Genomic DNA, 230,686 nt, shown 5'->3' with positions numbered 1-230,686 from the left:
TCGACTTCGCGTACGGCGTCTGGACCGTCATCGGTGCGTACGTGCGCGGCGACGTGAGCCCGGCATACTGCTCGAGCTTGGAGGTTCGGGGGTCCTCGGGGTAATCCACGGCGTCCTCGCCGTCAGGGCTGACCCACCACCCCAGCTCGGCGAGTCGCGCTCGCACACCGGTCTGCCCCCAGCTCCCGGCAAGCGGGTCCGCGCCCGAGTCGGTCCACCAGCCGGCGACCGTGTAGCTCGCCTTGCCGCGGTGGAAGCCGTGCGGGGCCACCTCGAGGCCGGGCAGGTCGGTCAGCGGGTCGTGCAGCGCGAAGCGGTTGATCGCACCGTCGTACGTCGACGTCCACAGGAGGCTGCCGCGGGCCGCCCCGTCGAGGACCGCCATCGGTACCCCTCCATCGAGCGGTGGCGACCCCGGCGGCACGGCCCCGGCATACGTGGCCAGCGGCGTGACGCCGCAGGTCACCGCGTCCAGCACCCAGCCCGAGGCGTATGCCGTGCGGGCACCCTCGGGGAGCAGCGTGCGGACCACGACCCACCGGTCGGGCAGTCGCGGCAGGACGACCTTCTTGGTGACCGGGTCGTTCTCGCCGCGCAACAACGCGTCCGGCAGCGCCCAGTGCAGGTGCACCCCGGCCGGGCGCACCGCGCCGGCGTCGAAGGGCGCCGGGTCACCGTCGACCCCGGCGACGTCGACACACACCTCCTGGCCACCCGCCGGCACGACGTAGGCCTGGACGTCGACGGGGACGAGGATCCGCTTCTCGCGCACCAGGTGGGGGTCCCACGTCTTCCACGTGGCGAGGTCCACGTCGGCGCGGGCGAGCGCGGCGAAGCGGTCGGTGTAGACGCTCTTGGCGAGCTGGTCGGGAGTCAGGTCGAAGCCGGCCATCACAGGCCTCCGAGCCTGAACGTGTCGTTGACCTGCTTGGCATAGGCGACGGAGGCCTTGAACACCGTGCCGATGCTCACGTCACGCGGGTCGCCGAAGACCTGCCGGTAGGGGAAGCGGAGCAGCTGCAGGGCATACTCCGCGGCGTCGAGGCTGGCCCCGACGTGGGTCGCTGGCAGCCCGACGAGGTCCTTCTGCACCTGCTGGATGTCGATGACCCCGGTGGCGCCCGCGGTGTCGCGGAACGGCACGTCGAGACGCACCGGGGCGCCCCCCGGCTCCTCGAGGTCGGCGAAGGTCGCCACGTCGCGCGGGATGTAGCTGAACGACCCGTCGACGTCGCCGGGGTCGAAGCCGAACTGGACGCCCTGGCGTGGTTCCTCGATGTGGACGACCGACGGGATGCCGTCGAAGAGGCAGAACAGCACCGCCGGGGCGAGCCGCTCCAGGCGCAGCAGCCGCATCCGGTTCGGGTCGTCGTCGGGGACGAACCGGTTGTCGGCCTGGTCGACGGGGTCGATCGTCATCGCCCGGACATGCAGTCCCGGCCACCCCGAGACGGCCCGGGAGCGGAGCAGGAAGCCGCTGACCGCGTCGACCGACCCGCCGAACCGCGGCTGACCCGGGTGCCGGCGCGCGTTGCGCTCCTCCTGGTCCAGCTCGGTGCGGATCGCGTCGTAGGCGGCGGCGAGCTGGGTCCGGTCGTCGCTGTTCACGGTGCCGACCGAGAGTGCGCCCATGACCAGGGCATCGGTCCACCGGCGGTCCAGGTAGAACCAGCGGATGGACTCCGGCGGCAGCAGCTCGGTGTCGGCGACGAGGTTGGCGAAGGGCACTCCCTCCAGCAGCCGGAGCCGGACCAGCCAGGCGCGCAGGGCCGCGGGAATGGCCGAGTCGGTGTCGTCGTCCTTGATCGTCGTCGCGACGGCGACCGCCTCGCTGAGTCGCAGCGGCAGGTCGAGGACCATGGTGGGCACGTCGATCCTCACGACCTCCTCCTTCCGCCGCGCGGAGACGGCTGGCTCGGCGTCCCCTTGGATGTCCCCTTGGCCCTTCCCTTGGGCGACGCCTTGGGCTCCGCCTTGGGGGTCGCCTGGTCGGGCGGGGCCTGGTCGTCGCCGGCCCTGCCGTGCAGGGCCAGGTCGAGGGGGTCCTGCCCTTCGGCCAGCGGGGCGTCGTGCGGCACGACGGGCACGCCGCCGAGGATGCCGCCGGGCAGTCCCGGGGTGCCGGGGTGCCCGACCGGCATCACCGGCCCGGTCAGGATCTGGGTGGACAGGGCACCGGCGACGAGCTGGGTGACGGTGCGCTCCTGGGCGGTGCGCAGGGCGGACGTCAGCACCGCGTTGGCCGCTGGGCGCGTGAGGTCGGCCAGGGGCACGCGGGGCACCTGCGTGGTGCGCAGGGTCTGCAGGAGGACGGGGAGCTCCACGTCGGCGGCGACGTCGAGCCCGAAGTGCTGGAGCACGGTGGCGAGCCCCTCCCCCTTGAGCTCCATCGGGGCGCCCGGGGTGACCAGCTCGCGAGGTGGCCCGATGACAGCGCCGGGGGCGTTCGCCGCGGCTCCGGCGAAGGCGCGGGAGAGCATGACCCCGAGGCTCGGGGCGACCCCCATCTCGACACCGATGAGACCCAGGTCGGCGATGACGCCGTCCCAGATCGCGTGCCCGCGCGCCACCTGGTAGTGCCGCTGCCGCCACTCGAGCAGGGCGGCGACCATCGAGGGCTGGCTCAGGGCCAGGAGCCGGCCGATCTCGAAGGCGGCAGCCAACGACAGGTCCTCGCGGCCGTCGGGAATGACCGCGCGCAGCTGGTCTCCGGTGTGGGCGAGGGGCAGCCGCGGGCCGGCGAGGTCCGCCGGGTGCGGCAGGAGCGGTCCGCGGTACCAGGCCCGCACCAGGTCACCCCGTCGGGTGCGCTGGTCCAGGCCCACGTGTCCGGTCTCGGTCACCTCCAGGGGGGCCCTCCCGACCGGCACGACCGGGGTGACTCCTCGGGTACCGAGCAGCCCGGAGTCGACGTGCTTCATCAGCTGCTCGAAGGTGGCGTCGCCGACCGAGGTGAAGCTCCAGCGCAGCAGCACGGGGAAGCGCAGCACCGGGTCGAGCGCCGCGATGATGCGGTCGTCGATCCTGGCTACGACCTGGTCGTGAGCGACGGAGGCGGAGCTCCTGCCGGCCACCCACGAGGTGGACCCCGCGTAGGCCGCGGTGGCCGTCTCGGGGCTGACCGTGGCAGCGAAGTGGGTCGCCACCACAGCCGCTTCGGGCGCGGGCCCAGCTGCGGGCGCCGGTCCCCCGGCCGGCCCGTCCACAGCCTCGCCGTGGGCGCCCAGCCCCACGACGGTCGCCGTCGTCGACATCCCCATGAGCTTCTGGTCGTACGCAGCCTGGGTGTACTGGTAGTACCCGGTCTCCAGCACCAGGTGGTCGGTGATGCGACGGTGCGGGGGCGCCTGCGGCAGCAGCTGGTCGAACTGGCCCTCGAGGTTGACCAGGCACGCGTTGTACTTGACGGGCACCTCCTTGCCCTCGGAGTCCTTCACCGCCAGGGGCAGCCGGTTGGCGATGACGACCGCGAGATAGCCGTCGTCGTCGCCCATCATCAGCTCGGTGTCGTCGAGGTCGACCTGGCGACCGTGGACCAGCAGCGGCACGTCCTTCTGCGTCGGCATGATCGTGTCCACCATCGACTTGCGGATCGACAGGCACGAGCCCTTGGCGACGTCCGGCGCTCCCGGCAGGGTCACGCCGGAGGTGACGCACTGGGCCACGTCGACGTTCGTCAGCACGTCGGCCTCGCCCTCGGCGAAGACCACGAGGGCCAGCCACGGGGTGTCGGCCGGCGCTCCGGCCACGGACCGTTCCCAGGGAAGGGTGCGCCGCTTGATGACGACCTGGGGCAGCCGCGAGCCGTAGGCGCCCTCGGTGCCTGCGGGCGGATAGGTCGAGAGGGCCTGGTCAGGTGGCAGCAGGTAGCGCGGCGAGGTGACCGTGACGTGGGTGTCGAGCCGGGCCACGGGCAGGTCGGTCGGGGCCAGCGGTCCGTCCTTGCCGACCGCCGAGAGGTCCTGGTTGGTCGTGAACTTGTAGCTGCCCGCCGTGAGGGCGGGCGAGAACTTCGTGTAGAGCTGGAAGTGGCCCGGTTGCATCGTCATGGCGTCGCCTTCCTCCTGGCGCGGGACGGTCTGGCGGCCCGCGGCCGCTTCGGCCCTCCGGAGGGCGGGGCGGGGGCGGTCCAGCTGACCTGGCATCCCGGGCCGGCCACGGCGAGCACCTTGGCGGTGGCGGCCGACAGCCCGCGCGCTGCCAGCACGCCGGTGAGCTCCTCCGGCGCCAGGTCGGACCCGACGACGCCGGACACCACCCAGGCGGATCCGGCCGTGACCACCACGGACATGGCCGTGGCGTCCTGGTCGGGCACGACGGCATACACGAGCACGCTGGTCGAGCCGAGCATGACCACCTGGGGCAGCCGCTCGACCCCGGCCTGGTCGGTTGCCACGTGTCCACCGACGAGGTGCAGCTCGGTCGGGTCGAGGGTCGAGGGCGCCGTCCCGCTGAGCGCGACGGCGACCGTGTGCACAGGACGGGTGAACCGGGTGGTCACCTCGGGAGCCGCGTGGGCGACCGATCCGGCGGTGTCCCACTGGAGCACCCCGGTCCCGCCGGTGGCGGCGGAGGACAGGACGCAGCCGGCCGCGAGCGCGGTCTGGCTGCCCAGGCGCGCGACCCTGGTGCCTTCGTGCCACCCCGCCAGCCCGTCCGACGCGTCGGCGTCGCCGTCCGCGTGGATGCCGACGTGGGTGGCCCCGGCCGGGATCGAGACCGTCGTGTCGGCGACGTCGTCGTCGAGCAGGACGCTGCGTCCCCGCAGGACGGTCACCCGTGCCCTTCCGGTGAGGGTGAGGCCGGGGCGGCGGCCCTCGTCGACGTCGAAGGCAGCGTCGGGGCACTGGAGCGCGACGACGTCGCCACTGCGCAGGAGGGTCGCCGCGGCGTCGGCGCGGGCGGCCGCTGCGGACCGTCGGCCCCGGGCGGAGGCGCGCGGCGCCTGGGTGCGCAGGCCACCGACGAGGGACTGGAGGCCGGGCGTGCCGAGGGGGCCCCCGGCATACGACCGCGTGGACCCGACCGCATCGGTGCGCGGCACGGACCCCGACGCCAGCACGGTGCCAGCGGAGGTCACCGACGGAGGTGCTCCGAGGGTCAGGGAGACCGGCAGGTGCAGGGCCATCCGCCCGTGGACCGACTCGATCGTCGGCGCGGGGCGACGCTTGAGCCTGCCGTCGGCGACGGTCGTCCGGCCGGGACGGATGACTGCCCCGACCCCTGAGGTGAGCAGACCGGCGACGAACGGGCTGCGCGGGTCGCGCGGCGCCGGTGCGGTCACCGGGTCGAGCTGCGTGCGGACCCCGTTGTCGGCGTTCGCCGGCGCGAGCCCGTCGGTCAGCGTGCCGAACATCGGGGGTGCGCTGTGGTCCAGCCGGTATGCCGCGCGAGCCACCGCGCTGTGCCCGCCACGGGGCAGCCCGTTGCGCTCGGTGAACAGGCGGGCCGCCGCCAGGGCCAGCGCGTCGGAGGCGGAGGTGATCGCCTTGACGGGGGCGTCGTCCAGGGCCTTGGCGACGTTGAGGAACTTCTGCCGGTCGGTGCCCTTGGCGGTGAGCGGAAGGGGGCGGCGGTCCTCGGGCCGCGCCTTCACCTGGCGGTAGTCGATCTGGGGACCGACGGCGGAGCCCTCGATCCCGGCGACGAGCACGACCAGCTTGCCGGCCTGGACCACGTCGCCCTGCGGAAGGGGCTTGCTCGGGACGTCGGCTCCCGGCGGCCCCCACACCCCGATCGGGTAGGAGTCGGTGCCCGACCGCGGTCCCGTGGGGCTGGTGTCGAAGTCGGTGACCAGCTTGGACAGTCGCGCGTCGGGGGTGGCGGCGCCGGTCACCGGGTCGATCGCGAAGAGCTGGACGGCCACGGTGGACGTCAGGTCGTGGGCCTGCATCGGCGACAGGCCGAGCGCGGTGGCCTGACCGGCCCGGACGATGGGGACCGGGATGGTGGTGGCACCGAAGGCGAAGGCCGTCGCCGGCGCACTCGTCGTGATGGTCAGCTCGAACTCGGCGAACACGCGGAACGGCAGGGCCGGGGTGCCGTCGGAGGACGGCGCGCCCGACTGGCTCCCGGCCGCGGTCGGCAGCGTGCCCTTGCCGGTGATGGCCGACAGGGTGCGGGCGGAGCTGCCGGACGCCTCGAGGTACTTCGCGACGAACGCCGGCCACGGCATGGGTGGCGGCAGTGCCTTGGAGCCTCCGAACTCGATGGGGACCGTGCACGGCCCGATCTCGAACTCGGCGCGACCGGCGAAGTCCGGTCCCCACACCGTGATGCTCGCGCCGAGGGTGATGCTGAAGCTGATCGTCCCGAACCAGCCGAGGTCGATGTGGATGCCCGCCGAGATCCGGGCGTAGGCACTGACCTCGAACCAGAACGGGTCGAAGTAGACGATGCCGTCGGCGCCGAACTCCACCCGCGCCCAGACCCAGCCGAGGTCGAGCGACACGACGACCTTGGTGCCGGCCATCAGCGCCTCGGAGGTCAGGGCGAAGTAGGACTCCCCCTTGATGACGAGCACGCTGCTGATCTGCCAGACGATCCCGAGGCGCGGCACCACGGGGTAGCCGTCACGGTGGAAGCTGGGGTGGTAGCCGCCCATCGTCACGACGAACTGGCCGGACAGCGGTCCCTTCCACCACAGGGCGAACGCGAAGCCGCCGGTGAGCCGGACGTCGCGGTAGAGCAGCCACGAGTTGTCGGTGAGCTGGGCCTTCATGAGGAAGACGCCCTCGCTCGTCGAGAAGTGCACGAGCAGGGCCAGCTCGATGGAGACGATGGCCGCCTGCGGCCGGGGCAGCGCCATCCGGGCCAGCCCGAGCAGGTCGATGGTCAGCCCGTTGCCGAACGAGACGGCGACGACCGCGACACCGTCGATGAGGCTGAAGCAGGTGAACGAGATGCCCGCCGCAAACCAGAAGTTGCCCATCTGGTGCGGGAAGTAGATCGACAGGGCGTGCAGCTCGTCCATCGGGTTGGCCGGCGGCTTGGCGGCCGGGTCGAGCGCCTGGATGAAGGGGAAGTCACCGAAGTGGGAGATGTCCTGCGGGATGACCAGCCCGCGGTTGATGCCCAGCCCGCCGCCGAGGCCGGTGAGGAAGAAGGCCGGCGGACCGCCGATGGGCCCGTTGATCGCGCCGAAGATGAAGAAGCTCGCGTGGCCGTGCCCGTCGTCGGAGTACCCGCCGAACACGGACAGCCCGTAGGCCGCGAACCTGCCCATGAGCATGCCCACGTAGGACGTGCTGTCGCCGTCGACGGTCTTGAGCAGGCCACCGCTGAGGGACAGGCCTGAGAAGTCGGCGGAGACGGCCAGGCCCATGAGGTCGACCGACCAGCTGGAGATCGACAGGACGTCGCCGCCGTGCCAGGTGATCGAGAGGCGGTCCACGGCCGCGGTGAGCCCGAAGACGGACAGCTGGCCGGAGAACAGCAGCGAGATCTCGGTGACCCGGCCGCCGGACTCGACGACGCCCAGCCCGATCCGGTCGACGTACAGCGGCCCGAGCTGGCGTTGGATGACCAGCCACCACGGTCCCGGTGGCTCGCCGGCGCGCAGCCCGATCTTGATCTGCTGGCCGGGTCCGGGCTGTCGCTGGACCGACAGCGCCGGGCTGAAGTTGGGACGGTTGTTCTTGCTCGACGACCCGACGTCGTTCATGATCTTGTTCGCCACGCCGTTGTCGCCGCCACCACCGGGCGCGACCGCGAGTCCGACGAGCTCGATCTGCGCGCCGCCTCCGACGCCGACCGGGTTGACCTCGGCATAGATCGACAGGCCGATGCCGTCGAGGGCGATCGAGCCCAGCTCGAGGAGCGGACCGGCGGGCTTGGTGATGCGGACGCCGAGGCCGGCCACCGTGAAGGCCGGCGAGATCACCAGGTCACCGACCCCCGTCCCCTTGAGGATGAAGATCGACAGCCCCGGCTGGACCGTGGCGTCGATCCAGGACGCGTCTGCCCGCAGGACGACGTTGACCCCCGAGGTGGGGAACGCGAAGTCGCCCACCGGCGTGACGTTGAGCCCGACCTGCGTCTGCCCGCCGCCGAGGGGCTCGCTGGCGAGCGAGATCTTCACGGCCCCGGCGATGGTCACGCCGAGCGGGCGCACCGGGTTGACGCCGTGCCCGGGGTCGGTGGCGCAGTTCCACAGGAGCACCTCGAGGCGGTGGAGCAGCCGCTCCGGGTGCTCGAAGTCGCCGAACAGGGTGGTGTCGATCTGGCGCCCGCCACCGGTGAAGACGACGCCCTGCAGCATGCCGGTGGCCCGGTCGGTGACCACCGTGCCGAGCTGTTGGGTGAGCACGCTGGAGGCCAGGTCGAGGGCGACGCCGAGGACCCGCGGCGCCACGCCCGCAGGGGTGACGTCGACACCGGACTCGACTCCGGCGGTCCGGGTGACCGCGGCGACGTCGACGCCGCTCGCCCCGAAGCGGACCTCCACCGACTGCGCACCATCCGCGTCGAGGCCGACCCCGACTCCCACGAGCGGGGTGAAGCCGGTCCCGGTGAACCCTGCCCGGATGACCGCGATCGGCCGAAGCACCACCGGACCCGCGGGGATGACGAACGGGCCGGCGCGCACGTCCACGCGCACGCCCAAGGGCGACAGGGTCAGTCCCTCGAGGGCGACGTGGCCGATGAGGTTGGCGTCGCGGTCGTGCAGGGCGACATCGCCGCCGATCGTCAGTGAGGGCGTGGTGGCGTCGAGGTCGAGGTGGATCTGGGTGACGGTCCCGAAGGTGATCCGCCGCACGCCTCCGGCGACCGGGTCGACGCGGACCAGGGCATGGGTCGGGTCGAGCGCGTCCGCCAGGGCCTGCACGCCGGCCGTCACCACCCCGGCCAGGTGGCCCTCGAGGTATGCCGCGGGGCTGGGGCTGATGAACGCGGCGATTCGTGCGTCGGTGAACTGGTCGGCCACGAGCAGGTCGAGGCCGGAGCCGAGCTCGTGCAACGCCCTGGCCACCGCCCTCAGGGGCGTGGCCGACCCGTCGTTGCGGTGGCCGACGACCTCGTTCAGGGCGACCCGCACCGCGGACTCGGCCGCCGCCCCGATGGCGTCCGCCAGGCCCGCGCCCGCGGGATAGAGCCGGATCGGCGTGCCCGGCGCGGTCCGGACGAAGTCGAGGGTCACGGTCGGAGCGACCTGGAGCCGCAGCCCGGGGCCGTCGATGAGGACCTCGGCGTCGAGCAGCGGGGCGACCGCCCCCGCGGCGGTGATGGACAGCCCCCCGGTCACCGCGACCGTTACCGCCTTGCCTGCGACATCGGGGGTCAGCGCGAGCTCGGCGGACAGGTCGAGCCGACCCGCGGACACCGCATACGCGATGGTCAGGCCGTTGTCCAGCGGCCAGCCGGTCGCGCCGACAGCGCGACCCGGGACGACGACGGGAGCCAGCGCCTCGAGGACGGCGACGGCGGCGGCGAGCGGATCCGACCGGGTCCGCAACCACGCACCCGGGTCGGTGAACAGCCCGAACGGCAGCACGACGTCCTGCACGCCCGAGGGCCCGGGCGGGCCGAGCAGCCCGAGGGCGAGCAGGCCCGCGTCGATCGTGGCCCGTCCGGCGTCACGGGCCTCGGTGCGGCACCAGCGCGCCAGCTGCTGGGCGAGGACGGCCGGGACCGCCACCGTGGCCAGCCGGGTCAGGGCGTCGGTGTCGACCGCCGGGTAGAGCGTGGTCGTCGTGGACGAGGTGGCCCCGGCGGCGCGCGACTCGATGGCCAGGTGGGCGCCCGAGGTCCCGGCGGACCCGACCAGGCGGATGCCCCCGAGCCCGTCGACGAGGGCGCCGAGGGCCGCGGTCGCCGCGACGCCCGTGGGACCGGCCGCCAGCGTCAGCTCCAGCGGGGGCAGGCCCTCGACCGCGAGGGTCACGTCGCCCGTCACGGTGCCCACGGCGAGGTCCACGTCGACGTGCAGGCCGCTGGTCCCGATGCGGATCGCGGTCGGCGCCAGGTCGCTCGGGCGCACCGTCACGCCGGTCAGGGTGCGCAGGTCGTCGGCGAGCTGTGCGGCACGCGCGACGACGAGGGGTCGGATCGTCGTGACAGGGTCGTGCAGCAGGTGGTCGATCGCGTCGGGGTCGACCCCGGTGTCGCGCAGGATCCCCAGGTGGGTGAGCAGGTCGGCGAGGGCGGGTGAAGCCGTGCGGATGCGGGTGCCGATCTCGGACAGCAGGATCTTGACCTCGGGCAGCGCGGTCGTCGCCGTCACACCGTCACCGTCGGCGCGCACCACCCACGACTCGCGGTAGGCCGCGAACGCGCGCGCCTCGTGGAGCACGATCTCGGTCGCCCCGTCGCCGACCCCGCCGAGCGGGATGGTGACCCGCGCCTCGACCCAGCGGACCGCGAGGTCCTGCTGGGCGGCGCCCGGGCCGCCGACGAGCCACCCGTCGGTGACGCCGAGGTGGACGTCGAGGACGACCTCGCGCAGCGACTGGAGGTGCGGGGTCGCCCGGCGCGCCGAGGCGAGGTCGACGCGCGCTCCGACCCCGACGAGCAGGCCGCCGAGGTCGAGGTCGAGGACCGGCAGGTCGACGCCGACGTGCACCTCGGTCGGGGGGCCTGTGGTGCGGGCGACCTCGGCCGCCGCCGCGGCAGTCCGCGCCGCGATCCCGGCCGCGGCGACCGCGGCGATCGCCGAGCGCACATCGGCCTCGGGGACCGCGCCGAACACCGCGTGCACCTCGGCCGTCGACGGCAGCACCTCGGCCGCGGCGCTCGGCAGGTCCTCGGGCGTGAGCACCGTCATAGCCCGCCGCACCAGGCCCTGGCCACGGCGCTGCGGGTCGCACCCGAGGGCGAGCAGGGTGTCGGTCCACACCGGCAGCGGGTCGGGGACGAGCCGGTCGAGCAAGCGCAGGGCATCGCCGCCGAGGCCGGTGGTCAGCGAGGTCAGCGCGACCGCCGACCACGGGGTTCCCACGGTGACGACGGCGGTGACCCTGGGCTGACCGACCGTCGCGCGCACGGCAGCCGCGCCCGCCGGGCCGTACCCGACGAGTACCACGTCGGCGCTGCGGCCTGCCAGCACGAGGCTCAGGCGCGCCGCGAGCGCGGCGACCGTGTCGTGGTCGGAGCGCTCGGCGGCGACCGACGCCGGGGTCGGCAGCTGGACGAACCACTGACCCGTGGTGGCAGCCGGCATCGCCGTGGGTGTCGTGGTCGTCGCGTCGATGGCCTGGCCACCCGGCACGCCGGTGAGCCAGTCCGCGGCGCACCCGACGTGGACGACCGTGTCCGTGGCGACCCCGAGGCCATCGAGCACGTAGCTGCCGGTCCGGCCGTTGGCCACGAGCTCGGCATACGACAGGCCGGTCAGGACACTCGTGGTGACGCCGGTCGGCGCCACCGCACCGACGATGCCGTCGGTGTCCTTCCACCGGGTGACGAGGGAGTCGATGCCCTCCCCCAGCCTGGTCCGGCCCACCAGCAGGTCGGCGAGGTCGGGCGCACTGGTGCCGGCCGCGCGCAGCGCGGCGGCGATCGCTCGTCCGTCGGGCACCGTGTAGCCGCCCAGCAGCTCGCCGTACCCGGGCCCCCCGGGGCCGCTCGTCGAGACGGGCGGGCAGCCGGGGACGGTCCAGACCGCCAGGCCCGGGGCGCGGGGATCGCCGGCGATCGGGCAGCGGTAGGGATCCGCCGGCCGGCCGCCCCCGAACGGTGTCGCGAGCCCGCCGCCACTGAGGAGGAGCGCGACGGGGCCGAGGGCGGTGCGGATGTTGACGCAGTCCAGCGCGAGGTCGAGCAACCAGTTCTCGACGGCGGTGCCTGGGTCGGCGATGAGGGCGCCGAGGCGCAGGTGCGCGCCGCTCCCCCGCCAGCCGACGAGGTCCAGCAAGGTGGCGAGGATGTCGGACCGCGCCCTGCCCAGCAGGGCGGTGACGAGTCCCTCCACCTGGTCCCAGTCGGGCGTGAACGTCACCGCCCCGCTCGCCGAGATCTGAGGCAGCGGTATGCCGTGGACGCGCTGCAGGAGGGTGCGCGGGTCGGTGTAGGTGATGGTGAGCCCGTCGCCGAGGACGCGCGCTGCCAGCCCCGCTGTCGGAGCCCACGAAGCCGCGACGCCGATGCCGGTGAAGGCGACCGTCGCGATCTCGAGGTCAAGGGTCATCGGGCCGGCGGCCGCGGGTCGCAGCTGTACGTGGGCGCTCGCGCCGCTGGCCAGGGACAGGTGGCCGGCGGTGAGCTCTGCCCGCAGCAGCACGACGTCTGCGCCGACCGCGACCTCGAGGCCAGTGAGCACGGGCAGGGCTGCGTCCGCGCCGAGGGCCAGCACGAGGGTGTCGGTCCCGTGCGTGGCGTCGGTCTCGCGCCAGGCCCGCAGGCCGACTCCGCTGGCGAGGTCGAGGCGCCACGGGTCGCCCACGGCCCCGGTCTGGGTCGGCGCCGCCACGGTGCCGGTGAGCAGCTCGGCGAGGCGGCCGAGGACGTCGGCCATGGCGTTCGGGGTCTGCAGGACGTCGAGCCAGTAGGTCCGGACCGCCGCCAGCGGGTCGGCGATGAGGGCCGAGGCGGTGATCGCGGTGACGTTGGCTGGGGCGGTGACACCGAGGAGTCGCTCGACCGCGGCCTGGGCGCCGCCCAGCGCCGAGAGCGCGGTGCTGAGGGCCGTGGACACGACGGAGTCGACAGCAGCGACGGCGGCCTGCGGCGAGGAGAGGTCGAGCAGGTCGTGGTGGATGCCCCCAGGGAGGTCGACCCCGTGGAGCGTGAGGGTGAAGGCCGGGTGGCGCGCCGCGTCCAGGCCGATGCCGACCCGCAGACCAGCTACCGCCGTCGCACCGGTCAGCAGTGCCGTGCCGCTGTGGGCCTGCGAGCCGAAGACCGCCTCGGCTCGCAACCCCGGGACGGCGGTGACCGAGCCGGTGCCGGTGTCCGCCCGCAGGAGGTCGACGGTCGCCGTCAGGTCGGCGGTTCCGGGGGCAGGAGACCAGCGGACGTCGAGCCAGGGCACCAGGGTCGGGTGTCCGCCGGTGCCAGGGGTCACCCGCAGACCGAGGCGCAGCGTCGCCGGGCCGATCGCGAAGCCGACGGAGTTCGTCGCCGCGTCCGGGGTGCCGCCGACCAGACCGCCGAGCTCGGCCAGCCAGGCGTCCAGGGTCGTGTTGTCGTCCAGGATCGACTCGACCCACGCGACGAGCGCCGGCAGGCCACGGGTCGTGAGCTCGGCGACGGGCAGGGCGGGCACACCGACCGCGGGCCCGCGCAGGCCGAGCATCCCGGCCAGCCCCATGATGTGCCGGAAGACCGGGTCGGCGGGGTTGAGCGCGTCGATCTGCTGGCGCACCATGCCGACGACGAACTCGAGGACGTCGGCGCCGACGGTCGCCAGGGACTCCAGGTCGAGGGTCCGGCTCTGCGGGGTAGTCGCACCGGGGAGCTGGAGGTCGACGAGGGAGAGGGAGAAGCCGACGGTGTCGCTGGTGGTGGTCGGGATGGCGAGCTGGACCGTGGCGCCGCCGAGGTAGGCCTCGCCGGGGACGGGAGGAGCGGCCGCGAAGTCGGCCTCGACGCCGATGGTGATGCGGCCCCCGGGGCGGCCGAGCAGCAGCCACCTCGGCAGGGTGGCGTCGGTCGGGCGGCTGTCCGTCTGACCGCTGCGAGGGACGTGGAAGATCGGGACGTGGATCGTCGTCTTCACCGACGGCGCGCCCGTCCCGGCATGGTGCTCGACCGCGACGCCCACCCGCACCGCGCCCTGCACGGGCTCCACCACGGCATACACGGTGATCGCCGGTGAGGTCTCGGCGAACAGGGGGATCCACTTCTGCTCACCCTCGCGGTGCAGGTCGGGCGGTCCCAGGGCCTCGTCGACGAAGGCGATGAGGGCGTCGCGCTGACCGGTGTCGGCGAGGATCGTCGTCAGCCCGTGGGTGTTGCTGGAGGTGCCCATCGGGTCGCCGAACCACGCGCTGTTGGCCCCGGACCCGTCGGTGATGCCCAGCGCCTGGGCGAGCGACCCGAAGGCGCCCATCCCGTCCTGGGTCAGCGTCATCGCGTCAGCGCCGTAGTCCGGAGAGGTCGTTGCGCGCCATCGGCTGCACGACGAGCACCTGCGACCCGGCGGCGATCGACCCCGGGATGAGGGGCAGCCCGGCGGCGTCCTTGCCGAGCTCGGCGCACATCCTGCGCGCCAGCTCGAGGATCGCCTCCCAGGTGAAGGCGGTGAGGGCCGCGGTCCAGCGGCCGGTGACGACGTCCGGCCCGTCGAGCCGGCTCAGGCTCGACATCACCAGCCCGGTGGGCGCCTCCGGCGTGCCGACCCCGAAGGGCACCGTGATCACCGCCGGTGCGGGCAGCTGGTCACAGCCGACCTTGACGGCGACCCGGATCACGCCCGGGATGCAGGTGAGGGCGACGGTCGAGATGTCGACCCACAGCTCGCTGCCGTCCTGCTCCCACACCACGATCGGCGAGGAGCCGGCCGGCACGTCGGCCACGAAGCGGATGATTCCGCCCAGCAGTCGGGTGGCCTCGGCGGCCTTGAGCGTCACGCCGTTCTTGGGCACGTCCCCCGGCTTGAGGCGGTCGGCACCACGGATGACCTTGAGGATGGATGGGTCAGTGAGGAGGGCCCCCAACCCTGACGCCCCGGCGACCGTCGACGCCCTGGCGCGCGGTGAGCCCGTGGCGCGCGCGGACGTCGTCGCGCGCGGTGACGTCGCGGCGCGCGCTGACGCCCTGGCGCGGGGCGTGCCGGAGGCCCGCCCGCCGGAGGGAAGGTCGCCCCGCAGCGTCACAGCACACCTCCCCGAAGGTGGCGCGGACCCGTCGGTGGGGCGTCTCCCAGACGCGGCCCTGGTGGGCCGTATCCCAGACACGGCCCAGTGCGGTGTGGCTCCGAACCCTTCCGCAGCCACACCCAAGCGAATGCATGTCAGTGATGCTCCATGCAGGTAACCAGTGGCGAGAGTCGGCGGTCAACGGCCTGTCACAGAGCCGCCACAAGTCACGACCCAAACCTCGACATTCCTGACAATCGCTCGTCACGCGCCGCCGGTGTCGCGAATCGTCAACGGGGAGTAGAGGTCAACGCCGGCCAGGGGTCAGAACAGGCCCTTCCACAACAGCAGGCCGAGCAGCACGACCACGGTGAGGGCGCCGATGAGCATCGCCCCACCGATGTCCTTCTGCTTCTCCGCCCAGGTGCCTGACGTGGGGACCGGCTCCGGCGCGTCGTCATCGACTGGATCGGTGTCACTCATGATGGTTCCCTTTCCGGGGCCCTGCCCCTGTTGCATCTCCAAGGCCGATGGCCGCCGCCCAAGCCCCACCAGGGTCAGGGTGCAGGGGAGCCCACCGCGACGTCGTCCACGTGCACACCGTCCCAGCCGGTGGTGGACGAGCAGACCGGGCCGCCCAGCCCGGAGCACAGCGAGTCGGACACGAAGTGGAACCTCACCTGGACGGCACCACCGGGCGAGGTGAACGGGACGGCATACCTGCTCCAGCCCGGGTTCCCGGTGTTCTTCCCGGAGAAGGTGCCCAGGGTGTGCCACGTGGTGCCGTCGCTGCTCCAGTCCGCCGCGACGGTGTCGAACCCGCTCTCGGTGTCCATGCGCATCCACCACTGCAGGACCGTGGCGCCCGCGGGGGCGGTGACCGACGGCGACACCAGCGTGGCGTCCATGTTGTCGATGTAGCCGGTGGGGCCACTGATCGAGTACGCCTGACCCGACGGTGCTTCCGCGGTGGCCGCGCCGTGACCGGGGGTGCCGCGCGTCCACGTCGTGGTGCCGGTGGTGGTCCAGGACTGGGCGCCGGACTCGAAGTCCCACGAGCCGTAGGCCGTTCCCACGGTGGGCGCGGGGGTGGGCGGCGGGTCGACCGGCACCGGCAGCTTGGTGGCGAAGCTGTAGGTCCACACTCCGCGACCGAAGACCGCCACGACTGCCGTGTTGGGGTCACCGGGCTTGAGCGCGATGCTCGAGACTGCCGTGGCCGGGATGCCCTGGAGCGGTGCGAACGTGGGGGTGCCGTAGGCGCCGCCGGTCTGCGAGGCGAACGCGCCCACATCGGTCGCGACGAGTAGCTGGTCACCGCGCAGGCTGACCCAGCTGGCGGGCGAGTCGGGCAGGTTCCCCGTGACGTCGACGAAGGTCTGGCCGCCGTCCGTCGAGCGGAACACGTGCCCCGTGCCGATCTGGGCGTTGGCGTCGCCGACCGCGCCCGGCGGCAACCACCGCCGGGTGTAGCCACCCAGGGTGACGAACACGTTCTTCACGTTGCGGGGGTCGACCGCGACGGAGGTGATGTACCGGTTCGGCAGACCCTGCGCCGCAACGATGTGCCAGCCCTTGGTCGTGCCCTTCTGCGGTGCGTCGGCGCCGCCGACGTTGGTGGCCAGGCCGCTCTTGAACAGGTTGGGCGTCGGCCCGAGCTTGTTCAGGGTGTCGCACTGGCCGCAGAAGCCGACGTATGCCGCGGCCCCCTGGACGCCGACCGCCGACATGGAGTTGTCCGGGTCGGTCGCGGACGAGGTGGCGGACGCGTCGCCCGGGTGGGAGCGGGTGCCGAGGTTGTAGACCGTGCGCCAGGTCGTGGTGGCATCGGTGGCCTGGTCGGCTGCGGTCTGGCCCGTCGTGGTGTCGGCGCCCTTGACCGTCTCGACGACCTCACGCCCGGCCGTCACCAGGTGCGACGCATCGGTCGGGTCCATGGTGAACGGGTTGGAGAACTTCGAGGCAGTCAGCTTGGGGTCGATGTTCTTCCAGGAGGTGCCGCCGTCGGTCGTCACCGAGATGGCGCCGCTGGTGTACTCCTCGTAGGCGGTTGCCGAGGTGTTCGGGTCGACCGCGGCGAAGAAGCCGTCACCGCCGAAGGTCTCGTACTGCTTCTGGTCGACGGGGTCGATCTTGAGGTTTCCGTTGTCCTGCAACCCGGCCCAGACCGTGCCGTCCTTGGCCATGGCGGCGTAGTACGGCATGAGGGTGTGGAACCCGTCGTTGTCGCCCAGGCCCCAGTGCGAGTTGTCGAGCTCACCGTCGGGGTCGGTGTCGAAGCCGTACCGGTAGACGCCACCGTCGTTGCCCACGATCAGCTGGACGCCGCCCTTGACGCTCGGGTCGAGCACCCACAGGCCGACGTGCTGGTCGGGGTGGGTGGTGAGGTTGTCGTCGAGCGGTTCGCGGTCGGTCGGGCAGGCGGGCAGTCCTGCCGAGAGCAGCTGGCAGGACTTTCCGGCGAAGTACTTGGCGACCACCCGGAACTTGACGGGAACCGTCCCGTCGAGCGGGATCGCGCCGGTGTTGGCGACCTCGTTGGACCAGATCTCCTCCAGGCCGAAGGCCAGGCGGGTCGGGGCGCCGGTCGCGGTCTGCCGGGTGGGGTCGGGCTGGACCCAGAGGTTGTACCAGCTCTGGACGCCGGGCTGGTAGCCGGTGGCGGTGCCGACGCCGACCAGCGCGGAGCTGGTCGTGGGGTCCGTGGCCAGCTGCGTGCCGCTGGCCAGCTCGGTCCAGGTGACACCGAAGTCACGGGAGACGTAGAGGCCGTTGAGCACCGTCGTGCCGATGGGCGACTTCTGCCCTGCGGGGGCGTCGATGCCAGCCACACCACCGTTGTTCAGCAACGTGGCGTCCTGTACCAGGGCGTAGAGCACGTCGTGGTTCTGGGCGGCACCGACCGCGTTGCCCAGCTTGACCCGACCGATTCGCGCCTGCGGGGCGAAGCCTGTTGTCACCAGCTTGGTGAACGTGTTGGCGCGGCCGGAGGCCGAGCGGTAGACGCCGTTGTTCGGCGACTGGATGGAGCCGTCGGGGTTGGCCTTCTGGCCACCTCGCCACCCGACGGTCGCCACGACGGTGCCTGCGGGGGTGGTCGTGCCCACACCGCCGCCCTTGGCCACGACGACGTCGGTGACCACGTTGGCCAGCGCACACTCCGGGCGTGCCTTGGTGTCGATGACGCCTGAGCACTCGCCGGTCGGCAGGTTGGCGTTCGTGTAGGTCTTGCCGCCGTCGGTGGAGGCGAACAGTCCGAGCTGGGTCGCGGCATAGACCTTGAGCGGGTTGCCCGGGTCGACAGCGAGCGCGAAGCCGAGGGCGCCGTCCGGCACGCCTGTCGCCTTGGTCCAGGTCGTGCCGAGGTTGGTGGAGTAGTAGGCGCCCAGGCCGGTGTAGGCCGAGGACCCGAAGGTCGGCTCACCGGTGAGGGTGAGCAGGGTGCCGTTGTTGGCCGGCGACCAGGCGACCGCTCCGGTGATGGAGGTGGGCAGGTTCCCGTTGGCGCTGGACCACGTGTGAGCAAGGTCGTCCGAGCGCCAGATGCCTCCGTTGCCCACGGCCGCGAAGAGCCGCTTGGCCGCCGGGTCCCACGCGAACGAGTCGACCCGACCGGAGTTGTGCACCAGACCCAGCCCGTTGACCTGGGGGTAGCGGGCGTCGTTCACGATGAGCGGACCCTTGCCATAGGGCGCGCCAGTGCCGGCGCTGCCTGGCACCGAGGCTGCCTTCATGGCCTGTCGCTGCTGCACGGCACCGGCAGCGGCCCCGTCCGCCCAGGACCCGTACGGCGCCATCCGCGGGATCGCTCGCGCGCCGAAGAGGGCGAGGAGCTCCTTGAGGGACTCCGGGTGCTTGCTGCGCAGGCAGTATGACGACCACTGGCTCTGCTTGATCGTCGCCAGGGCGGGCGCCTCGCGCATCGCCTCCTGGGCCAGCTCCTTCTGGTCGGCGCCGGTCAGCTCGCGGTAGGCCTCCCCGACCCAGCCACCACCGTTGGTCTTGCCGGCCTCCTCGGCCTTGATCTCCGACTGCACCTCGCGCAGGACCGAGCTGACGGGGGTGAAGCCGGGAGCGCAGTCAGCCGCGACAGCGGTCGGACTCTCATGCGCGAGCGACACGGCGACCACGCCACCGACGGCCAGGGCGGCCACGGCGGGAAGGACCACGAGACGAGACCGAACGCGCATGCTGGCTCCTGCAGGGAAGGCGGCCGTGAGCAGCCGCGTCCAAGCCGGGCAACATTGCCCGACGCCGCTCCAACGAGACTCCCCCGGCCAAGGTCACGGTTTGCGCTGGTCAAAGTCCCGGATCGAACTGCAGCCGCTCATCGCCCCTTCGGCCCGCGGCGCGGGTCTCGCGCATCGCCAGCGTCCGCGGGGTTACTCGAGGTTGGCGCGAGCACGCGACTCCACCGTGATGGTCACCGAGCCACCGAGTCCGCGCAGGAGCCCGCCGACGAGAGGCAGGTCGGCTCGGCCCGTCAGTCGGACCACGGCCGTCTGGCCGTCGGTGGTCCCGGTGCCCGGGGCTACCTGCCAGGCCAGCATGCTCGACGGCCTCGGGCGCTCCGCGAGGTAGTGGACCGCGGTCTGGCGCACGGTCGTGCTGCTGACCGCGACCGCATCACCCAACCCGCGGCGGTAGGCACCCAGGTCCAGGGCATCCGCTGCATCGAGCGCCGCCCCGTCGGCGGCGTCGAGGAGCCGCATCCGGGACAGTTGGACCGAGGTGACCGCGACCGTCCCGACGATGAGCAGGATCGCCACCACGGTGAATCCCAGCACCAGCAACGTCACCTGCCCGGCTTCCCCGCCGCCCCGTCCCAACCGCCTGCGAGTCAGGCGCACCAGAGTGAGGCGCACCAGAGGCAGTCGCATCAGAGTCATCAGCGCCCGCCGAACCGGTCCACGACCGCCAGGTGACTGGCTGTCACTGGAACCTCGAGCGGCACCACGCCGCGGGCGAATGCCGGGATGAGGGGTAACGGCACCATGACCGTCGTCGCCATCACGATCCGGCCATCAGCCCGCAGGCACGGTGCGCCGTCGCAGGTCATCGTCAGCTGGGCCTCGTCGGCGCCGAAGCCCTGGTCCTCGAAGGCGATCCGGGCCGCGGACATCGCACGGTCGTGGGCACTGGCGGTCGCGGACGCCGTGACGTACGCGCGGCCGGCTTCGCGCGCGGCCGCCGACGCGGCATACGCACCCGCCTGGATCCTCGCCAGGGTCATCACGAGGTAGAACAGCGGGACCATCAGCAACACCGCGAGGAAGACGAACTCGACGACGGCGCTGCCGCCCTCGCGCGACGCGCGCCTCCCGTCGACACGCCGGCGAAGCGCCAGCATCACTGCCGCTCCAGGAAGGCCCGACCGACGAGGTCGAACCCGCTGTCGGGGCCGAAGGGGCCGAGAACGGGCAACGGCGCGCGGACCCGCACCGCCAGCGCCTGCACCCCTGCGGCGTCCACCACCTCGGCCGTGACGTCCTGGGCGAACCGCGCAGAGAGGGATGCCTCGATCAGCTTTCGGGTGCGCGCGACACCGACTCGCGGGTCGGCGTCAGCCCTCGCGCCGAAACGGGCGCCCTCGGAGGCGCACGAGATGATCGTGTTGCGGACGTAGAGCGCCAGGCCCACCTGCAGCACGGCGAGGAAGAGGACCGAGACCAGGGCGGAGACCAGGACGAAGTCGACCACGGCCGAACCACCCTCGCCCCTGCGGCGGACGGCGGCCCATCGCACCTGTCTACCGCCGCGCACTGTCGAGCGCGTCGGTGAACATCGCCTTCAGCTGGTCCTCGGCGACTGCCCAGAGAACTGCCACGAGCCCGGCCGTCATCAAGGTGATCAGCACCCAGCCGGGCACGTCCCCACGCTCGCGTCGCGGCGCGGCGCTCCTGAGGGCGCGCGCGACGGCGAGCTGGGCACGCACCAGGGAGCGGTGAAGGTGTGTCATGAGGTTCCTCTCGTGTGCTGGGTCAGGGGCTGGGGGTCAGAGTGAGAAGCGGAGGAAGGCAAAACCGGGGAAGACCGCAAACAGCACCGTGACCGGCAGCACGAGGAACACCACCGGAATCATCATCGCGATCTCCTTCTTGCCACCCGCCTCCATGACCGCGCGCCGCCCGGCCTCGCGGACGTCGTGCGCCTGGGCACGGAGCACCTCGGCGAGCGGGGTGCCCCGCTGGACCGCGATGACCATGCCGTCGACGAATCTCGACAGGGTCACCAGGCCGGTGCGGTCCGCGAGTCCCTGCAGAGCCGTCGGCAGGTTCGCACCGGCGCGCGCGTCGGCGAGGCAACGGCCGAGCTCCACGGAGAGCTCACCCTGTGACAGGCGGCAGACCCGTTCCAGGGCACCCACGGCGCCCTCGCCCGCACCGACGGCGAGTGCCAACAGCTCGGCGATGGTGGGGAACTCGCCGAGCATCCGCTGCTCCCGGACGGTCGCTTCGCGGCTGAGCCACTGGTCGCGCGCCACGACGGCTCCGCCCGCACCGCACAGGACGACAAGCACCGCCTGGATCACCGAACCTCCCCGGCCGAGCCAGACGAGACCGCCGACGACGATGCCCCCGAGCAGGCCGACGGCACCCCACAGGACCTGCTCGGCCCGGAAGCGGTCCACATCGGGAGCCTTGCCGGCCCGTAGGAGACGTCGCCTGACCGATGCCGACCCACCCAGGACGACGTCGATGCGGCCTCCGAGGTCAGCCACCAGTGGTCCAGCCAGCACCTTCAGCGCGCGTGCGCCACCGGCCTGGCGGCTGGCCAACAGCCGGGATGGGCGCGGCGCGTCCCGCAGGTAGGGAAGGAGCCGGTCGTCGAGGGTGGCACGTCGGTTTCGCGGCAGGCGCGCCCAGACCAGGAGGAGGCCCAGCCCCAGCTCCACCCCGAGCGGCGCACCAACCAGCCACCTGGTCATCGCAACACTCGCTCGTCCTCGGGCAGGCGCCCGATGAAGACCATGATCCGGTATGCCGCCGCGCTCACGGCGGCCCCGACGAACAGGACCACGGTGCCCGTCGCGGTCGCATAGGCCTGGATTGACTCGGGTCGCGTGCAGAGCATCGCCAGCACGGCCCAAGGAGCCGCGACCGCGAGGCGGGCCGCGTTGACGGTCCAGCCCTGCCGCGTCTCGAGCTCGGACCGGGTGCGGCTGTCCTCACGCAGGAAGGTGGAGAGCGTGCGCAGCAGCCCGCCGAGATCGCTCCCGCCCACCTCGCGCGCGATGCGCAGGGACTCGACCAGCCGGTCCCCCACCGGGTCGCTGAGCCGGTCCTTGAGGTCGTCGAGGCAGTCGTTGAACCGTCCACTGGTGCGGTAGTCCTCGGCGAACGCCTGAAACGCCGGCCGCAGCTCCTGCGGACCGCGTACCGCGAGCTGGCTGAGTGCCTCGGGGAGGGCCAGACCTGCGCGGACGCCAGACGTGATGTTGTCGACCGCGTCGGGCCACAGCTCGCGCAGGTGCGACCGACGTCGCCGCGCCCTCGCCCGCACGAGGGCGAAGGGTGCGTACCCCGCCATGAGGGCGAAGCACAGGGCCACCGGCACCACCTCGGTCGTGGCGCGGACGCCGAGGGCGACACTCACGAAGGCCGCCAGGCAGGCCGCAACCAGGCTGCGCGGACCCACGGACTGGTAGCCCGCCTGGACGAGCTCATCGCGCAGGCGGTCCATCAGCGACACCCGCCGACGCCTGGTGGACGGGGGCTCGGGCACCCAGGCCGACCACCACAGGCAGAAGAGGCCACAGCCCAGGAGCAGCCCGACGACGAATCCCGTCATGTCGTCACTCCTGGCTCAGGAGGGCAGCGATGTCGTAGCCGCCTCGCCGGAACCGATCGGCATGGGGCGGGAACCCCTCGGCTCGGCACAGGATGCCGTCGCGCTGCGTGAAGATGTCGGCCGTCTCGACGACGTCGCCCTCGACGCGACCGGGGACGGCGACGATCTCGCGCACCCGGCGGACCCCGTCGTGCTCGAGAGCGGCGTGCACGACGATGTCGATCGAGCCGGCGACGGTGGGAACGACGAACCGGCTGCCGACATTCTCCCCGGCCAACAGGGGCAGCGTGCACATCTTCGTGATGGCCTCACGCGCGCTGTTGGCGTGGATGGTGCACATGCCCGGTAGGCCGCTGTTGAGGGCGATCAGCAGGTCGAGACTCTCCGACTGGCGCACCTCGCCCACGATGATCCGCGACGGGCGCATCCGCAGCGCCTCTTTGACAAGCCGACGCAGCGGAATCTCCCCGGTGCCTTCGAGGCTCGGTTGCCGGCACTGCATGGATGCCACGTCCCTGAGCGGGATCTTGAGCACCAACCTTGCTTTAGTACAGTGGTTGGCATGGGCAAACGCACCGCCGCGATCTATGTCCGCATCTCGTCCGATCCGGAGGGCACTCGGCTCGGCGTGACGCGCCAGCTGAGGGGCTGCGAGGCAAAGGCGGCCGACATGGGCTGGGTGGTCGGTGAGGTGTTCGAGGACAACGACGTTTCGGCGAGCAGTACGAAGCCGCGACCGGCGTACGAACGGATGCTGGCCGCCCTGGAAGCGGGCGAGGTCGACGCCGTCGTGGTGTGGGACTTGGACCGACTGACCCGTCGGCCGATCGAGATCGAGCACTTCATCGACCTGGCAGACCGCAAGCGGGTCGCCCTGGCATCGGTGGGCGGTGACGTGGACCTGGCCACGGACAACGGACGCATGTTCGCGCGGATCAAGGGAGCCGTGGCCAGGGCCGAGGTCGAGCGGAAGTCGGCCCGGCAACGTGCGGCCAGCGACCAGCGGGCTGAGAACGGCGCACCGCACCGGGGTCGGCGCGCCTTCGGTTTCGAGCCGGATGGGGTGACAGTCCGCGAGGAGGAGGCTGCGGAGGTAAAGCGAGCCGCGGGCGCCCTGCTAGGCGGGGCAAGCCTGCGGGGCATCGTGGTGGAACTGACCGCCCGTGGTGTAACCACGACGACCGGAGGCACGTGGCGCCCCACCGAGCTGCGGCGGATGCTGGCCAACCCGCGGTATGCCGGTCTTCGGGTCCACCGTGGTGAGGTCGTCGGCGACGCGGGATGGCCCGCGATCCTGGACTCCGACACCTGGGTCGGAGTGGGGGCCATCCTGTCCGACCCTTCCAGGCGCCGCCCTGGTCGCCCACGGCGACATCTGCTGTCCGGGGTGGCCCGGTGCGCGGTGTGTGGCGGCCGGATCTTCGGCACGACCGAGCCCCGCGGGCCGGTGTACATGTGCGAGACCCGCCGGCACGTGGTGCGCCGCGGCGAGCCGGTCGACCAGCTCGTGGTCGCAACGGTCGTGGGCCGACTGTCCATGCCCGACGCCGCGGGCCTGTTCGCCCGGCGCGAGGCCGAGGACGAGACAGCACAACTGGTGGATGATGAACGGCGCCTCCGCCAACGGCTCGACGGCCTGGCCGAGGCTTACGCGGCCGGTGACATCGACGGGTCCCAGCTCGCTGCCGGGTCGCGACGCCTCAAAGCCGAGCTGTCCGAGGTCACGGCGGCACTGGCTAGGACGGCCCGCTCCCCCGCGCTGGGTCGCCTGGTCACCGCCGCCGACGTCCAGGCCGCCTGGGATGCCCTCCACGTCGACAACCAACGTGAGGTCCTGCGAGTACTCCTGGACGTCACACTGGAACCCATCGGGCGAGGTCGACGCACCTTCGATCCCGCAACCGTCGGCATGACTTGGAAGGACGAGGCCATTGCGTTCCAACGAATCCGTGGCAGCCCCGACCACGCCGATCCGACCATTTGGGACACAAACCCACGGGGACGTACCGGCAAGCGTGCGTAATCGCCGAGTCGCCTACGCTCGATGCCGCCACTGCGCGAAGGGGTGCGGCTACCTGCTTGTCGACCGGGACCACCTCTCTTCCCTCCTCACCCACAGCTGGTGGGCCGAGCCTGCCGACGCGAAGAACACCCGCAGATGTGATCCACGGGGGCAGCTGCCGGCGTCGTCGGCTACTGGAGAGACTCGGCCTGAGGGCGCTGGCCGCCGTTGAGCGAACGGTCAACGCATTCGATGCGCACCCGCTCCCTGGCCCTCACCTGGCTCTTCCGACGGTTCACCTTCTGAGGCAGGATTTCGGACATGGAGCTCCGGTTCGGCAACCAGGTGGCCGCAGACGTAGCGCAGCCCCGCGCCTTCCAGTCCCTGAAGGCAGTCCCCGATGAGCAGTCACGGTTGGTAGTGCGGTGTGACCACCCTCGACGCGGCCCGACAAAGGTCGCCAAGGTCATCGGTGGGGTCATCCGCACGGAGTACGGCGAGGAGGACTACCCCGGGGCTCCGCATGAGTGGGTCGAGATGACCTGCGAGCGTTGCCTGCGGTTGTGGAAGGTTCGGAAGTCCCGGCTGCGTGAGGTCATCGACAGCGGTGAGAAAGAGATCACGGTCCGCCACCTCACGGACGACTGGCGTCGCATGCCTCGCCGAGAAGCGACTTGAGATGTAGGTTGGGAGCCGACCAAGAGCCAGCGAGACTGGCGGTCTCACAAGCCCCGGTCTACGACCGAACCGCGCGGATGGGCATCACGCACTTCCTTTGCAGGAGTGCCCATGCCCGCTCGACCGCGCGACGTCACCGCGCCCACGGATCCGACAGCACAGAGTCTCCTCCCTGACACGGCCCACGGAGCCGACACCCGGCGGGACCTAGCGGCAGAAGGGATCACCGCCGCCGTCACCGACATCGTTGCTGGGGCGCCCCCGTTGTCACCCCAACAGCGGGCACGTCTCGCCTCGCTCTTCGCGTGCGGTGGGTGCCGGTGACCTCCTCCGCCCGCAGGCTACCGGGCACGACGGTGCCGAACGCTCACCTCGCGTCCGTGCTGCCGACTACGCCCGGGTGGGCGCAGTGGCGCAACGAGGACCTGGCCAGACTGCACGAAACCCTGGGCCTCCACATGATTCCTGTCGGGCGCAACAAGGCCCCAATGGTCAGGTGGCGCACTGGTCCCGTGAACTACACCGACCACCAGCCATCCGACGACCAGATTCTCTCCTGGGCCGGCCGGGCTCCCGCCGGCTGGGCGGTGGCCTGCGGGGGCCCGCTGGCCGTGGTGGTCCTCGACGTGGAAGCGCCCGGGATGCGGGACAGCACCACCAAGGGAGAGACGATCCGAGCCGTCCTCGCCGAGCTCCCGGAGCACTGCAAACGCCCAACCCCGAGCGGCGGCGTTCACGCCTATCTGCGCGTCAGCAATGGGCCGGCGCCATCGGCAAGAGGGTGTCAGCTCGTGCGGGCCGAACGCCCAGCTGGAGCTCGACCGGCTCTGCTGGCTGAGTACCGTGGCCAGGCACAGATTGCCGTGATCCTGGGCCACGGGCGCGGAGACCTTCCACCCGACTTCGCGCCCTTCCAGGTGACCACAGCGCGGCTGAGCCACTGGTTCGACCGGCTGCGCGCCGTCAGCGACCACACGCCAGCGCAACGCCGCACGTCATGCGCACCGGGTTCCCCTGGTTCGGCTCAGAGCCTGTCACTTGACGCCGGCAACGATGCCGAGGCCGACTCCGTCGTCGCGGCATTCCTGGGCCGAGTGCCCGGTGGCGATCCCTGCCAGTGGATGCGCGAGGCGGCGGACCAGGTCCTGAAGGCGTTGGCCACCGACCGGCTGCACCCTGCCATCCTGGGGCCCGTCCTGCAGATGGTTCGCGGTGCAAGCACCGGCCATCAGGGCCTGGAGGCCGCCCTGCAGGAGCTCCGCATGGAGTTCCTGCCCCGCGTGGCCACCCGAGCCGGCAGGCCCGGAGGCACGCAGGACGCAGAACTGGAGTGGGACCGCGCCCTGGCGGGCGCGATCGCGCGGGTCTCTGAGCAGCGGTCGCGCGTTCAGCCCACCAGCGCCTGCGACTGCTGGCTCGACGCCTACCTCCCCGCCTACGACTCCTCCCCCGTCGAAGCACGCTCCCGAAGTGGCCGGGCCAGAGCCACCGATCGGGTCGTCGTGGACTACCTGCTGGGCAAGGCGCGCCTTCAGCGCGCCCGCGTCGTCCGTCAAGCCCAGCGACAGATCTCCCAGGCCACGGACCTGCCGCTGGCCCGAGTCTCCGCCGTGGTGGCACGCCTGTGTGAACAAGGCTGGATCACTCGCAAGCAGAGCCCTGGAGCAATCGACCGCCTAGAGCTGACCTTCCCCTCAACCGTAACCAGAACAACAGAAGAGCCCACCGGTAAAACGGTGGGGTCTTCTGTTGTTCTGGTGCCGAAGCACGGTGTGCACCGCCTCTTCGGCACGGCCGGGAACGGGCCAGGAGCCGAAGCCACGTTCGCCCTCCTGCCGCACTGGCGCTGGCCGCTGCGAACCCGATCCGGCTTCCTGGTTCGAGTGACACCGGGGAGCGCCTCCGCAGTGTTTGCACAACCGCCAGCCACCGGTCCTCGGCGCGGCATCCCGGCCGCGCCAGCGGGCCGAGGAAAGACAGTGCGGGAGCTGGCCGAAGAATCCGGCGTACCGGCCTCCACCATCCGCGGGCGCCTCAGCAGGCTCAAACGCGATGGGCTGGCCTTCCGCGACCTTCACGGGCGCTGGTGGCGTTACCTCTTCGATCCCGACTGGCTCGCGGACGCACTCGGCATCCCCGACACCGCCCATGCGCGCAAGCTGCTGTACGACGTCCAGCGCCGGACCTACTACGACCGCCTTGTGGAGAACGAACGGGTCCGCGTCGAGGACGGGGAAGACGGCTCGGCCCTCTATGTCGAGGTCGAAACCGGAGCCGTTCTCTGGATCGACCGTGAGCCGCCCCCGGCGACCGGAGCGCCGCCACGCCCAAGCTGACGCAGAGCAGAGCCCTTCACCCCAAAACCGACCCGAGCCCATACACACGCGAGCCAACCGATAACACCCAGGAGAAAGGACCCAGCAGTATGACCGAATCAGTGGAGCACCTCGAGATGGAACACGAACCCTTTGAGCGCTTCGAGATGGAGCTGGAGGACTTCCTGCTGCATCTCGGAGAGTCGCTCGTCGCCCTGGAGCTGTCTGAGGCCTACTCGTGGAACGCAGAACAGGCGCCAGACGAAGTGGCATGGCTGTTCAACGCGGCACGGATCGCACTCATCGAGCGGGACCCGGCCACGTCGGACCACTGGGAGCGGAACTACCGCGCCTTCGAGGCTAGCGTGAACGCCGCCGGCTGGTACCTGATCCGCGCCTTCGTGACGCTCGCTCGCCGCCACGGCATCGCCGTCGCCAGGGACACCTTTGCCGCGATCAGGTTCGACCCCTCCGGCCGCTCCCCCAGACCCTTGTGACAGGCCGCGGCGGCCCGAAGGGAGGGCGCCAGCCCGAACAGAGGGCCGTCCAGGGCGCCGTGGGCAGAGCGCTTTGGCGTCACTGGGCAGGCAACAGATGCTCGGCCTGGGGTGCCAGCGGCTTCACAGGGAGGCGTCCGTTCCGATGGGCAGGCAAGACACGACGACGGTTCTCGGAGCCGCAAGTTCCGAGCGTGGCCCTTCCGCCAGTCCGAGCAACCGGACCCGTGCCTGGATGATGCGGAGGATGGCGTTGGCCGCGCTGACGTCCCCCGTCATGGCAGCGTCCCAAAGCGGAGCTTGCAGGGCGTCGAGCCGTTCGCGCTCGAGCAGGCGAAGTTCTTCAATAGCGTCGGTCTCTCGTGCTTCAAGCGCGTTGCTGACGATCCGGAAGACCGTTCCCCGGTTGGCGTAGCCGAGCTCTGCCGCGTGGCTTCGTAGGTCCATCCCTGGGTGCGCAGCTCGATGGCGCGCGCTCGTCGTGCCGCGGCCAGCGCCCGATTGCGGTGCCGACCCTCGACGCGGGGTAGGGCAGCGACGCTCATGGTGAGGTCCCAGCTCGTTGGCGGCGTTCCTGCCGCTCACGGCGTAACTGCGCAACAGCGCACGCAAGGGCCTGCTGGCCGGCCGTCTGGTCCGCGGCGATCCACGCCGCGTCGGCAGTTTTGGCGCGCCATGCCTGGTGCCACGCGCTCAGCCGTCGCCGGCCGGTCAAGAACGTGCTCATGGCGTCCAGGGTAGGTGGACCCAGTGACAAGCCGGGCACGCCACTCCGAGGGGGGGTGAAGCACCGAATCCCCTTCAGTGCCAATTGAATTCAAGGTATAATTGGTATCACGAGGTTGGGATAACCACGCCCACTGCTGGGTTGGAGAAACCCCCTCGGACTTACGGGCCCGCCACAACGTGTGGCGGGCCTTCTTGCATTCCCGTCCAACTACCCATGAACCGGAGGAGTCCTTCATGCCCACTCATACCCTGTCATTGACCAGCCCCGGTGAGCTGCTCACCGTCGTGCCCTACATCCTCGGCTTCCACGCTCAGGACAGCATCGTCGTCATCTGCATCCGCGACCGCCACCTGGGCCTAGTGCAGCGACTGGACCTGCCCGAGACCGGGGAGGAAGAACGCTCCATGCGCGGCCTGCTGCCGGCCCTGCTCGACGAACGGCCGGAGTCCGTGATCCTGCTGGGCTACGAATCCACTCCGGCCCAAAGCGCGCCGATCCTGGAGGCCATGACGCAAGCGCTGACCGAACACGGACTACGCGTCCATGACCGGCTCGTGGTCCGGGACGGCCGGTGGCGCTCCCTGGACTGCGACAACCCGTCATGCTGCTCGCTCGAAGGCACTGCAGTGCCGTCCCCAGCAGACGTGTCCGCGGTGACTGCGGAGTTCGTCGGCCAAGAGGCAGCCCCGCACCGAGTCCGCGAGGACCTCGTCGCACAGCTCGAAGCCGACGACCGGGCCCCAGCCGTGGGAGCCCTCCTGGCCACCACGGCCCAGCCCATGGGCCAGGATGAGCTGGCCGCCGCCTGGGCGCGCATCGTGCACACCGGCGACGACCCGCCGCCAATCAGCCCGCGCGACGCCGCGCGGGCGACCGCATCGCTCCGGGATCTGGGACTGCGCGACGCGGTGGTGGCGGCACTGACGCCGGGCAGCCCACCGGTCGAGGATCTCCCACCCCACGCCAGGGGCTTCATGAGAGCCCTTGCGCCGGGCTGGAACGCGGACGACAACGACACCGCCACCGTCATCGCGCAGAACCGGGTGCAGGCACGCCTGATCCACCTGTGCGCAATGCTCCCCGACCGGCACGCCGCCCCAGCGTTGACCGTGTTGGGTTGCTTCACCTGGTGGCGGGGCGACGGGGCCCTGACCCGCGCCGCACTCGCCCGCGCGCTTCGCTGCCAGCCCGACTACCCGCTAGCCCTGCTGCTGGAACAGATGGTTGACCTCGCGATCAACCCTCGAGCGGCCCGATAACACCACCACTACACCCGCCAGAAGAACCAGGCCCGTCGCAACCGCGGTGGGCCTTTGTCATGCCCGACCCAGAACGCCTTGCGGCGCCCGCCGCAGGGACAACACCGCCCTTCGGGCGGACCAACCAGGAAGAGAGCGCACACCATGAGCACAGCCACGTACGAACGGCCGCTACGCGCGGTCCCCGCCCCACCCGAGCAACGCGAACGCTTCGCCCTCGTGCTGGCGATTCGCCGCCGGGCGGAACAGTCCCTGAACATGCTGCTGGCGCTGCCACGCGGCGCTGCCGGCTGGGCGCTACGCCGCCTGCGCGCCCTCGGTGACGCCGCCCGTGAGCACCGGGTGCTGGGATGGGTCGGCGCCCGCCTGCGGGGCGCCGTCACCCTCGCTCGCGCGGTCGGGGTGGTTCCCCTGGTCGGGGCCGTGCTCAGCACCCCGCCGGTCTGGAACGCTACCCAGCGCCTCGCGGCCGCTGCGGCCTCCGGCCTGGCCATGGCCGGCCGGTACCTCTGGACCCGCGCTCAGCACCTCCTGTCCCGAGGCGGCACCACAGGACAACGCATCGAGCACGCCATGAGCCGGGCCGGCTCCGCCGTGTCCCGGGCAGCGCGCGCGGTCGCGGCCCACCCCGCCGCCCCGACCGTCACCCACGCGGCCAAGGCCGCACTGCGACTGGTCCGCCCGATCAGCCAGGCAGGGGTCGCTCACCAGCTCCTGCGGCTCATCCCCGTGCAGCCTGTTCGGTTCGCCCTCGAGCTGATCATCCTGCCGCTGGTGCTCGCGCTCGGGGTGCCTGGACAGAACCGGCCACGAGCCATCCGCACCTTTCCGTTGCCCACGATGCGGCCCCTCGACAACGACCAGCCGACAACCCAGGCAACCGAGTCGGCTCCTCCAATCGGGGAGGCGCAGGCGGAACTTGATGACTCGGCGATCGCCGAGGAGCTGGCCGATGTGGCTCGCAACCGCGCCGAACGCCGCGCCCAGCAGCAGGAACAGGCGCGTGCCAAGCGCGCCCGAGCCCACCGCTGACTACACCAGTCACGGCGGCGGGGCCCCCAAAGGGCCCCGCCGCCCATATACGAAACGGAGAAGAGTCATGTTGATCGTCGTCAGCATCGCCGGGGCAGCCGCCCTGGCCGTGGTCGCCTACACCCGTCTGCGGCAGTACTCACCCGAAGCCGGGAACGCCTCCCTGCGGGCCGTGCGCGAACTCGCGGCCATCGTGGTCGTCTGCACCAAGGCCGTCGAAGGAATTGTCGACGTACTCGCCGGTGCTCAACGACTCCAGTCATCTCCCGCGTCAGCCTCCTGGGGCTACCGCAAACGCTACGAATCCGAGTACGACTACGAGGACGAGCCATGACCTCGACGAACACTCCTCATCTGAGAGCCCTCCCAAGGCCGCGCACCGAGCCCGACCCGAGTGGATGCTCGGTGGTGTGCCAAGCCAAACTCAGCGGGCCACAGCCGACGAGCGTGCGCGTCCTGACGCCCGTGACCGGACCAGGGGATGTTCTCATCGCAGTCCGCGTGGGAGGAATCCTCCTCCTGATGTCCGACTTGGAGGCCCTGCGCTCCCTAGGTGAGGTCGTGGCATTGGCCGAAGGCCTTGCGCCGGGAGCCTTCGGGTCAGCGCCGTGAGGCCTGCTGCGGGCGGCACCTGACTGGACCCTGGATCCAGTGATCGCGCTCTCGGCTGTCGTTCGCTCGCCCCAGGGCTGTGTCCGCCGACCTGCCCGAACTTGGCGGGGCTTGCAGCGCGCCAAACTGAGGGTGGATTGTCAAGACGTGCGGATATGGCTGTTCCGGCTCTTGGCATTGGTCGCCGCGCTCGGGTGGCTGGTCTGGCCCGGCTTCGCGCTCATCGACCTCAGCGTCACGTGGGACCCCGCCTGGTCCCGGGTGCTCGAGGCTGGCTTGGGCATCTTCGTGGGCGGCTTCCTGGGGGTCCCACTAGCGGTCGCGGCCGTTCGGGGCCGCCTCACCTCATCGACGCGGTTCGTCATCCTGACCGCGATCCTCTCAGCCATCGTCGGCGCGACCGCGGGACGTGAGCCCGAGCTGTGGCCAGGCGTGGCGCTCGCCGCAGGTGAACTCGCGGTCCTTGAGGTCGTCGCGTGGTGGTCCAGGCGTGGCGCGGGGAATCACTCCTGGGCGCCCGGCCCTGTTGCTCCGGCTGCGCCGCTGATCGCAGTGACGATCCTTGGTGCCGGTCCATTGCTGGCCTACGCGAACCACATGTGTGCCCTGAACCGAGAGGAGCTCCCAGTCGCTGACATCACCGCGAACGTCGATCATTACGCACTGCAGGGCGGTTTGGCCCTCGGACTGGTCATTCTGACGCTATGCGCGGCTCTTCTGCCCGAGGTCCGCAGGTACATGGGAGTTACCGCTGCAGCCGGTGCCTTCTACCTGGGGTTGGTGTCCCTGGCCGCACACCCCATTCCCGGCAGCCTCGACCCACCGTGGTCGTTGGCAACCATGGTGTGGGCCGTCCTCGTGACGGTTGCCGTCACCATGACTCGCAGGGCAACGGCGCCCCCCGGCCGAACGCGCCCAGACGCGCGCAACGACTAGCAGAGAGCCTTGGCCCGCCACGAGACAAGAGGCGTTCCTCGGCCTCGCCGATCCCACAGCACCTAGCCCCCGGGTTCTATGCGGCTCCAGAACTCAGTGGTATGCCGTGGTCCCGGAGCCATCTTTCCTCTCCGCGGGCTATGAGCCTCGCTTCGCTTGGCGTAGAGAATTTCCATCACATCGGCGCCGGGGTGACCGCAAAGGGTGGCCGCGAGCGTCGTAGGGTCTTCGGGCAGCACGGTGATGACGTATTCGTACTCGTCCCAGCCCTGCATCGGGCCCATCACCCCTGCGGTCTGGCGCGCAACGGTGCGCGCGGCCCGTTTCGTGGGGTCCGCCCTGATAACCACCGGCCGCTACCTCTGGTCACACACCCAGGAGCTGCTTTCCCGGGGCGGCGGCACCGGGCAAAGGCACTGTCCGGGGCAGGTCCGCCACCGATGGCAGAACGGAGAACGCATGTTAATCGTCATCAGCATCGCCGGGGGCGCCGCCCTCGTCGTCGCCTTCGCCTTTGCGCGACTACGGCAACACTCACCCGAGACCGGCGCACGCGAGCTGCGCGCGGTCCCGGAGCTCTCGCAGCCATCGTCCTGGTCTGCACCAAGCCCGTCGAGGGGATCGTCGATGTCCTCGCAGGTGCCCGACGACGGCAATCCGCCCATCCCAGCTCCCGGGGCTACCGCAGCCCTGACATCCGCGGCTACGAGTACGAGAAGGACGAAGCCATGACTGCTGCGTCCCACAGCCTCAGACCGGCCGGAGGACAGAGAACCGATCCAGCCGCTGCACCGTCATGCGCCAGGCCACCCATAGCGGACCCCAGCACGTGATGGTCCGCCCACTGACACCCATATCCGGGCCTGGTGGACCTCACAGCGGGATCCAAGTCGGCCCATCCTGCTGCTGATCTCGGATAGGGACGCAGTGAGGTCCTGGTTGGACGCTTGGAGCCAAGGAGAGAAGCTCATCGACACGACTTTCGTTCCCCGCGTTGAGATGCACCCCAAGGCGGGAGCCAGCCCCATCGGTGGCTCTCGCTACGGCCCTGCGGTCGCTTCCGTAGCCCCAGTGGACACCGATAGGTCAGCCGTTCTCCCGATCATCCCAAGACATTACGGACACGCTGCCTCGATGCTGCCTACTGTCTGACGCGGTATCGAGAGGAAATCCATGACCGAGGATGGATCTGACAGCAGGTCAGGCTGGCGCTCAACGGTGCGAACCGGACTCGAAGCTACTCGAACGACCCTGCAAGGGCTAGAGACGGACGGCCCAGGCGCTCTGGTTGTGGTCCAAGGCCGAATGACCGCCGCGGCAACGGCCAGCCATGCGGCAGCACCAGCATGAGAGCCACTCGGACTCACTACGAGATCCTCGGTGTCGAGCCGACGGCCTCGTCGGCCGAACTGAAGGCGGCCTACCGTCGACTGTTACGACACGCGCATCCGGACACGGGGGGTTCGGCTGCACTGCTTGACTTGGTCACGGAGGCCTATAGCGTCCTGAAGGATCCGGCCAAGAGGAGCGCCTACGACACTTCCCTGCGCGGCGGCGAAGCCCGTTCCGGCCGCCCATCTGGTGCGCAGGCTCCCCAGCCGCCACCACAGGCGCATCGGGCGACAGCACGAAACCCAGCACTTCCTTACCACCCGTGGGCTGCCCTGACTGAAGTCTTTGAGCACCTTTTGATGGTATTGCTGTTCCTGCTGCTCCCCTTCGCCATCTTCGGCCACGAGAGTGACCCCTATGCCTCCACCGACGAGTCTCATATCGACGGGGTCGGCTGGTTCCTCTTGCTGCTCATGGCGCTCGCTGGGATCGTCATCGCTGGAAAAAGCTGGGACATCCTGCGCCCAGGCAGGTGGTCCACCTATGCATGGTGGTGGGAGGCCGGCCCGGACGTTGCGGCGGCTCTGGCTCCGATGCCTCGCCGCCCGCCGGGCGCTGGGGCGCTCATCGGCTGGCACCTAGTCCGCGGCGTCATGACCGGTGGGATGTCGCTCCTCTGGCACCTTGCCCGCGCTGGCGCCGCTGCGGCCAAGTCCGACCAGCGGCAGAGGGAGTGGCGGGTCAGGTGCGCCGCAGCACAGGCCAGAGGAGAGACGGCCCTGCCAACGGCGCTGGCCTCGCTCAACGCGCTCGAGCAGCGGTATCGCCGTCGCCGCGCGCTCGGCTCGGCCCACAAGCGCTCGCTTGACCAACGCCTCGCCATCACGGTGGCAGCGCGCGCACACATGAAGGCCGCGGGACCACACGCCATGAACACGTCGCGACCTGCGCTCGACACACTCAGAGTGCCCATCCACAGAATCGGGATCGTAGCCCTAACTTTGCCCGCAACTGCGGGCCTTATCGCCGTCGGCGCCCCATTCGCAGCTGCCCAACTCCAAGCAGACCAGGGCGCCGCATCCACGACGTCCACCTCGGTACGGCCCGCTTCTACAGGTTCAACGGAACTAGGCGCGGTGTCCCCGTCGGCCCCCGCGCCACCACCGAGTCCGACCTCATCGCGCACCGCGAATACCACCCCGTCCCCAAGAAGGGCTCCGACAAAGGCCGTCCCCCCTTCGCCGACCCTCACGCCGCTCCAAACCGCGGCATCAGCGCCGGAGCCCACTTGCGCGAGCCTCACCGGCCTCCGCGCCAGCTTCACGGTGGCGACCAACCAGCTTGAGGCGGGCGTTGAGGAGTGGCCAAGGGTCACGGTGACAAACGGGACGTCCTTCACCCTGATCCCGCATTTTTCCGGTGGCGGCAAGGCGTCTAGCCCCCTCACCCCCGATTTCCCGCTCGAGATGAACTGGCCCGACTACGACAGCAGACCCATAACACCCGGGACTACGGCGACATTCGATGTGGGGAGGAGCACCGGCCTCATTCTGTACGTCCCCCCAGGTGGAAAGATCTTGCGATTCGACGTCTCGCTACGCGTCGAGGACGAAGGGTCTCGCTTTTCTGACTGCCAGGTCTCCCTCACGCACGTGAACTGAACCGCAGTTGCCGGTCCTGAGATGGCCGATACGCCTGCTCAGGAAAGCGCGTGTTCGCCACCTTGGGGATCTGCATTGGGGATCTGCAGCCACCCCGGAGGTGCCGCCCCCGGCGACCTGCCTTCGCCCCGAGGGATAGGGCTCTTGCGACCCGTGCTCAACCACGCACCGTGCCGCGTTACAGAAACGAGCGATTGAGAGACGCCACGCAGTCGCACCCCGCAGACCCTCTACCGGTGTCCGCAACTCATGTCCGCAATCAACGTTTCGAAAGGAGGCCACGCGATGAGTACTGAGAACCAAAACCCCGGCTACCGCATCGGGTACGCCAGGGTGTCGACCCTCGAGCAGGACGGGGCCCTGCAGCATGACGCGCTGACGCGCGCTGGCTGCCAGCGCATCTTTACGGACAAGGCCTCGGGCAAGCTGGAGCATGGCCCGCCCTGGACGCTATGCGCGAGCAGCTGCGCCGTGGTGACACAGTCGTCGTGTGGCGCCTAGACCGCCTCGGACGGTCCCTGCGCCACCTCATCGACACCATCCAGGACCTCGAGAGCCACGGGGTGGCGTTCCTGAGCCTGACCGAGAGCATCGACACGTCCACCCCCGGCGGCAAGCTCGTGTTCCATGTCTTCGCGGCGCTGGCCGAATTCGAGCGCGACCTGATCCGCGAACGAACCATCGCTGGGTTGGCCGCAGCCCGAGCCCGTGGCCGCACCGGTGGCCGACCAACCGTCTGGACCACCGAGAAGCTCAAGGTGGCCCGGGACATGTACGACAGCCGTCAGCACGACGTCGCCGCGATCGCCCGCGTCATCGGCGTCAGTCGAGCCAGCGTCTACCGCGCGCTCAATGATTCGCTCCCGGCCCAGGACCGACGCAACGCTTGAACGGTCAACGGCCCCTTTCGCCCTTGTCGGGCGGGAGGGGCCGCGCTCCCTTTTCTGCGTTACGGGTGCCTATCGCGGTGGCGGAGGGTGCTTGGCTCAGATCTCCGCGTGGCGGCCCGCGGTGCCGGTCGTCCCGGCGAGCAGGTCGCGGATCTCGGTAAGGAGCACGACGTTTTCGTCGGGGGCGGCGTCCACCTCGGTTCGGGCGTATCGAGTCTTGGCCGCCTCGTAGGGCTTGACGACGAAGAAGTAGACCACCGCGGCAACAATCAGGAAGGCGACCAGCGCGGTCAGGAACGCGCCCAGCGGGACCCCGCCGGGCTTGATGCTGTTGAAGTCGGGCTTGCCGCCGAGCTTGCCGATCAGCGACAGGATCACGTCGGTGAAGGCTTTGACGACGACCGCGAATGCGGTGCCGATGATGAACGCGACGGCAAGCTCAACGAGGTTGCCCCGCATGACGAAATCCTTGAAACCCTTCACGGTCCCGCTCCTTGTTCGCGCTAGACGACCTGACGTGCCGAGCGTATCCACCATTTGGTGGCCAAATGAGTGTTTCGGGGCCGGGGCGCTCGGCCCCCGCCTTTTGGCACTGGTGCGCACCTCGCGTTTCCCGCACGGCGGGGTGAGCTCCGGTCGGCGCACCCTGACACGGGGCCGCCCCGACCGGGTGGCCGGGGCGGTTCCTGGTGTGGCCGGCATTACAGCCGCAGTGCTACTTGCTATTCCGCGAGCTTGGCGATGGCCTGCGCCCACAGGAAGTACTTGTTCGTGCCCAGGTCGCGGACGGTCTTGATGTTGAACGCGGCCTTGAGGTGCTCGGCGTCCCCTGCGCTGACTCCCTGCAACGCATCGACGGGCGCGTCCGCCAGCTCGGTCATGCTGACCGTCTCGAATGCCTTGTCGACCTTGCTTGCGATGTCACCCATCGGCTTACTCCCCTGGAACCAGTGCGCACCACGTCAGTGCGCGGTGGGTCATCCCTACCACCGAACCGCTGCGCCACGCCAGAGCGGGGAACGGGTTCAGCCCTGGGAGGTCCCGGCGGTGTTCGTCGTCTCGGTGACGCTGAGCCCGTTGGAGGTGGCCTTGGCCAGCAGGCCAGACACCAGTGACCCGGCCGAGTCAATGCTCCCCAGATTGCCGGCGGTCACGTCGCTCTTGAGCGCCGCCAAGTGCGTGGCCAGGTCGGCCATCGGCTGGTACAACACGTTGCACAGGGTGGGGTTGGCCTGGATGTTCTTCATTGCGTTGGACAGCAGCTTGGCGTCCGCAGCCGCAGTGGCGGCCGCCTTCACCAGCGCCAGCACCCGACCCTTGGTGCCCTTGGTGAACGCGCCGGCCTTGAACGGCTTGTAGATGTACCGGTGGAAGGTGCCGGCCGTCAGCCCCAGGTCCGCCACCAGCCGCGTCTTCGCGAACGCCCGGGTGTTCTCCGTCGGACAGTTCGACGGAACGGCACTACTGCTCGTCGAATCAGTGGGCGACGCTGCCGCAGTAACCGATGATGAGGTTTGCGGCCCGGCGGCAGTACCCGATGAGCTCTTCGGGCCACAACCCGTCAGCCCCAACGTCCCCGCGACCAGGGCGACCAGGACAAGACGGGTGATCCGTGGTGGTTTCGGTGTCACGATGTGCTCCAGAGGTTGGTTCCTACCCCGGCCGCGCGCCGGGACCGCCGACCAGGCCAATACCCATTGGGACCGTCAGGCTCGGCCACCTGTGGGCTAGGACGGCCGGAAGCGCGACCGGCCGTGTGCCCCTAGCTAGGTGCTCTCAAGGTGTTTCCGGCGGGAGACCCAACTGGCCCCCCACGGCGTCGCCGCCCTTCTTGATCTGGTCCGCGAACTTGCCACCCGTCCGCTCGTCCAGGATCCCCTCAGCCTTATCCAACGCGGCCTTGGCCTGCTCCGGATGTTCGCCAGCAAGCTTCTTGGCCTCGTCGAGGATCTCGTTGAAGTCCATACGGGCACTCTCCCTTGGATCAGATCGCCACCACGACCGCGGCGGTCGAACCGACTGTACCCATCCCAGCAGGTCCCGCCTAGAGCGCTGGCCGGGTGCGCAACCTTCGAGCGCGCAACTCGCCTCGTGCGCCGACGTCGATGGCCGAGCCCAGAGCCGGGGCTGAGCTACTGGGCCGCTATCGCCTCAGGCTGTTGCCGGCTACGCCAGCTACGTACCCCACGACGAATACCAACGCCACCCACCCCGCCATAACGGGCAGCGCCCGCAAACGCAGTCGCGCAAGACGGACTGCGACGAGCAAGGCAGCGCCAGCCAACACCCCGGCAGCACCCGTCATCATGAACGCCGACCGGTCCCAGACTGGCCCGAAACCATAACTCTGTGACAGCGCGAACGTGACAACCCCAGTTCCCACCGTGAGCAACAACGCCACGCCTACACAGACGAGGGCGCCGACGAGCGAGACGGGCGGCCGAGCGCCGCTCGGCCGCCCGTCTCGGTCGCCGTCTACCCCCACTTATCGCTCCTCGAAAGCCGCCCCTCAATGGCCACGGTAGCCGCAGCCTGTGACTGACACCTCCGTTTTCCGGCCTACCGCGGGCCCATGACACCACCGGCCGGCCCGGGACATGTACGACAGCCGTCAGCACGACGTCGCCGCGATCGCCCGCGTCATCGGCGTCAGTCGAGCCAGCGTCTACCGCGCGCTCAATGATTCGCTCCCGGCCCAGGACCGACGCAACGCTTGAACGGTCAACGGCCCCTTTCGCCCTTGTCGGGCGGGAGGGGCCGCGCTCCCTTTTCTGCGTTACGGGTGCCTATCGCGGTGGCGGAGGGTGCTTGGCTCAGATCTCCGCGTGGCGGCCCGCGGTGCCGGTCGTCCCGGCGAGCAGGTCGCGGATCTCGGTAAGGAGCACGACGTTTTCGTCGGGGGCGGCGTCCACCTCGGTTCGGGCGTATCGAGTCTTGGCCGCCTCGTAGGGCTTGACGACGAAGAAGTAGACCACCGCGGCAACAATCAGGAAGGCGACCAGCGCGGTCAGGAACGCGCCCAGCGGGACCCCGCCGGGCTTGATGCTGTTGAAGTCGGGCTTGCCGCCGAGCTTGCCGATCAGCGACAGGATCACGTCGGTGAAGGCTTTGACGACGACCGCGAATGCGGTGCCGATGATGAACGCGACGGCAAGCTCAACGAGGTTGCCCCGCATGACGAAATCCTTGAAACCCTTCACGGTCCCGCTCCTTGTTCGCGCTAGACGACCTGACGTGCCGAGCGTATCCACCATTTGGTGGCCAAATGAGTGTTTCGGGGCCGGGGCGCTCGGCCCCCGCCTTTTGGCACTGGTGCGCACCTCGCGTTTCCCGCACGGCGGGGTGAGCTCCGGTCGGCGCACCCTGACACGGGGCCGCCCCGACCGGGTGGCCGGGGCGGTTCCTGGTGTGGCCGGCATTACAGCCGCAGTGCTACTTGCTATTCCGCGAGCTTGGCGATGGCCTGCGCCCACAGGAAGTACTTGTTCGTGCCCAGGTCGCGGACGGTCTTGATGTTGAACGCGGCCTTGAGGTGCTCGGCGTCCCCTGCGCTGACTCCCTGCAACGCATCGACGGGCGCGTCCGCCAGCTCGGTCATGCTGACCGTCTCGAATGCCTTGTCGACCTTGCTTGCGATGTCACCCATCGGCTTACTCCCCTGGAACCAGTGCGCACCACGTCAGTGCGCGGTGGGTCATCCCTACCACCGAACCGCTGCGCCACGCCAGAGCGGGGAACGGGTTCAGCCCTGGGAGGTCCCGGCGGTGTTCGTCGTCTCGGTGACGCTGAGCCCGTTGGAGGTGGCCTTGGCCAGCAGGCCAGACACCAGTGACCCGGCCGAGTCAATGCTCCCCAGATTGCCGGCGGTCACGTCGCTCTTGAGCGCCGCCAAGTGCGTGGCCAGGTCGGCCATCGGCTGGTACAACACGTTGCACAGGGTGGGGTTGGCCTGGATGTTCTTCATTGCGTTGGACAGCAGCTTGGCGTCCGCAGCCGCAGTGGCGGCCGCCTTCACCAGCGCCAGCACCCGACCCTTGGTGCCCTTGGTGAACGCGCCGGCCTTGAACGGCTTGTAGATGTACCGGTGGAAGGTGCCGGCCGTCAGCCCCAGGTCCGCCACCAGCCGCGTCTTCGCGAACGCCCGGGTGTTCTCCGTCGGACAGTTCGACGGAACGGCACTACTGCTCGTCGAATCAGTGGGCGACGCTGCCGCAGTAACCGATGATGAGGTTTGCGGCCCGGCGGCAGTACCCGATGAGCTCTTCGGGCCACAACCCGTCAGCCCCAACGTCCCCGCGACCAGGGCGACCAGGACAAGACGGGTGATCCGTGGTGGTTTCGGTGTCACGATGTGCTCCAGAGGTTGGTTCCTACCCCGGCCGCGCGCCGGGACCGCCGACCAGGCCAATACCCATTGGGACCGTCAGGCTCGGCCACCTGTGGGCTAGGACGGCCGGAAGCGCGACCGGCCGTGTGCCCCTAGCTAGGTGCTCTCAAGGTGTTTCCGGCGGGAGACCCAACTGGCCCCCCACGGCGTCGCCGCCCTTCTTGATCTGGTCCGCGAACTTGCCACCCGTCCGCTCGTCCAGGATCCCCTCAGCCTTATCCAACGCGGCCTTGGCCTGCTCCGGATGTTCGCCAGCAAGCTTCTTGGCCTCGTCGAGGATCTCGTTGAAGTCCATACGGGCACTCTCCCTTGGATCAGATCGCCACCACGACCGCGGCGGTCGAACCGACTGTACCCATCCCAGCAGGTCCCGCCTAGAGCGCTGGCCGGGTGCGCAACCTTCGAGCGCGCAACTCGCCTCGTGCGCCGACGTCGATGGCCGAGCCCAGAGCCGGGGCTGAGCTACTGGGCCGCTATCGCCTCAGGCTGTTGCCGGCTACGCCAGCTACGTACCCCACGACGAATACCAACGCCACCCACCCCGCCATAACGGGCAGCGCCCGCAAACGCAGTCGCGCAAGACGGACTGCGACGAGCAAGGCAGCGCCAGCCAACACCCCGGCAGCACCCGTCATCATGAACGCCGACCGGTCCCAGACTGGCCCGAAACCATAACTCTGTGACAGCGCGAACGTGACAACCCCAGTTCCCACCGTGAGCAACAACGCCACGCCTACACAGACGAGGGCGCCGACGAGCGAGACGGGCGGCCGAGCGCCGCTCGGCCGCCCGTCTCGGTCGCCGTCTACCCCCACTTATCGCTCCTCGAAAGCCGCCCCTCAATGGCCACGGTAGCCGCAGCCTGTGACTGACACCTCCGTTTTCCGGCCTACCGCGGGCCCATGACACCACCGGCTCCCACCCCGTGGGCGTCAGAACTGCCCGCCGCGCATCTACGGGGCGTCCTAGGCCGCAAGCAGCTTCGGCGCACGCTCAGTTGCGCGATGTGGAAGCGCATCACCGCGAGCGCCCGTTGGCCGGGAAGCTGGGGATGGCCCCTAGCCAACGACGAGCACGCTCCGGCCCCGGACGCGTGCAAGCCTCCTGCGCACTGCAACGCGCCGGTCCAGCTCCTCCTCCAGGTCCGCTAGCCGGGTGAGCAAAGGCCCGGGATGGCAGATAGCCGTCGAGCGTGGCGGTCACGCCTGACGGCGGGTTCCCCAGCGGGGGCGACGGGGCCTCCTCGTCCTGGGCGGCGATCCTGGCCAGGTGGGCGGGGTTGCCTCGAGGTCCGTCTCGGAGGCCGAGCTCCGTTGCGCAGGGGTCGGGTCGACGGCCGACGCGGCCGGGTCGGGGACGTGGGTGCCCTCCATCAGCAGGACGTCCACGTCGGAGGGAGGCCGTGTGACCATGGCGTCGAACAGCGAGCTTTTGCGGCCGTGACCGCGAAGGTCCCCGGTGTACATCAGACGCCGGCCCCCGCCGTCGATGACCAGTGAGTAGGAGTCGTACGCCGAATGGTCCACCAGGTGTGGCGTGATCGTGAACGGGCCCAGCCGCGTCGGTGACAGGTGCTCCCAATACCCGGCCGGTGCCAGCACCGGCCCCGAAGCGTTGAAGAACGACGCCGCCTCGACGACGGCCGCGGCGTCACGACCGGCGTACACGGGCACCCGCGGCGACACCTGGTCGACCAGCCCGTAATGGTCCAAGTGAGCGTGGGAGATCAGCACCCCCAGTAGGCCAGGATCGGACCCGTCTGCCAGTCCAGGGACCGATGGGAGCGGGACGTCGTCGCCCCAGCCTGCGCTCAACGGCTTCCCCACATCAAGCACCAGGCGGGAGCCCTCATGCTCAACCTCGACGCACGAACCGCCCACCTCGTGGCTGCCCCGATGCACTCGAACCCTCATGACGTCCCCCTCACCAAGAGGTCGACATGACCTCAGACCAGACCATAGGGACACCCACCGACACCGGTTCCACGTCCGGATCGGTTTCCCGCAGACTCTGGCGTGGATCTTGATGGCGCTCGCGTTGACCGCACCGTCACCGCCGTACCGAGACTCCGCAGCCATGGCGCTTGACTGGCCCAGCGGTTGCCACCGCCCTTCCTATCGGTACCAACCGGCGCGTTGGGCTCTTCTCGCGGTGGTTCTCCGATGCCGCGGACCGTGCCACCGGACCTGGTCCAGCACCCACCGACCCAGCACTGTGGCGACGGCCGCACCCGTTTGGGGATGGCCCTTGACGGGGCGCTTCAACTACCCCAGCCCCATGTGCGCGTGCGCTTCGCGGTGCCCAAGACCAATCCCTCCCCAGGTTGCCGTTTGACCCGTCCAACGAGTCACCGGGGCCTGGCGTCACGCGAATCAGGCCTGTGAACGCGGAGGCTTGAGACTCCGTTGCTTGCAGGGCGGCCTCATTCACCGCGATGAGCAGCGCCGAGGGCGATGGGCTGGCCACGTTCGCACCCTGACCACCCAAGCCTGAGCGCTCGGGCCGCGGAACGCCCGGTGGCCTTGGGCCCTTCCGGCCCATGGGTAGGACGTCGCTGACGGGGTTCTGGCCTCCGGCTGGCGCCTGCGGCCTCACCCACCGCCCGATGGGCGGCAAAGGGGCTCATGCGCATGGGCTGCAAACGAGTCTCAGCGCATCGAATCGCCCCGGCAGCCCTGACCCGTCGCCGATGACGGCTTGGTCCAGTGTGTCGGGGCAGCTCTGTTGCCTGCCTAGCGTTGCCATCGCTGGCAGCGTTCCCGGCTTTGGGATTACCTCCAACCCTTCCGCACCTGGGGGAAGGTCGCACGGATGTGCAGACTGGTAGCTCCGCTCCGTTGAGTCCCTCCGCCTAGGTCGAGTCCCACCTTCTTGAGTTCGAGACCCAGAGAGCCGTCGACGGCGTGGGTGCGGTTGCTTCGGATGTTGATGACCACTTCCGTTGCGCCATTCTCAAGGACGCTACTCACCGCCGCTGCGAAGCCAGGCTCGTCCGGCCAACGCAGTGGCCGCGGGTCGCGGGCTGCACTACCCGCCCCGTTATGGCGGAAGTCAAAGCCGCTGTTCTGGATCCGCTCCTGCGATACCTCGCCGCCGCGACCCATCACTTTGGCGCGAAACCCACGGCGAGAAGTCACCTCGCCGAAGGTCTCGCACGTAATCTCGGATGCTCCTAACGTGTTCATGATGCGGATTGCTTCGTTGTACCGGTCACGGAGGGACCATTCGTCGTACTCCCCGAACGGAACGAGGAATGGGCCTGCCTCGCTGCGGACGCGGACGTACACCAAAGCGGATCGCACGGCCCCTTCAACCGATCGCGAAGCCGACGCTGACGCGATGGGCAGCTGTTGGATCTCTACATGACCTTTGAGCTGGCGAGGCTGTTCGTCGTAGTAGGTAACGAGTTCACTCAAGCTGAATCCTCCCTCGGGCACGAGTTTGAACAGTAGTCCCCGGTGGGCGACGTGGGTGGGACCCGTCGCGCACCTCGGCGATTGGAGTGCCAGCGATCCCTAGGCGAGGTGGCTGGCTGCTTGGTCAGGGTCGCCCCGGGCTGTTCGTGCCTTGAAATCTCTTGGGTGTTGGCACGAGTGCGTCACTCCGGCTCCCTTCTGTTGTCAACTGATCGGGTCGAGCTGTCTCTTCCGCGCCGTGAGCGGGCGGCGTAGCGTCGTGGGTGCGGGTCCGGGAAGTGGCTGATCCGAAGTGTCGGTGTGCGGGTGTGAACCGGCCGCGCTGGATTCTTGAGTCGCCCCGCGGTGCCCTCCCGGGCCCGCCTCCACGTGTTCTTGTGGGGCCGCGGCGTCGGCGAGCAGCTGTCGGAAGATGGCGTCGGAGATGCGCCGTTTGAGACACCGCAACGCCTCCAGGGGTCTCTTGCCATCGGCTCGCTTGCGCCGGTAGTAGGTCCGCCCATCGGTGTCGAGGCGGATCTGGCTGATCGCGGCGATGTGGATCATGTGGTTGACCCGTCGGTTGCCGGCCCGCGAGAGCCGGTGCCGGGTCTGCTCACCGGATGAGGCGTCCAGGGGTGCGGTCCCGGTCCAGGACGCGAACCGGTTGCGGTCGGCGAACCGGGCGACGTCGCCGACGTCGGCCAGGACCCGGGCTGCGACGACGGGTCCGACGCCGTGCAGGTCCATCAGGTGTGAGCCGCGGGCGAGCACGATCGCCTTGAGCTCGGCGGTGGCCTTCTTCATCTTGGCCTCGACCGCGACCAGTTCGGCCAGCTCCTCGACCGCGATCCGGCGGCGAGTCTTCCCGGCGATGTCACGCGGGCGTACCGAGGCCAACATGGTCTTGGCCTGACCGGTGGTCAGGTCGCGTTTGGCTTGTCCTGGAAGGAGTTCCGCCAGCAGGGCTTGCAGCCGGTCGACCGTTTGGACGCGTCGCCGGGTCAAGGCCTCGCGGCGCTCGACCAGCATCCGCAGCGCCTCGAGCTCACCATCGAGCTCCAGCACCCGCAGGCCCCTGGTGCGGACCGCGACCATCGCGATCGAGTGCGCGTCGTGGGCGTCGGTCTTGCGGTTATGCCCGGAGTCGAACAGACGGACCCGGGCGGCCAGCTTGGCCGGGACGTCGACCACGTGCTCGCCGGACTCGAGCAGTCGCTGTGCCAGCGGTCGTCCGACACCGTTCGCGCCTTCGACCGCCCAGGTCCGATCCGGCCATGCCTTGGCGTACGCGCGCATCGCCGTGAAGCCGGCCCGGTCGGTCGTGAACCGTCCCGATCCGAGCAGTTGTTCGCGTTGGTCGACGACCTCGATCGTTGCCGACAGCTTGTGGGGATCGACCCCGATGATGACGTGCTGCATGTGCTGCTCTCCCGCCTGTACTCGTTCCGTGGTGGACGGCGAGGTGGGCAGTGCTACTACGAGCAGGGCAGTCCCTTCTTGAGCCACGCCTCGTCACGGTGACCGGCGGGCCGCAGACCGATAGTGAGCCACACCGACGTTGCTGGTGGGCAGCCGCATGGAGAGCTTCCCGCCGATCACCTGGACCGAGTCTGGCCAGACACCGGCCCTACGTGAATCGTCTAGTAGCCGCGTCAGCCGCCTGGATCCAGGCGGCCTGCACTCGCACTGTCGGTGGCGGATGACATCGCCCCTTGTGGACATCTTCTACGCCATCGACTACGACTTCCTGCTGTCGCGTCGGGCCAAGAAGGGTGACGCGTTGGGGTTGCGCAATCCAAGACGACGCACCGCTCCGTCTGTCAGAGGATGGGATGTGCCAGTGTTTCGATTCGCGATCGCATGGTGCTGGAGGGAAGGTACGCCCACACTGAAGTCATGGAAGTCGAGCGCGTAACCTGCCGAATTGTGGGCCACCGATGGCATCACCACCGGTCGCCGGATGACACAGTTAAATCGACGTGCCAGAGGTGTGGCCTGATCGGCGCCGACCGCTTCAACGCTGACACCACCGCAGTTCTGCGGCAGGCCGCCGAACGCGCTCGGACGACTGAGCTGCGCATCCCCGAAGCCCCGACTGAGTGGTAGCCGAGAGCTGCGATCGCCTCGGTAGTTCCCAGCCTTCTTTCGTCTCGAATCGAGTGACCCATGTTCCGTCGTCCGCGCCCCGCTGGCAGGTCAACTACTGCCGCCTGCTCAGTCGCTCTTCACCGACGTGATCTTGTCGCTGATCGGCAAGCTCGGCGGCAAGCCGGATTTCAACAGCATCAAACCCGGCGGGGTCCCGTTGGGCGCGTTCCTGACCGCGCTGGGCGCGTTCCTGACCGCGCTGGTCGCGTTCCTGACCGCGCTGGTCGCGTTCTTGATCGTCGCGGCCGTGGTCTACTTCTTCGTCGTCAAGCCATACGAGGCGGCCAAGACTCGATACGCCAGAACCGAAACCGACGCCGCACCGGATGAGAACGTCGTGCTCCTCACCGAGATCCGCGACCTGCTCGCCGGTGGCCCCGGCGAGATCTGAGCCAAGCACCCTCTGCCACCCGCGACCGGGCTCCCCGTAACGCAGAAAGGGGAGCGCGGCCCCTCCCGCCCGACAAGCGCGAGAGGGGCCGTTGACCGTTCAAGCGTTGCGTCGGTCCTGGGCCGGGAGCGAATCATTGAGCGCCCGGTAGACCGAGGCTCGGCTCACTCCGACAACCCGAGCGATGGTGGCTACGTCGTGCTCACCACTGGCGTGCATGGCTCGGGCCACGCTCAGCTTCTCGGTGGTCCAGACGGTCGGTCGGCCCCCTTTGCGGCCACGGGCACGGGCCGCGGCCAACCCAGCCATAGTTCGTTCGCGGATCAGGTCACGCTCGAACTCGGCCAGTGCCCCGAAGACATGGAACACCTGCTTGCCGCCGGGGGTGGAGGTGTCGATGCTCTCCGTGAGGCTCAGGAAGGCCACGCCGTTGTTCTCGAGGTCTTGGATGGTGTCGATGAGGTGGCGCAGCGATCGCCCGAGGCGGTCGAGGCGCCACACGACGACGGTGTCACCGGGCCGTAGCTGCTCACTCATGGCGTCGAGGGCGGGCCGTTGCGCCAGCTTGCCTGAGGCCTTGTCAGTGAAGATGCGATGGCAGCCAGCGCGTGTCAGAGCGTCGTGCTGCAAGGCCTCGTCCTGCTCAAGCGTCGACACCCGCGCGTACCCGATGCGGTAGCCGGGGCCTTGGTTCTCAGTTCTCATCGCGTGGCCTCCTTTCGAGACGTTGATTACGGACATGGGTTACGGACACCGGCAGAGGGGTCTGACGGGGCCGCCGGCGTGCGTCTCTCAAACGCTCGTTTCCGAGACTGCCCAGGGACCTACGAACGGACAAGTGAAGGGCATCCGCCTGAACTCCGTGGGGGGCGTCGTGCCGCGTGCACCTTCACCTGTCACGCAGCCCGGCGCACAGTTGGAGCATGCCGACGACCCGCATGACCGTGAATGCCAGGCAACAGGAGGTCCTGAATTGGATAGCCGATGGCTGCCCCCCTGGCGTTATGGAAGGACATGTTCACAAGGTCTCCGCACGGGCGCTCCAAAGCCGGGGACTAGTCCGGGTGAAGGGCCGATCCGATCAATGGTGTGCGGTCCTCACGGATCTCGGTCGGCGCCTCCTGACGGAGAGAGTGGTGGATTCCTCGACCCAAGGGGCCTCGGGGCGGCGACGCCCGGGCATCGGGTCGCAGGCCGCGGCATCCCACACCGTGAGCGCCCTGTCCCGGACGGAGGAGCTCGTGGCTCGGGTTGTTGCGGCGGGGAACCGCCTCGAGGTCGACCGGGGACCTTGGGCTGTGATGAATGATCTCCATCGATTGGTCGACTCAGTGAACCGCTTTGGCAAGGCCCCAAGCGGGACGCGGTTGTCGCTCACCCACCGGGGTTCTGGCGCCGTGCTCATGCTTGAGGACGACCCGAGGACGATGCGCCCCGTCGTGGAATTCGCGGTGCCAAGGCGGGTTGATCGGCTCCATCCCACGGCGCGGGCCTTCCAGGACGACCGCGACCGTCAGGAGGTATCTGACGCGCAGCTCTCGCGAGCTGTGCGCTTGATCCACGCATTGGCCCGTGAGGCAGACCGCCGCGGGTACCAGCTGCTCCCATCCACCACAGCGCCCCAGACGCGTCTCTATGAAATCCGCCGGAAGCTGGCCGACGGCCAACTCGTCATGCTGATTGGCGACCACAGATTCCGTCTACGGCTCCAGGAGAAGTCAGGACCCGGAGGCGGCCGCCCGGTCCCGGGGACGCGTCCGAGTCGTTCCTCCCCTGCCTGGCGACAGCTGCGGCAGACCCGTTTTGTGCCCACCGGCAAGCTCATGCTGACGATCAACGGTGGGTACAGCACCGCCCCTGGGCGTTCTTCGATCTTCGGCGACGGCTCCCGACAAACCATCGAGGAGCGGCTACCCGAGTTACTGCAAGAGCTCGAGGTCAGGGCACTCGAACTCCAATGGGCCCAAGAGAAGCGCGAACGGGACGCGCGAGCCCGGCAAGCGCTCTGGGAGGCGGAGGTCGACAGGGCGCGCGAACGGCTGGTGGAGGCGCACCGTGGCGAAGTCTTGGAGGAACAAGTAACAGCGTGGGAGCGCGCACAAAGGATCCGTACCTATGTAGCCGCTCTGCAGCTTCGCGTATCGGCGCTCGAAGACCCAGCTCAGGCTGAGGCAGCCACTCTTTGGGTCGACTGGGCGGCGCAGTTCGCCGAACATACCGATCCCCTCGTACAGTCGATCGGGCTGCCTGCCGATCCGCCCATCAGTCTTGAGACGCTTGGAGCCCATCTCCGGTGGAACGGCCCACCCGGCGACCTCCCTGCCGACCCTGACTGAACCACTGTGTCAGGGTTACCTGAAGTGCTACGGCGAGCAAGTTGGGTTCTTCCGATTCTGTTTGCCGGAGCTGGGCCCTTTGGGTAGCCCCCCCGTCGCGGTCGTGGGTGTCACCGGTGGTCGTGTGCGCTCTTGGCTCAGGTGGTGCTGGGGTCATGTCACCTTGGGCGGCGCGACATCCCGCCATGGGCCAGACTCGAAGTGTCCCGTTTCAGCGAGGCGCAACTCGAGGCATCCAAGGAGCAGCACGTGGCCGACATCAATGAACGACTCACGAACGTCCAGTCATGGTGGATCGGGAGTGAGCTTGTGCGCCGGCATCCAGAACTGACATTGATCGAGACGCACCCGGGCGGCGGTCAGTATGACTGCCTGACTCTCGTGCGCTCACAGCCTGATCCTGTGGAGAACCTCGTGTGGCTGAACCGCGCGGGCAGCATCCGCGTCGGCGACCATATGCAGTTCCTGACCTGGGAGGCGGAGCGGGACTACGGGGACCGACACGGCGCCGTGCGCCGCATCGAGGCTGCGGCTGGCCTTGACTCGGTGAAGGCGACGCCGCCCAGTACCGCAGCAGCCGTGGCTCTGCGGGCGATCTGCCGCGTCCTGACGTCGATGCTGAACGAGCCGGAACCATGGGACGCCCGAAGTGCCTTCTACGACTCGTCGGGCGGCGACTCAGGGTTTCGGGACCTATCTGCATTCCCGTCGGCGGCAAGGGCGATGGAGGAGCATCGACCAAACGACCTGGACGGCCATCCGGGATACCGATTCTGGCTGCTCCGGCGCGGCGACTCAACTGTCGCGGTCGTCGACACCGATGCCGTGGTTCACCTTCCCGACAGGCACGCGTCACTCAGTGACGCCTATCTCAAGTCGAAGAGGTCCATGACGTTGGCGATCTCGGCCACGCTCGGCGACGTGCTCCCCTAAGGCGGGGCCCCTGCCGAGGTGAAGAAAGCCCGGTGCATCAGCGCGTGTCCGGATGCCTTCGATCGGGGGCGCGAAGCAGCAGGCCGGGTGCCACCCCACCTGAGCGGCCATGAACTCCCCTGCACTCGAGGACGCTACGAACACCCAGACGCGCGGACGCCGAGGTTGCGACCCGCTCCCTGCCGAGCGCCTGGCAGTGACCATCCGACCGCCGTTGACCGACGCTCAGCGAGCGTCCAGGACCCCCTCGGGTCTGGCACACAGCGAGCTATCGCGCGCGGGTGCACTAGCGTCCGCAGTCGGAACAGTGACTCGGGGATGGGAGACGAAGGTGGCCAACGAAGAAGAGCGGCAAGTCCCGTTTGAGGCCCGAGTTGAGTCGGCCAGGAGTTCCCACGGCCGGGGCCTGCTCACAGCAAGCCGCTCCTGCTGCTGCGGAGGACCCCGAGACGGCCGTGGCCGGGCTTAGCTCAGTGAGCCTCCATTCCGAGAACGGGCTCTACGTCGTGGCTGAGTTCCGCGATGACGGTGCCCTGGAGATCAGCGGTCAGGACCTGTCGGGCGCCATGGGCTGGGAGGAGTACGAGTACGTCATCACCGTTCTGCCGGACGACCTTCCGACGCTCGCGGCCGCCCTTGGCGGTCAGCCCGGCGCCGATGTGATGGAAATTATCTATGCCAAGCGAAGAGTGATCATGGCACGCGGAGAAGAAGCATGGCTCCGGGACCACGGCATACCCACTGAGTTCTGCAGCCGCATAGAACCGGCGGGTTAGGTGTAAACCAGCATCGAGGGGCGTGCCAATGTCCGCAAGTTCCGTGCCGCCTGCCGTTGCCCCCACGACAGTTGCAGCCGCACAGGAAGTCCGCTGTCACTGAGGCGCATGAAAGATCAGGGTATGCCGCCACCGCGCGGTGCCCACTCGCCGCCTCCCTGCGAGTCCGCACGACCTTGCGTCTGGCTCCGGGAGTGACTCAAGAGCCCGCTGCGTAAGACTCCGCGTCGCCGCCAGTCGTACCAGCCGGCCCATCCGAGCAGAACACCCAACAGGATGAGTGTGACGATCCAGAACACGGCCACCACCCCTTTGAATGTGGGCTGCAGTCAAACAGGGCTAGGACCAAACCGAGGGGCGCACCAGATCCGTGCGGAGGCTCGGTCTGGTGCCGGCCGGGCCGCACCCCACCATGTGCAGCCCGGCCCCAACCCTCAGGCTTCTGACCCAAACGCCACCGGCGCGAGCTCCGCGGCCTGGGCCACGCACTCACGTATGGAGCGCAGCGCTTCCCAGTCAGCCACCAGGATGAGGATTGCTCCCACGCGGACTCCGATGAGCGCCCCCGCCGATCCAGAGACCGGTGTCAGGACGCGCACGCTGATGGTCTGTGGCCCACTGAGCGTGGCTTGGGACGCCACCGTGCATCCGGCCGTGTGCGGCTCGGACTGCGGGATTGGGACGACTCTCAGATGACGCGTGTTCGTCAGGGTCATGGCTCGTCCTCCTCATAGTCGTAATCGGATTCGTAGCGTTTGCGGCAGCCCCACGAGGGCGACGCGGGAGACGAGTGCAGTCGTTGGGCGCCGGCGAGGACGTCGACGATGCCTTCGACGGCCTTGGTGCAGACCACGACGATGGCGGCGAGCTCTTGGACCGCTCGCAGCCCGGCGGCGCCGGTCTCGGGTGAGTGCTGCCGCAGTCGGGTGTAGGCGACGACGGCCAGGGCGGCTGCACCGGCGATGCTGATGACGATCAACATGGGTTCTCCGTTTCGTGGGGCGGCGGGGCCCGGCGAGGGCCCCGCCGCCGTAACTAGTGTTGTCAGCGATGAGCCCGGGCCCGCTTGGCCCGGGCCTGTTCCTGCTGTTGGGCGCGGCGTTCGGCGCGGTTGCGGGCGACGTCAACCGGCTCCGGGGCCACAGATGAGCCATTGGGCTCCGTCTCTGACTCGCCGATTGGGGGCCTCGACTCGGTTGCATGCGTGGTCGCCTGGTCGCCCGTGAGTGGCCGGACCGTGGGCTCTGGGGTCGTGCGGACGGTCCGAGGGCCGGTCTCTTCGGGCAGCCCGAGGGCGAGAACCAGCGGCAGGACGATCAGCTCGAGAGCGATCCGGATGGACTGCATTGGGATGAGCCGCAGCAGCCGGTGGACGACAACGCTCCTGCTGACCGCGCGGACCAGCCGCAGCCCAGCCTTGGCCGCGTGGGTGACGGCCGGGGCGGCCGGGTGTGCCACGACCGCGCACGCTGCCCGAGACACGGCGGAGCCGGCCTCGGACAGGGCGTGCTCGATGCGCTGCCCGGTGGTACCGCATCGAGAGAGAAGCTGCTGGGCTCGGGCCCACAGGTACCCGCCGGCGGCGGCCAGCGCTGAGCCCGCGGTGGCAGCGACGCGCTGGGCGCCACGCCAGACCGGTGGGGTGCTGAGCACGGCGGCGACCAGGGGAACTATCCCGACGGCGCGGGCCAGGGTGACGGCGCCCCGCAGGCGTGCTCCGACCCATCCCAGGACCCGGTGATCGCTGGCGGCGTCGGTGAGGGCGCGCAGGTGCCGCAGCGCCCAGCCGGCGGCGCCCAGCGGCAGGGCCAGTAGCGCGTTGAGAGTCTGCTCAGCTCGGCGGCGGATCGCCAGCAGGAAGGCAAAGCGTTCGCGTTGCTCTGGTGGGGCGGGAACCGCCCGCAACGGCCTTTCGTAGGTGGCTGTACTCATGGTGTTGGGCTCTCTTTCGGGTTGGTCCGTCGCAGTGGACGGGATGGGTCCCACGGCCTTTGCCGCAGGGCGGTTTGGGGTGCGGACATGACGAAGGCCCACCGCGTCAGCGGCAGGCCTGAGGTGTTCCGGTCGGGTTGAGCTAGCGGTTGGGTCGGGAGCGGATGGCCAGATCGACCATGTGCTGAAGCAGGAGCGCGAGGCGGTAGTCGGGGTCGCAGCGCAGCGCCCGGTCGAGGGCGACCCGGGTCAGCGCGCCGTCGCCGCGCCACCAGGTGAAACTGGCCAGGACGGTCAGCGCGGGTGCGGCGTGCCGGTCGGGCAGCATCGCGCAGAGCCGGACCAGGCGCGCCTGGATGCGGTTCTGCGCAACAACGGCCATCGGCTCGCTGTCGTGTTCGTCCCAACAGCGGTTCAGCTGGGAGAGGCGGTCACGGACCTCGGCGCTGATGAGCGTCGGGTCGAGGGTTCCGGGGGTGAGCCATGCGACGAGGCCGTCGCGGAGCCCAACATCCCACAAGGACCGTGCGGCACCAGCCGCGTCGCCCGCCGTCAGCGGTTGCGGGTCATCGCTCGCGTCGAGAACCGCTGGCCAGGGGTGCACCCACTCCCCCGGCTCGTCGACCTGCCGCTTGGGGTGGTGCGCCAGCAGTCGGCCGACCCTGGCAGAAACAGGCGCATCTGGCTCGAGTTGCCGCGCCAGGGCCTGCCGGTCGGGAAGGGGAACGACCTCCTGGCCGACATACTCAGCGGCAATGGCGGCCAGATCGGCTGGCTCGGGCACCGCGGTGCCCTCATGTGGGCAGCAGTCCGGGTTGTCGCAGTCCAGGGAGCGCCACCGGCCGTCGTAGACGACGAGGCGGTCCGTGACCATGACGTGGACCGACCGCAGCGCCCGGCTCAGAGCGTTCAGTGCTGGGCTGCTCTGGTCGGTGGTGGCCTCGTAACCGACCAGGAGCACTGCGTCCGGGTGTTCGCGAACCAGTGACGGCAGAAGACCGTCGATGGCCTGCCCCACGGCGTCGTTGGTAGGCAGGTCGAGTCGTTGGATCAACCCCAAGTGCGACTCGTGCAGGCAGAGCACGACGATGCTCTGACTGGGGTGGAAGCCGAGGATGTAGGGCAATACAGCAATCAGCTCGCTGGGGCTGGTCAGTTTCAGGGCATGGGTCGTCACGAGAACTCCTTCGATTGGTTCGGCCCGTGGCGCGAACGCGCGAGGGCATGAAGAAAGCCCGCCACGACGGTGACGGGCTTGCAGCGAGGGGGTTTCTCCAGACCTGAATTGGACGTGGTTATCCCAACCTCGTGGTACTTATTATACCCCCAATCAGGTTGACCATAAAGGGAATTCGCGAATGATCCCGAATCCTAGAGTGTCGCGTCTGCGCCATTCCTCAGTCGTTGCTTACCGTGGTGGAATGGGATTGAAGGCAGGCATGCAGTTGATGTGGAACCACGCCCGGGTCCGTCTGGCGCAGGAGCTTGAGTGGGGCACGCTGGCTGCAGTCGCTCTGCTGGAGGACCACCACGAACTCATGCGCCTCACCGCCCGGGGGGCGGGTGCCGGGTCCAATGACGACGCCAACCGCACCCGGCGGTCGCCATGAGTGCCGACGCCATTCCCCGAGTGGATGGGCGTCACCGCAACCGCGCCCTAGCCGCGGCCCGACGCGCTCGGGCCATCGAACGGCGCGCGCAAGGATTGACCTACGACGAGATCGCAGCGGAGCTCGGCTATGCCAATCGCGGGACGGTCTTTCGCATCGTCAGGGACGCCCTCATAGAACGCCAGGACGAGGCAGTCGACAGTCTCCGGTTCCTCGAGAGTCAACGCCTCGACGCGCTCCAGGCGGCGCTCTGGGACAAGGCGATGTCCGGGGACGTAAACGCCGCTCGGTCGATCCTCGGCGTCATCACGGCGCGTGTCCGGTTGCTTGGACTCGAGGGAACCTCCGGGGGCGACGAGTCCTCGATGCCCAGGACTGTGGTCGTGCCACCGACGGTGTAGCGCCGCCGCGTGCCCGCGACTCCTGTTGACATTGCCACTCGAACCGCTCCTAGGAGGGCCCATCCTCCGTCCGCACGGTCGAACTAATCAGGATGTACCCGACCGGCCGGGGCTGACTACCTCGCGACCCTCCTGGAGTCCCACTGGCCTCGGGAGGGGTTCCTTGGATTCTCGGCGCGCAAAGTCAGGCGACGGGGACCGTGGTGCTCGAGGCAAGACTCGTGCCGTACGCGGTCACGACGTAGACGCTGACGGAATAGCGGTGAGAATGTGCCAGCCCGTTGATCGTTATGGCTGGAACCGGCGCGACCCACGCTCCCGTGTTGGACTTGTGGCCGGTCAGGTCCCTGACGACGGTTGGGAGGCCCGCGCAGCTGAGCACGACCCTGTAGCGGCTGATCGGCGCGCCGCCGGTGTACTCCGGCGTCAGCCACCCCACGGATGCCCGCCCCAGCACCGGCGAAGACGCCCGAACGCCGCGCGCTGGCAGGGAGGGTGCGCCCTTGACGTACAAGGTCGTGGCCCGACCAGTGAACGCGCCCACCACCTTGAACCGAATCTGGCCCGAGTGGTTCGCGCAGAGCCGCAGCGTAACCCTCCCGGTCGATGAGGTGTATCCAGTCAGCCGAGCACCGCAGCTACCGACCGTTGCTCCGGGTGGGAGAATCGCCGTGACCTGTATTCCTGACAGTCTCGGCACGCTTGCCAAGCTCGATGTGCCCGCTGCCGCAGGGGCGGGGAGGGTGGCGGAGAGAGTGACGTTGACAGCCGCCCCGGCGCTGGCGTTGGTGGCCGTGAGGACCGGAGCCACATACGGGGCAAGTTCCATCGTCACGTAGGTGTCGGGGCCGGTGATGTCAACGGTTTGCAACTGCGTGATGGCTCCATCGTCATAGGTGACGGTCGCGGAGAGCGATCCCGTCCCGTAGCCGATGGCGGTGAACGATCCGTCAGGTCCGGTGAGACCGCCGGCTAACGCGCCTGGGACGGTGAAGGTGAAACCTGAAGCGGATGCCGTCGCGGAGAGGCCGTGGATCACGACTGAAGCGTTGGCGGCCGGCAGTCCGCCTGGTAGGGCAACGTGGATTCGGTGGGCGGTACCGGGGTCCGGCGGGGGCGGGAGTTGTAGGTGCGTCGCGTCATACCCAAGCGTCGTGAGCCACGATCCGCTTACCAGCGTCCCGTCTGGCATTTGCCCCGTGGTCACAGTGACCTTGGCCGTGCCCGCCGGGGCTGCTGGGAAGGTGATAGTGCCAGCCGAAGTCAGTCCATAAGTCACGGACGAGTAGGCGGTCCGGGGAATCATCTCCCAAGAGATGGCGCCGCCGACAACAGCGGCACCGCTCGAGGTGCGTATGTCCATGGCCATCGGCCGGGTCCCGGCACCGGTGACGAGTATGCCTTGGCTCCACGGTCCTTGGCCTGCACTGTTTACGCCTGCAATCTGCACCAGTCGCGCGGAGGCGTCCGGGACGCCGGTGAGGGTGGCGGTTGGGTTCGCTGATGGGGTGACGGTCTGAGTCCAGGAAGCTCCGTCGTTGCTGCTGACTCGCAGGATGTAGTGGACGATCGCGGCGCCGTTGGAGGGTGGGGCGTTCCACGTGATCTGGGCCGAGTTCCCCGTAAGACGTTGTTGTCTGAGCCCGATGACCTGATCGGGCGTCGATGGAATCGTGACTGAGGAGGGGGGAGCCCATTCGACCAGATAGCCGCCGGTGGCGGGGACTGAAGGGAACGGCGAGTTGGGTTCATAGAGATCGGCCGCGGTGAAGTCCCCCGGCCGCGTGCAGCTGTTGACGTTGATGCTTCTGATGAGCAAGCGCACGTGGGGCCACAGTTTGTTGTCGCTGTCGGGTTCAAAGCATGGCCACACCGTGCGGTTCCAACCATCGGTATCATTTGGAACACAGGCGTTTCGAGCTTCGGGCGATGCCGGGCAGGTTGCGAAGATCTTGCCCCTCTCGCTTCCGGTCCTCCACTGCCAGGTGTGAGCCGCAGTCGGCGATGAGGGGCCGGTGTCTGCGGCCCCGACCCATAGGTGATCACCCGCCGCAGCCACCTGCGGGGTCACGGAGGAGATCACGAAGTCGTCTTCGGCCCTGCTGGTGATCGCCCCAAGAAACCCTGCCTGACGATTCAGGCTGAGACCCGCCGCGTTCGCCATGGCGTTGTCCCACGAGATTCCGACGTCGATGACTCCCTCGTACCAGTGCCCATTCACCGCGTTATACACGGCGTTTGGCCGGTTCGGGTCTGCCGCGGACCATCCGTCGGGGCCGGTTCCGACCGCGTTCGTGGCCGTGACCAAGACGGCGTAGGTCGACCCGGGGGTCAGCCCACCAATCACGCAGGCAGTCGGGGCATCATCCGTGCCAGTGCCCGTCGTGGAGCAGGTTCCCCCACCAGGCAGCGCTGTCGCCGTATAGCTGGTGATCGGCGCACCGCCATTGGTCGCGGGGGGCGCCCACGAGACAGTCACCGAAGAGTCGCCCGGCACGAGCGAGGTGACCGTAGGGGCCGTGGGCACCGCGGGAGTCGAGGCGCTGGCAGGGATCGCGGTAAGCACGAGGCCCAAAGTCGACAGAATGCTCGCGACATACACCAGGTGTCGGATCGGTTGCGGCCGCATCGCGCGCCAAGAACTTCGGCCCAGCGGCTCCGCGCCCCCTGAGAAGTGAGTCCGGAAAAGACCGACTGAGCTGAAGCGCATGCGCGATCCCCTTTGGCACTGTGGAGCGAATCCCCATCAGCGATCCAGGCTAGGTGCCCTGGTTTCGCCGGGGTGCCAGCTCCCCGGAACCCACCCAAGTCCTGCCCAAACGGACTAGTTCACATTTGCATCCACAAGTCGGACATGAGGCTTTCTTCACGCCAAGGCGGCTTGAGCCGGGCGCGGTGGTTCTTGAGATCACGATGCTCCCGCCCCCCGGGAAGGTGTTCCAGCCACGGCCCGTTGACGCGGTTGTTCGCCGATGAGGCGCGTTGGTGGCGGACTGCTGGGCCGTCCCTGGACTCGGTCGGTATCAGTGCCGCCGCATTTCCTGGCGCAGACGAACGCCACCGCAACCGCGCCTTGGCGGCCGCGACGCGCTCGGTCCATCGAACGGCGCACCCAAGGGTGCACCTACGACCAGATCGCGGCAGCGCTTGGCTACGCCAATCGCGGAACCGTCTATCGCATCGTCAGGGACGCCCTCATAGAACGCCAGGACGAGGCAGTCGACAGTCTCCGGTTCCTAGAGAGCCAACGTCTCGACGCGCTCCAGGCAGCTCTTTTGGGACAAGGCGATGTCCGGGGACGTGAAGGCCGCTCAGTCTCCTTGGCATCATTGTGGCCCGGGTCCATCTGCTGGGCCTGCAGGGAGCCCTCATCGGCGACCAGTCCTCGATACCGCGGACCGTGGTCGTGCCCCCGAGCGCGTAGCGCCGCTGCACGCCTTGTCTCTAGCTTTCGATGCGCCCGGCGGGCACCCGCACGCGGCCCCCTCCGGCCTAGGCGCGGATTTGACCGCTACCCGGATGGCGGCCTCTGTGGCCACCGAGGTCGTGTGGTCCGTAGCCACACGCGGTGCACTCGTCGCCCGTTGAGGGTGATGGTCGCGCCGCGACCAGCCTCCCACGTATGCCAGCCCGCCTGGGCGAAGCGCTCGAGGGCGTCGTCGACATCGGCGGCCGGGTCGAGTTCGAACGTGCTGTACCGCATCCCCGGAGCCTAGGTCGGTGGAATGACAGCGGGTTTCCCCGGTGGCCCTCGACACCGGGGAGGGCTTGGGGACTGGCACCAAGCGGGTAACCAACATGTAACCAGGCACGCCTGAAAGGCATGCCGATCTAGGGCCGACGGGTGCTCGGCAATCCCAGCGGCCCTGGCGGAACCGAGGCCAGGGTCGGCTGGGTTGGCATGCCGAGCAGTACTGCGGAGCGCAGGAAGTCGTCTCTGGTGACGGCCTCGGTGCTCAGTCCGATGTACTCCTCGGTCGTCTCCAGAGTGCGGTGGTGCAGCAGCGCTTGGACGACTCGCAGCGCACCGTCGTAGCGGCGGGTCTCGACGAGGGCGTCGAAGATCTGCCTGGCTGCGGATCGACGAAGAGTGTGCAGGCCTTGGCCGCGGTCGGGCAGCCCCAGCCTGCGCAGCCCCTCCTTGACGATCAGGCTGGGCTTCGCGGCCGGTCGGCCCGGGTTCAGGGCCCGATCCGTGGCGGTCGGGCGGGCCAGGCCCTCAACGACGCTCAGCCGGGACCCGTACCTGCCCCGGAGACGTGAAGGGACGAGGTAGTCCGAGGGCAGCAGTCCGCGGCCGTGGTCGCGTCGAACGCTGCGCTCATACTCCGGTAGCCACCGCGCGAGCTCGGAGCGCAGCTCTGGCGACAGAGGTAGGACGTCCTCGGTATCGGACTTCCATACATGGAAGAAGACGGTCCCGGCGTCCATATTCAGGTCGCCCAATCGGATGCTTCGTAGTTCGCTTTGGCGCATGGCGGTGAAGAACCCGACCGCGATGAGCGCTCGGTCACGTGGGGTTGCTGCGTCCTCGAGCAAGGCGCGGACCTGTTGCTGGTCCAGCTGGAGCCTGATTCGGTGCGGGCGCCGCATGCGACGAAGGGTCTTGCCGTAGTCGCGGTCGATGAGGTCGTTGAGGTACATCCAGGTGAGGAAGGGCCGCACCCTGGCTAGGTAGGCGTTGAACCCGCCCGCGCCGATGGGTTCGCGCAATCGGCCCTTGGAGTCCACGTGGGGGCCGCGCAGGTGCGCGAACCAGCGGTCGAGGTGAATGGGGCGCAGTTCGTCGGCGTATAGGTCGCCCATGTGTGCCATCAGCGCGAGGTTCGTGGTCCGGTACGCGTGCACCGTTCGTCGAGCGTGCTGTGCCTCGCAGTGGACAAGGAACTGCCCCAGCGCCTCCGAGAGGCGGACGCGTTCACAACCAAGACCAGACGCCTGCACACGAGAGGGTTCCACCTCACCGACGGTAACCCCGGTCTCCCTACCCGGGAAGAAACCTACGGGTTGGGCGTCACACCGGCAACGACCATGGCCTTGCGACCGTTCAGGAGCGTGACGCACTCATAGTCGTGTATGAAGGTCTGGACCCAGACAGGGTCCCTGCAAGTGGGAGGTCGCGGATGGCTCGAGACGTCTGCCCCAACTGTTCCTCGGGAGAGGTTCTCCACTTCGTCTTTGGCATGCGGATCCCCGATGACACGGCAGTCGCGGAACCGTGGGAGGTCGACCTCGGCTGCGCCCTGCCCCCCGATCATCGTGACCGTGAGTGCCTCGAATGCGGGCATAGGTGGGATCTCCCGGCCCCTCAGTTACTTCCCATGGACCGGGGCACGCCGCCTGCCGAGGGCGCCGACTGGCCGGGCGATGAGCCCACGAGAATCCGGCGCCGACCGTCAATAATCCGACGACCTGATGGAGACGACCATTGAGTAGCGGCCACCTCGTTGGGGCTTACGGCATGTTCTGGTTGCGCGAAGAGGTGCAATGGGATGCCCACGCATGGCAATTGCTAGGGCGGCGCGGGGTCAGGCGTCCAAAGCTGGAGGCATGCGACTTCCGCCGCGCCAAGGGCTTCTACATCCTTTTCGACGGCCACGGCCCCACCTATGTGGGCTTGGCCGATAGCTCCCAGGGCCTTGGCACCCGGCTCCGACGGCACCATAAAGATCGAGACAACTGGAGCCGCTTCTGCTGGTTCGCCTTTGACGACGTCGAGCGCGGTCGCCTGGATGGGTGGTCACATGTCGTCAAACGGGATGCGCTCGGGAAGACAACCACGTCGGACGTGATCCGGGAGTGCGAGGCCTTGCTCATCACGGTGTTGGGCACTCATAGGACCGTCGGCCCTTCGCAGCGCTATGGTCAAAACCGGATGGAATTCCAGGCCGCAGGCGAGCCCTGGGAGCAACTACGGCAGGCGGACTTCGCCCCCGGAGAGATCGCACGGAACGTGGAGCGCTCGCCCTTTACCGACCAGACACTTTTCAACGCGGATTGGGGCTGAGGCAAGGAGGCTCTGGCGAGAACGCCCCGTGGGGTCGGGCACTACGCCCCTGCGCCACTAGGTTCAGTCGAGTCAGCCCGGCGGCGGTGCCCTGTGCGGGGACTTTCCTGGGCTGGTGGACGCCTTGAAGGCGTCCACCAGCCCAGGCCGTCACAGGAGCGCTATGATCGGGACGGCCTACCTTCGTACTTGCGCCAATAGGTCCGCACGGCCACCGATGGCGTACAGGGCGAGTTCGACGTCACGCCGCTTCCAGGACCTCTGGGCGTCTCGATCGAGTTCGTCTTCGATCATGTGGTCTAGCTCTTCGAGGTAGCGCCCGTAGAAGCCTGCGGTGAACTTGGGGCGCCGGCCCATCGCTTCAAGGGTGGAGCTCACGCGCTGGTCCCATACGGCCATTCGGTCTGGCGCGCAGGCGACCAGGACCGCCGATGCCAAAGCGCCGGTTCCGCCAAGCCCCGGCAGCTTCCTCAACTCGCGAAAAGCAGCCAGGCCCGCCTCCGCAGCGGGTAACTGGGCGTTGTTGGCCAGGGCCCATGCATTTCCGGTGACCGCCTGCACTTCGGCGTCAGGGGTCATCCCCAGCGTCCCGGCCCAGCGCGCGCTCGCGGTGATGCGCTTCCACATCACCAGGGAGCCGATGTCGGCTTTGCAGAGCGACTGGGCTGCGGCTGCACGTGTCGCCACTACCCGAAGCGTCTCGTCGTACACGTCGCCCGGATCGGCGCTCCTATGCGAATGGAGGGCCTGTGTCAGGACGCCGCCGATGGGTGTCGTCATTGAAATTCTCCTCCGGAAAGGTGCCCCGCTGGCTCCGAGCGCACCGTGATGGCGCAAGCACGTAGTGAGTATGCCGGTGGGGGTCTTGTCAGTGGGGAATGGCAAGGTGCCAGCGTGCCCAGACTTCCGACGACGCTGCACCGCGACGGCCCAATGATTGCCGGTGGCCTGGGATACACGTTAGCGGAGCTGGCTGCGCTTTCGGCCCAGCCGACCTCCCCGACCGGGCTGAAGCCCCTTGACGCGCTGACGCGAGGCGGCCTCACGCCCGGTGCCATCTGGACCGTGGCCGGCCCGCCCGGCATCGGCGTGACCTCTCTGCTCACTCAGATGGCCGCCCATCTGGTTCAGACCGCGCGGGTCGGGATGGCCAACGACCATATGGCCACCCACATCCTGCGGGACCGTCTCCTGATGGCCGCGTCGAGCGCCGGGACCGATCGCACCGCCGTGGACCGCATCGAGATCGCCTCCTGGATCCCGATCCCTGACTTCCGATCCGATGACCCCAGCTGGTTCGGTGCTGATTACGACGTACTCATCATCGACTGCCTCGACGAGATGCTCCGGCCGCGTGCATGGCCCAGGGGTCCGGTGGCAGTCCTGACGGGGCGCTGGCTGCGCGAGATGGCCCGTCGTAGCAACACCGCCCTGATCCTGACAGCCCGTGGGGATCGGCCGCCCGACGATGGCCGCTGGTCGTTCGAGGGAGCCTGGCAATCGCACTGGGCACGTCCCGTTTTCGACGACATCGCCGACGTGCAGCTCTCGCTCTGGGAGAGCGGGGAGAGCCGCGTGGGGCTTCACGCCACGGCACGCGGCTACGGGCACATAGAAGGATCCCTTCGACCGTGGATGGACGGGCACCTGATCCTCCACCCTGACTGACCTCGCGCTCACCCCAGGCGCAGGCAGACTGATCAGCGATTGTCGGACCATGGTGCGACGATGGCGCGGTCGCGAAGGATCGGAGTGATTGACTCAAGATCACTAGGAGAAGCTGTGAACATCTTCAACGCCCCCGCCTTCCGCGGGGGCGCACCGGGGCGCTCGCAGCAGCAGCAGTCGACTTGGCCCGAGGGCTTTCGTAGACCTAAGTCCGAAAGCGACTGGGTCGCCCAGTTCATTTGGGCGGCGCTGGGCGTCGTGGGCTGCATCGGCTTCGCCGCGAGCGGGCTCGGCTTCTACGCCGTGGGCTGCCTGGTGGTCGCCATCGCCTCCTGCGTCTGGGTCGAGTTCCAGGCACGTTGCGAGGACAGAGCCCTGGTCTGGACTGCCTTCGGTGCCATCATGATCCTCAGCGTCCTCGGGGCGATGCGCAACCGCCGCAACAGCAGCCCCCGCCCCTAGCAGGAAGCGACACCCCACATGGTCATCGAGGCCTACTTTCGAACGGCCATGGACGCGCTTCGCCATCAGTGCGCTGCGCCGGATCGGTGCCGAGCCTCAGACCCGATCCCGGTGCGCCCCAACGATGGTCGTCCGTTCCGGGTGGACATCGACCTGGAGGCGGGCTCGTTGAGCGAGCGACACTCCAAGCCGGTTCTGGTCAGCCCTCGCGGAGTGTGGCAATTGCAAGATGTCGTGGCCCAGGTCCCTCTTGGCCCTGTCGTGTTCTTGCTGTTGGACGCTGCGTTCGGCGCGGCTGCGAGCGCCGCGGGTAGGGGCTTGGGCCGGGGATGAGTCGTCACCTGCTGGTCCGCGCGGCCCTCGGAGGCGCTGCGGCCGCAGGCGCTGTCCTGGAGGCACCTGGTCGAACCGCATGGCAGGCCGGTCAGCCTTGTCGGACCGTGCTGCCATCATGGCGCGGACGAGCGGGGTCAGGATGATTGAGCTGAGGTGGGCCTTCGGCCACGAGGATTCGATCGACTCGGTCGTTGCGATGGGTGAGGAAGAGGCGGCAGGAGCCAAGGGCGCACTGAGCGCCATCCTGGGCGCAGTGGTCGAGACGAGAATGGGCAGTTCTACTGGCGAAGACCAACTGAAGGCGCTCCTGCTGGGCGGCGACTACCGGGAGCTCCTGGCGGGCTTCGATGGTGTCGCCGGCCGTAGCGGCGACGAATGGTTCCGGTTCCTCAGCGTGGCAACCGTCCACGGTGGAGTCATCACGCGGGCCATCGGCCCGGATCCCGCAGGCGTCTCCAGTGTTTGACCGGATCCGTGCGCTAGTGACGGGGCGCGTTGCCGGCCACCACGGACGGAGCAGCTGCCACGCCGGGTCGTTTGGCGACTGTGGACCGACCGCTACCGGGGGACGGGAACGATCCAAATGCCATGCGGTTGCACCCGCCGCCGGATCACGCGGCGCATGACCAGCCTCAACGGTGCCTGCGCGAGGCACTTCCATGTCGAGTGACTGACTTCCGCTCTGAACGCATCACTGTCTCACCGACACGGCGATGACTGCCGCACGCTGCCGCTAACCCGACACGAGGTCGCCGAGCCGCAACGAGAAGTCGCGTAGCCGCCGAGCAAGGTCGGCCGCCTCGCGGTGAGTTCCTCCGCCGCCTCGATCTCCGGCATGTCCGTCGTCCAGCGTTCGTCGCTCATGAGCTGATGTGCCTGTGCTGCCAACTGCGCCAGGTCAGAGAGCTCGGGGCGACATCGAGGGTCTTTGTCGGTGGAGGGCCGTAGTCTTAATGGCGGGTCAAGAGTCCAGCCCGCACGCCTTCGGACGTGGGTTGGCGGCAACCGCGTCACCCGACACGGTGCCCTCCGAAGAAGACCTGGACCGTCGTCACCGGGCGCGGCCAAGTGGGGCTTCAGTGGCTCGTGCCGCTGTCGTGTCCTGGAATGGGGAGAAGACCATGTCGTCAATGATCACCGCTCCGGACGAGGGAGCCAGCGACCGTTCAAACGCCTGTTCGGGCAGTCCTTGCCAGAGCTACGCGGCGGGCCACAACGTCCATTGGATCCAGGCGGGAATCGCGGGACGCGCCCCATGGGGGTGGCGCGACGGGATCATCACCGCCGTGGGGAACTGGTCTGCGACCGTCGCGTACCTTGACGACTCCGTGCGCCCGGGTCTGTGGCACCACGCGCCCCTTACTTCGTTCGTTGTCCTGGGGGCGCCGGTGCGGGTGCATGAAGAGTTCCGGCTTCTCGCAAGCGACGCCGCATGGATTTGCGTGGATATTGACGGAGGCGCGGGGCCGGTCCCCGAACCCCAGTTCCGGCTCTTGTGGCAGGGTGAGTCGGTGCTCGCCATCGTCAACATGCGCACCGGCTCGGCCCACCCGATCGACCAGCGATGAGGCCCCTGGCACCCCCTTCTGTCCGGATCGTCGCGGGCCTGGCAAAGCCGGACGCGCCGTGAGTCCCGAGGTCGGAAACCGCCCACTCATCCTGCTCCTCGACGACACCCGCGACTTCAAGGACGGACGCGCCAACTACGTTGCCCGCACCTCTGCCGACGCAATCGCACTCTTGGACAGCCTTTCAGGCCAACTCCTCGACGAGCTCTGGCTCGACTACGACCTGACCGGTGATGACACCGCCCAGCCAGTGGTCCAGCACCTCGTCAACCTCGCCGCGATAGGCAACCGGCAACCGGTCGGGGTGGTCTGGGTGCACAGCTCCAACATCCGCCACGGGCACCGAATCACCGCCGAGCTCGTCGCCGCCGGCTACCCGGCCCGACGCAGCTACGCGGCCAACCTTTTCATCCGCGCGGGCAGCGCGGGCCACTCAGAAGCGACCCGCTGATGAGTCGAGCGCCGCGGCACGTCCGTGCCGAACCAGGCGACGAGCGGCAGCGAGTCGCCCTAGCCAGAGCGTGTGGCAGTTGCCGACCTCCCTGCCTGCATCTTCGAGTTCGCTTGAGTCGCCGGGCGCTGACCGAGCGCTCGGTGCGGCACCCGTCATAGCCAACGGCCACGTCGGGGCCCGGTCGAAGGGCAGCAGTCCGCTTGGGCCACCATCATCCCCACCGCCCGGCGCCTGACGTGATCCGTCGAGTCAATTTAGTAACCGCAAAGCGCGCGCTAGTCTGATCGCTCGTTCATCAGGCGCCCGGGAGGAAAAAGACTTTGCACAGCTACCAAGTGATCGACTTCCACCAGTTTAGCGACGACGCCAGCGACGACGACCGCTTGCTGATGTTCGCAGCGCCTGCGAAGGAGTTGGATGGCTGGGTGGGTATCCCCCGCAAGGGTTGGCGTGTTCGCATGCTTTACCAGCGATGGATCGCCGAGTCCAGGAAGCAAGAGGTCACCGCCTTCTGGGAACAAGCGTCGACACCTCGCACCGATCAGCCCAAGAAGTACTTGGTCGGACCAACGGCCATCACCGTCGCACTGTTCGGTGAGCCCCAGGTCGAGGGTGGTCAGATCTCACTCCAGTATGAACGACCGTTCCATTCTTCGGACGACCTAGACACTCAGTTGTCGAAGTGCGCGGCCGTTGTCGTTGATCGCATGAGCGGCAGGCTAGACGAAGCCGAACTGGAGGCATTCGCCGCATTCCTAGCGAATCCCGAAGCCGACTTTGGCCACAACTATGTCTTGGAAAGTCTCTGTCAGATTGGCTGGCTCGCTAACGATCCGGCAGCCTTCTTAGCGGCAAACCTGGATCTCGGCGAGGACGAAAAAGTCGACTTGCTGCAGTCGCTCGAACAGTTGTGTCGCCCCGGACTCGTTGTAGATGGACAACACCGCCTATACGGTGCGGCGCATGCAACTAACGAAGTCATTCTGCCCGTGGTCGCCATCCCCAACAGCCCATGGATGGAGCAGATCTATCAATTTGTAATCATCAACGAGAAAGCCCAAAAGGTCGACTCGTCGCTCCTGACAGATATCTTCGGCAGTTCACTCACTCCGGGCGAGCAGGCCGCCATTCGCGGGCAACTCGACCGAACCGGCGCCCGCGTAGAAGAACGAATCGCTGCGGTGATCGCTGCGCGAGACACCGCTTCACCTTTTTATGGATTGGTCAGGGTCCGCCTTGAGGGGATGGAATCCGCGGGTGGCTATATTCCCGACGCGACTATCCGCCAGTTGATCGAGGGCGGAAGGGGGGGCCGGGCCTGGCGGAGCGATGACGAATTTTACGACAAGTTCGTGCGACCCACATTCGCTGACCGCGTCGCATGGGACTCCTGGACGGACGGTCACTGGAGGCAGTACTGGTTCGCATTCTGGGACGAGGTGCGGCGCCACTACAACGCGAAGTCCCGCAGCGGCCCGCTCTGGCATGCAGAACAGACCAACCTCACGAAAGCTGTCACGCTGCGCCTCTTCCAAAGGCTGTTTATTGAAGAGGCGCTTCGCCGAGTCGACGACGTCTACCGCATGCGCCCTGGTCTTGTGCGCGCGCTGGGTGAGCAACTCGCCGATGACGAGTTGGCACGCCAGGCAGGAGAGGTAGTGCTCCCTGCTGACCTGGACGATTTCCGACAAATGGTCCGTGAGTGGTTCCTGGAAACAGGGGTTCCCGTGCGACTTTTCGAGAACGCATGGGTATCCAGCCTTGACGACTCAACTGGACAGGATTATCTCTACAGCGAACTGCGCGAGGCCTTCCAGAAGGTTCAAGACGGCGAGAGATACACGGCACGCAACAAGAACGTGTTCGAAGTCACAGACAGTTAGTCATGGCCGAGTCGCTGCTCCACTTGAATGACTGGCTGTCACTGGCAGAATCGACACTTTCCGAGGAACAATTTCGAACGATCTCAACCGGGATTGGACAGATCCTAAATCGAATTCTCGAGGCACGGATCCTGACTGCGGATGAGTTTGCCGATATTCGACGAGCTCCAGGCATGTTCGGCGTGCAAGAGGTTGAAGATCGTCTGCGGTCTTATGTCCAAGATCTTGGAATCTCGGCAGCGTTTCCAGACCGAGAGATCGCGACCTTGAGAGTTCAACTTCACGAGGGGTACGGGACTGCTGCACGCACTGCGCCGCTGACTGAGGCGTCAGAACGCGGAGTGCTTCGCTCATATCGAAGGAGCATTGGAGATTCCCTGCGTTGTCAGACCTGCGGATTCCACTTTACCCGACACGATCTATCCCCGACCCAACTCCAGACTTGTTGGGATCTGGAATTGCATTTGGCGGAGTCCCTCCATCCGTTGAGAACGAATGACCCCGTGAAGTCGACGTCACGTCGATCCACCCGTTTGGAGGTCGACCATGTGATCCCAAGGCATGGGTGGGGCGTAACTCGAAGCTCCAATCTTCAAATCCTGTGCGGCCTCTGCAATCAGGGTAAGTCGTACTTCAGGAGAGACCTTGAGTCGCTCTCGGTGATGGCGGCTGCGGGTTTCAGTCGCGACCGTGCATTAGTCTTCTCGATCTTCTATTCTGCCGTCGCGGTCGGCGGGCGCAGATGCTCGAGGTGTGACTGCGGAGTTGACGCCACCGAGTTGACCCTGACCTTTCCGGACAGAGCGATTTGGCGGGTGCCATGGACGGCCGTACCGACCTGTTACGAGTGCATCGCGAGCGAGCTGACCGCATAGACCCCCGCTTTAGGTATGGCGGCATCGCACCGGGCTTGGCATCGCCGGTCTCTGATCTCAGTCACCAATGCCAAGCAACCGAGGCGACTGCGTCGTGACTGTGGATGCTCTCGAAGTTGCGCACGCTCAACGAATGGGCGACACGGCGCTCGCGGCATGCTTGAGAGAGGTCACGCGCCATGTCCTCCACGAAGGCAGGTCGGTCGTGGGCATCCATTGTGACAACACGCTCGTCCGGCCGCTTGATCAGCGGGAACACCGGGCTTGAACCAACGGCACGGATCATGGCGAACGCGGTGGCGACGTCCAAGGGGTAGACGTCCTCGTCCTGCCCGATGGTCTTTAGACGCACCCGACTGCGCTGGTTGTGGGCGCCATAGTCGCTGATGGCTTTGCTACAGGGGCAGAGGCTCGTGACATCCGTACCTACGGTGACGGCGAGTTCGGCGGCGCCGGCGGTCAACCGCGCCTCAAACTCCACGTCGCAGACCTGCCACGCTTCCTTCCCCGACGCCGGAGCCTGGACCAAGAACGCCATCGGCAGCGCGATGTCGACCTGGACCCTGTCGACGTCGAGACGGTCGGCTGCGACCTTGAGAGCCTGGGGAAGCCGTTCGGGTTCCAAATCCTGGAGTTCGTCATGGACGATCTCAACCATCCGGCTCATGTGTGTGCCGCGGCGCTCCGCCGGCAGTGTCACGGTCACGTCGAAAGTGGCAATTCCAGCGTGCTTGCTCGAGCCGTCGTTGAAGCGGACCGGATATTGCACCCCGGCGATGCCGACGCGATCGAGCTCGATTCCGCGCTCGTCCACCTGATCCTGAATGTCCGGCAGCGCCACCTGACTACTCCCCGCGGTAGATGCAGCCAGAGGTGCAGGTTTCGCGAACCCGTACCTCCGTGAGGTTTGGAAGTTCCACGCTCAGACGATCCCAGATCCACTTGGCCAGCACCTCGCTGGTCGGGTTCTCGAGGCCCACGACCTCATTGAGGAAGTGGTGGTCGAGTTGGTCCTCGAGGGGCTTAAAGGCAACCTTCAGATCGCCGAAGTCCTGAACCCAGCCGGTACCGTCCCCCACTGGCCCGGACACGTGGACCTCGACGCGATACGAGTGTCCGTGAAGTCGGGCGCACTTGTGACCCTCAGGCACATTTGGCAGCCGGTGAGCCGCCTCAAAGGTGAACTCCCGGTAGATCTCGGCGGTGTGGGTCACGGAATTCCTAGGTGTTTGTGCGTCTGCAGACTCAGATGCCAGAGCGGATGATCAAGACAGAACTTCACTGCCAGCTCGGTGTTCGTGGCCGCGTCCGGGCCGTCCATCGGCTGCACGCGGAAGCTCTCGAAGTCCAGGTGTTCGAACGTCGTCGGGTCAACACCACCCTGGGGGACGACGAACTTGAGTTCGTGTCCCTTGTGGACGATGAGGTCGGAACCAATCTTGGGACTGACACAGAGCCAGTCGATACCCGGGGGCGGTGCCACTGTCCCGTTCGTCTCGACGGCAACGTAGAAGTCGCGTTCATGGAGGGCCGCGATGGCGGCCGCGTCCAACTGCAAAAGGGGCTCGCCGCCCGTACACACGACCATCGGGCGCCCGCCGCCGTTCACCGGCCACTTCGCGGCGATGGCCTCGGCCAGCGCATTTGCATCAGCGAACTTGCCGCCGCCCTCACCATCAGTGCCAACGAAGTCGGTGTCGCAGAACTTGCAGATCGCTCGTTCACGGTCGGCCTCCCGGCCGGTCCAGAGGTTGCAGGAACTGAACCGACAAAAAACCGCCGGCCGCCCGGCGTGCGTGCCCTCGCCCTGGAGCGTGTAGAAGATCTCCTTGACCTTGTAAGTCACGCCGGCGCGCCCTGGTACTCGAGGGGATCGCTAAGGCCCGCCTCCGCGAAACCCTTGAGGCGGAGCAGGCAGGAGTCGCAGTGGCCGCACGGGCGGCCGCGGTCGTCCGGGTCGTAGCACGAGGAGGTCAGCGAGTAGTCAACTCCGAGCCGCACACCAATCTCGACGGTCTGGGCCTTGGTGCAGTCAATCAACGGGGCGTGGATCTTCAGTTCGTTGCCCTCCACCCCAGCACGGGTCGCGAGGTTCGCCATCCGCTCGTAGGCCGCGATGAACTCGGGGCGGCAGTCGGGGTACCCGGAGTAGTCCAGGGCGTTGACGCCGATGAAGATGTCAGTAGCTCCCACGACCTCGGCGTAGGCCAGCGCGAACGAGAGGAACACGGTGTTGCGAGCCGGCACATAAGTGATCGGGATCTCGTCGTCGCCAATCTCATCTGCCGAGTCGTGTTTCGGCACCTCGACGTCCGCGGTCAAAGCGGACCCGCCAAACACACGCAGGTCTATGTCGCACACCACGTGTCGCTCGACCCCTGCGGCCTCAGCGACGCGCTGCGCTGCGGCTAGCTCGATCGCGTGGCGCTGGCCATAACGGAAGCTCAGGGCGTACGGCTCGAAACCCTGGTCCTTCGCGATCGCGAGCACAGTGGTCGAGTCCAGGCCCCCGCTCAGCAGGACGATGGCCTTCCGCGTCATGTCCAACACCCTCTTCCCTCGGTCGATCTGGCCGGTCGCCCTCACACCGTCGAAACTACACGATAGAGTAGCTCGAACAAACACGTAGTTTCGGAGCTTATGAGGCCATGTCGCGAGAGAAACTGACGATCATCGTCACGTGCACTGACAGGAAGTCGGCGACCCCACCTTCCGAATTGATGGTCCGCAATCTTCCCACGGGACAGGTTCAGGTTCGAGCCCGGGTGTGGCAGGAGGCGCTCGCGCGAGCAACGCTGCGACGCCCCCTCATCGACCTGTACGGCGGCGAGACGTGGAGTCAGGTGCGTGCCCTTTGGCTCGTGGCCACGAGTCTTGGCTACGAGCCGATTATGTTCGTGGCCTCGGCAGGTCTCGGACTTCAGCATGTTTCGACTCCTGCTCCCGCATACGCCGCAACGTTCAGCACCGGCCATGCTGACTCGGTCGCTGCATCTGTTCCCGAGGCTCAAGCTTGGTGGGGGGCACTCCCCCAAGCTGAGATCGCTGCCGGTGGGCGAGCGATCTGGGTCTTGTCCGAGACTTACTCACGGGCCGTCAGTCAACGGTTGCTTAGGGAGACGGCGCCAATTGACCTACTGGTGTTCGGCGGGTCTAAAGAGGTTTGCGACAGCGTGCGCATCCCCTCCGACCGGGCCTTGCGGCGGGCGCTCGGGGGCACAGTCGCCAGCCTCAACGTTCGCTCCGCCATGCAGTGGCTCAGTCTGTCGGACGGCGAGGATCCATTCACCATCGCCGCGCGGGGTAGGTGGCGCGATTGGTCGCACGAGAAGCGGTATCGCGAGGTCTTCGATCGCAAGCCCATGTCTGACTCCGCAGTTCTTGAATTCGTCGGGGAACTCCGCGCTCATCATCCCAGCATCTCCAAGACGGGCGCGCTCAAGGTGCTTCGCGAGGCCGGCATGGCGTGCGAACAACGACGATTTTCGAATCTCTTTCAACAGGCAGTAGCCCGATGACGGATCCACAATGGCTGGTACGCCGCGCGCTCAAGGTTCTTCAGAGCGAGGACACCCCGCTCTATCTCTTCACCTTGGCAGCTGAGGAAGTCGACCTGGTCGCGGACGTTGCGCGGATCGGTCGGGACGAGGCAGGCAAGCTCATCGGATACCAGCGTCCGGAGAAGCAGAAGCACGTGAAGCAGATCCTTGAGTACCTGGACTCGGAGGATCCGATCTTTCCTAACGGACTGATCCTCGCCCTGCCGCCTGAGGTCAAGTTCAGGTCGAGCCGTGGCCCGACCACGACCGATGGACTTGCGATCTCCGGAACGCTGGAGATTCCGCTTGCTCCGGAGGGCGATGGCCCACGGCCGGCGTGGATCGTCGATGGCCAGCAGCGAAGCCTCGCTCTGTCGCGCACCAAGAACCGCCGGTTACCAGTGCCGGTGGCGGGCTTCGTAGCGCCTTCGCTTGAGCTGCAGCGGGAGCAGTTCCTTCGGGTGAACACCGTGCAGCCGCTACCGACTGGGCTTGTCACGGAACTGCTCCCCGAGATCTCGCAGGTTCCTTCCGCCCGAATGGCTACGAGGCAGTTGCCGTCCGCTCTGGTCGACATGCTCAACCGCGATGTGGGATCGCCCTTCCACGGGCTGATCCGCCGCGCCTCAACTCCAGTTGACGATAAGAAGGCCGCTGTCGTCACGGACAACAGCCTCGTCGAGGCCATCCGAGAGTCCGTCGAGTCACCCTCGGGGGTCCTGTTTCCCTACCGCAACATCGCGAGTGGAACCACGGACACCGAAGGTATCCGACGCGTCCTGCTCGCCTACTGGGGTGCAGTGCACGACACCTTTCCCGAGGCGTGGGGCGCGAGTCCGACGGCGAGCCGTTTGATGCACGGCGTCGGAATCCGAGCCATGGGCCGACTGATGGATCGCGTAATGACCCACGTACGAGACGACGACCCACGGGCACGCCAGCACGCCGCAGCAGAGTTGGCTCTTATCGCTCCCGCGTGCCGCTGGACTGACGGTACGTGGGAAGACCTCGGCGTGCCGTGGAACGACCTGCAGAACACGCCACGTCACATCAGCGCGCTGTCTAACTACCTTGTGCGTACGTACCTCGCTAAGCGAACGGGGCGCAAGTGAAGTTCTATTTCCCCGACAGCCAGGACCTCGTGAGTCCGGCCTACGACTTTGTCCGAGACGAGTACCAGGCCCACCGGGTTCGCCAGCGGGACGACCGGTACGCGCACGAAGTGCTGGCCGAGGCGCCTTACCACGGGATCCTCGTAAGCAAGTCGATCGTGGACGGATCTATCAAGGGGGCAGGCAAGTACTCGACTGCCCAACGGGCCCGTCTTTACCGAATGGGCGTACACAAGTTCTTCCGACTTCCCCCCGGCGTCGAGGCCCTCGGTGACAACGGCGCGTTCAACTACGTGGACGAAGCGGTTCCTCCGGTCACGCCGGCCGAGACGCTCGACTTCTACGAGGAGTGCGGCTTCGATGCGGGCGTTAGCACTGATCACGTGGTCTTCGGCTTCACCGAGAACCACGAGAGCGACGGCGTCGACCCGGAGTGGGAGTCACGCCGGCGGCTCACCCTCGGGCTAGCGGCGGACTTCATGTCCCTGAGTCGCGGGCGCAATAGCACTGTCGAGCCTGTCGGCGCTGCCCAAGGCTGGAGCCCCGAGACGTACGCAGACAGCGTTCGCGCTCTCCAAGAGCTCGGCTACCAGCGCATCGCTCTCGGCGGCATGGTACCTCTCAAGACGAGTCAGATTCTTGCGAGCCTTGAGAGAATTTCGGAGGTCCTCAAGAGCGACACGCAACTGCATCTGCTTGGGATCACTCGTGTGGAATCGATGGACGACTTCGCGGACCTGGGCGTTACGAGTTTCGATAGCACGTCGGCCTTCCGACAAGCATTCATGGACGATCGCAAGAACTTCCACACGGCCGAGCGCGCGTACGTCGCCCTCCGAGTCCCGCAGGTCGATGGCAACCCAACGCTGAAGCGCGCGATCCTCGCCGGAAACGTAAGCCAAAAAGACGCCATTACGGCCGAACGCGAGACGCTCAAAGCGCTGCGCACCTACGACAGTTCCGCCACATCTAGACAAGCTTGTATCGATCGTCTCAGCGAGTACGAAGTCATCTGTCAATCTAAGAAGTCGTACCTCGCTGCCTACGAGGAGACCCTCGCTGCAGCGCCCTGGACACGCTGCGAGTGCAAGATCTGTCGCGACCACGGGATCGAGATCGCAATCTTCCGCGGAACTGAGCGCAACAAGCGCCGCGGATTTCACAACATGTCAGTCCTCGCCACCAAGATGTCGAAACTCAAGTCCCACAGGAGTACAGATGGCTGATCGCTACGAGTTGCGACTGCCCGCCCTTCGGATCCGGCAGGGTGCGCAGTTCATCTACACATTCGGGGTGGACGGCAAGCGCATCCATGAATTCGCAACCGTCAGTCGGGTGCACCGAGAAGACGTCACCCTTCAGGGCTATCAGCGTCCCGAGGTTCTGAGCCACATCAGGGCGATCCGCCGGTACCTGGAGTCCGACGGGGCGATGTTGCCAAATGCGGTTGTCGTCGCGTTCGACGAGCGGGTCTCGTTCGTGGCCAACAAGACCTCCAGTTCAGTGGACTACGTGTCAGCGGGGGATCTCGTGATCCCGATCGATGAGTCACTTCCAGAAGACCAGAAACCGGCGTGGCTCGTGGACGGTCAGCAGCGAAGCGCAGCGATCCGCGATGCGGACCTTGCCGAGTTCGCAGTTGCGGCTGTCGGCTTCATTGCCCACGGCGAAGCGGAACAGCGCAGCCAGTTCATCCTCGTGAACAACACCAAGCCATTGCCCAAGGGCCTGATCCACGAACTACTCCCCGCCACTCGGGGACATCTCCCCACGGCATACGCCCGGAAGCAACTCCCGGCAGAGGTGTTGGCGCGACTCAACTTCGGGAACCAGGCGGCAGGGACGCCGTTCGCCGGCCGCATCGCGACGCCGACGATGGCTGAGGGTTACATTAAGGACAACAGCGTCCTGAAGATGATTGAGAACAGCCTGTATGACGGCGCCCTCTATCAATACCGCGACCCCGAGGACGGGTCGGGGGACGTTGATCAGATGGTCCTGCACCTGAACTACTTCTGGACCGTAGTCCAATTGACTTTCCCGGAAGCATGGGGGCTCGCCCCAACCAAGTCCCGCCTTACCCATGGCGCCGGCATCCAGGCCATGGGCTACGTCATGGATGCGCTGACAGACGGCGTCCCAACTGCGGAACTCGCCGGCATGAACCTCGAATCCACGCTAAGTCGGCTCGCTGAACACTGCGCGTGGACGAGCGGCACCTGGGAGTTTGGCGTCGACCAGACCCGTCGCTGGAACGGCATTCAGAACACGCCGAATGACATCAAGATCCTGACCAGTCACCTTCTTCACGCCCTGCGCTGACCGAATTGCTGCCAGGATTCCGCCTAATCCTCACAAACCTCGCACGCGTTCACTAACCTCTGTGGGGTGAGGACGAAGCGGGGATCGGCATGACGGCTGGGGTGACGTGCCCCGTGTGCGGTTCACCGATGGTGATGCAGTTCGCCTCCCGTGGGCCCCACGCCGGGAAGGCATTCTGGGGCTGCTCGCAGTTTCCGCGCTGCCGCGGATCGCGCGACGCCGAGGGCAATGCGCCGCGGCCGCGCCACCCACGGAAGACGGCCGCAACACCGTCCCCTCTGACGATCGGACGGCGAAACAAGTCCCTGAGTCGGGGCGACCTGCTGGTGTCTTCTGATAACCGCTTCGGCCCCGGCAAACTCGTTGCCAAGGAGGGTGACAAGCTCGTCCTGGAGTATTTCGATGCGCCCGGGCCGCACCCGTCCGACCGCTACCGCGGAGCGGTCTCTCGCGGCAGCCTCTCCCGATTGCCCCTGTCCCCCGAGTTGCGCGTCTTCTGGCAGGACCTTGACGACCAATGGCGCTCTGGGCGGATCCTCGAGGTCAACGAGCACAATGACATTTACGTGCGTGGCCACGAGTGGGAAGGATTCGTTCCGGAGGAACGACTCTACGTGCGCTGGAGCAAGCCCCTGGCTGATCCGGTGGGGTTCGCCGAAGCCGGCATGCTCGAGTCGCCAATACTCGCTGAGCTGCGGCTTCCCTTCCTTCGCAGCATTCTTCAACAGCGTTCGGCGACCCACGGAATGAGTGCAGTCCTGTCGAGCTGCATCGAACTCCACAGTCACCAAGTCGAGACTGCGTGGCGGGTTCTGCAGGATCCGGTCCAGCGGTACCTCCTAGCCGATGAGGTGGGGCTCGGGAAGACCATCGAAGCGGGCATCATCATCCGCCAGATGCTCCTGGACAAGCCTCAACTGCGAGTCCAACTCATCCTGCCTCCATTCCTGCTCGAGCAGTGGAAGCGAGAGTTGACCCAGAAGTTTCGGGTGCACGACTTCACCCGGTCCCGAATCCGCTTCAGCCGTGACGATGACCCGGCGTCGTGGGAGCCATCCGACATCTTGGTCGTCGACGAAGCCCACAACCTTGCACGGATGTCGATCAGCACCGATCCGGCATTGGCAGCCCGCTTCGAACGACTCCACGAGGTGGCCCTCGCGACCCCTCGACTGCTACTGCTCTCCGCCACGCCGGCACTCCACAACGAGGGCGCGTTCCTCGCGATGCTCAAGTTGCTGGACCCCGTGGTGTATGCCGACACAACAGCAGGGCAACTGCGGTCGCGCCTCGAGGCCCGCGCAGGGTTAGGGCGCGTGTTTCTCGGCCTCCAGCCAGGCCTCCCCGGCGTTCTTCTGAACGGGCGCCTGGCGGAGATTGAGACAGAGTTTCCCGACGACAACGAACTCGCTGCGATCGTCGGACGCGCCCGGGAGGCCGTGGCCGCCCAGGATAAGGAACAGACAGCAACGCTGATCCAAGCTCTGCGCACGCACGTCGCCGAGGTCTACCGCGTACACCGCCGCATGCTTCGCACACGGCGTACGACGGCTCTTGAGGGGACCTACCGTGTGTCTGGTCGCCGATCACCGGAGCCCGTTCTTCTGGGGTCGTCGTCAGATGACGAGGTCACGGAAGTGCTCGAACGGTGGCGGGAGCAAGCCCTGGCCCAGGCAGAGGGCGACCCCGCTGCGATGACGGCGACCGGACGCGCCTTCTCCGAGGCGGTGTCCCTGACGCTTGACCCGAGCGCACTGCGGGCCTGGTCCTCGAACCGCGCAGCCGGATCGATCCCCCACGACGAGCGCTCCGCATTGCGGCGCCTTGAGGAAGACCTGAGCTTCACCGACCGCCGCCGCACGGTGAGCCGCCCCTTCGCCGACGCGCTGAGCGAACTCATGACATCAAGGGAGCGTGCGGTTGTCTTCTGTCCAACGTCGGACTTGGGCGCGGAGGTAGCCGACGAGTTGGAGGACCTTCTTGGCGCAAAGTCGGTCTTCCGTCATTTGAGCTCAGAACCTAGCGATCAGACCGAGCGTGCAGTGCGACGGTTCGAGGCTACCCGGACGGGTGCGGTCTTGGTCGCCGACTCATCAGCCGAAGAAGGGCGCAACCTTCAGTTCGCCGATGTCCTGGTGCACCTTGGCCTCCCTGAATCGGCAAATCGGCTTGAGCAACGCATCGGGCGCTGCGATCGTTGGTCGCCCGAAGGAGCGGATGAGTGGCGTTCCTACGTCGTTTCCGGAGACCGGGCCGACTCCTATATAGGGGCTTGGGCACGCATCCTCGCCGAAGGCTTCGGCATCTTTGAGAACTCGGTGGCTAGTCTGCAACAGGCCGTGGACGACGCGACCGACGAGGCGTGGGGAATTCTCCTTCAGAGGGGACTCGACGGTGTCGACGCGGCAGTGACTCGTGTGCGGGAGTTGCTAGACGCTGAGATCGAGCGGGTCCGGGAGCAGGACGCCCTCGACAGCCTGGAAACGAGCACCGATGATCGATCGGTCTACGCACGCATATCGGATGCCGAATCGGGGGCGCAGGGCTTCGCGAGGGTGAGCGATGAACTCCTCGCGGCGAACAGCGCAGCCGGCAACCTCCGGTTCGAGAGGATCGGCAATCCCATCGCTGGTCTGGGCGGCTACGAGTCGATCAGCAGGCTGCCAGGCAAGCAGGCCCAGATCCCGCTGATCCCGGCATCTCGGCTCGTTCGTGACTTTCTGCCGCTACAGGGACACCGCGGGACGTTCGTACGAGAGGTTTCCCTCGAACGAGAGGACGTTCACCTCTACCGCTACGGTGACCAGTTCATCGACGCCGTCAGCGACTTCCTGTGGCACGACGACCGCGGACGGGCGTTCGGCATGTGGCGCTGGCTGCCTGATTGGGCGCACGATGACACTCCTGTCTATCGGTTCGACTATGCCGTGGAGGCGAACCCGCTTGAGGCGGGAACCGCAAAGGATCCGCGGGGTGCTCTGGTGACCCTAAGCTCGGGCATCGACGAACTCGCACTCATCAGACGTGCCGACGGCATCTTCCCCCCAATCATCGTGAGCGTGTGGATGACGGCCGCAGCGGAAGAATTGACGTCCAGCGTGCATCTCGATGCCCTTGCTGCCCCATACGCCAAACCGAGGCCGAGTCGAATCGGAGGAGACTACGCACTTAACCGAGTCAGGATCGCGCACGCCTATGAGCTCATTCCAGCTGTCTCCTGGGGGAAGTCGTGGCGCACGGCGGAGGCAGCCGCGCAGGGACTCGTCAGGGATAGGGACGATGTCAGCATGGCCGTCGACCGCGCTAATGCCATCGCCACGCGGGATGCGACCACGCGACTGTCAAAGTTGCGCCTGCGTGCTGCGCGCAGCTCGGGATCGGAGTTGGCACTTCTCGAGGAAGAGTTGCGTCGCGAGGAAGTGATCGCACACGCCATGTCCGCTGCGATGAGCGCTCCTACGCTGCGACTCGACAGCACGGGCATAGTGGTCCTGTCCGGCCGAGCGCTAACGAGCTAGCCCATGACTGATCAGTGGAACCTCGCGACAGCCACCCTGGCCGGAACTGCAGACCCTCGCGAGAGCCTCCAGGGGCCTTACCGGCGGCTCGCCGATGCCTGGCGCTCTGACTGTCCAGGCGCGGACATCGCGAGCGACATCGCCGCCCTGGTGGGGCAAGTCCTCCGACACCGGCGGGGCGTCTCCGGACGTTCGAACCAGTTCATGATCCTTCGTCTCGATGAGCGGGGCGTTCCGGTTGAGGCCCTCCGCAGAGCGCATCTTTACGTCACAAAGTTCGGCTTGCACGAGCACCAGGTGACGCTGGGAGACGAGTGGTCCCCGGACTGGCTGCTCGGCGACCCCCGATGGATCGACGTGGCCTGCACTAGTCCTGACAACTTCAGCGGTCCCGCGGGAGTCGTGCCCACCTCGGCCCGCCCCGACATGGCAGTGCCAGTTGACCCCGCCGTAGCCGCCGTTGCAGGCGTCGACGCCTACCGCTCCCGTAGCCAGGCGAGCGCCGTCCGTGCGGCCGCTCTCGCAGAGCCGGGCGGCACGCTCCACGTGGTCCTGCCAACGGGGACAGGCAAGTCCCTGGTCGGCATCGCCCCCGGACTCCTGGCCCGAAAAGGAGTGACAGTCGTCGTAGTGCCGACAGTTGCGCTGGCCCTCGACCAGGAGCGTCAACTCCGTCATCGCTTTCCTCATCAGGGGCTCCCGAACGAATTGGCCTACTTCGGTGATCGGCCAACCGTCGAGAAGGACGCAATTAAGACACGTCTGCTCGACGGGACCCAGCGGGTTCTTTTCAGTTCACCTGAAGCGCTCGTCACCAGCCTCGCCCAGCCGCTTAGACACTTGGCTGCCCGGGGACAACTGAGCCATGTCGTGATCGACGAGGCGCACCTAGTTCGCACATGGGGATTGAGTTTTCGCCCGGAGTTCCAGCTCGTCGCCTCCCTGATCTCCGAACTGCGAGAGGTCGCCCGAGCGCAAGGGGTCACCCCACCCCGGGTCGCTCTGCTGACTGCGACGTTGTCGCAGCAGGGCCTGCTGCTGAATGACGAACTGTTCGCCGGATCCGGCACATCGCTGTTCGTTGGCTCGACCTTTCTGCGCACAGAGATCCGATATCTGTTTGCGCCGCCGGTCTCCAACGATGAACGGATCGACCGAGTCGTCGAAGCGTTGCACCACCTCCCGCGGCCGGCCATCGTCTACACGTCGAAGAAGGAATCAGCCGACGAACTCGCTGCCCGACTCGAGCAGGCAGGCTTCGGCAGGACGGCGGTCTTTCATGGTGATGTCGGGGCGGACGACAGGTTGCGCATCCTCCGAGCCTGGTCTGGCGACAACGGCCCAACGTCTGTCGACGTCGTCGTTGGGACCAGCGCGTTCGGGCTGGGCGTCGACCAAAGCGATGTCCGTACGGTCCTACATGCGTGTGTACCCGCCTCCGTCGACCGCTTCTACCAAGAAGTAGGGCGCGGTGGCCGCGATGGCCACGCCGCCCTATCGGTCTGGATGCCCAGCACCACGGATGCCCAAGAGGGGCGCAACATTGAGAACTCCACCGTCCTGGGCGACAGAAAGAGTTGGGGGCGCTGGGAGGCAATGCGAACCAGACGGGTCGCGGAGGACTTGTCCAGCCGGGAACTAGTCGTGGACACGAGCATCGTTCCTCCCTGGCTCGACTACCCGTCAGACAGCAACCAACTCTGGAACCGCAATACCCTGGTCCTGTTGCAGCGCGCCGGAGTCCTGGACATCGTCGATACGGCCCTACCGACTCTGGAGCGTTCTGCCGACGAGCCCGAGGCTGCCTGGAAGGGCCGCCTCGACGCCGCGTGGTCCGAATATGTCATACAAGCCACCGTGCGAATCCGCCCAGGAGTGGCCAACGTCGACGAGGATACGGTCCTCGCTGCGATCGACAAGGTGCGTAGGGAGATCCGCAATTCGGAGTCGAAGTCCCGGAACCGCATCGACCGCATGTTCCGACTTGAGGAATGCTGGGGCTCAATCCTGAGCGAGGAGTATGTCTATCAAGAAGTGGGCCTGATGCATGCTCACCAGGTGGTCGCCCCCGCCTGCTCGGGATGCCCCGCCGCCGGCCACGTTCATGAACCGTCATATCGCGCTGCGCGACCCATCGTGTCTGAGGCATCTCTACCCCAACTGCATCTAGCCACGAGTTCAACCCTGGAGGGGATGGCGAATGGCGGTCGGACCTTGGTAGTGACCTATCCCGAGGGAGATCTCCGGATCCATCTCGCCGAACTCGTCACCAAAGCCGTGTCTCACGGGATCCGAGGCATCCTTGCGTCTGCCAGCTTGGCCGGCTTGCCTGCTGTAGGCAATGCCGGCCGCTCGGCACCCGAGGGACTTGTCGCCATCGATCCGATCATTGCGGGGCCCCCCGGACAGTTCGCTGTCCCTACGCTTGTTCTACTGGACCCCACTGATCCACCGCGGCTGAGTTGGCTCGGCGGTGAGGCCGGAGCACTCCGAATCGTCGTGCTACCCGAGGGGGCCCCGGATCCGCAGTATCCGGGCCAGACCGTCAAGAGCATGCGCGTCCCACACTGGTCGCTTTCGTACTTTCTCAGGAGCTTGTGATGGCAGTACTCAACCCGCCACGAACTCTGCCGGGTCTCGGTCGGGCCATCGTGAATCACCTCCTCGACGCACGTCGTTCCTCCACCGAGGATGACCTCGTTGCCGCGTTCAAGCCGGAGGGCCTGAACGCCGGCGCGGAAGCCTCGGGCGGCCTGAAGAACACGATCTCCTCCCTGCGGGCCATCGATGTGCTCGACACCAACCCCGACGGCACCTTGCAACTTGGCACCCATGTCCCGGTCCCGAACTCTCCGTTCAATGCTTCCCAGTTTCGGCGTGTGCTACAAGCAAGGGTCTTCGACCTAAGTCGCGATGGCGACGTCTGGGCAACCCGACCCGGCGACGGTCACACGAGTGGCGCTCGAGACCTGAACCGGGCCGTGACCTGGGTGATGGCGCAAGATGCTCTGGGCCAGCCCCTCTCATGGACGGAGAACCTGCAAAGTCTGCAGCCCGAGCAATTCGGCACGAGCGATCAAGAGTCGTGGGCCATCGTCAATGACACCCGTTGGGTGGCTGCGTCGCGGTGGATCCTGGCTCTCGGACTCGCGACACCGTCCGTGATGAAGGACCGGTCCGGCGTCGTTCCCCTTCCAGTAGCAGCGGTCGATGACGCCCTCCGTCGTGTGCCGGAGGAGCGAATCGGAATCCATGATCTCTTAGCCCGAATCGGGCAAGCCCTACCCGCCCTTCACGGCGGGTCGATGCGGGCCGGTCTCGTGTCGCTCCTCGGCAATGACCCGGACCCCGGCATCGCTGCGGACTGCGCAGACAGCTCCGTCGGGCAGGCGTTGCGTATCCTCGAGGAGCGAGGGCGGGTGAAGTTCGAAACGCTGCCGGATGCGCACGGCATCCGCCTGTCCCGGTTCGATGCCACGCGCCAAACCCACGCCATCGTGAGGGCCGGAGGTAAGAAGTGACTTGGCGCGGCACGCTCTCGGCAACTTGCTGGAGCGCGAATGAGGCTTCGGCCATCATTCCCGTCGAGGCGGAAAGCACCTCCGACGGTGTATTTCTGTCTACCCACAGCACCATCCCGATCACACAACGCGACCAGGTCGACAGCGCCCAAGGCGGCGCGGTCGTCGATGAGTACGCATTGCTCCGGGCCGTCCAAGAGCAGCCGTCCGACCTGCCGATCATTCCCATCCTGGGCAAGTCCGGTACAGGCAAGTCCCACCTGGTGCGATGGCTTCGCACTCACCTGGAGACCAAGGACTCCACTCGCCTGATCTTCGTTCCGAAGCACCGGATGTCGCTGCGCGGGACCCTCGAACTGATCCTCGAGCACGCGACCGGCGATCGGGCCGATGAACTCCGGGCCAAAGTGGCAACCGCCGTGGACGGTGCCGCCGACGAGAAGACAGCACAGTTGAAACTGCGCAACGCACTGGCGGTGAACATCGAGACCCGCGGGAATCGATCCGACGGTTCTGCGGAGGAGATCGAACTCCGCGCTTACCTGGCTTCGGCCGGGGGCCTTCCTGCGCTGTTTGGAGACGATGTCTTTCGCAGTCGACTCCTCGACCAGAACGGCCCCATCGCCCGCCTTGTGCGCGAGAAGTTGTCCGGCAAGGGCGACGAGGACAAGGAGGACGCGTTCGGCTTTACCGCCGACGACCTGAACCTCTCAGTGGATGACGTAAACAGGGCCGGGCAGGCCGCCCGTGAGGTCGCCGGCGCCCTAACCAGTGAACCCAACTTCCGCGAACTCGCCGCCCGGATGATCAACGAACAACTCGGTCCATCGGTGAGCGAGGTCTTTGGCATAGGCGGGGACGACCTCAAGCAGATCCTGACCGACGTCCGAGTTGAGATGGATAAGCAGGGGCTCGAACTGCTGGTGCTCATCGAAGACTTCTCGATCTTCCAGGGCATCCAGGGGGGCTTGATCGACGCCATGACCATCATTTCGACCAAAACGCAGAAGCTCTGCCCGATGCGCGTCGTCATGGCGGTGACGACCGGCTACTTCGTCAATCAGATGCCGGAGACGGTCTACACCCGTACTTACCGCGTCTTCGACCTCGATCTCCCTGACGGGATCGATGCCATGTTCAAGCCGGTTGGGTTCGCCAGCCGTTACCTCAATGCTGTGCGGGTCGGAGCGGCGGAACTGGACGCTGCCTACGCGCGCGGTGACGAGTTGCCTAACGCCTGCGAACAGTGCCCGGTAAACGCCGCCTGCCATGCTTCCTTCGGTGAGGCCGACGGCTATGGACTCTTCCCATTCAACGCGGTCGCTCTCGACCGCGCCATCAAGAGCCAGTCCGCAGACGGCAGTTTCGTAGCTCGCGATGTGCTCACCCGTGTCCTTCGCCCCGTCCTGCATCGCGATCAGGCTGAGATCGACAACGGACGGTTCCCCAGCGACGGCTTCGCGAGCGAGTTCAGAACCGGCGCCGAGGACCGCCTCGCCAATATCGAGGATCAGGTGAAACTGCAGGCGCCTGGAGACGATGAACTAACCCGGCGACGTGTCCGACTCGTGAGGTTCTGGGGTGCTGGCTCGGGGGCAGAGAACCTCTCTCCGACTATCCATGCCGCGTTCAATGTCGCACCGGTCGACGGCCTGGCCGAGGCGGGGACCGATCCCCGAGGACCGAAGCCTGGCCCCACCCCGGCGCCAGGTCTCGCCCCTGCGCCGACGTCGACGGCGCAACGCTTTGCCGTGGAACCGACGCTTGTGAAGGCGGTAGATCGCTGGCTAGCCACCCAGGAGATTCTCCAGAGGGATCGCAACGATCTTCGAAATATCGTCTTCAACGCCGTCCGCGCTCGACTCGGCTTCGACGACGGTTTCGGCGGTGACAGTCTCTGGGGCAACGACAAGGCGCTCGCTCCGGGGTTTGAGGCGACCTCGGTGGAGTTCAACCAGGCGAAACTCACCACGGCTGTCCTGCCGATGGACCAATCGAACACTGACGACATGCGAGCGCTGCGTGCCCTTGCGTGGGCACACCACAAGGGGTCCTGGGCCGAGGTTCCGGACGGCGAGGAGCTGCAGCGGCTCGCGGAGACGAGGGTCGACGACTGGGTGAGCAAGGTCGGCGCGGCATTACTCCCGCCCGAGCGGGTGGAAGACGACTTCGAACTGGCTCGTGTGGTTGAGACCCTCTTAGGCATCGCACGAGCGCTTGGAGTCGCCGACGCCTTCAAGTCGGACGCGGCCAGCAAAGTCCGCGCCTTGTTCGCTCCCGCTCCTGCCCGACCCGACCCCGAGCCGAGGGCCGGCCTTCGAGCGCTGCACGCCTTCCTAGTTGACGGCGCTGGCACCGGCAGCTACATCACCAGGGTCAGCCGGGGCCAACTGCAGCAACGACTGCTGCGACACGCGTCCTACAGTCAGGGTGCCGGCAAGCCTCTCGCGCTCGATCTCAACAAGGTGATCAAGGTGGTCCGAGCCGGCGCAACAGGGGTGTCGTGGCCCGAATCGACCCCCGAGCTCATCAAGACCTCCGTTGGGACCATTGAGGCGCGGCTAGGGTCGATCGATGCCTTGCGCGAGGAGGCACTGAAGACGCTGCCGGATCTGTCGGATCTCGGCGGTGATCTCACCGACGTAGCGGCGGAACTGCTTGCGCTGGTCAACGAGCGCGCCACGGCCGGCGCGTTGCCCGGCGGAATCAACCCCGCTGATCTGCAGGCGACCGCTAAGGCAGTCAAGCCTGGAGATCAGCGCAAAGTAGAGACGGTCTTCGCTGAACTGAACCGATGGGATCGTCTAACCACCGAGGAGCGACAGCAACTTCTGAATGGCGACTGGGACGAGCCTGCCCGTCGAGTCAGTGCCTGGCTGAGGTTGGCAACACGGGCTGTTCAACTTCTGGAGAACAGCCTCGGGAATGGTGCAGCCTCCGATGTGCAACGTGAATACGCTGAGGCTCGCGAGCGGTTGGCCGACGGTCTCACTGTGATGGCAGACGCGATCGCGGGGGCCGCACTCGCGTTCGAGCCAGAGGAGACGGCATGACCCTGCGCAGCACCATCCAAGAACTGCGCGCACACGCAGACGTGGCCAACGACGAGCACCAGGTCAAGGTCCGCACCGGACACTTCGCTGACTTGAGTGCTCGGCTGAGTCCTCCCCTTTCGGAGTTGCCTGCTCTCAACATCGGTCTTGCAGAGATTGCGCAACTCGGCGCGGAGATGCCTCCTAGCGGCTACCAAGATGCTGCACAGATCGTGGAAGGCCTCCGCGCGCTGGCGAAGGAGGTCCCTACGTTGGGAATCGACGAGAACCTCGACCTTGCCAAGGCACGCGTCCGCTCCGCCGAGAAGTACGTCAGTGACCTTCGCGCTCTTGTCACGAGTTCATGGCAGTCGTTCGTGAACCAACCCCCGCCGGCTATCAACACTGGCCTTGTGGACGCGCTGGCGCGAAGCGGAGTCGACGTCGAGGAGATTCGAGACGCGCTCGAGACTGCTCGAAGTAACCTGCTCGCAATCAGCAGCAGGATGATCCCGGGGCGGGGGGCGGTGGAGCAGTTCCGCGCCGCGATCGAGGCCATCCACCGCTGCGGCGAAAAGCTTGGCGAGGTGGTTGATGCGGACATCGCCCAAGGCGTGGTTGGATCGCAAGAACCGTCCGGCATACCGCTTACATGGTTCACCCCAGAGCGCCTGGACAAGCTCGCCGACCTGGGCATCATCGACCGGTTCCGGGTGCGGCTCCAATGAACCCCGACCTCCTCACCAGGGTCCTCGACCGACTGGAGTCGCTCGAGGACCCGCTCCTGTGTTGGGGCGTAGTGGATGGTGGTTTCAGCACCGGCGAACTACGCCAGATCGTGGACGGAGAACTCGCGAGCAGCCACGAGTGGAACCTGGGCGCCGACGAAGTCATCGAGGAGATGACTACGCGCGCGTTGCTCGTTTACGACTCAAGCCTCTCGCCAGCCAGATGGCGGACTCGCAACGGCGAGACTATCCGCCTCGTCGCCCGACTCCGGCAGTGCTTTCTCCATCAGAACTGGCAATCCGGCATCAACCTGATCTCGGACTTCCGATATACGCGCAGGCCTCGCTTCTACCCCAAGCGTGACCACGCTTGGGACACTGTGCTGGACGGTGTCGACGGCGCAACTGACGCACACCGCAGGGTCATCGAGGTAATGACACAGCGCCAGGGCAAGCACGACCTCTTGGGTGGCTTCCAAGTCCGCGCTACCCGCCACATTCTGACTGCGCTGCAGGGTAAAACCACCACGGCGACGGTGGTGGGTGCTGGCACCGGAAGCGGGAAGACCAACGCCTTCTACCTCCCCGCCCTCAGCTTTCTGGCCGGCATCACCGACGCATCGGCATGGACTCGAGCGCTGGCGGTCTATCCCCGGACGGAACTCCTCAAAGATCAACTGGACACAGCATTCGCTCAGGCGCGCCGGCTCGACAACCTTTGGATCGACTCTGTCGGGCGATCGATGACGATCGGGGCTCTCTACGGCAGCACACCCACCAACGCGAAAAACGTGCGATCTTCGTACCGAGGCTGGGGAAAGCGCGTCCAAGGCATGGCCTCACCCCAGATGCGTTGCCCTGGAGACGGGTACTCGCCGTGTGGGGGCGAGCTAATCTGGCCGAACCAAGACATCGACAGTGGAGTCGAGCGCCTGGTGTGCAGCAACTGCCAGCGCGCATTCGGCCAAGACCACGTCGTGCTCACACGTCAGAGGATGCAGAGTTCTCCACCCGATCTCCTGTTTGTGACGACGGAGATGCTCAACCGTGGCCTTTCCGACCTGAACCTGTCGCGACCCCTTGGAATCGATGCACCTGTGGGCCGGAAGCCTCGCATGATGCTTCTCGATGAAATTCACACCTACGACGGCACGTCGGGCGCACAGGCTGCGATGGTGCTCCGACGTTGGCACCACAGTGTCCAGGCACCCATCACATTCGTCGGTTTGTCGGCGACGCTGTCCAATCCCATCCGGCACATGGCTGATCTGACAGGTGTCGCCGATGAGCAGGTCACGAGTATCACCCCAGAGCCCGAGGAGTTGGAGTACGAGGGCGCGGAGTACCTATTAGCGCTCCGGAGCGATCCCACCAGTGGCGCTTCGGTACTTTCCACGACCATCCAGACCTCCATGTTGCTCCCCCGCGCTCAGGATGAACCAGCCAGTCGAGTCTCCGCTGGCGTATACGGAACGAAGGCCTTCGTCTTCACCGACGACCTGGATGTCACCAATCGATTGTTCTCCTATCTCCTGGATGCCGAGGGGCAGCGCTACTCGTTCGGGAAGCCAAAGTCCATCAAGCCCCCCCTCGCCTCATTGCGCGCCAGTGGTAGTGGCGATCTGACGCGGCAGCGTCGAGCCGGTCAACTCTGGGACCTGCCAAGAGCGATCGGGCACAAGTTCGCCACCATCGGGGAGGGGCTCCGTGTGAGCAGGACAACCTCTCAGGACTCTGGCGTCATGGCCGACAGTCAACTGATCGTCGCCACAGCTTCTCTCGAGGTTGGTTTCGATGACCCGGACGTCGGGGTGGTCATTCAGCACAAGGCTCCGCGAGGTGTGGCGGCATTCCTCCAGCGCAGGGGGCGAGCAGGTCGGAAGCGCACTATGCGTCCCTACACCGCAGTGGTGCTGTCCGACTACGGTCGCGACCGAGCAACGTACGAGGCCTGGGACAGTCTCTTCGACCCGGTGTTGCCAGATCTGGTGCTCCCGATCCGCAACCGCGCGGTCCTGCGGATGCAGGCCACGATCGCGATGATCGACTGGCTTATGAGCCAACTGCGCCAACAAGACGTCCCGAAGACGACCATCGCTTGGACCGCCCTGGGTCAGCAGCCAACCGACAGTTTTGCCAAACCCGGCCGCGTGACCCAACTCAAGGCCGTCGAGATTCTCACCGCCGCACTCCGCGACCCAGACCGTCAGCGAAGCCTGCACACATGGATCCAGAAGGCGCTCGGCCTGACCGACTCCGAGGCCAACGAGGTCCTCTGGCATCCGCCCCGACCGCTACTGCTGGCAGCTGTCCCTACGCTTCGTCGCCGTCTTCTACACAACTGGGCGGTCGCAGGCCCGAACTCAGTCGACGAGTTCAGCGATCTCATGGGCGGCAACCCTCTGCCTGACTTCTTCCCAATGAACCTGTTCAGCGAGCTCGCCCTCCCCGAGACGTATGTCAGCATTCCGTCGCAGACTGACCGGGAGAGCGAACGCGAACTCCAGCCGATGGGGCTCGGGCAGATGCTGCGCGAATACGCGCCGGGTCGCGTCTCACGGCGTTTCGCGACCCGGAACCTTGATCACCGGCATTGGATCCCGGTGCCCATTGGAGTCGCCGACCCGGTGCTTGAGTTGACCACGATTCTGCCGAGGTTCGGAATCGAGGAACCGTGCACTATTGAAGTCGAGGGCACCCCGATGCTCACCGCGGTCGTGCGCCCCGATCAGGTTCTCGTCGACCTTCCCCCCGAAACGGTCAAGGATTCGTCCAACGCGACGATGCAGTGGCGTTCACAGTTCGCGGAGACCGGACCCGGGTTGATGATCCGCCTGCCGACGGCGGATCCCGTCGGCCGTCTCATCAAGGACGCCCGATTCTTCCTCCACGCGCAGAACGCTCATCTGAACGTCCACCGGGCCGCGGTGAGTGCAGACGCGACACTCAGTCTCACTGACGGCACCGAACAACGCGTCAGGTCCCGGTTCTCCCTGCATGGCCAGCCTGCGGCGATGGGTTCGACTTTCGATGTAGACGGGCTGCGAATTCAAGTCGCACTCCCAAGTGACGTCTGCGTATCGGAGGATCTCCTGCCGGGGCTGCGGAGCGCTTGGTTCAAACACGTCCTCCTCAACGACAATGCGCTTCTGGTATTGCTCAACCGCTTCCGCATCGACTGGCTGCACCAGTGCCTGGAGGCGATGCTCCTCACCACCGCAGTCCGCGACGAGCTGACGCTCGCGCAGGCCTACGCCGTTGTGCATGACTCATTCGACGACAGGCTCGCGGAGACTCTGGACGCGATGTTCCGGAGCTCCGGCGTGAGCGACTCAGAGTCGGCCACCCTGTCGAACCTGGGGGCCCGGCTCAAGGAGGCGCTGAAGAACCCAGCGATAGTGGCTCGCCTCGATGCGTTGGCGCCGCAGTACTGGGCGCCCGAGCCGACAGCCTTCAACCAGTGGGTTCGGGCGCGCACGCTGTCCACGATTGGTCACGCGGCTCTCGCCGCGGCTCGACAGATCTGCCCCGAGCACGACCCAGAGAGCGTCATCGTCGACATCGAGCCAGGTTATGACTCCGAGAACCGGCCGAGGACTGGCGAGATCTGGCTGACCGAATCATCGATCGGCGGCGGCGGCTTCATAGAAGCCCTCGCGGCTCGAGTTCGCCCTGACCCGCGGCGATTGCTTCGGCTCATCATGCGCGCCACCCAACCCAGCAGTTACGAACTCGTCGACAGCCATCTTCAGCGCGTAATTGATCTGACAACGACGGACGCGACCTGGGCCGGCTTGGTCAACGATTTTCGCTCGGCCCCCGACCAGCAAACGCGCGTCGACATGCTGGGAAGTATTCGAAGTGCCCTTCGAGAATCTGGGATATATGGCGCCGAACAGGCGGTCGTGTCGTCGCTCTCCAGCCGGGTACTTCGGCCAGGCTCGACGCCTGCTACCGATGCGTGCGTGGCGACCGTGACAACCGAGTGGAAGGCAGAGGAGCGCCGGCTCGGCGTTGAGATCCCTCCGCGTACCTGGGCCTATCTCGTGCGTGAGCGATCCGAACTCGATGCGGGCCTGGTGCTTGCTGGTGGAGGGACCTCCCGCCAGCGCATGGATGCCGTGCAAAGTCTGCTCTGGCCGCGAGGCTGGCAACTCCGAGCCGAACAACTGAGCGCATGGAATCCCTTCGCCGAGAATCTGCCGCCCGCTCCCGAGGTGTTGCGCTCGATCGCGTCGCAAGGTGAACCGCCACTTCCGCTAACCGACGGTTTTGAAGCCCGAGCCCGGAAGCTTCTGGCCGAGAGGGGCTCGGCGCAGGTGCTCGCGACACCGGAACAGGCACATGACTTGGCGAACCTGCTCGTTAGCCTGAGTACGGAACCGATAGTGACCGAGTACCTCAACGTGTACCCCGGCGTGGTGGAAGTCGACCACCGCGCAAACGGCGACGTGGTTGTCACCCTGGAACTCGCTGAGGTATCAGCATGAGGCGGATCACGACCTCGGGGCGCGGCCACACCCGTGTGCTCAACGATCTTATGCAAAACCTCCTCGCCACCGAGCTCCTGGTGCCGTCCCGGCAGCTCTGGGTGCTGTCACCGTGGATCTCCGACATCGACGTCATTGACAACACCGCCGGCCAGTTCAAGACCGTCCTGCCCGGCCTCCCATCCCGCAAGATCCGCTTCACCGAGGTGCTGATCGAACTGGCCCGAAGAGGCTGCGACGTCCGCGTCCTAACGCGCGATGCCGAAAGCAATGTCGTCGCGCTGCAACGGCTCGAGAACGTCGGCGGTTCCGGCTCGCGACCCACTGTGAGAGTCCATCCGCACCTACATGACAAGGGCATCTTGGGCGACCGATTCCACCTTCAGGGCTCGATGAACTTCACCTTCTTTGGCCAAGCGGTCAACGCCGAAGGCGTCACACTGACCCGCGACCCCCACGACATCGCCGAAGCCCACATCGCCTACAACGCCCTGTACGAGAGTGTCCACCATGGTCGCTGAGGAGTTCTTCGGCGAGGGCAACGAGATCGACCCCTCCCGTCTGCATCCTGAGCATGAGACATCGATAGACAATTGGCTCGAGGCCATCAAGCGGAAGCAGGTTGCGTTCCTCCCGAGGGTAGCGGCGGGAAGGTTGTATTGGTACGCCTTCGCGCCCACGATGCGGGAACAGAAGGAACTACTCACACTCCTCGACGCCTGGGTTGGTCCGACCTTCAGCGACCTCCCCGGGAGGAGGGGACGCCTGTATCCGCAAGATCCTTTTGACGCTGCGTTGGCATCCGAACGCGTGCCCCCGTTGCGGTTCGAGGTGCTTCCGCGCGGAAGTGGCGCGTCCCGCGACGAGGTGCGCCAAACACTGCTGGTTCTATCCAAACTGGTTTGGATGCGCCCGCGCTCAGAGTTCGATGCACCACGCACCACTATCGAGGTTCTCGACGACCTCGGCCACGCGCTTGGTGCCGGGGATCGCCGAATTGCGCTCGCGTGTCTCCGTGAACTCGAGGCGTCCGCCGATCTCGACCAGGCGAATCTGGCATTCCTTCGCATCCGGGTATACGCCGGGCTGGGGGACACAGCTGCAATCTTCGCCGACCAGGACCTGGAGCACGTCCTACAACTGCGGCGACCTATCGGAATCACACGCCAGCTCCAGACCGCGGTCTACGACCGTTACCTTGCGTCGGCGGACAACTCCGACGACGCATCCGCCCTTCTAGCCGCTGCAGGGCACATCCCCACGAACCTCCGTGCACTCACGACGAGCCGCCCCGCCACGACGCGGCCTTCTGTGGTCGTCGAGTTCATGCTTTCACTGCTGCGGAACGCCTCGACTACGTCGCTCGAGCGGTTGGCCGGCCAAGCCGAGGCCTTGTCGCCCAGTTTGGCCGACTCCCTTCGACTCCTCTTCGCGCCTACGAACGCTCAGGAACCGCAACCGCTAGCCCCAGCAGAGGCGCCGATTGCCGCGCCGGCGACACGTCCCGAACCGGACGCCGAGATCCACCGACTTGTCGAAGAGGGCGAGTTCGCCGCCGCAATCAACGTGGGTCTTGCGGACACACCGACACCAGGGCGCGCCGCCCTCCTCCTCGCGTGTGTACGGGAGTTGGAAGACGCACAAATCGCTGCCGACGTGGCCGCTTTCGTCGACGCATCGGGGCTCCGGGAGGCACCGCCCGAGAACGATGTCATCGTCCGCGCTGACCTCGGCTGGCTGGAGGGGTTCCTCAATCCGCAACGGAGCCTGGGATGGCTCGGCTGGTTCGACGCCCTACAAGCGGACATCCTCAGCGACGGAGCAACCGACTTTAGCCTCACCTCCGAGTGGGCGACCCTGGACCGATCCACCGTCGCCAACCGTCTGGCCTCCCTGGACGACGAAGCGTTGGCCCGGTTGGGAGACCACGGAGGTGCTTTCATGGCGGCGCACTCGGCGCTGTTCTCGGGAGCGGACGGCGCTGAGTTGTGCGAACGAGTGCTCGCGGCGTTCGCCGTCAGCGAGAAGAATTCCGTCGGTCTTCGAGTGCAGACGATCGCACTCCTAGAGTGCTTGGCAGCGTCGGGCCCGGGTTCCGCCATCTTGACCTCCGCACTCGAGTGGACGGAAGTAATTATCGATGCCGCCACCTCGGCTGTGACCGCCAGTTGGACGGTCGACGTCCTGCAGGCGGCCACTACGAGTCCGCCCGCCCTCGCCTTAGCTGCCAAGAGTCGCCTCTTCTACCGCGCACTCGACGTGTTGCGCCCAGTGAAATCCAGTCTCAGTCTCGCCGACATCGAGGGGCTCAGCCTGGTGGCAGAGGAGTTGGCGACCAGCCTGCCGGATGACTTCCAGGTCGAGAACTCAGATGTCGACCCGGCTGCTCCCTACCGGCACCTGAGGGACGCCGTTGTCGTCCTTTACTCACTCACGGAGCCTTCGATTACCCGCACAGCGCAGATTCTGCGCCGTTTGGTCCCAGGCATCGATGTGCGCACCACGTCCGAATACGACGGGAGCCAGCAACTGGCAGCCCTCAGCGCTAACGCCGACGTCTTCGTGATGGTCGCGGCTTCTGCGAAACACGCGGCCACTAACTTCATCAAGGATCACCGCGGCGGCTTGCCGATCATTCAGGTGAACTCTCGCGGCTCGTCGGCGATTCTCCGCGAACTAGCCGAAGGATGACGCGGCGTGTCGTCGGCTCGTCCCACCCCATTGCCACGAAGAATGCACACCCATCCGGATGGGCAGCCAAGATCCCCTTCCTCGACCACGTCCCACTCCAGTACGAGGACGACCAGGGAGTGTGTCTCGAGCCTCGCTCGCGCCTTCATGTGCGCTCTAGACGAGGTGCGGTCCCTGATGCAGGGTGGGTCTTCATCACCTAGTGATGCGCCTACAATAGACAGCGTCGGCGTCGTCGGAGGTTAACGAAGAAGAAGCGGCCCGAGGATGCCGGCTTCATTGGGCCCATGACGGTGGCCCTGCGGAGGCGACATGTTTGGACCTTCGATTCCGCGCCTCGTTCGACCTACGATCCGGCCTTCCCCGCTTGATCGCCCTGTCAGCCAGGGGCAAGGCCTGATAAGCGCCTGCCGGCAGTCCGCAGAAAGTCCGCAAGATGTTCACGGATCACCACCGTCGACCAACGGGGACAAGTCGCGTTTGCGCAGGTCAGCGCCTTGGGCCAACGTGAACCAGCGATGATCAACCGTGCGGGACCAATTCGAGATGTACCACGACCTTCGAAGGAACCACTCGGCTGTGGCCGAAGGCTGTCTGGTCCTGCGCCTGACGCGCGGACGCTCGATCAGAGGTCTCTACTTATTTAGCTTTTGCTAGCTCGAAAACCTCCTCGCAGGTCACCACCCGTTCGCGTGCTGGGATGGCGGCGCTCAGGCAGTTGAGCAACGTCGTCTTGCCGGCCTGGGTGCCCCCGGCGACCAGGATGTTGAGCCCGGACGCGACGGCCGCCCCCAGGAACCGCGCCGCGTGCGGGGTGAGGGTGCCGAGTGCGACCAGGTCGTCCAGGTGGGCAGCGCGCACCACGAACTTGCGGATGTTGACCGACCAGTGCGTCCTGGTGATGTCAGGGATCACCACGTGCAGGCGCGACCCGTCAGGCAGGACGGCGTCGACGAACGGGCTCGACAGGTCGACCCGGCGCCCACTCGTCTTGAGCATCCGCTCGACGAGGTCGCGCACCGCGTCGGCCGTCAGCATCGTGGTGGTGAGCTCGGCGACCCCTGCCCGGGCTACGAACACCTTGGTGGGCTCGTTGATCCAGATCTCCTCGACCTCGGGGTCGTCGAAGTACGGCTGGAGCGGTCCGAAACCAGCCACCGCGTCCTTGACCTCCTTCACCGCGGCCTCCAGATCGGCCAGCGCGGGAAGACTCCCGTGAAGGGACCGCTCGTCGTAGTCAGCCACGGCGTCACGGACGAGTCGGTCCAGCTCGCCCACGTCCCGGGCAGGGTCGACCCCCGACCGCCTGATCAGCTCCCGGACCTCGGACTCGACAGTCATGACAGCGTCCAACTCACCCTCCCCCTGACGTCCCAACCACCTTGGTCGGCAAACTCCCGTTTGCTTCCGGTTGCGGACGTCGTCGTCATACTAAGGCCACACGAGGCCGGACGCTTGCGCTCGTCCACAGCTGTGTACAGCCGGCTGGGGCCAGGGCGTAGCGCGCCTACGGTCGACCGATGCGACTTCAGCTCACGGTCGTGCAGCTTTCCTCCGCGCCGGCCCGGTCGGGACCCTGTCCACTCGAGATCGAGGTCGAGGCTCCTGCCGGCTCCACCTCCCGCGAGCTCGCCCGCGCCCTGGCGGATCTCGTGGTCCGCGGTGGCCACCACGAGCTGCGGGACCCCGTGCTCGCCGTCGGCGGGGCCGCGGTCGCCGACGATGCGCCCGTGGGGCGGCACCCGCTCGTCGACGGGGCGGCGCTCACCCTCGCCACAAGGCATCAGGTCAGGCCCCCGCCATCCCCCAGCCACCCGCGCACGCCACTGACGCTGGCGGTCGCCCACGGTCCTGACGCCGGCCGGACGATCGACCTGCCACCAGGGGTCTACACCCTGGGGCGATCCGACGAGGCCACCGTCAGTCTCGACGACGAGCGCATGTCACGAATTCACGCCCGGATCACCGTGACAGGTGAGGGCCTCACCCTCGCCGACCTCGGGTCGACCAACGGCACCCGGCTCGATGGGGCCCGGGTCGGCGCCGACCCCCAGTCGCTGCGCGTCGGCTCCACCGTCCAGGCCGGCGACACGATGCTGGCCATCCGCCAAGCGGGTGAAGTGCCCGCCGCGCTCAGCCCCCGGCCGGACGGAACCACCACCGTCAACCGGCGACCCCGGCTGCTCTCGCCGCCCATCCCGGTGACCATCGTGCTGCCATCCCCACCCGTCCAGCCGGGCCGCTCGAGGCCGCCGTGGATCGCCATGCTGCTGCCCGTTCCGTTCGCCGCCGCCCTGGCGGTGTTCTTCGGCCCGATGATGCTGGCGTTCGCTGTGATGAGCCCCCTCGTCCTGGCCGGGACGGCCCTCGGCGACCGGGTGGGGAGCAAGCGCAGGTATGCCGCCGAGCACGCGGCATACGAAGGTCACCTTGGGGCGGCACGCGAGCGGGTCGCGGCAGCCTGCGAGGAGGAGTCCCGCTCACTGCGGCGGTCCCTGCCCGACCCCTGCGAGATCCTGGCGATCACGACGCTACCGAGCGCGCGGCTGTGGGAGCGCCGACGAGGTGACCCCGACTCCCTCATGGTGAGCATCGGCCGGTGCACGAGGCCCGCGACCGTCCGCGTCGTGCGGCCATCGGCCGACGCCGCCGCGGGCCAAGACCCGGGCGATGACGTGGAACGTCCTGCGCTGGAACGGGTTCCGTGTGCGGTGGCGTGGGCTGACATAGGTGTCCTGGGGGTCTGTGGTGAGCGTCGAGCAGCCCTGGGGGTGGCTCGTTCCGTCCTCGGTCAGCTCGCCGCCCTGCACTCACCCCTCGACCTCGAGCTCGTCCTCGTCACGGGGAGCACTCACGCCGACCCGAGCTGGGCCTGGCTGGCCCGACTCCCGCACGTCCGACGTCCGGATGGCCACCCCCGCCACCAGTGGGTCACGAGCCTGGACGGCGACACCCCGGCGGCGCCCGCGGTCGTCGACCTCGCCCACCGGGTGCGTGCGCGTCGCGCGGCGTCCAGCTCCGCCGCGGCCCCGTGGCGAGGACCCCAGACCGTGGTCGTCCTCGACGGGGCCTGCGCCCTGCGTCGCCTGCCTGATCTGGCTGAGGTGCTCGAGCACGGTCCGTCGGTCGGGATCTGCGTCCTCGCCCTCGACCCGGATCGAGCCGGCCTGCCCTCCGAGGTGGCCGCGATCCTCGACCTCACCAGGCCCGCGCACCCGTCGTTCCACGCCCCGGGTCGCGTCACCACCGACCTGGCGGTGGACGGGGTCGCGGGGTGGTGGGCGGACCGGCTCAGTCGCGCGCTCGCACCGTTGCGCGACGCCACGCCGGGGAGCCAGGAGAGCTCGTTGCCGACCACCGTCTGCCTGACCGAGCTGTGGGGCCGCGGGCCGGGCGATCGGGCCAGCACCGAAGGCCAGTCACTCGACGCCGCCGCGGTGGTTCGAACCTGGGAGCGGACTCCGCACTGCACCGCGGTGCCTGTCGGCGTGACCCCTGACGGCCCCTTCGTCGTGGACCTCGCCGCGGACGGGCCGCACGTCCTCGTGGCGGGCACGACCGGCGCCGGCAAGTCCGAGCTCCTGCGAAGCCTGGTGGCCTCCCTGGCGCTCCACAACCGGCCGGAGCACCTCGCACTCGTGCTCATCGACTATAAGGGCGGAGCCGCGCTCCGGGAGTGCGCCGGCCTGCCCCACGTGGCCGGCGTGGTCACCGACCTCGACGAGCACCTGGCTGACCGCGCGCTCGTGTCGCTGATGGCCGAGCTGAAACGACGTGAGCGGTCGTTCGCCGACGCAGGTGTCCCGGATTTCGTTGCGTACCAGTCCTCGTCGACCTGCAGGGCCGCTCCCCTGGCGAGACTGGTCATCGTCGTGGACGAGTTCCGGGCCTTGACCGAGGAGCTCCCCCAGTTCATCGACGGGATGGTCCGGGTCGCGGCCCTGGGCAGGTCGCTCGGCGTGAACCTCGTCCTGGCGACGCAGCGGCCGGCGGGTGTCGTGACGGCCGACATCAAGGCCAACGTCAACCTCCGCATCGCCCTGCGGGTCCGGGACCGGACTGACTCCGAGGACGTCATCGACGCGCCCGACGCCGCAGGTCTGGACCGCGGTGTCCCGGGGCGTGGCTATGCGAGGACCGGGGGTGGCCCGCTGGTGTCCTTCCAGGGCGCCCACGCGAGCGGGACGTCACACCCTCGGGAACGACCCGGCATACGCGTCAGGATGGCCGCCTGGGACCAGCCTCCGACGCCATGGCCGGAAGCACCGGGCATGCATCCCGCGGCGGTGTCGGACCTCGTCGAGGTCGTCGAGGTCGTCGCGGCGGCTGCTGACCTGCTGGACACCCGCCAGGCTCCGAGCCCGTGGCTGCCGCCCTTGCCGACGCGGGTCGACGGGAAGTCGTTGCCCGCCCCCTCCGCCGGCCGCATCCCGATCGGGCTGACCGACGAACCCCAGGCCCAGCGCCAGCGTCCGCTCGAGGTCGACCTCGCCGGGTCGGGGCACTGGGCCTTCGTCGGCGCCGTGGGAAGCGGGCGCAGCAGCGCCCTGCGCACCGTGGTCCTCGGCGCAGTCGCCGCGCTCGACGCCATCCGGCTCCACGTGTATGCCGTGAGCGGGGGCTCCCTGGCGGACCTCGAGGCGCTGCCCCACTGCGGCGCGCACGTCGGGTGGGACGACCTGCCCAGACTCGAGCGCCTGGTCCAGAGGCTCGCGACTGAGGTGGCCGCCCGCAGGCGGCGACTCGCCGCGAGCCCGCACCCCACGATGGCGGACTGGTGGCGGGCGTCCGACGACGTGGCGCCTCCTCGGCTCCTGGTCGTCGTCGACGACTGGGATGCCCTGGCCGGGCGCGCCGACGAAGCGACCCATGGGGCCCTGGTGGAGAGGCTGCTGCGGCTTCTTCGCGAGGGTGTCGGGGTGGGGCTCACCGCCGTGCTGGCGGGAGATCGGGCCCTGCTGGTCGGGCGGGCTGCCTCGACACTGAGCCATCGCGTCCTCCTGAGGCTCGCCGACCGGACCGATCTGCTTCTCGCCGGCCTCCCGGTGAAGGCCGTCCCCGCCACCCAGCCGCCTGGCCGGGGCGTCCTGGCGGACGGGACAGAGGTCCAGCTGGCCCTGCCGCCGCGACGGATCACCCACCATCCGGCCCCTCAGTCGCGGAGAGAATCGGCGGCGGAGTCGGACGATGGCACACCTCCCGACAGGCGACCCTGGCGAGTCGACGCGCTCCCGAGCCGGGTGGAGGCACGGTCCCTGCCGACGTCCTCCGGCGACGAGGACCTGGTGTCACTCGGGCTGGGCGGCGACGAGCTCGGAGTGCTGGGCTTGTCGGCCCCTCGCGATGGTCGACGCTGGATCGTGGCCGGCAGCAACGGATCTGGTGTGTCAAGCACCCTGGTGGTGATCGCCGCACAGCTGCTGGCGCAGGACCGGCAGCTTGCCGTCGTGGCTGCCCGACCGGGCCCGTGGATCGCCCTGCGACACGATGCGCGGGTCCTGTGGTGCGACGACCCGACAAAGCCCGATGCGCTGGTGGCGACGCGTCGGGCGGTTCCGGACCTGGCCGTCCTCGTCGACGATGCCGACGAGCTGCTCGACTCCGCCGTCGAGGCCACGGTGGCGCACGTGTCCGCGATGGTCGATCGCGACGGCGGCCTGGTCGTGGCCGGCGCCGACGCGGGTGCCTTGTCGGCGCAGTACCGAGGCCTCGCCGTCGAGCTCGCCCGCCACCGCACGGGGGTCCTGCTGGGGCCGGCGAGCTCCGTCGAGGCGGAGGTGTTCGGCGTGCGGGTGCCACTCGACCCGGGTGCCATCCCTGGTCGCGGCTACCTCGTGCGCGGTGCGGTGGCCACGCCGCTGCAGGTGGCCGTGGCGACCCCCGACAGGCCCCTCAACGCGTGAGCGGCGACGTCCCTCGCGCTCAGTCCGCCGAGACCTCGGTGTCCTCGCGGTCCCGGGTGTCGGCGCGGATCGCCGCCACGATGCCGACGAGTGCCACCAGGATGACGAGGGCACCCAACAGCCCGTGGCCACCCTGCACCAGGCTCCAGCCCACCGGGAGCAGCAGGAGGTTCCAGACGACCGTCGGAGTATTCGGCCAGTTGTCACCCCGCAGCCAGCCCCGGGCCATCGCGGCGATGCCGACGGCGAACACGGCGATCAGCAGGGCCGACATGACCACCCGGGCGACGTCCCCGCCCGAGCCCTGGGTCAGCTCCCAGAGGTAGAACACGACGAACCCCAGCAGCGTCACGGCCTGCGCTGCGCACACCATGCCTGCCACGGCACGGAAGCCGTCACGCGGGCGGGACGGGACAGGAGCGGGGCTGGTCACAGGACTCAGGCTAGGCCCGGGCGCGGACGGCGCGCACGCGGCATACCGACGACGTCCGGAACGCGCCGACGACCCGGGACTCTCGCCGCGCCGGTCCCGGTTGACCTTTATCCGGGCGTAGGATCGGCCCCCGGACAGTTGCTCCGTCCGACATGTGACCAATACCTCACTGTCACACAGCCGACATCTTGTGCTCAGCGCGGCGATTCTGAGCCGGATCTGGGAGCCTGGAACAGAAACACCCCCCAACCCGTTGGCAGAAGTGCGTGCGCCCCCTCAAAATGGGTGCGCACGTGTTTCTCCCTGTGTCGAAATGGGTCGGCTAGGCTTGCCGGTCGGCCCTGACTCTCAGGTGCTCGACCCCCGCACACCCCGCAATGACGCGTCCGTGCCGTGAGGTCCGCAACCCAGGGCCCACCACACGGACGCGACCCCTGTCACCGCAAGGAGCACGATCTTCATGGACTGGCGCGACCGCGCTGCCTGCCTCGACGAGGACCCTGAGCTGTTCTTCCCGATTGGGAACACCGGCCCGGCCATCCTCCAGATCGAGGAGGCGAAAGTTGTGTGCCGACGCTGCCCGGTTGTCGACGTGTGCCTCAAGTGGGCCATCGAGTCCGGCCAGGACGCCGGCGTCTGGGGCGGCATGTCCGAGGACGAGCGCCGGGCCCTCAAGCGTCGCAACGCCCGCGCCCGCCGCGCCGGCTGACCCACCCTCTCCGGAGAAGCAGGCCCTCAGGAGAAGTCCCGGCCCAGTGGCCGAAGCCGCGCGACGAAACGCACCCGCGTCCCGTGCGGCTTTGCTGCTTCCCAGGTGATCCGCCCCCGCAGGTCCTGGATGAGCGACTGCACGATCTGGGTGCCCAGGCCCGACCCACCCGGCTTGAAGTCGCTCGGCAGGCCCGCCCCGTCGTCGGTGATCGTGACGGTGAGCAGCTCGTCGCCGTGCTCGTCGGTGGAGCGGCTCGCCTCGACCTCGACGGTGCCACCGCCGGTCTCGGCGAGGCCATGCTCCACGGCGTTCTGCACCAGCTCGGACAGCACCATCGCGAGCGCAGTCGCGTCCTCGGCCCGCAGCGTCCCGAACGAGCCCTGCACCCGTGACGTGATCGGGTGCTCGACCTTGGCCACCTCGGTGATCGCCTGGAGCCCGCGCACCGCGATGTCGTCGAAGTCCACCGTCTCGTCGAAACCCTGGCTCAGCGTCTCGTGCACGAGCGCGATGACCCCGACGCGACGAACCGCCTCCTCGAGCGCCGCCCGTCCCGCCTCTCCTTCGGGCAGCCGCCGCGCCTGGAGCCGCAGCAGCGCCGCGACCGTCTGCAGGTTGTTCTTCACGCGGTGGTGGATCTCGCGGATCGTGGCGTCCTTGGTGAGCAGCTCGAGCTCGCGCCGCCGCAGCTCGGACACGTCACGCAGGAGCAGCAGGGCGCCTACCCGGTGGCCGCCCTCGGTGAGCGGGATCGCCCGCATCGACACGCTCGCACCGCGCGAGGTCACCTCGGTGCGCCACGGCGCCCGTCCCGTCACGACGAGCGCCAGCGACTCGTCGACGGGCGACTCGTCACGCAGCAGGTCGGCCACCACCTTCGCCAGCAGCTCACCGATGACGTCGCCGACGTGCCCGAGGCGGTGGACTGCGGAGAGGGCGTTGGGGCTCGCGTACGACACGATCCCGTTGACGTCGAGGCGGATCACGCCGTCACCCACCCGGGGCGCGCCGCGTCGCTGCCCCGTGGGTGCGGCCGTGTTCGGGAACTCCCCCGCGGCGATCATCCGCGCCAGCGCGTCCGCGAGCGCCTGGTAGGTCAGCTCCAGCCGGCTCGGCGTCCGCATCGCCGCCAGGTTGGTATGCCGCGTGATCACGGCCAGTGCGCGGCCGCCCCGCACGACCGGGATGGCCTCCTCGCGGACCGGCATGTCGTCGCGGAAGATCGGGTCCTTCTCCCGCACGATCCGCTGGTCGAGGTAAGACTGGTCGAGCAGTGACTGCCGGCCGCGGTGCGTGCGACGGCCCACGACGTCCTCGAAGAAGACCATCTGCCCCGTCGTCGGTCGCACGTGCGCGACGGCGAGCCAGCCCTCGATGCCCCCCGGCACCCACAGCACGAGGTCGGCGAACGACAGGTCGGAGATGAGCTGCCAGTCACCGACCAGCAGCTGCAGCCACTCGACCTCTGCGGGCGCGAGGTCGGTCGCGGACTGGAGCACCTCGTTGAGGGTGGGCACGCGGGAAGCCTAATCGGCGAGCCCGAGCGCCCGGGCCACCGGCTCAGGCCGGGCCGCCAGTCGCCGGCGGCCGGGTAAGTCGCGGATCAGTCGATGGTGACGGGGTCTCCCACCGAGATCGTCCCAGGCCGGACGATCGACGCGTACAACCCGGCATTCAGGTCGTGGTGGTCGCTGATCGCCTTCAGCATGTCCGGGCGGGCCTCGAGTCCGACCTGCGCCACGCTGACCATCCGGCACCGCTCGATCGGCTCCGCGACGTTCACCTGCACCGCACCGATGCTCACCACGTGGCCGATCCAGTCCTCCTCGGCATAGGGCTGCGTCGTCCGGACCACCACGTTGGCCCGCAGGTGCCGCGGGTCGAGCGGGCGACCGTCCCCCTCGTGGCGACCGAGCTCGACGAGGGTGGCGCTGCCGACGATGGACAGCTGCCCCGCGTCCTGGTGCATGACGTCGGTCTCGGGGCGCAGCGTGACCGGCTCCCCGAAGTGCTCGGTCAGGATCGCGTCCGAGCCGTCGTGGCCGACCACGACCTCCGTGCCGTCCGCGAGGGTCACCACGGTGTCCCCTTCACGCGTGGCTGCGACGAGGTCGAAGACCGGGTCCATCCGGCGGAAGCGGCGGCTGTTCTTCCCGCTGGCGAGCTTGCCGTCGGCGCCGTAGACCGCGTACTCCCGGTCGCCGCGCAGCCCGGTGGGCCCGACCTCCACCGTCGACAGGGACTCCCCGCCCATGGACTTCACCGGGTAGCGGGTCACCAGGAGCACCTGGGTGTCCGTCGACTGGCTGCTCGTCATCGCCATGCCTAGGAGCTCGCGGCCCCGGAGCGGATCACCGAACGCAGGGTGCGCAGGGCGACAGACAGGGCCGCGATGTTCGGCTTGTCGAGCCGCTCGATGCCGGACAGCGCCGTCCTGGCCCGGGTCAGGCTCTCCGCGTTGGCCTTGGCCCACTGCTCGAAGCGCTCCACCGGGCTGACCCCGGGAGTGGACGCGTCGATCACGGACCGCACCAGGCTCTCCAGCACGGCATACAGGTCGTCGCGCAGCGCACCACGCGCCAGGGCGTCCCAGCGGTCGTCCCGCGGCAGGTTCGTGACCCTCGTGAGCATCGCGTCGATGCCGAACCGCTCGGACAGCACGAAGTAGAGCGGTGCCACGTCGGCGGGCGCCTCACCCGTGTCGGTCGCGATGTCGACGATGTCGAGCAGCGAGAACTGGTCGAGCAGGCTGGCGGACTTCAGTGCCAGGGCTTCGGGGACGCCCAGCTTCTCGAGGCCCGCGGCGTTGCGCTGGAGGCGCTTGAGCTCGGCACCCTTGAGCAGCTGGGGGATCTGGGGTGCGAACTCTCCGACCACCGCACCGAACCGGGCCACCTCGTTGGCGACGTCGAGGCGGGAGGGCCGCGAGGTGAGGAACCACCGCATCGACCGGTCGATCAGCCTCCGGAACTCCAGGTACAGCTGGCTCTGCACCTCGGTGGACACGACGTTGTCGAGCGCCTCGACCTCGTGCACGAAGGTCGGCAGGTCGAAGATCTCGCGGCAGACCACGAACGCCCGGGCGATCTGCTCCGGGGTCGCACCGGTCTCCTCCATGGCCCGGAAGGCGAACGTGATGCCGCCTCGGTTGACCATCGAGTTGACCACCGAGTTGGTGATGATCTCGCGGCGCAGAGGGTGCTCGGCGAGCTCGCCGGCGAACTGCTCGCGCAGCGCGGCCGGGAAGTACTCGGTGAGGGTGGCCTGGAACCACGGGTCGTCGGGCAGCTCGGAGGGCAGCAGGTCCTCCTTGAGCGCCAGCTTGGCGTATGCCACGAGCACCGAGAACTCCGGCGACTTCAGGCCCAGGCCGGCCGCGAACCGGCGGTCGATCTCGGTGTCGGTCGGCAGGAACTCCAGGGCGCGGTCGAGGTCGCCCCGCTCCTCCAGCCAGTGGATCAGCCGCTGGTGGACAGGGAGCATCGGGTGCTCCTGGGCGCGGGCGTTGCCGAGGAGCACGTTCTGCTCGTAGTTGTCGCGCAGCACCTGGTGGGCGACGTCGTCGGTCATCGACGCGAGCAGGGTGTTGCGCTGCTTGAGCGTCATGTCGCCGGCCTTGACCAGCGCGGTCAGCAGGATCTTGATGTTGACCTCGTGGTCGGAGGTGTCGACCCCCGCCGAGTTGTCGATGGCGTCGGTGTTGACCCGCACGCCGTGCAGGGCTGCCTCGATGCGGCCGAGCTGGCTGAGGCCGAGGTTGCCGCCCTCGCCGACGACCTTGCAGCGCAGCTGGGCGCCGTCGACGCGGATGGCGTCGTTGGCGCGGTCACCGATGTCGGCGCTGCCCTCGCTGGCCGCCTTGACGTAGGTGCCGATCCCGCCGTTCCACAACAGGTCCACCGGCGCCTGCAGGATCGCCTTCATCAGTGCGGCGGGAGTCATCGACGTGCTGCCCTTGGGCAGGCCCAGCGCCTCGGTCATCTCGGGGGTGATGGCGATCGACTTCAGCGACCGGTCGAACACCCCACCGCCCGCGGAGATGAGCGAGGTGTCGTAGTCGGCCCACGACGAGCGGGGCAGGTCGAACAGCCGCTGGCGCTCCGGGAAGCTCGTGGCAGCAACGGGATTGGGGTCGACGAAGATGTGCCGGTGGTCGAAGGCAGCGACCAGCCTGATGTGCTCCGAGAGCAGCATGCCGTTGCCGAAGACGTCTCCGGACATGTCGCCGATCCCGACGGCGGTGAAGTCCTGGGTCTGGGTGTCGTGACCCATCTCGCGGAAGTGCCGCTTGACCGACTCCCACGCGCCACGGGCCGTGATGCCCATCGCCTTGTGGTCGTAGCCGGCCGACCCACCGGACGCGAAGCCGTCATCGAGCCAGAACCCGTAGGACTGGGCCACGCCGTTGGCGATGTCCGAGAACGTCGCCGTCCCCTTGTCGGCCGCGACCACGAGGTAGGAGTCGTCGGGGTCGTGGCGCACCACCGAGGGCGGCGGCACGATCTGCGACCCGTCCCGGTTGTCGGTGAGGTCGAGCAGGCCTGAGATGAACACCTTGTAGGACGCGATGCCTTCGGCCAGCCAGGCGTCTCGGTCGACAGTCGGGTCGGGCAGCTGCTTGGCGTAGAACCCACCCTTCGAGCCGGTCGGCACGATGACGGCGTTCTTGACCATCTGCGCCTTGACCAGCCCGAGCACCTCGGTGCGGAAGTCCTCGCGCCGGTCCGACCAGCGCAGACCGCCGCGGGCGACCGGCCCGAACCGCAGGTGGACCCCCTCGACCCGCGGTGAGTAGACGAAGATCTCGAACTGCGGCCGCGGGGCGGGCAGGTCGGGCACCTTCTTGGGATTGAGCTTGATCGAGACGTAGGACTTGTCAGCCCCCGACGCGTCGGCCTGGTAGAAGTTCGTCCGCAGCGTCGCGGTGATCACGCCGAGGAAGGCGCGGATGATCCGGTCGTGGTCGAGGCTCTTGACGTCATCGAGGTCCTTGGTCACCTGCTCGCACAACGCGCTCTGCGCGGCCTCGCGCTCCGGACCGGCCGCACCGGCATACCGGCTGGGGTCGAAGCGGGTCTCGAACAGGGCCACCAGCGTGCCGGCGAGCTTGAGGTTGGACGCGAGCGCGGACTCGACGTAGTCCTGCGAGAACGTCGAGCCGGTCTGGCGCAGGTACTTGGCGACGGTGCGCAGGATGACCACTTGGCGCCAGGTCAGCCCGGCCCCGAGGACGAGGGCGTTGAACCCGTCGGACTCGGCCTCGCCGCGCCACACCGCGCCGACGGCGTCCTGGAACAGCTCCCGCAACCGGTCGCGCCCGCCGTCTCCGGACCAGACCTTGTCGTTGCGCACCCGCAGGCCGAAGTCGTAGACCCACAGGTTGACACCGTCACCGCGGGAGATCTCGTAGGGCCGCTCGTCGACGACCTCGACCCCCATGTGGGTGAACATCGGCAGGACCTGCGTCAGCGACAGGGGGCTGCGACGGTAGAGCTTGAAGCGGCGCTCGTTGGCCGGGGCGCCGGGCTCCTGGTACATGTTGAGCCCGGTCGAGTCGTCATGCTCCAGGGCATCCATGTGGCGGATGTCGGCCACCCCGATACGCGGGGTGAAGTCCTCCTTGTACGCCTCGGGGAAGGCGCGTCCGTAGAGCCCGGACAGGCGCGCGGCCGCCTCCTCACCGTGCTCGGTGCGGGCCGCCTCGCTGAGGTCCTCGTCCCAGGTGCGCGTCGCGTCGATCAGCTGGCGCTCGAGCACCGACTCGTCGATGGACGGGATCGACTCCCCCGCCGGCACCCGCACGACGAAGTGCAGGCGGGCCAGCACCGACTCCGAGACCCTCGTCGTGAAGTCCACCGTGGCACCCGGAAAGGCTTGCCGCAGAATGGATTCCATCTTGAGCCGCACGGCGGTGTTGTAGCGGTCGCGCGGGATGTAGACGAGGCAGGACACGAACCGGCCGAACCGGTCGCGGCGCAGGAAGAGCTTGGTCTTGCGGCGCTCCTGGAGGTAGAGGACCGCGGTCGCGTTCTCGTAGAGCTCCTCCTCCCCGGCCTGGAACAGCTCGTCGCGCGGGTAGTTCTCGAGGACCTCGAGCAGGTCCTTGCCGGAGTGCGAGTCGGGAAGGAACCCGGTGCGCTCGAAGATCTTGGCGACCTTGTCGCGCAGCACCGGCACGCGGGTCACCGACTCGGTGTACGCGCTGGAGGTGAACAGGCCGAGGAAGCGCTTCTCCCCCGTCACCTCGCCGGCGTCGTCGAACTGCTTGACGCTCACGTAGTCCAGGTAGGTGTTGCGGTGCACCGTCGCCCGCGAGTTCGCCTTGGTGATGATCAGCAGCTCGCGCGCCCGCGCCACGGCACTGGCCTGCTCGCTGAGCAGCACCCCGTCGCCGGGGCGGTCGTAGCGCAGCAGCCCCAGCCCCGTGCCCTGGACGGCCTCGAGCCGATCACCGTCGGCGGCACGGTCGAGGGCGTACTGGCGGTAGCCCAGGAAGGTGAAGTGGTTGTCGGCCAGCCAGTCGAGCAGACCGTGCGCCTGCTCGACCTCCTCGGCCGGTATGCCGGCGGGCGGCGAGTCCACGAGGTCCTGCGCCACCTGCGAGCAGGTCGCCTTCATCTTGGGCCAGTCCTCGACCGCCTCGCGGACGTTGCCGAGCACCCGGCGCAACCCCTCGGCGACCTCGGCGCGCTGGGCGGGATCGCTGTCCCGGTCGATCTCCAGGTGCATCCACGACTCGCGGACCAGCCCGAAACCTCCGTCGCTCGAGCCGTCGGAGCCCGACCCTGGGGGCCCGTCGGCGTCGCCCAGGACGAGCTCCTCGAGCTCACCGGTGGCCTTGCGGCGGACCCGCATCGTCGGGTGAACCACCAGGTGCACCGAGCGCTCCATGCGCTGGAGCTCGGCACTCACCGAGTCGACGAGGAACGGCATGTCGTCAGTGACGACCTGCACGACCGTGTGGCCGCTGGTCCAGCCCTGCTCCTCGACCTCCGGGTTGAAGACCTCGACCTTGGCGGTGCCGACGGGTCGGTCCTGGGCCAGCTCGCGGTGCGCCATCGCGGCCCCGAGCAGGTCCTCGGACGCCCGCGCCAGGAGGTCCTCCGTGGCCACGTGCCGGTAGTAGGTCCGCAGGAACTGCTCGACCGCCTCACCACCCCCATGGTCCGCGCGTTCCGCGGCGGTGTGCAGGAGTTGCTGACGGGACTGCTCCAGCGACGCAGACATGGCTGTCGACTTCATCCTCACGTGGATCGTCATGCTCGGTGGTTCGTCATGCACAGTGGATCGTCATGCACGTGGGTGCACCACGATGTGCGCCGCAGCCGAGACTATCGCTCGCCGCTCGCGCCCGGCACACCCTGCCTCTGGCGGCCAATCACCCGCGTGTTTGCGCAGGTCAACGTGTGATTTCGCGGAATCTGTGGTGAAGTGAGGTGTTTGCACAACACGAACAGAAGGAGTTCCACGTGATCGTCCTCGGCATCGTCCTGCTGATTCTTGGCCTCTTGGTCGCCAGCCTCAAGATTCTCGTGACCATCGGAGCCATCCTGATCGTGGTCGGGCTCGTCCTGGCCATCCTGGGAGGCACCGGCCGCGCCATCGGCGGCCGGAAGCACTGGTACTGATCGGACCTGGTTCGTGAAGAGCGGCCCCCGGAGTGCCCCATGTGGGTATCTCCGGGGGCCGTTGCCGTCACCTCACTACAGTGATGGGTATGCCGCCTGCTCCGGCCGATCCCGACCGCCTGCGCTCCCTGGGAGCGGCTCTCGGGCCGTTGCGCGAGTGCGCAGGGCAGGGCGCCACCGAGGTCCTGGCGCAGTTCCCGGAGGTGGGCGACCGGGAGACCCAGGCAGCCCTCGACGGCTGGGTCGAGCAGGCCGCCGACCTGTTGCGTGAGATCGACGCGGCCGCCTCGGACCTCGCCGACCGCCTGCGGATCGCGGCGTTGAGCGCCGGCACGAACGCCGGGGTGACCGCGGGGAGCCCGCCTTCCCCCGACCAGCGGCCCGAGGCGCAGTGGTCAGACGGGCAGTGGTCGGACGGGCAGTCCGCCACGCGGTGGGCGCACCGCGGCTCGGGCGAGGCGTACCGGTGAGCGGCACCGTCCACGGCGACCCCGCCTCGTGCTCCCAGCTCGGCGGCACGCTGCGGCAGCTGGCCACCCGGCTCCGCACCAGCGGACGAGCGGCCCACGACGCCTTCGACGGCTCCTTCGACAGGCCCTCCGACAGGCCCTCCGACCTTGGCGGCGCGGGTTCGCGTGCCGCCCCCGTCCTGATGCAAGCCAGGCGCCGGGTGGACGTGCTCGACGCCGGGGCCGCTGCCGCCGCACGAGAGGTCGACCGCGTCGGCGCCGCCCTCCAGGCCCACGCCAGCGACCTCGCCGAGGCCGTCGCCGAGAGCCGGGCGCTCGCCCAGCAGGCGCAGGCTGCGGGTCTGCGCGTCGTGGACGGTGAGCTCGTCGCGGTGTGGGGCGTCAGCGGTGTCGCCGACGGCACCGCGACGGCCCAGCGGGACGCCGCGCGCGAGCAGCTGCAGGCCCGCCTCGACGCCGTCGCCGCGCTGGTCGGCCAGCGCCGCCATCGGCTGGCCGCCACCCTGCGCCAGTCCCAGGCCGTGCTCGCCACGCATGCCGGGGCACTGCGCCGATGACGACGATCGACCTCAACGCCGACCTCGGCGAGTCGTTCGGGCGGTGGACCCTGGGCGACGACGAGGCGATGCTCGACGTGGTCACCAGCGCCAACGTCGCCTGCGGCTTCCACGCGGGCGACCCGCGAGGGCTGCTGCGGGTGTGCGAGCTGGCCGCCCGACGCTCGGTGGTCATCGGGGCACAGGTGGGCTACCGCGACCTCGCCGGGTTCGGTCGGCGGTTCATCGACCTCGACCCCGCGGACCTGGTGGCCGACGTGGTCTACCAGATCGGTGCCCTGCAGGGCCTCTGCGCGGCAGCCGGGACGGCAGTCCGCTATGTCAAACCCCACGGGGCCCTCTACAACGCCGTTGTCCACCACCGGGCCCAGGCCGCCGCGGTGGTCGAGGCGGTCCGCAGGGTCGACGCATCGCTGCCCGTCCTCGGGCTGCCCGGGTCGCTGCTGCTCGACCTGGCGCAGGATGCCGGGCTCGCCACCGTCACGGAGGCCTTCGTCGACCGCGGCTACCTGGCGGACGGCACCCTCGTGCCGCGAGGTCGCGACGGAGCTGTGCTGCACGATCCCGCAGCCGTCGCGGCGCGGGCGATGCGGATGGTCGTCACCGGAGAGGTCGAGACGGTCGACGCGGTCCTGCTGCGCATCCACGCGGCGTCCCTGTGCGTCCACGGCGACAGCCCGGGGGCCGTGTCCATGGCCACCGCGGTCCGGGCCCGCCTCGAAGCCGCCGGCATCACCCTTGCCCCGTTCGTCGCGGTCCCCGGCTAGGGCGCCGTGACCGGGCGAGTGCTGCCGAGCGGCGAGCACGCGGTCCTCGTCGAGGTCGACTCGCTCGACGAGGTGCTGGCGCTGCACCACCGGCTCTGGGTGCGCGAGCGCCCGCCCGGTCTGCTCGACGCGGTCGTCGGGGCACGCACGCTCCTGCTCGTGGCGGCCTCCGCCCGGGACCTGGCCGGAGTCCGTGCCGAGGCCGCCCGCCTCGTGGCCCGGACCCCGGAGCCGATGTCGACGGCGTCCGGCGATGACCTCGAGGCCGTGGAGACCATGGAGACCGTGGAGATCCCGGTCCACTACGACGGGCCCGACCTGGACGACGTGGCGGCTCTGACCGGCCTGTCGCCGGACGAGGTGGTGGGCGCGCACACCGGTCGGTCGTGGCGCGTGGGCTTCGCCGGGTTCGCCCCCGGGTTCGCCTACCTCGTCGACGGCGACCCGCGTCTGGCCGTGCCGCGCCTGGCGACCCCGCGGTCCCGGGTGCCCGCCGGCGCGGTGGGGCTGGCGGGCGAGTTCAGCGGGGTCTACCCCCGGTCCTCCCCGGGCGGGTGGCGGCTCATCGGCCACACCGACGTGGTCCTGTGGGACCTGGACCGCGATCCCCCGGCCCTGCTGCGGCCAGGACTGCGGGTCAGGTTCGTCGACGCGGGAGGCGACCGGTGACCGGAGGCGAGCCAGCGGCATACGCCCGGCTGGACGTGATGGCTGCGGGTCCGCTGACGCTCGTCGAGGACCTGGGCCGACCGGGGCTGGCCTCGCTCGGCGTCGGCCCCTCCGGCGCGGCCGACATCGGCGCGTTCGCCCTCGGGGCGCGCCTGCTGGGCCAGACCACGGACCTCGCGGCCCTCGAGTGCCACCACGGCGGGCTCACCCTGCGCGCGCGCGGCAGCGTCACGATGGTGCTGACCGGTGCACGCGGACCAGCCACCGTCGACGGGACCCCGGTCGGGTATGCCGCGCCGTTCCTCGTCCGCGACGGATCGGTGCTGGTGGTGGGCAGCCCCGCGGCCGGAGTGCGCACCTATGTCAGCGTCCGCGGTGGCATCGCCGTGCCAACGGTACTCGGATCCCGTTCGTACGACACACTTTCCGGGCTCGGACCAGCCCCGCTGCGCCTCGGCGACATGCTGTCCGTGGGGGCTCCCGAGGGCGAGCTCCTCGTCGACGTCGCTCCCGTCGTCCCACCTGCCGCGGGGGCAGCAACCCTGGACGTGGCCCCGGGTCCGCGCCACGAGTGGCTCGGCGACCTGCTCGCGCTGACCGAACCCGCCTGGCGCGTCGACGGCGCGAGCGACCGTGTCGGAGTGCGCCTCGACGGCCCTGCCCTGACCCGCGCGCCCGGGTTCGACGGCCGGGAGCTGCCCAGCGAGGGCATCGTCCGGGGTGCCGTGCAGCTGCCGGCTGACGGACGGCCCGTGCTCTTCCTGGCCGACCACCCGGTGACTGGCGGCTACCCCGTCGTCGGGGTCCTCACGCCCGCCTCCTGCGACAGGGCCGCCCAGCTGGTGCCGGGCCAGCTCGTGCGGCTGCGGCAGGCGTCGTCCCCGCCCGGACGGTGACGTGGCTACGCTGACGACTCGACGTCCACCGCACCGTGGACACCCCGATGCCGTGACAGGAGAAGCCGCATGAAGATCGCCAAGTCGATCGAGTACGCCGCCACCCCGCAGGAGGTCTTCACGGTCCTGTCGGACGTGAAGTTCCAAGAGGCGAAGTGTGCCGCCACGGCAGCGATCAAGCACACCGCGAAGGTCGAGAGCTCCGGGGACCACACCGTCATCACCACCGAGCGGATCCTGCCCAGCGACGGGCTGCCCGACTTCGCCAAGTCGATGGTGGGCGAGACCCTCAAAGTCACCGAGACGCAGGACTGGGGCCCGGCGTCCTCCGACGGCAGCCGGCGCGGCACCGTCGAGATGGCCGTGGCCGGCGCTCCGATCGCGCTCCAGGGCACGCTCTCGCTCGCGCCGGGCGGCTCGGGCACCGTCGAACAGCTCGACGCCGAGCTCAAGGCCCGGGTCCCCCTCATCGGGGGCAAGATCGAGAAGGCCGCCGCGCCGCCGATCGAGGAAGCCATCGACATCGAGGCGACGACCGCCCAGGAGTGGCTCGCCCGATAGCCGCCCGGCAGCCGCCCGCTAGCCGCCCGAGGCCCGCTCAGCCCGCCGGCCGCGCGCCCCTCACCCCATGTGCGGGTAGCTGTGCTCGGTCGGCGGGTTGAACGTCTCCTTGATCGAGCGCGCGCTGGTCCACCGCATCAGGTTCTGCGCGGCGCCCGCCTTGTCGTTGGTGCCGGAAGCCCGTCCCCCACCGAACGGCTGCTGCCCGACCACGGCGCCGGTCGGCTTGTCGTTGACGTAGAAGTTGCCTGCCGCGAAGCGCAACCGCTCGGTGGCGTCGGCGATGACCATGCGGTCCTGGGCGATGATCGAGCCGGTCAGGCCGAACGGCGCGAAGCTCTCCATCTGGTCGAGCACCTTGTCGTACTGGCGGTCCGGGTAGACGTGGACCGACAGGATCGGGCCGAAGTACTCGGTCCGGAACGACTCGTCGGTGGGGTCGTCGATCTCCAGCACCGTCGGGCGGACGAACCAGCCCTCGCTGTCGTCGTAGGTGCCGCCGGCGACCACGTCCACCCCGGGCGTCGCGTGGGCCCGGTCGATCGCCGCGCTGTGCTTGGCGAAGGCCCGCTCGTCGATGACCGCGCCCATGAAGTTGGACAGGTCGGTGACGTCGCCCTGGCTCAGCCCGTTGGTGATCGACACCAGGTCGGCCTTGATCTTCTTCCACAGGGACCGCGGCACGTAGGCACGGGAAGCCGCCGAGCACTTCTGTCCCTGGTACTCGAAGGCACCGCGGATCATGGCTGTCCGCAACACATCCGGGTCGGCGGAGGGGTGGGCGAGGATGAAGTCCTTGCCACCGGTCTCGCCGACGAGGCGCGGGTAGCTGCGGTACCTGGGCAGGTTCGCGCCCACCTCCTGCCACAGGTGCTGGAACGTCGGCGTGGACCCGGTGAAGTGGATGCCCGCGAGGTCGGGGTCGGCCAGCGCCACCTTCGAGACGTTGAGGCCGTCGCCGGTGACCATGTTGATGACGCCCGGCGGCATACCCGCGGCCTCGAGCAACGCCATCGTCAGGTTGGCGGCGAACTGCTGGGTCGGACTCGGCTTCCACACGACGGTGTTGCCCATCAGGGCCGGCGCGGTGGGCAGGTTGCCCGCGATGGCGGTGAAGTTGAACGGCGTGATCGCGTAGACGAAGCCCTCGAGCGGCCGGTGGTCGGTGCGGTTCCAGATGCCCTTGGAGTTGAGCGGCGGCTGCTCGGCGAGGATCTGCCGCGCGAAGTGCACGTTGATCCGCCAGAAGTCGATGAGCTCGCAGGCGGCGTCGATCTCCGCCTGGTAGGCCGTCTTGGACTGCCCGAGCATCGTCGCGGCGTTGAGGTGGGCGCGCCACGGCCCCGAGAGCAGCTCGGCCGCCTTGAGCAGGATCGCCGCGCGGTCGTCGAAGGACAGCGCGCGCCACCCGGGGGCTGCCGCCTTGGCCGCGTCGACCGCCGCCTGGGCGTCGCCGACCGTCGCGTTCCGCATGGTGCCGAGCACCTTGCGACGGGCGTGCGGCTGACGCACCTCGATCTTCTTGCCCGTGCCCATGACCCGCTTGCCGGCGATGGTGTGCGGCAGGTCGATGCTGGCGCTGCCCAGCTCGGCGAGCGCGACCTCGAGCGAGGCACGCTCGGGACTGCCCGGCGCGTAGTCGAGGACGGTCTCGTTGACGGGGACGGGCACCTGGGTGACGGCATCCATGTGGGCAGGCTCCTCGGGGTCGCTTCGGTGGCTCGGGCGCGGCAGTGGTCAGCGCAGCGCGCACCTATGGTGTCACGTATGCCGACCGCCCTCGACGCCGCCGACCTCGCCTACCGCTGGTCGGGGCCCGCCGACCCGGGCAGCCCGACGATCGTGCTGCTGCACGGGCTGGGCGACTCCGGCGACTGCTGGCCCGACGCGGTCCGACGCTGGTCGCCCGACTACCGCGTCGTCGGGGTGGACCTGCTCGGGCACGGCCGCTCGCCCCGGTTCACCCCGGAGCAGCGGGCGTCGCCCGACCCCATGGAGCACATGTATGCCGCGGCGCTGGCGACGGTTGAGCAGGTCGCCGCCGTCGGCGGTCCGGTCGCGCTCGTCGCCCACTCGATGGGCGGTGGCATCGCGACGGCCCTGACCGCGCGCCACCCCGACCTCGTGCGCGCGGCGGTGCTCGAGGAGCCCGCGTGGCGAGACCCCGAGCTCCGGGTGCAGAGCCCGACGGTGGTCGCCGAGCGCATCGCGGACTGTCGGGCCTTCTCCGAGGACCTCGAGGGACAGCTCGCTCAGGGTCGCGCGGACAACCCCACCTGGCCCGAGTCGGAGTTCGCCCCGTGGGCGCAGGCCAAGACCGAGGTCGACCTCGACTTCCTGGCCCTCGGGGTCGCGTCCTTCGCCCGTCCGTGGGAGGAGCTCGTCGGCGCGATCGAGGTGCCCACCCTCGTGGTCGTCGGCGAGCGCTCGACGCTGTTGCCCGAGCCGATCCGACTGCGCGCCAAGGCGATCGACAACCCGCACGTGCGGATCGAGCTGCTGGCGGCGGACCACTGTGTGCGCCGTGACGTGCCCGACGCCTTCCATGCCCTCGTCGACCCCTGGCTCGCCGACCAGTTCTGACCCTGCCGGTCAGAGCAGGCGCAGCACCTCGTCGAGCTCGGTCGCGTCGTACCAGAGGAGGTCCTCCATGCCCTGGTCCCCCGCGGTCTCGTCGACGTGGAACGACACGATGCGCGACAGCGGCACGGGGGTCGACACGGTCAGCGCAGCCAGACCCTCCCGGCTCCCGTCGGGGGTCACGGACCCGGGGTCGACGTCTGCGGCGGCCACCACGCGCTTGACGACTGTTGTGCCCTGGAGCCCGGCGGCGGCGTCGACGGCTTCGCACAGCGCGGCATACTCCCACTCCTCCTCCAGGCCGGTCGGGTCCGCGCGCTCGATGCGTTCGGTGACGCCGAATGCCTCGACCGGCGCAGGCCCGACCTGCCCGTCGGCGGCAAGCCGGCGCACGGCGTCGGGGAGCAGCGGCACGTAGATCCGCGTCTGGGTCATGCTCGTCCCACCATCGTCGTTCTCATCCCACGTCCTCGCTGAGTCATCCGACATCTTCGAACACGGAGCGGTCGGGCAGCGGTGCGGGGTCGCGCAGCGCCACGGCTGAGGTGCGCAGCGAGGTGGCGATCACGGCGGGGCGACGGCTCACGTCCATCAGGTTGGCACCGAACGCCTCGAGGTCCTCCTCGCCGGGCCCGAGCACCGTCACCTCGGCGCCGTCCTGGTGGACCGTGGTCAGCTCACGCAGGACCCGCAGCGTCACGCGGTTGCGCCACTGCCGCTCCACCCGGGTGCGCCAGTGGGTCGGAGCGTCCCGGACGAAGCTGACCTGGGGTGCCAGGACGTAGACCTCGTCGAGCCCCAGGCCACTCATGAGGTCCAGGTTGGTGGACGACCAGGCGCCGCCGTCGATGTAGCGGTGCTCGCCGATCCGCACCGGCTGGTACCACCCGGGGATCGCGCACGACGCCATCACGGCCGCGGTGAGGTCCACCACCGGGGCGTCGGCACGCCCGAAGGCCACCCGCTCACCGGTGTCGTAGTCGAGGGCCACCACCGTCAGCCCGGACCGTTGCGGCCAACCGTGCGGCACGATGTGTCCCACGAGTGCCCCGACCGCCTCGATGCTCCCCCGCCCCTCGGGCAGGATGGCCGACAGCAGCGCGGTGGGGGGCAGGTGGCGCAGGTTGCGGGCGTTGCGACGCAACAGCTCTCGTGACCCGAGGCCGACCTTGGGCAGGCCCGGCCGGTCGCCACCGGTGTCCTTCTCGTAGTTCCAGGAGTACCCCGCGAGCGGTCCCACGTCGATGGCGCCGTCCAGCTGGTGGGCGAGCAGGTCCGAGACCGAGACGCCCGACGCCAGCAGCCCGGCGAGCACGGATCCGGCCGAGGTCCCGACGAGCTCGTCGAAGTCGCGGGCGTCGACCCCCAGCTCGTCCTCGAGAGCCTTGAGGGCGCCCACCATCCACGCGGCGCCGAGCACCCCGCCGCCCCCGAGCACCAGGCCGCGGCGCGGGCCGCTCGGGCGCGGACGCGCGGCCCCGGAGCGCGACGTGGCCGTCATCGCGCCTTGGACCGGTGGCTGTCCAGCAGCTCACCGAGGGAGTCGACGATGCTCTGCCCGAGGACGTCGATGTCGGGCATCGAGTCCCGGTCGGCGTTGAGTCCGTAGTAGACCCCGCCGTCGTAGGAGGTCAGCCCGATGCTCAGCGCCTGGCCCTTGGCCAAGGGCATGACGGGGTAGGTGGACAGCATCCGCGCGTCACCGGCATACAGGGTGTGCTGAGGGCCGGGGACGTTGGTGATGACGACGTTGAACAGACGTCGCGACACGGCGGAGCCGAGGCGCGCCCCGAGGGAGTGCAAGGTCGGCGGTGCGAATCCTGCCAGTCCTGCAAGCGATTCGGCCCCCACTGCCTGGCCGCCCTCCATCTGCTGACGCATGGCGAACGCGATCTGGTGCAGGCGCATGGAGGGGCCCGGCTCACCGACGGGGAGGTCGACGAAGCAGGCGGTGAGGCGGCTGCCGAGGTGCCTGGCGTCCGCGTCGTAGACACTGACCGGCACCATCGCCCGGACCGTGGTGCCCGAGTTGACGGACTCGCCACGGGTCAGCAACCAGGAGCGGAGGGCGCCCGAGATGGTGGCGAGCACGACGTCGTTGATGGAGACGTCGTCGGCGTAGTTGCCGCGGGCGAGGCGACTCCGGACCTTGCGGTAGTCCTCGAGGTCGGTGCCGATCATGACGTAGCGGCGGGCCTCGCCGACCGGGGCGTTGAGCGGCGAGTGCGGCGCCGGGCGGGCTGCGGTGCGAGCCAGCGTCGAGACGACATCGCCTGCGGCAGTGAGGGCGCGGGTGCCCACGGCCTTGACGTCGACGATCCCGCCGCGGATGTTGTCCACGACCTCGCTCGGGCGACGGACCGCATCGACGAGCGCGCCGGTGAGTAGCTCGATGTCGCTGGGCTCGCGCGACGGACGCCAGGTGTCGGTGACCAGTCCCTCGGCGCCCGGGTCGCCGTCGACGATGACGTGGGCGATGTCCACCGCATTGATGCCGTCGACGAGGGCCTGGTGCGACTTGGTGACGATGGCGAACCGCCCCTCCTCCAGGCCTTCGACGAGGTAGACCTCCCAGAGCGGCCTGGTGCGGTCGAGTGCCCGCGGCTGGATGCGGGCGACGAACTCCTGGAGCTGCTCGTCGGTGCCCGGCTTGGGGAGCGCCGAGCGTCGCACGTGGTAGGTCACGTCGAAGTTCTCGTCGTCGACCCACACCGGGTTGGCGAGCCGACCGGGGATCTGCCGGATCCGCTGGCGGTAGCGCGGCACGAAGGCGATCCGCGTGGCGATGAGCTGCACGAGCCGGTCGTAGTCGAACCCCTCGCTCGGCGGGTCGAACACCATCACCGAACCCACGTGCATCGGCGTGGTCGTCTCCTCGAGGTAGAGGAACGACGCGTCGAGGGAGCTCAGTCGGTCCGGCACGCGTTCATCGTGTCAGAAAGGGCTGCCTAGACTCGGGTTCGTGACGAAGATGACTCTGGGCAAGCCCCTGTCGTGGGCCGCCGGACTGGCCCTGGCCGCGTCCCTCACCGCTTGCGGCGGGTCTGGCGGCACGGCGGGCGGGACCGCGAGCGCGACGGTGTCGAGCTCGTCCTCCTCGGGCTCGTCCGCCAGCTCACCGTCCTCCAGCACACCGTCCTCCAGCTCAACGGGCCGCACCATCGCGATCACCGTCACCGGCAACAAGGTGTCCCCGACCCCGACCACGGTCAGCCTGCGGGTGGGTGAGTCCCTGACCCTGACCGTGACGAGCGACCACGCCGACCAGCTGCACCTGCACGGGTTCGAGATCGAGAAGGACCTCGTCGCCGGGAAGCCGCTGTCCGTGACGGTCACGGGGGCCCAGCCGGGGGTCTACGACGTCGAGACCCACCACCCCGAGCTGCGCCTGCTGAAGATCGCCGTCCAGTGAGCCTCGCCGCGGTGCCGGCGCACGGTGTCGGGTCCCGCGCGGACCTGCCCCTGCCCTTCCACTTCCTGCTCATCGGTGCGGGGCTCGCGCTCGTCGTGTCCTTCGTGGCATTGGGTGCGCTGTGGAAGCAGCCCCGGTTGCGGCCCGACGACGGGCGGCTGCTGCCGATGCCGATCGCCCTGGCGCTCGACAGCGCGCCGGTGCGGGGCCTGTTCGTCATCGCGTCCCTGGCCACCACTGGCTGGACTCTGCTGGCGCTGTTCCTGGGCCAGGACAACGCGAACAACCCCGTCCCCTCGGTGGTCTACGTCTGGCTGTGGGTGGGACTGGCCTTCATCTCGATGGTGTTCGGCGGCATCTGGCGCCTGGTGAGCCCGGTGCGCTGGCTGCACCGCGGCATCCTCGCGCTGCTGCGGATCGAGGAGGACTTCGCGCTGGCCGAGTACCGGCTCGGCTACTGGCCCGCGGCACTGGGGCTGCTGGCCTTCGCGTGGCTCGAGCTGATCGCACCGAACAATGCGACCCTGGCCGTGCTGCGGATCGCGATCCTGGGGTACCTGCTGCTCAGCCTGCTGCTCGCGATGGCGTTCGGCCAGCCCTACCTGCGGCGGGGCGACCCGTTCACCGCCTGGTCCTCCCTCTACGGCACCCTCAGCCCCCTCGGGCGCCGCGCCGACGGTCGCTGGGCGTTGCGCACCCCGTTGCACGGGCCCCTCGAGCTCGCGGCCGCCCCGGGCCTGCTGGCGGTCACGTCGGTCATGCTGGGGACGACCGCCTACGACGGCTTCTCGGGCGAGACCCGGTGGTACACCTTCGTCCAGTCCTCGAGCATCCCGGCGAGGCTCTGGGAGACCGGCGCGCTGGTCACCTTCAGCGTCGTCGTCGCCGCCTCCCTGTATGCCGCGGCGGTGGTCTCCGCCCGGCTCGCGGGAGTCAGCGTGCGGGGGGTCGCGACCTCCTTCGCCCCCACGCTCATCCCGATCGCCGCCGGCTACCTCGTCGCGCACTACTGGTCGCTGTGGGTGTGGGAGGGCACACACGGGCTGGCGAAGATGTCGGACCCGCTCGGCACCGGTGCGAACTGGCTCGGCACGGGCGGCGTGACCCCGTCCGCATCGCTGATCGCCCCGGGCCTGGTCGCGACGATCCAGGTCGTCGCCATCATCACCGGCCACGTGCTGGGTGTCGTCGCCGCACACGAGCGGGCCATCACCCTGTTCCCACGTCGCGCCGCGGTGCTCGGCCAGGTGCCACTGCTGGTGCTGATGGTGGGTTACACCGTCGGCGGTCTCACCCTCCTGTTCAGCTCCTGACCTGCTGAGTCCTCAGCGACGGCGGCGTCCTCAGCGGCGGGGCGTCCTCAACGGCGCCGGCGTCGCCGACCGTGCTCGGGTGCCCGCCCGACATACAGGGTCGTCAGCGACGCGATCGCCTGCCGCAGCTCGCAGTGCGGCGCATGCTCGGCCAGTGTCGTCCCGGCCAACATCGCACCGTCGAGACTCTCCTGGTCCCAAGGGAGGTAGGTGATGTCCTCCATGCCGGCGAACCGCCCGAGGGCGTCGGCGATGCGCCGCTCCGGCTTGGCGCCGACGGCGGAAGGACGCACCCTGTTGACGACGACGCGCGGCGTGGGCGAGGGGACCGCTGCCAGGTCCTGCACGGCCCGGACCAGTCGTTGCAGGCCGACCGGATCGGCCGTGCCGACCACGAGGAGCTCATCGGCGGACTCGAGGGTGGTGAGCGTGGCGGCGTTGCGTCGTGGGGCGAGCGTGTCGTAGGACAGCTCCTCGTCGTCCTCGATCGCGAAGCCGCAGTCGATCACCACGAACTGGCTCAGCTGCCGAGCGATGGTCAGCAGGTGGGCCACGGACGGCGCGCGCAGCTCGGTCCACCGCTGCGCACGCGGGATGCCGGTCAGCACCCGCAGGCCGGGGCACACCTGGGGTGCGAGCCGAGCGAGCGCGGCGAGGTCGAGCGTCCCCTGGTCCGCGGCCCGGGCCGCAGCGGACACCCCGGGGGCTTCGTCGAGCAGGCCGAGGGACTGCGCCACCGAGGAGCCGTAGGTGTCGCAGTCGACGAGCAGCGTGGAGCCGCTGCGGGCCAGCTCCGCCGCGAGGTTGAGGGCCACCGTGCTGCGTCCGGGCGCCCCCGTCGGTCCCCAGACGGCGATGACCTTGGAAGCCACAGTCGGTGCGGCCGGCTCTCCGAAGTCCTCCGCGAACCCGACCGCCAGCGCCGACGCCTCCGACACCCCCGCGCCCGCGAACACCTCCACGCCCGCAGTCCGCGCGCCCTGGACGTCGAGGAAGCCCAGCGCATCGTCGATCTCGTGGCTGGCCAGGTCGGCTCGCAGCACGACGGTCAGCCCCAGCTGGCGCAGCCGGCGCTCCCCGAGGTCGTCACCCGGCGCCACCACGCCTGCGACCTCGACCCCATGGGCGGAGAGCTCGTGCAACGCCGGCCGGTCGAGGGCGCGCAGGTCGGCCGACACGAGGGCGACCTGCCCGAAACCTGCGGCTGCCGCGGCCATCAGGTCAGACAGGTCGGCACACCGTCGCGCCACCGTGTAGCCCGCCGTGGCCTCGACGGCCGACACCAGCTCGGACTCCCAGGGGCCGTTGAGCGCGGCGATGACCGAACGCGTCACTGGTCGACCCGCAGGGATGTCCCTGCGACGGGCACCACCGTGACCCGCGCGCCGAGGTCCACCATCCCGATGATCTCCTTGATCTGGTGGGTCGGAGCCATCACCTGGATGGGACGGTCGCCCGCTGCGCCGCCCCCCAGGCCGCCGCTGGTCCTCGGCAGGCTCGAGACCGACACGCCGGCGAGGGCGAGCTCGGGGCCGGTGAAGCCCTTGCCTGCAGCGGCCGCCCCACGGTCGGCGGGGTTGACGTAGACGTCGACGCGGGAGCCGACGCGCAGCGCCGCCGCGGAGCCTGCGCCGATGGACAGGGTCAGCGGCTGCACGCCGACCTGGTCCTTGCCGCCCACCGCTGCCGCGGGGACGAGCTCTCCGGCCCCGACCTCGCGCAGCACGTACCGGTCGGGGCCGAGTTCCGCCGCCGCGCCGAGGTAGCGGGACAGGTCGGATCCCAGCTGGACGTCGACCCGGACGAGGTTGTCGTCCCCGAGCCGCTGGCCGGGCACGAGCGGTCCCCGCGCGGCATACACAGGCGTCCTGTCGTCGGCGTGGGCAACCACGAACGAGCCGAGGCCCGCCGAGGTGACCACCAGCATCACCCCCACGACGAGCCTGGCGTCCCGCCACCCCGGCGTTTGCAGCCTCGTGGCCCTGGGCACGGAAAGATCCGTCATGGTGATGTCCCCTTCATCATGGTTGCCGACCTTTTCGTCCCCACCGGCCGAGCCATCATGGCGCACCGGTACGGTCCACCGTCTGTTCAATCCACAGGTCCGCGGGTCATCCACAAGGTCGGCAGGCCAACTCCCCCAAACAGCTATAGATGTCAGAATCTGCGCAACGACCAGACGCAGCCACAAGAACATGGTAAAAATTCGGTCAAGAGAACGTATGTATCCAGTCAAGTCGACTGGTGAGGGAAGAGGGGATTGACGTGGCTAAGCGCTTCATTCAGCTGGCTGAGGTCTCGGAAGTGCTCGACATCTCATCCGCCCAGGCCTACGCCCTGGTCCGGTCCGGGGAGCTGCCGGCCATCAAGGTCGGCGGCCGCGGTCAGTGGCGTGTCGAGGTCGCCGAGCTCGAGGGGTACATCCAGCGGATGTACAGCGAGACGAAGACCTTCGTGGCGGCGCACCCATTCGGGCAGGGTCAGGAGTGACTGACTGACAGACCTCCTGCTGCGCCCCCGCGCCGGCCGTCTCCGGGTTGGGGTCCCCGTGAGAGCCAGGATCACGCGGGGCGCAGCAGGACCACTGCGGCGAAGGGCACCAGGCGGCGCCCGGTGACGTTCTCGGGACGCCTCGGCAGGTCCGCCGCGTGTTGGCTCAGCTCCAGGACGTCACGACCGACCGCATCGATCGTGCCGGTCACGACGGCGCCCGTGAGGTCCGTCAGGAGCACGGTCGCACGATCCCGGCTCAACCCACGCAGGGCGTAGCCGAGCCCGAACCGGCGCCCCAGGGTGGTGCCCCCAGCGCGGGACGAGAGCCCTGTCAGGGCGGTCACGGCCGCGAACGGGACCAGGGCAGCGCCGGAAGATGCGCCTGCCGGTGGCGCGCCCGGATGGCTGGCGAGCAACAGCCATCCGTCGCCGACGTCGGCGACCCGCCCCCTGACTACGTCGCCGCTGCGCAGCGTGACCGTCAGCAGATCGGTCCCGGCCGCCGACAGCCGCTCGTACAAGCCGACCGAGGCGCGCTCGCGCCGGGTCCGATCGGCCACCTCGGCGTCGAGCTCCCGCCTCGACTCCGCATTCCACTGGCCGGCGAGGTCCTCGAACAGGGCGTCCCAGCGCATCCCGTGCCCCCCTTTCCGCCGGCGTTCCTCCGGCTTTCCCACGGTCGGCCCCCGCCCCCGCGCCGCCAAGCCGTGATCCCGGACGAACAAGGCTGGGCCTGCGCGACTCTAGCGCCGACCAGTCTTGCCATCGGCAGGTGCTGGCTACTAGGGTCTATCAAACGCAAACACATGCAAAACGAGGTTCCGGGGGGAATCATGAACCGCATCGTTCGTCTGGGGATCTGCGCCACCTCTGCGCTGCTCGTCCTGGGAGTCCTCGAAGTCTTCCTCGTCCGGGCTGTTCTGGAACAGTGGCAGATCGTGCTCGCGCCGGGCCCCGAGAGCCTGCCGGAGCTGGTGACCCTCCTCGCCTTGGCCGTCAGTGCGGCCCTGGGCGCCTGGCTGGCCGCCAGCACGGTTGCCGCGCTGCTGGCGCACCTGCCCGGCCGGGTCGGCGACGCAGCGGACCGATGTGCTCGGGCGTGGGCACCAGCCCTCTGCCGTCGCGTCGCGGCCGTCATGGTCGGAGCAGCCCTCGGCGCGTCCCTCACGCCGGGGACCGCCCTTGCCGACGGCCAGCGCGGGCCTGCGCCGTCGGCGTCAGCTCTGACCCCCGCGTTCACCGTCACCGTGCGAAGCCAGGTGAGCGCGCCAGATGCAGCGCCCGCTCCGGTGCTGGCTCCCGTGCTGGCTCCGGCGCTGGCTCACGACCCCGTCCCGGGGTGGACCCCGTCACGTCCCGTGCAGCGACCTCAGCCCGAGTCGCGCCTGGTCACCGGCGGCCGCACGTCCCGTCCGACACCCGAGATCGTCGTCCACCGGGGCGACACGTTGTGGGACCTCGTCCGCCGCCAGCTGGGGCCGGACGCCTCCGCCGCCGAGGTCGCCGACGCGTGGCCGGCCTGGTACCGAGCCAACCGCGCGGTCATCGGCGACGATCCCGACCTGCTCCTGCCCGGTCAGGTCCTGCGACCACCGAACCCATCATCCCCGCCCGCCGCGCCGTCGGCCTCCGGCGAGCCGTTCGGAGCGCGGCGGTGAGCGGCTCGGCGCGCCGGTCGACGCTCCCCCGGACGGCGGAGTCGCCCTCGCGGCTCACCCCGCTGCGCATCATGCCGGCCCCTCGTACCCGCCCGCCGGTGCTGACCGAGACCGAGTCCTGGTCTCCTGGCGACGTCGGCTCGACCCGGTACGTCCAGGACGCGCTCGCCATCGACTTCGACCTGTGGAGCGACGACCAGCTCTTCGGCGAGCGCCCCACCCGCCGCGACGACCTGCCCGATCCGCGTGTCTGGGCCGGGCACATCGCCCAGGGGCTGGTGGAGGTGATGGCCGGAGCGCGCCCCGCACCGCAGGTGCTCCGATGGACCACCCCGGAGGTGTATGCCGCGGTGGCCCGCCGCGCCGCCGTCTCGGCTCGGCGCGGGGCACTGCCGACCCGCCGCACCATCGTGCGTGGGGTGCGGGTCTGCGAGCCTGCCGACGGGGTTGCCGAGGCGAGCGCCGTCGTGGTGGACGGGGGAAGGGTGCGTGCGCTGGCGTTCCGGTTGGTCGGCCTCGACGGCCGGTGGCGGGTGGAGGCCCTTCAGGTCGGCTGAACCCGGGATCGAGTCGGGGTCAGACCTTCCCGTGGCACATCTTGAACTTCTTGCCCGAACCGCACGGGCACGGACCGTTGCGGGTGGCGCCCTTGAGCTGCTCCTCCGACAACGTGTCGCCGACCGAGCCGGCCGAGCCCACTGCGCGGCGCTCGACGTCACCGGTCTCGCTGGGCGCGGAGTACTGCAGCTCCTGCGCACGACGCTGGGGCTGCTCGAGACCCTTGGCGCGGAAGGTCGGGTGCGTGTCGCCAGAGGTCGACGCCGAGACCGACTCGGCCGGAACGAGGTCGGGCTCGGGCGCTGGTCCACCGTTGCTCGACACGGGTGAGGCGTCCACGGGCTGGTCGACGTGCTGGTCGACCTCGGTCGCGGCGGACGACAGCCCCGAACCCGCCAGCATGTCGGACACGCTGACCGGCTGGACTGCCGGTGCGTCGGCCTGCGGCTGGTCGACGTCGACCTGCACGTTGAACAGATAGCCGACCGACTCCTCCTTGATGGACTCGTTCATCGCCTCGAAGAGCTGGAAGCCCTCCCGCTGGTACTCGACCAGCGGGTCGCGCTGGGCCATCGCCCGCAGGCCGATGCCCTCCTGGAGGTAGTCCATCTCGTAGAGGTGCTCGCGCCACTTGCGGTCGAGGACCGACAGGACGACCCGACGCTCCACCTCGCGCATGACCTCCTCGCCGAGCTCGGCCTCGCGGGCGTCGTAGGCGTGGTGGGCGTCGGAGGTGATGTGCTCGCGCAGCGACTCGCGCGTCAGCGAGTCACCCTCGGCGGCCCGCACGTCGTCCGGGGTGATGGACACCGGGTAGAGGGTCTTGAGGGCGGTCCACAGGCGGTCCAGGTCCCAGTCGTCGGCGAAGCCCTCGGACGTCTCGGCGTCGACGTAGCCGCCGACGACGTCGTTGATGAAATGGCGGATCTGCTCGTGCAGGTCCTCGCCCTCCAGGACGCGGCGGCGCTCGTCGTAGATGACGGTGCGCTGGCGGTTGAGGACGTCGTCGTACTTGAGGACGTTCTTGCGGATCTCGAAGTTGCGGCCCTCGACCTGGCCCTGCGCACTCTGGATCGAGCGGCTGACCATCTTGGACTCGATCGGGACGTCGTCCTCCATCTTGGCCGTGGTCATGAACCGGTCGACCATGGCCGCGTTGAACAGCCGCATGAGGTCGTCCTGCAGGGAGAGGTAGAAGCGGGACTCGCCGGGGTCGCCCTGGCGGCCCGAGCGACCGCGCAGCTGGTTGTCGATGCGGCGCGACTCGTGGCGCTCGGTCCCCAGGACGTAGAGGCCCCCGAGCTCGGTGACCTCGTCGTGCTCGGCCTTGACGGCTTCCTCGGCCTTGGCGAGCGCCTCGTCCCAGGCGGCCTCGTACTCCTCCGGCGTCTCCACGGGGTCCAGGCCCCGCTGCTTGAGGGTGGCGACCGCCATGAACTCGGGGTTGCCGCCGAGCATGATGTCGGTGCCTCGACCGGCCATGTTGGTCGCCACGGTGACGGCGCCCTTGCGACCGGCCTGGGCCACGATGGCGGCCTCACGCTCGTGCTGCTTGGCGTTGAGCACCTCGTGCGGGACGCCCTGGCGGCGCAGCTGGTCGGCGAGGTACTCGCTCTTCTCGACCGAGACGGTGCCGACGAGCACCGGCTGCCCCTGCGCATACCGCTGGGCGATGTCGTCCACGACGGCGGAGAACTTCGCCTCCTCGGTGCGGTAGACGAGGTCGGGCTGGTCCTTGCGGACCATCGGGCGGTTGGTCGGGATCGGCACGACCCCCAGCTTGTAGATCGAGTACAGCTCGGCTGCCTCGGTCTGCGCGGTGCCGGTCATGCCCGAGAGGGTGTCGTACATGCGGAAGTAGTTCTGCAGCGTGATCGTGGCGAGCGTCTGGTTCTCGTTCTGGATCTCGACGCCCTCCTTCGCCTCGATCGCTTGGTGCATGCCCTCGTTGTAGCGACGGCCGGCGAGCATGCGCCCGGTGTGCTCGTCGACGATGAGGATCTCGCCGTTCATGTTGACGTAGTCCTTGTCCCGCTTGAACAGCTCCTTGGCCTTGATGGCGTTGTTCAGGTAGCCGATGAGCGGGGTGTTGACGGACTCGTAGAGGTTGTCGATGCCGAGGTAGTCCTCGACCTTGGCGATGCCGGCCTCGAGCACGCCGACGGTCTTCTTCTTCTCGTCGACCTCGTAGTCGCCCTCGCCGGACTCCAGCTCGCCACGGGTCAGCCGCTGGGCGATCTTGGCGAACTCGGTGTACCACTTGGTGGCGGCGTCGGCCGGGCCACTGATGATGAGCGGCGTGCGGGCCTCGTCGATGAGGATGGAGTCGACCTCGTCGACGATCGCGAAGTTGTGGCCGCGCTGGACGAGCTCGTCGACCGACCAGGCCATGTTGTCGCGCAGGTAGTCGAAGCCGAACTCGTTGTTGGTGCCGTACGTGATGTCCTTGGCGTACTCGACGCGACGCTGCTCAGGCGTCATCGACGCGAGGATGACCCCGGTCTCCAGGCCGAGCATGCGGTGCACGCGGCCCATCAGCTCGGACTGGTACTCGGCGAGGTAGTCGTTGACCGTGACGACGTGGACGCCCTTGCCCTCAAGGGCGTTGAGGTAGGACGGCAGGGTCGCGACCAGGGTCTTGCCCTCACCGGTCTTCATCTCCGCGACGTTGCCGAGGTGCAGGGCCGCGCCACCCATCAGCTGCACGTCGAAGTGCCGCTTGCCGAGCGTGCGCTTGGACGCCTCGCGGACCGCGGCGAAGGCCTCCGGGAGCAGGTCGTCGAGCGTCTCGCCGTCGGCCAGGCGCTTGCGGAAGACATCGGTCTCCGCCCGCAGCTCGGCATCAGTGAGCGCGGCGAAGTCCTCCTCGATGGCATTCACCTGGGCTGCGATCCCGTGCAGCTTCTTGAGGATGCGGCCCTCACCGGCACGCAGCAGCTTTTCGACGATCTTGGACACGCAATATCTCCTGAGGGTTCGCAGCCGTGGGCATCCGGGTGACAACGGCCCGACCTAGGCTAGTCGAGACGGGCCACGCACGCGGACGCGCCGGCGGGGGAACGCTCCCCTGGGGCCGAACGTGCCGGGCGCGCCAGCGGTTCCTGAGTCCCTACGAGCGCCGGGGGCACCGGCCCCGGGCCTACGAGGCCAGCAGGTCCTGGTAGTCGGGGTGCCGGGCGATCCACGCCGAGATGAACGGGCACAGCGCCACGACGTCGTGCTCGCCCCCGGCCCGGACGTCGTCGAGCGCTCCCTTCGCGAGCGCACCCCCCACCCCCTGTCCTTCGTAGGCGTCGTCCACCTCGGTGTGGGTGAAGACCAGGTGGGACCCCTTGACCCGGTAGGCGGCGAAGCCCGCGAGCTTCCCGTCCACGTGCGCCTCGTAGCGCATCTGCCCGGGGTTGTCCGTGACCACGACGTCCGTCATGGGCTCCAGCCAAGCACGGGCGTCAAGCCTGCCCGCCTCCCCCGAACTCGCCGGAGCTCGCGGCCGTCAGGCGACCGCGCCGACCTCGGACTCCTCGCCCTCGGTGCTCCACGAGCCGCGGTCGGGTGACTTCGTGATCGCGAGACAGGCCAGCGCGGCGAACAGGCAGAGGCCGCCGGCAGTCAGCCACGCCGTGAAGTAGTCACCCGTGCTCTGCCGCACCCAGCCGGCATAGCTGGCCGCGACGCCTGCCCCCACCATGTGGGCGGCGAACACCCAACCGAACACGACGCCGGAGCGCGCCACCCCGAAGTGCCTGCGACACAGGGCGATCGTGGGCGGCACCGTGGCGACCCAGTCGAGGCCGTAGAAGACGATGAAGATGAACAGGTTGGGGTGGATGTCGGGTCCCAGGAGCGCAGGGACGAACAGCAGGGCCAGCCCGCGGAACCCGTAGTAGGCGCATAGCAACAGCCGCGGGTCCACCTTGTCGGTCAGCCAACCCGACGCGATCGTCCCGACGAGGTCGAACACGCCGACGAGCGCAAGCAGGCTCGCAGCGGTGGTCTGCGGCATGCCGTGGTCGTGGGCTGCGGGGATGAAGTGGGTGCCGATCAGCCCGTTGGTCGACCAGCCACAGATCCAGAAGGTGCCGAACAGGATCCAGAAGGTCCGCGACCGGGCGCTCTCCCGCAGCGTGCGGACGGCCAGGGCCGCGGGCCCCACCTGCGACCCGGTATGCCGCGTTGCCGGCTCGTCGAGGGGCTCCCCGGGCTGCGCGCCGAGCGGCCGCAGGCCGAGGTCCGCCGGCCTGTCGCGCACGACGAACAGCACCAGGGGCACGAGCAGGAGGGCCGCGCCGGTCACCACCAAGGCGGCATACCTCCAGCCGGGGCCGGCAGCGAGCGCGGCGATGCCCGGCAGGAACACGAGCTGGCCCGCGGCTCCGGCGGCGGAGAAGACCCCGGTGACGAGTCCTCGCCGCGACTCCACGAACCACCGGTTGGCCACGATGGCGCCGAGGACCAGCGCCATCGCACCCGCACCGACCCCGACGAACACGCCCCAGAGGAGCCAGAGCTGCCATGGTGCGGTCATCACGGTGGTCAGTCCGCTGCCGACCGCCACCAGGACCAGCGCCACGCTGACGACGCGCCGCAGGCCGAACCGCTCCATCAGGGCGGCGGCGAACGGTGCGGTGAGGCCGTAGATCACCAGGTTCGCGGTGACGGCTCCCGACGTGGTGGCTCGCGACCAGCCGAACTCGGTCTCGAGCGGTTCGAGGAGGGCCCCGGTCGAAGAGCGGAACCCGGCCGCCGCCACGAGGGCTCCGAGGATGACTGCAGCCACCCACCAGGCCCGGTGCACGCGCGGCCGACGGGTCGCCTGCGTCTCGACGGCAGCGGCAGGAATCGTCACTGTCGCAGGCTATCTGCCAGTCAGAGTCCACGCTGGGTGCTTTCCGGACAACCGCCGTCCAGATCCCGCCAGCAGCGGGCGGTCAACCCAGGCCGACGAGAGCACGACGGTCAGCGCAGGCCGGGTCAGCCGACCGAGCTCAGCCCGAGCCACCAGGCCATCAGAGCGAGCTCCTGGTCGAGCGCGGCGCGGGCAGCCTGGGGCGCGTCGGGCTCCCAGTGGACCGCCTGCACCCGCAGCACGCCGGCAGCGCGGTCGGCCTTGAGGTCGCAGCGCGCGACCAGCTCGTCCCCGAACAGGAACGGCAGCACGTAGTAGCCGTGGACCCGAAGCGGCGCAGGCACGTAGATCTCGAGGCGGAAGTCCATCCCGAAGATCGCCGCGGTGCGGTCGCGCTGCCAGATGAGTGAGTCGAACGGGCTGAGCAGGGCCTGGGCGGTCACCGTGCGGGGGCGGCGGGCCTGCGGATGCAGGTAGGCGGGACGCCTCCACCCCTCGATCGTCGCCGGGACGAGCGCGCCCTGCGCGACGAGGGCATCCAGTGCCGGACGCGACTGGTGCGGCTTGAGCCGGAAGTAGTCCCGAAGGCACTGCTCGGTGCCGACGCCGTGGGCACGAGCGGCGATCAGCATCAGCTCGGTGAAGGCGACCTCGGGCGAGGGGCGAGCGGCCGGGTCTATGGCCATCGCGGCGAGGTGACCGGGCAGCACGCGCTCCGGCACGGCATACCGTCGCTCGAACTGGCTGGTCCGACCCGCGGAGCTCACCTTCCCCGCCCAGAAGAGGTGTTCGAGGGCGCTCTTGACCAGCGACCAGTTCCACCCCCAGTCGTCGCGCTGGCGCGGCAGGTCGTGCTCGAGGGCCGCCTCGAGCTGGCGCGAGGTGAGCGGGCCGCGAGCCGTGACCTCCGCCAGGACCGCCGCGACCAGCTCCGGGTGGTCCCGGGCCACGCGCTGCATGCCGCCCCAGGAGTCGTGCAGCGCACGCTGCATCCGGAAGTCGAGCAGCGGCCAGGTCGCGGGAGGGATCAGGCTCGCCTCGTGGGCCCAGTACTCGACCAGTCGTCGCGGTGCCCGGTCGCGCGCCCGGTCCAGCAGCGCCGTGTCGTAGGGACCCAGCCGGGAGAAGAACGGGAGGTACTGACTGCGGGTGAGGACGTTGACGCTGTCGATCTGGACGATCTGCACCCGGTCGATGACGCGCTGCAGGTGACGCATCGTCGCGGTCCCCGGAGCCGGCCGCGGCTCGGCGAAGCCCTGCGCGGCGAGCGCGATGCGGCGCGCCTGGGCGCGCGTCAGCTGCACGGGCGAGGGTGTCATCACCGCTGGTGCGCCGCTGGTCACTCGCCGGGTTCGAGGAGGTTCTCGCGGACGGCGTACATGGCCGCCTCCATCCGCGAGTGGAGCTGCAGCTTCTCGAGGATGTTGCGGACGTGGTTCTTCACGGTGTTCTCCGAGATGAACAGCTGGTGCGCGATCTCCTTGTTGGCCATGCCCCTCGCCACCAGCCGCAGCACCTCGAGCTCGCGGTCGGTGAGCCGCGGCGCCCCGACCCCACTGGGCCGGTCCCCCTGGCGCTTGCTCATCTGGGCGAACTCGGCCAGCAGCTTGGAGGCCATCGAGGGTGAGATGAGCGAGTCACCGTTGTGGACGGCGCGCACGCCGTCGGCGATCTCCTCGCCGGGGACGTCCTTGAGGAGGTAGCCGTTGGCACCCGCCTTGACCGCTTCGTAGAGGTCGGACTCCTCGTCGGACATCGTCAGCATGATGATCTTGGTGGACGGCACGAGCGCCTTGATGGTCTGGCAAGCCTGGATGCCCGACGTGTGCGGCATCCGCACGTCCATCAGGACGACATCGGGCAGCAGCTCGACGGTGCGGTCCACCGCCTCCTTGCCGTCGCCGGCCTCGCCCACGATCTCGATGTCGTGGTCCTGCGAGACGACCATCTGCAAGCCACGGCGGTAGAGGACGTGGTCATCGGCGATGACGACCCTGATCGGGTCGGCACCGCTGCTCAGACCACCATCCCCGTTCGTCACGAGCCACATACTGTCATGGCGCGGCCACGACGCCGGGCGAAAGTCCACGTGGGACGGCCCGGCGTCGTGCTGCGCAGGTGTCAGGAGACCTTCCGGGTGGCTCCCTCGTCGGCGGTGACGTCCAGGTGGATGACGCCATAGGACCAACCCCTGCGCCGGTACACCACGCTCGGCTGGTCGGTGTCCTCGTCGTGGTAGAGGTAGAAGTCGTGCCCGACGAGCTCCATCTCGCGGACCGCCTGGTCGAGTGCCATCGGGACGGTCGCGTGGATCTTCTCGCGGATCTCGACCGGCGAGGCGCCCTGGGCGCCGAAGGGATCGCCGTCGCCGGTGCCCTCGTGGACGTGGTCCTCACCCCCGCCCTCCACCGGCTCCTGGATGCGCGCCGTGGCGGCGGCCACCGACTCGGGCGCGTGCCTGCCGCGGTGCACGCGCTTGCGGTCCTGGGCCCGCCTCAACCGCTCCATCAGCTTGTCCAGCGCCACGTCGAGCGCCGCGTACTTGTCGTCAAGACATGCCTCGGCCCGCACGATCGGGCCCTTCACGTGACAGGTGATCTCGACCCGTTCGCAGGCCTTGGCCTGACGCTTGTTCGACTCATGGCTCACGATGACGTCGACGCGCTGCACGCGCGGCGCGAGCTGGGGGATCTTGGCCAGCTTTTCGTCGAGGTGGGCACGGAATCGGTCTGAGACCTGCATGTGGCGTCCGGTGACGACAATCTCCACGGTGTCCTCCAGTGTGTTCGGCGGATGTGCGAGTCGGGCGGCGTGACCCGGGTTCAACCGCGGCACCACCCACCCTCCGGCGTGACGCTCCGGGGTGGAAGCGACCGCGTGGTCGCACAGGTCGCCGACTCGGTGGTCGGCGGGGGCGGCTCCGCTCCCTGCGAGAGGACGCCCGCCGGACCGCGTCCGAGGCGCCCTGTTTGCGTGCCGTGCACGGGGGCCAGGGAGGCCATACGACGAACTTAGACCACCCCAGCCGATTCCGACACAGGGATTGACTGCGCCTTTACCCGGAGTATGCCGGGTGCCGACCGGACGCCCGTCCGCGCCGCTGGGTGGCGCAGATCGTCGCGGCCACGACCGTCTGGGCGCCCCCCGAACGAAGCGCCCGGGCGGCCTCGACCACGGTGGCCCCGGTGGTCAGGACGTCGTCGAGCACGACGCACACGGCACCCTCGACCGGCTGGGCCCAGCGAGGCTGCACGGTCATCGAGTGCTCGAGGTTGACCGCGCGCTCGCGGGCTCCGAGCCCGGCCTGGTCGGCGACCCGCCGTCGGGGGCGCAGCACCGGGGCGACGACTGCCTCGTCCGCCGCGAAGCCCTTGACGGCGCGGGCGGCGAGCTCCACCAGGGGCGCGTCCCCGCGAGCGCGGACCGACGCCCGCGAGGAGGGGACGGGCACGAGCAGGACAGGACCGTTGTGGTGGCCCAGGAGGTCGACGGCGGCCGGGCAGACGCCGATGGCAGCGTCCACGGAGCGGGCCAGCAGCTCGCCCAGCAGCGGTGCGCAGTCCCGTCGTCCGTCGTCCTTGTAGGCGCCGACCATGGTGGCGAGCGGCCCGAGGTACGGGCCGGTTGCGAGGACCGTGGGCAACCCCGCGGGACACGGGTCGGGTCGTGCCTGTCGAGGCCCGCCGGCCCAGAGGCACCGGCCGATCTCGTCCAGGCACGCGCCGCATACCTGGGTGTCAGGCTGCCCACACCCCACACAGCAGACCGGCAGGGCCAGGTCGGCCACGGCCCGCAGGGCCGCGAGCGGCCCTGACTCAGCCCTGGTCAGCGACACGTCACCCATCGTCCCGGCCCGGTGTGTTGGCCTCGATTCGCAGGCAGAAGCCTGTGGACACGACTAGTCTGGGCAGTGGCCTGTGGACAACTGCTGGGTGCCGGGGACGCGAGACGGGAGGCGGGTATGCGGTGGCTGCCCCATCTCGCCGTCTCCACCCGGCTCCGGCTCGGGATCGCCCTGCTGGCAGCAATGTTCGCCTCGCTCAACAACGACACCCTCGCAGGCCTCCCGTGGATCCTGCTGACGGTCACGCTCGACCTCGCGGGGTCAGCCCTCATCGTCCTGAGCCCCAAGGACACCGCGACCCGGCGCGTCCAGCTGACCGGGCTGCTGGTCGCCGGTGCCATCGTGGCCGGCCTCGCGATGGGTTACACCCACCCGTGGTCGAAGATCCTCATCCTCATCCCCGCGTTCCATGCCGGCCTGCGGCTGGGTCGGCGTGGGGCCATCGTGGTCTCGGGCTGCGGTCTGGCCTCCGGCCTCGCCACCGCATCGTGGTTGGGCCGCCTCGAGGTGACCGAGGGGCAGCGCATCCTGCTCGCCGCCCTGGTCGCGCTGGTGTTCGGCCTGCTCGGCGCCTGGTCGCACCGCATGGAGGGCACTCCCCTACCCGTCGACCCGAACGTCGCGGCCGAGGCCAGCCTGCTGCTGCGGCGCCTGCACGAGCTGGCCGACACCCTCGACACCGGGTTCGACGCCCCCGGCTCGGCCGAGATGGCCTTGCAGGACCTCAGCAACCAGATGCGGGCGGCGCGCAGCGCGATCCTCGTGGGGTACGGCGACGACCCTGCCGTGCCGCTGGCGATCCGTGGTGCCGACCGCACCCCCTGGCCGGACCCGATGGAGCCGGGGTCGGTCCTCGCGCAGTCCTGGCGACAGGGCGTGCCCACCCTCGCGCAGTGGGACGACGACCTCGTCGCCCGCTCGGTGATCGTCGTCCCCCTCAATGACGGCGACGGCAACCGGCTGGGGCTGATGGTGGCCGACCGACCGCTCGTGACCCCCTTCACCGAGGACGACCTCGCCGCCGCGGGAGCTGTCGCCGCCCGGCATGCGGCCAACATCGACCTCTCGGTGCTGTTCGCCGGACTGCGTGAACGGGCCGGCCTGGAGGAGCGCGAACGCCTGGCGCGCGAGATGCATGACGGGATCGCCCAGGAGATGGTGGCACTGGGCTTCGGCATCGACGCTGTCCGTCGCAGCGCCCGCGGGCAGGGATCACCCCTGGCCGATGACCTCGACGCCCTGCGCGTGGACGTGTCGCGCGTGCTGGCCGACCTCCGGCTGCACATCGGCGACCTGCGGATCGCGGTGCGCCCCGACACGGGCCTCGGCGCGATGATCGGCGCCCGCCTGCAGAACTTCGGCTCGTCGTCCGGGGTGACGACGCGGATGCACCTGAGTGAGACCGGCTTCCGCCTCCCAGCCCACACCGAGGTGCTCATCTACCGCCTCTTCCTGCGGCTGCTGGCGGACGCCCGGCACTCCCTCAACGCCCAGGCCGTGGAGGTGCGCCTCAACGTCGCCGCCCCCCGGGTGGAGCTCTGGATGTCCCACGACGGCACGACCTCACTGTCTGAACGCGACTTCGCCGACCACCCACTGAACAGCCTCGGAGGAGAGATCTCCATCGAGCCCTACGCCGGAGACGGGGTCGCGCTCCGCATGCGCATGCGGGCTCGCGGGGCCGCCCCCTCCGCCACGCTGTCCAATGAAAGGATCCCCCAGCCCTCATGACCATCAATGTCGTGGTGATCGACGACCACACCCTGGTGCGCGAAGCCGTCTGCCGGATGATCGACAGCGAGCCGGATCTCTCCGTGGTCGGGCAGGCCGGCGGCATCGCCGAAGGCCGCACCGTCCTGGCGCAGAGCCTGATCCACGTCCTCGTCGTGGACGTTTCCATGCCCGACGGCTCCGGCCTGGTGATGGCCAGAGCGGCCCGCGAGGCGTCCCCGCGCCTGGGCATCGTCGTCCTGACGATGCACAACGACGACGAGACCTTGCTTGAGGCGCTCGACCTCGGCGCGTCGGCGCTCGTGCTCAAGTCCGCCCCGTCCGACGAGGTCATCGCGGCAGTCCGTCGCGCGGCCGTGGCGCCTGACGCCTTCATGGCGACCGGTCTGGCCGAAGCACTGCGCCGTCGCGACTCGAGCGACAAGCCGCGCCTGACGCCCCGCGAGGCAGAGGTGCTGGACCGGCTCGTCGCGGGCGACTCCATCGCCGCGGTCGCGAAGAAGCTCTACATGAGCGAGTCGACCGTCAAGACGCACGTCTCGAAGGTCTACGAGAAGCTGGGCGCCCACAACCGAGCGTCCGCCGTGATGTCGGCCCTGCGCCTGGGACTGGTCAAGTCCGAGTCGATCGGCCGCAGCCGCTGACCCAGCTCCTTCGCTGACCGAGCGCAGCTGTCAGAGCTCAGCCGTCAGAGCCCGCCGTGGCTGAAGGTGTCCACCATCTTGATGGCACCGGGTCCGATGATCACGATGAACAGGGCCGGGAAGATGAACAGCAGCATCGGGAACAGGATCTTCACCGGCACCTTCTGCGCCTTCTCCTCGGCGCGCTGACGACGGACGAGGCGCATCTGGTTCGACTGCTCGCGCAGGACGTTTCCGATGGGCAGCCCCAGGCGGTCGGCCTGGACCAGCGCGCTGACGAAGGTCTTCGCCTCGGGGACCGTGGTCCGGGCCGCCAGCGAGCTGAACGCCGCACCACGGGTCTTGCCGATCTGGATCTCCGAGAGCACGCGGGCGAACTCACCGGAGATCGGCCCTGAAGCTGACTTGGCCACTTGCATCAGTGCCGCGTCGAACCCCTGCCCGGCCTCGACACAGACCGTCAGCATGTCGAGGGCGTCCGCGAGGCCACGACGCAGCTCTTCCTGACGCTTCTGGCCGACGTTCATGAGCAGCAGGTCCGGCAGGTAGAAGCCGACGGCGGCGGCAGCCACCGTGATCAGCACACCCTTGAGGCTGAAGCCACCGAAGAGCAGGCCGAGGACCGCTCCGATGAGCAGGCCCGCACCCTTGCCGCCCATGATCCGCTCCGCAGTCCACGTGCCGGGGTTGCCTGCGAGGTCGAGGCGACGGGTGAGCCCTTCCTGCGTGCCGGTCGGCGAGAGCCTGTTGGCCAGCGAACGGGTCTTGGCCAGGAGAGGTGCCACGATGCGTTCCATCACGGGCAGGTCGGACTTGGTGACCTCGCGGGCGTTCACGGTCTTCTCGATGAGCTCGAGTGACTTGGCCACACCCCTGGTGGCTCCCGCTCCGACGGACAGCGCGAGGACGATCGTCGCGAGGGCGCCCGCTACCGCGATGAGCCCGACGATCAGCAGCATGGATCCCATGTCAGACCTTCACTTCCACGGTCTTGCGCATCCAGGCCCAGCCGATTCCCAGCGAGACGATGCCACCTGCCAGCATCACCAGCCCCAGGGGTCGGGTCCAGAGCAGCTCGACGTACGCCGGGTTCGTCTGCATCGTGTAGAGGAAGATGCCGATCGGGAGTCCGATGAGGATGTATGCCGAGAGCCTGCCCTCGGCAGAGAGCGCCCGGACGTGGCGCTGGAGCTCCTCACGCTCGCGGAGGGTCTTGGCGGTCGTGCGGAGGGTCTCGGCCAGGTTTCCACCGACCTCGCGCTGGATGCGGATCGCCATCGCCGTCCAGCGCATGTTGGCGCTGTCCATCCGCTCGGACATGCGCTCGAGGGAGTCGGCGATGTCGGCACCGATGCGGGTCTCGGCGAGGGCCCGGGAGAACTCCTTGGCCGAGGGTTCCGCGGCGTCCTTCGCGATGGCGTCGAGAGCCTGCGGGAGCGAGAAGCCCGTCGACAGGCTGCTGGCCACGAGGGTGAGCACGTCCGGCAGCTGGTGGTCGAACTTCTTGGCTCGACGCTTCGCGAGGAAACGCAGGATGAAGGCTGGTGCGAACAGTCCCAGGACCACGCCCAGCAGCGCCGCGACGAGGGTCATGATCTGACCGCCGCGGAGCAAGGACATCGAGGTCGCGATCCCCGCGACAACGCCGACGATACGTAGCACCCACCACTCACCAGCCCGCAGCGGCAGGTCGGCGCGCTCGATGAGCGCCATGGTCTTGCTGGTCGACTCCCGCCCCTCCATCATGCGTTCGCCGAGGAACACCAGGCTCTCTGACACCGCGGTCTGACGGTTCTGCGCCTTGGCCTTCAGGGGGGCGCCCGGCGTCACGTAGCGGTCGATGCTGTCGACACGCGTCTGTCGACCGGACTTGAACGATGGGGCCGAGAGGGCGACGCCGATGGCCACCAACCCGAGGAAGACCGCGGCCATCCCGATCCCCACCATGGGCGACACGCCGAGCACGGGAAGCAGCGTCGCGCCGGTAGAGGGCTTCACGACGTCTTCGGTCGGACCGACCACCGGGGTGACGGACGCGGGGCCCGACTTGGTGGGGAGTGGAACGCCCTCACCGAAGTCCACGAGTGCTGTCGTCGTGAAGCCCTTGCCGCCAGCGAGGCCGGAGACCTTGATGTTCTGCACCGCGATGACCCCCGGCGGCAGCGGCATGGAGAAGGTGAGCTGAGACGCGAGGGTCTTGGCCGCAGTGGTGAAGGCGCTGGCGACCGCTCCGGCGCTCGCGGCGGAGACCACGGATCCGCCCCCGGCGGAGGCGAACCCCTTGAGGACGGAGACATTGCTCTCCGTGGACTTGAACGAGACGGCCTCGGCGCGGACCCCGCCGCTCTTGAGAGCGTCGTTGGCCTGGGCCTGGGTCGTCTTGCTGGTCGTGTCGCCACCGTCACTGAGGAGCAGGATGCTGCGCTCCCCCTTGCTGCCCAGCGTCTGAACGGCGAGCGCGACACCGTCGTACAAGGCAGTCTCGCCGGACGACTTGAGGTTGTCGACGGCGGTCTGCACCTTGCCGTGGTCCCCCGTCGGCGCGAGGTCGACCACGGCCTTGCCGGAGAACGACACGACTCCCACGCGGACGTCGTCCGGAACGCTCTTGAGGAACGCCGCCGCAGCGGCGCGGGCAGTGGCCATGCCCGCAGCGCCCATCGATCCGCTGGTGTCGACCACGAGCAGCGCGGTGCGTGCCACCGGGGTGCCCTGGCCGGAGGTGATGGCGTCCACCGGGTAGTCCTTGCCCGACACCGTCACAGTGAGGCTCGGGTCGATCGACGCCCCACCACTGGCCGAGATCAGCCCGATGAGGTTGCCGTTCTTGGCCTCGATGCCCGTGATGTTGACGACCGGGTCCCCGGCCGCGTTCGCGGAGGCGGTGCCCACGAGGAAAGCTGCGAGGGCCAGCGCCACGGCGGCGCCGACCTTGCGCGGCACACGAAGGAGCATCAAAGCCCCCGGACGAAGATGTCGGGCGCCAGCTCGATCCCCTGGTCGTGCAGCTCGGTGGCGAACTTCGGTCGCAGTCCGGTGCTCTTGAGGGTGCCTCGAAAACGGCCCTGCTCGTCGCGACCGGCGGCGTAGTCGAAGGCGAACAGGTCCTGCATCGTGATGATCTCGCCCTCCATGCCGATGACCTCGCTGATCGCGGTGACGCGACGCGAGCCGTCCTTCATACGGGCCTGCTGGATCACCATGTCGACGGCTCCGGCGACCTGCTCGCGGATGGCACGCACGGGCAGGTCGACGCCAGCCATGAGCACCATGGTCTCGAGACGGGCGAGGCTGTCGCGCGGGCTGTTGGCGTGCACGGTCGTCAATGAGCCGTCGTGACCGGTGTTCATGGCCTGGAGCATGTCCAGGGCGGCCCCGTCTCGACACTCACCGACGACGATCCGGTCGGGACGCATACGCAGCGCGTTCTTGACGAGCTCACGGATGTCGATCCTGCCGCGGCCCTCGATGTTGGACGGACGCGACTCGAGGCGCAGCACGTGGTCCTGCTTGAGCTGGAGCTCCGCCGCGTCCTCGATGGTGACGATGCGCTCGTCGTCGGGGATGAACGAGGACACGACGTTGAGCAAGGTGGTCTTGCCCGAGCCGGTACCACCGGAGATGACGATGTTGCGGCGCCCCCTCACGCAGGCGCTCAGGAAGTCACGCACCTGCGGCGTGAACGTACCGAAGGCGATGAGGTCCTTGTCCGTGAAGGGGTCGGTGGCGAACTTACGGATGGTGAGGAGCGAGCCGTCGAGGGCGATCGGGGGGATGACCGCGTTGACGCGGGAGCCGTCGGGCAGGCGGGCGTCCACCAGCGGGCTGGCCTCGTCGACGCGACGACCGACGCGCCCAACGATCTTGTCGATCGTGCGGCGCAGGTGGGCGTCGGAGCTGAAGTGCGTCTCGACGGGGTAGAGCTTGCCGGCACGCTCGACGTAGATCTGGTCCGGACCGTTGACCATGATCTCAGTGATCTCGCTGTCGCGCAGGAGCGGCTCGAGCGGCCCGTGACCCAGGATCTCGTCGGCGACCTCTTGGGAGATACGCGTGCGGTCAGCCAGGGAGAGCGGGGTCTCCTCGTGGTCGATGACCTCCTGGAGCGTGTGCCTCACCTTCGACTCGAGCTCGGCCTGGTCGAGGTGGGGGTCGTAGAGCTGCGGACCGAGCGAGTCGAGCAGCGCCTGGTGGACGCTGGCCTTGACGACGCCGAACGGGTCAGCGACGCGCTGCCGCTCGTGGGCGGCCGCGGGAGTCTGGGACCCGGCGTTCGCCTCGGCCGCCTGCTGGCTCCTGCGGACACTCTCGAGACGCTCGGCGAGACTCATCTGTTGCCCCCTCGTGATAGTGACCAGCGACTGGAACGGGTGGGCGCGGCGTTGGCCGGTTTGGCCGCCCCGCCAGAGGAGCCCGGTTCGGCGGTGCGGATGAAGTTGTCGGCGAGGTCGCGCAGGGCGGCGCTCACCGGGTGCTTGGGCTCGTCGAGGACGATCGGCACTCCCCTGTTCACCGATGCTGGCACCGCGGTGCTGTTCGGGACCATGACGGCGATGTCCTGCTTCAGCGCGGCGACGACGTCCTCTGCCCGCAGGCCGACCTTGGCGTCGGATCGGTTCAGGACGATGACCCGCGAGTCCTTGGCGTTGCCCAACAGGTCGAGCGTGTCGAGAGTGAGGCGCAGGTTCTTGACGGCCGGGATGTCGAGCGTGGCGATGAGGACCAGCACGTCGCTGTCGTCGAACGCGGCCAGGACGTGTGAGGTGAAGGCCGGCGGCGTGTCGAGGACGACGAAGTCGTAGTGCCGCTTGGCCACCCGGATGAGCTCTCCCACGGTGGACCCGGGCACGCGGTCGGCGTCGCTCGGCTCTGCGGGTGCGCTGATGGCCTCGAGGCCACTGTCGTGCTTGGTCACCACGGACTTGATGGCCTGCTCGTCGATGTTCCCGGCCATGCTCACCAGGTCGATGATCGAGTTCTGCGGCAACATCTGCAGGCTGATGCCGACGTCGCCGAAGGCCAGGTCCAGGTCCACGAGCAGGACCTTGGAGCCGGTCGAGGCGAGGTAGGCCCCGATGTTGGTGGCGAAGGTCGTCTTTCCGACCCCGCCCTTGGCGGAGAAGATCGTGACGACTCTCGCGGTGCGCCCACCCGCCACCTCACCGACGTGGCCGGCCACGCGCTGGCTGAGCTCGCGGCTGCGGCGAGCCGCGTCGGCCAGCCCCGTGAGGTCGTCCGCGGTCACGACCTCCCGCACGCCCGCCCTGAGGGCCTGGCCCAGCACGGCCACATCGAGCCGACGACGCAGGAGGAGCACGCCGAGCTCGGGCCGCTCCACGCGGCAGTACTCGCTGAACTGGCAGGCGGAGTCCATGTCGACGTCAGGGCCGATGAGCACGAGCGCCTCGCCCGGAGCGTCCTCCAGGACACGCACCGCAGCCGGCTGTGTGTCGACCCGGGTGATCGCGCCAACCGCGAAGTCGTAGCGTTCCGAGGCAGAAGGATCAGCGTCCCACAAGAGGGTCATGTCCGGCTCCTACTTGGTGGTGAAGAGCGAGGCCTGGGACACGACCTTGCCGAGGTCGATCTTCGCGTCTGTGCCCCGCAGCGCAGCGTACAGCCGGCCGGTCTGGATCCCGTGGACCAGGCGAAGAGCGTCGGCCGGCGAGACGGACACCGTGAGCAGGGCGCCGGCAACCGGGGGCGGCGCCGCCTCGCCGTTGGCCGTGGTCGTCGCTGCGGGGGTGAGGGAGGCCTCGCCCATGGCGATGACCAGCACGTCGTCGAGCAGGACGCGAGTCTGTGTTCCGGTTGCCGCCGCGCTCGACGAGCTCGAGGACGAGCCTGCCACGGGATCGAACGAGTCGAAGAGGACCACGTGTGAGCCGGGCGTGAGGAACGTGCCCACGCGGGCGGGGTCCGAGAGTGTGACGGATACCGCGACCTGGCCGGCGGGGACGTCGATCGCCTTGGTTCCGACCGGCTTGACGCCGAAGCGTGCCGAGAGGACGTACTCCCCGGGCTGGATGTCCGACAGGGCGAAGAGGCCGCCATTGGAGCTGTCGACGCCTTCGAGCGCACCAGCCGGCTTTGCCTTGGCCGGGACCGACGTCTTGACGATGAGACCGTTCTGGACGGCGTCCTTGAGCGTCGTGCCTGCCGGCACAACGGTCTGCACCACATAGACGCTGGTCGGGCTCTGGGCCGCAATGGCGCGGTTGTCCGCACCCTTCGCATACAGCAACACCGCCGACACGCCCAGCAGGGCGACGAGGGCGGCGGCGAAGATGGCGACGAGTCTGCGTCCCATGAGTGTTCAGTCCTTGGTGTGTGCGGGCTACGGGTGAGAAGACGCTGCTGGTTAGAAGACGCTGGCGGGCACGAGGAACAAGGTGGAGACGTTACGGCCGAACAGGGTGACGGCCGCCACGATGACCAGCGCGATCATGCCCACCATCAGCGCGTACTCCACCGCGGTGGCCCCGTGGTCGCCCCGGCGGGTGCCAGGACGACCACGGGTCAGCTCGCTGAAAGAGGCCGCTGCAGACGCACGTGCCAGTCGCTTGCGACGTCGGGGGGACGTCATCCTCATGGCAATCCGAGCATTCACTGTGCCTCCTCGATCGGCGGGCTGGAGGCCCGTCGTTCTTTTGCGGATCAGACGCTGCCGGCCACCTTGTTGAACAGGCTGGACAGGTTGCCACCGAGGAGGGCCACGGCGACGATGATGACGATGGCGATGAGGGCGACCATGAGGCCGTACTCGACGGCGGTGGCGCCGCGCTCGGACATCTTGGTCTGGAACTTGGCGATGTACTTGCTCATTAGGGTGTGTCCTTTCAAGACCAACGGGCTGCAAGGGCGGACTGCCCCGGCACCGAAAAGGTTGTCAGTTGGCACCCCTGTCGCGAATCGGCCATCCCGTCACGACCCTCTGGGACCTTCGTACCCGTGGGGTCCTCCGAACGGCCCATTGCGGCGTGCCAGCTGACCTGCGTCCTGCCATGCAGGAGAGACTTGCGGTATGCCGCCCGAGACGTCCCGTGCGCACCCGCGCGCCTGGGCCCTCGGAGTGGGGGTCCCGGTCGCGCTCGCGCTGCTGCCCGTGCTGGCCGTCCGCCCCATCGGCGACCCGAGCCCCTGGCTCCACCTCAAGGTCGGCAGCTTCCTCGCGGGGGGCGGCACGTTCGGCCTCCCCGACCCGTGGAGCCCGCAAGCGACCCACGCCTACGTGCCCACCCAGTGGCTGCCCTCGGTCGCCACGGCAGAGCTCTACCCGCACCTCGGCACCGCCCTCATCGCCTGGGAGCGCACGGCCGGCATCGCGCTCCTCGCGCTGGCCCTGCTGGTCTGGGCGTCCACCGTCGCCCGGGTCTGGGTCGCCGTAGCGGTCACCGTCGGCGCGCTCTTCGCGGCGTGGCCCTCGCTGACGGAGCGGCCCCAGCTCGCCGGCTTCCTGCTCCTCGTGCCGGTCCTCGCGGCCTGGTGGCGGACCGCCACGGACCATCGGCCCCGCTGGTGGTTGGTGCCCCTCACCTGGCTGGCGGCCTCAGTGCACGGCGTCTGGGCCACCGGGGCGGCGATCGGCGGCGTCATCGCGCTGAGCGTGATCGCGTCCGGAGCCGTCCCGCGGCGGGCGGCCCTGCGGCTGCTGGGCCTGCTGGCCGCGTGCGCGGCAGCCGCCGCGTGCACGCCCATCGGTCCACGGCTGCTGCTCACGCCCTTCGCCATCAGCGGCCAGGGTCGCCAGTTCGTCCAGGAGTGGATGCCGTCATCGGTGCGGTCCCCGCACGTCCTGGTCGCGCTCGGACTGCTCGCGGTCGCCTGGCTGTGCTGGGTCGGACGAGGTCGGCGGATGCCCGGCTGGCAGGTCGTCCTCGTCGTCGTGGCGTGCGCCCTGGCGCTGACGATGGAGCGCACCGTGGCGATCGCGGCTCTGGTCGCGGTCCCCCTGGCTGCGACGGGCGTCGAGACGGCGCTGCGGGCTCGCGAGCAGGCCGGGTCCCTGACGGTCGCCGCCACTGAGCTTCCGGCGACAGGGCACACCAGGTGGCTGTGGGCCGCCGCCGCCCTCGTCGGGCTGGTCCTCGCGGTCCCCGTCGCCGCGCACCGTGCAGACACCGCGACCAGAGTGCCCACCGCCCTCGCCTCCCAGCTCGAGGCCCTCCCCCGCGACACCCGGGTCCTCGTCGACGGCGACACCAGTGGCTGGGTGATGTTCACGGCGCCGCAGCTGCGACTGGTCTACGACCTGCGCGTGGAGTCCTACTCCCCCAGGCAGGTCGAGCAGTTCATCGGGGCGATGTCCGCCGACCCGGGCTGGAGCCGGTACGTGCAGGACAACGGGGTGACCGTCGCCCTGGTGCGCACCGACTCCCCGGTGCGGGCGGCGCTGACCGAGCAGGACCACTGGTCCGAAGCAGGCCGCGACAGTGGGCTGGTCCTGCTGAAGGCTCCCCGATGAGGCCGACGACGACCGAGACGACTGCCCCCCTGGTGGTCACGCGGACCACACCCGCCCTGATCAGCCGCACCGCGGTGGGGCTGGTCCTGTCGATCGCCCTCGTGAAGGGCCTGTCGACCTTTGCCGAGCCCGACGTCTGGTGGCACCTGCGCACCGGGGACCGGCTGCGCCAGTCCTTCGACCTCACCGCCCCGGACCCCTCGGCCGGCTTCGCCGCCCACGCCTACACCGCCACCCAGTGGCTTCCCGAGATCGTCGCCTCGGTGGCCTACGGGCTGGGCGGCATGGGCGCGGTCCTCTGGCTGCGGGCCGTCGCGGTCGTGCTGCTCGTGGCCCTGGTGTATGCCGTGTGCCGCCGGTTCGCCGGTCGCCTCCCCGCCGCGGTGTCGGCAGGGCTGACCCTCGTGGGCGCCGGGGGTGGTCTCAACCCCCGCCCCCAGCTGGTGAGCTTCGTCCTGTTCGCGCTCACCCTGCACGCCTGCCTGGGCATGGTGCGCGACCGCAGGCCGCGCTGGTGGCTGGTCCCCGTCTTCTGGGTCTGGGCCTGCTGCCACGGCCTGTGGACCTTCGGTCTCGCCCTCGGTGGGCTGATGCTGGTGGCGACCCTCGTGGACCCCACCACGAGGCCCACCCGGTCCCAGGTCCTGCGCCTCGCAGCGCTGTGGGGGGCGTGCCTGGTCGCTGTCGCCGCCACGCCGATCGGGCCGGCACTGCTCCTGACGCCCTTCCAGGTCGCGGGCAACGCGAGCACGATCGCGGACGAGTGGCGCGCCACCCCACTGAACAACGTGTTCGCCTGGGCGGCCCTCATCCAGCTGCTGGTGTGCGTGGTCGCGTGGGCCCGCGGTGGGCGCCGCCGAGAGGTGTGGGAGCTCGCCCTGCTCGCGTTCGCCGGCTTCTGCACGCTGTGGATGTGGCGGCTCGTCCCGCTCGGCAGCATCGCGGCGGCACCGCTGGTCGCTGCCGCCCTCCAGGGCGGAATCACTGCTCGACGCGAGGGCTGGTCCCGCGTCGAACGCCGAGCCCTGGCGGCGGTCACGGCCGGACTGCTGGCGGTGGGCGCGCTGGCGAGCGCGGCGCTGGGCGGCCACGCGGCGGCATACCCCTCGGGCCTGGCACGGATCGATCGTGCCCTCGGCGCGCTGCCGCCCCACAGCGTGGTCCTCGACGACTTCGGCATCTCCGGGTGGCTGCTGTGGGCCCACCCCGGGCTCACGCCCGTCGCAGACCTGCGGGGCGAGATCTACGACCACGCGTTCATCACCTCGTATGCCGCCACCCTCACCGTGAAACCGGGCTGGCAGGACTTCGTCTCGCGCCTGCATCCCGACGTCGCTCTGCTGGCCCGGGACTCCGCCCTTGCGGACGCCCTGGTGCATCGCCTCGGCTGGCACGAGGTCGCGACCACCCACGACTTCGTGCTGCTGGCGCCGGGGCGCCCGTGAGCTCCGTCCGCCGGTTCGCTGCCCCACTGGCCATCTACGCCCTCACCCGCGCCCTGTCGGCCGTCTTCGTCGTCCTCGCGGAGCCCGGCCGGTTGGTCCGCATGGAGAACATCCCCGGCTACCACTCGACCGTCCGGGCCCGGCTCCCGGCCGACTACTCGACCGTGATGACGTCGTGGGACGGGCAGTGGTACTGGGACATCGTCGCCCACGGCTATCCCCACTCGGCGGTCGACGCGGCGGGTGTCCCGGTGCAGACGTCACTGGCGTACTTCCCGCTGTACCCCCTGCTCGTCAAGGGCGTCATGGCCGTCACCGGTCTCGGATTCGAGGTCGTGGCTCCTACCCTCAGCCTCCTGCTCGGGGCTGCGGCGGTGCTCGTCGTCTTCCGCCTGGTCGAGGAGCGCCTGGACCGGCGCAGGGCGCTCGGGTGTGTCGCCCTCCTGTGCTGCTTCGTGTCGGCCCCCATCCTGCAGGCCGCGTACACCGAGAGCCTGGCTCTGCTGCTCGTCGCCGCGACCCTCCTCCTGCTCTCTCGCCGCAAGTACCTCTGGGCGCTGGTTTCGGTGCTGCTGCTGGGTTTCACCCGCAACATCGCCCTGGCACTGCTGCCCGTCGTGGTCACCCACTGGATCGTCCGGACCAGGCAACGCACCGACGCGGACGAGCCGGATCGGGTGCCGCACGGCTCGCTGGCCGTCCTCACGCTGGGCACCCTCGTCGCCACGCTCGAGTGGCCGGCGGTGGCCGGACTCATCGCGGGACGTCCGGACGCGTACCTGACCACGGTCAAGGCGTGGCCCGGCTTCACGGGCTCGGCCTTCCGGCCACCGTGGGCCGCTGCGCTCAGCGATGCGGGGGCCACGGCCTGGCTGATGGCCCTGGTGCTCCTCGCCGTGCTCATCGGCCTCCTGCGGTCTGGCCCGGTGCGGCGTTGGGGGCCCGAGCTCTGGGCCTGGACCGCAGCGAGCATCGGCTTCCTCGTCCTGACGACCAGCGCGTCGACCAGCCTGCCTCGGTACCTCCTGCTGGCGTTTCCCCTGGGTCTGGTGCTCATGCCCGGCACGGCGGACCAGGCCACTCAGCGGATGCAGCACGGCGCCGTGGCACTGGCTTGCCTCGTCGGTCTGGGCACCCAGTGGCTCTGGGTCAGCGAGCTGCTGGTCTTCGCCGGCCCGCGGGGCGGACTCGGGTTTCCCTGAGCCTCAGCGTTTTTCGCTGAGCCTCAGCGCGCGGCGACCATCAGGTCCGCGCCCTCGCCGACCCGTTGCCACCGGCTGCCGGCTCGGATGAGCACCTGGTGCTTGTCGGTCGTCACGACCAGGCCACGCTCCCCGTTGACGGTCGTGATCGACTGTGCCCCAGCGATATCCGGTCCCGCGGCGATCGCCCCACCCAGCGGGACCAGCCACGGCCGGATCACCTGTGAGGGGTTCAGCCGGCCCAGCACCGCCAGGGTGGCGTCGTCCACCCAGACGAGGTCGCGGGCCAAGGTCAGCGTGGGCGCCAGTCGCAGCGGCTCGGCCAGTGACGCCGGGAGGCCGTTCGGCTGCCGGACGACCCCGGCCACGTCGACGTGGGGGTCCGTCCCGTCCACCTTGGTCGAGACGACCGCGATCCGCTGACCATCGGGCGCGAGCCGCAGGCTCACCACCGACCTGCCCGCCAGCCAGTCGACCGCGACAGCCTGCGGCGAGGACTTGGTGGTGTCCCCCGGATCGGCCGCGGAGTTGATGGCCCAGATGGTGGCTCCCCCGGTGCCGCGACCGGCCACCCAGAGCACGTCCTCGCGGTCGTAGGTGGGCCGGGTCAGCTGGGTGCCCGGCGAGATGAGCTGCACCTGGGTCGTACCGCGCCACCGTGCCAGCTGCGCACGATCCCCCCCGACGGCTGCCACCTCCTGGCCGTTGCGTGACAGGGCGAGGTAGGCCCAGCCGGGTTGCACCGTCGGCAACGTGGACGAGTTCGGCAGTGGGGTCCGCTGCTGCACGGTGTCGCCGACGTCATTGGGATCCACCGGCACCAAGGTGGTGCCCACCCTCAGGACGGGTTTGACGACGGGGTCGGACGGGGTGGCGAAGCCCAGCACCGACAGCGAGTCCACCGTGCTCGCGCCATTGGGCATCTGCAGTGCTGCGCCCTCGAGCCGCAGCGCGACACGTTCGACCCCGGGCGCCTGGGTCACCGTCGCCAGGAACTGGGCGCCGAGGTTCTGGCGCTGTCCGGGGTCGTTGCCCAGTGGCGTGGCGGCGAGGTCGACCTTGGCCGTCCCCGCGTCGATGGTGACGGCGTCGACGGCCAGCTGCGTGCCCGACGGGATGTCGGTCCGCACCGCTCCCCGCAGGTACGGCGGCACGCCGGTGAGCAGGGACCTGGCCAACCGGGTCGCCAGTCCGGTGCCGAGTGGCAGCCAGCGGATGTCGGGGACGAGACGGTGGTCCCCCGCTGAGACGTAGTAGATCCGGAAGGGGTCGTACAGCCGGTCGAGGTCGGCCTGGCTCAGCCAGGTGCCGAAGCTGTCGGGCATCGCGCTGATTCGCCATTCCCCACCGGTGCGGGCAAGGCCGAAGGTGACCTGCACCCGCGTGGCGGGTGGGAGCTCCTCATAGCGCCCCGAGCCGTCGATCCGCGCGACGGCGTTGGCAACCGCAGTGACCGTGTTGGCCGAGGACGACTTGTAGGTCAGGTCGGACTCGGAGCCGAAGACGACGACCGAGGAGTCGGGCCGCCAGGTGCCTTGCGGTCCGGCCCCGAGGAAGGACCGCGCCGCCTGGTACCCGTCGTCACTGGCCGCCGCTGCCCTGATGAACCCCTGCACGACCTGTTGCGGAGACGATCCGGGCGCCACCGGGTTGACCTCCACCCGCACCGCGTTGTCCTGCACCGACCCGACCTCGAGCCCTGGCTGGATGGCGGAGCTGGTGGACAGTCCCCCACACGCGCCCACGGCGAACACAGCGCAGCCGGCCAGGATCGCGGCATACCGGCGCCTCATCGCGGGGTCCCCGGCGCCGTGGGGGTATGCCGCGTGGTCACCACGTGCGGCAGCACGCTCGACTGCCCGAGGGGGCCGGGCGACGTCCGCACGGCCGCCGACGGCGGCTCCGGGACGTCATCCGGCCGCAGGGGCAACGGCGCCTCGACGATCGGCGTTCCCGCCTGACGCGGCAGGGTGAGCCGGAAGCAGGACCCTTCCCCCGGTTCGCCCCACGCCTGGAGCCAGCCGTCGTGCAGCCGAGCGTCCTCCAGCGAGATGGCCAGGCCCAGGCCGGTGCCGCCGGTGGTGCGGGCGCGGGCCGGGTCGGCACGCCAGAAGCGGTTGAAGACCAGGGCGCCTTCACCGGGGCGCAACCCGACCCCGTGGTCGCGCACGGTGATGGCCGCCGCGGTCTCGTTGACCGCGACCGCGATGTCCACCGGCCGGCCCTCGCCGTGCTCGAGGGCGTTGACCACGAGGTTGCGCAGGATGCGTTCGACGCGCCGCACGTCGACCTCTGCCTCGCACGGCCCGTCGGCCGTCACGGTGACGGCACTGCCCCACCGGTCTGCGATCGGCTGTGCTGAGTGCACGGCCCGTTCGACGGTCGTCCGCAGGTCGGTGACCTCGGCGTCGAGCGCCGCCGCCCCGGCGTCGAAGCGGCTGATCTCGAGCAGGTCCGCGAGGAGCTCCTCGAAGCGGTCGAGCTCGTTGTGCAGCAGCTCGGCCGACCGCGAGACCGCGGGGTCGAATCCGGTGCGCGAGTCGTGGATCAGGTCTGCGGCCATCCGGATGGTCGTCAGCGGTGTGCGCAGCTCGTGGGAGACGTCGGAGACGAAGCGTTGCTGCACCCGGGACAGGCCCTCCAGCTGGCGGATCTGGGTCTGCAGGCTGTCGGCCATCTCGTTGAACGACTTCGCGAGCCGCGCCAGGTCGTCCTCGCCCCGCGCCCGCATGCGCTCGTTGAGCCGCCCCGACGACAGCCGCTCGGCGACCACCGCGGCGCGACGGACCGGACTGACGACCTGCCGCGTCACGACCCAGGCGATCGCCCCGACGAGGAAGACCAGGGCGAGCCCGCCGATGAGGAACGTGCGGGTGATGAGGTCGAGGGTTGCCTGTTCGCGCTGCATCGGGAACACGGCATAGAGGTCATAGCTCCCCGCGAGGGGCACCACGACCTGGGAGCCCACGATGACGGCCGGGACCCTGCCGCCGCTCTGCGGGTCCGTGATGCCGACGAGCATCACCTGTTGCCGGCGGGAGTCGGCCCTCACCGCCTCCCGCAGCGCCATCGGGACCACCGGGAGCCCGACCCGCCCACTGGAGATCGTCTGCACCGACGTGTTCGACGTGTTGGCCAGGCTGCGCGTCAGCACGAGGTAGCGCTCGTTGTCGCCGCCCGGCGAGGCGGCACTCTGGACGGCCTGCCGCGCCAGCAGGTTGAGGTCAGCCTCGCTGCTCGTGCGGTCGCTGTTGTCGAAGCTGCCCTGCACCTCGGCCGTCAGCCTGGACGCCTCCAGCTTCGCCGACTCGATGCGGTCCTGCTCCAGGCCGTCGGAGATCGAGGAGAAGAGGTAGGAGCCGAGCAGCGCGACGACCGCGAGGCCGAGCAGCATCGTCGAGGTCACCACGCGGAACTGCAGGGAGACCCGCCACAGGTGAACCACCGTCCGCATCCAGCGCACGAGCCGTCGCCGGGACCGGCCCGCCAAGACGCGCAGGGCGCGCATCGCCTGGGCGCGGTGGTCGGAGAACCGCGGTGCCGGCGTCCGACCAGGCCTCGGACGAGCCGACTCGGACATGACTAGCTCGGGCCGGCCTTGTAGCCGACGCCACGCACCGTCACGACGATCTCGGGGTGCTCGGGGTCGTGCTCGATCTTGGAGCGCAGTCGCTGGACGTGGACGTTGACCAGTCTCGTGTCACCCGCGTGGCGGTATCCCCACACCTGCTCGAGCAGGACCTCGCGGGTGAAGACCTGCCACGGCTTGCGCGCCAGGGCGACGAGCAGGTCGAACTCGAGCGGTGTCAGCGACAGCGCGTTGGCGTCTCGCTTGACCGAGTGGCCCGCCACGTCGATGACCAGGTCGCCGATCTCGAGGCGCTCGGGCTCCGGCTCGTCACCACGACGCAGCCGGGCGCGGATGCGCGCGATGAGCTCCTGCGGCTTGAAGGGCTTGACCACGTAGTCGTCGGCGCCCGACTCCAGTCCGACGACCACGTCGACGGTGTCGGTGCGAGCCGTGAGCATGACGATCGGGACCCCTGACTCGGCGCGGATGCGACGACAGACCTCCATGCCGTCCAGGCCCGGCAGCATCACGTCCAGCAGGACCAGGTCGGGTCGACTGTCACGGAAGGCGCCCACGGCTCCGGCCCCGTCGGCGACGTGGAACACCTCGAGCCCCTCGTTGCGCAGGACGATGCCCAGCATCTCCGCCAGCGCCAGATCGTCGTCGACGATGAGCACGCGACCCTTCACCTGCGTCAAGCCTCCCAGCTGTGAGTTGGATTCCCCCCGAATCATCACACACGGGCGTCCCGGTGGTGCGCACCTTGCCGATGACAAGCGAGGGCAGCAACCACGGCCGACCGTCCGGCCACGGTGGTTCGCGTGCGGCCGGACGGGTGACGGGCTGTGGCCTACTGGACCAGGCGGACCGGGTCGCCCTCGATGTTGGCCGTCCACGACGTGGTGTCGTTCGGTGTGGACCCCGAGCCGTAGTAGAACTCGAGCCGTACCCAGCACCCGGTGGGGCTCGAGTCGGTGCACGAGTACGTCTGCGGGATCGGGACCGAGATCTTCTCCCACTTGCCGTTGTAGCTGCTGTCCACACTGATCGTGCAGTCGGTGAGATTCCCTGTACCAATCGACGGACCAGTCCCGACACACCCCGGGAAAGTGCCACCGGTCTCGCTGGGCGGCAGCACCTGGATCGTACTACCGCTCACGGCACCGTCACCGATGTCGAAGAGCCTGACGTTGAAGAGCTGCCCGTGCGCTCCGCTGGGGACCCGGGCGAGGAAGAACTTCGTCCGGCCGTTGGGGGTGTTGCCGTACATCGCCATCTTGTTGAAGCCAGCGACGGAGATGTTGTCCTTGTCGCTGGACCCTGAGCCGTAGGCGCGAAGACCGAACCGGTTGTGGCCACCTTCGCCATCGGCTCCCAGTCCGTTCGTCTTGACCTGGACGGCGTATGTCCCTGCTGGCACCGTGCCGGGGATGCTGCACAGGTTGACCCAGCGGCGGAAGTTGTCCGCCACGCCGTTGTAGTTGAACACGGTCCCGTTCGGCTGCCGCTTGTCCAGTGCTTTGCTCAGGTCGCCGTTGAAAGGCAGGAACTGCTTGTTGCAAGCCACCGGCCAGCTGAGTGGGTCCCAGGTGTTGGCCCCTGGCGAGTACACGGTGAACTGCGTCTTCACCAGTCCGTTGCCACCGTTGATGATGGCATCTCCGGTGCACCAGGGGCCATCGTTCGGGGCATACCGCGTGCTGGCGTCCGTGATGCCGGGCGGGGCGTTGGCGCCGAGGTTCTTCGCTGCGCTGAGGTTGCCGGCATCGCAGTGGTCGCCCACGACCACCTGTGCGGGGTCGAACGCCTCAATCTGCAGGTTGGTCACGGGGGCGGTGATGTTCACCAGATAGACGTAGCCGTTCGGGTCGTAGTCGGCGTTGACGCCGCTGACACATCCGTCATTTCCCGCGGCGCACACGCCGTTCTGGAACGCGTCGCCGCTTCCCTTGGTGGCGTTCTTGCTACCCACGTTGGCCCAGAAGGCGGCAGTGTTGTTGCAGTTGGCGCTCTTGTTGCTGCCCGCGTCCGGGTCTTGGCCGTACTCGTTGCAGGGGCTGCCCATCGGCACAGGGCCGGCATAGTCGGCCACCGCGGTGCGGGACACAGTCGTCGTGGGGACGCCCATCAGCCAGCCGAACTGGTTGGTGACCGTGGTGTTGATCGTGACCCGCAACCGCGTCGGCCGCCCGTCGATGCTTGGCGTCACCGTGTTGGCGCCGCCATTGGAGAAGTCGTTCTTGGTTGCCTGGCTCTGGGCGAATGCAAACGCGCTCGTGGGGTCGTTGGGCAGGAAGGGGACCCCTGCCAGGGCCGCCGCATCGGCGGCCCGCTGGGCCCGCTGACCCGTGAAGTACCAGTTCCCCACGTCAACCGCGAAGGCACAGAAGCCGAGCAGGACGGTGAGCATGATGGCGACGGTGACGGCGACGTAACCCTCCTCACCCCGGGCCAGGCGACCACGTATGCGAGCGGAGAGCAGGGCCATGAGCCCGCCCTGCCGGGAACGGGCGGACATCACTTGCACCCTGACAGCGCAGGAAATGGCTCGAGGAACATGGCAGAGGCCTCCGAGATCGTCACCGGGCCAATGATTCCCGTGATGGAGTTGTGGCGGACCCTGACGTAGACGCCGATCCGGTCAGGGGGTCCGCCACTGGCGGCAGTGCAGGCATTCTGCTGGCTTGCCGTCCAGTTGGTGTAGCTGGGCGTGAACTTGTTCAGGCTGGAGTCCCACTGGAACTTCACGCAGACTGTGCAGTCGGAAAAGTTGCTGTAGGTGATCGGGAAGTCATCGGTGGCGTTGGCCTTGTAGACCCAGAGCGCCTGGATATCGCCAGGTTGGATGACCGTGCCGGTCTGGCGCATCTGGTTGGCGGCGTCCTGGGCGAAGGTTGCCGTCCGCGGCTCCGCGGAGGCCAGACGTACGCCGGCCCGGATCATCGCCTGGCTGCCGAGATAGTCCTTGAAGAGCATGCCGAACTCGATGATGCCAAACAGCATGGCCACGAACACCGGGGTCACGATCGCGGCCTCGACGGCTGACGCACCGCGTTCGCCACGCAGGCGCCCACCTCTCATCATTTGCACACCCCGATTCCGGTATAGGGCTCGAGGCGCATGACAGTGGCCTCCCGCAGGACCTTGTTGTTCCAGAGGAACCCGAGGCGCGACGGGTAGCTGTACTCGACGAGCACGCCGAGCTGGTCCTGGCTGCCCTGACAGGCGTTCTGGTTGAGCGCGGCCCAGCCGGTGTAGCTGGCAACGAACTTGCTGGTGGGCACGTCCCACACGTACTTGTTGCACGTCGTGCAGCTGGTGTAGTTGCCGCTGTCCGGGAGGGCGGTGGTGGCATCGGCCTTGAAGATCCACACCTTGGTGACCCGGGACATGACCATGCCGGAGAGGGCGTTCGCGACCTGGTCCTTGGCAGAGCTGGAGAAGCTGGGGTCCCGCGGCAGCGACGATGCCATGCGGGCCCCGGCCCGGGACGCTGCGGAGACGACGATGCCGTCACGCATGAGGAACGAGGTCTCGACGATCGAGTAGAGGATGGTGAGCAGCAGCATGGAGACAAAGGCGGTCTCTACGGCCACTGCCCCCCTTTCGCGGGCTTTCGAACCGCGCCTGCCCACGCGCCAGCGAAGCATCGGTCAAACCCCCTGCCCAGTCTCATCGGTCCGCACTACTTGTGTCGGCGAGTCTGACAACGGGCCGCGCCGGGCAGAAGGGAGGTCGGCCTGATCCGTACGAACATCGACACAATCTCGTCCTTTCGGCCGATCAGCAATCCGTTGAAATCGCAGTATCTGGCAGGGGAACACGCCGACGGCTCGAGCTCCCCGGCGAAGGTCCGCGCGGCCGCGGGCAGCTAGCGCGGCACGGGGATGACCCGCACCGCCGGCACGCACGAGTAGCGACGCCGGACCTCGTCGGGTGCCCGGTCGCTCAGCACCGTCGGCGTAGACGCAGCCTTCAGCAAGGCGCACTCCTGCGAGACGTCCAGCGGTGGCTGCGGGGTGCGCGCCGCCGTGTGCCCAGCGCGATAGAAGTCGAGCAGGATTCGCCCGATGGTGTCGTCACCCTTCGTGCCCAGCCAGACGACCTGGGCGCCGTCCGCTCCCGGCGACGTGACGGCGTCGAGCACCACTGGACCGCGCACCGTCGACCAGGCCCCGACGAAGGCGCCTGCCGGTGCGATCAGGGCGACGCCGAGGACCAGCAGACCACCGACGCCGGTCACGACCCTCAGGACTCCCGCGAGTGGCACTACTGGGCCAGTGTCGTTCTCGAGGGCAGCCGGCGTGAGCCTTCGCCACGCGCTGACCGCCACGACTGCCAGCGGGGCCAGGCCGAGAGTGGCCGAGTGCCACAGGAGCTTGCTCGGGTAGTACTGCGTGACCGGGATGCCCACGCGTGCCGCCAGCGCGAGCCCGGTCAGGCAAGGGAACAGGACGACGAGCCACAGCCCCACCATCCGACGGTCCTCGCGGTGGCGCACGGCGAGCCAGGTCGAGCACAGGAGGGCGACGAGCAGCATGGCCGCGGGACGGGGCGCTTTCACTCCCGCGTCGGTGGCGTGCTGGATTCCGATCACGGTGAAGACCGCGACGAGCGCCGGCGTCGCCACCAGCCCGGCCGCGAGAACGCCCCAGAGCAGGACAGCGCGAGTGCGCAGGTCGCCCCGAGCGAGTAAGGGACCGGCAAGCACGATGAAGGCCACCCCCACTGCCGGAAGCAGCAGCTGCCAGCAGTGGGCGCACACGACAGCGGCCGCAAGGACGACCCCGACCGCTGCGAGTCCTCCGCCGTCCTTGCGGGCGATGACCTCCACCGCCACCACGGCCAGGACGATGCCCCCCACGAACGAGTTCTCGAAACCGAGCGCCTGGTAGATGGAGAGGAACGAGGGCCACAGGACCATTGCCGCCGCGCCAAGGCCCGCGACCGCGATCGGGGCCTCTCCGCGGCCCCGCTCGCCCAGACCGACCCTCCGCCCGACGTGTACAGCCAAAGACCCTGTGGCCACGCTCAGGACTGCAGGCAGGAACCAGGCCGCGGTCGACATGAGGTCGACCAGCGATCGGAACCCGTCGGCGTCCGGGCGGCCGCCGGTCGCGGACCACACTGCCGTGACAAGGGTCTGCCAGGCGCGGGGGTAGGACTGCTGGGCGTAGCTGAGGTTGCCGGCTCCCTGCAGCTCAGGCACGAACATCAGGTGCCGGACATGGTCCGCACCCAGGAACCACTCCGCCCGCTTCCCCGCCGGAAGCGGGCGCACCGCGATCGCATAGCCGGCCAGTACCAACCCCGGAATGGCCGGGGCGAGGGCAAAGCGCATCGGGGGCGCGACGGTCTCCCATATCTTCAGCTGGCGCGAGAGTCCTGCGGTCACGAGTACCAGCAGGATGAGGAAGGCCCGACTTCCCCATGCTCCTGCGAGGGGCCGCAGCCCCGTCAGCTCGCTCGCCTCACCCAGCAGGACCGCAGCCGCCAACAACAGCATGAAGACCACGGGCACGAGCTGCACGGCCCGCGCAAACCTCGAGGCCAGCGTCCTGGGGGTCAAGGGGGTCACGCGGTCGTGGCCATAAGGCGCCGGACGCCCCACGCTGACGGGCACAGGAGACGCCGCCACGGCGCGCGCGGTGGCGCTCTGACGCATTCCCCGCCACCTCGCATTCCCACGGCGCGGCCCTGACGACCGCCATGGCAGATGGTGCCATGCACCGTGGGTCGTCCGAGCGCAGACAACCGGGAACGGTCCGTTCGGACGACGCGGACGACACGGACCTCCGGTGCCGTGGCGTCACCTCCGCTGAGCACAGACGCAGGTATGCCGCCCGCTCGAGGTGAGCGGGCGGCATACCTGGTGGGTGGCGGACCGAACCGCCGGTGAGGACGAAGCCTCAGTAGCGGTAGTGCTCCGGCTTGTAGGGGCCGGCCACGTCGACACCGATGTAGGCGGCCTGCTCCTTGGTCAGCTCGGTGAGCTGGACGCCGAGGGCGTCGAGGTGCAGGCGAGCAACCTTCTCGTCGAGGTGCTTGGGCAGCACGTAGACCTGCTTGTCGTAGTCGTCGTTCTTGGTGAACAGCTCGATCTGCGCGATCGTCTGGTTCGCGAAGGAGTTCGACATGACGAAACTCGGGTGACCCGTGGCGTTGCCGAGGTTCATCAGGCGACCCTCGGACAGGACGATGATCGAGTTGCCGCCCTCGAACGTCCACTCGTGGACCTGCGGCTTGATCTCGGTCTTGGTGACGCCGGGGACCTTGGCCAGGCCGGCCATGTCGATCTCGTTGTCGAAGTGACCGATGTTGGACACGATCGCCTTGTTCTTCATCTGCTGCATGTGCTCGGCGGTGATGATGTTGAAGTTGCCGGTGGTGGTGACGAAGATGTCGGCGATGCCCACGACGTCGTCGAGGCGGGCGACCTGGTAGCCCTCCATCGCGGCCTGCAGCGCGCAGATCGGGTCGATCTCGGTGACGATGACGCGAGCGCCCTGGCCGGCCAGCGCCGAGGCGCAGCCCTTGCCCACGTCGCCGAAGCCGGCGACGACGGCGACCTTGCCGCCGATGAGGACGTCGGTCGCGCGGTTGAGGCCGTCGAGGACCGAGTGGCGGCAGCCGTACTTGTTGTCGAACTTGGACTTGGTCACCGAGTCGTTGACGTTGATCGCCGGGAAGAGCAGGTCACCGGTGGCGGCGAGCTCGTAGAGGCGGTGCACACCGGTGGTCGTCTCCTCGGTGACGCCCTTGATCTGCTCGGAGACCTTGGTCCACTTCTTCGGGTCGGCTGCGAGGGTCCTGCGGACGAGCTCCTTGAAGACCCCGACCTCCTCGGAGTCCGACTCGTCGGTGGGGGGCACCTGACCCGCAGCCTCCCAGGCGCGGCCGTTGTGGACGAGCATCGTGGCGTCGCCACCGTCGTCGAGGATCATGTTGGCGCCCTCGTCACCGGGCCAGGTGAGGATCTGCTCGGTGCAGTCCCAGTACTCGGTGAGGGTCTCGCCCTTCCAGGCGAAGACGGGTACACCCTGCGGGTCCTGGGGCGTGCCCTTGCCGACGACGACCGCGGCGGCCGCCTCGTCCTGGGTCGAGTAGATGTTGCAGGAGGCCCAGCGGACCTCGGCCCCGAGCGCGGTCAGCGTCTCGATGAGCACGGCCGTCTGCACGGTCATGTGCAGCGAACCGGCGATGCGGGCGCCCTTGAGCGGCTGGGCCGCCCCGAACTCCTCGCGCAGGGACATCAGGCCGGGCATCTCGTGCTCGGCAAGGCGGATCTGGTGACGGCCGGCCTCGGCGAGGCCCAGGTCGGCAACCTTGTATTCAAAGGACATGTGAAATCGCTTCCGTTGAGTGCGTGGTTTGCGGACCCGGCGCAGCCCATCTGGGCATTCACGATTCGAGCGGGGTATCACCCGCGCCGGCGGTCCCCCACTCTACCGGAGGCGTGCCCGGCGGCCGGTCCTCACGCTGCTGCACAGCGCCTCCGGGGTGCGCCTGATGCCGTGCGGCGCTAGGAAGGGGGGACCAACCACGGACGGAGCACCATGACCGAGCCCAGCAGCGGAGTCCCCGGCGAGATCGCCGACGCCGATGTCGACGCCCCCACGACCGACGAGCCCACCACCGTGAAGCTCGACCTCGACGAGGAGAAGCTCGAGGCCTGGGACGAGATCAAGGGCGACTACCAGATCGAGCCCGGTGGAGAGCCGGTCCCCAACAGCATGGACGCGGACGCCGTCGGCAGCGACGACCCGGCTGCGGGTGAGAGCCCGCAGTCCTAGTGTGAGCCGCTGCTCGGCAGGGGGTCGTCGGCGGCGTCGGTCAGGGTGGCTGCGCTGTGCTCCCACTCGGGGCGTTCGCGCGTGCCGGTGTCGATGTCGGGCTCGAGGTACATCAGCAGGGTGAGGTCGGGGGTCGCCTCACGGGCTCTGGCCTCCGCGGTGTTGATCGCCTCGGCGATGGCCTCGGCGGTCGTGCCCGCGGGGACCGCCACCTTGGCCGCGACCACCACCTCTTCGGGCCCCACGTGGAGGGTCCGCTGGTGGATGACCCGGTCGATGACGCCGACGGACTCGATGGCCGCCACGATCCGTGCGATGTGCTGCGGCGAGGCGGACTCACCCAGCAGGAGTGACTTCATCTCCACGGCGAGGAAGACGGCCACCGTGACGAGGAGCAGACCGATCAGACCGGTGCCGATGACGTCGAAGATCGGGTTGCCCGTGACCAGCATCAACGACACGCCCAGCAGGGCGAACACGAGGCCCAGCAGCGCGGCGAGGTCCTCCAGCAGGATCACCGGCAGCTCGGGAGCCTTGGCGCCACGGACGAACTCGAGCCAGCTGCGACGACCGCGGACCTTGTCCGACTCCAGGATCGCCGTCCGGAACGAGAAGCCCTCGAGCACGATCGCCACGAGCAGGACGACCACCGGCACCCACCACCACCGGTCGCTGCCACCGTGCTGGTCGCTGAACGGGTCGAAGCCAGCCATCGCATGCGTCTCGTGCCACTTGTGGTACGCCTCGTACAGGGCGAAGAGGCCACCGACGCTGAACAGCACGATCGACACGATGAACGCATAGACGTAGCGCTCGCGGCCGTAACCGAAGGGGTGCTCGGGGGTCGCGGCCCGCTTGGCCCTGCGGCCACCGGTGAGCAGGAGCAGCTGGTTGCCCGAGTCGGCCAGCGAGTGGATGGCCTCGGCGAGCATCGAGCTGAACCCGGTCAGGAAGAACGCGATGAACTTCGTCACCGCGATCCCCAGGTTGGCCAGCAGCGCGGCCACGACCGCTCGGGTCCCACCTTCGGTCGACATGGCCGACAGCGTAACGGTGCCCTCCACACGAGGCTGCCTCGTCTCTTCGGCCGAACCTGAGCGTGCCTGCGGGCCGCCCTCCGGCGAGTCGCGCATACTCCCAGGGGTGATCTCGCCCCGGACGCGCACGCGCGTTGACGCTGCCGCGGGTCCGGTCCTCACCGCTGTGCTGTCCCTCCTGGCCGCCGCCCAAGCGCTGCGCCTGTGGCAGTGGCGTCCGGGAACTCCGCTGTCCCTGAGCGGCGACTCCCCGCAGGTGCTCACCCAGATCCGGGCCACCATGGCTGGCTCGTGGTACGGGCTGAACCCGCACGTCGGCGCGCCTTTGGGGATGAACCAGGCGTTCTTCACGACGGCCGACGTCGTCAACTTCGCCGGCATCCGGCTCATCGGCCTCGTCACCGACTCACCGGTCACGGCGGGAGCGGTCTTCTTCGTCCTCGGGTTCCCGGCAGCCGGGTTGACTGCCTACTGGTTGTGCCGTCAGCTGCTGCTCACCCGTCCGGCGGCGGTCACCTCGTCGGTGCTGTTCGCCGTCCTCCCGGGGCACCAGCTGTGGTTCCCCCACCTGTGGCTGTCGGCCTACTGGATGGTCCCGCTGGCGGTGTGGCTGGTCATCCGGGTGGCTCGCGGCACTCCCATCTGGCCAGCCCGAGGTGAGCTCCGGGGCGACCCGCAGAGTCGACGGCGGGCGCGCTGGCTGGTCACTCGGACCGTGCTCGTGGTGCTAGCCATCGGGCTCGCCGACGTCTACTACGTGGCCTTCACCCTGCTGCTGCTCGCGATCGTCCTCGTGTTCAGGCTGGGTACTGGCACGCGCGCCGTCCGGCTCGCCGGGGGGGCCGCGGTGACGGCGGCGATCGGCCTGCTGTGCGGTCTGTCGCTGTGGGTCGCCACTCGCGCGCGGACGGGTGACCAGGTGACCGGCGCGCTGCCCGCGCAACGCGTCATCGGGGAGTCGGAGACCTACGCCGGCAAGATCATCGAGCTGGTCCTGCCGTGGTACGAGCACCGCGTCGCCGGGCTGCGCTTCGTGTCCTTCGCCTATGGCGTCGCCGCACCCCCGAGTATCGAGCGGCCCGCGCTTGGGCTGGTCGCCCTCGTAGGCGTCGCCACGATCCTGTGGGTGGCGCTCACCGGGCTGGCGCTGGGCCGCAGGATCCCGCCGACGTGGGGCCTGCTCGCCGCCCTCACCCTGGTGAGCCTGGCGTTCTACACGCGCGGCGGCCTGGGCTCGTTGGTCGCCCTCTTCTTCACTCCCCAGATCCGCACCTGGTCGCGCTTCGTGGTCCTCATCGCGCTGTTCGGGCTGGTCGCCGTGGGGCTGGGGCTGAGCCGGATCGGCCGACGGCTCGGCCGTCGGACCGGATGGGTGGTGGCCGCACTCGTGCTCGCCCTCGGGGTGCTCGACCAGACCAGCCCGTACGTCGCCCCGCAGTACACCTCCCTGGCCGCCCAGCAGCGCGAGCTCACTACCTTCAGCCAGCGGATCGCCGACACCGTCGGCCCCGGGTGTGCGGTGTTCCAGCTCCCGGTCGTGGCCTACCCGGAGGAGCCGCCGCCGGGGTCGATGGAGGACTACGAGCACCTGCTGCCCAGCAACGCCTCCCCGGCGCGCCTCACGTGGAGCTACGGGGCCATCCGCGGCACCGCCCGCGCTGACTGGCAGCTGGCGCTCCCGGTCGACAACCAGCCACGGCTGCTCGAGGACCTCGCCGCCGCCGGGTTCTGCGCCGTCGAGATCGACCGCAACGGGTATGCCGGTGCCACCGATCCCAGCGCCCAGACCGAGAGCCTCCTGGGTGCCCCCATCGCGCGGGCCGACCGCGCCAACCTCGCGGCATACCGGCTGCGGCCCGTGCCTGCCACGAGCACCGGGACCTCCGGCACGGGCGCTGGCGGCCCACGACGCGACCAGGTCCTGCGCCCCGTCGTGGCCAGCCTTGCCGGATCCCTGGTGGACGTCTCCGGCCCCAGCCCGTTCCAGTGGACCGGGCCCCAGACCGAGATCACCCTCGGCTCCATGGGTTCGTCGGCGGTCGATGTCACCCTCACGATGGACGTGTCCGGCAACGGTCCCGCCGAGCGAAACCTCACCCTCACCGCCCCCGGCGGTGATTCCCAGGTCCTCACGGTGTCCGCCGGCCAGCAGCGCCAGGTCGTCCTGCGCCTCTCCGTCCCGCCGGGCACCACTCGGGTGCTCCTGCGGGCGACCGGCGATGCGGTGGCGATCCCCGGCAGCCAGGGCCGCGACTTCGCCGCCCTCAAGGTGGCGGGCATGCGGATCACCACCGACTCCGGGACCAACGCCGCCACCCTCCAGCAGTTCGCCGCGGCCAGCCCGCAGCCGACCCGATGACGCAGCCGCCCGCTCCGCCGGCACTGCTGCGCTGGGGCCCGCTGGTCGCCTTCGGCCTGCTGTTGGTGGCGTTGTCACGCCACGCCGGCGAGGGCATCAGCGACCCCGACACGCTCTGGCACATCCTCGCCGGGGACCACCTCTGGCGGACGGGGAGCTTCAGCGGACCCGACCCACTGTCCGACTTCACCGTTCACCCGTGGGTCCTCAACCAGTGGCTGCCGGACCTCGGCCTGGCCCTGGCCAACCACCTCGGCGGCCTCGCGGCCGTCGCCTGGGTGACCCAGCTCGGGCGGCTCCTGGTCTGCGTGGCCATCTTCGTGCTCTGCCGACTGGTCGCCGGTCCCCTGCCGGCCTCACTCGTCGCGGCGCTGGCCATCCTCGGGACCACCGACAGCCTCAGCCCCCGTCCGCAGCTGGTCGGCTTCGTGCTGCTGGCGGTCGTCGTTGGCGCCTGGCTGCGGACCGCCGAGGACGGCCGGGCCCGGTGGTGGCTGGTCCCGCTCATGTGGCTGTGGGCGAGCTCGCACGGCACCTGGGTCGTCGGCCTGAGCGTCAGCGCGGCGGCGACGGTCGGACTGGTGCTGGACCGTCGACCACCCCGCGCCCAGGCCCTGCGGTGGGTCGCGGTGGTGCTGGCTGGGGCCGCGGTGACGGCGGTGACCCCCGTCGGTCCGCGCCTGTACGAGAGCTTTGCCACCGTGCGAGCGGTGAGCCCCTACATCTCGGAGTGGCGCCACCCGACGCTGTCCAGCCTCTCGGTGGCGGCCACGGCAGCACTGGCGGTCCTGGTGCTGCTCCTCTGGGCGAGCAGCAGGACCCACCCGGGCTGGACGCGGATCGCCCTGTGGGTGGTCGGGGTCGGCTGGGCGGCGATGTCGATGAGGAGCGTGGCGATCGGTGCGATCATCCTGGCTCCCCTCGCGGCAGAAGCCCTCGGCACGGGCCTTCGCCGACCGCGCACGGTGGTCACCCGTGGCGAACGCCGACTGGTCGGTGGCGCGCTCGTCGCCAGCCTCGTGCTGGCCGGCGTCCTCGCCGCGGCGGGACCTCGCGAGCCGGTGGGCGTCCCCGCGGCGCTCGACCCGTCCCTGGACGCCCTGCCCCACGGGTCGGTGGTGTTCAACTCGGACCTGCTCGGGGGCTGGATGATGTGGGCCCACCCGGACCTGCGGCACACGTCCGACACCCGGGCCGAGCTCTACGGACCCGCCCGTGCCCGCGCCTACCTGCGCATCCTGGCCACGCAGCCGGGCTGGCGCACCGACTTCGACGCCCTGGCCCCACGCGCCGCCCTCGTGGCCGAGCCGTCCCCCCTCGCTCGGGCGCTGACCGAGGGCGGCTGGCACGTCAGCGGGCGCGACGCCGGCTACGTGCTCTTGGTACCCGGGAGAGGCTGAGACACCGCCGCATCGGTGCCACACGCTCGGGCCTGGGACCGACCCTGAAGGGCAGGGTGACCCTCCTGCCCCGCCACGCGGGATAGCCGAAGGCGCGGCATCGTCCGAACGGACGGCCCGCCGTCGACGAACATCCTCATTCACCGCACGGGTCTGTCATGCGCGCAGCGCCCGCCCCTACCGTTCTGAGAGCCAAGTCCAGGGAGGGCAGATGTACCGAGGGCTCACAGTCGCCGTCGTGGTACCGGCACACAATGAAGAACGGCTCATCGGCCGCACGGTCGCTTCGATGCCCCCGCTCGTGGACCACATCATCGTCGTGGACGACGCGAGCAAGGACGACACCGCCCGCGCCGCCAAGGCGGCAGGCGACTCGCGCACCCAGGTCATCACCCTCATCGAAAACCAAGGCGTGGGTGGGGCGATCCTCACCGGCCACGCCCAGGCACTGGCGCTCGACGCGGACGTATCCGTGGTGATGGCCGGCGATGCGCAGATGGATCCTGACTACCTACCGGCCCTGCTGGACCCGATCGCCGCAGGCCAGGCCCAGTTCACCAAGGGAAACCGGTTCTACGGCCAAGGCTCCTTCACGGGCATGCCCACGCACCGGATCGTCGGAAACGTGGCGCTCTCCTTTCTCACGAAGGCCGCGTCCGGCTATTGGAACCTCTTCGACCCACTGAACGGCTACACGGCGATCAGTCGTGAGGCACTCCAACGCCTGGACATGAGGCACATCTCGCGACGCTACGAGTTCGAGAACGACCTGCTGATCCACCTCAACATCCTTCGCGTGCCCGCCCTCGACGTCGCCATCCCCGCCCGTTACGGCGAGGAGGTATCCGGGATCAACCTGCGCAAGCAAGCCCCTCGCGCTCTGGCCCACCTGTTCAAGGGCTTCTGGACTCGCATCTGGTGGAAGTACGTCCTTCAGTCCTTCTCCGCGGTCGCACTCATGTTGTTCGGCGGCCTCGCGCTCACCGGGATCGGCCTGGTCCTCAGCGCCTGGGCCATCGCACACACCCTCGGTCCAGCGACGGCGAGCGCGGGAACGGTGGTCTTGGCAGTCGCCCCCCTGCTCAGCGGCTTCCACATGCTCATCCACGCGATGGTCCTCGACATCCAGGAGTCCCAGCCCGCTCGGTGAGACCTGCTGCTGGAACGCCCCTCCACTGGGTAGCCTCCGTGCGTGAGCAGCGCTGAGGGAGTCCTGACCTGGGAGCCGGCCACCCGGCATACCGAGCTCCTGGCCGCGCCGGTGGCGGAGGCGATCGCGAGCACCCCCTCAGCCCGGGTCGCCGCCATCGACGCCGGGCTCGCCGACACCGCGGCGTTCTGCGAGGCCTACGACGTGGCCATGGAGCACTCGGCCAACTGCGTCGTCGTCGCCGGCAAGCGTGCGGGCGAGGTCCGGTATGCCGCGGTGCTGGTGCTGGCCTCGATGCGCGCCGACATCAACGGCGCGGTGCGCCGGCACCTCGACGTCCGCAAGATCAGCTTTGCGCCCATGGACCAGGCGGTGTCGTTGACCGGGATGGAGTTCGGCGGGATCACCCCCGTCGGGTTGCCCGCCGACTGGCCGGTGCTGGTCGACGAGGCCGTCGTAGCGGCCGGGGACGTGGTCGTCGGCAGCGGGATCCGGGGCAGCAAGCTGCTCCTGCCAGCCGCGGAGCTGGCAGCCCTCCCCAGCGCCGTGGTGTTGTCCCTCTCGCTCTGAACAGTCCCGCCGGGCGTGGAGTCCCCTCACCACTTGAACATGTTCAAGTTGAGGCGTAGTGTCTGAACTAGTACTTGAACGCGTTCAAATGAGTGGGAGGACGCTCGTGAAGGCGGTACGGATCGCGCTGGTCAGCGCGTCGGCGTGGAGCGCCCTCCTCGTGGTGGCGGCCCTCACCGTGCCCGTCTACTCGGGCGAGACCAGCAGCGCCGACTCGACCGGCGAGGTCAGCAGCAGCCCGACCACGGCCACCCTGGTCGAGGTCAACGGGGCATGGGGACTGGTCGTGGCGAGCATCCCGCTGCTCGCCTGCGCGGTCGTCGGGGCGTTGCTGCTCAGGCCGGGCGGTCGCACGAGGCAGGTCATCGCCGCGGTGGTCGTCGGCCTGCTGGGCATCCTCACCGTTGTCAGCCTGCTCACCGTCGGCGTGTTCGTCGCTCCCGCGACCGCAGGCCTTGGCGTGGCCGTCCTCCTTGCCTTGGCGAGCCCCACCGAGCGCCACGGAATGGGTGCGGCGTGACGAACCCACGGCCAGACTCAGCCGGACGGTCCGACCGCGGCGAGCAGACCCGAGCCGCCATCGCGGCGGCCGCCCAGGAGCTCTTCCTCGAGCGCGGGTACGACAAGACGACCATGCGCGCGGTCGCGGACCGTGCCGGCGTCAGCATCGGCAACGCCTACTACTACTTCGCGTCCAAGGAGAGCCTCGTCCAGGCGTTCTACGACCAGGTCCAGGTGGCCCACGCAGCGGCGGCGGATGAAGCCTTGGCGGCCAGCCAGAAGTTCGCCCACCGGCTGCGCGAGGTGCTGACCAGCTGGGTCGACGTGGCCGAGCCCTTCCACGGGTTCGCCGGGAAGTTCTTCAAGATCGCCGCCGAGCCCACGAGCCCGCTGTCCCCGTTCAGCGCCGAGTCGCGTGGAGCGAGGGAGGCCAGTATCGACCTCTTCCGGCAGGTGGTCGAAGGGTCGGACCTCACGGCGCCCGCGCCCATCCGCGCCGAGCTGCCCGAGCTGCTGTGGCTCCTGCAGATGGGAGTGGTGTTGTTCTGGGTGCACGACTCGAGCCCGGGCCAGGAGCGCACCCGCGCGCTCGTGCGGCACGTGGTGCCACTGGTCGACAAGCTGGTCCGACTGAGCCGGCTCCCCGGCATGAAGGGGGTCGTCGCAGACCTCGTGGACCTGGTCCGGTCGGTGCGACCCCAGGGCTGAAGTCAGCCGCCAGTGCGACCCCGGAGGTCGGCCACGTGGGGTGAGACCGCCGGGTCGAGTCCCAGCCCCAGGGCGAGGTACGTCGCTGCGAAGTCGGTCGTGGCGATCTGGCCCGCGAGCCGGGTGAGGGGATGGCCCGGCTGAGCGGTCACCTCGCAGACTCTGACCCCGGCCTCGCGCGCGGCGGTCGTGACCGCCTCCGCGAGCGCGCGCGCGTCGTCCGCCTCGCGGGTCATCGGGTCGGGCAGGACGTCGCGCAGCATGAGCAGGGACAGTCGTGGCGCCACCGGTCCGTCGAGGAACGGGTCGGCGAAGATGTCATCCTGCGGCTCCTGGGCACCTGCTCCCGAGAGAGCCTGCACCCCGCCGGCGTAGGCCGCCGTGAACGGGCCGTCGAAGCAGGCGACCACCTGGGCGGCGTCATCGGGGAGCTCCCCTGACGTCGCCGGCACCCGTGCGGTCCGCGCCAGCATCGACGTGGCCCTGCCTGCGGCAACTCCGTTCAGCGGACCGTCACCCAGGACCACTGGCACGCCTTGGGCGAGGTCGGCGGCCAGGAGCTTCGCGGGGTTGACGAACGACTCCGACGACGGGCGACAGCTGTCGGCCAGCTCGTCCAGGCGGTCGGCGGTCTGGGCGAGCACACGCGGGTCGACGTCGACGATCCCGAGGTGGCCGGCGCCGAGCAGGACGGGCGCGAGGAGTGACCACAGCGCGGTCCGTGAGGTCGTGCGGCCACGACCGATGCCGATGTGCACCCCTCTGGCCTGCGCGGCCACGTCGGCAAGTGGCGAGTCCGTCGCGCCGACGGTCAGCAGGGCGGCGCCTCGGCGAGCGGCCTCGGCCGCCAGCGCAAGGGGTCCGGGGGCACGGCCCGAGAGCGACACGGCGATGACGAGGTCGAGCGGGCCCACCCAGCCGGGCAGCGGGAGGTTGCGGCGCACGCTCACCGGCACCGGCGATCCCGGCTCGGCCAGCAGCTCGAGGACGTCGGACACCACGGCGGACCCGCCCAGCGAGGCAACGAGCACCGACCGTGGCCGCTCGCCACCGGCAACCCGCTCGATCCCGGCCTCCTCGGAGAGAGAGACCGCCTCCCGGACCTGGGCGCCGGCCGTGGCCAGCCCCCGCAGCGTCTGGTGCGAGTCGAGTGCGGCCAGCACCTCGTCGCTGTCGACCCGCGACTCGTCGAAGAACGGTGCCATCACGCCTACTTCGTGGTCAGGCCGGCTTGCGGGCTTCGTCGACCAGCAGCACCGGCACACCGTCGTCGATGCGGTACTGGAGGCCGCACTCCGCGTTGGTGCAGTGCAGCTCGGCCTTGCCGTCCGCGGTGGCGTCGGCGAGCTCCGAGCGGCATGCCGGACACCTCAGGATCTCCCGCAGCCACGGCTCGATCCGGGCGTCCTGCCCCTGTCCTTGCGACATCAGCGTTCTCCTCTCACCAGTGCGAGCACATCGTCTCGCACCTGGGTCATCGTGTCGTGGTCGGCCGCCTCCACGTTCAGGCGCAGCAGCGGCTCGGTGTTCGAGGCACGCAGGTTGAGCCACCACATCGGGGCGTCCTGACGCGCGGCGTGAGTGACGGTGAGCCCGTCGAGCTCGTCGAACTCGGCACCCCGCTCAGCCGCCCACCGTCGCACCGAGGCGGTCGCAGCCGCGGCGTCGGTGACGGTCGAGTTGATCTCCCCCGACGCGGCATACCGGCTGTATGCCGCCGCGAGCCGGCTGAGCGGCTCGTCCTGCTCCCCCAGGGCTGCGAGGACGTGCATCGCGGCGAGCATGCCGGTGTCGGCGAACCAGAAGTCGCGGAAGTAGTAGTGCGCACTGTGCTCGCCACCGAAGACCGCGTCCTCCCGGGCCATCTCGGCCTTGATGTAGGAGTGGCCGACCCGGGTGCGGACGCCGCGGGCTCCCTGCTCGGCGATGATCTCGGGGACCGCCGCCGACGAGATGACGTTGTAGACCACGGCGACGTCGGCCGCCGGCGTCCCTGCCGCGACGAGCTTGGCGACCTCGCGGGTGGCCACGAGCGCCGTGACCGTGCTCGGGCTGACGGGCTCGCCCCGCTCGTCGATGACGAAACAGCGGTCCGCGTCGCCGTCGAAGGCCAGCCCGAGGTCGGCGCCGTGCTCGACGACGGCGGCCTGCAGGTCGCGCAGGTTCTCGGGTTCGAGGGGGTTGGCCTCGTGGTTGGGGAAGGTGCCGTCGAGCTCGAAGTAGAGCGGCACGATCTCGAGCGGGAGCTCGGGCAGGCCGGTGCCGGTGCCCAGCACGGCCGGCACGGTGTGCCCGGCCATGCCGTTGCCGGCGTCCACGACGACCTTGAGCTGGCGCCCGCCGGACAGGTCGACGAGCCCGCGCAGGTAGGCCGCGTAGTCCCCCAGCAGGTCAGCCTCGACGACTCGGCCCCGGGGGGCGCCGACGGGACCGGTGCTGGTGCCGGAGTCGAGCAGGCCCTGGGCCGTGGCGCTCACGTCCGCCAGCCCGGAGTCCTGGCCGACCGGCCGGGCCCCCGCGCGGCACAGCTTGATGCCGTTGTAGCGAGCGGGGTTGTGGGAGGCGGTGAACATCGCGCCGGGGAGGTCGAGGGCACCACTGGCGTAGTAGAGGCCGTCGGTGCTGCAGAGCCCGATCAGGGTCGCGTCGAGGCCGTGCGCGGTGACCCCGGCGGCGAAGGCGCGCGACAGCTCCGGAGAGGAGGGGCGCATGTCGTGACCGATGACGACCCCCTGCGCTCCCTCCGGCGCGACGACGCTCTGCGCGAAGGCGGCCCCGAGGGCCCACGCCACGTCGACGTTGAGCTGTTCGGGGACGAGGCCACGGACGTCATAGGCCTTGACGAAGTCGGAGAGCAGGGGCGACGGCACGCCCGAAACCCTAGCGGGGTCAGCTGTCGCGCAGGACGCGCAGGTGCCCGCGGCGGCCGGTCTCGATCGCCCCGGAGGCGTCCTCGTCGGTGGGCTGCGTCCGCGTCAGCGCGACCGGCTCGCCGAGCCGGGGTCGTCCCGCCTCGCGCACCGCGTTCGCCAGGGCGAGCAGGTCGTCGTGCGAGGGCTCGGGCTCGACGTACTCCCCCGACAGCCGCACGATCTCCCAGCCTCGTGGCGCCGTCAGGCCTTCGGCGTGGGTCGCGCACAGGTCGTAGGTGTGGGGTTCGGCGAAGGTCGCCAGGGGTCCGACCACCGCGGTCTGGTCGCCGTAGACGTACGTGAGCGTCGCGATGGCGGGCTTCGAGCACGCGGTGCGGGAGCACCTCCTGGACAGACTCACGTCGCGGACTCTATGCCAGCGGGGCCGAGCCCCCGAATCGGCACGCCGTAGGCTGGTCCCGTGACTTCGACGGGCCCGCAGGCAGGGCGCCCCCAGCCCGCGCGCAGGGACCGTCGGGGCCGAGGGACGCGGGGTCCGCTGGCGTGGCCGGCCGTCCCTGCGATGGCCACCCGCAGGCAGCAGTTCGACGACCTGGTCCTGGACAGCGCCGCCCGGCTCGAGACGCGGCTGGGCCCGCGCTTCCAGGACATCCAGTTCGCCGTCGAGGACGTCCCACCGACCGACCCGGCACCGTGGGAGCGCGAGGGAGCGCCGCTGGCCCGGGCGTTCCCCGCGCACGGCAGGACCCCTGCGCGAATCGTCATCTACCGAAGGCCCATCGAGAGCCGGGCCGACACCCAGCGCGAGCTCACCGCGATCGTCCAGGACGTGGTGGTGGAGCAGGTCGCGGCCTTGTTCAACCTGCCCCCAGGGGACCTCGATCCGCGCTACGACGACGAGGGCTGAGGACGACGAGGGCTGAGGACGACGAGGGCTGAGTCGCCGCGGCCCGGCGGGCGTTGCCGCGCGCAGGTGCCCCGGGTGCCTCGATGCGCCGTGAAGCCCTACTGAGCGACCTCGCGCAAGCCCACGGTCGACGTTCGCAGCGCGGCGTCGTGCAGGGGTGTCGTCGTGATCAGCCTGCCCTGGGCGTCGTCCAGCCACGCGATGACTCCGGCCCGCACCTCACCCTTCCCCGACACGCGGTGCACCCACACTGACCTGGCGAAGGTGACATCGACGCCCGCGGTCGCGTCCACCCCGATCGTCTGGCGCAGGGACGTCTCCACCCCCTTGGCGTCGACCGTGACCACCTCGACCCCGGCGCTGTCGCCGGACGACGTGAGGGACAGGAACCGCCGGACGGGGGTGAGCGCCCCCGCGGGGTCGGCGAGCGGCATACCTGCGACTCCGGTGATCGGGGGCGTCGACGACGTCCACGCGAAGTCTCCCGGCTTGCCCGGCACGGCGCGCGTGACCATGGCGGCCGCCACGATGGGGACGTCGGCGCGCACCTGGAGCCCCACGGCATTGCCGGGCAGGGCCGAGATGTCGATGTCGCGCACCGTGCCGCCGTCGATCCGGATCACGCCACCGGTGGGCAACGCCCGTGGCCCCTGCGCGGTCAGCACTCGGGCCTGGACCACGGCTTCGTTGCTGCCGGGCACGGCGACGCGCAGCACGGACTGGCCGCCCACCGTGACGGCGGGGATCACCTGGTCGCGCGACGGGGCAGCGGTCGGCAGGGCATCGTCGGAACCGCCCGCCCGGGTGCCGTCGAGCCACAGGTCGTTGACGACAGCGCCGACGACGCCGCCGTCGGCCACGACGTGCACGACGGGAGTGGCCAGGTCGCCGTTGATCGAGTCGAGCAGGAAGGCCGTCCGCCCATGGGCCGGGACGACGATGCCCTTGCCGTTCGGGGACGCGACCGCCCCCTTGGCCCCGTAGAGGGTGACGTCGACACTGACCGAGTTGCCGCCGGGATTGGTCAGCAGGAGCCGCTCCTGCCGGCCTGGGGCTCCGCCGCCGGCCATGATCCAGAACTCGGCGCCGGGTGGCCCGCATGCGGCGGTGCCGAACGACCGTTGGTCACCCGAGGGCACCAGCCAGCTCTGCGCCGCGGCGACACCGGCGGCCATCGACTCGGTGCCCGACACGAGGACACCGTTGGGCGTGGTCAGGTCGCCGACCAGGTCAGCTCCACGCGAGGTCACGTCCGGGGCGAGGCTCCCCTGCGGCATCTGGGTGAGGCTGAGCTTGCCGGGGGCGGTGGCGGGGGCGGAGCCGGTCAGCGCGCGCACGGGCGCCGCCGCCGCAGCAACCCGCACCCCGACGCCGAGGTCGGCGACCCCCTTGATGCCCTTGAGCTCGGGCCCCGGACACAGCAACGACGAGCTGCGCACCGGGCCGTTGGCCGAGGCGGTGGCGGTGTCGACAGGCTTGGTCGACGCGACGGCGAGGGCACCCTGGCTGTGCATCGCCGCGACGACGATGCCGACCCCCGCGGCGGCCACGAGGCAGGTGCGGACGATGCCGCTGACGGTGATGTTCACGGGCGCCTCCGCCTCGAGGAGCGGTTGCCGAAGGGCAGGGCGAGGAACGCGACCAGCAGCAGCAGCCCGCCCTGCGCATAGCGCCAGGAGGCGTTGGTGGGGAGCACGTCGACCGAGATCGTGGCGGTCCCCGCGGGCAGCGGGTAGGCGGCGGTGTCGCCGCGGGGGGCGACGACCGTGCCGTCGACGGTCACGCGCGCGTGCCGGACCCACTGGCTCGGCTCGGCCAGGACGAGCGAGGCCCCTTGCGGGACAACGGCTTTCACGTCGAGCTGCGCATGCGGTCCGGAAACGGGGATGGCCTGCTGCGACGTGCCGGTCACGATCCTGGCGCGAGACGGTGCGACGGCGTGGTCGGCCGTCGCCCCGCCGCCGGCCAGCACCCGCCAGAACAGCACGCCGTCGTGCTCGCCCAGCCGACTGAGCCCCGCCGTCGCGTCCAGCGAGCGGATGCGGGGGTCGGTGGCGTCGGCGCGCAGACCGATGAAGCCCACCGCCTGGTCGGCCAGGTCGCGTGCGGGGGCGAGGGTGCCGGGGATGGCTCCCTGCTGGAACAAGGCACCGACCGAGGCTGCCAGGGCAGCGGCGGAGGGATGGTCGGCAGGCACCGAGGGCAGCGTCCGGGCGACGTCGCCGACCTCCCGGCCGAGCAGCTCGTAGGTCAGGCCGTCGCCCTCGGGCTGCAACAGGAGCATCCGGTTGCCGAGCCCGCTCTCTGCCTGGTCGATCGCCACCGCGGGCCGGGGATCCTGCCACGCGCGCAGCTCATCGCCGACGGTCCGGACGGCCAGCCATCCGGCACTGACCAGCACGGCTCCCAGGACGGCAGCGGCGACGGGCCAGCGTGCCAGCGCCTGCCACCCACCACGCGCGCGACTCACGGCGAGGCCCTCGGCACCCACCAGCGCCGAGGCGACGAGTGCGAGCGTGACGACGAGCAGTCCGACCCCGGCCCACGCCGTCACTGGCCGTCCGGCGCCGGGAAGTCCCTGGGGCACGACGCCGAGCTGGATCCGGGGAGCGGCGACGGCGTAGGCCAGGCCGAGCAGGGCCACGATCGCCAGGACGGTCGCCGCGCGACCCCGGCGACCGGCACGCAGCAGGCCGAGAAGCCCGGCGAGGACCAGCGGCGCCGACAGCAGCACGGGGTAGGACCCGGGTCCGCCGGGGTGCAGGAGCGCGAGCTGCCAGGGCTGCCCCTGGGCGGTCCCCCAGACCGACAGGCCGGGACCGGTGAACAGCAACGCGGGACGCTCGACCAGCGCGGGCACCCAGGACCCCAGGAGCAGGACCGGGCCGAGCGCGATGGCCAGCCCGCGCACGCGGGCCCCGCGAGCGACGACCGTGACGACCAGGCCGGCGAGCACCACGAGGACCAGCAGGGCCGGGGCGAAGGCCCCGAGGACGCTCGCCGCCAGCACGGTGGCGGCGGTGACCGTCGCGGTGCCGGTGCGCCGGGCGGCCAGGGCCACCCCGGCCGCCACCAGCGGGAGCAGGATCGCCGCGACGATGCCGCCCAGACGACCGGAGCCGACAGCCGTGGCCAGCACGGCACTGGTCGACCACGCGAGCGCGGCGAGGGCCCGAGGCCACCGGGAGTGCGTCACGACCCGGGCGCCGAGGTATGCCGCGAGGGTCGCCAGTGGCAGGGCGAAGGTGACCAGCAGGGTGACCACCGCTCCCACCGGCGAGGCGGGCGGACCGACCAGCGGAACGTGGGCCACCAGCCACGACAGCGCGGACAGCACGACGAGGTGCGGTCCCTGTTCACCTGCGGCCCCGAGGCCCGGGCCGTGCCAGCCGTCGAGCCAGGCATGCCATGTGGCGACGGAGTCCGCCCTGACGCCGACGGTCTCGCCGCCGGCCACGCCGTTATCGAGCCGGTCGGCGAACGTCCCCCCGAGGTGACGGCTGGACAGGGCGGCAACCAGGGTCATGGCCAGGGTCGCCAGCAGGCCGGGGTTGCGCGCGGCGTGCGAGGCCCACGTGGCTCCGAGGACGTTGAGGTCCTGGGCCTCGTCCGCGACCGGGCCGGACTCGGCCGTGTCCCCGCGGGTGGCGTCGACCTGCCCGGGCTCGAGCGCGACCTCGTCGTGGATGAGGTCGGTCGTGTGCCGGAGCACGGTGGTGGACCGGACGAACAGACCCCGCAGGTCGCGACGGCGGACCCGGCGAGTGCCACGCGAGCGCCACCGCGCGCCGAGCACGCGCCCGGGGGTCAGCACCGCCCCGATGTCGCAGAGCTCCGCCCACGCGGCTCGGGGGCGCTTGGCCAGCAGCAGCGCGACGGCGGCAGCAGTGCTCGACGCCACGATCCAGGCGGCGAGCAGCGGGAGGGACCACCAGGCGCACCTGGCCATGGCCACGCGCCTGGCCTGCCGGCGCACCCTGGCGGCCGAGTCCCCCGGGACGACCTCGTCGGGCTCCGCCGGTGCCCCGGTGCGCAGCGTGGCGCGGGGCACCACGACCACGCGACGTCCGGACTGCTGGGCGCGCCACGAGAAGTCCACGTCGGCGCCGAAGTCACCGAAAGCTCGCTCGGGACGACCGAGCTCGTCCAGCATCTGGCGTTCCACCAGCATGCCCGTCGCAGGGACGGCCAGGACGTCGGTGCGGCGGTCGTACTGGCCCTGGTCGGGCTCGCCAGGGGCCGGCGACGGGATCACCCGGCCGCTGCGGGTCAGCTGCAGGCCGACCGAGCGCAGCGCGCCGGGGACGGACCACTCGAGCAGCTTGGGGCCTGCAGCGCCCACCGAAGGGCTGCGTCGCACGGCGTCGAGCAGGCGCGCGAGGGTCATGGGGGCAGCGGCGCTGTCGCAGGTCAGCACCCAGACGTGGGTCACGGCTGAGCCCGCATCACCGGCCCGGTCGGTCGAGGCGTCCGCGTCGCCCGGGGCGGACTGCGCGAGGGCCGCCCGCACGGCATACGCGAGGGAGGGCGCGTCGGGAACGGTGACGAAGCTGATCGAGGCGATGGCCTCGGCCAGGCCGTGGTGGGCCCGCACCAGCTCGACGGCGTTGCCGTCGCGCTCGTCCCTGCCCGGGTCGACGACGACGAGGCGGTCGGGGCTGCGCGTCTGGCGCGCGAGCGAGTCGAGCGTCTCCGGAAGCGCCGAGGTGGGGCCCCGGAGGACCAGAACCGCCGTCACCGTTGCGACCGCCGCAGGCGAGCCTGCGGGGTCTGTCACCTCATGGGCCGGGGCAAGCGTCATGCGCTGGTCACGAGTGAGTCGCCGCGCGGGCGACTAGACCGCACGCTTCTTGAGCTTGCGGCGCTCCCGCTCGGACAGCCCACCCCAGATGCCGAACCGCTCGTCGTGGGCGAGGGCGTACTCCAGGCACTCGGCCCGCACCTCGCAGCCGACGCAGACCTTCTTGGCCTCGCGCGTCGACCCGCCCTTCTCGGGGAAGAACGCCTCGGGATCCGTCTGGGCACAGAGCGAGCGCTCCTGCCACGACATCTCCACCTCTTCGCCACCTTCAAAGGTGACCAACTGAAGTTCCTGCACGGCTTCCTCCTCGACCCGGTTCGCCGCTGCGTGTGACCTTGTCTGGTCACAACAATGGAATTACACGCGTGTCATACGTGGTTCGTCAAGCGGAAGTCTGATATTTGCCCGATCGGACGAACATTGATAACGCCGCTTCGCCGGGCGCTAGAGGTGCGCTCGAGGGTCGGCAGGGGGCGCCAGAACCTCCCGGAGGTCCCCTGTGTGGTGACGCGGGGCGGGCTGCAAGACTGCTGAGCATGCGCATCACGGCACTCGCCGGCGGCGTCGGAGGTGCCCGCTTCCTGCGCGGCCTCCGCACCCACCTGGACCGCTCCCCTGACCTCTCGGACGCCGAGCTGACGATCATCGGCAACACCGGCGACGACATCAGCCTGTTCGGGCTGCGGGTCTGTCCCGACCTCGACACCTTGCTGTACACCCTCGGCGGCGGCATCCACGAGGGCCAGGGCTGGGGTCGCGCCGACGAGAGCCACCGGGTCCAGGGCGAGCTCGCGGCCTACGGCGCGGTGCCGCAGTGGTTCGCGCTCGGCGACCTCGACCTCGGGACCCACATCATCCGCTCACAGTGGCTCGGACAGGGGGTGTCCCTCACCGACGTGACCGCACGGCTGGCGACCCGCTGGGGGCTGCCCGACCAGCGGATCACCCTGCTGCCGATGAGCGACTCACCCGTCGAGACGCACGTCGTCGTCGAGGACGAGCAAGGTCAGCGCGCGATCCACTTCCAGGAGTGGTGGGTTCGGCACCAGGCCTCGATCCCGGCACAGCGGTTCCAGGCGGTCGGCATGGACCGCGCCACCGCGGCGCCCGGCGTCCTCGACGCGATCCGGACCGCGGATGTGGTCCTCCTCCCGCCGAGCAACCCGGTGGTCTCGATCGGGATCATCCTGGGTGTGCCGGGAGTGCGAGATGCGTTGCGGGGCAGCGCCGCCCGCGTCGTGGGCGTCTCACCGCTGATCGGCGGTGTGCCGGTGCGTGGCCACGCGGACGCGTGCCTGCGGGCCATCGGGGTGGAGTCCACGGCGGCCGCCGTGGCAGGGCTGTACGAGGACTTCCTGGACGGATGGCTGGTGGCGCCGGAGGACGAGGCCGCCGTGCGCCTGCCGCGGGCCACCGTGCGAGCTCGGCCCCTGCTCATGTCCGACGCCGATGCCGCGGCCGAGATCGCCGGCGCCGCACTGGAGCTCGCGCTCGAGCTCAGGGGCGCCTGACCGTGTCGGTGTCGCTCATCCCGCTGACGGGGATCCCCGAGGTGGGGGCGGGCGACGACCTGGTCGCGCTCCTGCTGGGGGCCGCGGACGCCGCCGACATCGCGCTCGAGGACGGCGACGTGGTGGTCGTCTCGAGCAAGGTCGTCTCCAAGTCCCTTGGGCTGTGGGCAGATTCGGCCGACCGGGGTGCCGCCGTGATGAGCCAGACGGTGAGGGTCGTCGCCGAGCGCATGTCGCAGGGCCGGATCACCCGGATCGTGCAGTCGACGGCGGGCCCGGTCATGGCGGCCGCGGGCGTGGACGCCTCGAACACCGGCCACCGCGACGACGTGCTGCTCCTGCCCGCCAACCCGGACGCGGAGGCCGAGCACCTGCGGGTCGCCCTGCTTGCCGCCACGGGGTTGCAGCGCCTGGGCGTGGTGCTGAGCGACACGGCTGGCCGGCCGTGGCGCTCCGGGCAGACCGACTTCGCCCTGGGGGCTTCCGGGGTCCTGGTCGTGGATGACCTCAGGGGCGCCGTCGACGCGGACGGCAGGCCGTTGTCCGTCACGGCCCGCGCTGTCGGAGACGAGCTGGCCGCCGCGGCCGACCTGGTCAAGGGGAAGGCCGACGCCATCCCTGCCGCCCTCGTCCGCGGCACCGGATGGGCGCTGCCCCACGGCGGTGCGGGCGCACGGGTGCTCCTGCGCACCGGGCGCGAGGACTGGTTCGACCACGGAAGCTCAGAGGCCGTACGGGCCGCGCTGGGCGTCGAGCCCGGGTCCCTCGAGGCGGAGGAGGTCGGCATCCCCGACGTCGGCCCGACGCCCCGCGCTGACCGGCTGCGCAGGGCCGTCGCCGTCGCGCTGCGGGGCACGCCCCAGGTGGGGATGGATGTCGGTGGTGACGAGGTGCACCTCAGCGGCCAGAGCGCCTACCAGCTCGGGGTGGCGGTGACTCGGCTCCAGGTGGCGCTGTGGGGTGAGGGCCTCACCACCGAGGCGCCCGACGAGGTGGACGGCGTGGAGGTCCGGCTCGAGGTGCGCGAGCGCTGACCGCAGCGCCGCGGGTGACGGCCGCCCGGAGGTCCTCGACGAGCGGCTGGAAGTTCTCACTGCTCCCGGGTGGCGGTCAGCGGCGGGTCGGCAGGTGGGTCCGCGGCGCCATCCGGGGACCCCGCCGAGGCCTGGCGGCTCCCGCCAGCCCGAGGAGGTGCTGCACCCGGTACCGGTGGCCGCGATAGGGCTCGAGCAGCTCGGCCAGCACGTCGTCGTCACGCACCTCGCCGAGCAGCGCCCAGGTGAGGTCCTTGGCCACGTGGTAGTCGCCGAAGCTCACGGCGTCGGGGTCTCCGAGGGCGCGCTGGGCCACCTCCGCGGCCGTCCAGACACCCACCCCGGGCACTGAGCGAAGTCGTCGTCGCGCCTCCGACAGGGGCAGGGAGGCGCCTTCCTCCAAGCGGCCGGCCACCCGCGCCGCCCGCATCACCGTGCTGGAGCGAGCCCCGTCGACCGACGCCGCCAACCAGGCCCAGGAAGGAATCCCGGCCCACTCCTGGGCCGTGGGCGCCACCCAGAGCCGCCGCTGCTCCCCCGGGCCCGGCGCCCGGGAGCCGTACCGGTGGACGAGCTTGCGGTAGCCACCGAAGGCCTCCTGTCCGGTGACCTTCTGCTCGATCACCGCCGGCACGAGGGCATGCATCACCAGACCGGAGCGGGGGACGTGCCACGCGGCATACCGCTTCCAGGCCCTGGCCACCTGCGGGTGGTGGGCCACGAAGTCCGTGTCGTCGTCGCCGTCGCCGAGCAGTGCGGGCACGTGGTCGAGGGCCCACTGGGCGCCGTCGCCCCAGGCCGTCGCGACCACCTCGCCGACCTCGTTGCGCTGCACGAGGCGCAGCGTGGCGGACCCCTGCGGTGTGGGCAGGCCCAGCCACCAGCCGTCCCCGCGGTCGGGCTGGAACGTCGGATCCCCGCCCCCACGACGGAACGCCGAGACGATCAGGCCCACTGACGTCGGTCGGCCGGGTCGCCAGACGCGGGTCCTCTCGGCCGTCGGCGTCATGCCGCCAGTGTGACGCGCCGGGGTGACAGGGTCCGCAGGTGGGCCCCGTAGACTCTGCGCGACCTGACCCCGAACGACCCGAGGAACCCGTGGCAAACAAGCGCGCGAGCCAGGACCGCAAGGCCCGACTGGCCGAGATCCAGAACCAGCAGAAGGCCAAGGAACGCAAGGTGGTGGCCGGCATCGTCATCGGCTGCCTCGTCCTGCTCGCGGGTCTGACCGGCGTCATCCTGTTTGCGATCAACGACGCGCAGGCCAAGCAGCTGCCCCACCTCGGCGTCACGGTCGCCGCCGCCAGCTGCGACCCGGTCACGACCGACCCCTCGAGTGGTGCGGGCGAGCACGTCGGACCCGGCACCTCGAAGCCGAACCAGACGTCGGTGAACTACTCCACCGTGCCGCCGAGCAACGGCCCCCACTTCGTCAGCCCGGACCTGAGCGGGCGCGACTTCTACACCGCGGCCGACCGCCCCGTCCTCGAGACCCTCGTGCACAACCTCGAGCACGGCTACACGATCCTGTGGTACGACGGCAGCAAGGTGAAGGACACCAAGCTCCTGCGGGACATCGCGGACCAGGCCAACAAGCTCCCCGAGGCCAGCGGCAAGTTCAAGGTCGTGGAGTGGGACGCCAGCCGTGGCGCGTTCCCGGCCGGCAAGGTCTACGCCCTCTCCCACTGGGCCAAGGACGCTGGTCACCGCCAGCTCTGCGGCAACGTCTCCGGCCAGGCGATCATCGACTTCGTCAAGAAGTACCCGAAGACCGACACGCAGGAGCCCGGCGCGGCCTGACGGTCCCGCCCCGCTGCTTCAGGCACCACCCGGTATGCCGCCCGCTCACCTGAGCGGGCGGCATACCTGCGTCGGGGGCCTCAGGGGTGGACCGGGCTGAGGTGGACGGGGCTGACGCTCAGCTCCGGACCCGAGGGCGAGGCATCCTTGAAGGCGGCCCAGATGTAGGTCGGGGCCATCGGGGCCATCCGCTCCAGGACCGGGGCGGGCACGCGGGACACCCACTGCGGGATCTGGTCCGTGCCGGCGAACGCACGGCTGTCGGCCAGCACCGGCAGGGTGTAGTCCCAGATGTCGAAGGCGGCGAACAGCCTCCGCAGGTCGGCGCGCGAGTAGTAGTGCTCGTAGTAGTGCTCGCCGCGCCCGGTCAGCCGCATGTAGCGGTCCGCCGCCTGCTGGGGCAGCCAGGACAGGAAGGGCAGCTTGTAGTGCGGCTCGATGACCTGGTGGCGGTGGCCGATGCCCAGGTAGAGGACACCGGTGGGGCTCAGCACGCGGTGGATGTCCGCCACGACCGCCTCGGGGTCGACCACGTGCTCGTAGATGTGGTTGAACACGACGACGTCCATGGAGCCGTCCTCGAAGGGCAGGGCCTCCCCCCGGGCCAGGCTGAACTGCACCCGCTCGCCGAACCGGGCGCGGGCCGCGATCAGCCCGGGCTCGTCGATGTCCACGCCGGTGGTGTGCGCGCCGGCCAGGGAGAGCTCGTCGGCGATGAAGCCGGCCGAGCACCCGACGTCCAGCGCGCGAAGTCCGGCCAGGGTGTCGCGGCCGAGGGTGTCACGGCCGAGGGCGTGCCGGACGACGGCGAGGATCTTCTGGGCCTTCTGCCTGCGCTTGCGCTCGTCGAGCATCGCACCCATCAGCTCGGAGTAGGCGAGCTGCTCCTCGCGACCCGCTCCCGCGGCGCTCACGCCCGGGAGTCCTGCCCGCTGGTCGAGTCGTCCTCGACGCCGGTGGGGTCGTCGAGGACGATGTGGTCGTGCTCTCGTTCCTGCGGGGAGGTGACGAGGTGGTGCGACCGCGCGTACAACCAGCCACCGAGGGCGAACACCACGTCCGAGGCCACGGTGAGGAAGCGGGAGATGACGACCACGGCCGTGGCCGCCGGGGTGGAGGTCACCGGGGCCAGGATCAGCACCAGCACGCCCTCGCGCACGCCCACGCCGGCCGGCAGGATCACGCTGAACATCGCGATCGACGACGCCAGGGCGAAGCCCGACACGCTGGCCAGCACCAGGTGCCCCGTCTGGACGTGGGTGCTGGTCGCCCGCGCGATGACGAGCACCTGCAGCCCGGAGCAGACCCACGCGGCGACGAAGAACAGGGTGGCGGTGAGGATGGCCCGGCCGGACAGCTGGTGCTCGAGCGGCTCACGACGCAGGACGCGCAGGACCTTGGCGATGCCCCAGTTGAGCAGCGGTGGCCACAGCATGACGGCCAGCAGCAGCACCGTGACCAGCACCACCCAGCCGGTCCGGGACGCCGAGTCGTCGCGGGTGATGAGCAACGGCAGAGCCGGCACTCCGACGATCAGCCCGCAGATGGCGGCCATCCCGACCGTGACGAAGGCGACGACCGCCGACCGCCGTCGGGGGATGTGCAGCCGGGCACCGATCTCCGCCTGGGCGACGATGCTCCACACCGCCCCCGGCACGTATTTGCCCAGCTGCCCGACGAAGAAGATCCCCGCAGCGGGCGCCAGGTGAAGGGGCGACCCGAGGTCGGCCAGCAGGACCCGCCAGCCGAACAGGGTCAGGATCGGGGGCAGGCACACCAGCACGGCTGCCAACGCGAACGTCGCGGCGTCGATGCGTCCGATGTCGGTGGACACCTCGTGCCAGTTGCGGGCGACGGCCACGGTCACGGCCGCGACCACCAACAGTGCCAACAGGGTTCGGAGCCCGCTGAACACCCGGGCGCGGTGCGTCATGGGGGTGGCGGTCATGTCAGCGCCTCCGCAACGTGAGTCGGAGCAGCCCATACGCCGCGTCGGTGCGGGTGGACGTGTCCGACGCCGACCGCATCCGCCCGGTGATGTCACCGTCGAGGTCGCCGACGAGCACGAACCCGAAGTCGTGGGACCGGGCCAGCACCGCTCGGACGTCGGCGGTGCCCAGGGCGCCCTCCGCCCCGGGGTGGCCGATCGGCAGGGTCACGCAGAGCAGTCCGCCGGACTTGAGCGCCCAGGACGCCTGGCTCATGGCTTCGTCGATGTCGTCGGCGTCGCACCCGCCGGGGTGCAGTCGCACGATCACGTCCAGCGAGGCGGTGTCGACGTCCAGCACCTCGACGCTCGACCGGTGGCCGGTCAGCTCGAGCTCCACCGGCGCGAACCCGATGGCGCGGGCCCAGCGCGAGAGAGGAGACCGGCTGCCGGACTCGTCGACGATCACCGCGCTGCGTCGTCCGTCATCGCGGACCCGGACGATGGCCGCGAGCGCTCCGAGGGCGGCCCAGGCGGCGATTCCGTCGCTGCAGCGAGGCAGGCCCAGGCTGCGCGCCAAGGCCTTCGCGTCGTCGGCGTCCTGGCCGTCGGAGAGGATGTCGGAGGCCCGGACCCACTCGGGGATGTCACCTCGACCGAGCTCGACCTCGGGCCGCGTGGCCGCGACCACGGCACGCACCGCGCTGGTGACCCGGTGCCGGAGGTGGCCCGCGACGGCCGCGGCGCCGGTGGCGGCGCCCGTGTCATCCGCATCCAGGTCGTCCGGCTCGGCCGCGGCTTCCACCGCCGCGAGGGCCTCGATGGCCCCGACGTACCGCGCCCACGGTCCCGACAGGTCGGGCGGGCGCACCTGCGCCCGGAGCTGGTCGGTGATGCCCGGCTCGGCCAGGCGCTGGAGAGCGGCGACCAGGGCGGCCTTGTCCCCCGGCGGGACCAGGATGCCGTCGACCCCGTCGCGCACCTGTGCCGCGAACGTCCCGACGTCGGAGGCGAGCACGGGGAGACCGTGCTGCTGCCCGAGCAGCGCGTTCTGCGACGCGGTGGCACTGCGATAGGTCAGGGCGAGGACGTCATGGGAGGCCAGCAGTGGCGCCAGCCGGTCGGCGGGCACGTAGCCGCCGTGCACCTCGACGCGGTCGCGCAGGCGCGGGTCCTGGGCCAGCTCCTTGACCCGCTCACCGCTGGAGCCCCACATCTCACCTGCCACGGTGAGGGTGGGGCCGGGCACGTCGGCGAGCGCCTCCATGAGCAGGTCGACGCCCTTGTAGTCGCGGACGATCCCCAGGGCCAGCAGCCGCGGGGGCCCGTCATGGTCGACCCGTTCGACCGGTGCTCCACCCGGGAGATGCGGCGGGAGGTCGGTGACCGAGACCCGTGGCGCACCCAGCTCATAGGCGATCCTGGCCTGGGAGTCACTGTGCACGAGGACGGAGTCCACCCGGGCCAGGAACTGCTGCATGAGCTCGCGGTCACCCGGGTGGCTCTCGTGGGGCAGCACGTTGTGCGCGATGACGACCGTGCGGGGGCCGGAGCGAGCTCTTCCACGCTGCAGCGAACGACGGCCGGCGCCGGCGGCCCGCAGCAGCGCGAGGTGGGCAGGCACGACTGCCGGGATCACGTGGACGACCACGAGGACGTCGAAACCCCGCAGGCGCCGACCGGTGCGCACCCACGTGTCCGGACGGGCCCAGCTCAGCGCCCGCACGGTGCGCGGGAAGGGCTCGACATCCGGCGCGCCACCGGGGACGGCTTGCTCGCCCGGGTAGAGCTTGGACGGGTAGAGGTGGGACCAGGACACCAGCGTGACGTCGTGGCCGGCCTCGGCCAGCTCGTGGGCCAAGCTCGTGGTGTGGGCGGCCACGCCACCCTTGTACGGGTGCGTCGGCCCCACGACGGCGACCTTGAGAGCCGCGCTGGGCGTCACCGCGAGGCCGCCCGACACGTGCGGTCGCGGCGGGTCCCGCTGCCGGGGCACGCGGCATACAGGACCGTGCTCACACGCCCGTCCGGGAACGCACGACGAGGTCGGACAGCAGCGCCAGCGAACCGATCATGATCCCGCTGACGATGAGCAGCACCGTGCTGGCCGGGAAGTAGAACGGGTGGCGGACCATGTCGACGACGGCCTTGACGACGCCGATGACGATCAGCCACAGCGCCGGGGGCATGAGCACCTTGAGCGGGTCGAAGTACATGATCATGCGCAGGACCTGGAGGATGTAGCGGTAGGCGTCGCGGACGAAGTGGAACTTGCTCACCCCGGCGCGCTTGGCATAGCTGGTGGGCACGTACTTGATGTCGTGCTGGTTCGACAGGAACGCCAGCGTGATCGTCGTGACGCAGCTGAAGCCCGGGGGCAGCAGCCGCAGGTAGGGCAGCGAGACCTCGCGTCGGAACGCCCGCAGGCCCGAGTTGAGGTCGGGGATCGTCTGGTTGGAGAGCTGCTCGGCGATCTTGCGGATGAGCCACTTCGCCGGGATGCGCGCCCACTTGTGGGTGCCCTCCTCGGTGGTGCGCGCACCGACGACCTGGTCGTAGGACGGGTCGTCCCGCAGGATCCGCACCAGGTCGGGGATGCGCTCGTTCTCGTAGGTCATGTCGGCGTCGGTCCAGACGACGATCTCGCCGTAGGCCTGCTGCGTGCCGATGCGACGGGCCGTGCCGCTGCCACCGTTGCGGCGGAACGGCATCACCCGGATGTTGGCGTAGCGGGTGGCCGCGTCCTGCAGCACCTCGAGCGTGTCGTCGGTCGATGCGTCGTCGATGCAGAGCACCTCGTAGGTGAACTCGCTGGCGTTCATCGCCGCGGTGATCCGGTCGATCTCCTGGAGGACGTGCTCACCCTCGTTGAAGCACGGCAGGACGATGGTGACGTACGGCCGCCCGTGGCCGGGTTCGCCCGGCAGGGGCGTCGCCGAGGGGGTTGCCGCCGGCAGGTATGCCGCGTCGGAAGGGTGCATCGGCGCGACCGCGGTCGGCGCCGCCGCGGTCGGCGCCGCAGCGGTCGGCGCCGCCGCGGTCGGCACGCCCTGGTCGGGGACTCCGATCACCTCGGTGGCCGGTGACGACACCTGCGGGGGGTCGACGGGAAGGCGCTCCGTGGCGGGGGCGGTGGGGCCGGTGCTGGGGTGCTCGCTCATCTCGCGAGGAGCCTACCCGCCAACCCACCTGCCCGGCCCGCCACCTCGCCCGGCCCGCTGCCCCACGTCGCCTGGTCGGACGATCCGCGGTGCCAGGACCCCGCAGATGTTCCGAACGATGCTCGTCACGCCCCCACCGAGCACCCGGCTCGGCGACACCGGCGCAGCTGACCCATCCACCCCCGTCCAGCCAGGATCGCGCCGACCTCCAGTGCGGTCCGGCACGGCTCGACGGCCACGTCGGCGAAGAAGATCCTCGTCGTCAGTCGCGCCTCGGCCAGGAGCTGACGGTCCCGCCGACCGTCCTTCACCCGGTCTGCCCACTGCTCATGGCCCAGCCGACCGTCCACCTCCACGATGACCCCGTATGGCCGGTACTCGTTGTCATGACGTCGACGAGATCCCTGGTCGGAGGCGGTCTGGCGAGTCGCGGTCGGAAGACCGTGAGCCCGTTCGACATCGCGGATGTACAGCACTTCGGCGCCACTCTCGGCCCCCGTGGCCACATCACCGAGGGCGCGACGCAGGACCTTCGAGTGGCGATGTCCTGCGCGTGCCCCCAGCTCCTGCGAGAGCTCGCCCGCGCCGACGAGTTCCATCTGGACAGCGCGTGCCGCGATCGACAGGGCGTCCAGAGGCGAGCCCAGGGCAGCGACATCGAGCACCGTGGCGGCCACAGTGCTTCGCCACGGGTAGGCCGTTTCGTGGACCACGGAATCGAAGCGGGACACGCGACGCACTCGCACTCCAGCCGGGGGCGTGACTCGGCGGGGCTCGGGGATCAGGAGCTCGATCTGTCGAGGAGGTCGGGCGTCGATGCCCCACAGGTAGGCGGCGCTGCGGCCACCAAGGGCGGCGTCAGCGACCGGGCCTCCTGAGCACGCCTGGAGCAGCGCGGCCACCGCCCGGCCGTGCCAGTCACGGCGACCAGGCGCGGTGAGGAACACGCCCTCGTGCACGCGCGACCACCTCCCTGAGCTGACCCGCCAGGCCAAGGCGTCAGGCGACATACCGGCCGCAAGGCACTGGCGCCGGGTGAGCAGGTCGCACTGGGAGTCCGCCAGCCGGCGCAGGTGTCCCCAGTCGATCGGCATCGGACCACCGTGCCGGGTAGCCGATGGGTGACCTATCGGTTGTCCACAGGCTTCGTAGTTCGGAGGATCGACCGTGCCCTGACCCTGCAGATCTTCCGAAGACGTCCGGGGGGTGAGCCGGACCGGTCGCCCGCGCGGGGCCGGGGTGTGGAACGGTGGGACCCGTGGACACCCAACAGGTGCTTGAGCTGATGAAGTCCGTCGCGGCCGAGGTCATCACACCGCGGTTCCGCTCGCTGGCCGCCGGCGAGGTGATGGAGAAGAACCCGGGCGACCTCGTGACCATCGCCGACCACGAGTCCGAGGCGATCCTCACCCGCGAGCTCTCGGCGGCATACCCCGGCGCGTTCGTGCTGGGCGAGGAGCTCACCTCGGCGGACCCGACGACACTGGACCGCTACGTCGAGGCCGAGCACGCCTTCACCGTCGACCCGGTCGACGGCACCAAGAACTTCGTCCACGGCTCCCCCGACCACGCGGTCATGGTCAGCGAGGTCATCCGGGGCGAGACGGTGCGAGCCTGGATCTGGCAGCCCGAGCACGAGGTCGCCTGGGTCGCGGAGAAGGGCGCCGGCACCTACCGCAACGGGGAGCGAGTGGTGCGCGAGCCCGTGCCCGACGGGATCGGCCCTCGCGGCGTCACGTCCATCTGGCCCCTGCGCGGACACTCGCTCGGGTCGATGCCCGCCCTGGTCGGGTCGTGGGTCTGCTGCGGGGTGGACTACCCCCGCCTCATGGAAGGTGCCGCCGACTACATCCTCTACGCGCGCAACAGCCCGTGGGACCACTCCCCCGGCACCCTGATGGTCACCGAGGCAGGTGGTTTCGCGGGTCACGCTGACGGGACCTCTTACTCACCAACGGTTCTCAAGGCCGGCATCATCGTGGCGGCCGACCGTGGCACCTACACCGCAGTGCGCCGCCACGCTGCCGAGGCCTTCGCCCGCACGGCCTGACGGCGGCCCCGCCGTAGGCTCGTCCCATGGCGACGCCGCGGCAGTGGACCTACAGCGAGGTATGCCGCGTGGCGAGCCTGGAGGGCTCCAGCGCGGCCCTGGGCGGCGCCGTGACCATCGCCCTGTGCGGGCACTGGGACCACGACGGTCCGTGCCGGTGGGAGCACCGCACGGACGTCACGGCCGCTGGACTCGAGGCCGGTCCCGAGGCCGGTCCCGAGGCCGGTCGCGATGTCGTCGTCACGGTGCGGTTCGACGCCCCGGTGGAAGACGAGGGGGAGGTCCGCCGACTCATCCGGGCCGCCCTCGCCACTGGCTCCCTGACCGGACCTGACGGCGCGACGACGATCTGGGCACTCGAGGCCTGACGCACGACCACCGCACCGAGGCGGCCCCGCTCAGTCGAGGCGCGCGAGCCAGACCTGGATCGGCAGCTGCACCAACGCGTCCGGACGTCTCTCGAGCAACCGGGCGTCCTCGGAAACCCGCGCATCGACCCCCACGACTGCGGAGGTCAGCCCCAGCTTGCTGAGCGCCTCGGTCGAGTCGGCTGCCATCAGGACCAGCCGACCGCCGTGGGCGTCCACGGCCCGCCGGACCTGGTCGACGGCGGCAGCCAGGCGCGCAGGGTCGTTCCGCAGAGCCGAGGTCGTCGACAGGGCCGCGACGCCGCAGTAGCCCCGCACCACCTGCGGCCACTCGTTCGCGGCCCGCGAGTCGACCATGAGTGCGACGTCTCCGGGCCGCAGGGAGGCACACACGTCGTCGACGGCGGCCCACTCCCCCCGCTCGACGCGTTCACCGACGTGGGGCCACGTCGCCAGGCCGGTCGGGACGAGCAGAGCGAGCGCCACCGCACAGCTCACGGCGACGTTCACGGCATACGGCAGCCGGCGGGTGGACCAGCGCGACGCCACCGCCGCGCAGGCCACGGTGAGCAGGACGACGGTCGGCAGGGCGATCACCAGGCGGCGGTCCGCCCACGGGTGGTCGGGGGTGATGCCGGGGCGGTAGAGCGTGAGCAGGGTGGAGCCGATGCCGACGACGGCTGGCCCGGTCCATCCCGGCAGCTCCCGGCCGTCCACCCAGGCGGACGCGATCCGATGGGCCAGCACCGCCGTCGCGACCAGCGCGAGGACGAGGGCGATCGGACCCACCCACCAGGACAGCCAGGCAACGGTCTCCTCGGCGTAGGTGCGGCCCCCGTCGACGGGCAGGCCCTGGCGCGCCTGGAGCCCCGCGACGACGTGCGCGCCGGGGTCGTTGGCGGACTGGCGCACGGTCTGCCAGAACGGCCGGCTCGCCAGCACGAGCCCGACCAGGACGAAACCGGCCGCGAGCAGGCGCGGCAGCCAGGCCTGGAGAAGGGCCGGCATGCCCCAGCCGCGCCGTGCGCCGACCAGCAGAACGGCCCCGAGGAGGCACACCCCCACCGCGAGGGCGACGAGTGGCAGGAGGGAACCGGCGATGCTGCCGAGGTACTCGCTCGAGGTCAGCCAGGTGAGCCCGAGGGCCACGGCACTCGTGACCGCGGTGGCGATCCCGAGGGCGCGGGCATGGGCCTGCCGCTGCAGCGCTGCCAGGACGACGACCGGCACGACCAGCACCACCTCGCGCAGGGCGTCGACCCTGATGAGGATCGCCCCACCCATGAGGACGCCGGCGACCACGGCCGTCCGGCGTGCGACGACGACGTCGGAGACCTGGGCGCTGCGAGCGCACATCACGAGGGTGAGCAGCCCGGCGGCCAGCACGGGAAGCGAGACCGGCTCCGAGTAGGTCGACCGCGCGACGTGGACGAGGGGGAACAGCAGCCCGGTGCCGAGGGCCGCCAGCGGTCCCCAGCGGGGCCCGATGACCGCGGAGGCCAGCAACCCCACCCCCAGCACGGTGAGGCCGAACAGGATGGCCGGCGCCCAGGCCACCCCGGTGGCACCACCGACCCACCAGGCCACCGAGTACCAGGCCGAGGCGCCGATCGGGAACTGCGGCTGGATGCTGGGGTGCTGGGGGGTCCCGGTCGCGTAGAACGCCGGACTGGCGAGGGTGATGCCGTCGATGGCCAGCACGTGCGCCCCGCCGACGGACTCGGGCGGCACCGCGATCGGGCGCGCGTGCCCGGACGCGAGCTGGATGGCCGACTGGAGGTAGGACCCGGAGTCCCGCCGGGGCAGCACCTGCTCGGAGTGGGTGGCGCCGGCCCAGGCCATCGCGGCCAGGGAGAGCACCACCAGCAGGGTGGCCGACCACACCGGGAGCGGACGCACCGGAACGAAGGACGTGGCCACTCCGGCGATGACCGCGAGGACCAGCAGGACCACCCCCGCGACCACCGGCGACCAGAGCCCGGCGAGGGCGAGCAGGGCCGCCGCGGCCGAGCCGAGCACCAGCCACAGGCCGGACCAGACGACGGTCCGGGTGACGAGCCAGCCGCCCCACGCCTCACCGCGCAGCAGCGGGAGGTCGCCGGGGTCAGGGGCATAGGGGTAGCTGCGGGGCTCGCGGCTGCTCACAGGCGGCAACGCTAGCGCCCCTAGGGTTGCTCCATGGCCACCCCGTCCGACGTCCTCGCCGCGATGTTGCGCTCCGACCCCGCTCGACCTCGCGTGACCTGCTACGACGACACTCCGGGTCCGACCCGGGGCGAACGCATCGAGCTGAGCGCCAAGGTCCTCGCGAACTGGGTCAACAAGGCCGCCAACGCGTTGCAGGAGGAGTGGGACCTGGGTCCCGGTTCGCGGGTGCGCCTCGCCCTTCCCCCGCACTGGCGCAGCCTCTACTGGGCTCTGGCTGTGTGGTCCGTGGGCGCCACCGCCGTCCTCGACGACGGCCCCTGCGATCTCGTGGTCACCGACGACGGCTCTCTTGCCGCGGAATCCAGCAGCCCCGTCGTCCTGGTCACCCTCGCCGCCCTGGCGCGCGGCGCGAGAGGCCCCGTCCCGTCCGGCGCCATGGACGAGGCCCGCGAGCTGTCCACGTATGCCGACCAGTTCAGCCCGTGGCAGGAGCCCGCTCCCAGCGAGGCCGCCGTGAGCCAGGACGGCGCGGACACGGCCTACGAGGACGTGGTGCCGCAACGGAGCTGGCCGTCGGGGGTACGCATCCACACGGCGACCGAGGACCTGCGCACCGCTCTCGAGCTGGCCCTGGCCACCTGGGCGTCGGACGGCTCGATCGTGCTGTCCCTCGGTCCCGAGCCCGCCTCGGGTCGCGCGGAACGACTGGCTTCAGAGGGCGTGACCCTGGACCTCTAGGGGGACCCCCAGCGGAACCTCTAGCGGGATCGCTCGCGGGATCGCTCGCGGGACCCCCAGCGGGACCTCTAGCGCCGCCGCAGCTCGGCTTCGAGCGCCTGCCAGGTCAGCGTGGCGACCACCCCGGTCCGGGCCAGCTTGGCCCGCCCCTGCAGGGCCTTGACGGCCGACTCGTCACCCGGGCCGAAGGTGCCGTCCGGGGTGAGTCGCAGGGCATTCTGCAGGGCCGTGACCGCGGCCCCGCGCGAGCCCGGGCGCAACACCGTGCCGTAGTAGGCCCGCAGCGGGTAGTCACGGTTCTCCAGCGCCTGCCACACCGTGACGTCCACGACCCCGGTCTGCGGCAGGCCGGTGGCCTTCTGCAGGGCCTTCACGGCGGCGGCGGTGCGCGCCCCGAAGGCCCCGTCGACCGAGAGCCCGCCGAGAGCGCGCTGCAGGGTCCTGACCGCGGTGCCGTGGGAGCCCACTCTGAGCACCGTCGACAGGAGGGCCGTGTACGGGGTGGCGACGCGAGGCGTGGCGGTGCTGCGCGACGCTGTCGTGGACCCTCCGCTGGTCACCATGAGGGCGGCCCACGTGGCCGGCCCGACGATGCCGGTCGCAGGCAGGTTGCGCCGGGTCTGGAACGCCTTCACCGCCGCCATGGTCTGGGGTCCGAACGCCCCGTCGGACGTGATCCCCAGAGACTTCTGCAGCGCCACCACGGCCGCCCCCGTCGCGCCCTGCGCCAGGGTCAGCTTCGCGTACGGTGCGAGGGCACTCGAGGGTGTGGTCGGCGGCTTCGCGGGTGTGGTCGGCTGGCTGGGCGTCGGGCTGGGCGTGGTCGGCGGCTTGGCAGGCGTGGTCGGCTGGCTGGGCGTGGGGCTGGGCGTGCTCGGCGCGGAGGTGCTGCGCGCCGGGATGAGCTTGAGGGCCACCATCGCGGCCCACGTGGCGGGGTCGAGCTGACCGGTCACCTTGAGTCCGTGCGCGCGCTGCCACGCGACCAACGCGGCTTGCGTCTTGGGCCCGAACACCCCGTCGGGCGTGGTGCCGATGACCTTCTGGGCCAGCGCCACGTCAGGACCTGTCGCTCCCGCCACGAGCAGCGAGTAGACCGCTGACGGCGGCTGCGGAGGGGTCGTGGGCTTCGGCGTCGTGGGAGTCGGCGTCGTGGGATTCGGCGTCGTGGCAGTCGGCGTCGAGGCCGGGCCGGGGTCGACCGTGGTGATGGCCTTGCCCGTCCACCAGGACGTGTGGCCGTACGCGCCGTCCCACGAGAAGGAGAAGTGGATGTGGTCGGTGTGCGGGACCGACCCGGTGTAGGTCGCCCAGCCCCTGGCGGGGTCGTAGGCGCGCCACATCTTGTGGTTCCAGATGATGTACATGATCCCGAACCGGCGTGCCATCGCGCCCGGACGACCCAGCGCGTCAGGAGCCGACAACCACTGGGTCACCGCGTCGGCGACAGCCTTCTCGTTGGGCTTGGCGACGCTGAGCATCCAGTCCCAGGCGCGACCCTCGGAGTGCTCCGTGACCCCGCTGTTGCAGTTTCGCGTGATCCCGTAGTCGGCGGTGCCGAGCTTGTAGTAGCCGCTCATCAGCTTGGCGAAGGCCACGACGCCCGGCTTGGCGTGCGGGTCGCAGAGGTGCTGCGCCTGGTACGGCGAGGCGATGTCCAGAGCCGACGGGAGCGCCTTCGACGGCGGCGGCGGTACCGTCACGCCGACCGCGCTGGCGCTCGCCATGCCGACGGGCACGGTGATGACCGGGATGGTCAGGACTCCGAGGGCACGCACGACACGCGACACTGAACACTCCATGGGGATGGCGCCTCGGATCCCGAGCCGCGGTACGAGTTGAACACCAGCCCCAGAGGTCACATCCGGAGCAGGCAGGACATTTGTCCCACCAGTGCTCAGCCGTCACAAGGGCTTCGGACGAACTACAACCACGGAATTCGCCGGCCACTCCCCCGAACGGACCAGGCGCCGCGACGGCTAGAGTCCACGCCATGGACAAAGTCGTCTCCACTGCGGCCGAGGCCATCGACGGGATCGTCGACGGCTCCTCCCTCTCGGTGGGCGGGTTCGGGCTCTGCGGGATCCCGAGCGTGCTCATCGCGGCGATCCACGATGCGGGGGTGAGGGACCTCGAAGCCATCTCCAACAACTGCGGAGTCGACGACTGGGGCCTGGGCATCCTGCTCAAGGACAAGCGGATCCGCCGGATGGTGTCGTCCTACGTGGGCGAGAACAAGGAGTTCGAGCGGCAGTACCTCTCCGGTGAGCTCGAGGTCGAGCTGACGCCTCAGGGCACGCTCGCCGAGCGGCTGCGCGCCGGCGGCAGCGGGATCCCCGCCTTCTACACCGTGACCGGCGCCGGCACCCAGGTCGCCGAGGGTGGCCTGCCCTGGCTGTATGCCGCGGACGGCACCGTCGCGAAGGCCTCCCCTGCCAAGGAGACGAAGGTCTTCGAGGTCGACGGCGCCGAGAAGGAGTTCGTCCTCGAGCGCGCGATCGTCGCCGACTTCGGGCTGGTCCGGGCCTGGAAGGGCGACCGGCATGGCAACCTCGTCTTCAACAAGTCCGCCCGCAACTTCAACCCGCTCGCAGCGATGGCGGGGCGGGTCACGATCGCGGAGGTCGAGGAGCTGGTCGAGCCCGGCGAGCTCGACCCCGACCAGGTCCACCTGCCGGGCATCTACGTGCACCGGGTGCTTCCCCTGACGGCTGAGCAGGCCCAGGAAAAGCGCATCGAGCGCCGCACCGTCCGCCCCGCCGCCACCACCGAAACCGCCACCACCGAAACCGCCACGACCAACGGACAGGAGGCCTGAGATGGCACTGACCCGTGAGCAGATGGCCGCCCGCGCAGCCGCCGAGCTGTCCGACGGCTCGTACGTCAACCTCGGCATCGGCCTGCCGACGCTGGTGCCCAACTACGTGCCCGACGACGTCGAGATCGTCCTGCAGTCCGAGAACGGGATCCTCGGCGTCGGCGCATACCCGGTGGACGGGCACGAGGATCCCGACCTCATCAACGCCGGCAAGGAGACCGTCACCCTGCGTCGGGGGTCGTCCTTCTTCGACTCGGCGACCAGCTTCGGGATGATCCGCGGCGGCAAGGTCGACGCCGCGATCCTCGGCGCCATGCAGGTCTCCGCCAAGGGCGACATCGCCAACTGGATGATCCCCGGCAAGATGGTCAAGGGCATGGGCGGTGCGATGGACCTCGTGCACGGCGCCAAGAAGGTGATCGTCCTGATGGAGCACAACGCCAAGGACGGCTCCTACAAGATCGTCGACGAGTGCTCACTGCCCTACACGGGCCGCGGGGTCGTGCAGCGGATCATCACCGACCTGTGCGTCTTCGACGTCACCGAGTCGGGCCTGGTGCTGCGCGAGCTCGCCGAGGGCGTGACCGAGGAAGAGGTCCGGGAGAAGACGGAGCCGGGTTTCACCACGGCTCTGGCCTGAGGCCCCTGCTAGCCTGCCGGGTGGCTGGCTCGGAGCGCAGTCCGTCGGACGCGGCCAGCCTGCGGAGGGGATCCCCATGAGACGTATCTCGCACGCCATCGCCGGCGCTGCAGTGACTGCAATCATGGCAGCGATGGCAGCGACAGCAGCGACGGCGGCGCAGGCGACACCGACAACGGCCGCGCCTTCCCCTCCCCAGCACAAGAGCGTGCGCACGACCGGCTTCCTGGCTGACCAGTCGAGGCACCCGCGCGGCGCGGCGAGCACGTCGCGGGCCCCCGCGTCCGGCGCCACCCCTCGCCTCCTCGCCGCCCCCCAGACGACCGCCCCTCAGGCGGCGGCCGCCCAGCCGCTGCCGGAGATGCAGACGGTGTGCCCGTCCGGGCAGATGTTCGGCCGGACCTACGGTTCGCAGAGCTTCGAGGCGGGCGTCGACCCCCTCTCGAACGGCTGGGACGTGGCCTCGGGCGGTACGGCTGCGGACGGCGTCAAGTGGGCCACGTCGACGGTCACGGCGTCCGAGACGACGGCTGACCACTACCTGTACGGCCTCGACGCCCCGATCCCGACCTCCGGCAGGGTGTACGCCTACTTCGCCTACCGCACGAATGCCACCGGGGACAATGCCGTCGTCTGGTTCGGCAACACGGGGTTCAGCCTGCAGCCTGCCGCGAGCTGGAGCTACGCCATCTTCGACGTGACCAGCGAGGTCGCCTCGTACCCCGGTCACATGTTCGTCGACTTCGACCAGACCGGTCTCGGCATCACCACCGACCAGACCTACGAGGTCGATGACGTGGCGGTCTACAGCTGCGTCCCGATCCCCAACGCCGGGGTCCGCGGTGACTGGACCGGCGAGGGCACCGTCGACCTGCTCGGCATCCACTCCAACGGCAACCTCTACCTCTACCCCGGTCTCGGCAACGGTCGCACCGGCAGCGGCCAGATCATCGGCACCGGCTGGAACACCTTCACCTGGACCGGTTCGCCCGGCGACGTGACAGGCGACCGGCGCACCGACCTCGTCAGTCGCACGGCCGACGGCACGCTGCGGCTGTATGCCGGCCTGGGAGACGGCGCCTTCGCCGGTGCACGGCAGATCGGCACCGGGTGGCAGGGCTTCACCGCCTTGGCCACGCCCGGTGACATGGACCTCGATGGCCGACCCGACCTGCTGGCCCGGGACGGCGGGGGCGCGCTGCAGCTCTACCGGTTCACCGCCACGGGCGGGCTGCAGAAGGTCAGGCAGGTCGGCACGGGGTGGAGCGGGATGTCCTGGATCATCGGGATGGGCGACCTCAACGGCGACCGACGCGGCGACGTCGTGGCGGTCAGCCGCAGGGACGGCTGCCTCTACGCCTACACCACGACTGCTGCCGTCGGGCTCACCAGCGGGCGCAAGGTCGGCTGCGCCTGGGGTGGCATGAACTGGCTGACGAGCCCTGGTGACCTGACCGGCGACAAGCTGAGCGACCTGGTGGCGCGGGCCGCGAACGGTGACCTCTACATGTACCCGGGCCGCCCGGGAGGGGGCACTGGCTCAGGGATAAAGGTAGGGACCGGCTGGAGCTCGATGGCCTCCATCCTCTAGCAGGTGCTGGACGGGAAAGGGCTGGCGCCCAGGCGCCAGCCCTTTCCCGCGTCCAGAGGGACGCAGGCCCGCGAGACCCGTGTGGTCACCGAGCGACCGTGTGGCCGGAGACCCGCGTGGTCGCCGAGCGACCGTGTGCTCAGCGAGCGTCAGCGGAGGATGGTCAGGCCGCTCCAGCCGGTGCCGATCTGCCGGGCCCGGCCCCACCCGCCGGCGCCGTTGCCGGGGTACAGCCACAGGCTCCCGTCCGCACGGCGGCAGAGCACGTCGGCCTTGCCGTCGCCGTCGAAGTCGCCCGGGCTGCTCACCGACGTGAAGGAGCTCCATCCCCAGCCGACCAGGATGGCCGTCTGGAAGGTGCCGTTCCCGACGCCCCGGTAGAGGCGCAGGTTGCCGGCCCCGTCGATCCCCATCAGGTCGGTGCGACCGTCCCCGTTGAAGTCGCCCGGCGAGAAGATGGTGGTGAACCCGTCCCAGCCTGTGCCGATGACCGACTGCCCCAGCAGGCCACCCTGGCCGTCGCCCGCGAGCAGCATCAGCGCCCCGTCGGAGCGCCGACCGACGACATCGGTGCCACCGTCGCCGTTGAGATCACCGACGCCCGACATCAGGGTGTAGCCGCCGTAGCCCGTGCCGAGGGTCACCGGCGGGCCGAACGTGCCGTTCCCCTTGCCGCGGAACCACTGCAGTGAACCGTCCGGCGCGACAGCCATCAGGTCAGCGACCGACCCGGTGTCCCACGTGCCGGCCATGAAGGCCTTGGCGGGGTTCACCACCGTCCCCGAGTCGATCACCGGCGTGGAGAACGCTCCCCCACCCCGACCCGGGTAGACCCGCAGCTGGGACGTCGCCGTCACGGCCGCGACGACATCGGCCCGTCCGTCGGACGTGGTGTCCTTGGGGAAGGACGGCGCGGAGACCCGCGTGCTGCGCGGCTTGAAGAAGGAGGACATGAAACCCATGGCGTAGGCGAACTCGTTGCCGGACACCGTCACGGTCGTGCTCGACCCCCGGATGTCCACCGATGTCACGCGGCCACCCCACGCGCCGTGCCCGTCACGAGTGAGGGACAGCGAGATCAGCCGACCGATGCTGGGCCAGCTCTGCTCGATGGTGGTGGCCGACGCGGTGTTGGTCCAGGTGAACGTGTCGTAGGGGTCCGGCTTGCTGACGAGGTAGGGATGACCCCCGTCGAGCATGTACCCGCCGTTGGACGCACTGAACTGAGCGTACGCCGAGCTGCCCTGGTACTTCACCGTCTTGCCGGCCGTCGCGATGACGGCTGCGTCCGAGGTGGCCTGCTCGGTCTCGACCGGCTTCATCACCTGGCACGACGTGGTGTCACAGGTGTCGTAGGCCCGGCTGGGGGGCGCGTGCAGCCGGTCGTAGTCGGCATACGTCCGGGACGCCACGGCCTGCGAACGCACCGCCTCGCGCGACCACGAGGCCGGCATCTCGTTGGGCACCACGTCGCGCAGGTAGCTCTCCATGGGAAGGGCGTCCACGACGGTGACGGTCCATTTGGACCCGGCCTTCGACAACGCGTGCACGTGGCGTAGCTCGCCGCGATAGGTGCTGTATTTCGTGCTCGTACCCTTGCGCAGCATGCCGGTGCTGGGGTTGTCGAACGCCGTGGACCTCGCAGTGTTCGGCGCGGTGGCCGGCGCCTTCTGGTAGTTGAGGAAGCCGGTGGACCCGACCCAGCGGAAGCGCAGGTACCACCCGCTGTAATCCGGCGCGGCAGGGTTGGTGTCCTTGAAGTAGGCCACGTCCCACGACTCGACCGGGTGGGTCTGGCCCCCCTGGGTCACCGTGGGGGGCAGCACATGCCACCCACCACCAGCCGCGGTCGGGTCGAGGGTCACCCGCAGCCCGGACTGCGCCACCACGGGGAGGGTGGTCTGCCCGACGAGCCGCACCCGCAACAGGGGGTTGTTGCCGGTGCCACCGATGTCACCGATGGTCGTGCCCGGGTAGTAGAAGGCCATGATGTCCGGCCAGGTCAGCCCCGGCCGCCCCGTCTGCCCCTCCGCCGCACCTTTCGCGCCGTACTGGGACATCCCGTGGCCGTGGCCGAAGCCGCGGCCGTCGATGGGGAACACACCGGAGGCCGGACGCAGGTAGGTCTCGGCCGCGGCTGCCGGGCTGGCGGCAGCCAGCACGAACGGCGCGGCAAGGGCGACCGCACCCATCGCAGCGGCTGCGCGGGAGCGCACATGGCGAAGCCGGACATTCTTCACATTCATGGCATTGACCTCTCTGGTAACAGCATGCACCCCTCGCACCATGGCGCGCGCGACGTGCCGAGGGCGGCACAACCGTTATCGACGTGTATCCCTGACGGTACGCGAGCCGGCGCTTCAGCCGCCGTAGACCCGCACCCCGGTGAGGTCCTGGCTCTGCTGCGTCCAGCTGATCAAGCCAGTCGCCGGCGACGGGGATCCGATCCAGCCGACGCCCTGGCCGTCGACCGCGAACACGTCGACGCGGGTGTCGCCAGAGGCGTCACCGATGCCGGTGACGGAGGTGTACTGCGACCAGTCCCCGGGGAGCACGGTGCTGGCCCCGAAGCCGCCCTTCCCGTTGCCGCGGTAGATGCGCGCCTCACCGGCCGTGGAGACCGACAGCAGGTCGCGGGCTCCGTCGCCGTTCCAGTCACCGACTCCGGCCAGCAGCCGCATGCCCGACCACCCGACGCCGACCGTGCGGGAGGCGAGGAAGCCGCCCGCGCCGTTGCCGGGGTAGAGCCGCAACGACCCGTCGGCCTTCATCCGGGCCAACAGGTCCGGCCGGCCGTCGCCGGTCCAGTCGGAGACACCGATGACCGCGTCGACGCCGCCCCAGCCCGTGCCTATCACGCGAGCGGCCCGCAGGCCCGTCGAGCCGGTGCCCGCATAGAGGAGGAGGTTGCCTGTCGAAGTCTGGCGGCCGATGAGGTCGACCGCTCCGTCGCCGGTGAAGTCGCCTGCGATGGTGACGAGGTCGATGCCGCGCCAGCCGCCGGTGCTGAGCCACTTCGGTGCCGAGATGGTCCGCTGGTTGGTCGTGGGATAGAGCAGCAGGTCTGCGTTGTCGTTGGTCGCGAGCACGTCTGCCTCACCCCGGTTGTCCAGGTCGCGGTCGAGCGAGAGGGAGGGCAGACCGGCGACGACCGCACCCGCGGCCGCCCGCACCCCGGGGAGCTTCGCATAGAGGTAGCGGCCGGGACACGCGGTCTGGCCCGCGTCGCGGTGGCCGAGGACGGCCGGCACCGACAAGTTCCCGATGTCCGCCCGCCCCAGCGGGTCGAACTCGTGGATCTGGGCCTTCCAGGCGATCAGCCTGGTCAGCGCGCTCGTCACCGCCGCGGGAGGCACCGCCGTGTCGTAGTTGCCGATGACCGACACCCCAGTGGTCCAGGAGTTGTGGTCGGCCGTCTGCGCCCCCACCACCGGGAGCGTGACGCCCCCGTACCTGCCCTCCCAGATCCGGCCGAAGCGGTCGACGAGGAAGTTGTAGCCGATGTCGCCCCAGCCGCGCCCCTTGACGTGGAAGGCGTAGATGCCCCGGATCAGCGCCGGGACCTGTGCGGCGCTGTAGCCGTTCGCGTCCACGGTGTGGTGGACGATGGCAGCCTTCACCGCGCCATACTCCAGCGTTGAGGGGTCGCGGAGCCGTTCGTCGGCGCCCCACTGCGCCCTGGTGTAGATCGTCGGTCGGCTGGCTGTGGCACTGGCTGCCCCGGGCCGGGCGACACCGACCCCCGGGTCGGCCGGGGAGTCACCGGGGTCGACGACGACCAGCTGGGGCGACCGGGGGCCTGCTGCAGGGTCACCCAGCACCCGCACCTGCACCTGGCTCGCGTCGGTGACGACGAGCGGGTCGGACCCGCTGCGCGCGGCAGCTCGCCGCGCCTCGGCAGCATCGGGACCGTGCGCCTGGTCCTCCTCGAGAAAGGCCCATCGCGTCCAGCGCCCGGCCTTCTCGGTGCGGTACTGCACGCTGACCCCCGGTCCGCTCCCCTCGGCCCAGGTCACTCCCACCACGCCGACGCGTTGCGGCACGGCCGTGGGGGCCGAGGCTGCGACCACCGCGGCCCTGGGCCGCCCCGGCCGGGTCACCGCCGTTCGCAGCCGGGCCGTGGACTCCGTGGCGTCAGCGCTCGAGAGCGACCGTGCATCCGCATGGCTCGCGACCGCGCCCATCGGGACCGTGACGAGGTGGGGCACGACCGGGCGCGGCGCCGCCCCCGCCTCATCCAGCGGCACGGTGAGCGCCAGACCCGTGGGCAGGAGGGCGACGAGCGACAGGACGAGGATTCGGCGGCGAGAGGGCACGACAGGTTCCCAACGTTGGTGGTGTGGCCTGACCCACCGTGCAACACCAGTCACGGCATGTCCACACGACCATCCGCATCCGGAGAGATCGCGACCCTGCTGTAACCAAATGCCCGCACAAGCGGGACTCTGCCGGACCTACTCCCCGCGCAGGCCGAGGACCTCGGCCAGGACGGCAGCCGAGCGTTCCCCGCCGTGGACGTCCGCGGCATACCCGGGACCGGCCGCTGCAGCGGCCACGCCGGCAGCCCTGTCGTCGAGCAGACCCCGCACGACGGCGGCGAGGGTGTCGGGAGTGGCCTCCACCAGCGGGAGGTCACCAGGACAAGCCGCGCGCACCGCGTCCGTCACGTGGCCCACCACGACCCGCCCGGCAGCCATGGCCTGGACGGCCATCACCCCGTAGCTGCCGAGGCTGAACTGGTCGAGCACGATGTCGGCGTCGGCGACCGCTGCCGGCATCTCCGACGGTGCGAGCCCCTCCAGGAGCCTGAAGTCGATCAGTCCGGCGGCCGCCAGGGGCTCCATCGCCGCCGTGACGTGCGCCGTGCCCTTGATCGACGCCCGGCTGGGGGCGTGCAGGACGACCGGGACCGGGCGCTCGAGCACCGGAGCGGTGGTGGCCCAGGCGGCAATGTCCACCACCACCGGCAGCAGGTGGGACCCGGGCACGTCATCGAGCAGGTCGGGGGTCGACACGAAGACGGGACCCTCGAACGCCGTCACCAGCGGGTGCAGGACGTCCCACTGGGACTGGAGTCGCGCGGTGAGCTCCTCGTCGGGGTCGCCGAACGGCGACCACGGGGTCGAGGACGCGTGACGACGCGGGTTGCGGATCTCCGAGCCGTGCAACAGCAGGCCGACCTCGATGCCCACGGACCGCAGGACCGGCACGTCACCGGTGAAGTCGCGCCCGTTGCGCAGTCCGAACATCGGACGCCCGGCCTCCAGGAGGGCGTGCGTCCAGTGCTCGAGGGCCCGGGACTCGAACGCCTGGGCCCAGGACGCATCCTTGGCGTAGGTGCTGGCCGGGACCAGTTCGTCGGCCTCGAAGACGAGTGCGGAACCACGGTCCACCGAGACCACCTCGGTGGAGCAGCCGGGGACGTACCGCTCGATCGCCTTGGCCCAGGCCCAGGCCTGACCGGCCATGTTGGCCGGGCCGATGCCAACCACGGACGCGCGGTCGTTGCGGACCGAGGGTCGCTCCCTGAGGCCCTCGAGCTGCGTGACCGTGGTGGGCTCGTGCACGCGCTCGGCCCCCAGGATGGCGCGGTAGACCTCGCGCAACACCGCCTCCTGGCGGTCCCACGCGTAGGGGGTGAGCAGGTCGGGGTCCTCGGCGATGCGCTGCTTGAGCTCCGGCAGCCGGTCGAGCACGCCCCTCAGCTCGCGCACGAAGCTGTCGGTGTCCTGGGCGACGTGCACCCCACCCACGCCGTGCTGCTGGACGAAGGCCTTGGGGGCCTCGCAGTCGCTGACGAGCAACGGCACCCCGGCGTGGAGGTACTCGAACATCTTGTTGGGGATCGCCACCTCGTGGCTGCCGTAGTGGTGGATCGGCAGGATCCCCACGTCGGCGGTCGCCAGGTAGGCGGAGACCTCGTCCGGCCCCACGGGGTCGAGCAGGTGGAGCCGGTCGGACACCCCGAGCTCCGCGGCGAGCAGGGCCAGCGCCTGGGCCGCGTCGACCTGCTTGTGGGGCACCGCCACGACCGCGAGATGGACGTCGGGCAGCTGCGCGAGGGCCTCGACGGCGGTGTCGACGCCCCGGACCGCGGTCACACCCCCGCTGTAGACGACGAGCGGGACCTCCGGCCCCAGCCCGATCTGCTCGCGGATGGTGTGCTCGACGGCGTGGTCGCCGGCCCCGAGCATCGGGCTGTTCATCACGACCGCAGGCACGGCGGGCAGGTGGTGGTCGCTGCGCAGCTTCGCCGCCAGCGGCTCGGTGACCGTGACCACCGCATCGGCGTCGCGGATGTACTCACGCTCGAGGTCGAGGTATGCCGCGCGCTTGCGCTTCGTGCGCGCGCCGTAGATCGAGAGGCCCGCGACGTACTCGTGGGCGTCGTAGACCCACGCCGCGGTGCGTCCGCTGGCTCGGCGACGGGCGACCGCCCGGCTGGCCACGCCGACCAGGTGGATGTCGTGGGCGTGCAGCACGTCCCACTCCAGCTGGTCGAGCACCGGGCCGAAGGCCAGCTCGTAGTCGTCGATCTCCGGCAGGAGGCGACGCCAGCTCGCGCCCCACGGGGTGCGGTGGGTCACCCCGTCGACGGCGTGCCAGACCTCGCCCTGCCACTTGCGGAGCCGGCGGTCGGCACCGCCTCGGATGCGCGCGGCATACCTCGACGCCCGGAGCCTGTTGCCGCGGATGGTGTTGGCCAGACCACCCACCGACTCGGCTTCGCGACGACGGACCGCGGCCTGGAGATCGAGGACGCGGCGGGCGTTCGGTTCGACCGCGACCGAGAGGCGCGGCCGGCGACGAGCCGCGCGACGACGCGCGGCGGCATCCCGCAGGCGCCAGCCCACTGGCACCCGGATGATGCGCACGTCACCCAGCATGCGTTCCTCGCGGATCTCCGAGGACGCGTACCCGAGGAGGGTCACGTCGACCCCCGCGTCGGCCAGGGTCAGGCCCATCTTGAGCACGCGGGTGTCGTGGGCGATGTCGTTGCCGACCATCATCACGACCTTGGGCCGCTCACCCTGGGTCTCGTCGCCGGGCGACAGGGCGGTGGTCACAGGGCGGCAGCCCCGGTCGGGGACACCCCCACCGTGCGGTGCGTGACGCCCGGCCACCCGTCCGGTGTGGTCAGTCGACGACCGTCCACCAGCGTCTTGAGGCCCGGGAGGTCGGCGGGCTCCAGCCGGGAGTACTCGGTGTGGTCGGCCTGGATGACGGCGGCATCGGCCGGCTCACCGAGGTGGTAGGGCGTGAAGCCGAGGGCGGTGAGCTCGTCGTCGGAGTACATCGGGTCGTGGACGAGGACGGTCGCCCCGTTCTCGGCCAGCGCACTGACGGTGTCGAAGACCCCGGAGAACGCGGTCTCCTTGACCCCACCGCGGTAGGCCGCTCCGAGGACGACCACGCGCTGACCCGCGAGGTCACCGTGGGCGCCGGCGAGCAGGCCGACGGTGTAGCGCGGCATCGCGGCGTTGGCCGCGCGCGCGGCGCGCACGACGGTCGCGTCCGGGTCGGTGTGCAGGTACAGGCGCGGGTAGACCGGGATGCAGTGCCCGCCGACGGCGATGCCCGGGCGGTGGATGTGGCTGTAGGGCTGGGAGTTGCTGGCCTCGATGACCTGGTAGATGTCGATGCCCTGGGTCGCGGCGAAGGTCGCGAACTGGTTGGCCAGCCCGATGTTCACGTCGCGGTAGGTCGTCTCCGCCAGCTTGGCCAGCTCGGAGGCCTCGGCGCTGCCGAGGTCCCAGACGCCGTTGGGGCGGGCCAGGTCGGGGCGCTCGTCGAAGTCGAGGACGGCCTCGTAGAACTTCTGGGCGTGGGCAGCGCCGGCCGGGCTCAGCGCGCCGATCAGCTTGGGGTACTTGCGCAGGTCCGCGAACACCCGGCCGGTCAGCACCCGCTCAGGGCTGAACACGAGGTCGAAGTCCTCGCCCTCGGTCAGCCCGGAGATCTCCTCGAGCATGGGCTTCCAGCGGGTGCGCGTGGTGCCGACCGGGAGGGTCGTCTCATAGGAGACCAGGGTGCCCTTGTTCAGGTGCTTGGCGAGCTCGCGCGTCGCGGCGTCCATCCAGCCGAAGTCCGGCACGCCCTCGCCGTCGACGAACAGCGGCACGACCAGCACGACCGCGTCGGCGCCGGGAACGGCGTCGGCGTAGTCGGTGGTGGCGCGGAGCCGCCCGGACGGGACGAGCTCGCTCAGCTTGTCCTGGAGGTGGGCCTCGCCGGGGAAGGGCTCGCGGCCCTCGTTGATGGTCGCCACGGTCTCGGCGTTGACATCCACGCCGACGACGTCATGGCCCTTGCTGGCGAACTGGACGGCCAGCGGCAGCCCGATCTTGCCCAGCGCAACAACGCAGATCTTCACAGCATCAGTCCTAGGTCGAGGGGAAACGCGCCCCCCGATCATACGGAAGCAGGACTCCGAAGCCGAACTCAGCACGAGGGGCTCCGGGGGGACCCCTCCGGCGGCCCGGAGCTACCGGCGCGGGCGGGCGGAGCTACCGGCGCGGGCGGCCCGGCAAGCGGCGCACGGCGCCGGAGACGCCAGCCAGCTTCGAGGCCAGCCGGTACGTCGTCGACGACTCCACCTGCCCGAGCCGCTTCTTCAACGCGTCGCGCTCCACCTTGAGGGCGGCCTGCTCCGCCTTCACCGTGGACAGCTCGTCCGGCAGGGCCCTCAGCTGCTCCAGCGCCTGCTGCTCGCGCTCGGCGTTCCGGCGGCCGTCCTCGGCTCCCCCGAGCTCGGCGAGCAGCACGCGCTCGCGGGCGCGGGACGTGAGGTTCTCCAGGACGCTTTCGGCCAGCAACCTGGCCAGCACATCCTTCTCGGGCCCGTCGGGGCCGACCACTGCCGGTTCGAGCGCACGGGCGGCCGTGGGGAGCGGGAGCACCGTCGCCGCACTGCGGCGTGCCACCACGGCCACCGTCGGCTCGCGCTGGCCGGAGGCGACGACCGCCTCCACGAGCTGGAGCCCTGCGCCGATCAAGGCATTGACGACGCGACCCACGGGCAGCTCAGCCGGGTCGGTGGGGACCAGCAGCACGACCGTCGTGCCCTCGGGGAGGTCGTCGTCGATCAGCCCCGACAGCTCCCCGTCGCCCGGCGCCCTGAGCAGCAGGAGATCGCCCGGCTCGGGGTCGACCTGCTCCTCCGCCGGGTGCAACCGCAGCCCCGGCGTCTGGCTGGGCGGCAGCGTGTAGCCGCGCTGGTGCACAGCGCCGTTGCCGAGGTGGTGGAGGATGAGCTCTCGGATCAGCATCACGATGTCCTGTCGAAGACGTGGAGACCGGCGTGGTTCTCACGGAAGGCATAGGGAACGAAGGCGCTGTGGACGAAGCCGTCCGGCGCGAGCAGGTCGACGTAGCGGTGGCGCGCCCGGCTCACCTGGTAGTCCCCCCAGTGGTGGTCGGCGTCGAGGTCGTGGTCGGCGATGACCAGGCGGCCTCGCGAACGGACGAGCATCCCGAGGTTGCGCACCGAGGCCGCCCACACGTCGTCCTCCATGATGTGGAACAGCACGTCGACGCTGACCACGACGTCGTAGAGGTAGCTCGGCGCCCAGGCGTCGAGCCGGCTCTGCGCGTAGCGGTCGCGGCCGTCGGGCCGCGCCTGGGCCCGACAGGTCGCGAGGGCCTGCGCCGAGGTGTCGATGCCGTCGACCTGGTGGCCGAACGAGGCGAGCTCACGGGTCAGCCAGCCGGTCCCGCAGCCACCGTCGAGGATGCGCAGCGGCGCTGCGGGACGGGAGAACGTGCCGATGAGGTCGATCAGACGGCCCACCCGCAAGGCGTTGAGCATCGCGTTGGCGGTGTCGTCGTACGAGATGTCACCGCCGGCATACGTGTGCGCGAGCTTCTGGTGGCGCGCGTCCCAGAACGCGATCGACTGGTCGATCGCGAGGGGATTCCCCGAGCTGGTCATGTTCCGAGAGCCTCCGTGAGCACGCGGGCGGACATCCGTCCGTCGTGGTGGGTGCGTGCGAACTCCACGCCGCTGGCAGCCAGACGACTGTAGTGCTGAGGTTGGTCGACGATGGACAGCACCACGTCCTTGAGGGTGGCCGGGGTCGCCTCGACGATCGGCGGCCGCGGGTTCATCCGGCGTCGCACTCCTTCGGGCAGGTGGGCCACCACCAATCGGCCGGCAGCCATCGCCTGCGCCGCCAGCACGCCGGGGTTGCCCATCACCACCTGGTCGACCACGACGTCCGCCTCCTCCAGCACGGACGGGATCATCAGTGGGGGCAGGTCCCGCAGTCGCTGGTAGTGGATGAGCCCGCGCGAATGCAGGTCCTGGAGCACCGGGTCGATCCACTCCGAGCCCTTGAGGGCCGAGCTGGACGGCGCGTGCGCCACCACCAGGCGCTCCCCGCTGAACGCCGCCCGGGTGGGGGCGACGAACGAGGCGGCACCGACGACCCCGGGCAGCCACACGCCGTTAGGCACGTGGTCGACCAGGTCCGGGGTCGACACCAGGACCGGACCGTCGAAGTCGGCGAAGGCCTCGTGGACGCGTTCGGTCGCCTGCTCGCGTTGCGCGGTGAGGGTCTCGTTGCCCAGGCGGTGGAACGGTGAGTACGGGGTCAGCCGCGCATGGTGTGCCGGGCGACGGACCTCGGACCCGTGGAACAGCAGTGCCACCCGGCGTCCGGTGGCTCGCAGCGCCTCGACGTCCTCGCGCCCGCGACGCGGGTCCCAGCCGTTGGCCGACTCGCTGGGGTCGTGCACGGCGAGCAACGGCCGCAGCGCCTCGACGAGGACGTCCGTGGAGTCGGCCAGGAGCTCGACGGCCAGGCTCACCCGGGTGGCCGGATCCGCCCACTGGGTGGCAGTCAGTGGTAGGTCGGACCGGAACATCAACGGGGAGCGCAGCGCCATCACGTGGACGTTGCGGGCCGTCCAGCCGGGGGCGTGCTCCCGGACCGACCTGGCCCACTCGAACCCCTGACCGGCGTAGTTGGCCGGCCCGACCACGAGTCGGCGCTCGGCCGTCGCCGGGACCCGACGGTTCGGCCCGGCCAGCGCGGCGACCGCCCTTGCGCTCCGACTGCTCATCGAGCCCGTGTGCACCTCGAGCCCGGGGTCCTTCACGCCGTCGCCCAGGGTGAGCCATGCCTCGCCGGAGGCCGGCGCGGACTCGGTCACCCTCACCACGGAAACCTCGTCCGCGGAGGCCCCCACGCCGGCATCCGCCACGCTGAGGGCGACGTTGAGGGGTGGCGAGTGCAGGACCCGCTGGGGAGTCATCCCGCGGTCGAGCATCTGGGTGACCCGCAGGGCCGCGTCCAGGGTGGTGGTCGCGATCAGGTCGTCGTCCCCGTCGAGGAGGTCCCAGGCGGCGAGCTGCACGAACCGGTCGACGGCGGCGAGCACGACGGGACCGGACACGGAGGCGAGGTGGGCCCGGAGCAAGTCCCTGATCTGGTCGACGTGGTGCGTGTTCACCGTCGGCAACTCGGTCGGCGCGATCGGGACCGCCTCCGGCGCCACCAGTGAGACCTCTGTGCCCTCGGGGGCCACCACGACGGTCAGGGCGGTCCTGTGGTGGGCCGGCGCGGCCTGGACCCGGGCGAGCGTGCTGGCGTCGGGCGGGCTGGAGGACAGGTGGAGCAGCCGGACCTGCTGTGGCGATGTCGCGGTGGCTTCGGTCACGGGGCCAACGCCGCGAACACGTCGTCGATGGCGGGCCGCAGGTGGGCCTGGCGACTGCGTCGCGCGCCGTACTCGCTGCTCGCCGCGAAGAGACCCTGGCCGTCGACCACGTCGTCGAGCGCCTCGAGCATCGCCGCTGCCAGCGCTTCCACCGAGTAGTCCTTCGCGTCGTGCCAGCGCGGGTACCCGTCCAGGACGCGCCGGGCATCGTGCTCGGGCGCCAGCATGGAGACGATCGGCAACCCGGTCGCGACGTACTCGTAGACCTTCCCCGACGTCACCATGCCCCCTCCCTCCTTCAAGAACACCAACACGTCCGCTTCGGCGTACGCCTGCGTGATCTGGTGCTTGGGGACGCGGCCCGTCATGACCAGGCCGTCCCGCGCGAACTCGTCGGCGACGGCGAGCTGCTCGACACTCATCCGTCCCGACTGGCCGAAGGATCCCACCACCCGGAGCTCGGCGTCGGCGAGCCTGCCCGAACGGCCTCGGGCGGCGCGCCACGCCTCGGCCAGCAACCGCAAGGGCATCGTCGAGCTGACGGTGCCGACGTAGGCGAACACCAGCCGCGAACCGGGCGCTCGTTCGCGGTGGATCAGGTCGACGTCCAGGAACCGTGGGTCCCACCCGTTCTCCACGACGGCGATCCGGTCGGCGAACTCCGGGAAGCGCTCGCGGTGCCACTGCGCGATCGGCTCGTTGACGAACCACACGCGCAGCGCACGGGCGAGGGCGAACTCGAGCCAGGGCAAGGTGCGCTCCGCCGTGGGTCCCAGCTCGCCGGTGTACACGTCGAGGAGCCAGCTGTCGCGGTCGTCGAGCACGAACGGGATGCCGTGGTCCACGCTCAGCCGCAACGGCACGGTGAAGTCGACGTAGGGGTTCCCGGTGGCGATCACGAGGTCGACCGGATCGAGCTCGTGGATCCGGGCGGCTGCTGACTCGGCGCGAGGCTGCCACGTCGCGTAGACGACCTCGGGGAAGGCCAGCACCTGGTCCTGGTGGACCTTCGCGACCCACGGCCTCGGCTTGGCCATGCGGTCGGCCGGCCAGCGGTTGAGCAGCGGGTCGCGCTCGCGCGGGTCCATCGGCACGCGCACGACCCGCACACTCTCGGGCACGTCGTCCAGCAGGCTGCGGTCACCGCCGATGACCAGGTCGAAGGTGTCGAGGTCCGCCGTCAGCACGGTGACCCGGTGACCTGCCCGCACGAGCTCGGCCACCGTCTCGAGCGGTCGGTAGACCCCTGGCCCCTGGTGAGGTGCGAAACCCCACGCGACGTAGAGCACGTGTCGCGGCTCGTGGACCTGCTCGAACATTGGCGTCCTCTCCCGTGTGGCCCCGACAAGCCAGCCACTCACACGAGCCGTCGCACGAGAGGGACCTGCCGCAGGAGTGTAGCCAGCGCGAAAGACGCAACCAAGACCAACCCGAGGCGGCCCAGCAACTCCACGACACTGCCGGCGGCCGGCGTGCCTCCCACCGCCGGGAGGTCGTAGGAGACGAAGAGCACCGCCAGGTGCATGGCGAAGACACCCAGGGTGACGGCGCCCAGCCGGCGGCCCAGCGCAGCCCCGCGTGGGCTGTCCGCCGAGCCGGGGTCACGACGCCGCAGGACCGCCTGCCCGACCAGGAACACCAGTGCTGCGTACAGCTGGCAGCCGAGCGAGTAGTAGCCACTGAACAACCCGCTGAACCACCACGGCACGTGGGACCGTCCGAACATCCAGATGATCGCGGCCGCGATGGCCGCGCACGCCAGCAGGGCGGCCACGACCGCGAACCGGTTCAGCACCACTCCGCGCAGTCCCCAGCCCAGCAGGTACACCCCGAGATAGGGGACCCACCAGGTCCACGGTGTCTCGACCCAGGTCAGCGGCGCGTCGCGGATCGTCACCGTCAGCTGGGTCAGGGCGGGCACGGCGACCGCCAGGGCGCCACCGACCAGGACCGCCCGGCGGGAGGACCGGGCGGTCCACGCGACCAGCACCGGGGTGACAAGGGCCAGACCGAGCACGATCCAGAAGAAGTACAGGGCGGTGAAGAGCTGACCGCGCAGGGTCATCTTGAGAGCGGCGCGTGCGGTCAGCGTCTGGTCGAGGTAGAAGACCCGGAAGCCCCAGTAGAACAGGTGCCAGAACACGATCGCCGGCACCAGGCGAAGGGCTCGTCGACGCAGGAAGTCGCCGTCCCCTCGGAACCTCGAGGGGTCGAGGAGCAGCGCGCCACTGAGCATGACGAACAGCGGAACGGTGAAGTTGAAGCCGCGGTTCAGCACGATGGCCAGCATCCCCACCGTGGTCGACCGCGCATCGTGTCGGATCGCTGTCGCACCCGTAACGTGGATGGTGACGACTCCGCAGATGGCGAACACCCGCATCCACGACACCCAGTCGAGCTGCCCCGACTCGGCGAACACCGAGAACGCGCGTGAACGGGTCGGTGCGGGCGCGAGGGTGGCCGTGTCGTCGCTCATCGGGGCAAGGCTAGTCGATGCCCGCACCGTGACCGTGTGTCTAGACTCGCGGAAAACGAGGTGGCGACACCGGTGACGAGGGGTGTGGATGTACGAGGGTCTTCGGGTCGCGGTGGTGGTGCCGGCCTACCGGGAGCGCGAGCACATCGCCGAGGTCATCACGACGATGCCCGCCACCGTCGACCACGTTCTGGTCGTGGACGACGCGAGCCCCGACGACACCGGCCAGGTGGCCCTGGCCGTCGGTGACCCGCGCACCGAGGTCCTGCGGCACGAGGAGAACAAGGGGGTGGGCGGGTCCATCGTGACCGGCCACCGCCGAGCCCTCGAGCTGGGCGCCGACGTGTGCGTCGTGATGGCCGGTGACGGGCAGATGGACCCCGAGCAGCTCCCCCGGCTGCTGGCTCCCCTGGCGAACGACGGGTACGCCTTCGCGAAGGCCAACCGCTTCTACTCCGCGACGAGCTTCGCGGGCATGCCGACGTACCGGGTGGTCGGCAACGTCGTCCTGACCTTCCTCACCAAGGCGGCGTCCGGCTACTGGAACTTGGTGGACCCGCAGAACGGCTACACGGCCATCACCCGCGAGTACCTCGAACGCCTCCCCCTGGACCGGTTGGCCGAGCGGTACGAGTTCGAGAACGACCAGCTGATCTGGCTGAACATCCTGGACGCTCGGGCCATCGACGTGCCCATCCCGGCGCGCTACGGCACGGAGGTCTCCACCCTCAAGCTGCACGCCGTGGTCCCCCGGCTGCTGCTCCTGCTGGTCAGGGGATTCTGGCGTCGGATCTGGCACAAGTACGTGCTGTGGTCGTTCTCCCCCGTCGCGCTCCTGTTGATCGCCGGCAGCCTGCTGATGCTCTTCGGGTTGGTGATCGGCATCTGGGCGGTCATCGCCAGCCTGGGCAAGCCCGAGGCGAGCACCGGCACCTGGCTGCTGGCCGTCGCCCCGATGTTGGTGGGCATCCAGCTGGTCGTCCAGTCGCTGGTGCTGGACATTCAGGCCACGCCGCGCTGACCCTGCCCGCTCGAGACGGTCCTGCGGGGCGACTCTCCGCCGGGCTCGAGGGGCGACTCCCTCCCGGGCTCGAGATCATCGGTCCGGGCCGGTTGCCCCGTGCGCTGGACGGCTCGGGAGAACAGCAGCGCGAGCGAGAGGGCGAAGAAGACCAGACCCGGCATCGCGTAGCGGAACGCGGTCGGGGTGCCGTTGGTGACTCCGTAGAGCTCGGTCCCGGCGAAGGCACCCAGGAGCAGGTGGGTCTCCTCCCGGCGCCAGAAGACCAGCCCGGACAGGATGCACAGCGCGACCAGCACGAGCAGCGGCCGGTCCGCCAGCGCGAAGGTCTTCACGTCGGTCCGGGCGATGTGCCACGCGAGTCGCGGCGCGGCCAACAGCGCACCGGACAGGGAGTCGGCGCCGGTCTTGGTCTTGAACTGGTCCAGCTGGGAGAAGGTCGGGAAGAGCACCGTCTGCACGACCTGGGCCACCACGGAGGTGCCCCCGACCGCCAGGGCGGCCACGCCCCACCCGTTGGGGCGATGCCGCAGGACCAGGGCTGCCAGCCAGGCCACCACGAACGCGCCGGCCACGATCAGGGTGGACTGCCGGGTGAACGCCGAAACCAGGGTCAGGCCGACCATCGCCGCCACCGGAGCCCAGCCGGGACGCCTCTGGTACCGCCACGCGGCCGCCAAGGTCAGCGCACCCCACAGCGCGGACAACGACTCGGTCAGCATCGCCGAGCCGTAGAACATGATCTGCGGGCTGCACATGATCAGGACGACGGCGCCGAGCGCTGCCACCGTGCCGTACCGGCGGGACAGCTGCCACGCCATCAGCCCGATGAGGGCCGCCAGAGCCAGTCCCGGGACGACGACCAGCCCGTCGATCCCCCAGAGCTTCACGAACGGCACGGACAGGGCGGGCAGCACCACGCGCGGCTGGACGAGCCCCCACCCGAACAGCACCGACGCCGCCGGCGAGGCCCAGCCCGACTTGGCGCTGACCTCGGCCACCTGGCGGGCCGCCTCAGCCTGGCTCTCGCCGCCGAACCACAGGGCCATGCCCGCGTAGTAGCGCGAGTCCGGCGCGAACAACGGCCTGAGCTTGACGGTGGAGGTGTAGGTCACCGCGAACGTGACCGCCACGACCAGGGCGGCCAGCACCCGGGCCTGCGCTTGCCGGCGGAGCGGGGAGACCTCTCGCTTCCGGTGGACCCGCAGCCCCGTCTCACGCTGGGCAGGGACTCGGGACATCGGAAACTCCTCGGGCGCACGGGCACCGGGTGATCGGAGTCCGGCGCGGACGGCCGTCAGGCTGGCCTGACCGCGTCACACGGTAGCGCAGGAACGAACGCCGCCGGCCCACCTCCCGGCGCCTGCCGCCTTCCCGAAAGGGTGCGCCCACCACCCCCCTCCCGCCCACCGACGAGCCGTGACCCATGACCGTGGCTGCGTACGATGGCGCGCATGCTGACCGTGACCCGCCATGGCCGAGAGCTGAAGTTCGACGAAGAGGGCTGTCTCGAGACCCCGTACGTCTACCGCCCGCTGACCACCGGGAATGTCTACGAGGAGCCGTTCCTGGAGTACATCCGCTCGCTCGGCGTGACTGGGGACTACCTCGACGTCGGCGCGCACCTCGGCACCCACACGGTCTGGTTCGCCACGATGTGCCCCTCCGCCCACGTCCACGCCTTCGAACCGGTCGGACGGTACGGCGACCTGGTCGAGCGCAACATCGCAGCGAATGGGCTGCAGGAGCGGGTCACCCTGCACCGCACGGGAGTCGGCGAGGTGGCGGGCCGGGCCTCGAACTACCTGTCTCCCGAGCACCAGGTCGGTTTCGTCGAGGGGACCGGCGAGGGAGTGGTGGAGGAGTTCGCCGTCGTGCGGCTCGATGACGCGGTGCGGCACCGGGTGGGGCTGATCAAGCTCGACGTGGAAGGGATGGAGGCCAGTGCCCTCAAGGGCGCAAGCCGCATCCTGTCCAAGGACCGGCCGGTGGTCTTCGCCGAGGCGCACTCGGACCAGGCCGCCAAGGAGCTCGCCCGTCTTCTGGCCCGTCATGGCTACAAGCCGACCGGGCGGGTCTTCAACGCCAGTCCCACCTACGAGTACGTGGCGCCGCGCCGGGTGGGCCTGGAGCGGCTGCGGCCGGCCTTCCTCCTGCTGCCGGCCGGCGTCCGGCGTCGCATCGGTGCACTGCGTCGACGACTCAGGTCGGCCTGCTAGGGCGCGTCCCGGTCGCCGGGTCAGGTCGCCGCGTCAGGTCGCCGGGTCAGCGCTTGAGTCGACGGGCAGCCGACCGTGCGATCCGGCCGACGCCCTCGGCGGGTTTGTCCCTGATCAGCTCGGACGCCTTGCGCGCGTCGGCGGAGGCGCGCGTGCGCAGGCGCTCCCACCGGCTCCGGTTGGCCTCACGTTCGTCGAGCAGCTCGCACCGGGCCGCGGCCAGCCGCTGCTGCGCGTCCTCGAGGAGGGCCCTGAGCGCGACGGCCTCGGCCAAGGCCCCCTCGAGCCGACCCAGCGCCAGAGCCGTCGTGGCCCGCAGCTGCTCGACCTCGCCTCGATCATCCACGTCCGTGCCTCGCTCGCTCGTCAGTGCGCACACGCTAGCCTAGGCAGGCCTTCTCGGGCCGCCGGACCCCGTGGCAGAAGCCTCGCGCAACCCCCGCCACGCCTCGCCGTCCCTGGGCCGTCCCTTCGCCATCTTTGAAAGAGCGTCCATGAAGATCCTGTCGATCGTTGGTGCCCGGCCCCAGTTCGTCAAGCTGGCTCCCATCGCCCACGCCGCCGCGGCAGCCGGGCACGAGCACGTGATCGTCCACACCGGCCAGCACTACGACGTGAAGATGTCGGACGTGTTCTTCGAGGACCTCGACATCCCCACGCCCAACGTGCACCTCGGGGTCGGCTCGGGGTCCCACGGGGTCCAGACCGGCGCCATGCTCGCGGCGATGGACGCGGTGCTCGAGGAGCACGCACCGGACTGGGTCCTCGTCTACGGCGACACCAACTCCACGATCGCGGGCGCCCTGTCCGCCGTGAAGCTGCACTTCCCGCTCGCCCACCTCGAGGCCGGCCTGCGCTCCTTCAACCGGGCGATGCCCGAGGAGCACAACCGGGTCCTCACCGACCACGCGGCGGACCTGTGCCTCGCCCCCACCTCGGTCGCCATGGAGCACCTGGCCGCAGAGGGGCTGTCCGCGAGCTCGGTGCTGGTCGGCGACGTGATGACCGACGTGTGCCTCAAGGTGTCCGAGTCCGTCGGCGACCGGCGCCCGGCCCTCCCCGACGGAGTGGACGGCGACTACGTCCTCTCCACGATCCACCGTGCGGAGAACACGGACGACGAGACGCGGCTCCGGGCCATCATCGAGGGCCTCGCCGCGCTGCCCTACCCGGTCGTGCTCACGGCGCATCCCCGGCTCGTGGCGAGGGCGGCCCACTACGGCATCGACCTGCGTGCCGGTTCCCTGCACACGATCGAACCGCTCGACTACCCGGCCATGGTGGCCGCGGTCAAGGCTGCCCGCGCGGTGGTGACGGACTCCGGTGGCCTGCAGAAGGAGGCCTTCCTGCTGCGCACGCCCTGCACCACGGTGCGCACCGAGACCGAGTGGACCGAGACGATCGACCTCGGCTGGAACGTGCTGGCCCTCGACCTCGACCGGCTGGCCGAGATCGTCGACCGTCCGGCACCCGCCCCCACCGACGCCGCCCCCTACGGCGACGGACGAGCCGCCGAGGCCACCGTGCAGGCGCTCGAGAAGGCGCACCTCGCCCGCTGAGCGGCCACCACGGCATACCCACCACGGCATACGCACCACGGCGAACGCCCGCCTCGAGGAGGCGGGCGTTCGTCGTGGTTCCGGCGGCTCAGAGCTTGATCGTGGTGCCTGTCTTCGCCGACTCGATGCAGGCCTCGGCGACCCGCACGGTGGCCAGACCCTGCTCCATCGTGACGATGTCGGCCTCCTTGCCGAGGACGGCGTCGCGGAAGTTCTCGTGCTCGACGCGCAGCGGCTCGGGCTTGGAGATGGCGTAGCGGATGACATCACCCTCGGAGACGCCGCGGAACTGGGCCAGGTCGTTCCACGTGGTCTGCACCTCGCCGTTGGCGTAGTAGGTGAGGTCCGCGGTGAGGGTGTCGGCAACGAAGGTGCCGCGCTCGCCGGTGATGATGGTGACGCGCTCCTTGAGCGGCGACAGCCAGTTGACGAGGTGGTTGGTGACGGTGCCGTTGGACAGCGTGCCGACGACCGCCACGAGGTCCTCGAACTCGCGACCGCTCTTGTATGCCGTGCCGGCAGCCACCGAGGTGAACGACTGCTGCGTCACCCACGCGGTGAGGTCGATGTCATGCGTGCCGAGGTCCTTGACCACGCCGACGTCGGCGATCCGTGCCGGGAACGGTCCCTGGCGTCGCGTCTGCACCTGGTAGACGTCGCCGAGCTCGCCGGACTCCAGGCGTGCGCGGGCCTGCTGGAGCGCCGGGTTGTAGCGCTCGATGTGGCCGACTGCGCCCACGAGGCCCTTGTCCTTGAACGCCGCCGCGAGCTTCTCGGCCGACGGCGTGTCCTGGGCGAGGGGCTTCTCGATGATGGCGTGGACCCCCGCGTCAGCCAGCGCGAGGCCGACCTCCTCGTGGTAGATCGTCGGGACGGCCACCATGCAGTAGTCGATCCCGGCCTCGATGAGCTGGTGGATGTCCTCGAAGACCGGACGTCCCCCTGAGACACCGTGCACGTCGCCACCCGGGTCGGCCACGCCGATCAGGTCGACCCCCGGCAGAGAGCCCAGCACGCGGGCGTGGTGGCGACCCATCATGCCCAGGCCGATGAGTCCTGCGCGCAGGTTGGCCATCAGGCACCGGCCTTGGCGAGGGCGTTGACCGCGGTCACGATGCGCTCGAGGTCGTCCTGGCTCAGCGACGGGTGCACCGGCAGGGAGAGGCACTCGGCCGCGGCCTTGGCGGTCTCCGGCAGGTCGACGTCGACCTGGAACGGCTTGAGCTGGTGGTTCGGCACGGGGTAGAACATGCCGGACCCGACGTTGTACTCCTCGCGCAGCGCCTTGCTGAAGCCGTCCCGGTCGCTGGGGACGCGCACGGTGTACTGGTGGTAGACGTGCACCGCACCGTCGGCGACCGGCGGCGGGGTGACGCCCTCGAGGTTGGCCGAGAGGAACGCGGCGTTCGACTGGCGGGTGGCGGTCCAGGCGCCGACCTTGGTCAGCTGGACGCGGCCGATGGCCGCGTGGATGTCGGTCATGCGCGTGTTGAAGCCGACGACCTCGTTGTGGTACTGCTGCTGCATGCCCTGGTTGCGGTAGAGGCGCATGAGCCGCTCGGTCTCGGCGCTGGCGACGGAGACCATGCCACCCTCACCGGAGGTCATGTTCTTGGTCGGGTACAGCGAGAACATCGCGAACTCGCCGAACGCGCCGACAGGCGTGCCGTTCAGGGAGGCCCCGTGCGCCTGGGCGGCGTCCTCGTAGATCTTCAGGCCGTGCTTGTCGGCGATGGCCTGCAGCTCGGGCATCTTGGCCGGGTGGCCGTACAGGTGCACCGGCATGATGCCGACGGTCTTGTCGGTGATGGCGGCCTCGACCGCGGCCGGGTCGAGGCAGAAGTCGTCGGCGCTGATGTCGGCGAAGACCGGGGTGGCCCCGGTGAGCGCGACCGAGTTGCACGTCGCGGCGAAGGTGAAGGAGGGGACGATGACCTCGTCGCCCGCCTTGACCCCGGCGGACAGCAGGCCGAGGTGGAGTCCGGAGGTCCCGGAGTTCACGGCGACGCATGCGCGGTCGAGACCGAAGTGGCTGGAGAACTCCTCCTCGAAGGCCTTCACCTCAGGGCCCTGCGCCAGCATGCCGCTGCGGAGCACGCGGTCGACTGCCTCGCGCTCCTCGTCGCCGATCAGCGGCTTCGCCGGGGGGATGAATTCGGTCACTGTGCAGCCTCCATCAAGCGGTCATTCTCTTCGATGTATCGCTCGCCCGTCTTCGGGCAAACCCAAGTGCCGTCCGCATCCCGCTCGAGGGGGACGCCGGCACGGCCCACCCACCTTAGCCGCTTCGCCGGGACACCCGCCACGAGCGCGAAGTCGGGCACATCGCGCACCACGACCGACCCTGCGGCGACCAGCGCCCAGCGTCCGATGGTCACCGGGGCGACACACACCGAGCGTGCGCCGATCGACGCACCCTGGCGCACCGTCACGCCGACGGCCTCCCAGTCGTCGCCCCGCTTCAGGGTGCCGTCGGGGTCGATCGAGCGCGGGTAGTGGTCGTTGGTGAAGACCACGGCGGGGCCGACGAAGACGCCGTCCTCCAGCACCGCCGGCTCGTAGACGAGGGCATAGTTCTGCAGCTTGCAGTTGTCGCCCATCACGACCCCGGTGCCGACGTACGCACCCCGGCCGACGATGCAGTTCTGCCCCAGCACGGCGGCCTCACGGACCTGCGCGAGGTGCCAGACGGAGGTCCCGTCGCCGAGGGTGGCGTCGGGCGAGACGTCCGCGCTGTCCTGAACTCGTATAGCCACGGGGTGTCCTTCTCAACGGGCGCGCGGGCGCGCGGCTTCCAGGGCGCGCGGGCGGCCCCGCGCGCGTCACAGGCTACGGCCTGGGCGCGGGCGGCAGCGACTCGGTCGACCTCGACAGCAGGAAGGTGCGCAGAACCTCCGCGGACAGCCGGCCGTCGTGCACGCAGGAGGCGAACTCGGCACCCTGCCGGGCGACCGCCAACCACCGGTCGCGGTCCTGCACCAGCTCCATCAGGACGTCCGCGACGTCGGCCGCGCGGCTCTGGACCACTGGCAGCACCCGTCCCGTGACAGCCTGGACGTGGGCCCGCACGTCCGGGCGGACGTGTCCGACCACCGCGCGACCGGAGGCCATCGCCTCGACCGCTGCCACGCCATACCCGCCGAGGGCGAACTGGTCGAGCACGATGTCGGCGGACGCGATGACGGCGGGCATCTCGGCCCACGCGACGTCGTGCAGCGGCGTGTAGTCGATGAGTCCGCGCCGGGCCAGCTCCAGCACGGCCGGTTCGATGAGCGCGGTGCCCTTGACCTGGCGGTGCGAGGGCACGTGGACGACACGGGGTGGGCGCCCGGCGGGCGCCGGCTCCCACGGCTGCGGGCTCCAGCGGGCAGGGTCGACGACGACCGGCAGCCACCGGGCCGTGGGCACGTCGAGCAGCAGGTCGGGCGTCGACACGAACGACCAGTCCCGTCGCGTCATCAGCCCGGCCATCCGGTCGGCATGGCGCTGTCGCAACCGGACCGTGTCGTCGGCCATCCGGGCAAAGGGCGAGTCTGGCTCGGCGTCGAGGTGTCGGTCGGGCCGGCGGACGTCCGTGCCGTGAGCCACCATTCCCACCCGCACCCGCGCGTCCTCGAGGAAGGCGAGGTCCCCCGCGGCGTCCAGTCCGTGCTGGGTGCCCGTCACCGGACGACCGGCCTCGACGAGGACGTGAGTGAACGAGGTCACCCACGACTCGCGGGCCCTGGCCAGCCCCGGATCGTCGAAGGCGACGCGGTCGAGGACGAAGTCGGCCGGCTCCGCCAAGGTCGTCGAGGTCGCGACCTGGAACGACAGGGCGTCCACATCGGGCAGTCGCCGGGCTGCCGCTGCCCAGCCTCGTCCCTGGCCCGCGAAGTTGGCCGGCCCGACGAGCAGCTGGGTGGTCCGCGAGCCCGGCCGAGGCCAGGTCGTGGGTCGGGAGACGTCGGACACGGTGCCTTAGTCTAGGCACTCGACGCGGCGAGTCGCGGAGAGTCGCGGCGCTCACGATCTTCCCCAGAAAGGGTTCTCCACATGGCTGCTGCCGAAGGGCACGCACCACACGTCCTCTACGTCGCCTGGGGCTTTCCCCCCTGCCGGGGTGGCGGCGTCTACCGGGCGCTCGCCACGGCCAACGGCTTCGCGGCGCAGGGTTTCCGGGTCACCGCGCTCACCGCCGACCGCGAGACGTTCCTGAAGTACACCGGCGCGGACACCTCCCTCGAGGCCCTCGTCGACCCGAGCATCGAGGTCGTCCGCGTGCCGTTCGCCTGGCCCAGCCTGGAGATGGACGTGCGCGAGTGGAGCGCCTTTCGGGCCTTCGCCCCGCGGCTGTGGTGGCGCTCGCGGGTCCGTCGTGACGTACGCGACTTCCCCGAGGTCGGCTACGGACCGTGGAAGGGCCCGCTGACGCGCGCCGCTGCCGAGGTGCACGCGGCCGACCCGGTCGACCTCGTCGTCGCCTCGGCCAACCCCAACGTCGACTTCTCGGTCGCCCAGCACCTGCACGAGACGGCGGGCGTCCCCTACGTCATGGACTATCGCGACGCCTGGATGCTCGACGTCTTCGACGGACACCAGGTGCACGAGGAGGGTTCCAAGGTCGCCGTCCTCGAGCGGGACCTGATCGAGTCGGCCACCGAGGTCTGGTTCGTCAACACCCCGATCTGCGCCTGGCACCAGCGGCGCTACCCCGAGGTGGCCGACCGCATGCACGTGGTCGCGAACGGCTACGACCCCGAGTTCGCGCCCACCCCACGACTCGCGGCGCGCAAGCCCCCGCGGCCCCTTCGCTACGGCTACATCGGCACGGTCAGCAGCAAGGTGCCGCTCGCCGAGTTCGCCGCCGGGTGGTCACTGGCTCGTGGTCGGTCCTCCGCCCTGGCCGGCGCCACCGCGGAGGTGTGGGGATACCTCGGCTTCTACGCGACGCCCAGCCCCCACCTGGTGCGACTCATCGCCGACCACGCCCACGAGGGGCTCAGCTATGCCGGGCCTCTGGCCAAGCAGCGCGTCAAGGAGGTCTACGACACCTTCGACGTGGCTCTGCTCATCCTCGGGGCCGGCCTCTACGTCACCAGCGGCAAGGTCTTCGAGTACACCGCGAGCGCCCTGCCGATCGTCTCGGTCCACGACCCGCGCAACGCCGCGAGCGACGTCCTCGAGGGCTACCCGTTGTGGTTCCCGGTGGCCGACCTGGAGCCGGAGACGGTGGCCACGGCCCTGGAGAAGGCCGGCGAAGCCGCGCTCAACGCCAGTGACGAGGTGCGGGCCAGCTGCCGGGACTTCGCGGTGAAGTACTCACGTGAGCTCCAGCTCGCACCACGCATCGCGGCACTGGCCGACGGCATCCGGCCCCGCACGGGTGCGGACCACCCCGAGACCCTCACCACGGAGGCATCGTGAACGTCGTCCTGCTCAGCGCCGGACCTCCGCTGCGGGCCGGCCAGATCGAGGAGGCACGGCACCAGCTGCGGGCCGACCCCGACGCCCGGCTGACGGTCGTCTCCTGGCACCGACCGGGGCGACCGCTTCCGGTGGACCAGCACATCCTCGTGCGCGCCATCGGGGGTGGCCGCACCCTTCCCGTGGTCGACGCCGCCATCCCGGTCGCCCCGTCGGAGCTCGACCCCGACGGTTCCACCGGGCTGGCCCTGGGTCCCGGGGGTCCGGAGGAGGAGCCCGAAACCGCGTTCGCCGACGAGGCCGCCGAGCCCGCCGAGCCCTCCACACCCCCCGCGAGGGCTTCCAAGTTCACCCGGGCCGGAGTGACGCACGCCCTCCGCTGGCGCAGCAACCGCGTGCGTCGAGCGGTCCGCTCGCGGACCAACCGCCTGAGCACCACCCTCAAGGGGCAGCCGGTCGTGGGGAGGGTGGTCGGCTCCGCCAAGGTCCGCCGGGTGCGCAAGGCCGCAGCGCGCGGGACCCTCGCCAGCAGGTATGCCGCCGCGTGCCTGGCGTCGCGCCACGTGGACGACGTGCTTCGGGTGGCCGACGTCGTCGTGGCCCTGGACACCCCCACGCACCGTGCGGCGTGGTTGCTGGCCCGTCGCCACCCGGCACCCGACGTGGTCGTCGGACTGGCTGCCGCGTCGCGATGCCTCCAGGCTCGCGTCGAGAGGCTCGCAGACCAGCAGTCCTAGGGTCTGTGAGCCGGAGGTCCGGCGGCGGGGTCCGCACCCGCGCGCGCCTCGCCGAGCGCCGCGACCCGCCGAGCAAGGTCGGCATACGGGTTGTCCTGCAGCGCCTGCGACCGCCACCGGCCTGCTGCGGTCCGCCGGTCAGCCAGCGTTGCCGGGTCCTGGACCCAATCGTTCAGCACGGCGGCCGTGGCGGACCCAGCGAGCGGTCCCGGTGGCACGACCTGCCCACCGCCCGAGTCGCGCACGAGCTCGGCCTGGCGCGGCAGGTCGGTGACGACGACGGCCAGCCCACACCCGAGGTACTCGTAGAGCTTGCTGGGCGTGGCGGCACGGAACGCCGGGGTGTCCTCGAGCAGGGCCAGACCACACCACGCGCCCTCGGCCACGGCCCATGCCTGGCGTGGGGGCAGCCGGCCGTGGAACCGCACCCGGTCGTCGAGCCCGGAGCGGCGTAGCCGGGCCGCCAGCTCGTCGGCGTCGCCGCCGGCCACCGGGCCCACGACGTCGAGGTGCCAGGCGGGGGCCTGCTCGATGGCATCGAGCATGGACCAGAGCCCGCGGGACCCGCGCACGTCTCCCACGTAGAGGGCCCGCGGCTGGGGGTCGGGCGCGCCGAGCGGCGGCAGCATGGCCAGGTCGGGGAGGTTGCGCAGGACGAACCGGTGGCGTGCGGTGAGCGGCGGCAGGTGGTCGTCCGCCACGACGACGAGGTCGGCCCGCCGCGCGGCGGCCGTGGCCAGCCCGGCGAGCGCCCGCCCCACGGTGCCGCGCCAGCCTGCGGCCCAGGACCGGTCGGACAGCAGCGCCGCGTAGTCCTCGTGGACGTCGGCCACGACCCTGCGACGGCGCAGCCGGCCCACGACGAGGCTGGCCAGCAGCGAGTCGGGGTCGAGCGCGAGGAGCACGGCGCCGCGGGCAGCGGCGGCCTTGCGGGGCGCAGCCAGCGCCCGTGCCGCCATGCCGCCGCGCGGGGTGGTGTGCACCTCGGCACCGTCGGGGCCCTGCCCGGCGTCACCCAGGCCGATCACCTCGACGGTCAGGCCGTGCCCGAGCAGGGCTGCGCAGACGCGGTGGAGCCGGGCGTCGGACACGTCGTGACCACTGGTGACGACGCTGACGTCGACCACCTCAGGTCACAGGTCCTCGAGGACGACGGCGGACTGGCCCACGTTGACGAACTCGGTGTACTTCTCGGTGACTTCCTCGGGCGTGCCCCGCATCATCACCTGGCCCTTGTGCAGCCAGATGGCGTCGTTGCACAGCTCGTTGATCGAGGACAGCGAGTGGCTCACGAGGAAGAAGGCGCGGGCGTTGGAGCGCAGCTCGGCCATCTTCGCGGCGGCCTTGGACTTGAAGGAGGCGTCCCCGGCGGACAGTGCCTCGTCGATCATGAGGATGTCGGGGTCCATGTGCACGGCGACCGAGAAGCCCAGCCGGCTGTACATGCCCGAGGAGTAGGTGCGCATCGGGGCGTCGATGAACTCCTGCAGGTCCGCGAACTCCGTGACCTGCTCGGCACGGGCAGCGACAGCCTTGCGCGACAGCCCGCTGGCCAGACCACCCAGGATGATGTTCTCGCGACCGGAGAGCTGGGCGTTGAAGCCGACGCCGAGCGAGAGCAGCGGACTGACCCGGCCGTGGACCTCGATGCGCCCCTCGGTGGGCGGCAGGATCCCCGCCATGGCCCGCATGAGGGTCGACTTGCCGGCGCCGTTGTTGCCGATGATGCCGAGGGCGGTGCCGTCGGGCACGTCGAAGCTGACGTTCTTGAGCGCCTGGATCTCGCGGACCGCGCGCTGGCCATGGCCCAAGCGGGTGATGGCGTTCTTGAACGTGGGCACCCGTTCGAACGTGGTTCGGTAGGTGATCGAGAGGTTCTCGACCTTGACCACCGAGTTGTGGCTAGAGGCGGACAGCGAACTCACGCTCCCTCGACATGAAGAACAACGTACCGATGGCGAACGTGCCGAAAGCCCACGCCATCGCGATCAGCCAGACCTTGAGCTCCGGCACCACCCCGTCGACCAGCGCCTGGCTGAAACCGCCCAGCAGGGAGAACAACGGGTTGATCACCACGAGCACGTCGGTGAAGCGCTGGAACCGGTGCGGCACGCCGTCGAGCGTCCACAGCACCGGCGAGAGGTAGAGCCAGATGCGGTTGACGTACGGCATGAAGCTGGTGGTGTCGCGGAAGTACACCTGCATCGTCGCGAAGAACGACGCGAGCCCGAGCGAGAAGATGACCAGCAGCAGGAGGAAGGGCAAGGCTGCCAGCGTCGCGAGCCTCCAGGGGCGCCCCGCCGCGATGTGGAAGACGAAGTAGACGAAGGCGGTCGGCAGGAACCGGAAGAACGCGGTGCGCACGGCCGAGAACGGCATCAGGAGTCGGGGGAACGCGGTGTTCATCAGGAGCTTGCCGCCACTGACGACGGAGGCGGCGCCCGTCGACATCGAGCCGGCCACGAAGTAGAACGTGAACAGTCCCGCGGTCAGCTTGGCGAAGAACTCGAGTCCGCGGTTGCCACCGCTCAGCACCTGCACGAGGACGAAGTACACGCCGGCGAGCAGCAGCGGGTTGAGGATCAGCCAGATCTGTCCGAACACCGTCGTGGAGTTGGCCGCACGAAGGTTCGAGCGCGACATCTCCGCCGCGAACTCACGGCGGCGGAAGAGCTCGGTCGCGTAGGAGCGCAACGGAGGGATGCCTGCCCGGTGTGGTTCGTAGACGTGGTGTGTCGTCGTGAACTGGTTCTCCGGTTCGCTGAGCACCACTTGGTGATCGCTGCTCATTTTCCTCGCTCTCGATTTCGCCCATCGGCCGTCACCGACCGACAGAGTCTAGACGACCCGCGACGGCCCTCAGGCCACGCGGTGGTAGACCTCGCGCAACCTCTGGGCATCCACTTCCCACCCTAGGGCTGATCTCGCCGACGCCACCTGGGCGCACCAGCGCGGGTAGTCCGCGACGACCGACTCGATGGCGCGGACCAGCCCCGCCGCGTCGCCGGGGGCGTAGAGCGCGCCGATCCCGTGCTCGCGCACCAGGGCCGCCAGCTCCCCCACGTCCGTGGCAACGACGGGCACCCCCGCCGCGACGGCCTGGAAGGCCTTGTTCGGCAGGGCGAGGCGCAGGTTGTCGAAGTTGTCACCGTGCGTGACGAGGGCGATGCCGGCCTCCTGGAGGAGGTGGGTGACCTCCGCCACCCCGACCGCGCTGCGGACGGTCGTGTCACCGGGCTCGAAGCGGGCCAGCCAGGACGGGTCGCTCGGCCCCACGAGCGTGATCGGCAGCGGGCTGGTGCGCGACGCCTGCGCGATCACCTCGAGCTCGCGGTAGGGAGCCAGCCGACCGGCATACACCGCTGCCGTGGGGGTGGCGGGCGGGCCACCCTCGACGGCCTCGAAGGTGTTGCGCACGACGACCACGTGGGACCACCCGTAACGCCGCCGCAGGACGTCGGCGACGCCCTCCCCCACCGTCACGACCGCGGCCGCCCTGGCGCCGAGGCGCGCCTCGACGCGGCGTTCGCGCCAGTCCTGCACCGGGGTGGGGCGGTACTGCCGCGGACGGCCGGCCCAGAGCTCGTGGCTGTCGTAGACGAGCGGCACGCCACGGTGTTCGGCCAGCGTCGCCCCCGCCTCGAGGGCGGTGAAGTCGTGGGCGTGGACGACGTCGAAGCTGCGGGCCCGCGCATCCGCCACCGCGCCCTGCGCCCACCGCCCGAAGGCGGAGTTGCGGTGCTGTGGAAGCAGGACCCAGCGGGCCAGCCGCAGGTGCGGCGCGAGCCTGCGGTGGCCGGCCGACTCGGCGCCCTCGGCCCGGAACACCGATGAGGTGCCGACGCTGGACACGGTCACCCCGGGTGGCGGCGAGAAGTCGGTGGGCACGCTCTTGCCGACGATGTGCACCTCGTGTCCGTCGGCGACCAGGGTGGCCGCCTCACGGAGCACCCTGGTGTCGGTGGCCACCGAGGTGGCCACGAGCATGAGAACGCGCATGGGGTCAGCGTGCCAGTCCGGGTGGGCTCGTGATGAATCCGATCCCCCACGACCAGTGCATGACGCCGAGCGCGAGGGGGGTCAGGAGGCGGGTGCGCAGCGACTCACCGCTGCTGATCGCCAGGCCACCGGCCGTGATGGCGACGCCGTATGCCGCGGGCACCAGCCAGGCGGGCCACCACAGGAAGCCTGCCGCGATGGCGACCGTCGTGCCGGCCACCATGACCGGCGGTGCCAGGTAGCGGACGTTGATGGTGCCGACGTGGTGCCTGGCCACGACGCGGCGCCAGCGCCCGTAGTAGAAGTACTGCTTGCCCAGCGCCGCGAACGTGCTCCGCGGGCGGTAGGTCACCTTGAGGTCGGGCGTGAACCACACCCGGCCGCCCGTCTGCCGGATCCGGTGGTTCATCTCCCAGTCCTGGGCGCGGGCGAAGTGCTCGTCGTACCCACCCACCCGTTCCAGGGCACTGCGCCGGAAGACGCCGAGGTACACCGTGTCGGCCTCGCCTGCGCCGCCCCCGACGTGGAACCGGGCGTTGCCGACGCCGATGGGGCTGCGCATCGCACACGCCACGGCCCGCTCGAACGCCGTACGACCCTCGGCCAGCATCAGTCCCCCGACGTTGTCGGCATCCACGCGGGTCAGCTCGGCCACCGCCGTCGCGACGTAGTCGGTGGGGATCTCGGCGTGCCCGTCAACCCGCGCCACGACCTCGTGCCGAGAGGCCGCGATGGCGGCGTTGAGGCCGTTCGGCGTCTTCCCGCTCGGGTTCGGCACGGTGCGCACGCGGGGGTCGGCCGCCGCGAGCTCTGCGGCCACCGCATCGGTGCGGTCCCTCGAGGGGCCCAGCGCCAGCACGACCTCGAGGGGGCCGGGGTAGTCCTGGGCGAGGATCATCTCCACGGCGTCGCGCAGGTGTCGTTCCTCGTTGAGCACGGGCACGATGACGCTGACGGATGGTGCGTGGGCGGGGGTCTCGGCGGGGGGATGGGAGCTCATGAGGACACGATCATCCCGCAGAACAGATCCCGCCGAGGTCGGTGGTCTTCGCGTTCGCGGGGGCGCTCGGCGTCCCGACCGAGGCATCGGGCGCCGGGGTGGCCGCGCTGGGCGTCCCCGCTGTGGTACCCGAGCGGGCCGCGGACGCCGAGCCCGCGGCAGCCTTGCGGGCCACTGACTCCGAGGCGCTGGTCCCGTCCTCCGAGGCCTGGATCGTCGAGGCCACCGTGGACCGGATGATGGCCGGGTCGTAGTGCCACGGCTTGATCAGGGGCGGGACGAAGTTGACGCTCTTGATCTTCTGCGCGCGGGTCTTCAGGGCCAGGTCGGCAAAGTAGCCGAGCTCGGACTGGGGCAGGTCTGTCTTGAGCACGCCCTTGGTCGCGGCGGCGATGCCGGCGAAGTGGAGCACCAGGGCCTGCGGGTCGACCTGTTGCACCATCGCGGTCATCACGCAGCGCTGACGCGCCATCCGGTCGTAGTTCGACGAGCCCTCACGGGCCCGGGCGTACCAGAGCGCGTGGGTGCCATCAAGGTGCTGGAGGCCGGGCTCGATCCATCCGCTGATCCGTGACGTGCCACCTCCGATCGGGGTGCGCTTCTGGACGTTCACGTCGAGCCCACCCAGCGCGTCGATCAGACCGCTGAAACCTCGCAGGTCGATGAGCACGAAGTACTGCACATCGAGGCCCGACAGCGCTTCGACCGCCTCCCTCGTCGCCAGGACACCGGGGTCCCGGGTCCCCGGGGGGAACATCGCCTTGTGGTCCGTGGCCCACGTGAACAGGCCGTTGAGCAGGCACTGGTCGCCGCAGTTCCACCCCGCCGGCATCAGCCGCTTCATCGTCGAGCCGGGGCGGAAGTTGATGTTCTCGGTGTCGCGGGAGAAGCCGAACGTGACCGCCCGCCCCGTCGTGGCATCCACGCTGACGAGCTGGATGCTGTCGGGCCGGGTCCCGACGCGGTCGGCCCCGGAGTCGCCTCCGAGCACCAGGATGTTGTAGCGGCCCTTGGTCGCCTTGGCGGCCGTGGTGCCCTGGAACATCGAGTCGAGCGCGTCGCGTCCGGCACCCACGTTGGAGGCCGCGTAGACCAGGCTGCCCGAGGTCATGACCAGGAGCACCGCGGTGATGGCGGTCAGCCAGCGGCGGGCCCGGACGACGAGGGTGGTCGGCTGTCCCAGCCGCCACGCGTCGAGGAACAACAGCGCCCAGAGTGCGGCCAGGGCGAAGAAGACCGACTCCACGAACGTCAGGACAGCACCCCGGCTGAAGAGACTGAGGGCCAGGGAGCGCTGCACCAGGAAGACGACGCCGACCAGCAGGCAGACCCCCACGACCAGACCCCAGACCCGCAGTGCGAAGCGCCCGAGGTCACGACGACCGGCGACGAGCTGGGCGCTACCCGGCAACACGAGGGTCAGCAGGACGAGGGCGAAGGCGCGCCGCCGTCGCATCCGTGGGGTGAGCACCCCGCCGTCGGCCAGGGCCGTGGTGCTGCGCTCGGACACGTACAAACCAGTCTCTTCACGCGTCGACGCGACCTCGGTGGCCCTCATGGTCGACCAGTATCGGGGTACACCAGTGTGATTTCTGTGACGCGTGTGATTTACCGAGTGTCGCGCCAGCCAGAGCGATGACCGGCGGCTTTGCGGGGGTTCGAGACGGTTTCCGGTCACCCGGACCACCAGCTCCGGCCGTCGAGGCGTTTTGCCAGCCTGCATGCTCGCACCCGAGACTGGACAGCATGACTGGACGCCAGACCCGCCCGGACGACGCACGAGCCATCCCCCAGCGGGACGCCGGCGGAGACCGTCGGGGTTACGACGGGACCGAAGCGGGCACCGCAGACGGGGTGTACACCGTCGACGTCCGCGGCCGTCGGCGAGCGCGGTCCGGACCGGGAGCGCCGGACGAGGCACGCGACGAAGGGCCTCGGCGGCGCCGTCTCCCCGTCGTGCGCATCGTGCTGGTGCTCGTGGCGGCGTGGCTGGCGTTCATGATCTTCACCCCCCTGCACGCCTGGAACGCCGTGGCCAAGGTCGACACCACACCCGCTGGGACCCGCCCGGCTGACACCAAGGGCTTCAACTACCTGCTCGTCGGCTCGGACAGCCGCGCCGGCCTCACCGCGGCCCAGCGCAGGGAGCTCAGGACCGGCAAGGCGGTCGGACGCCGAACCGACTCGATCATCCTGGTCCACGTCCCGCAGGACGGCGGCAAGCCCGCCCTCATCTCCATCCCCCGCGACAGCTACGTGCCGATCCCGGGACACGGCAGCAACAAGATCAATGCCGCCTTCGCGTTCGGCGGGCCCAACCTGCTGGTGCAGACCATCGAGCACGTCACCGACCTGCACATCGATGGGTACGTCGAGATCGGCTTCGCGGGCTTCGCCTCCGTGGTGGACAGCGTCGGCGGCGTCAACATCTGCGTGCCTTTCCACATGGACGACCACAAGGCCGGCATCAACCTGCAGAAGGGCTGCCAGGTCCTCGACGGCAAGAACGCCCTGGGCTTCGTCCGGGCCCGCTACTCGGACCCGCGCGGGGACATCGGGCGCGCGGAACGGCAGCGTCAGTTCCTCGCCGCCATCATGAAGCAGGCCCTGACGCCTGCCACCGTGCTCATCCCGACGCGCTACTGGGGCTTCACGCATGCCGCGGCCCAGGGCCTGATCGTCGGGCAGGACACCTCCCTGCGTGACGCCACCCGGGTGCTGCTGGCCATGCGGGCGGTCTCCAAGGGGCAGGGACTCAGCCTCGTCGTCCCGATCCAGAGCGTGAACTACCAGACGTCGGCAGGCGACTCGGTCAAGTGGGACACCCAGCGCGCCAAGGCGCTGTTCACCATGCTGCGCAACGACCAGCCCCTCGAGGCGCCCCCCGCCGGCACGAACGGCAAGCCCTCCGGAGGCTGAGCACCATCGCCCCTCGGCTGAGCCGACCAGGTATGCCGCGCGGGCGCCCCACCAGTCTTCTTGCTGTCAGCGGTCAGTTGTCCTTGCTGTCAGCGGTCTCGGCCGATGGGTCCGAGAACCTGCCGAAGGGTCCCGACCCGCGCCGGCTTCGTGGTGGCCTTCCGGCTTGCGGTCGCGGCCGCGACGGTCGGCGTGGGCGGCGGCACCGGCGCGCACTGCACGTCCGAGCGGTTGCCGGACACCCGCTTCGGCAGCGCACCCGTCGCCAGGTAAGCCGCGATCTTGTCGTCGGTGCAGGCCACTCCCGACAGCGAACCCGCGTGGGTGGTGCCGCCGACTCCTTCGATGAGCACTGACTTCGGGAAGATGCTGCGGACGTACAGGCTGCCGGCGTACGGGGTGGCGGCGTCGTTGGTCTCATCGACCAGCAGCATCGCCGGCGACCGCTGACCGTTGACCGTCACCGGCGTGCCCGGCTTGGCACCCCAACCGCGGCACGGGGCGTTGTACCAGGCGTTGTCCCAGGTCAGGAACGGCGCCCGCGAGTACACCCGGTTGTTGTCCCTCTCCCACGTCGACCACGCCTGGGGCCACCGGACGTCCGAGCACTGCACGGCCAGGTACACGGCGTACCCGTTGTCGGCCCCCGGACCCTGGCCACCGGTCGAGCTGACATACAGGTCACGGATGGCGGTGAAGTCACCGCCGTTGACTGCCGCAGCAATGGCCTGGGCTGTGGTGTCCCAGCCATACACGTAGTACGCGGCCGGGACGATGGCGTCAGTCCACTCGTCCGGCCCGACAAGGCCACCGGCCTGGGGGTGGGTCCGCAGCCGGTTCAGGACGCGGTAGTAGGTCCTGAGCAGCGCGGCGCCGCTGGTCCCCAGGTGGTAGCTGCTGTCGTGGGCCGCGACCCAGTTCAGGTAGATACCCAGGTTCTTGTCGAAGGCGTAGTCCTGGTCGAGGTTGGCCTGGTACCAGACGCGGCGCGGGTCGACGTTCGAGTCCAAGATGAACCGGCGAACCCGGTTCGGGTGCAGCGTGGCGTACACCTGGCCCAGGTAGGTGCCGTACGAGAACCCGTAGTAGTTGATCTTCGACTGCCCCAGCGCGATCCGGATGCTTTCCATGTCGGCGACCGAGTCGGTCGTCTTGAGATGCTCCAGCAGCGCCCCTCCGGCCGCCTTGCACGCCCTGGTGTAGTTCCGGGTCTTGACCAACCACGCGTGCTCAACCCGCTCGTTGACCGGAACGAACGAGGGCCGGTTGAAGCCGAAGTAGTTTCCGTCGCAGGTCAGGGACGGGACGCTGGACCCGACACCGCGCGGGTCGAAGCCGATCCAGTCATAGGACATGCCCCCGTCGTTCGGGATGAACGACTGGAAGATGGAGTACACGAGACCGGAGCCACCCGGGCCGCCTGGGTTGACCAGCACCACTCCCTGGTACTGCGAGCTGGGGGTCGTGTGCGTCACCCGTGACACCGCGAGCTGGATCTTGGTGCCGGCCGGGTGCGCGTAGTCCAAGGGGACGGTCAGCATGCCGCACTGGGCGCCGAACTGCTGCAGCGTCGAGCTGCTGCACGGGCCCCACGCGATGGGCGGCGGGACGTATGCCGCGACGTGGGTGCGGGCAGCGGGCGACGGTGCGCTGCTCTGTGCCTGCGCGGGCGCGCTGGCGAGCATCAGCCCTGCGACGATGCCGGCTGCGCCGACGATACCGAGCTTCCTGTTCATGGTTCTCTCCCCGATTGGGGCCCGTCTCCCCCGGGCCGGGTGCTCTGGGTCAGAGTCGCACCGCATGCACGGCATGTACACCCCCAGATGACCCGGGTTCTCCTGCCGCGCTTCGGCGCTCGCGGTTGTGGGACATGCCGATGAGCGGACTTCTGATGGCTATGGCCATGCCATGCTGCATCGCATGCCATCGCAAGCTCACGCGGCATCTCCCAGACTCACCTTGGTGGTCAGCGCGCTTCCGGGTTGGCTCGTCGTTGCCGGTGGTGGGCTGACCACGTGGCTCGACGACAAGGCAAGCTGGAGTGCTGTTCCCTTCGGAGTTGGGGCGGCTGCTGCCGTCGCGATCCTCAGGCTGGGCGATCGCGTGGTTGACGAAGACCCGAGACCTGATGAGAAGGGTCACGTTCCGTGGTTGTCAGAGGTCGCATCGGCGACCCGTCTGTCCCGCGCCTATCTCAGTAGGTGGGCTGAGACTGCTGGACTGCCCCAGGGGCCGATGGTCACCGCCGTGTGGGCTCCGTGGTGGCTGATGCTCGGGTTCTGGGTCTTCCTGGTGCTCAACGCGATCTTCCAGTTCACCACCGGCGGGTGATCGAAAAGCTCGCTCATGCCGCGTTGAGTGCTTGGCTACCGGCGGAACAAGCGCCGCCAGAAGCCAGGGGACTCGTCACCCCTCCCGGGGGTGGCGGCGGGTTGCGACGCGTCGCTTGCCGCTATCGCGTCGACGCCGATCACGATCCCTTGGCGAGAGTTGGCGGCTCTATGCCACCTATGGAAACGTCCGATCATGCGGCGATCCGCGCGGTCTGCCGATGAATGAATCGGGGATGCACAGGGCCCAAATACGGAGAGCTCCCCGTGGTCCGGCCAGCGGTGCCTTACTCGCGTGGCCAAGGGGGAGAGTGGGTTGCGCCATGGGTGATGGTTCGCGCTGGGGACGATGGCCGTACAGGGTCGCTGGAGCTGTCCTACTCTTCGCGAGCTCCGGCGCCCAGTTTCTCGTGGGCCTCAGTCCGGGCGCCCGCGCCGGCGTTGCCCTGCCTCTGGCGCTTGCTGGAGCCCTGCTCATCAGCGGCACGTGGATCCACCGGGTACGAGAAAGCCAGCACGAGGAGCTTCGTCGCAACCCCACTCGCGCGGCCGTTTCGTTGGACCAACGACTCGCGACCATGGAGCGCCCGCGCCTTCGCTGGGCCATGTTCGCGGCCCTGGCAGTGGTCTTCAGCCTCGGGACCGCCTGGGCGACCTCCTTGGCCGCCCACAGGCACGAGAGCGCCTACGCCGGGTTGGCGACCTACCTGTTCATCCCAGTCCCGCGCTTCGGGCGGCTGACATGGCGCACACGAGCGCTGCTGCGCCGCCGCCCCTGACTCCCGACGCACGTGCGCCCCACTCAGCCCCCGGAAAAGCACACGATCGCGCCGCCATGAGATCGGCGTTCAGACAAGGGGGACGTCCACAGCGGCGAGGCCTGAGGGCAGCCCGTTGACGGCCTATGACTGCCTTCGGCGTGCGGCCCGGCTCGCGCATCCCGGGTCGCGTGTGACTACTTCAGGATCTGGCGGGCCATCACGATGCGCTGGATCTGGTTGGTGCCCTCGTAGATCTGGGTGATCTTGGCGTCGCGCATCATGCGCTCGACGGGGAAGTCGCGCACGTAGCCCGCGCCACCGAGCAGCTGGACCGCGTCGGTGGTCACCTGCATCGCGACGTCCGAGGCGTAGCACTTGGCGGCCGCGCCGAAGAAGGGCAGGTCCTTGTCACCGCGCTCGGACTTGGCGGCCGCGACGTAGACCATCTGGCGGGCCGCCTCGACGGCCATCGCCATGTCGGCGAGCATGAACTGGATGCCCTGGAACTCGGCGATGTGCTTGCCGAACTGCTTGCGCTCCTTGACGTAGGAGACCGCGAAGTCCAGCGCCCCCTGCGCGATCCCGACTGCCTGCGCCCCGATGGTGACCCGGGTGTGGTCGAGGGTCGCGAGCGCGATCTTGAGGCCCTCGCCCTCGGCACCCACGATGCGGTCGCCGGGGATGCGGACGTTGTCGAAGTGGAGCTCGCGGGTCGGGGAGCCCTTGATGCCGAGCTTGCGCTCCTTCTCCCCGAAGGTGAAGCCCTCGTCGGACTTCTCCAGCACGAACGCGGTCACGTTGTTGCCGCGCTTGCCGTCCGGGTCGGTCACCGCGAGCACGGTGTAGTACTCGGAGACCCCGGCGTTGGTGATCCAGGACTTCTGCCCGTTGACGACCCAGTCGTCACCGTCGCGCCGCGCGCGCGTCTTCATGGCGGCGGTGTCGGAGCCGGCCTCCCGCTCGGAGAGGCCGTAGGAGAACGTCGTCCTCCCCTCCGCCAGCGGCGTGAGGTAGCGCTTCTTCACGTCGTCGTTCGCGGCCAGGATCAGCGGCATGCTGCCCAGCTTGTTGACGGCCGGGATGAGCGAGGCGGAGGCGTCGACGCGGGCGACCTCCTCGATGACGATGCACGTCGCGAGCGCGTCGGCGCCGACCCCACCGAACTCCTCGGCGATGTGCGGGGCGAAGAAGTCCGAGGCCACCAGGGCGTCGTGCGCCTCCTGCGGGTACCGCGCGTCCTCGTCCACGGCCGCGGCGTACGGCGCGATCTTGTCCTCGGCGACGGCGCGCACCGCCTCCCGGAGGGCCTCGTGGTCCTCGGAGATCCTGAACAGGTCGAAGTCGCGGTTACCGGTGCTCACAGTCCCT

At 69.7% G+C, this 230,686-nt stretch carries 191 protein-coding genes, 3 pseudogenes and 1 riboswitch (1 of these 195 cut by a window edge); of the genes and pseudogenes, 84 read left to right on the top strand and 110 right to left on the bottom strand.

Annotation, left to right across the window (positions count from 1 at the left end):
• The 14 genes and pseudogenes from BJ986_RS11545 to BJ986_RS11480 form a co-directional block, all read right to left on the bottom strand.
• A protein-coding gene (locus BJ986_RS11545) for a hypothetical protein (protein WP_179422109.1) crosses the window boundary here: on the bottom strand, positions 1–892 show its 5' end (the start). 2,978 nt of this gene lie to the left of the window's left edge; 892 of the gene's 3,870 nt are visible here — the first part of the coding sequence; the start codon lies at positions 890–892; its stop codon lies off the left edge, out of view.
• Positions 892–1,881, bottom strand: coding sequence for a hypothetical protein (locus BJ986_RS11540; protein ID WP_179422108.1), 990 nt, complete (start codon positions 1,879–1,881; stop codon positions 892–894). Before BJ986_RS11540 ends, BJ986_RS11545 begins: the two co-directional genes overlap by 1 nt.
• Positions 1,878–4,049: a hypothetical protein gene (locus tag BJ986_RS11535; protein ID WP_179422107.1), complete on the bottom strand. Its 2,172-nt coding sequence runs from the start codon at positions 4,047–4,049 to the stop codon at positions 1,878–1,880. Before BJ986_RS11535 ends, BJ986_RS11540 begins: the two co-directional genes overlap by 4 nt.
• A complete protein-coding gene (locus BJ986_RS11530; protein WP_179422106.1) occupies positions 4,046–14,008 on the bottom strand; it encodes a DUF6603 domain-containing protein in 9,963 nt (3,320 codons plus the stop codon). The genes BJ986_RS11535 and BJ986_RS11530 overlap by 4 nt, the downstream gene beginning before the upstream one ends.
• Before the next feature lie 4 nt (positions 14,009–14,012).
• Positions 14,013–14,753, bottom strand: a complete 741-nt coding sequence (locus BJ986_RS11525) for a hypothetical protein (protein WP_179422105.1) — start codon at positions 14,751–14,753, stop codon at positions 14,013–14,015.
• Positions 14,754–15,059: 306 nt separating this feature from the next.
• A complete protein-coding gene (locus BJ986_RS11520) occupies positions 15,060–15,218 on the bottom strand; it encodes a hypothetical protein (RefSeq protein WP_179422104.1) in 159 nt (52 codons plus the stop codon).
• 74 nt (positions 15,219–15,292) lie between these two features.
• Positions 15,293–18,925 carry a WD40/YVTN/BNR-like repeat-containing protein gene (locus BJ986_RS11515; protein ID WP_179422103.1) on the bottom strand — a complete coding sequence of 1,211 codons (3,633 nt, stop codon included), beginning with the start codon at positions 18,923–18,925 and terminating at the stop codon, positions 15,293–15,295.
• Positions 18,926–19,117: 192 nt separating this feature from the next.
• Positions 19,118–19,534, bottom strand: a complete 417-nt coding sequence (locus tag BJ986_RS11510) for a pilus assembly protein TadG-related protein (protein ID WP_337795188.1) — start codon at positions 19,532–19,534, stop codon at positions 19,118–19,120.
• A gap of 89 nt (positions 19,535–19,623) precedes the next feature.
• On the bottom strand, positions 19,624–20,085 hold the full coding sequence (locus BJ986_RS11505; RefSeq protein WP_179422102.1) for a pilus assembly protein: 462 nt from the start codon (positions 20,083–20,085) through the stop codon (positions 19,624–19,626).
• The gene (locus tag BJ986_RS11500; protein WP_337795187.1) at positions 20,085–20,435 is read right to left on the bottom strand and encodes a TadE family protein; all 351 of its coding nucleotides are present in this window, start codon (positions 20,433–20,435) and stop codon (positions 20,085–20,087) included. Before BJ986_RS11500 ends, BJ986_RS11505 begins: the two co-directional genes overlap by 1 nt.
• Positions 20,436–20,484: 49 nt before the next feature.
• Complete coding sequence (locus BJ986_RS11495) at positions 20,485–20,694, bottom strand: hypothetical protein (protein ID WP_179422100.1); 210 nt, start codon at positions 20,692–20,694, stop codon at positions 20,485–20,487.
• A gap of 36 nt (positions 20,695–20,730) precedes the next feature.
• Complete coding sequence (locus tag BJ986_RS11490) at positions 20,731–21,663, bottom strand: type II secretion system F family protein (RefSeq protein ID WP_179422099.1); 933 nt, start codon at positions 21,661–21,663, stop codon at positions 20,731–20,733.
• Entirely contained in the window at positions 21,660–22,526 is an 867-nt protein-coding gene (locus BJ986_RS11485) for a type II secretion system F family protein (protein WP_179422098.1), read from the bottom strand. Before BJ986_RS11485 ends, BJ986_RS11490 begins: the two co-directional genes overlap by 4 nt.
• Before the next feature lie 4 nt (positions 22,527–22,530).
• A pseudogene (locus tag BJ986_RS11480) lies at positions 22,531–23,058 on the bottom strand (ATPase, T2SS/T4P/T4SS family); the annotation flags it as partial.
• A gap of 30 nt (positions 23,059–23,088) precedes the next feature.
• Between BJ986_RS11480 and BJ986_RS11475 the strand changes: the two are divergent.
• The 4 genes from BJ986_RS11475 to BJ986_RS11460 all read left to right on the top strand — a co-directional run bounded on the left by BJ986_RS11475 (position 23,089) and on the right by BJ986_RS11460 (position 28,018).
• Entirely contained in the window at positions 23,089–24,549 is a 1,461-nt protein-coding gene (locus BJ986_RS11475; protein ID WP_179422096.1) for a recombinase family protein, read from the top strand.
• Positions 24,550–24,849: 300 nt separating this feature from the next.
• Positions 24,850–25,206 carry a hypothetical protein gene (locus BJ986_RS11470; RefSeq protein ID WP_179422095.1) on the top strand — a complete coding sequence of 119 codons (357 nt, stop codon included), beginning with the start codon at positions 24,850–24,852 and terminating at the stop codon, positions 25,204–25,206.
• A gap of 512 nt (positions 25,207–25,718) precedes the next feature.
• Complete coding sequence (locus tag BJ986_RS11465; protein ID WP_179422094.1) at positions 25,719–27,542, top strand: bifunctional DNA primase/polymerase; 1,824 nt, start codon at positions 25,719–25,721, stop codon at positions 27,540–27,542.
• Positions 27,543–27,643: 101 nt separating this feature from the next.
• Positions 27,644–28,018, top strand: coding sequence for a hypothetical protein (locus BJ986_RS11460; protein ID WP_179422093.1), 375 nt, complete (start codon positions 27,644–27,646; stop codon positions 28,016–28,018).
• 123 nt (positions 28,019–28,141) lie between these two features.
• On the opposite strand, the gene BJ986_RS11455 is transcribed toward BJ986_RS11460, so the two are convergent.
• Positions 28,142–28,465 (bottom strand): hypothetical protein, encoded by a 324-nt coding sequence (locus BJ986_RS11455; RefSeq protein WP_179422092.1) that lies wholly within the window; start codon positions 28,463–28,465, stop codon positions 28,142–28,144.
• A gap of 516 nt (positions 28,466–28,981) precedes the next feature.
• Between BJ986_RS11455 and BJ986_RS11450 the strand changes: the two genes are divergently transcribed.
• The 8 genes and pseudogenes from BJ986_RS11450 to BJ986_RS11420 all read left to right on the top strand — a co-directional run bounded on the left by BJ986_RS11450 (position 28,982) and on the right by BJ986_RS11420 (position 36,470).
• A complete protein-coding gene (locus BJ986_RS11450; RefSeq protein ID WP_179422091.1) occupies positions 28,982–30,007 on the top strand; it encodes a DUF4192 domain-containing protein in 1,026 nt (341 codons plus the stop codon).
• Positions 30,008–30,151: 144 nt separating this feature from the next.
• On the top strand, positions 30,152–31,039 hold the full coding sequence (locus BJ986_RS11445) for a hypothetical protein (RefSeq protein ID WP_179422090.1): 888 nt from the start codon (positions 30,152–30,154) through the stop codon (positions 31,037–31,039).
• A 67-nt stretch (positions 31,040–31,106) separates the two neighbouring features.
• Complete coding sequence (locus BJ986_RS11440) at positions 31,107–31,373, top strand: hypothetical protein (protein ID WP_179422089.1); 267 nt, start codon at positions 31,107–31,109, stop codon at positions 31,371–31,373.
• Positions 31,374–31,798: 425 nt separating this feature from the next.
• Positions 31,799–32,587 (top strand): hypothetical protein, encoded by a 789-nt coding sequence (locus tag BJ986_RS11435; protein WP_179422088.1) that lies wholly within the window; start codon positions 31,799–31,801, stop codon positions 32,585–32,587.
• A gap of 1,346 nt (positions 32,588–33,933) precedes the next feature.
• Positions 33,934–34,113: pseudogene (locus tag BJ986_RS16895) on the top strand (J domain-containing protein); the annotation flags it as partial.
• Between the two features lie 1,131 nt (positions 34,114–35,244).
• Positions 35,245–35,580 (top strand): hypothetical protein, encoded by a 336-nt coding sequence (locus BJ986_RS16435; protein WP_179420116.1) that lies wholly within the window; start codon positions 35,245–35,247, stop codon positions 35,578–35,580.
• A gap of 249 nt (positions 35,581–35,829) precedes the next feature.
• Positions 35,830–36,081 carry a recombinase family protein gene (locus tag BJ986_RS16915; protein ID WP_475439528.1) on the top strand — a complete coding sequence of 84 codons (252 nt, stop codon included), beginning with the start codon at positions 35,830–35,832 and terminating at the stop codon, positions 36,079–36,081.
• Entirely contained in the window at positions 36,033–36,470 is a 438-nt protein-coding gene (locus BJ986_RS11420) for a recombinase family protein (protein ID WP_475439527.1), read from the top strand. Before BJ986_RS16915 ends, BJ986_RS11420 begins: the two co-directional genes overlap by 49 nt.
• Before the next feature lie 96 nt (positions 36,471–36,566).
• Here BJ986_RS11420 and mscL (BJ986_RS11415) read toward each other — a convergent pair whose 3' ends face one another.
• From mscL (BJ986_RS11415) to BJ986_RS11400, 4 genes are all read right to left on the bottom strand, one after another.
• Positions 36,567–36,953: a large conductance mechanosensitive channel protein MscL gene (mscL, locus tag BJ986_RS11415; RefSeq protein ID WP_179422086.1), complete on the bottom strand. Its 387-nt coding sequence runs from the start codon at positions 36,951–36,953 to the stop codon at positions 36,567–36,569.
• Positions 36,954–37,192: 239 nt separating this feature from the next.
• The gene (locus tag BJ986_RS11410) at positions 37,193–37,399 is read right to left on the bottom strand and encodes a hypothetical protein (protein ID WP_179422085.1); all 207 of its coding nucleotides are present in this window, start codon (positions 37,397–37,399) and stop codon (positions 37,193–37,195) included.
• A gap of 96 nt (positions 37,400–37,495) precedes the next feature.
• A complete protein-coding gene (locus tag BJ986_RS11405; RefSeq protein ID WP_179422084.1) occupies positions 37,496–37,873 on the bottom strand; it encodes a hypothetical protein in 378 nt (125 codons plus the stop codon).
• 373 nt (positions 37,874–38,246) lie between these two features.
• Entirely contained in the window at positions 38,247–38,435 is a 189-nt protein-coding gene (locus BJ986_RS11400) for an antitoxin (RefSeq protein WP_179422083.1), read from the bottom strand.
• 632 nt (positions 38,436–39,067) lie between these two features.
• On the opposite strand from BJ986_RS11400, the gene BJ986_RS11395 reads away from it, so the two are divergent.
• Positions 39,068–39,187 carry a helix-turn-helix domain-containing protein gene (locus BJ986_RS11395; RefSeq protein WP_179422087.1) on the top strand — a complete coding sequence of 40 codons (120 nt, stop codon included), beginning with the start codon at positions 39,068–39,070 and terminating at the stop codon, positions 39,185–39,187.
• A gap of 96 nt (positions 39,188–39,283) precedes the next feature.
• On the opposite strand, the gene mscL (BJ986_RS11390) is transcribed toward BJ986_RS11395, so the two are convergent.
• The 7 genes from mscL (BJ986_RS11390) to BJ986_RS11360 all read right to left on the bottom strand — a co-directional run bounded on the left by mscL (BJ986_RS11390) (position 39,284) and on the right by BJ986_RS11360 (position 45,674).
• Positions 39,284–39,670, bottom strand: a complete 387-nt coding sequence (gene mscL, locus BJ986_RS11390; protein ID WP_179422086.1) for a large conductance mechanosensitive channel protein MscL — start codon at positions 39,668–39,670, stop codon at positions 39,284–39,286.
• Positions 39,671–39,909: 239 nt separating this feature from the next.
• On the bottom strand, positions 39,910–40,116 hold the full coding sequence (locus BJ986_RS11385; RefSeq protein WP_179422085.1) for a hypothetical protein: 207 nt from the start codon (positions 40,114–40,116) through the stop codon (positions 39,910–39,912).
• 96 nt (positions 40,117–40,212) lie between these two features.
• The gene (locus tag BJ986_RS11380) at positions 40,213–40,590 is read right to left on the bottom strand and encodes a hypothetical protein (protein ID WP_179422084.1); all 378 of its coding nucleotides are present in this window, start codon (positions 40,588–40,590) and stop codon (positions 40,213–40,215) included.
• 373 nt (positions 40,591–40,963) lie between these two features.
• A complete protein-coding gene (locus tag BJ986_RS11375; RefSeq protein ID WP_179422083.1) occupies positions 40,964–41,152 on the bottom strand; it encodes an antitoxin in 189 nt (62 codons plus the stop codon).
• Positions 41,153–42,056: 904 nt separating this feature from the next.
• Positions 42,057–42,770, bottom strand: coding sequence for an MBL fold metallo-hydrolase (locus tag BJ986_RS11370; protein ID WP_272955391.1), 714 nt, complete (start codon positions 42,768–42,770; stop codon positions 42,057–42,059).
• Between the two features lie 858 nt (positions 42,771–43,628).
• Complete coding sequence (locus tag BJ986_RS11365) at positions 43,629–44,273, bottom strand: hypothetical protein (protein ID WP_179422081.1); 645 nt, start codon at positions 44,271–44,273, stop codon at positions 43,629–43,631.
• Between the two features lie 204 nt (positions 44,274–44,477).
• Positions 44,478–45,674: an IS110 family RNA-guided transposase gene (locus tag BJ986_RS11360; RefSeq protein ID WP_179422080.1), complete on the bottom strand. Its 1,197-nt coding sequence runs from the start codon at positions 45,672–45,674 to the stop codon at positions 44,478–44,480.
• 769 nt (positions 45,675–46,443) lie between these two features.
• On the opposite strand from BJ986_RS11360, the gene BJ986_RS11355 reads away from it, so the two are divergent.
• Positions 46,444–46,794 carry an MscL family protein gene (locus BJ986_RS11355; RefSeq protein WP_179423799.1) on the top strand — a complete coding sequence of 117 codons (351 nt, stop codon included), beginning with the start codon at positions 46,444–46,446 and terminating at the stop codon, positions 46,792–46,794.
• Positions 46,795–46,893: 99 nt separating this feature from the next.
• Here BJ986_RS11355 and BJ986_RS11350 read toward each other — a convergent pair whose 3' ends face one another.
• A complete protein-coding gene (locus tag BJ986_RS11350) occupies positions 46,894–47,499 on the bottom strand; it encodes a recombinase family protein (RefSeq protein WP_179422079.1) in 606 nt (201 codons plus the stop codon).
• Positions 47,500–48,599: 1,100 nt separating this feature from the next.
• Here BJ986_RS11350 and BJ986_RS11345 point away from each other — a divergent pair.
• From BJ986_RS11345 to BJ986_RS11335, 3 genes are all read left to right on the top strand, one after another.
• Positions 48,600–49,130, top strand: coding sequence for a hypothetical protein (locus tag BJ986_RS11345; RefSeq protein ID WP_179422078.1), 531 nt, complete (start codon positions 48,600–48,602; stop codon positions 49,128–49,130).
• A gap of 249 nt (positions 49,131–49,379) precedes the next feature.
• A complete protein-coding gene (locus BJ986_RS11340) occupies positions 49,380–50,063 on the top strand; it encodes a TY-Chap2 family putative peptide chaperone (RefSeq protein WP_179422077.1) in 684 nt (227 codons plus the stop codon).
• Positions 50,064–50,536: 473 nt separating this feature from the next.
• Positions 50,537–50,839, top strand: coding sequence for a hypothetical protein (locus BJ986_RS11335; RefSeq protein ID WP_179422076.1), 303 nt, complete (start codon positions 50,537–50,539; stop codon positions 50,837–50,839).
• Positions 50,840–51,551: 712 nt separating this feature from the next.
• Here BJ986_RS11335 and BJ986_RS11330 read toward each other — a convergent pair.
• From BJ986_RS11330 to BJ986_RS11320, 3 genes are all read right to left on the bottom strand, one after another.
• On the bottom strand, positions 51,552–51,821 hold the full coding sequence (locus BJ986_RS11330; RefSeq protein ID WP_179422075.1) for a hypothetical protein: 270 nt from the start codon (positions 51,819–51,821) through the stop codon (positions 51,552–51,554).
• A 62-nt stretch (positions 51,822–51,883) separates the two neighbouring features.
• Positions 51,884–52,771: a hypothetical protein gene (locus BJ986_RS11325; protein WP_179422074.1), complete on the bottom strand. Its 888-nt coding sequence runs from the start codon at positions 52,769–52,771 to the stop codon at positions 51,884–51,886.
• Positions 52,772–52,913: 142 nt separating this feature from the next.
• The gene (locus BJ986_RS11320) at positions 52,914–53,948 is read right to left on the bottom strand and encodes a DUF4192 family protein (protein WP_179422073.1); all 1,035 of its coding nucleotides are present in this window, start codon (positions 53,946–53,948) and stop codon (positions 52,914–52,916) included.
• Between the two features lie 244 nt (positions 53,949–54,192).
• Between BJ986_RS11320 and BJ986_RS11315 the strand changes: the two genes are divergently transcribed.
• Together BJ986_RS11315 and BJ986_RS11310 are read left to right on the top strand one after the other, a co-directional pair.
• Positions 54,193–54,381, top strand: coding sequence for a hypothetical protein (locus BJ986_RS11315; protein WP_179422072.1), 189 nt, complete (start codon positions 54,193–54,195; stop codon positions 54,379–54,381).
• Positions 54,378–54,782, top strand: coding sequence for a helix-turn-helix domain-containing protein (locus tag BJ986_RS11310; protein WP_179422071.1), 405 nt, complete (start codon positions 54,378–54,380; stop codon positions 54,780–54,782). Before BJ986_RS11315 ends, BJ986_RS11310 begins: the two co-directional genes overlap by 4 nt.
• Before the next feature lie 184 nt (positions 54,783–54,966).
• On the opposite strand, the gene BJ986_RS11305 is transcribed toward BJ986_RS11310, so the two are convergent.
• Together BJ986_RS11305 and BJ986_RS11300 are read right to left on the bottom strand one after the other, a co-directional pair.
• Positions 54,967–57,411, bottom strand: coding sequence for a fibronectin type III domain-containing protein (locus BJ986_RS11305; RefSeq protein WP_238338398.1), 2,445 nt, complete (start codon positions 57,409–57,411; stop codon positions 54,967–54,969).
• Positions 57,412–58,613: 1,202 nt separating this feature from the next.
• Complete coding sequence (locus BJ986_RS11300) at positions 58,614–59,597, bottom strand: tyrosine-type recombinase/integrase (RefSeq protein ID WP_179422069.1); 984 nt, start codon at positions 59,595–59,597, stop codon at positions 58,614–58,616.
• A 646-nt stretch (positions 59,598–60,243) separates the two neighbouring features.
• On the opposite strand from BJ986_RS11300, the gene BJ986_RS11295 reads away from it, so the two are divergent.
• The gene (locus BJ986_RS11295; protein WP_179422068.1) at positions 60,244–60,789 is read left to right on the top strand and encodes a GIY-YIG nuclease family protein; all 546 of its coding nucleotides are present in this window, start codon (positions 60,244–60,246) and stop codon (positions 60,787–60,789) included.
• A gap of 177 nt (positions 60,790–60,966) precedes the next feature.
• On the opposite strand, the gene BJ986_RS11290 is transcribed toward BJ986_RS11295, so the two are convergent.
• Complete coding sequence (locus BJ986_RS11290) at positions 60,967–61,569, bottom strand: hypothetical protein (protein WP_179422067.1); 603 nt, start codon at positions 61,567–61,569, stop codon at positions 60,967–60,969.
• A 285-nt stretch (positions 61,570–61,854) separates the two neighbouring features.
• Here BJ986_RS11290 and BJ986_RS11285 point away from each other — a divergent pair, with 285 nt between their 5' ends.
• The 7 genes from BJ986_RS11285 to BJ986_RS16890 all read left to right on the top strand — a co-directional run bounded on the left by BJ986_RS11285 (position 61,855) and on the right by BJ986_RS16890 (position 68,035).
• Complete coding sequence (locus BJ986_RS11285) at positions 61,855–62,457, top strand: hypothetical protein (protein WP_337795184.1); 603 nt, start codon at positions 61,855–61,857, stop codon at positions 62,455–62,457.
• 114 nt (positions 62,458–62,571) lie between these two features.
• Positions 62,572–62,919 (top strand): hypothetical protein, encoded by a 348-nt coding sequence (locus BJ986_RS11280; protein WP_179422065.1) that lies wholly within the window; start codon positions 62,572–62,574, stop codon positions 62,917–62,919.
• 475 nt (positions 62,920–63,394) lie between these two features.
• Positions 63,395–63,721 carry a hypothetical protein gene (locus BJ986_RS11275; protein ID WP_179422064.1) on the top strand — a complete coding sequence of 109 codons (327 nt, stop codon included), beginning with the start codon at positions 63,395–63,397 and terminating at the stop codon, positions 63,719–63,721.
• 493 nt (positions 63,722–64,214) lie between these two features.
• Positions 64,215–64,332: riboswitch (SAM riboswitch) on the top strand.
• Between the two features lie 365 nt (positions 64,333–64,697).
• On the top strand, positions 64,698–64,823 hold the full coding sequence (locus BJ986_RS16665; RefSeq protein WP_272955390.1) for a hypothetical protein: 126 nt from the start codon (positions 64,698–64,700) through the stop codon (positions 64,821–64,823).
• Between the two features lie 58 nt (positions 64,824–64,881).
• Entirely contained in the window at positions 64,882–65,274 is a 393-nt protein-coding gene (locus BJ986_RS11270) for a cyclic-phosphate processing receiver domain-containing protein (protein WP_179422063.1), read from the top strand.
• Between the two features lie 338 nt (positions 65,275–65,612).
• A complete protein-coding gene (locus tag BJ986_RS11265) occupies positions 65,613–67,160 on the top strand; it encodes a ParB N-terminal domain-containing protein (protein WP_179422062.1) in 1,548 nt (515 codons plus the stop codon).
• A gap of 2 nt (positions 67,161–67,162) precedes the next feature.
• Positions 67,163–68,035, top strand: a complete 873-nt coding sequence (locus tag BJ986_RS16890) for an HNH endonuclease (RefSeq protein ID WP_179422061.1) — start codon at positions 67,163–67,165, stop codon at positions 68,033–68,035.
• A 61-nt stretch (positions 68,036–68,096) separates the two neighbouring features.
• On the opposite strand, the gene folE2 is transcribed toward BJ986_RS16890, so the two are convergent.
• The 4 genes from folE2 to queC are packed head-to-tail and all read right to left on the bottom strand — an operon-like array spanning position 68,097 to position 70,576.
• Positions 68,097–68,876, bottom strand: a complete 780-nt coding sequence (gene folE2, locus BJ986_RS11255) for a GTP cyclohydrolase FolE2 (protein ID WP_202881233.1) — start codon at positions 68,874–68,876, stop codon at positions 68,097–68,099.
• Positions 68,877–68,880: 4 nt separating this feature from the next.
• Positions 68,881–69,249 carry a 6-carboxytetrahydropterin synthase QueD gene (queD, locus tag BJ986_RS11250; protein WP_179422060.1) on the bottom strand — a complete coding sequence of 123 codons (369 nt, stop codon included), beginning with the start codon at positions 69,247–69,249 and terminating at the stop codon, positions 68,881–68,883.
• Positions 69,246–69,881, bottom strand: coding sequence for a 7-carboxy-7-deazaguanine synthase (gene queE / locus BJ986_RS11245; protein ID WP_179422059.1), 636 nt, complete (start codon positions 69,879–69,881; stop codon positions 69,246–69,248). Before queE ends, queD begins: the two co-directional genes overlap by 4 nt.
• Complete coding sequence (gene queC, locus BJ986_RS11240) at positions 69,878–70,576, bottom strand: 7-cyano-7-deazaguanine synthase QueC (RefSeq protein ID WP_179422058.1); 699 nt, start codon at positions 70,574–70,576, stop codon at positions 69,878–69,880. The genes queE and queC overlap by 4 nt, the downstream gene beginning before the upstream one ends.
• Positions 70,577–70,683: 107 nt before the next feature.
• Here queC and BJ986_RS11235 point away from each other — a divergent pair, with 107 nt between their 5' ends.
• The 12 genes from BJ986_RS11235 (at position 70,684) to dpdD (ending at position 92,988) form a co-directional block, all read left to right on the top strand.
• Positions 70,684–71,553, top strand: a complete 870-nt coding sequence (locus tag BJ986_RS11235; protein WP_179422057.1) for a hypothetical protein — start codon at positions 70,684–70,686, stop codon at positions 71,551–71,553.
• Positions 71,550–72,686, top strand: coding sequence for a DGQHR domain-containing protein DpdB (dbpB, locus tag BJ986_RS11230; protein ID WP_179422056.1), 1,137 nt, complete (start codon positions 71,550–71,552; stop codon positions 72,684–72,686). Before BJ986_RS11235 ends, dbpB (BJ986_RS11230) begins: the two co-directional genes overlap by 4 nt.
• The gene (gene dpdA, locus BJ986_RS11225; protein ID WP_179422055.1) at positions 72,683–73,912 is read left to right on the top strand and encodes a tRNA-guanine transglycosylase DpdA; all 1,230 of its coding nucleotides are present in this window, start codon (positions 72,683–72,685) and stop codon (positions 73,910–73,912) included. Before dbpB (BJ986_RS11230) ends, dpdA begins: the two co-directional genes overlap by 4 nt.
• The gene (gene dbpB / locus BJ986_RS11220) at positions 73,905–75,008 is read left to right on the top strand and encodes a DGQHR domain-containing protein DpdB (protein WP_179422054.1); all 1,104 of its coding nucleotides are present in this window, start codon (positions 73,905–73,907) and stop codon (positions 75,006–75,008) included. Before dpdA ends, dbpB (BJ986_RS11220) begins: the two co-directional genes overlap by 8 nt.
• Before the next feature lie 128 nt (positions 75,009–75,136).
• The gene (gene dpdE, locus BJ986_RS11215; RefSeq protein WP_179423794.1) at positions 75,137–78,526 is read left to right on the top strand and encodes a protein DpdE; all 3,390 of its coding nucleotides are present in this window, start codon (positions 75,137–75,139) and stop codon (positions 78,524–78,526) included.
• Positions 78,527–78,529: 3 nt separating this feature from the next.
• A complete protein-coding gene (gene dpdF, locus BJ986_RS11210; protein WP_179422053.1) occupies positions 78,530–81,127 on the top strand; it encodes a protein DpdF in 2,598 nt (865 codons plus the stop codon).
• Complete coding sequence (dpdG, locus tag BJ986_RS11205) at positions 81,127–82,047, top strand: protein DpdG (RefSeq protein ID WP_179422052.1); 921 nt, start codon at positions 81,127–81,129, stop codon at positions 82,045–82,047. The genes dpdF and dpdG overlap by 1 nt, the downstream gene beginning before the upstream one ends.
• Complete coding sequence (gene dpdH / locus BJ986_RS11200) at positions 82,044–85,100, top strand: protein DpdH (protein ID WP_179422051.1); 3,057 nt, start codon at positions 82,044–82,046, stop codon at positions 85,098–85,100. Before dpdG ends, dpdH begins: the two co-directional genes overlap by 4 nt.
• On the top strand, positions 85,097–85,807 hold the full coding sequence (locus tag BJ986_RS11195; protein ID WP_179422050.1) for a hypothetical protein: 711 nt from the start codon (positions 85,097–85,099) through the stop codon (positions 85,805–85,807). The genes dpdH and BJ986_RS11195 overlap by 4 nt, the downstream gene beginning before the upstream one ends.
• A complete protein-coding gene (gene dpdJ, locus BJ986_RS11190) occupies positions 85,804–90,297 on the top strand; it encodes a protein DpdJ (RefSeq protein WP_179422049.1) in 4,494 nt (1,497 codons plus the stop codon). The genes BJ986_RS11195 and dpdJ overlap by 4 nt, the downstream gene beginning before the upstream one ends.
• Complete coding sequence (dpdK, locus tag BJ986_RS11185) at positions 90,294–90,818, top strand: phospholipase D-like domain-containing protein DpdK (protein ID WP_179422048.1); 525 nt, start codon at positions 90,294–90,296, stop codon at positions 90,816–90,818. The genes dpdJ and dpdK overlap by 4 nt, the downstream gene beginning before the upstream one ends.
• The gene (dpdD, locus tag BJ986_RS11180; RefSeq protein WP_179422047.1) at positions 90,808–92,988 is read left to right on the top strand and encodes a protein DpdD; all 2,181 of its coding nucleotides are present in this window, start codon (positions 90,808–90,810) and stop codon (positions 92,986–92,988) included. Before dpdK ends, dpdD begins: the two co-directional genes overlap by 11 nt.
• A gap of 654 nt (positions 92,989–93,642) precedes the next feature.
• Here the strand turns inward: dpdD and BJ986_RS11175 are convergent.
• Positions 93,643–94,329 (bottom strand): annotated as a pseudogene (locus tag BJ986_RS11175) (CpaF family protein); the annotation flags it as partial.
• A gap of 179 nt (positions 94,330–94,508) precedes the next feature.
• On the opposite strand from BJ986_RS11175, the gene BJ986_RS11170 reads away from it, so the two are divergent.
• Positions 94,509–98,891 (top strand): FtsK/SpoIIIE domain-containing protein, encoded by a 4,383-nt coding sequence (locus BJ986_RS11170; RefSeq protein WP_179422045.1) that lies wholly within the window; start codon positions 94,509–94,511, stop codon positions 98,889–98,891.
• Positions 98,892–98,910: 19 nt separating this feature from the next.
• Here BJ986_RS11170 and BJ986_RS11165 read toward each other — a convergent pair whose 3' ends face one another.
• Positions 98,911–99,324 (bottom strand): hypothetical protein, encoded by a 414-nt coding sequence (locus tag BJ986_RS11165; RefSeq protein WP_179422044.1) that lies wholly within the window; start codon positions 99,322–99,324, stop codon positions 98,911–98,913.
• A gap of 460 nt (positions 99,325–99,784) precedes the next feature.
• On the opposite strand from BJ986_RS11165, the gene BJ986_RS11160 reads away from it, so the two are divergent.
• Positions 99,785–100,033 carry a WhiB family transcriptional regulator gene (locus BJ986_RS11160; RefSeq protein WP_140736930.1) on the top strand — a complete coding sequence of 83 codons (249 nt, stop codon included), beginning with the start codon at positions 99,785–99,787 and terminating at the stop codon, positions 100,031–100,033.
• Positions 100,034–100,059: 26 nt separating this feature from the next.
• Here BJ986_RS11160 and BJ986_RS11155 read toward each other — a convergent pair whose 3' ends face one another.
• From BJ986_RS11155 to BJ986_RS11145, 3 genes are all read right to left on the bottom strand, one after another.
• Positions 100,060–101,553: a histidine kinase N-terminal domain-containing protein gene (locus BJ986_RS11155; protein ID WP_179422043.1), complete on the bottom strand. Its 1,494-nt coding sequence runs from the start codon at positions 101,551–101,553 to the stop codon at positions 100,060–100,062.
• 86 nt (positions 101,554–101,639) lie between these two features.
• On the bottom strand, positions 101,640–102,353 hold the full coding sequence (locus tag BJ986_RS11150) for an MOSC domain-containing protein (RefSeq protein WP_179422042.1): 714 nt from the start codon (positions 102,351–102,353) through the stop codon (positions 101,640–101,642).
• Positions 102,354–102,361: 8 nt separating this feature from the next.
• A complete protein-coding gene (locus tag BJ986_RS11145) occupies positions 102,362–107,263 on the bottom strand; it encodes an NAD-glutamate dehydrogenase (protein WP_179422041.1) in 4,902 nt (1,633 codons plus the stop codon).
• A 242-nt stretch (positions 107,264–107,505) separates the two neighbouring features.
• Between BJ986_RS11145 and BJ986_RS11140 the strand changes: the two genes are divergently transcribed.
• The 7 genes from BJ986_RS11140 to BJ986_RS11110 all read left to right on the top strand — a co-directional run bounded on the left by BJ986_RS11140 (position 107,506) and on the right by BJ986_RS11110 (position 111,584).
• A complete protein-coding gene (locus BJ986_RS11140; RefSeq protein WP_179422040.1) occupies positions 107,506–107,664 on the top strand; it encodes a DUF6131 family protein in 159 nt (52 codons plus the stop codon).
• Positions 107,665–107,753: 89 nt separating this feature from the next.
• Positions 107,754–108,134 (top strand): hypothetical protein, encoded by a 381-nt coding sequence (locus BJ986_RS11135; protein ID WP_179422039.1) that lies wholly within the window; start codon positions 107,754–107,756, stop codon positions 108,132–108,134.
• A complete protein-coding gene (locus BJ986_RS11130) occupies positions 108,131–108,691 on the top strand; it encodes a hypothetical protein (protein WP_179422038.1) in 561 nt (186 codons plus the stop codon). The genes BJ986_RS11135 and BJ986_RS11130 overlap by 4 nt, the downstream gene beginning before the upstream one ends.
• Entirely contained in the window at positions 108,688–109,458 is a 771-nt protein-coding gene (locus BJ986_RS11125) for a LamB/YcsF family protein (RefSeq protein WP_179422037.1), read from the top strand. The genes BJ986_RS11130 and BJ986_RS11125 overlap by 4 nt, the downstream gene beginning before the upstream one ends.
• A 6-nt stretch (positions 109,459–109,464) precedes the next feature.
• Entirely contained in the window at positions 109,465–110,127 is a 663-nt protein-coding gene (locus tag BJ986_RS11120; RefSeq protein ID WP_179422036.1) for a carboxyltransferase domain-containing protein, read from the top strand.
• Positions 110,124–111,023, top strand: a complete 900-nt coding sequence (locus BJ986_RS11115; protein ID WP_337795175.1) for a 5-oxoprolinase subunit C family protein — start codon at positions 110,124–110,126, stop codon at positions 111,021–111,023. Before BJ986_RS11120 ends, BJ986_RS11115 begins: the two co-directional genes overlap by 4 nt.
• 69 nt (positions 111,024–111,092) lie before the next feature.
• Entirely contained in the window at positions 111,093–111,584 is a 492-nt protein-coding gene (locus tag BJ986_RS11110) for a DUF2505 domain-containing protein (protein WP_179422035.1), read from the top strand.
• A 60-nt stretch (positions 111,585–111,644) separates the two neighbouring features.
• Here BJ986_RS11110 and pruA read toward each other — a convergent pair whose 3' ends face one another.
• Complete coding sequence (pruA, locus tag BJ986_RS11105) at positions 111,645–113,273, bottom strand: L-glutamate gamma-semialdehyde dehydrogenase (RefSeq protein WP_179422034.1); 1,629 nt, start codon at positions 113,271–113,273, stop codon at positions 111,645–111,647.
• Positions 113,274–113,351: 78 nt separating this feature from the next.
• Between pruA and BJ986_RS11100 the strand changes: the two genes are divergently transcribed.
• Positions 113,352–114,167 carry an alpha/beta fold hydrolase gene (locus tag BJ986_RS11100; protein WP_179422033.1) on the top strand — a complete coding sequence of 272 codons (816 nt, stop codon included), beginning with the start codon at positions 113,352–113,354 and terminating at the stop codon, positions 114,165–114,167.
• Between the two features lie 9 nt (positions 114,168–114,176).
• On the opposite strand, the gene BJ986_RS11095 is transcribed toward BJ986_RS11100, so the two are convergent.
• From BJ986_RS11095 to BJ986_RS11085, 3 genes are read right to left on the bottom strand one after another with little or no spacing between them, the layout of a single operon-like run.
• Positions 114,177–114,599, bottom strand: a complete 423-nt coding sequence (locus BJ986_RS11095; protein WP_179422032.1) for a DUF6912 family protein — start codon at positions 114,597–114,599, stop codon at positions 114,177–114,179.
• Positions 114,600–114,642: 43 nt separating this feature from the next.
• Positions 114,643–115,665: a patatin-like phospholipase family protein gene (locus BJ986_RS11090; protein WP_179422031.1), complete on the bottom strand. Its 1,023-nt coding sequence runs from the start codon at positions 115,663–115,665 to the stop codon at positions 114,643–114,645.
• The gene (locus tag BJ986_RS11085) at positions 115,662–117,086 is read right to left on the bottom strand and encodes a wax ester/triacylglycerol synthase family O-acyltransferase (protein ID WP_179422030.1); all 1,425 of its coding nucleotides are present in this window, start codon (positions 117,084–117,086) and stop codon (positions 115,662–115,664) included. The genes BJ986_RS11090 and BJ986_RS11085 overlap by 4 nt, the downstream gene beginning before the upstream one ends.
• A gap of 40 nt (positions 117,087–117,126) precedes the next feature.
• Between BJ986_RS11085 and BJ986_RS11080 the strand changes: the two genes are divergently transcribed.
• Positions 117,127–117,576, top strand: a complete 450-nt coding sequence (locus tag BJ986_RS11080) for a cupredoxin domain-containing protein (RefSeq protein WP_179422029.1) — start codon at positions 117,127–117,129, stop codon at positions 117,574–117,576.
• Positions 117,573–118,889 carry a hypothetical protein gene (locus BJ986_RS11075; RefSeq protein WP_179422028.1) on the top strand — a complete coding sequence of 439 codons (1,317 nt, stop codon included), beginning with the start codon at positions 117,573–117,575 and terminating at the stop codon, positions 118,887–118,889. The genes BJ986_RS11080 and BJ986_RS11075 overlap by 4 nt, the downstream gene beginning before the upstream one ends.
• A 47-nt stretch (positions 118,890–118,936) precedes the next feature.
• On the opposite strand, the gene BJ986_RS11070 is transcribed toward BJ986_RS11075, so the two are convergent.
• Both BJ986_RS11070 and BJ986_RS11065 read right to left on the bottom strand, forming a co-directional pair.
• Positions 118,937–120,223: a nucleotide-binding protein gene (locus BJ986_RS11070; RefSeq protein WP_179422027.1), complete on the bottom strand. Its 1,287-nt coding sequence runs from the start codon at positions 120,221–120,223 to the stop codon at positions 118,937–118,939.
• Positions 120,220–120,894, bottom strand: a complete 675-nt coding sequence (locus BJ986_RS11065) for a CpaB family protein (RefSeq protein WP_179422026.1) — start codon at positions 120,892–120,894, stop codon at positions 120,220–120,222. Before BJ986_RS11065 ends, BJ986_RS11070 begins: the two co-directional genes overlap by 4 nt.
• A gap of 260 nt (positions 120,895–121,154) precedes the next feature.
• Between BJ986_RS11065 and BJ986_RS11060 the strand changes: the two genes are divergently transcribed.
• Positions 121,155–121,379, top strand: a complete 225-nt coding sequence (locus BJ986_RS11060; RefSeq protein WP_179422025.1) for a helix-turn-helix domain-containing protein — start codon at positions 121,155–121,157, stop codon at positions 121,377–121,379.
• A gap of 71 nt (positions 121,380–121,450) precedes the next feature.
• Here the strand turns inward: BJ986_RS11060 and BJ986_RS11055 are convergent, their stop codons facing one another.
• On the bottom strand, positions 121,451–122,017 hold the full coding sequence (locus tag BJ986_RS11055; protein WP_179422024.1) for a hypothetical protein: 567 nt from the start codon (positions 122,015–122,017) through the stop codon (positions 121,451–121,453).
• A gap of 198 nt (positions 122,018–122,215) precedes the next feature.
• Between BJ986_RS11055 and BJ986_RS11050 the strand changes: the two genes are divergently transcribed.
• Together BJ986_RS11050 and BJ986_RS11045 are read left to right on the top strand one after the other, a co-directional pair.
• A complete protein-coding gene (locus tag BJ986_RS11050) occupies positions 122,216–123,040 on the top strand; it encodes a LysM peptidoglycan-binding domain-containing protein (protein WP_179422023.1) in 825 nt (274 codons plus the stop codon).
• Complete coding sequence (locus BJ986_RS11045) at positions 123,037–123,597, top strand: Rv3235 family protein (protein WP_337795173.1); 561 nt, start codon at positions 123,037–123,039, stop codon at positions 123,595–123,597. The genes BJ986_RS11050 and BJ986_RS11045 overlap by 4 nt, the downstream gene beginning before the upstream one ends.
• Before the next feature lie 19 nt (positions 123,598–123,616).
• On the opposite strand, the gene secA is transcribed toward BJ986_RS11045, so the two are convergent.
• The 7 genes from secA to BJ986_RS11010 form a co-directional block, all read right to left on the bottom strand.
• The gene (gene secA / locus BJ986_RS11040; RefSeq protein ID WP_179422022.1) at positions 123,617–126,556 is read right to left on the bottom strand and encodes a preprotein translocase subunit SecA; all 2,940 of its coding nucleotides are present in this window, start codon (positions 126,554–126,556) and stop codon (positions 123,617–123,619) included.
• A 181-nt stretch (positions 126,557–126,737) separates the two neighbouring features.
• Positions 126,738–127,025: a GNAT family N-acetyltransferase gene (locus tag BJ986_RS11035; RefSeq protein WP_179422021.1), complete on the bottom strand. Its 288-nt coding sequence runs from the start codon at positions 127,023–127,025 to the stop codon at positions 126,738–126,740.
• A gap of 66 nt (positions 127,026–127,091) precedes the next feature.
• Positions 127,092–128,444, bottom strand: a complete 1,353-nt coding sequence (locus tag BJ986_RS11030) for an MFS transporter (RefSeq protein ID WP_337795170.1) — start codon at positions 128,442–128,444, stop codon at positions 127,092–127,094.
• A 125-nt stretch (positions 128,445–128,569) separates the two neighbouring features.
• The gene (locus BJ986_RS11025; protein ID WP_179422020.1) at positions 128,570–129,763 is read right to left on the bottom strand and encodes a winged helix-turn-helix domain-containing protein; all 1,194 of its coding nucleotides are present in this window, start codon (positions 129,761–129,763) and stop codon (positions 128,570–128,572) included.
• Positions 129,764–129,783: 20 nt separating this feature from the next.
• Positions 129,784–130,485: a response regulator transcription factor gene (locus tag BJ986_RS11020; protein WP_337795168.1), complete on the bottom strand. Its 702-nt coding sequence runs from the start codon at positions 130,483–130,485 to the stop codon at positions 129,784–129,786.
• Positions 130,486–130,565: 80 nt separating this feature from the next.
• Positions 130,566–131,213 carry a ribosome hibernation-promoting factor, HPF/YfiA family gene (gene hpf / locus BJ986_RS11015; RefSeq protein WP_179422018.1) on the bottom strand — a complete coding sequence of 216 codons (648 nt, stop codon included), beginning with the start codon at positions 131,211–131,213 and terminating at the stop codon, positions 130,566–130,568.
• Between the two features lie 286 nt (positions 131,214–131,499).
• A complete protein-coding gene (locus BJ986_RS11010) occupies positions 131,500–132,279 on the bottom strand; it encodes a phosphoribosyltransferase family protein (RefSeq protein ID WP_202881231.1) in 780 nt (259 codons plus the stop codon).
• A gap of 126 nt (positions 132,280–132,405) precedes the next feature.
• Here BJ986_RS11010 and BJ986_RS11005 point away from each other — a divergent pair, with 126 nt between their 5' ends.
• Complete coding sequence (locus BJ986_RS11005; protein ID WP_179422016.1) at positions 132,406–134,019, top strand: sensor histidine kinase; 1,614 nt, start codon at positions 132,406–132,408, stop codon at positions 134,017–134,019.
• Positions 134,016–134,663, top strand: coding sequence for a response regulator transcription factor (locus BJ986_RS11000; RefSeq protein WP_179422015.1), 648 nt, complete (start codon positions 134,016–134,018; stop codon positions 134,661–134,663). The genes BJ986_RS11005 and BJ986_RS11000 overlap by 4 nt, the downstream gene beginning before the upstream one ends.
• A gap of 44 nt (positions 134,664–134,707) precedes the next feature.
• On the opposite strand, the gene BJ986_RS10995 is transcribed toward BJ986_RS11000, so the two are convergent.
• From BJ986_RS10995 to BJ986_RS10965, 7 genes are all read right to left on the bottom strand, one after another.
• Complete coding sequence (locus BJ986_RS10995) at positions 134,708–135,631, bottom strand: type II secretion system F family protein (RefSeq protein WP_179422014.1); 924 nt, start codon at positions 135,629–135,631, stop codon at positions 134,708–134,710.
• A 1-nt stretch (position 135,632) separates the two neighbouring features.
• Positions 135,633–137,606, bottom strand: coding sequence for a type II secretion system F family protein (locus tag BJ986_RS10990; RefSeq protein ID WP_179422013.1), 1,974 nt, complete (start codon positions 137,604–137,606; stop codon positions 135,633–135,635).
• Positions 137,607–137,617: 11 nt separating this feature from the next.
• Complete coding sequence (locus tag BJ986_RS10985; protein WP_179422012.1) at positions 137,618–138,994, bottom strand: TadA family conjugal transfer-associated ATPase; 1,377 nt, start codon at positions 138,992–138,994, stop codon at positions 137,618–137,620.
• Positions 138,991–140,190: a CpaE/TadZ family protein gene (locus tag BJ986_RS10980; RefSeq protein ID WP_179422011.1), complete on the bottom strand. Its 1,200-nt coding sequence runs from the start codon at positions 140,188–140,190 to the stop codon at positions 138,991–138,993. The genes BJ986_RS10985 and BJ986_RS10980 overlap by 4 nt, the downstream gene beginning before the upstream one ends.
• A 9-nt stretch (positions 140,191–140,199) precedes the next feature.
• Positions 140,200–140,973, bottom strand: coding sequence for a Flp pilus assembly protein CpaB (gene cpaB / locus BJ986_RS10975; RefSeq protein WP_179422010.1), 774 nt, complete (start codon positions 140,971–140,973; stop codon positions 140,200–140,202).
• 51 nt (positions 140,974–141,024) lie between these two features.
• Complete coding sequence (locus BJ986_RS10970; protein ID WP_238338085.1) at positions 141,025–141,255, bottom strand: Flp family type IVb pilin; 231 nt, start codon at positions 141,253–141,255, stop codon at positions 141,025–141,027.
• A gap of 65 nt (positions 141,256–141,320) precedes the next feature.
• The gene (locus BJ986_RS10965) at positions 141,321–141,488 is read right to left on the bottom strand and encodes a Flp family type IVb pilin (RefSeq protein WP_179422009.1); all 168 of its coding nucleotides are present in this window, start codon (positions 141,486–141,488) and stop codon (positions 141,321–141,323) included.
• 199 nt (positions 141,489–141,687) lie between these two features.
• Between BJ986_RS10965 and BJ986_RS10960 the strand changes: the two genes are divergently transcribed.
• Genes BJ986_RS10960 through BJ986_RS10950 form a run of 3 tightly spaced genes read left to right on the top strand, consistent with a single transcriptional unit; the run spans position 141,688 to position 145,774 of the window.
• A complete protein-coding gene (locus BJ986_RS10960) occupies positions 141,688–143,127 on the top strand; it encodes a hypothetical protein (RefSeq protein ID WP_179422008.1) in 1,440 nt (479 codons plus the stop codon).
• On the top strand, positions 143,124–144,572 hold the full coding sequence (locus tag BJ986_RS10955; protein WP_179422007.1) for a hypothetical protein: 1,449 nt from the start codon (positions 143,124–143,126) through the stop codon (positions 144,570–144,572). The genes BJ986_RS10960 and BJ986_RS10955 overlap by 4 nt, the downstream gene beginning before the upstream one ends.
• Positions 144,569–145,774: a hypothetical protein gene (locus BJ986_RS10950; protein ID WP_179422006.1), complete on the top strand. Its 1,206-nt coding sequence runs from the start codon at positions 144,569–144,571 to the stop codon at positions 145,772–145,774. Before BJ986_RS10955 ends, BJ986_RS10950 begins: the two co-directional genes overlap by 4 nt.
• A 23-nt stretch (positions 145,775–145,797) precedes the next feature.
• Here BJ986_RS10950 and BJ986_RS10945 read toward each other — a convergent pair whose 3' ends face one another.
• The 8 genes from BJ986_RS10945 to ahcY form a co-directional block, all read right to left on the bottom strand.
• The gene (locus BJ986_RS10945) at positions 145,798–147,567 is read right to left on the bottom strand and encodes an LpqB family beta-propeller domain-containing protein (protein WP_179422005.1); all 1,770 of its coding nucleotides are present in this window, start codon (positions 147,565–147,567) and stop codon (positions 145,798–145,800) included.
• The gene (gene mtrB, locus BJ986_RS10940) at positions 147,564–149,354 is read right to left on the bottom strand and encodes an MtrAB system histidine kinase MtrB (protein ID WP_238338084.1); all 1,791 of its coding nucleotides are present in this window, start codon (positions 149,352–149,354) and stop codon (positions 147,564–147,566) included. The genes BJ986_RS10945 and mtrB overlap by 4 nt, the downstream gene beginning before the upstream one ends.
• Before the next feature lie 2 nt (positions 149,355–149,356).
• Entirely contained in the window at positions 149,357–150,034 is a 678-nt protein-coding gene (mtrA, locus tag BJ986_RS10935; protein ID WP_337795161.1) for an MtrAB system response regulator MtrA, read from the bottom strand.
• 161 nt (positions 150,035–150,195) lie between these two features.
• On the bottom strand, positions 150,196–151,863 hold the full coding sequence (locus BJ986_RS10930; RefSeq protein WP_179422003.1) for a pilus assembly protein TadG-related protein: 1,668 nt from the start codon (positions 151,861–151,863) through the stop codon (positions 150,196–150,198).
• Positions 151,863–152,426: a TadE/TadG family type IV pilus assembly protein gene (locus BJ986_RS10925; protein ID WP_272955496.1), complete on the bottom strand. Its 564-nt coding sequence runs from the start codon at positions 152,424–152,426 to the stop codon at positions 151,863–151,865. Before BJ986_RS10925 ends, BJ986_RS10930 begins: the two co-directional genes overlap by 1 nt.
• Positions 152,426–152,941: a TadE/TadG family type IV pilus assembly protein gene (locus tag BJ986_RS10920; protein ID WP_179422002.1), complete on the bottom strand. Its 516-nt coding sequence runs from the start codon at positions 152,939–152,941 to the stop codon at positions 152,426–152,428. Before BJ986_RS10920 ends, BJ986_RS10925 begins: the two co-directional genes overlap by 1 nt.
• 275 nt (positions 152,942–153,216) lie before the next feature.
• Positions 153,217–154,923 carry a hypothetical protein gene (locus BJ986_RS10915; RefSeq protein ID WP_179422001.1) on the bottom strand — a complete coding sequence of 569 codons (1,707 nt, stop codon included), beginning with the start codon at positions 154,921–154,923 and terminating at the stop codon, positions 153,217–153,219.
• Between the two features lie 331 nt (positions 154,924–155,254).
• Positions 155,255–156,688 (bottom strand): adenosylhomocysteinase, encoded by a 1,434-nt coding sequence (gene ahcY, locus BJ986_RS10910; protein WP_179422000.1) that lies wholly within the window; start codon positions 156,686–156,688, stop codon positions 155,255–155,257.
• Between the two features lie 213 nt (positions 156,689–156,901).
• On the opposite strand from ahcY, the gene BJ986_RS10905 reads away from it, so the two are divergent.
• The gene (locus BJ986_RS10905; protein WP_179421999.1) at positions 156,902–157,138 is read left to right on the top strand and encodes a hypothetical protein; all 237 of its coding nucleotides are present in this window, start codon (positions 156,902–156,904) and stop codon (positions 157,136–157,138) included.
• On the opposite strand, the gene BJ986_RS10900 is transcribed toward BJ986_RS10905, so the two are convergent.
• Positions 157,135–158,175 (bottom strand): cation diffusion facilitator family transporter, encoded by a 1,041-nt coding sequence (locus tag BJ986_RS10900; protein ID WP_179421998.1) that lies wholly within the window; start codon positions 158,173–158,175, stop codon positions 157,135–157,137. The genes BJ986_RS10905 and BJ986_RS10900 overlap by 4 nt on opposite strands.
• 106 nt (positions 158,176–158,281) lie before the next feature.
• On the opposite strand from BJ986_RS10900, the gene BJ986_RS10895 reads away from it, so the two are divergent.
• The 6 genes from BJ986_RS10895 to BJ986_RS10875 all read left to right on the top strand — a co-directional run bounded on the left by BJ986_RS10895 (position 158,282) and on the right by BJ986_RS10875 (position 164,863).
• Positions 158,282–160,534, top strand: a complete 2,253-nt coding sequence (locus BJ986_RS10895; protein WP_179421997.1) for a hypothetical protein — start codon at positions 158,282–158,284, stop codon at positions 160,532–160,534.
• Complete coding sequence (locus BJ986_RS10890) at positions 160,531–161,934, top strand: hypothetical protein (RefSeq protein ID WP_179421996.1); 1,404 nt, start codon at positions 160,531–160,533, stop codon at positions 161,932–161,934. Before BJ986_RS10895 ends, BJ986_RS10890 begins: the two co-directional genes overlap by 4 nt.
• Before the next feature lie 211 nt (positions 161,935–162,145).
• On the top strand, positions 162,146–163,084 hold the full coding sequence (locus BJ986_RS10885; protein WP_238338083.1) for a glycosyltransferase family 2 protein: 939 nt from the start codon (positions 162,146–162,148) through the stop codon (positions 163,082–163,084).
• Between the two features lie 42 nt (positions 163,085–163,126).
• Positions 163,127–163,654 (top strand): YbaK/EbsC family protein, encoded by a 528-nt coding sequence (locus BJ986_RS10880; protein ID WP_179421994.1) that lies wholly within the window; start codon positions 163,127–163,129, stop codon positions 163,652–163,654.
• Positions 163,655–163,742: 88 nt separating this feature from the next.
• Positions 163,743–164,174 carry a hypothetical protein gene (locus BJ986_RS16430; RefSeq protein ID WP_238338082.1) on the top strand — a complete coding sequence of 144 codons (432 nt, stop codon included), beginning with the start codon at positions 163,743–163,745 and terminating at the stop codon, positions 164,172–164,174.
• On the top strand, positions 164,171–164,863 hold the full coding sequence (locus tag BJ986_RS10875) for a TetR family transcriptional regulator (RefSeq protein WP_337795160.1): 693 nt from the start codon (positions 164,171–164,173) through the stop codon (positions 164,861–164,863). The genes BJ986_RS16430 and BJ986_RS10875 overlap by 4 nt, the downstream gene beginning before the upstream one ends.
• 2 nt (positions 164,864–164,865) lie before the next feature.
• Here BJ986_RS10875 and BJ986_RS10870 read toward each other — a convergent pair whose 3' ends face one another.
• From BJ986_RS10870 to BJ986_RS10855, 4 genes are read right to left on the bottom strand one after another with little or no spacing between them, the layout of a single operon-like run.
• Complete coding sequence (locus BJ986_RS10870) at positions 164,866–166,068, bottom strand: SIS domain-containing protein (RefSeq protein WP_179421992.1); 1,203 nt, start codon at positions 166,066–166,068, stop codon at positions 164,866–164,868.
• A 16-nt stretch (positions 166,069–166,084) separates the two neighbouring features.
• Positions 166,085–166,291, bottom strand: a complete 207-nt coding sequence (locus BJ986_RS10865) for a Trm112 family protein (protein ID WP_179421991.1) — start codon at positions 166,289–166,291, stop codon at positions 166,085–166,087.
• Positions 166,291–167,733: a phosphomannomutase/phosphoglucomutase gene (locus BJ986_RS10860; protein WP_179421990.1), complete on the bottom strand. Its 1,443-nt coding sequence runs from the start codon at positions 167,731–167,733 to the stop codon at positions 166,291–166,293. The genes BJ986_RS10865 and BJ986_RS10860 overlap by 1 nt, the downstream gene beginning before the upstream one ends.
• A gap of 19 nt (positions 167,734–167,752) precedes the next feature.
• Positions 167,753–168,136: a DUF3499 family protein gene (locus BJ986_RS10855; protein WP_179421989.1), complete on the bottom strand. Its 384-nt coding sequence runs from the start codon at positions 168,134–168,136 to the stop codon at positions 167,753–167,755.
• A gap of 60 nt (positions 168,137–168,196) precedes the next feature.
• On the opposite strand from BJ986_RS10855, the gene BJ986_RS10850 reads away from it, so the two are divergent.
• Positions 168,197–168,643: a metallopeptidase family protein gene (locus BJ986_RS10850; protein ID WP_337795158.1), complete on the top strand. Its 447-nt coding sequence runs from the start codon at positions 168,197–168,199 to the stop codon at positions 168,641–168,643.
• Between the two features lie 98 nt (positions 168,644–168,741).
• On the opposite strand, the gene BJ986_RS10845 is transcribed toward BJ986_RS10850, so the two are convergent.
• The 3 genes from BJ986_RS10845 to BJ986_RS10835 are packed head-to-tail and all read right to left on the bottom strand — an operon-like array spanning position 168,742 to position 173,693.
• Positions 168,742–170,232 (bottom strand): DUF5719 family protein, encoded by a 1,491-nt coding sequence (locus BJ986_RS10845; protein ID WP_179421988.1) that lies wholly within the window; start codon positions 170,230–170,232, stop codon positions 168,742–168,744.
• Entirely contained in the window at positions 170,229–173,444 is a 3,216-nt protein-coding gene (locus BJ986_RS10840; protein ID WP_179421987.1) for a glycosyltransferase, read from the bottom strand. Before BJ986_RS10840 ends, BJ986_RS10845 begins: the two co-directional genes overlap by 4 nt.
• A gap of 33 nt (positions 173,445–173,477) precedes the next feature.
• A complete protein-coding gene (locus tag BJ986_RS10835) occupies positions 173,478–173,693 on the bottom strand; it encodes a WhiB family transcriptional regulator (RefSeq protein ID WP_153269213.1) in 216 nt (71 codons plus the stop codon).
• A gap of 287 nt (positions 173,694–173,980) precedes the next feature.
• Between BJ986_RS10835 and cofD the strand changes: the two genes are divergently transcribed.
• Both cofD and cofE read left to right on the top strand, forming a co-directional pair.
• On the top strand, positions 173,981–174,955 hold the full coding sequence (gene cofD / locus BJ986_RS10830; protein ID WP_179421986.1) for a 2-phospho-L-lactate transferase: 975 nt from the start codon (positions 173,981–173,983) through the stop codon (positions 174,953–174,955).
• 2 nt (positions 174,956–174,957) lie between these two features.
• Complete coding sequence (gene cofE, locus BJ986_RS10825) at positions 174,958–175,989, top strand: coenzyme F420-0:L-glutamate ligase (RefSeq protein WP_337795155.1); 1,032 nt, start codon at positions 174,958–174,960, stop codon at positions 175,987–175,989.
• 76 nt (positions 175,990–176,065) lie between these two features.
• On the opposite strand, the gene BJ986_RS10820 is transcribed toward cofE, so the two are convergent.
• Positions 176,066–176,998 (bottom strand): DNA-3-methyladenine glycosylase family protein, encoded by a 933-nt coding sequence (locus tag BJ986_RS10820; protein WP_179421985.1) that lies wholly within the window; start codon positions 176,996–176,998, stop codon positions 176,066–176,068.
• An 89-nt stretch (positions 176,999–177,087) separates the two neighbouring features.
• On the opposite strand from BJ986_RS10820, the gene BJ986_RS10815 reads away from it, so the two are divergent.
• Positions 177,088–177,789, top strand: coding sequence for a DUF3105 domain-containing protein (locus BJ986_RS10815; RefSeq protein ID WP_179421984.1), 702 nt, complete (start codon positions 177,088–177,090; stop codon positions 177,787–177,789).
• Between the two features lie 80 nt (positions 177,790–177,869).
• Here the strand turns inward: BJ986_RS10815 and BJ986_RS10810 are convergent, their stop codons facing one another.
• From BJ986_RS10810 to BJ986_RS10790, 5 genes are all read right to left on the bottom strand, one after another.
• Entirely contained in the window at positions 177,870–178,703 is an 834-nt protein-coding gene (locus BJ986_RS10810; protein WP_337795153.1) for a class I SAM-dependent methyltransferase, read from the bottom strand.
• Positions 178,700–179,737, bottom strand: a complete 1,038-nt coding sequence (locus tag BJ986_RS10805) for a lysylphosphatidylglycerol synthase transmembrane domain-containing protein (RefSeq protein WP_238338081.1) — start codon at positions 179,735–179,737, stop codon at positions 178,700–178,702. Before BJ986_RS10805 ends, BJ986_RS10810 begins: the two co-directional genes overlap by 4 nt.
• Position 179,738: 1 nt before the next feature.
• Positions 179,739–181,712, bottom strand: coding sequence for a glycosyltransferase family 4 protein (locus BJ986_RS10800; protein WP_337795150.1), 1,974 nt, complete (start codon positions 181,710–181,712; stop codon positions 179,739–179,741).
• Between the two features lie 19 nt (positions 181,713–181,731).
• On the bottom strand, positions 181,732–182,877 hold the full coding sequence (locus tag BJ986_RS10795; RefSeq protein ID WP_238338080.1) for a glycosyltransferase family 2 protein: 1,146 nt from the start codon (positions 182,875–182,877) through the stop codon (positions 181,732–181,734).
• 125 nt (positions 182,878–183,002) lie between these two features.
• Positions 183,003–183,971, bottom strand: a complete 969-nt coding sequence (locus BJ986_RS10790) for a type IV toxin-antitoxin system AbiEi family antitoxin (RefSeq protein WP_179421983.1) — start codon at positions 183,969–183,971, stop codon at positions 183,003–183,005.
• Between the two features lie 164 nt (positions 183,972–184,135).
• Between BJ986_RS10790 and BJ986_RS10785 the strand changes: the two genes are divergently transcribed.
• Together BJ986_RS10785 and BJ986_RS10780 are read left to right on the top strand one after the other, a co-directional pair.
• Positions 184,136–184,927: an inositol monophosphatase family protein gene (locus BJ986_RS10785; RefSeq protein ID WP_337795148.1), complete on the top strand. Its 792-nt coding sequence runs from the start codon at positions 184,136–184,138 to the stop codon at positions 184,925–184,927.
• 26 nt (positions 184,928–184,953) lie between these two features.
• Complete coding sequence (locus BJ986_RS10780; protein ID WP_202881229.1) at positions 184,954–185,295, top strand: hypothetical protein; 342 nt, start codon at positions 184,954–184,956, stop codon at positions 185,293–185,295.
• A 30-nt stretch (positions 185,296–185,325) separates the two neighbouring features.
• Here BJ986_RS10780 and BJ986_RS10775 read toward each other — a convergent pair whose 3' ends face one another.
• Positions 185,326–187,440, bottom strand: coding sequence for a hypothetical protein (locus tag BJ986_RS10775; RefSeq protein ID WP_179421982.1), 2,115 nt, complete (start codon positions 187,438–187,440; stop codon positions 185,326–185,328).
• Positions 187,441–187,473: 33 nt separating this feature from the next.
• Here BJ986_RS10775 and BJ986_RS10770 point away from each other — a divergent pair, with 33 nt between their 5' ends.
• Positions 187,474–188,181 (top strand): TIGR03089 family protein, encoded by a 708-nt coding sequence (locus BJ986_RS10770; RefSeq protein WP_179421981.1) that lies wholly within the window; start codon positions 187,474–187,476, stop codon positions 188,179–188,181.
• 68 nt (positions 188,182–188,249) lie between these two features.
• Here BJ986_RS10770 and BJ986_RS10765 read toward each other — a convergent pair whose 3' ends face one another.
• Positions 188,250–189,959 (bottom strand): peptidoglycan-binding protein, encoded by a 1,710-nt coding sequence (locus BJ986_RS10765; protein ID WP_179421980.1) that lies wholly within the window; start codon positions 189,957–189,959, stop codon positions 188,250–188,252.
• Positions 189,960–190,174: 215 nt separating this feature from the next.
• Between BJ986_RS10765 and BJ986_RS10760 the strand changes: the two genes are divergently transcribed.
• From BJ986_RS10760 to BJ986_RS10750, 3 genes are all read left to right on the top strand, one after another.
• Positions 190,175–190,999 (top strand): CoA transferase subunit A, encoded by an 825-nt coding sequence (locus tag BJ986_RS10760; protein WP_179421979.1) that lies wholly within the window; start codon positions 190,175–190,177, stop codon positions 190,997–190,999.
• A 1-nt stretch (position 191,000) separates the two neighbouring features.
• On the top strand, positions 191,001–191,639 hold the full coding sequence (locus BJ986_RS10755; RefSeq protein WP_179421978.1) for a CoA transferase subunit B: 639 nt from the start codon (positions 191,001–191,003) through the stop codon (positions 191,637–191,639).
• A gap of 133 nt (positions 191,640–191,772) precedes the next feature.
• Positions 191,773–193,230: an FG-GAP repeat domain-containing protein gene (locus BJ986_RS10750; protein ID WP_179421977.1), complete on the top strand. Its 1,458-nt coding sequence runs from the start codon at positions 191,773–191,775 to the stop codon at positions 193,228–193,230.
• Between the two features lie 149 nt (positions 193,231–193,379).
• Here BJ986_RS10750 and BJ986_RS10745 read toward each other — a convergent pair whose 3' ends face one another.
• The 9 genes from BJ986_RS10745 to BJ986_RS10705 all read right to left on the bottom strand — a co-directional run bounded on the left by BJ986_RS10745 (position 193,380) and on the right by BJ986_RS10705 (position 207,367).
• The gene (locus BJ986_RS10745) at positions 193,380–195,476 is read right to left on the bottom strand and encodes a SpoIID/LytB domain-containing protein (RefSeq protein ID WP_179421976.1); all 2,097 of its coding nucleotides are present in this window, start codon (positions 195,474–195,476) and stop codon (positions 193,380–193,382) included.
• A 114-nt stretch (positions 195,477–195,590) separates the two neighbouring features.
• Complete coding sequence (locus tag BJ986_RS10740) at positions 195,591–197,546, bottom strand: FG-GAP-like repeat-containing protein (RefSeq protein WP_179421975.1); 1,956 nt, start codon at positions 197,544–197,546, stop codon at positions 195,591–195,593.
• A gap of 138 nt (positions 197,547–197,684) precedes the next feature.
• Positions 197,685–200,297: a glycosyltransferase family 4 protein gene (locus tag BJ986_RS10735; RefSeq protein ID WP_337795145.1), complete on the bottom strand. Its 2,613-nt coding sequence runs from the start codon at positions 200,295–200,297 to the stop codon at positions 197,685–197,687.
• Positions 200,294–201,604, bottom strand: a complete 1,311-nt coding sequence (locus BJ986_RS10730; RefSeq protein ID WP_179421974.1) for a nucleotide sugar dehydrogenase — start codon at positions 201,602–201,604, stop codon at positions 200,294–200,296. Before BJ986_RS10730 ends, BJ986_RS10735 begins: the two co-directional genes overlap by 4 nt.
• Positions 201,605–201,737: 133 nt before the next feature.
• Positions 201,738–202,499 carry a hypothetical protein gene (locus tag BJ986_RS10725; RefSeq protein WP_179421973.1) on the bottom strand — a complete coding sequence of 254 codons (762 nt, stop codon included), beginning with the start codon at positions 202,497–202,499 and terminating at the stop codon, positions 201,738–201,740.
• Positions 202,499–203,161 (bottom strand): class I SAM-dependent methyltransferase, encoded by a 663-nt coding sequence (locus BJ986_RS10720; protein ID WP_179421972.1) that lies wholly within the window; start codon positions 203,159–203,161, stop codon positions 202,499–202,501. The genes BJ986_RS10725 and BJ986_RS10720 overlap by 1 nt, the downstream gene beginning before the upstream one ends.
• On the bottom strand, positions 203,158–204,891 hold the full coding sequence (locus BJ986_RS10715) for a hypothetical protein (RefSeq protein ID WP_179421971.1): 1,734 nt from the start codon (positions 204,889–204,891) through the stop codon (positions 203,158–203,160). Before BJ986_RS10715 ends, BJ986_RS10720 begins: the two co-directional genes overlap by 4 nt.
• On the bottom strand, positions 204,888–206,210 hold the full coding sequence (locus BJ986_RS10710; protein WP_179421970.1) for a glycosyltransferase: 1,323 nt from the start codon (positions 206,208–206,210) through the stop codon (positions 204,888–204,890). The genes BJ986_RS10715 and BJ986_RS10710 overlap by 4 nt, the downstream gene beginning before the upstream one ends.
• Before the next feature lie 38 nt (positions 206,211–206,248).
• On the bottom strand, positions 206,249–207,367 hold the full coding sequence (locus BJ986_RS10705; RefSeq protein WP_179421969.1) for an acyltransferase: 1,119 nt from the start codon (positions 207,365–207,367) through the stop codon (positions 206,249–206,251).
• Positions 207,368–207,455: 88 nt separating this feature from the next.
• On the opposite strand from BJ986_RS10705, the gene BJ986_RS10700 reads away from it, so the two are divergent.
• Positions 207,456–208,388 (top strand): glycosyltransferase family 2 protein, encoded by a 933-nt coding sequence (locus BJ986_RS10700; RefSeq protein WP_179421968.1) that lies wholly within the window; start codon positions 207,456–207,458, stop codon positions 208,386–208,388.
• On the opposite strand, the gene BJ986_RS10695 is transcribed toward BJ986_RS10700, so the two are convergent.
• Entirely contained in the window at positions 208,370–209,629 is a 1,260-nt protein-coding gene (locus BJ986_RS10695) for a hypothetical protein (RefSeq protein WP_179421967.1), read from the bottom strand. The two genes, BJ986_RS10700 and BJ986_RS10695, sit on opposite strands and share 19 nt — an antisense overlap.
• Before the next feature lie 213 nt (positions 209,630–209,842).
• Between BJ986_RS10695 and BJ986_RS10690 the strand changes: the two genes are divergently transcribed.
• Positions 209,843–210,607: an FkbM family methyltransferase gene (locus BJ986_RS10690; protein WP_179421966.1), complete on the top strand. Its 765-nt coding sequence runs from the start codon at positions 209,843–209,845 to the stop codon at positions 210,605–210,607.
• A 46-nt stretch (positions 210,608–210,653) separates the two neighbouring features.
• On the opposite strand, the gene BJ986_RS10685 is transcribed toward BJ986_RS10690, so the two are convergent.
• Positions 210,654–210,953, bottom strand: a complete 300-nt coding sequence (locus BJ986_RS10685; RefSeq protein WP_179421965.1) for a hypothetical protein — start codon at positions 210,951–210,953, stop codon at positions 210,654–210,656.
• Between the two features lie 148 nt (positions 210,954–211,101).
• On the opposite strand from BJ986_RS10685, the gene wecB reads away from it, so the two are divergent.
• The gene (gene wecB / locus BJ986_RS10680) at positions 211,102–212,166 is read left to right on the top strand and encodes a non-hydrolyzing UDP-N-acetylglucosamine 2-epimerase (protein WP_179421964.1); all 1,065 of its coding nucleotides are present in this window, start codon (positions 211,102–211,104) and stop codon (positions 212,164–212,166) included.
• A gap of 88 nt (positions 212,167–212,254) precedes the next feature.
• Here the strand turns inward: wecB and BJ986_RS10675 are convergent, their stop codons facing one another.
• The 4 genes from BJ986_RS10675 to BJ986_RS10660 form a co-directional block, all read right to left on the bottom strand.
• A complete protein-coding gene (locus BJ986_RS10675) occupies positions 212,255–213,241 on the bottom strand; it encodes a Gfo/Idh/MocA family protein (protein ID WP_179421963.1) in 987 nt (328 codons plus the stop codon).
• Positions 213,241–214,329 carry an aminotransferase class I/II-fold pyridoxal phosphate-dependent enzyme gene (locus BJ986_RS10670; protein WP_179421962.1) on the bottom strand — a complete coding sequence of 363 codons (1,089 nt, stop codon included), beginning with the start codon at positions 214,327–214,329 and terminating at the stop codon, positions 213,241–213,243. The genes BJ986_RS10675 and BJ986_RS10670 overlap by 1 nt, the downstream gene beginning before the upstream one ends.
• Positions 214,326–214,922 (bottom strand): N-acetyltransferase, encoded by a 597-nt coding sequence (locus BJ986_RS10665; RefSeq protein WP_179421961.1) that lies wholly within the window; start codon positions 214,920–214,922, stop codon positions 214,326–214,328. Before BJ986_RS10665 ends, BJ986_RS10670 begins: the two co-directional genes overlap by 4 nt.
• Positions 214,923–214,995: 73 nt before the next feature.
• Positions 214,996–216,120 (bottom strand): glycosyltransferase, encoded by a 1,125-nt coding sequence (locus BJ986_RS10660; protein WP_179421960.1) that lies wholly within the window; start codon positions 216,118–216,120, stop codon positions 214,996–214,998.
• An 81-nt stretch (positions 216,121–216,201) separates the two neighbouring features.
• Between BJ986_RS10660 and BJ986_RS10655 the strand changes: the two genes are divergently transcribed.
• Together BJ986_RS10655 and BJ986_RS10650 are read left to right on the top strand one after the other, a co-directional pair.
• Positions 216,202–217,572: a glycosyltransferase family protein gene (locus tag BJ986_RS10655; protein WP_179421959.1), complete on the top strand. Its 1,371-nt coding sequence runs from the start codon at positions 216,202–216,204 to the stop codon at positions 217,570–217,572.
• On the top strand, positions 217,569–218,309 hold the full coding sequence (locus tag BJ986_RS10650) for a hypothetical protein (RefSeq protein WP_179421958.1): 741 nt from the start codon (positions 217,569–217,571) through the stop codon (positions 218,307–218,309). The genes BJ986_RS10655 and BJ986_RS10650 overlap by 4 nt, the downstream gene beginning before the upstream one ends.
• On the opposite strand, the gene BJ986_RS16800 is transcribed toward BJ986_RS10650, so the two are convergent.
• The 6 genes from BJ986_RS16800 to BJ986_RS10620 all read right to left on the bottom strand — a co-directional run bounded on the left by BJ986_RS16800 (position 218,306) and on the right by BJ986_RS10620 (position 224,866).
• A complete protein-coding gene (locus BJ986_RS16800) occupies positions 218,306–219,436 on the bottom strand; it encodes a glycosyltransferase (protein ID WP_179421957.1) in 1,131 nt (376 codons plus the stop codon). The two genes, BJ986_RS10650 and BJ986_RS16800, sit on opposite strands and share 4 nt — an antisense overlap.
• 6 nt (positions 219,437–219,442) lie before the next feature.
• Positions 219,443–220,234, bottom strand: a complete 792-nt coding sequence (locus BJ986_RS10640; protein ID WP_337795143.1) for an ABC transporter ATP-binding protein — start codon at positions 220,232–220,234, stop codon at positions 219,443–219,445.
• A complete protein-coding gene (locus BJ986_RS10635; RefSeq protein ID WP_179421956.1) occupies positions 220,212–221,099 on the bottom strand; it encodes an ABC transporter permease in 888 nt (295 codons plus the stop codon). Before BJ986_RS10635 ends, BJ986_RS10640 begins: the two co-directional genes overlap by 23 nt.
• Before the next feature lie 69 nt (positions 221,100–221,168).
• Complete coding sequence (locus tag BJ986_RS10630) at positions 221,169–222,308, bottom strand: glycosyltransferase (protein ID WP_179421955.1); 1,140 nt, start codon at positions 222,306–222,308, stop codon at positions 221,169–221,171.
• 4 nt (positions 222,309–222,312) lie between these two features.
• Positions 222,313–223,308 (bottom strand): glycosyltransferase family 2 protein, encoded by a 996-nt coding sequence (locus tag BJ986_RS10625; protein WP_179421954.1) that lies wholly within the window; start codon positions 223,306–223,308, stop codon positions 222,313–222,315.
• Positions 223,309–223,318: 10 nt separating this feature from the next.
• Positions 223,319–224,866: an LCP family protein gene (locus BJ986_RS10620; protein ID WP_179421953.1), complete on the bottom strand. Its 1,548-nt coding sequence runs from the start codon at positions 224,864–224,866 to the stop codon at positions 223,319–223,321.
• A 188-nt stretch (positions 224,867–225,054) separates the two neighbouring features.
• Between BJ986_RS10620 and BJ986_RS10615 the strand changes: the two genes are divergently transcribed.
• Positions 225,055–226,227, top strand: a complete 1,173-nt coding sequence (locus BJ986_RS10615; protein ID WP_179421952.1) for an LCP family protein — start codon at positions 225,055–225,057, stop codon at positions 226,225–226,227.
• An 89-nt stretch (positions 226,228–226,316) separates the two neighbouring features.
• Here BJ986_RS10615 and BJ986_RS10610 read toward each other — a convergent pair whose 3' ends face one another.
• Positions 226,317–227,963: an alpha/beta fold hydrolase gene (locus BJ986_RS10610; RefSeq protein ID WP_179421951.1), complete on the bottom strand. Its 1,647-nt coding sequence runs from the start codon at positions 227,961–227,963 to the stop codon at positions 226,317–226,319.
• 226 nt (positions 227,964–228,189) lie between these two features.
• Between BJ986_RS10610 and BJ986_RS10605 the strand changes: the two genes are divergently transcribed.
• Both BJ986_RS10605 and BJ986_RS10600 read left to right on the top strand, forming a co-directional pair.
• Positions 228,190–228,558, top strand: a complete 369-nt coding sequence (locus BJ986_RS10605; protein ID WP_179421950.1) for a hypothetical protein — start codon at positions 228,190–228,192, stop codon at positions 228,556–228,558.
• 577 nt (positions 228,559–229,135) lie between these two features.
• Positions 229,136–229,336 carry a hypothetical protein gene (locus tag BJ986_RS10600; protein ID WP_179421949.1) on the top strand — a complete coding sequence of 67 codons (201 nt, stop codon included), beginning with the start codon at positions 229,136–229,138 and terminating at the stop codon, positions 229,334–229,336.
• Positions 229,337–229,512: 176 nt separating this feature from the next.
• Here the strand turns inward: BJ986_RS10600 and BJ986_RS10595 are convergent, their stop codons facing one another.
• On the bottom strand, positions 229,513–230,679 hold the full coding sequence (locus BJ986_RS10595) for an acyl-CoA dehydrogenase family protein (RefSeq protein WP_179421948.1): 1,167 nt from the start codon (positions 230,677–230,679) through the stop codon (positions 229,513–229,515).
• Positions 230,680–230,686 lie beyond the last annotated feature (7 nt).

The sequence above is a fragment of the Pedococcus badiiscoriae genome (assembly GCF_013408925.1).
In the GTDB taxonomy this organism is placed as follows: domain Bacteria; phylum Actinomycetota; class Actinomycetes; order Actinomycetales; family Dermatophilaceae; genus Pedococcus; species Pedococcus badiiscoriae.
This window is presented reverse-complemented; position numbering and strand designations above follow the sequence as displayed.

Excerpts from the sequence above, each read along its gene's own strand:
- BJ986_RS11470 (WP_179422095.1), top strand. The coding sequence starts at position 24,850 with ATGGAGCTCCGGTTCGGCAACCAGGTGGCCGCAGACGTAGCGCAGCCC.
- BJ986_RS10600 (WP_179421949.1), top strand. The coding sequence starts at position 229,136 with ATGGAGCGCCCGCGCCTTCGCTGGGCCATGTTCGCGGCCCTGGCAGTG.
- BJ986_RS10970 (WP_238338085.1), bottom strand. The coding sequence starts at position 141,255 with ATGAGGATGACGTCCCCCCGACGTCGCAAGCGACTGGCACGTGCGTCT.
- BJ986_RS11385 (WP_179422085.1), bottom strand. The coding sequence starts at position 40,116 with ATGGGTGACATCGCAAGCAAGGTCGACAAGGCATTCGAGACGGTCAGC.
- BJ986_RS10755 (WP_179421978.1), top strand. The coding sequence starts at position 191,001 with ATGGCACTGACCCGTGAGCAGATGGCCGCCCGCGCAGCCGCCGAGCTG.
- BJ986_RS10610 (WP_179421951.1), bottom strand. The coding sequence starts at position 227,963 with ATGAACAGGAAGCTCGGTATCGTCGGCGCAGCCGGCATCGTCGCAGGG.
- BJ986_RS10690 (WP_179421966.1), top strand. The coding sequence starts at position 209,843 with ATGCTGACCGTGACCCGCCATGGCCGAGAGCTGAAGTTCGACGAAGAG.
- BJ986_RS11135 (WP_179422039.1), top strand. The coding sequence starts at position 107,754 with ATGCCGCCTGCTCCGGCCGATCCCGACCGCCTGCGCTCCCTGGGAGCG.
- BJ986_RS10945 (WP_179422005.1), bottom strand. The coding sequence starts at position 147,567 with ATGAGGCGCCGGTATGCCGCGATCCTGGCCGGCTGCGCTGTGTTCGCC.
- BJ986_RS11065 (WP_179422026.1), bottom strand. The coding sequence starts at position 120,894 with ATGACGGATCTTTCCGTGCCCAGGGCCACGAGGCTGCAAACGCCGGGG.
- BJ986_RS10700 (WP_179421968.1), top strand. The coding sequence starts at position 207,456 with ATGTACGAGGGTCTTCGGGTCGCGGTGGTGGTGCCGGCCTACCGGGAG.
- BJ986_RS10840 (WP_179421987.1), bottom strand. The coding sequence starts at position 173,444 with ATGACGCTTGCCCCGGCCCATGAGGTGACAGACCCCGCAGGCTCGCCT.
- BJ986_RS11310 (WP_179422071.1), top strand. The coding sequence starts at position 54,378 with ATGAGTGCCGACGCCATTCCCCGAGTGGATGGGCGTCACCGCAACCGC.
- BJ986_RS11050 (WP_179422023.1), top strand. The coding sequence starts at position 122,216 with ATGAACCGCATCGTTCGTCTGGGGATCTGCGCCACCTCTGCGCTGCTC.
- BJ986_RS10655 (WP_179421959.1), top strand. The coding sequence starts at position 216,202 with ATGGCTGCTGCCGAAGGGCACGCACCACACGTCCTCTACGTCGCCTGG.
- BJ986_RS11485 (WP_179422098.1), bottom strand. The coding sequence starts at position 22,526 with ATGACGGGATTCGTCGTCGGGCTGCTCCTGGGCTGTGGCCTCTTCTGC.
- cofD (WP_179421986.1), top strand. The coding sequence starts at position 173,981 with ATGCGCATCACGGCACTCGCCGGCGGCGTCGGAGGTGCCCGCTTCCTG.
- BJ986_RS11330 (WP_179422075.1), bottom strand. The coding sequence starts at position 51,821 with ATGTTGATCGTCATCAGCATCGCCGGTGCAGCCGCCCTGGCCGTCGTC.
- BJ986_RS10795 (WP_238338080.1), bottom strand. The coding sequence starts at position 182,877 with ATGAGCGAGCACCCCAGCACCGGCCCCACCGCCCCCGCCACGGAGCGC.
- BJ986_RS11315 (WP_179422072.1), top strand. The coding sequence starts at position 54,193 with ATGGGATTGAAGGCAGGCATGCAGTTGATGTGGAACCACGCCCGGGTC.
- BJ986_RS10820 (WP_179421985.1), bottom strand. The coding sequence starts at position 176,998 with ATGACGCCGACGGCCGAGAGGACCCGCGTCTGGCGACCCGGCCGACCG.
- BJ986_RS11350 (WP_179422079.1), bottom strand. The coding sequence starts at position 47,499 with ATGAGAACTGAGAACCAAGGCCCCGGCTACCGCATCGGGTACGCGCGG.
- BJ986_RS10625 (WP_179421954.1), bottom strand. The coding sequence starts at position 223,308 with ATGAGCTCCCATCCCCCCGCCGAGACCCCCGCCCACGCACCATCCGTC.
- BJ986_RS11370 (WP_272955391.1), bottom strand. The coding sequence starts at position 42,770 with ATGAGGGTTCGAGTGCATCGGGGCAGCCACGAGGTGGGCGGTTCGTGC.
- BJ986_RS10995 (WP_179422014.1), bottom strand. The coding sequence starts at position 135,631 with ATGGGATCCATGCTGCTGATCGTCGGGCTCATCGCGGTAGCGGGCGCC.
- dpdE (WP_179423794.1), top strand. The coding sequence starts at position 75,137 with ATGGTGATGCAGTTCGCCTCCCGTGGGCCCCACGCCGGGAAGGCATTC.
- BJ986_RS16430 (WP_238338082.1), top strand. The coding sequence starts at position 163,743 with ATGAGTGGGAGGACGCTCGTGAAGGCGGTACGGATCGCGCTGGTCAGC.
- BJ986_RS11395 (WP_179422087.1), top strand. The coding sequence starts at position 39,068 with ATGTACGACAGCCGTCAGCACGACGTCGCCGCGATCGCCCGCGTCATC.
- BJ986_RS10965 (WP_179422009.1), bottom strand. The coding sequence starts at position 141,488 with ATGAGCAAGTACATCGCCAAGTTCCAGACCAAGATGTCCGAGCGCGGC.
- BJ986_RS11005 (WP_179422016.1), top strand. The coding sequence starts at position 132,406 with ATGCGGTGGCTGCCCCATCTCGCCGTCTCCACCCGGCTCCGGCTCGGG.
- BJ986_RS11535 (WP_179422107.1), bottom strand. The coding sequence starts at position 4,049 with ATGACGATGCAACCGGGCCACTTCCAGCTCTACACGAAGTTCTCGCCC.
- ahcY (WP_179422000.1), bottom strand. The coding sequence starts at position 156,688 with ATGTCCTTTGAATACAAGGTTGCCGACCTGGGCCTCGCCGAGGCCGGC.
- BJ986_RS11325 (WP_179422074.1), bottom strand. The coding sequence starts at position 52,771 with ATGAGTACAGCCACCTACGAAAGGCCGTTGCGGGCGGTTCCCGCCCCA.
- dpdG (WP_179422052.1), top strand. The coding sequence starts at position 81,127 with ATGGCAGTACTCAACCCGCCACGAACTCTGCCGGGTCTCGGTCGGGCC.
- BJ986_RS11035 (WP_179422021.1), bottom strand. The coding sequence starts at position 127,025 with ATGACGGACGTCGTGGTCACGGACAACCCCGGGCAGATGCGCTACGAG.
- BJ986_RS10905 (WP_179421999.1), top strand. The coding sequence starts at position 156,902 with ATGACCGAGCCCAGCAGCGGAGTCCCCGGCGAGATCGCCGACGCCGAT.
- dpdK (WP_179422048.1), top strand. The coding sequence starts at position 90,294 with ATGAGGCGGATCACGACCTCGGGGCGCGGCCACACCCGTGTGCTCAAC.
- BJ986_RS10925 (WP_272955496.1), bottom strand. The coding sequence starts at position 152,426 with ATGAGAGGTGGGCGCCTGCGTGGCGAACGCGGTGCGTCAGCCGTCGAG.
- BJ986_RS10900 (WP_179421998.1), bottom strand. The coding sequence starts at position 158,175 with ATGTCGACCGAAGGTGGGACCCGAGCGGTCGTGGCCGCGCTGCTGGCC.
- BJ986_RS11505 (WP_179422102.1), bottom strand. The coding sequence starts at position 20,085 with ATGCTGGCGCTTCGCCGGCGTGTCGACGGGAGGCGCGCGTCGCGCGAG.
- BJ986_RS11025 (WP_179422020.1), bottom strand. The coding sequence starts at position 129,763 with ATGACACCCTCGCCCGTGCAGCTGACGCGCGCCCAGGCGCGCCGCATC.
- cpaB (WP_179422010.1), bottom strand. The coding sequence starts at position 140,973 with ATGGGACGCAGACTCGTCGCCATCTTCGCCGCCGCCCTCGTCGCCCTG.
- BJ986_RS11530 (WP_179422106.1), bottom strand. The coding sequence starts at position 14,008 with ATGACGCTGACCCAGGACGGGATGGGCGCCTTCGGGTCGCTCGCCCAG.
- BJ986_RS11305 (WP_238338398.1), bottom strand. The coding sequence starts at position 57,411 with ATGCGGCCGCAACCGATCCGACACCTGGTGTATGTCGCGAGCATTCTG.
- BJ986_RS10930 (WP_179422003.1), bottom strand. The coding sequence starts at position 151,863 with ATGTCCGCCCGTTCCCGGCAGGGCGGGCTCATGGCCCTGCTCTCCGCT.
- BJ986_RS10980 (WP_179422011.1), bottom strand. The coding sequence starts at position 140,190 with ATGACCCTCTTGTGGGACGCTGATCCTTCTGCCTCGGAACGCTACGAC.
- BJ986_RS10675 (WP_179421963.1), bottom strand. The coding sequence starts at position 213,241 with ATGGCCAACCTGCGCGCAGGACTCATCGGCCTGGGCATGATGGGTCGC.
- BJ986_RS11125 (WP_179422037.1), top strand. The coding sequence starts at position 108,688 with ATGACGACGATCGACCTCAACGCCGACCTCGGCGAGTCGTTCGGGCGG.
- BJ986_RS10750 (WP_179421977.1), top strand. The coding sequence starts at position 191,773 with ATGGCAGCGACAGCAGCGACGGCGGCGCAGGCGACACCGACAACGGCC.
- BJ986_RS10865 (WP_179421991.1), bottom strand. The coding sequence starts at position 166,291 with ATGTCGCAAGGACAGGGGCAGGACGCCCGGATCGAGCCGTGGCTGCGG.
- BJ986_RS10960 (WP_179422008.1), top strand. The coding sequence starts at position 141,688 with ATGCCGCCCGAGACGTCCCGTGCGCACCCGCGCGCCTGGGCCCTCGGA.
- BJ986_RS11450 (WP_179422091.1), top strand. The coding sequence starts at position 28,982 with ATGCCCACTCATACCCTGTCATTGACCAGCCCCGGTGAGCTGCTCACC.
- BJ986_RS11400 (WP_179422083.1), bottom strand. The coding sequence starts at position 38,435 with ATGGACTTCAACGAGATCCTCGACGAGGCCAAGAAGCTTGCTGGCGAA.
- BJ986_RS10885 (WP_238338083.1), top strand. The coding sequence starts at position 162,146 with ATGTACCGAGGGCTCACAGTCGCCGTCGTGGTACCGGCACACAATGAA.
- BJ986_RS11295 (WP_179422068.1), top strand. The coding sequence starts at position 60,244 with ATGTTCTGGTTGCGCGAAGAGGTGCAATGGGATGCCCACGCATGGCAA.
- dpdJ (WP_179422049.1), top strand. The coding sequence starts at position 85,804 with ATGAACCCCGACCTCCTCACCAGGGTCCTCGACCGACTGGAGTCGCTC.
- BJ986_RS11375 (WP_179422083.1), bottom strand. The coding sequence starts at position 41,152 with ATGGACTTCAACGAGATCCTCGACGAGGCCAAGAAGCTTGCTGGCGAA.
- BJ986_RS10760 (WP_179421979.1), top strand. The coding sequence starts at position 190,175 with ATGGACAAAGTCGTCTCCACTGCGGCCGAGGCCATCGACGGGATCGTC.
- BJ986_RS11490 (WP_179422099.1), bottom strand. The coding sequence starts at position 21,663 with ATGACCAGGTGGCTGGTTGGTGCGCCGCTCGGGGTGGAGCTGGGGCTG.
- BJ986_RS11095 (WP_179422032.1), bottom strand. The coding sequence starts at position 114,599 with ATGACCCAGACGCGGATCTACGTGCCGCTGCTCCCCGACGCCGTGCGC.
- BJ986_RS11440 (WP_179422089.1), top strand. The coding sequence starts at position 31,107 with ATGTTGATCGTCGTCAGCATCGCCGGGGCAGCCGCCCTGGCCGTGGTC.
- BJ986_RS16890 (WP_179422061.1), top strand. The coding sequence starts at position 67,163 with ATGGCCGAGTCGCTGCTCCACTTGAATGACTGGCTGTCACTGGCAGAA.
- dbpB (WP_179422054.1), top strand. The coding sequence starts at position 73,905 with ATGGCTGATCGCTACGAGTTGCGACTGCCCGCCCTTCGGATCCGGCAG.
- BJ986_RS11150 (WP_179422042.1), bottom strand. The coding sequence starts at position 102,353 with ATGACGAGCAGCCAGTCGACGGACACCCAGGTGCTCCTGGTGACCCGC.
- BJ986_RS16915 (WP_475439528.1), top strand. The coding sequence starts at position 35,830 with ATGTCCGCAATCAACGTTTCGAAAGGAGGCCACGCGATGAGTACTGAG.
- dpdD (WP_179422047.1), top strand. The coding sequence starts at position 90,808 with ATGGTCGCTGAGGAGTTCTTCGGCGAGGGCAACGAGATCGACCCCTCC.
- BJ986_RS10870 (WP_179421992.1), bottom strand. The coding sequence starts at position 166,068 with ATGGCACCGTTCTTCGACGAGTCGCGGGTCGACAGCGACGAGGTGCTG.
- BJ986_RS11055 (WP_179422024.1), bottom strand. The coding sequence starts at position 122,017 with ATGCGCTGGGACGCCCTGTTCGAGGACCTCGCCGGCCAGTGGAATGCG.
- BJ986_RS10615 (WP_179421952.1), top strand. The coding sequence starts at position 225,055 with ATGACTGGACGCCAGACCCGCCCGGACGACGCACGAGCCATCCCCCAG.
- BJ986_RS10705 (WP_179421969.1), bottom strand. The coding sequence starts at position 207,367 with ATGAGCGACGACACGGCCACCCTCGCGCCCGCACCGACCCGTTCACGC.
- BJ986_RS11290 (WP_179422067.1), bottom strand. The coding sequence starts at position 61,569 with ATGACGACACCCATCGGCGGCGTCCTGACACAGGCCCTCCATTCGCAT.
- queC (WP_179422058.1), bottom strand. The coding sequence starts at position 70,576 with ATGACGCGGAAGGCCATCGTCCTGCTGAGCGGGGGCCTGGACTCGACC.
- BJ986_RS10720 (WP_179421972.1), bottom strand. The coding sequence starts at position 203,161 with ATGACCAGCTCGGGGAATCCCCTCGCGATCGACCAGTCGATCGCGTTC.
- dpdF (WP_179422053.1), top strand. The coding sequence starts at position 78,530 with ATGACTGATCAGTGGAACCTCGCGACAGCCACCCTGGCCGGAACTGCA.
- BJ986_RS10635 (WP_179421956.1), bottom strand. The coding sequence starts at position 221,099 with ATGAGCAGCGATCACCAAGTGGTGCTCAGCGAACCGGAGAACCAGTTC.
- BJ986_RS10770 (WP_179421981.1), top strand. The coding sequence starts at position 187,474 with ATGGCCACCCCGTCCGACGTCCTCGCCGCGATGTTGCGCTCCGACCCC.
- BJ986_RS11455 (WP_179422092.1), bottom strand. The coding sequence starts at position 28,465 with ATGGACCTACGAAGCCACGCGGCAGAGCTCGGCTACGCCAACCGGGGA.
- BJ986_RS11170 (WP_179422045.1), top strand. The coding sequence starts at position 94,509 with ATGCGACTTCAGCTCACGGTCGTGCAGCTTTCCTCCGCGCCGGCCCGG.
- BJ986_RS11145 (WP_179422041.1), bottom strand. The coding sequence starts at position 107,263 with ATGTCTGCGTCGCTGGAGCAGTCCCGTCAGCAACTCCTGCACACCGCC.
- BJ986_RS11235 (WP_179422057.1), top strand. The coding sequence starts at position 70,684 with ATGTCGCGAGAGAAACTGACGATCATCGTCACGTGCACTGACAGGAAG.
- BJ986_RS10985 (WP_179422012.1), bottom strand. The coding sequence starts at position 138,994 with ATGAGTCTCGCCGAGCGTCTCGAGAGTGTCCGCAGGAGCCAGCAGGCG.
- pruA (WP_179422034.1), bottom strand. The coding sequence starts at position 113,273 with ATGGATGCCGTCACCCAGGTGCCCGTCCCCGTCAACGAGACCGTCCTC.
- BJ986_RS11300 (WP_179422069.1), bottom strand. The coding sequence starts at position 59,597 with ATGGCACACATGGGCGACCTATACGCCGACGAACTGCGCCCCATTCAC.
- BJ986_RS10780 (WP_202881229.1), top strand. The coding sequence starts at position 184,954 with ATGGCGACGCCGCGGCAGTGGACCTACAGCGAGGTATGCCGCGTGGCG.
- BJ986_RS11475 (WP_179422096.1), top strand. The coding sequence starts at position 23,089 with ATGGGCAAACGCACCGCCGCGATCTATGTCCGCATCTCGTCCGATCCG.
- BJ986_RS11495 (WP_179422100.1), bottom strand. The coding sequence starts at position 20,694 with ATGACACACCTTCACCGCTCCCTGGTGCGTGCCCAGCTCGCCGTCGCG.
- BJ986_RS11445 (WP_179422090.1), top strand. The coding sequence starts at position 30,152 with ATGAGCACAGCCACGTACGAACGGCCGCTACGCGCGGTCCCCGCCCCA.
- BJ986_RS10725 (WP_179421973.1), bottom strand. The coding sequence starts at position 202,499 with ATGCTGATCCGAGAGCTCATCCTCCACCACCTCGGCAACGGCGCTGTG.
- BJ986_RS10620 (WP_179421953.1), bottom strand. The coding sequence starts at position 224,866 with ATGAGGGCCACCGAGGTCGCGTCGACGCGTGAAGAGACTGGTTTGTAC.
- BJ986_RS11195 (WP_179422050.1), top strand. The coding sequence starts at position 85,097 with ATGACCCTGCGCAGCACCATCCAAGAACTGCGCGCACACGCAGACGTG.
- mtrB (WP_238338084.1), bottom strand. The coding sequence starts at position 149,354 with ATGTCCGAGTCGGCTCGTCCGAGGCCTGGTCGGACGCCGGCACCGCGG.
- BJ986_RS11000 (WP_179422015.1), top strand. The coding sequence starts at position 134,016 with ATGACCATCAATGTCGTGGTGATCGACGACCACACCCTGGTGCGCGAA.
- BJ986_RS10805 (WP_238338081.1), bottom strand. The coding sequence starts at position 179,737 with ATGACCGCCACCCCCATGACGCACCGCGCCCGGGTGTTCAGCGGGCTC.
- BJ986_RS10630 (WP_179421955.1), bottom strand. The coding sequence starts at position 222,308 with ATGCGCGTTCTCATGCTCGTGGCCACCTCGGTGGCCACCGACACCAGG.
- BJ986_RS11520 (WP_179422104.1), bottom strand. The coding sequence starts at position 15,218 with ATGAGTGACACCGATCCAGTCGATGACGACGCGCCGGAGCCGGTCCCC.
- BJ986_RS11275 (WP_179422064.1), top strand. The coding sequence starts at position 63,395 with ATGATTGAGCTGAGGTGGGCCTTCGGCCACGAGGATTCGATCGACTCG.
- BJ986_RS10955 (WP_179422007.1), top strand. The coding sequence starts at position 143,124 with ATGAGGCCGACGACGACCGAGACGACTGCCCCCCTGGTGGTCACGCGG.
- BJ986_RS10695 (WP_179421967.1), bottom strand. The coding sequence starts at position 209,629 with ATGTCCCGAGTCCCTGCCCAGCGTGAGACGGGGCTGCGGGTCCACCGG.
- BJ986_RS10890 (WP_179421996.1), top strand. The coding sequence starts at position 160,531 with ATGACGCAGCCGCCCGCTCCGCCGGCACTGCTGCGCTGGGGCCCGCTG.
- BJ986_RS11420 (WP_475439527.1), top strand. The coding sequence starts at position 36,033 with ATGCGCGAGCAGCTGCGCCGTGGTGACACAGTCGTCGTGTGGCGCCTA.
- BJ986_RS11160 (WP_140736930.1), top strand. The coding sequence starts at position 99,785 with ATGGACTGGCGCGACCGCGCTGCCTGCCTCGACGAGGACCCTGAGCTG.
- BJ986_RS11515 (WP_179422103.1), bottom strand. The coding sequence starts at position 18,925 with ATGCGCGTTCGGTCTCGTCTCGTGGTCCTTCCCGCCGTGGCCGCCCTG.
- BJ986_RS10835 (WP_153269213.1), bottom strand. The coding sequence starts at position 173,693 with ATGTCGTGGCAGGAGCGCTCGCTCTGTGCCCAGACGGATCCCGAGGCG.
- BJ986_RS11090 (WP_179422031.1), bottom strand. The coding sequence starts at position 115,665 with ATGACGGCCACGTCGCGCTCCGGGGCCGCGCGTCCGCGCCCGAGCGGC.
- BJ986_RS10710 (WP_179421970.1), bottom strand. The coding sequence starts at position 206,210 with ATGTTCGAGCAGGTCCACGAGCCGCGACACGTGCTCTACGTCGCGTGG.
- BJ986_RS10790 (WP_179421983.1), bottom strand. The coding sequence starts at position 183,971 with ATGCCGATCGACTGGGGACACCTGCGCCGGCTGGCGGACTCCCAGTGC.
- BJ986_RS11110 (WP_179422035.1), top strand. The coding sequence starts at position 111,093 with ATGAAGATCGCCAAGTCGATCGAGTACGCCGCCACCCCGCAGGAGGTC.
- BJ986_RS11100 (WP_179422033.1), top strand. The coding sequence starts at position 113,352 with ATGCCGACCGCCCTCGACGCCGCCGACCTCGCCTACCGCTGGTCGGGG.
- wecB (WP_179421964.1), top strand. The coding sequence starts at position 211,102 with ATGAAGATCCTGTCGATCGTTGGTGCCCGGCCCCAGTTCGTCAAGCTG.
- BJ986_RS11360 (WP_179422080.1), bottom strand. The coding sequence starts at position 45,674 with ATGCAGCACGTCATCATCGGGGTCGATCCCCACAAGCTGTCGGCAACG.
- BJ986_RS10745 (WP_179421976.1), bottom strand. The coding sequence starts at position 195,476 with ATGAATGTGAAGAATGTCCGGCTTCGCCATGTGCGCTCCCGCGCAGCC.
- dbpB (WP_179422056.1), top strand. The coding sequence starts at position 71,550 with ATGACGGATCCACAATGGCTGGTACGCCGCGCGCTCAAGGTTCTTCAG.
- BJ986_RS11410 (WP_179422085.1), bottom strand. The coding sequence starts at position 37,399 with ATGGGTGACATCGCAAGCAAGGTCGACAAGGCATTCGAGACGGTCAGC.